The organism is Bacillus cihuensis, assembly GCF_000504145.1.
Lineage (GTDB): Bacteria > Bacillota > Bacilli > Bacillales > DSM-1321 > Peribacillus > Peribacillus huizhouensis.
The window spans coordinates 1-230,686 of the sequence record NZ_KI632497.1 but is presented as its reverse complement, the minus strand read 5'-3'; the positions used below and the strand labels follow the sequence as shown (position 1 = coordinate 230,686).

Below are 230,686 nucleotides of genomic sequence, written 5' to 3'. Positions count from 1 at the left end.
CTCAATCATAGGAGGGCCACCACTTACCTCTTACGGTGAAAATATCGGTGTACTAACTATGACAAAAGCATTCAGTGTATACATTATCGGTGGAGCAGCAGTAACGGCAATCATTTTTGGATTTGTAGGTAAAATCTCTGCGGTTATAAGCTCGATCCCTTCTGCAGTAATGGGTGGCATCTCCATCCTTCTATTTGGGATTATTGCATCAAGCGGCTTGAGAATGCTGGTTGATAATAAAATCGATTTTGATAAAAAAAGAAACTTAATGATTGCTTCTGTCATACTAGTATTAGGGATTGGCGGTGCATTTCTAAAATTGTCGGATGAAGTTTCTTTATCGGGCATGGCATTATCTGCAATCGTCGGCATCTTACTAAATCTTATCTTACCTGGAAGAGAAAAAGTTTCAGGAGATATGTTTGAAAATTAATCATTTTAATAAAGAACATCATTATATAGATTTTATCACCTTTTAAAAGAAGTCCAGAGAGGCTACTAAGGGTGTGATAGGTAAGAGAGGTGAATGAAATTTACACCTTCTATCTTTGCCTACCCTCACCCTGTCCTTTATGGCAGGGTATTTTTTTTAGCTTAATCGTAAATAGGGAGGGATCATCATCATGAAAAATTTATTAACAATGAGTGAATTAACTACGATTGAAATTGAGCAGTTGCTTGTAGAAGCAGAGCGGTTTGCGAATGGGGAAACGTGGAGACCATCGGGACAGACCATGATTGCTAATTTATTTTTTGAAGCTAGTACAAGAACAAAAAGTAGTTTTGAAGTTGCCGAAAGAAAGCTTGGATTAGAAGTTATTCCTTTTGATGCGGGAACATCTAGTGTTCTGAAAGGAGAAACGCTGTATGATACGGCTAAAACATTAGAGTCAATTGGTGTAGAGGCTCTTGTGATTAGACATGAGACGGATCAATACTTTAATGAACTTGTTGGCAAATTGAAAATCCCAGTGATCAATGCAGGTGATGGTTGCGGTCATCATCCTACTCAATCCCTTCTCGATTTAATGACGATTAAGCAAGAGTTTCATAGTTTTAAAGGGCTGAAAATTGCCATTATCGGTGACATATTACATAGCAGAGTAGCAAGATCGAATGCAGATGCCCTCACTAGATTAGGTGCGACTGTCGTTTTCTCCGGACCACCTGAATGGTTTAATCATGGTATTAGTCAGGGGAATTATGAAGCTATTGATGAAGCGATTGCCACTGCTGATGTTGTTATGCTATTACGGATTCAGCATGAACGTCATCAGCAAAACAGTGAGAAAAAGGTGGATGATTACTTACAAAGATACGGTCTCACAAAAAAACGCGAAAAAACAATGAAAAAGCGAGCCATTATCATGCACCCAGCACCAATCAATCGTGATGTAGAAATAGATAGTGAACTAGTCGAATGTGAGCGATCACGGATCTTTAAGCAAATGGAAAATGGTGTATATATGAGAATGGCCGTATTAAAAACAGTGCTAGCAGAAAAAAAAGGGGGAAATATTCATGAAGAAATTAATCAAAAATGGAGTATTGCTCGATAAAAACCACCAAGTATTTAATGCAGATATTGAAATAGAAGGAAATATCATTACAAAAATTGGCCCAAATTTATCAGTGGAAAACTGTGACATTATTGATGCTTCAGGAATGCTTGTTGCCCCAGGTCTTATCGATCTTCATGTACATTTACGAGAACCAGGAGGTGAACATAAAGAAACCATCGCTTCTGGTACTCTTGCCGCTGCAAAGGGCGGTTACACAACGCTAGCTACAATGCCGAATACACGTCCTGTTCCTGATACGAAGGAACATCTTGAGAGTATTCTTACAATAATAAATGAAACTGCACATGTACGCGTACTACCATATGCGTCAATTACAATAAGAGAAGCAGGAAAAGAACTCACGGATTTCGCTACTTTGAAAGAAACAGGCGCATTTGCTTTTACTGATGATGGCGTGGGGATTCAGAATGCAGGAATGATGCTTGAAGCAATGAAACGGGCGGCAGCGATTGGTATGCCAATCGTTGCTCATTGTGAAGAGGAAACATTAATCAATAAAGGGTGCGTCCATGAGGGGAGTTTTTCTGAAACTCATGGCCTCAGGGGGATCCCATCTGTATGTGAATCTGTACATATTGCTCGTGACATTCTACTTGCAGAAGCTGCGGGTTGTCATTATCATGTGTGCCATATAAGTACAAAGGAATCGGTAAGAGTAGTTAGAGATGCTAAGCGGGCAGGAATTCATGTTACGGCTGAGGTGTCTCCACATCATCTTCTTTTATGTGATGAAGATATTCCAGAATTGGATACGAATTATAAAATGAATCCACCATTAAGAGGTAAAGATGATCGGACTGCTTTGATAGAAGGATTATTGGACGGTACGATTGACTTTATTGCGACTGACCATGCTCCCCATCATGAGAAGGAAAAAGCAGAAGGCATGGAATTCGCTCCATTTGGAATTGTTGGTTTAGAGACTGCATTCCCACTTTTATATACACATTTTGTAAAAACAGAAATTCTTACAATAGGACAGTTACTTGATTATATGACAAAAAAACCTGCTGAGGCATTCTCCCTTCCATATGGTGAGATCAAAGAAGGAGCTATAGCAGATATTGTTTTACTTGATTTGGAACTAGAACAAATTATTGATCGTAATGAGTTTGTCTCTAAAGGAAAAAATACACCATTTCATGGTCAATCATGTACCGGATGGCCGGTTATGACAATTGCAGCAGGTAAAGTAGCTTGGGAAAAAGGAAGTGTTACACAATGAAAAGACAACTAATCCTTGAAGATGGTACGGTTTTTATTGGAAAAGCATTTGGTAGCTCGACTGAAAAAATTGGTGAGGTTGTATTTAATACAGGAATGACAGGGTATCAAGAGATTTTGTCAGACCCGTCATACTGTGGCCAAATTGTAACCTTAACATATCCACTGATCGGAAATTACGGAATAAATCGTGATGATTTTGAATCGATTCATCCAGCGATTGCTGGTATGGTCGTTAAAGAAGTTGCTGATCTGCCATCAAATTGGCGCAGTGAACTGTCTTTGGATGAATTTTTAAAACAAAAGGGGATTCCTGGGATAAGTGGCATAGATACAAGAAAACTTACAAGAATCATTCGAAACCATGGAACATTAAAAGGATTCATTTGCGACCTCCAACATAAACCAGAAGGTATTATTGAGCAAATGAAAGCAACTGTTTTGCCTGTTAACCAAGTGAAACAAGTTTCGACGAAAACAGCATATCGTAATCCAGGCAGAGGATATCGGGTCGTACTTGTAGATTATGGAATGAAACAAGGTATTTTAAGAGATTTGAATGACCGTGGATTTGATGTAATAGTTGTCCCACATAATTCTACGGCTAAAGAAGTGTTAAATCTCCATCCTGATGGTATCATGCTGTCGAACGGACCTGGAGATCCAGAAGATGTAACATGTGCGATTGAAATGATAAAAGAATTACAAGGGAAAGTTCCGATTTTTGGGATTTGTTTAGGTCATCAGTTGTTTGCTTTAGCAAATGGATGCAAAACGGAAAAAATGAAATTCGGTCACCGCGGTTCGAATCATCCAGTTAAAGACTTACGAACTGGAAAAGTTGCTTTGACATCTCAGAATCATGGCTATACCGTAAATGCAGACTCGATCCAGGGTACAGACCTTGAAGTGACTCATATTGCATTGAATGACGCAACGATTGAAGGGTTAAAGCATAAATCATACCCAGCATTTACTGTACAATACCACCCAGAAGCATCGCCAGGTCCAGAAGACGCTAATTACTTATTTGATGAATTTTACAAAATGATTGAAGCACATGCCTTGAAGGGGGAAGAATTATGCCGAAACGTACGAATATAAAAAGCATCCTTGTGATTGGTTCAGGTCCTATAGTTATCGGCCAAGCAGCAGAATTTGATTATGCAGGAACTCAAGCTTGTATGGCTTTAAAAGAAGAAGGATACCGCGTCATTTTGATTAATTCAAATCCAGCGACGATTATGACTGACAGTGAAATGGCTGACAAAGTTTATATCGAGCCGATCACACTTGAATTCGTAAGTAAAATTATCCGTAAAGAACGTCCTGATGCTTTATTGCCGACATTGGGAGGACAGACGGGACTGAATATGGCTGTAGAACTTGCGAATGCTGGCATTCTTGAAGAATGCGGCGTCGAAATTCTTGGAACGAAACTATCTGCGATTCAACAAGCAGAAGATCGAGATTTATTCCGTAGCTTAATGAATGAGCTTGGCGAACCTGTACCGGACAGTGAAATTATTCATAACTTAGAAGAAGCAAAAAAATTCGTAGAACGTGTTGGCTACCCAGTAATTGTCCGCCCTGCCTTTACATTAGGCGGAACAGGCGGCGGGATTTGTTCTGATGAAGACGAACTACTTGAAATTGTAACGGGAGGTTTGAAAAGTAGTCCGGTAACTCAATGCTTGCTAGAAAAAAGCATTGCCGGCTTCAAAGAAATTGAATATGAAGTCATGCGTGATGCGAATGACAATGCTATCGTTGTCTGCAATATGGAGAATTTCGACCCAGTAGGAGTTCATACAGGTGATTCAATCGTAGCTGCGCCAAGCCAAACATTAAGTGACCGTGAATATCAAATGCTTAGAAACACATCATTGAAAATAATTAGAGCGCTGAAGATCGAAGGGGGCTGTAATGTCCAGCTTGCACTTGACCCATACAGCTATCAATATTATGTGATTGAAGTGAACCCGCGTGTAAGTCGTTCTTCTGCACTTGCATCAAAAGCAACAGGCTATCCGATCGCTAAACTAGCTGCAAAGATTGCCGTTGGTTTAACGCTAGATGAAATGATGAATCCAGTAACAGGAAAAACCTATGCAAGCTTTGAACCAGCTTTGGATTATGTCGTAACGAAAATTCCTCGCTGGCCATTCGATAAATTCGAATCAGCAAATCGGAACCTTGGAACACAAATGAAAGCAACGGGCGAAGTTATGGCAATCGGTCGAACATTCGAAGAGTCCATTTTAAAAGCGGTCCGTTCACTAGAAGCAGGATTTCATCATTTAGAGCTACAAGATGATACTAATGATGCTGTAATAGAAAAGAGAATTCGAAAAGCTGGCGACGAACGATTATTTTATATCGGCGAAGCTCTCCGAAGAGGTGTGACGATTCAAACGATTCATGAATGGAGCGAAATCGATTTATTTTTCTTACAAAAATTAAAAAACATCGTAGAGTTTGAACAAGTATTAAAGCAGAATCCGTTTGATGAAGAAATTTTATTGACAGGTAAGCAAATGGGCTTTTCTGATAAAAAAATCGCATCACTTTGGCAAGAACAAGAAATAACGGTATACAAGTGGCGAAAAGAAAAAGGAATCATGCCTGTATACAAAATGGTCGATACATGTGCTGCAGAATTCGAGTCAGAGACACCGTACTTTTATGGAACGTTTGAGGATGAGAATGAGTCGGTAGTGACAGATAAGAAAAGTGTTGTTGTACTTGGGTCAGGTCCAATCCGCATCGGTCAAGGTGTAGAGTTTGATTATGCGACTGTTCACTCAGTTTGGGCGATTAAAGAAGCTGGGTATGAGGCAATTATTATCAACAATAATCCAGAAACTGTATCAACGGATTTCAGTATTTCTGACAAATTGTATTTTGAACCGCTGACCATTGAAGATGTTATGCATGTGATTGATCTTGAAAAACCAATTGGGGTTGTCGTCCAATTTGGCGGCCAAACGGCGATCAATCTTGCTGCACAATTAGCGGAACATGGCGTGACGATCCTTGGAACATCACTTGAAGATTTAGACCGAGCAGAGAACAGAGATAAGTTTGAACATGCATTATCAGAAATGGCGATTCCACAACCAAAAGGAAAAACAGCCTTTTCGGTCGAAGAAGCAGTTAAAATTGCAACAGAAATCGGCTATCCTACATTAGTTAGGCCTTCCTACGTTCTTGGTGGTAGAGCGATGGAAATTGTCGATAAAGAAGAAGAACTTCTACACTATATGAAACATGCGGTAAAAATTAATCCGGAACACCCTGTCTTGATTGATCGTTATTTAACAGGAAAAGAAATTGAAGTAGATGCCATTTCAGATGGAAATACAGTTGTGATTCCGGGAATAATGGAACATATCGAGCGTGCTGGCGTCCATTCAGGCGACTCTATTGCCGTCTATCCTCCGCAGAATATTACCGCTTTGCAAATGGAGAAAATCGTAGAGTATACTGAGAAATTAGCAAAAGGACTTAATATCATCGGCTTACTTAACATTCAATATGTCATCAGTAAAGATGAAGTATATGTAATTGAAGTGAACCCTCGATCTAGCCGTACAGTTCCGTTTTTAAGTAAAATCACGAATATTCCGATGGCTAATCTTGCTACGAAGGTTATTCTTGGTAAGACATTAGAGGAACTAGGGTTTATTAATGGTCTTGTGCCTGAGAAGAAGGGCGTCTATGTAAAAGTACCTGTTTTCTCTTTTGCAAAATTAAAAAGAGTTGATATTACTTTAGGGCCTGAAATGAAATCTACAGGTGAAGTAATGGGTAAGGACGTTACGTTGGAAAAAGCGTTGTACAAAGGGCTCGTAGCATCTGGTATGAAAGTTAGAGAACATGGATCAGTCTTGTTGACAGTGGCTGACAAAGATAAAGAAGAAGTGTTAGAGCTTGCAAGACGCTTTCATGCAATTGGTTATAACTTGATTGCAACAAGCGGTACTGCAGCTATGCTGAAAAATGAAAACATCCCAGTGTCGATCGTTGATAAAATCGGTTCGGAGAATAAAAATGTGCTGGATGTTATTAGAATGGGTGAAGCACAGCTCGTTGTGAATACATTAACGAAAGGAAAGCAGCCTGAACGTGACGGTTTCCGGATCCGCCGCGAATCCGTTGAAAATAATATCCCTTGTCTAACATCCCTTGATACAGCTGAAGCGATTCTTGGCGTAATCGAGTCAATGAATTTTACAGCAGAGCCAATGGAACATGCATCTCAGAGTCGGGAGGTTATTTATACATGATAAAAAATGAGGCAATGAAGATCGTCAGCCAACAAGAAATTGCCGAATCGATTTATGAGCTGACTTTATCCGGAAGCCTTGTTTCTGAAATGAATCAACCAGGGCAATTTGTACACATTAAGACAGGAAACGGGTATGAACCGCTTTTAAGAAGACCGATTAGCATCTCGGCAATCGACAAAGAGAACAATACATTTACAATGGTGTATCGTGCAGAGGGAAAAGGGACCTTTCTGTTGTCGCAAGCAAAGAATGACACTGAAATTGATGTTCTTGGACCACTCGGAAATGGTTTTACACCAGAGGTCGCGATTTCAGGAGAAACAGCGTTGTTGGTTGGAGGAGGGATTGGTGTTCCTCCTTTATACGAACTATCAAAACGGTTAACGAAATTAGGTGTAAATGTTATCCATGTCCTAGGCTTTCAAAATGCTGCAACGGTTTTTTATGAAGAGAAGTTCCGAGCGTTGGGTGAAACATATATTACAACGGTCGATGGCAGCCATGGAACGAAAGGGTTCGTAACAGATGTTATTGATATATTAAGTAATAGCTATACAACAATCTTTGCCTGTGGACCAACTCCAATGCTTCGTGCATTGGAGTCTGCCTACAAAGAAACGAAAGAAGTATTTCTATCACTTGAAGAACGGATGGGCTGTGGCATCGGCGCTTGCTTTGCTTGTGTTTGCCATACAGCTGATGATCCGACAGGTTTTCAATATAAAAAAGTATGTAGTGACGGTCCGGTCTTTCGTGCGGGAGAGGTGGTTCTATGAATATGCTTGATATCCAATTACCAGGTTTAGATTTGAAAAACCCAATTATGCCTGCATCTGGCTGTTTTGGTTTCGGTAAAGAATTCGGGAATTTGTATGATTTGAATATTCTTGGTGCGATTATGGTAAAAGCAACAACTCCCGAACCACGTTTTGGTAATCCGACACCAAGAGTTGCCGAAACGTCTTCAGGTATGCTAAATGCAATCGGATTGCAAAACCCAGGTTTAATGAACGTTATGAAAGATGAATTACCACGTCTTAACCAGTTTGATGTACCGATTATTGCTAATATAGCAGGATCTCAAGTAGAAGATTATGTAACTGTTGCTAGGGAAATCAGCAAAGTAAGTAATGTAAAGGCCCTTGAACTGAATATTTCCTGCCCAAATGTCAAAGAAGGTGGGATCACGTTCGGTACGGATCCTGTCGTTGCCAGAAAAGTAACAGAAGCAGTAAAAGCTGTCTCAGAAGTTCCGGTATATGTGAAGCTATCTCCTAATGTTACAAACATCGTGGAAATGGCTCAAGCGGTTGAGGCAGGGGGAGCCGATGGCTTAACAATGATTAATACATTAATGGGCATGCGTCTTGATATGAAAACTGGTAAGCCAATCCTTGCCAATAAAACAGGTGGTTTATCCGGTCCAGCGATTAAACCAGTCGCCATACGAATGATTTATGAAGTGAGTCAAGCAGTAAACATTCCAATCATTGGTATGGGGGGGATCATGACGGCTGAAGATGTAATCGAGTTTTTCTATGCAGGAGCAAGTGCTGTCGCTGTAGGAACTGCTAATTTTACCGATCCATTTGTTTGCCCCAAAATTATAGAAGAGTTACCCGTTCTTCTAAAAAAATTAGGATTTAATCATATATCAGAATGTACGGGAAGGAGTTGGAATAAACATGCGCAATTTGCCAATCATCGCGCTTGATTTTCCAGGAATAAAGGAAACGAAAGATTTTTTATCTAAATTCCAAACAGAAAAATTATTTGTAAAAGTAGGGATGGAATTATATTATCAATCAGGCCCTGCTATTATAGAGTTTTTAAAAGAAAATAATCATCAAGTGTTCCTTGATCTAAAGCTTCATGATATTCCTAATACAGTGAAAAGTGCTATGAAAGTACTTGCTGGTCTTGAAGTAGATATGACTAATGTGCATGCTGCAGGTGGTCAAAGAATGATGGAGGCCGCATGGGAAGGTCTAAATTCCGGGACGCTATCCGGAAAAAAAAGACCAACTTGTATTGCCGTTACTCAGTTAACGAGCACCAGCACTAGCCAGATGAATAAGGAACAATTGATCGAAGGAGAATTGGAACGCTCAGTGCTCCATTATGCTCGACTAGCTAAACAATCAGGATTAGATGGGGTGGTCTGTTCACCACTTGAAGTAAGTGACATCCATACTGCATTAGGCACAAATTTCCTAACAGTGACGCCAGGTATTCGTATGGCAAATGGCAATGCACACGACCAGATTAGAATTGCAACTCCGGAAAAGGCGAGAGAGCTCGGGTCAAACTTCATAGTCGTCGGCAGGGCGATTACTGGAGCAGAAGATCCACTATCCGCTTACCAAACGATCAAACAAGCCTGGGAGGGTATTGAAGATGTTAAATGAACAAATTGCAGAACAATTATTGAAAATTAAAGCCGTATTTTTACAACCGAATGACCCATTCACATGGTCCTCTGGTATTAAATCCCCCATTTATTGTGATAACAGATTAACCCTCTCTTATCCTGATGTTCGTAGACAAATCGCGACTGGGTTGCAAACATTAATTGAAGAACACTTTCCTGAGACCGAGATTATTGCTGGGACAGCGACAGGTGCGATTGCCCATGCTGCTTGGGTAAGCGAGAATATGAATCTGCCGATGTGCTATGTACGTTCTAAACCAAAAGGCCATGGGAAAGGCAATCAAGTAGAAGGAAAAGTAGGGTCAGGTGATAGAGTAATTGTCATTGAAGATCTTGTTTCCACAGGAGGAAGTGTGATTGAATCCGTGCAGGCTCTTCGTGAAGCAGGCTGTGATGTATTAGGGGTCGTATCGATCTTTACATATGGATTAGAGGAAGGAAGAAAACAACTTGAAGCAGCGAATATTCGCTCTTACTCTCTAAGTGATTATTCTAGCTTAATCCAAGTTGCAAGCCGTGAAGGGTATATTTTGGAAGATGATATTGAGAAATTAAATAAATGGAGAATAAACCCTACAGATACAACATGGATGACCGTATAAATTAATAAATGAAAGCTTTTGGGTCTGACCTCACAACTACTATAATCGTTTATTTAACATGTACATCGTACAATAAACGTTATATAGAGTGTGAGGTCAGACCCTTTTTTTGTTCATCGCTTTATATAAAAATTTACTCTATTTTTCAACCTTCAATCCAATGACTTGATCTGGGCTTGGTGTCACATAAACCGTTTGTTGGTTATCGTATATAACAAAGCCAGGTTTTGAGCCGTTCGGTTTTTTTACATAGCGTATCTTTGTGAAATCGACCGGTACAGAACTAGACGTTTGGGCTTTGCTAAAGTAAGCCGCCAATCCTGCAGCCTCTTTGATCGTTTCGTTACTTGGATCTTCACTGCGGATGACGACATGGGAGCCAGGAATGTCTTTAGTATGCAGCCAGATTTCATCACGACGTGCAAATTTATTTGTTAAATACTCATTTTGTTTATTATTTTTACCTACAAAGATTTGCGTGCCATCGCTTGAATAATATTGTTCAAGCTGTGGCTTTTGGTTTGCGGGCTTTTTCATGCCTTTTTTGTGTTTCTTTTTTATATAGCCTTCTTCTTGTAGCTCTTCACGTATTTCGTCAATATCTTTTGGTGAAGCAGATTGTAGCTGCTGGTGCAAACGATCGAAATAGGCGACTTCAGCTTCCGCTTTTTTAATTTGTTCTTGAACATAGACAACAGCGTTTTTTGCTTTTTGATATTTCGAGAAATACTTCTGTGCATTTTCTGCCGGAGTCTTTTGTGGATTCAATCTAATGGTAACCGTACGGCCATCTTCTTCGTAATAATTAATCACTTCAATTTCCTTCATACCACGTTTCATTTGATAAAGATTCGCAGTTATTAACTCACCGAACAGTTGATATTCTTCTCCACGTTCACTTTCTTGCAAAGTTCTTTCAAGTTTGCCAATTTTCTTTTTGTTTTTTTCTAATTCATTCGCAATAAATCGTTCCAGATCATTGCCTTGCTGTTTCACTCGATCTCGCTCAGCTTTACCAAAATAATAGCGATCTAGCATTTCGCTTAACGTAGCAAAGGAATGGCTATCACCTTGAATATGTTTTAGTTCTATCATATAGAATGCTTCTTTTTCACCAGAATTCACAATAATAGGTGAATATTCACTGTCCGCAAGTTTCTTTATTAATGATAAAAAAGCGGTGGGGAGTGTAGACCGGTTTACTAGACCTGCTGTAAGAATCACTTCTTTCGCAAATAATGGTGAGACACCAGCGAAATTGGCCACCAGTTGTTTATCCACTTTACCTGCATTAAAATCAATTGCTTTTAGGACATCATCTTCTGTAGCAGTAAAGGGATTCTTTTTTTCCTGAGCTGGTGGTGCAATATAGGTTTGTCCAGGCAAGATGGCCCGATGACTATTTACCGCATAGGAAACATGTTTAATGCTATCTAAAATCATGTTTTTTTCTTTATCTATCAAGATAATATTACTATGGCGTCCCATTATTTCCACAATTAATAGTTTTTGTGACAGGTCCCCGAGCTCATTTCTGCCTTTTACTTCAATCATTAGCATCCGATCAAGGCCCTCTTGGTAAATGTTCTCAATTGTATAGCCTTCTAAATGTTTGCGTAGCAACATGCAAAACATCGGTGGTTCTTTTGGGTTTTCATAGGTTTCTTTTGTAAGTTGAAATCTTGCATAACTTGGGTGTGCTGATAGTAAGAGTTTATGATTTTTCCCGCCAGCACGAATGATAAGGATGAGTTCATTTTTGTAAGGCTGGTGAATTTTATTGATTCTTCCACCGTTCAGTTGAGAAGATATTTCTTCTGTCATTGCTTTTGTAAATAAACCGTCAAACGACATTTGTTTATACTTCCTTTATTTTTATTTTTTACCTGTTGCAAAAGGTTCTGCCCCCGCACTTACCGCAATATACAGTATTAAAACACTACATATAATCTATGTACATTAGTTTGCGAGGTCAATACTCTATCGCTATGGGATACCTTCCTACTTTTCGTAATTATAGCATGTTTTAGGACGAGTCTGAATAAACATGAATTAAGACAAGTTTAAGGGGATATTATTGAAAGCTTAAAAGATAGCAGAGTTTGGTTACAACGAAGAAGTATGATAAGCGAAATTAATCTACATTGTCTGGGCAGGGATTGATTCATTCTATGTGGAGGATGTGTGATATTTAATGAAGTTCAGAGAAATGGATACGCAACAAATAGAGACGGCCTTAGAAACGAATGTTCGGCTAGGTCTAAATGAGGAAGAAGTTAGTAAGAGGCAGAAAATAAAGGGATATAATGAACTTCAAGAGGGTGAAAAACAATCAGCTATCCTGTTATTTTTTGCGCAGTTTAAGGATTTTATGGTCATAGTTTTACTTGCTGCGACTTTAATTTCAGGAATTCTTGGTGAATACATCGATGCAATTGCAATCATTGCCATCATTTTAGTGAATGGTTTTTTAGGATTTTTTCAGGAACGGAAAGCAGAGAAATCTCTTGAAGCGTTAAAGCAAATGGCAGCGCCACAAGTACAAGTTCTTAGGGATGGTGAATGGAAAAGGATACCGTCCCGAGAAGTTGTCGTCGGTGATATTTTAAAATTTACGAGCGGTGATAGGGTTGGTGCTGATATAAGAATCATTGAATCGGCATCTTTAGAAATTGAAGAATCTGCTCTTACTGGAGAATCTGTACCTGTTGCAAAGCTAAGCGAAGCGATTCTATATGAAGTTGAAAGTATCGGTGATGAGGCTAATCATGCATTTATGGGAACGATGGTGACTCGAGGAAGTGGAACAGGGGTAGTCGTTGCAACGGGAATGGAAACGGCAATGGGGAAAATTGCCGACTTACTCCAATCTACTGAAACGCAGATCACACCGTTGCAACGTAGACTTGAACAATTAGGGAAAATCCTTATTTTTACAGCGATTTTCTTGACAATTGTTGTAGTAGCGACAGGGATCTTGCAGGGGAATGATCTATATACGATGTTCTTGTCTGGAGTTTCACTTGCAGTAGCTGCAATACCGGAAGGACTGCCCGCTATCGTTACGGTAGCATTATCGCTCGGTGTGCAGCGAATGATTCGAAAAAATGCGATCGTACGTAAGCTCCCTGCTGTTGAAACATTAGGTTGCGCCTCAGTCATTTGTTCCGACAAAACCGGAACGATGACGCAAAATAAAATGACAGTGACCCATGTTTGGAGTGGAGGAAAAACATGGAGTGTAACAGGTACTGGGTATCAGCCTGATGGTGAATTTTTTGAAGGAGAAAAAAAGATAGCTCCGAAATCAGAAAAACCTCTGCATCAGCTGCTTACATTTGGGCTACTTTGTAACCATGCAGATTTGGCATTAAAAGATGATAAATATGTAGTAGATGGAGATCCAACTGAAGGTGCTTTGCTTGTAAGTGCTATGAAAGCAGGATTAACCCGTGAATCGATTATGAATAATTTTACGATTGTGAAGGAATTTCCATTCGATTCGACAAGAAAAATGATGAGCGTCATTGTTAAAGACGAGAATGGCAAGCAATTTGTTGTAGTAAAAGGAGCTCCTGACGTATTGATTTCTCGGTGTGAGTCGATTCTATGGTCGCAGAAATCACAATTCCTTTCGAAAGAAAATATTAAACATGTACAAGAGGCGATTAATGGTCTTGCTAGTCAAGCTTTGCGGACTATTGCGATCGGCTATAAACCGTTATCACCTGGGACCATTTTGCTGGATGAAGCAGAAGCAGAAAAGAATTTAGTCTTTATTGGTTTACAAGGCATGATAGACCCTCCAAGACCTGAAGTTGGTCTTGCTGTAAAAGAAAGCAGAGAAGCAGGAATTAAAACGGTAATGATTACAGGCGACCATGCACAAACCGCGAAAGCTATTGCTAGTCAATTGGGAATTTTACGAGGAAAAGAAAAGGTGATGGAAGGAAAGCAGTTGACAGAAATGTCTGCAAGCGACCTAGAGGATGTTGTTGAAAATGTGGCAGTGTTTGCTCGTGTATCTCCTGAAGATAAGTTGAAGATCGTCAAAGCATTCCAAAATAAAGGACATATTGTGGCTATGACTGGTGATGGAGTAAATGATGCACCGGCGATTAAAACAGCTGATATTGGGATTGCTATGGGAATTACCGGAACAGATGTAGCAAAAGAAGCTTCATCTCTAATTTTACTTGACGATAATTTCGCTTCCATTAAATCTGCAATTGCTGAAGGGCGAAATATTTATGAAAATATCCGAAAATTTATTAGGTATTTACTTGCATCCAATGTCGGAGAAATAATGGTAATGTTTTTTGCTATGCTAATGGCATTGCCGCTTCCTCTCGTTCCCATCCAAATTCTATGGGTTAACCTTGTAACAGATGGATTGCCGGCTATGGCTTTAGGGCTTGACAAAGCGGAGGGAGATTTAATGAAACGCAAACCCCGTCATCCGAATGAAGGAGTTTTTGCAAGGGGGCTAGGGTGGAAAATTATTTCACGTGGAATATTAATTGGGCTAGCGACTTTAATAGCTTTCATTGTCGTCTATAAAAACAATCCAGACAATCTTGTTTATGCACAAACAATTGCGTTTGCAACACTCGTTTTAGCGCAGTTAATTCATGTATTTGATTGCCGTAGTGAAAAATCGATATTTTCTAGAAATCCGTTTGGTAATAAATATTTGATTGGTGCAGTAGTCTCATCTCTAATATTGATGATCGTTGTCATCTATTATCCACCGTTTCAACCGATTTTTCATACATTGCCGATTGTTATGCGTGATTGGTTACTAGTAATTGGCATGGCATCTATTCCAACTTTTTTACTTGCTGGATCGTTTCTACTAAGAAAAACTAAGTAATGTAGAGTGTAGTTTTTGAGAGTCGGCTAGAGAAAAGAAGAAATACATTTATATTCTGAGTTCATGAATAATAGGGTTTTTTTGAGCTGGGAAATATACAAAAACAAAACTTTTATCTACTTATAAAAATTGTAGTGAATGGTTTTACAGCCTGTTAAACCGGGGGAAACTGTGTTATAATCACTAAGGTAGTAGAGTCTGTCTCTATTACCTTTTTAATTTGAATAGATTATATGACGACCATACCAAATTACATATGCACATATAAGTGCGTGTTCAAAAAGGAGGATAAAAAGAGCCGAGAAGCTGATCATCTCTAGACCTTTGCGTATGCATTCATACGTGGGACTGAAGAGACGGAGCTTTGCTGTAATTCACAAGCTATTTTTACCATTCTTTTTGAACATCCACTATAAGGATGACTAATCTTGATTGACGTATATATTAACTGTTCAACATGAACCAATGGCGACCCTTTCGATTGTTATCATCTATTATTTTGTTAAATAGGAAGTGATGCTATGGTAGTCAGTATGACCGGTTATGGAAGAGGTAAAGCTGAACAAGATAAAATTAAGGTTACGGTAGAAATGAAGACCGTTAACCATCGTTTTTGTGAATTCGTGATTCGCCTACCACGCCAGCTTCTAGTGCTTGAAGATAAATTAAAGAAAAAAGCGAGTGAATGCATAAGAAGAGGCCGTGCAGAAATATTTATCACCGTAATAGGTGAAGGACTTGTTTCTAAGAAACTTATGGTAGATTGGGAGCTGACTAATCAATTTTTTTCATTGATGAATCAAATGAAGGAAAAATATCAACTTGATACATCTGTAACCCTTCATGAGGTACTTCAACTGGAAGAACTGTTGTCAGTCGAAGAGGAACCAACTGAAAATAAGGATATGGAGACCGTCCTATTTGCCGCCTTTATGGAAGCTCTTGAAAATCTTAAAGAAATGAGACTTCAGGAAGGGATAGAGCTGTATAATGATTTGCAGGAACAACTTGGAAAATTTCAAGTTGTAGTGGATGAATTAAAACAATATGCACCCTCAGTGAGCTATCAGTATCGTGAACGTCTCGCCCAAAAGCTAAATGATTTTACTAATGGGCTTGTAGAAGAAAGTAGACTATTGACTGAAGTAGCTATTTTTGCTGATAAAGCGGATATTAATGAGGAGTTAACCAGGCTTGAAAGCCATAAAATTCAATTTTTAAACGCACTTGAGCACAAAGAACCTATCGGACGAAAACTTGATTTTCTTGTACAGGAAATGAATCGTGAAGTAAATACGATAGGATCGAAGGCAAATGATTCAACTATAACTAAAAATGTAGTCGAAATGAAAAGTTTACTTGAAAAAATGAAAGAACAAGTTCAAAATATCGAGTAGTCTGTTTATGTTCTTTTGATTGAGGCGACACTAGATATGGATGGGGGACGAAAATGTCTATAAAGCTCATAAATATTGGTTTTGGAAATATTGTTTCGGCTAATCGTATAGTATCAATCGTGAGTCCGGAATCGGCTCCAATCAAACGAATTATCCAAGATGCACGTGATCGAGGTTCACTAATAGATGCTACTTACGGTAGAAGAACGCGGGCGGTAATCATTACTGACAGTGATCATGTTATTTTGTCTGCCGTCCAGCCTGAAACGGTTGCAGCCCGTCTTCATGACCGGGATGAAAGTGTAGAAGAGGGGTAAGGAAACACTATGAGAGAAAAAGGTTTATTAATTGTTTTATCTGGTCCATCCGGAGTTGGAAAAGGAACAGTAAGAAAAGAAATTTTTTCACAACCTAATACAGCATTCGAATATTCCATTTCTATGACAACTCGCTTTCCACGAGAAGGAGAAGTAGATGGAGTTGATTACTTTTTTAAAAGTCGTGAAGAATTTGAAGTTCTGATTGAACAAGGCAAATTACTAGAATATGCAGAGTTTGTTGGTAATTATTATGGCACGCCTGTTGATTATGTTCGTGAAACATTAGATTCTGGCAAAGATGTATTTCTGGAAATTGAAGTACAAGGAGCTCGCCAAGTTAGAGAAAAATTTCCTGAGGGATTATTTATATTCCTTGCTCCGCCGAGTCTGTCTGAGTTGGAGAGTAGAATTGTCAACCGTGGTACAGAATCAGAAGAATTAATTCGTCAACGAATGCTCGCTGCAAAAGCAGAAATTGAATTAATGGATTTATATGATTATGTTGTTGAAAATGACCATGTAGTTCATGCCTGTCAGCGAATTAATGCAATTGTGATTGCTGAACATTGCAAGCGTGAACGCGTATCTACCCGTTATAAAAAAATGCTGGAGGTTGAATAAATTATGCTATATCCATCTATCGACTCATTATTACTGAAAATTGATTCTAAATATTCACTTGTATCCGTTGCGGCTAAACGTGCAAGACAAATGCAAATTAAAAATGATTGCAGAATCGAAAAGCCTGTGTCTTATAAATCAGTAGGTCGTGCTCTGGAAGAAATTCATTCAGGTAATTTATCGTATGATAACCAATATGAAGAAAAGTAAGTATTAATTGTAAGAAAGCAAAAACAGCTTTTGGCTGGATGGTAACTTTTGACAGACAAGGGTCAGACTTTCTCAGAACAATGGCAGATGAAGCTATTGATTTGGAAGTCCGGCCCTTTCTTGCATTCTATTCATCTTAAATAAAGTGAAACTTAAATCAGTGGGGCTCCATCCATACTGATTGTTAGTCCCGTCGTACTGTCGCTAAGATCGAAGCACGCGCTTCGATCAATCGATAGTACTAACTAGGGTCCGCTGTATCACAGACTAAGTGTGTCCCGTCCTTTAGTCTACTGTTTGTGTGACCCACATCCTGATGGCCTCAACTATCCCTTTGAAAACCACAAAGGCAAGTTTCACTGTATCTCACCAATCGGGCTTTTACTGCCAGTTATCCCCACCTACGCTTCCTTGGTTCCTTTAAGCCTTGAGGTGGGGGACTGGACTGCCGTTATTCCGGAATAAACAACAATGTGTACATGATGTTTGTTAGAGAATCAAGAAAAATAGGAGCGATTACTACTTAATCTAGCTACGGTTATAAAACCCTCACAAGTTCATAAGCTCTGATACAATGTGGCAAACTAATGTATGCAAATCCCGACACGGCAATCGCCTCGCTTTAAGTAAAATCTTTGATTGGTTAGATAAGGGTGAATGTTTCGGTGAGTATTCCAGCTCAAGTAGTCAACTTTTTTGAGATAAGAGCTTAGCAATTTGATTGGGACATGAACAACTCCTATTCAGCAAAGCAGCTTTGTTAAGTCCTGCAGATTGTATAGCAGAGTGGTTTAGGGATTAGTCCATAATTAACTAAGCGGTTCAACCTTAAACAAGGTGCTTGCACTTTTAATGTTATCCTTCATAATGAAAAAAGAACAAGTGTTGGGGGGAAAAGTATGCTTACTAATAAAAAGATCCTTCTTTGTGTAACTGGTGGGATTGCGGTTTTTAAGGCTGCTGCACTAACGAGTAAACTAACTCAGCAAGGTGCACAAGTGAAGGTGATGATGAGTGAATCAGCGGGAAAATTTGTGACTCCGCTAACGTTCCAAGCTTTGTCACGGCATGATGTATATATAGATACATTTGATGAAAAAAATTCAGCAGTTATTGCCCATATTGATTTGGCTGATTGGGCGGACGTGATATTAATTGCTCCTGCAACAGCTAATATGATTGGAAAGATTGCAAATGGAATAGCTGATAATATGATTTCAACGACATTATTAGCAACTGTTGCACCTGTCTGGATTGCTCCAGCGATGAATGTTCATATGTATGCCCATCCAGCTGTTCAGAAAAACATGGCAACCTTGAAAAACTATGGCTATTCGTTCATTGAACCATCAGAGGGATATTTAGCATGTGGCTATACAGGAAAGGGGCGTTTAGAAGAACCTGAAACGATTGTTGAACAACTTTCAGCATTTTTTTCAAAAACAACGAAAGTATTACCATTGAGTGGTAAACAGATTGTCATAACAGCAGGACCTACAAGAGAACATATTGATCCAGTACGATATATTACGAATCTTTCGACCGGAAAAATGGGCTATGCTCTTGCTGAACAAGCCCTTGCTTTAGGTGCGGAGGTTAAATTAATCTCTGGACCTGTTTCAATACTGCCTCCCCAAAAAGCGGAAACAGTACAGGTTGAGACTGCTTCAGAAATGTACGAACAAGTGATGAAAGTTTATAAAGAGGCAGATGTAGTTATTAAATCAGCCGCCGTTAGTGACTATACACCTAAATTTATTCATTCGAAAAAAATGAAGAAACAACCAGGGGATAGTGTTATTGAATTAGAACGAACGAAAGATATTTTGCTAGAGCTTGGTAAGAAAAAAACAAAGCAAATTTTGGTCGGCTTTGCAGCAGAAACAGACAATCTCAAAGAGTATGCGGTAGGGAAACTGCAAAGAAAAAATGCTGATATGATTGTAGCTAATAATGTAACAAGCGAAGGTGCGGGGTTTGGTCATGATACAAACATTGTCACGATTTTTAAAAAAGACGGAACTAATCTTGAACTTCCTTTAATGAGTAAGGCTGAAACAGCTAAAGCAGTCTTGTTAGAAGTTGTGGAGATGTTGAAAAAGGAATGATGTTACATGAACATAGCAACTGTCATTGTTGACGTCCCTGCAAAGCAAACAGACCGTGAATTTGATTATATGATTCCAGATAAATGGGTTCATATCATTCAGCCTGGTATGCGAGTCATAGTTCCATTCGGTCCAAGAATGGTTCAAGGATTTGTAACTAGCTTGAAAGAAAAAAGCCAATGGAAAAAACTTAGGTCTATTAAAGAACCGATGGATATTGATCCTGTTTTAAATGATGAACTACTTGCTTTAGGAGATTGGTTAACAGAAGAGACACTATGCTATAAGATTTCCGCTTTTCAGGCTATGCTTCCATCTGCAATGAAAGCGAAATACGAAAAAATCATTAAAATAAATGATCAACAAAGAAATCAGGTTCATCCAATCATTTTACAAATGATGGAGAATAAAGACGCTCTTTCCTGGAAGGAGGTCATAGAAGGTGATATGGCCTCGCTTTTCCAAAAAGAGGTTCGAAATGGTCACCTAGAAGTTCTTTATTATGTGAAAAACAGAAATAATAAAAAAACGATGCGAATGATCATACCTGCATTGAACAAGGAAGGTTTAATACAGGTAAAGAAATCACTTCCAAAAACAGCAAAGAAGCAGCATGATATCTTGGATTTTTTCATTGAAACGCCAAAAAAGGTATTTCTTAAGGAATTATTAGATATTACACATGCATCTAATGGCACGGTGAAGGCGCTCATTGATAAAGAGATTTTAGTGGAATCCAATGAAGAAGTGTATCGTGATCCTTATGAAAATCGAACATTTGCAAAGAAACCATTTTTCAAATTAACGGACGAACAAGCAATAGCTATTGCTCCGATTAAGGAATCGATAAAGAATGATCGTCATGATGTTTTTTTATTATATGGGGTTACCGGCAGTGGAAAGACAGAAATTTATTTACAAGCGATTGACGATGTGATAAAAAAAGGCGGCGAGGCAATCATGCTCGTACCCGAAATTTCATTAACTCCACAAACAGTAAAACGATTTAAGGAGCGGTTTGGTGAACAAGTTGCCGTTATGCACAGCGGCTTATCCATTGGTGAGAAATACGATGAATGGAGAAAGATTCACCGTAAAGAGGTAAAAGTCGTGGTCGGCGCTCGTTCTGCCGTATTTGCTCCGTTTGAAAATCTGGGCATCATTATTATCGATGAAGAGCATGAATCCAGTTATAAACAAGAAGAAACCGTTCGATACCATGCGAGAGATGTAGCTATACAAAGGGCAAAATTCCATAATTGTTCGGTCATCCTTGGCAGCGCGACACCGACACTTGAATCATTTGCAAGAGCGCAAAAAAATGTTTACAAACTTCTTACCTTAAGTAAACGGATGAATGATCATGCACTTCCTGCAGTAGAAATCGTTGATATGCGAGAAGAATTGCGTAACGGCAACAGATCAATGTTTTCTCAAATTTTATTTACGAAGCTTCAAGATCGTTTAGAAAAAAAACAACAAACCGTTTTAATGCTAAATAAAAGAGGACATTCTTCTTTCGTGATGTGTAGAAGTTGTGGATATGTAGCGAATTGTCCAAACTGTGAAATTTCACTTACGTATCACCGATCGAATCATTCATTAAAATGCCATTATTGCGGACATGAGGAATCCATGTTAGCTGATTGTCCAGAATGTGAAAGTGAGCATATTCGCTTCTTTGGTACAGGTACTCAGAAAGTTGAAGAGGAATTGGCGAAAATATTGCCCGAAGCTAAAGTGATTCGAATGGATGTCGATACGACGACTAGGAAAGGGTCGCATGAGCGCCTCCTGCAAGCATTTGGGGAAGGTAAGGCAGATATCCTTTTAGGTACACAGATGATTGCAAAAGGATTAGATTTTCCTAATATTACCTTAGTCGGTGTTTTGTCAGCTGACACGATGCTACATCTACCCGATTTTCGTTCCTCAGAAAAGACCTTTCAATTATTAACTCAAGTGTCAGGACGAGCGGGCCGCCATGAATTGACGGGAGAAGTAGTCATTCAAACGTACACGCCTGAGCATTACAGCATTGAGTTATCAGGTCAGCAGGATTATTACACCTTTTATCTTAGAGAGATGATAATAAGAAGGACCAATCACTATCCGCCTTATTATTATATCGCCCTCGTTACCGTTTCTCATGAAGACTTAATGACCGCTGTTTCAGTAACTGAAAAAATATCAACCTTTATGAGAAATGGTTTAAGCGAAGGAGCATTAATACTTGGACCATCGGCATCGCCCATTAGCCGGATTAACAATAGATATCGCTATCAATGTCTGATAAAATACAAACGGGAACCAAAGCTCCGACAATGTTTTAAAACAATTATTGATCATTATCAGCAGGAACTCGCACAACAACATTTGAATATTTCGATTGATTTAAATCCACAAATGATGATGTAGAATCAACCGTGTTTTTCTATCCCGCTTTAACGGGCAGTAACCCCCACCTTAAGGCATAGAGGAGTCGAAGAAACGTAGGTAGGGGATAACTGCCCGTAAAAGCCCGATTGATGAGATACTGTGAAACTTACCTGCAATCTTCAAAGGTATAGTTGAGGCCCACAGGATGTGGGTCACACAGACGAAGACATGAGGACGCGGCGCACTTAGTCTGTGATTCATTAATTCGGGTTCGTAGTATCGCTTTATCTACGCGGTAGCGGAGATATTAGCGATAGTAGAACGGGACTAACAATCAGTGGGGGTGAAGAAAACCCCCACTGATTGAAGTTTCACTTTATAGGAGGAATTATAAGTTTTGACTATTTTACCGATTGTTTTGTATCCAAATGAAATTTTAGAACAAGAATGTGAAAAAGTAACAGATTTTGATAAAAAATTGGCTAAGCTGTTAACAAATATGTATGACACAATGATTGAAGCGGATGGGGTAGGTCTAGCCGCTCCGCAAATCGGTGTGAAGAAACAAATTGCCGTTGTTGATATTGACGATCATCACGGAACAATAGAAATGATTAATCCAGTTATTTTAGAGGTCGATGGAAACCAAACGGGTCCTGAAGGATGTTTAAGTTTTCCGGATTTATATGGAGAAGTTGAACGTCCATATAAAGTGAAAATCAGAGCTCAAAATCGTAAAGGTGGTTTTTACGAATTAGAAGCTAAAGACTTTCTTGCTCGAGCAATTCTCCATGAAATCGACCATTTACACGGTGTGCTCTTTACAACTAAAGTCAGCCGTTATCTAACGGAAGAGGAACTGGAAAAGGAGGAAGCGTAATGACGAAAAAAATTATTTTTATGGGAACACCGGATTTCTCCGTTCCTGTGCTGCAGCGGGTAATTAAAGAAGGTTATGATGTAATTGCTGTTGTTACCCAGCCAGACCGACCAGTAGGAAGAAAAAAAGTAATGACTCCTCCACCTGTGAAGATAGAAGCAGTGAAACAAGGAATCCCTGTTTATCAGCCTGAAAAAATCCGCAATGAAGAGTCATTAGAAGAAATCCTTGCATTAAAACCGGATTTAATTATCACAGCCGCTTTTGGCCAAATTCTTCCGAATAAATTGTTAGAAGCTCCTGAATATGGCTGTATCAATGTCCACGCTTCCCTTTTACCAGAATTACGAGGCGGAGCACCGATCCATTATTCCATTTTACAAGGAAAAGAAAAAACCGGAATTACCATTATGTATATGGCTGAGAAACTAGATGCTGGAGATATTTTAACCCAAGCAGAAATTAAGATTGAAGAAGAAGATAATGTTGGAACTTTACATGAAAAATTAAGTAAAGTAGGTTCTGACTTACTTGCTGATACTATACCTAAACTATTTAATAATGAAATAACCCCTGTTAAGCAAAATGATGCAGAAGCAACATTTGCACCTAATATTAAACGAGAACAGGAAAAGATTGACTGGGACAAAAATGGTGAAGACATATATAATCATGTTCGCGGCTTAAATCCTTGGCCAGTCGCTTACACGCTATTAAATGGTGAAACACTTAAAGTATGGAAGACAAAAAAAATACAGCTTACAACCCCGGCTCAGCCAGGTGTAGTGATAGATGTTCTTGAAGAGGGTATTGTTGTTGGTACCGGGAATACGACTGCTATTTTAATTATTGAGCTTCAACCTGCTGGCAAGAAAAAAATGTCGGCAAAAGATTATTTACGCGGAGCGGGCTCATTTATTAGGGTTGGCTTAAAGTTAGGAGAATAAAATGAAACAAACGAAAAAGGGTGTAAGGGATATTGCACTAGATGTCCTTGAATCCGTTGAAAAGAATCAAGCATATAGCAACTTGCTGTTAAACTCAATGATTAACAAACATCAATTATCACCGGCTGATAGCGGTTTGCTAACAGAAATCACATACGGAACGATTCAAAGAAAAATGACGCTCGATTATTATTTGCAGCCTTTTATCAAAAATGAAAAAAAGACGCTTAGCTGGGTAATAAACTTGTTGCGTTTATCGGTTTATCAAATGGTTTATCTTGATAAGATACCCGATCATGCGATTATTTATGAAGCGGTTGAAATTGCAAAAAAACGAGGGCATAAAGGCATTACATCAATGGTGAATGGGATTCTACGGAATGTACAGAGAAAAGGCCTACGATCACTTGAAGAAATTGAAGACAGAGCTTTGCGCCTAGCCATTGAAACGAGTCATCCAAGTTGGCTTGTAAGGAGATGGATTGAACAATTCGGTTTTGAAAAAACAGCTGACATGTGTGAAACAAATTTAACTGCACCTGTTCAATCAGCCAGAGTAAATGTTAAGAAAATCTCTAGAAGTGAATTAGTTAGCATGCTGACGGAAGAAGGCTATTATGTAGAAAAAAGCCCAATTCTTGAAGAAGCCATTTACTGCTTAAAAGGAAATCTTGCACATTCAGAAAGCTATAAAATGGGCTTTCTCTCCATTCAAGATGAAAGTTCAATGCTAGTTGCTCATGCATTGGACGCATCTGGAAATGATATAGTACTTGATTGTTGTGCAGCTCCTGGCGGAAAAACGACGCATATTGCAGAAGGGTTAACTACCGGGCAAGTAGTGGCAATTGATCTTCATGAACACAAAGTCAAACTCATTAAAGAGCAAGCTCAAAGGTTGGGACTAAGAAATATTAAAACAGAAGTATCTGATAGCAGAAACGTTCAGGAACTATTTAATAAAGAGGGTTTTGACAAAGTACTGGTAGATGCTCCTTGCTCTGGTTTAGGAGTAATGCGGAGAAAACCAGATGTGAAGTATACGAAAACAAAAGATGATATAATAAAACTTTCAAGTATCCAAAATCAACTTTTAATTGCTGCTGCACCACTTGTAAAAAAGGGTGGCAACCTCATCTATAGTACATGTACAGTCGATCAAGAAGAGAATGATTTAGTAGCCAATCTTTTTTTAGAAAAACACCCAGACTTTGAGAGAGATTTGACGTTAAAAGACAGAATGCCAGAAAGCGTTCAGCCGCTCGTCGTCGATAATAAATTGCAAGTATTTCCACAGGATTTCGGCAGTGATGGATTTTTCATTGCTAGTTTTAGAAAGAAGGTGCTGTAATGGCAGAAACGGTAACAACAAGAAGAAAAACAGTAAAGAAACCAGAAAAGCCATCTATTTATTCATTGGAGCTTAACGAATTAAAACAGTGGTTAACAGAAAATGGTGAAAAAGCTTTCCGTGCGGAGCAACTTTTTGAATGGTTGTATAAAAAGCGGATAACAAGTTTTGAAGATATGTCTAATATATCTAAACAACTTCGTGATAAACTTAATACTAATTTTACGATCACAACGTTGAAGACAATCGTTCAACAAAACTCTATTGACGGTAATACGATGAAATTTTTGTTTGAATTGCATGATGGATATTCGATTGAAACCGTGCTTATGCGCCATGAATATGGGAATTCTGTATGTGTAACCACTCAAGTTGGTTGTCGTATCGGTTGTACGTTCTGTGCCTCAACGCTTGGAGGTTTAAAAAGAAATTTAGAAGCAGGAGAAATTGTTGCTCAAGTGGTAAAAGTACAACAAGCACTTGATGAAATGGACCAACGAGTTAGTTCAGTCGTTATTATGGGGATTGGTGAACCATTTGATAACTACGATGAAATGATGAGCTTTTTGAAAAATATTAATCACGATAAAGGCTTGAACATTGGAGCGCGTCATATTACAGTGTCAACAAGTGGGATTATTCCAAAAATTTATAAATTTGCGGATGAAGAATTGCAAATTAATTTCGCTCTTTCTTTGCATGCCCCGAATTCTGAGCTAAGAAGTAAATTAATGCCAATTAACCGTGCCTATAAATTACCAGATCTTATAGAAGCGATCAAGTACTATACCGAAAAAACGGGCAGAAGGGTTAGTTTTGAATACGGCTTATTCGGCGGTGAAAATGACCAAGTCGAGCATGCTGAAGAATTGGCAGATTTAATTAAAGGAATAAAGTGTCATGTAAACTTGATTCCAGTAAACTATGTACCAGAACGCAACTATGTTAGAACACCTCGTGAGCAGATTTTTGAATTCGAAAAAACGTTAAAGAAACGAGGCGTCAATGTCACGATTCGTAGAGAACAGGGTCATGATATCGATGCAGCTTGCGGCCAGCTTCGTGCTAAGGAGCGCAAAGAAGAGACGAGGTGACAGAATCTGATGAATGACATCTTTTTAACAAATCAGGGGAAAGTCCGCCAGCATAATGAAGATAATGGCGGAATCTTTCTTAATCCTCATGGAGTGCGCCTTGCCATTGTAGCTGATGGCATGGGCGGACACCGTGCTGGTGATGTAGCAAGTCAAATGACCGTTGAGTATATGCAAAAGCAGTGGGAAGAAGAATCAGGTCCGATGTTAACGCCTAATGAAGCGGAATCATGGCTTCAACAGAAAATAAAGGAAATCAATCGACGACTGTTCGAATATTCTGAGGAAAATTCAGAATGTCAAGGGATGGGGACTACTGTTGTAGCTGCAATTTGCACGAATAGATTTTCGTCGATTGCCAATATTGGTGATAGCCGCTGTTATTTGTACAATGAATCTGGTTTTAAACAAGTGACTGAAGATCATTCTTTAGTAAATGAGCTCGTAAGAAGCGGGCAAATTTCTAAAGAAGACGCTGAGAATCATCCGCGTAAAAATGTCTTACTTCGTGCTCTAGGAACTGAAATCAATGTTGAAATGGACATTTTCACAATTATCTTTGAAGAAGATGATGTACTCTTACTATGCTCTGATGGCTTATCGAATAAAGTTAGTGAACAAGAAATGATCACCATCATTACGAATTCAGATGATTTAGCTATAAAAGCCGACTCTTTCATTGCAATGGCGAATGAATATGGCGGAGAAGATAATATCACCCTTGCCCTACTTCGATTTTTTGATAATAGTGAAAGTAGGTGAGCGTTTTGTTAATCGGTAAGCGAATTAACGGCCGCTATAAGTTATTAGAAATGATCGGCGGCGGTGGGATGGCCAATGTATATTTGGCTCAAGATATGATTCTTGAACGAGAAGTAGCGCTTAAGATTCTCCGCATGGATTTTAATAATGATGAAGAATTTATCAAGCGCTTTAATCGTGAGGCACAATCTGCAACAAGTCTTACACATCCTAACATCGTCAGCATTTATGACGTAGGCGAAGAAGATGATATTTATTATATTGTAATGGAATATGTGAAGGGCCTAACCCTTAAACAATACATACAAAAGTTTTACCCAGTCCCAATTGAGAAAGCTTTGGACATTCTTAAACAAATTACGTCTGCGATCTCTCAAGCGCATCATAACGGGATTATACATCGAGATATAAAGCCGCAAAATATCTTGATTGATGATCATGGGAATGTAAAGATTACTGATTTCGGCATTGCCCTTGCCCTAAGTGCAACCAATATTACACAAACAAATGCAGTACTTGGCTCCGTTCATTATCTATCTCCTGAGCAGGCTAGGGGTGGCATGGCCAATAATAAATCAGATATTTATTCGCTTGGAATTGTTATGTTTGAACTATTGACTGGAAGACTTCCTTTTTCAGGGGAATCGGCTGTTTCAATTGCTCTGAAACATCTTCAATCAGAAACACCTTCTCCAAAACGTTGGAATCCGTCTATTCCACAAAGTGTCGAGAATATTATTCTTAAAGCGACTGCCAAGGATTCTTATTATCGCTATGAAACAGTTGATGAAATGGAAGAAGATATCAAATCTGCATTAAATCCTGAACGGAAGAACGAAACTCCGTTTGTGATTCCTGAGGATATGGACGCGACGAAGGCTATTCCAATTATTACGAATGATAATATGTCCGGGATAGATGAAACGATAATTCGTGGGCCTGAAAAAATTACGGCAGTTTATCGAGAAGAAGAACAAGATGAACCGAAAAAAGGGAATAAAAAAGTTAATAAAGTTAAGCAAAATAAAAAGAAACGAAAAAAATGGCCGCTTATTTTATTTTCTACTATCTTCATTTTACTGGCTGTAACCGCTGGAGTGATATATGCTTATCCAAGTCTAGTGGGCCCGAAAGATGTAATAATCCCTGATGTACGTGGAGAAAAAGCGGATGATGCTAATGCCAAACTTGAAGAACATGGTCTTGTTGTAACGAATCCTATTTTGTTGGACGACGAAGTGGTGCCGGAAGGAAATGTCATTCGTATTGACCCGCAAGAAGGACAGATTGTAAAAGAAGGAAAAGAAATTAAAATGTATGTAAGTAGCGGCAAAAAGAAGATTGTTATTGCCGACTATACAAACAGAATCTATGATGATATTCAATCATTAATTGCAGGAATTGGTTTTAAGGATATAATTATCAACCAAGTTTTTGATGAAAGTGCACCAGGTACGATTATAGATCAAAATCTATCTTCGGAAATGGAGCTTGTTCCGTCTGACAATGTTCTTGAATTGACAGTTAGTAAAGGGCCTGATGAATTGTCTTTAAAGAATCTTACAGAATTTAATCAAACAGGGTTAAATGAATATGAGATTGATGCGGGAATTACGATTAAGGTAGTAAGAGAAGAGTATCACGACACAATTGGTGAAGGTCTTGTCATTTCTCAAGATCCAGCTCCTTATAGGAAAATAAAAAAAGGAAGCCAAGTCAATGTTGTGTTATCAAAAGGAAAGGAAGAAATTCCTCCAAAGCAAGTGAATGTTAACATCACAATACCGTATGAACCCGAAGAAGAGGGACAACCGCAAGAAGTGCAGATTTTTATTGAAGATATGAATCATAGTATGACTGAAACATACGAACCACCATTTTTTATCATTTCTGAGGCGTATCGAACATTAGAGTTTACCGTTCAACATAATAAAAAAGCCGGATATAAAGTCGTCAGAGACGGTAAAGTAATTCTGGATGAAAAAGTGGAATATCCGAAAGAGTAATGAAATATTAAAGGAGTGAGTCTATGCCAGAAGGAAAGATCATTAAAGCACTGAGCGGTTTTTACTATGTGTTGGATGGAGAGGAAGTCATTCAGTGCCGTGGTCGAGGGGTTTTTCGAAAAAATAAAATCACTCCGCTAGTTGGCGATTCAGTCGTGTATCAAGCTGAGAATCCTACTGATGGATATGTCATAGAAATTAAAGACCGCAAGAATGAATTAGTAAGGCCACCAATTGCCAATATAGATCAGGCGATTCTTGTTTTTTCGGCAGTGGAGCCAGATTTTAGTACAACCTTGCTAGACCGGTTTCTAGTTGCAATCGAAGATAATGAAATTGAACCAATCATTATTATCAGCAAAATTGATCTCGTCAAAGAAGCTGATAGAGCAAGGTTGGATCAATACATGAAAGATTATCAAGACATTGGCTATACCGTAATTAAAACTTCAAGTATTACAAGTGATGGGATTGAAGTGCTGCTCCCGCATTTAGCAGGAAAAACAAGTGTTTTTGCAGGACAATCTGGAGTTGGAAAGTCTTCTTTATTAAACACAATTAAGCCAGAACTGTCATTAGAGACAAATGATATATCCAGCCATTTAGGACGGGGGAAGCATACTACACGCCATGTGGAGCTTATTCATGTAGGCTCAGGTCTCGTTGCTGATACTCCTGGTTTTAGTTCACTAGAATTTATGGACATTGAAGTAGACCGGTTAGCTTATTGTTTTCCAGAAATTTATCAAGCAGGTGAAAGATGTAAGTTTCGAGGTTGTTTGCATGACCAAGAACCTAAATGTGCAGTGAAGGAAGCAGTTGCACAAGAAGAAATTCCGAGCTACCGATATAAACATTATCTTCAAATATTAGAGGAAATAAAAGATAGAAAGCCGAGGTATTAACTAATGATTAAAATTGCACCATCGATTCTTTCAGCAAATTTTGCAAAGTTAGGTGAAGAAATAAAGGATGTCGAAAGAGGAGGAGCGGATTATATTCACGTTGACGTGATGGATGGCCATTTTGTCCCAAACATTACTATAGGACCGCTAATTGTTGACGCAATTCGCCCAGTAACTAAATTGCCACTTGACGTTCATTTAATGATTGAGGAGCCTGATCGATATGTGGAGGCTTTTGCAAAAGCAGGAGCGGATTATATCACCGTTCACGTTGAGGCTTGTCCACATCTACACAGAACAATCCAATTAATCAAATCTTTTGGTGTGAAAGCAGGTGTAGTGCTTAATCCAGCCACTCCTGTTTCAACGATAAAACACATTATTGAAGACATAGATCTTGTTCTTTTGATGACGGTGAATCCTGGTTTTGGCGGACAAAAATTCATTCATGCAGTACTCCCTAAGATTAGCGAAGTGAAGGAAATGGCAAATGCATTAAATCCCGAGCTTGAAATTGAAGTTGACGGAGGAGTAAATGAAGAAACAGCGAAATTATGTATTGAGCATGGCGCAACTGTTTTAGTAGCAGGATCAGCTATTTATAATCAAAGTGATCGAGCTTTGGCAATAAAAAAACTTCGCGGGTAATAATGAAAAAACCGACTCCTTTAACGGATGTATCGGGAAGGGGGGAGTCCTTTTCTGATCCATTCAAAGATGGAGCGGTTTTTTTGTTCTAAAATGGAGGCATGGCAAATGATTATTAGTATTGTAGCGGGTGGACCGGTAGATCTACTACCGAATTTGAACGTATATCGAGAGAAAACAAGCATTTGGGTGGGGGTTGATCGAGGTGTTTATACGCTGCTGCATCATGATATTGTCCCTAATGCAGCGTTTGGAGATTTTGATTCTGTTACAGAAGCAGAGCTTGCAGAAATCAAGGAAACATTGAATCATTTGGAAGTATATCCGACAGAGAAAGACGAAACCGATTTGGAAATTGCTTTAACTTGGGCGCTCTCAAAACAGCCAGAAGAAATATATGTATTTGGTGCAACAGGAGGAAGAATAGATCATTTTATAGGCAATCTTCAACTTCTGCTTAAAACGCCAATCCTCGAGCAAAAAAATAATCTGAACATTTTTATCGTAGATAAGCAGAATTTGATTTCCTTCAAGACACCTGGTACATATACTATAGAAACTTTGAATGATAAAAGGTATGTTTCTTTTCTACCAATGTTAAAGGAAGTGAAAGGAATTACATTAGAAGGGTTTAAATATCCGCTGACCAATCATGCTTTACCTATTGGTTCAACCCTATGCATAAGCAATGAACTAATTTCTGAATATGGGAATTTTTCATTTACTGATGGCATATTAATGGTGATAAGAAGCAGTGATTAATCATCATGCTTGGCAGGATAAACGGATTATTTTTTACCGATATCCGCTAATGAAATAATAACTGGCAATTTGTGATGTTTCTGAATGTAAGTGCAGATGTATACGAGGAGGGGCATTATGAAATTTTATACAATTAAGCTACCAAAAGTCTTAGGCGGCTTGGTAAAAGCGATGCTTGGAGCCTTTAAGAAAGGTTGAAGATAAATATAATGATAGAGGGTGTCTTATAAGGGTCTGACCCTTTGTTTTGAGGCACTCCTTCTTTTTTGATATGTGAAATTAGTTGATTTTAATTAAGATACAATTTTCTATGCTCTAGAAAAATATCGTTTATATTATATAAGTTTTGTTTCTAGTTAAGATTAATGAATTGTTTTCGAAAACCTCTCCTATATATGAAAAAACGTACTCGCAGGAGGTGTCTAAGCTTAGTCATACATGATTTGGATTGCGTTGACAAAATAAAAAGGCATCCCCTGAAAGGATGCCGTTAACATTATACGCGTTCTACTTTACCAGATTTAAGGGCTCTTGCAGAAACGTATACACGTTTAGGTTTACCGTCAACTAAAATACGTACTTTTTGAAGGTTAGCCCCCCATGTACGTTTATTAGCATTCATTGCGTGTGAGCGTTTATTACCAGATCGAGTTTTTCTACCAGTGATTACACATTGACGTGCCATATTAAATTCCCTCCTAACTACTAATGCTTAGGTTTTCATAGTATCTTAATTCTTATGAAATACCTTAATAATTTATCACACCTATCTGGAGAATGCAATACTTCTGTTCATTACTTTCAAGAAAAATACCTTGACATACAAGATGGACCATTTGGTTTACCTTCCACAGCATGACAATTACTTTTAAAACATTTGCCATTATAGTAAAATGTTTATAGCTAATAAGATTTTGGGAGGGAAACGTATATGTCAATTGAATTAAAAACGAAATTTGGGCACATTGATATTTCTAACGATGTAATTGCTACGGTGGCAGGCGGCGCTGCAGTAGATTGTTATGGCATAGTAGGAATGGCTTCGAAGAAACAATTGAAAGATGGCATAACGGAGATCTTACGTCGTGAGAACTTCACTAAAGGTGTGATTGTACGCCAAGAGAATGATGAAGTCCACATTGATATGTTTATCATTGTAAGCTATGGAACAAAGATTTCTGAAGTTGCGCACAATGTACAATCAAAGGTAAAGTACACCCTGGACAAAACGGTCGGATTAGCTGCAGATTCAGTTAATATTTTTGTACAGGGAGTTCGCGTAACGAACCCTTAAATCGAGGAGGAAGTTTTTGTGTCAATAACAAGCTTAGATGGAAAACGTTTTGCCGAAATGATCATTCAAGGTGCCAATAATCTCGCAGCGAATGCTAAAATAGTCGATGCGTTAAATGTGTTTCCTGTTCCTGATGGAGATACGGGAACCAATATGAATTTATCAATGACTTCTGGTGCGAAGGAAGTACAAAATCATGTACAAGCCCATATTGGGAAAGTTGGAGCTGCGCTTTCAAAAGGATTGTTGATGGGGGCACGTGGCAATTCAGGTGTTATCCTATCTCAATTATTCAGAGGATTTTCTAAAGCAATTGAAATGAACTCTGAAATAAATAGCTCTGAATTTGCACAAGCATTTGAAGCTGGAGTTGAAACGGCATACAAAGCAGTAATGAAACCTGTAGAAGGGACCATTCTTACCGTTGCAAAAGACGCTGCAAAACAAGCGATGACGTCAGCAGCAAAACATGAAGACCTCATATTAGTGATGGAGGAAATTGTTAAGGAAGCAAAAGCTTCTTTGAATCGCACCCCAGACTTGTTACCAGTGTTAAAAGAAGTCGGGGTAGTAGACAGTGGTGGACAAGGACTAGTTCTTGTGTATGAAGGTTTTTTAGCAGAATTGAAAGGTGAAGATCTTCCTGATGCACTTGACCACCTGCCATCGATGGAGGAACTGGTTAATGCCGAGCACCATATGAATGTCCAAAGTCACATCAATACCGAGGATATTGTATATGGTTATTGTACTGAGTTCATGGTGAGGCTTGAAGATGCCAAAACTGAAAAAAAACCATTTGTAGAAGAAACCTTCCGAAATGATTTAAGTCAATTTGGTGATTCCTTATTAGTAATTTCGGATGATGAAGTGGTTAAGGTACATATTCATTCAGAGTCTCCTGGAGACTGCTTGAATTATGGTCAGCAATACGGTAGTTTAATTAAATTGAAAATCGAGAATATGCGTGAGCAACATACAGCTATAGTTGGTGAAACAAGTAGTACTTTAAATATTTTATCGAGACCAAAAGCTAAAGAAAAGTATGGTATTGTTTCAATATCCATGGGTTCAGGTATTAGCGAATTATTTAAAAGTATTGGTGCGACAGTTGTTATTGAAGGTGGACAAACGATGAATCCAAGCACTCAGGATATTGTTAAGGCTTGTGAGGACGCAAATGCAGAAAGAATCATCATCCTTCCGAATAACAAGAACATTATTATGGCTGCACAACAAGCTGCTGAATTACTTGGAGATTATGTAGTTGTTGTACCTTCTAAAACGGTTCCTCAAGGGATGTCAGCCCTCTTAGCGTTCAATCCATCTAACGACATTAATGAGAACGCTATTGCTATGGGAGACGCCTTATCTCATGTCAAAACTGGCCAGATTACTTATGCAGTCCGTGATACGAATATTGATGGATTGGAAATTGAAAAAGGGGACTTCATGGGATTATCAGAAGGTAAGATAATAACAAAGAGCAATGAAAAGCTTCAAACTTCTAAAGATCTTTTGACTAACATGATCGATGAGGATGCTGAAATTGTAACGATCCTGTTTGGAGAAGATGTAACACAAGACGAAGTAGACCAATTGATAGAATTCTGTGATGAAACCTTTACTGATGTCGAAATTGAAGTTCATAGTGGAAATCAGCCGCTCTATTCTTTCATCTTCTCGATTGAATAATTTTTTTATAAATGACTATGACTTATTCCGGTTTATCAGACTGGAATCTTCGAAGGGTGAGATACAGTTAATCAGTTGGGGAAGAATAAAACCCCTCGCTGATTGAAGTTTCACTTTATCCCAATCTTTTCACTTGCTGATTAGAAGATTAAATGTCAAAATAAAGCTGCATGCCTACTCGGTATTGCAGTCTTTTTTATCTTTAAAAACATTAACATGCCTATTTACTCAAAAAATTTTTTTGAGTGATTTTTGGTTAGTAATATTCTTACATTGGAAGATGCCCTTAATTGGAACTTGTTCTTCATTTATTAATAAAATAGTAAAAGGTATGGCTGATAAAGAATCTGAAATCTAAGGAGAGTAATCGATGAAGTATAAAAGCGTATTTGACATTATCGGTCCAGTGATGATAGGACCTTCAAGTTCACATACCGCTGGTGCAGCAAGGATTGGACGAGTTGCACGAAATCTCTTCGGACGTGAACCAGAGTGGGCTGAAATTTATTTATATGGATCATTTGCAAAGACCTATAAGGGACATGGAACAGATGTTGCGCTTGTTGGTGGTTTGCTAGATTTTGATACATTTGATGAACGTATTAAACAATCATTAAATTTAGCAGCTTTAAAAAAAATGAAAATTTCTTTTCATGAAGAAGAAGCGGTACCTGATCATCCAAACACGGCAAAATTAGTGATTGGTGACTCTAAAGGTGAATTGGAATTAGTTGGTATTTCTATTGGTGGCGGAAAGATTGAAATTACTGAACTAAATGGATTCAAACTGCGATTATCTGGTCACCATCCTGCTATTTTAGTTGTGCATGATGACCGTTTTGGTGCAATTGCTAACGTGGCTAATATTCTTTCTAAACACGAAATGAATATAGGTCATATGGAAGTGTCACGCAAGGAAAAAGGTAAGATGGCTTTAATGGTCATTGAAGTAGATCAGAATATCGATGACGCTGTTATAACGGAAATTGAAGGACTACCTTATATTACGCAAGTGGCGAGAATTGTTGATTAACAATCTCGAGAACTCACAAAACCTAAAGATTAAAGCAGGAAATAAAAAATATAAGATATTTTAAAAAGAAGTTATGATGGCAAGTGTATGGTGCTGATTAACGGAAACCTATTCACTTATTTCCTGCATTAACCGGAAGTAAGCGTCCACCTTATAGGCTTAGAGGTATCGAAGAGGCGCAAGTGGTGGTTGAAGCCCCCACTGTTTGAAGTATCACTTTATAAGGAGGATGTTATATGTTTCGAAACGTTGCGGAATTGGTAGAAATGGCTGAAACTCAACAAAAAAAAATTTCTACAATCATGATTGAACAAGAAATTGAAATAACCGGAAGAACACGTGAACAAATTATGAAACAAATGGAAACGAATCTTGAAGTTATGGAGAAAGCGGTAGAAAGGGGTCTAGAAGGGGTTAAATCGGTCTCAGGATTAACAGGTGGCGACGCTGTTCTGATGCAGGAATATATAAAAAAAGGAAATTTTCTTTCTGGTGAAGTATTGCTTGATGCAGTAAGCAAAGCGGTTGCGACGAACGAAGTGAACGCCGCAATGGGAACGATATGTGCAACACCGACTGCGGGGTCCGCAGGAGTTGTTCCAGGTACATTATTTGCTGTACAAAAAAAATTAAAACCAAGCCATGAACAAAAAATTGAGTTTCTTTTCACTTCAGGTGCTTTTGGGTTTGTAGTAGCTAATAATGCGTCCATATCGGGTGCTGCTGGTGGGTGTCAGGCTGAAGTAGGGTCAGCTGCAGGGATGGCAGCCGCGGCGATTGTGGAAATGGCAGGAGGCACGCCAGCGCAATGTGCGGAAGCGATGGCGATTACACTGAAAAATATGTTGGGACTAGTTTGCGATCCAGTGGCGGGGCTCGTGGAAGTACCATGTGTAAAACGAAATGCAATGGGAGCTGCAAATGCTATGGTAGCGGCTGATATGGCTCTAGCTGGCATTAAAAGTCGAATCCCTTGTGATGAAGTAATTAGTGCGATGTTCAAAATTGGCCAATCGATGCCGTCTGCACTGAGAGAAACGGGTGAAGGAGGATTGGCGGATACACCAACTGGTCGAGCTTTAGCTGCTAAAATCTTTGGTATGCCGCTAACACAAGAGTGAATCTGTCAGTATTAGATCCTGTTACCGCCATTAAAGGAATTGGAAATGAAACAGCAATGGCACTTGAAGAAATGGCTATAGTTTCTGTTTTGGACCTACTTGAATTTTTACCGTATAGATACGAGGATTATCGATTAAAAGATTTAGAAACGACAGAGCATGACGAACGGGTTACAGTCGAAGGAAAGCTTCATAGTCAACCATCTCTCACGTACTACGGGAAGAAAAAGTCGAGGCTTATGATAAAATTATTAACCGGTCGATATTTAATCACGGTTATTTTTTTTAATCAGCCGTATTTAAAAAGTAAAATGAACATAAATGATGTGATTACTGTGACCGGTAAATGGGATCGTCATCGCCAAATGATAACTGGGAATGAATGTCATTTCGGTCCACATAGGATGGAAAAAGAGTTTGAACCCGTTTACTCGGTACGTGGAAGTATATCAGTCAAAGGAATTCGCAGATATATTACAAATGCTTTTGAACAATATCGAGCGATGCTTGCAGAAAACTTGCCAGATTCATTGCTAACCCGATATAAGTTAATGGATCGTCCGAGTGCGCTTCATTCCATGCATTACCCTAAAGATGAACAAGCTCTCAAACAAGCTAGAAGACGATTTGTTTATGAGGAATTTTTATTATTTCAGCTAAAAATGCAAGCAATGCGCAAAGTGCAAAGAGAACAATCACTTGGGATCGAACAAAAGTACGATGAAAATAAGGTCAATATGTTCATCGAGTCTTTGCCATTTCCGCTAACGGACGCCCAAAAACGTGTTGTAAATGAAATTTCTTCAGACATGACATCTCCTTATCGAATGAATCGTCTGCTTCAAGGAGACGTAGGTTCAGGAAAAACCGTTGTAGCTGCAATCGCACTTTTTTCTTCTGTTACCGCAGGGTATCAAGGTGCGCTAATGGTTCCTACAGAAATATTGGCGGAACAGCATGCTCATTCCTTAAAGACTATGCTTGAACCGGTAGGAATTTCGGTTGACCTTCTTACAAGTTCGGTCAAGGGGAAAAGACGGCGTGAGCTTCTTTTTGCCCTAGAAAAAGGAGAAATAGATATTCTAATTGGTACCCATGCCCTCATTCAAGAAGAAGTGAATTTTTGCAACTTAGGATTAGTGATAACCGATGAGCAGCATCGCTTTGGAGTACAGCAGAGGAGAATTCTTCGAGAAAAAGGAGAAAGTCCTGATGTACTCTTCATGACTGCAACGCCGATTCCGCGAACATTGGCGATTACCGTTTTTGGAGAAATGGACGTTTCTACAATCGATGAAATGCCAGCAGGCAGAAAAGTAATTGAAACGTATTGGGCAAAACATGATATGCTCGACCGAATATTAAGTTTTATAGAAAAAGAATTGCGAAAAGGACGTCAAGCATACGTTATTTGTCCGCTTATTGAAGAGTCTGAAAAGCTAGATTTACAAAACGTACTAGATGTACATGCGATGCTCACACACTACTATGAGGGGCGATATCATGTTGGCCTAATGCATGGTCGCTTGCCAGCTGATGAGAAAGAAACTGTTATGAAACAATTTAGTGAAAATGAAACCCAAATTCTTATCTCCACAACTGTTGTTGAGGTTGGTGTGAATGTTCCAAATGCTACGGTTATGGTTATTTATGACGCTGAACGGTTTGGACTTGCCCAATTACATCAATTGAGGGGCCGTGTTGGAAGGGGAAGTGATCAGTCGTATTGTATCCTGCTTGCAGATCCTAAATCAGAAAATGGTAAAGAGCGGATGAAGATTATGACGGAAACAAACGATGGCTTCGTTCTATCAGAAAAAGATTTGGAATTACGTGGTCCTGGTGATTTTTTTGGAAAGAAACAAAGTGGATTACCTGATTTTAAAGTAGCTGATATGGTTCATGATTATCGTACTCTTGAGGTAGCGAGAGATGATGCGGCTCGATTAATTGCATCAGTAAGCTTCTGGAATGAACCGCAATACGAATCCCTTAGAAATAGTCTTGAAGAAACTGGAGTATTAAATGGTGAGAAGCTAGATTGAGAGACTTTTAAGATGCATGTTTTCAAAAAGTGTTAGTGTTTTTCCTTGCATTTACGCACGTAGGTTACGGTTATGTAACATAACTTGTTTTTTTTGTATCTCAAGTGGTGACAGTACAGTAGAATAGGGTATATGATTTCAAAACGAGTTTTGATGTCCAATTCAGGCAACTTAACTCCTCAAGGCCGTAAGCCAAGCAATCTGATGGGGAGAAGTCTATTCCTCTTACAGCTTTGCTTGGCTTATCTAGATTTTAGGGTGATCAATCTGCTTTCGCTTTTGTTCTTGATTAGTAAACTATACGAAATTATTTAAGTGGTTAATTTAATTTGTCTGGCCACATCCAGCTCCAGCGCCTAACCCCTCGGGGTCAAAAATTAAACAAGATATATGGAGAGAAAACCACTCTCCATATATCTTGTTCGTCTTTTGCTATGCCTGAGGTTGACCAAGGCGCTTTCGCTTTTGTTCTTGCAATCTGCTTTTATTATCTATATACTACTATTAGTACCTAGTCATAATACTATGGATGGTGACCTTCAATATGCGAAGAAATAAGAAGGAACGCCAGCAGTTGTTAGTCGAAACGATAAAGGAAAATCCTTTTGTTACAGATGAGGAGCTGGCTAATAAATTTTCGGTTAGCGTACAAACTATACGTTTGGACCGACTTGAATTATCAATACCTGAGCTTCGCGAGCGCATTAAAAATGTAGCGGAGCAAACATTAACTGATGAAGTACGGGCTTTGCCGTTGGAAGAAGTCATTGGTGAAGTAATTGATATACATTTAGATCAACAAGCCATTTCAATTTTAGATATAAAAAAAGAACATGTTTTCCAACGCAACGGGATAGCAAGGGGACATCATTTATTTGCTCAGGCAAACTCTTTAGCTGTTGCTGTTATTAATGACGAATTGGCTTTAACAGCGAAAGCATCTATCTTGTTTACCCGTTCAGTAAAGGAAAATGAAAGAGTTATTGCAAAGGCGAAGGTGCAAAAGACTGATCATTTAGCAGATCGTTCTCTCGTTGAAGTAAGTAGTTTTGTAGGGAATGAACTGGTTTTTAAGGGAGAGTTCGAGATGTTCCGATCATGTCAGCTAGAAAAGGATGAAAAACGATGAAGATAGCTATGGATGTAATGGGTGGAGATCATGGGCCGAAAGAAACGGTTCTCGGTGCGATGAAGGCTATTGAAGCATTTCCGGATGTCGAGATTGTTCTTGTTGGCGATGAAACTCAAATCAACGCTCATTTGACAAATAAAGAACGAATCACAATCATACATACAGATGAAATAATTCTAAGTACAGATGAGCCTGTACGTGCAGTACGAAGGAAAAAGACGGCATCGATGGTATTAGCAGCCCAGCAGGTAGCAGATGGATTAGCGGATGCATGTATCTCTGCGGGGAATACAGGTGCTTTAATGGCAACAGGGCTGTTCGTTGTCGGTCGAATTCCAGGTATAGAGCGGCCGGCACTTTCACCGACATTGCCAACCATCGATGGTAAAGGATTTGTCTTGCTTGATGTCGGTGCGAATGCAGATGCCAAACCGGAACATCTTGTCCAATATGCTATTATGGGTTCGATCTATGCTGCGAAAGCTAGGGGGATACAGAACCCTCGTGTTGGCCTACTTAATATTGGTACCGAAGAGAAAAAAGGTAATGAATTAACAAAACAAGCTTTTACACTCTTAAAAGAAGCTAATATTAACTTTGTTGGAAATGTTGAAGCTAGAGACTTGCTTGAAGGTCCTGCAGATGTTGTTGTTACTGATGGGTTTACTGGTAACATCGTACTCAAATCCATTGAAGGGACAGCTATGAGTGTATTTAAGATGTTAAAGAGTGCATTAATGAGCAATATGAAAAGTAAGTTGGCAGCAGCTATACTGAAGCCAGAGCTAAAGGAAATCAAAAATCAAATGGATTACTCTGAATATGGTGGAGCAGCTTTATTTGGATTAAACGCACCTGTCATTAAGGCGCATGGATCATCAGATGCGAATGCTATCTATAATGCAGTAAGGCAGACAAGAATTATGGTTTCTAATGAAATGGTAACAACGATTAAGACTGCAATCGAATGAAAATAATACATGTAGGGAGAGAAAGCTATGGGGAAAATTGCTTTTGTTTTTCCAGGTCAAGGATCACAAATCGTTGGAATGGGGAAAGATATGTATGAACAAAATGAAAAAGTACAACAAATTTTTCATTCTGCTGATACAACACTTGACTACTCATTATCAGATCTTATTTTCAATGGCCCACAAGAAAAGCTTACATTAACTTATCATGCACAACCCGCTATTTTGACAGTGAGTTATGCATTGTTTGAAGCATTGAAGGGTGAAGGGATCTCTCCTGATTACACAGCAGGACATAGTTTAGGAGAATATTCTGCTTTAGTTGCTAGTCAGGCAATCGACTTTAAAGATGCCGTACATACAGTGAGTAAGCGTGGAGAATTTATGGAAGAAGCGGTTCCGAACGGTCAAGGAGCAATGGCTGCGATTTTAGGGATGGACCGTGAAACATTAGCGGACATTACAGATTCTGTTACAAAAAATGGAGAACCAGTTCAATTAGCGAATATTAATTGTCCTGGTCAGATCGTTATTTCAGGAAGCGCAACAGGGGTAGAACAAGCAGGGAAAGATGCGAAAGAACAAGGAGCTAAGCGTGCTATTTCACTTGATGTAAGTGGTCCTTTCCACTCAGTGCTTATGGAGCCAGCTGCTTCTAAACTTCAATCTGTATTGGACGAAATTGACGTTCGTGAAGCTAAAGTTCCTGTCATCTCTAATGTAACTGCACAACCAGTAACCGCAGCAAATGACATTAAAGAAAAATTAATTGAGCAATTATACTCTCCAGTTCTATGGGAAGATAGTGTGAAAACATTGCTTTCTTTAGGTGTGGATACATTTATCGAAGTAGGGCCAGGAAAGGTCTTAAGTGGGCTGATTAAGAAAATCGATCGATCTGTTACGATTTATTCTGTCTATGATTCCGAGAGTTTAGATAAAACTGTAGAAGCATTGAGGGGGGAATAACATGCAATTAGAAGGAAAATACGCACTAGTAACAGGTGCTTCGCGTGGCATTGGCAAGGAAATCGCGCTTGAGCTAGCCCGACAAGGTGCAAATGTTGCTGTAAACTATGCTGGAAGTGAAGCGAAAGCGAATGAAGTGGTGGAAGAAATTAAATTGTTAGGTCGAGAGGCATTTGCCATTCAATGTGATGTGGCAAACTCTGATTCTGTGACAGCAATGATAAAAAGCGTAACCGAAAAATTTCCACGCATTGATATCATGGTGAATAATGCTGGAATTACTAGAGATAATTTGTTAATGAGAATGAAAGAAACTGAATGGGATGATGTAATTAATACCAATTTAAAAGGTGTGTTCCTTTGCACAAAAGCTGTTACTCGTCCAATGATGAAACAGCGCAGTGGTAGAATTATTAATATTGCTTCTATTGTGGGTGTTAGTGGAAACGCTGGACAGGCGAATTATGTTGCTGCTAAAGCGGGCGTGATTGGATTAACGAAAACGGCAGCGAAAGAGCTTGCTTCAAGAGGAATTACAGTTAATGCAGTTGCACCTGGATTCATCTCCACGGACATGACTGAATCACTTACTGAAGAAGTACAAGGTGCAATGCTTTCGCAAATTCCGTTATCCCGCTTCGGTGATCCAAAAGATATTGCCGGTGTTGTAACTTTTCTAGCCTCGGATGCTAGTTCTTACATGACAGGACAAACACTCCATGTTGATGGTGGTATGGTCATGTAAAGAGAATTTTCTCTTATACGATAATAAAAGCATTAGCATTTTTTTTGTAAATGTTCTTGCGCTTTTGAAAAAAAACACTATAATGGCTTGAGGGGAGGTGAATGCAGTGGCAGACGTATTAGAACGCGTAACGAAAATCGTAGTAGACCGATTAAATGTTGAAGAAGCTGAAGTTAAATTAGAAGCTTCATTCAAAGAAGATCTTGGTGCGGATTCCCTTGATGTAGTAGAACTAGTTATGGAACTTGAAGACGAGTTCGGCATGGAAATTTCAGACGATGATGCAGAAAAACTTACAACAGTAGGAGATGCTGTGAATTACATAAAGAGCACAATGTAATGAATTAATCTCGGAGAGACTGACTAAGTAGTCAGCGAAGGATCAGATTCCATAAACCATTCATTTTGAAGTTTCATAATGAATGGGGAATCTGATCTTTTTCTTTATCCCGTATTACAGGCAGTTAAATCCCCTCTGATTGAGTTTCACTTTATGCTAAAAAAGAAATCTAATTACAGCTGTGTACTGCTTTCTTAAAAAAAACGAAATCGTATTGTACGCATATTCCTATGCTACATACTAATAGTATGTGTTTAACAAGCGTTTCTGAATAATTTTTAGTACGAGAAAACATCATTTAATTTTGGCTGTGATATCCCTAATAGAATGGGCGTATGCGTTTTTCTTATGATATAATACAGAATAGGCTTGGTGCGAGTTTGTCAAGTTTCACTTTATTTATACTACTGAATCCATTCTGAGTCTGAATAAGGGAGAATTAATTGGTAGGATTCCGTTAATTGTATAGGAAAGTATACAAAATTGTTTTGTGGATAATTTAATTAGTCTATCTACATCTAGCGAAAGCAACAGCCTAACCCATATAGGTAAAAAGCAAAACAAGATATATCGAGAGAAAATAGTCTCTATATAAATTGCTCATCTTTTTCTAAACGGGATCGGTAAAGATGCTTTTAGCTTTTCTTATTTAGCTAGGATTATTGAGTTGTTAGTGGAGGGTTTTTTTAGATGAGAAACAATGGAAATAAGCGAAAGTCAGTAATGAAAGATTCGATGTTTAAACAATTTCAAGAAAGCACAGGCTTTCTTTTTAATGATGAAAAATTGTTGAAGCAAGCTTTTACCCATTCATCTTATGTGAATGAGCATCGCCGGAAGCCCTATGAAGATAATGAAAGGCTTGAATTTTTAGGAGACGCGGTACTTGAATTAACAGTATCCAAATACTTATTCAATAAATATCCGATGATGAGTGAAGGGGAACTTACGAAGTTAAGAGCGGCAATCGTTTGTGAGCCTTCACTTGTTTCATTTGCCAATGATATATCATTCGGTAAATTGATTTTGCTTGGAAAAGGGGAAGAAATGACAGGTGGAAGACAGCGTCCTGCTTTACTTGCTGATGTGTTCGAAGCATTTATCGGTGCTTTATATTTAGACCAAGGACTGGAAAAAGTCGTTCAGTTTTTGGAACAAGTAGTGTTTCCTAAAATTAATGAGGGTGCTTTTTCTCATGTGATGGATTATAAGAGCCAATTGCAGGAGCTCGTGCAACGAGATGGGATTGGAGTACTCGAGTATCAAATTATGCATGAAAAAGGACCAGCCCATAATCGGGAATTTGTTTCAAAAGTGTCTTTAAATAATGAAGAGCTCGGGATTGGAAGCGGTAAGTCAAAAAAAGAAGCAGAACAACGTGCTGCACAGATTGCACTATCAACTCTTAGAGAAACGAAGTAATAAACAAAATGAATGATTCAACAAGTAGAGTTGAAAAGAGGGGGAGAAAGTATGTTCCTCAAACGATTGGACGTTGTGGGATTTAAATCCTTTGCAGAAAGGGTTTCTGTTGATTTTGTACCTGGAGTAACTGCGATTGTCGGTCCCAATGGCAGCGGAAAAAGTAATATTATTGACGCTGTTCGTTGGGTATTGGGTGAACAGTCTGCAAAATCACTAAGAGGCGCGAAAATGGAAGATGTGATTTTTTCTGGAAGTGATTCAAGAAAGGGACTTAATTTCGCTGAAGTCACATTAACATTAGATAACGAAAACAATACACTTCCGATTGACTTTTATGAAGTCAGTGTAACTAGAAGAGTGTATCGTTCAGGTGAAAGTGACTTTTTAATAAATAATCAATCTTGCCGTCTTAAAGACATTATAGACTTATTTATGGATTCTGGTCTTGGCAAGGAAGCATTCTCTATCATCAGCCAAGGGAAAGTAGAAAAGATTCTGAGCAGTAAAGCAGAAGAAAGAAGAGTGATCTTTGAAGAAGCTGCTGGTGTTTTAAAGTATAAATCTAGAAAGAAGAAGGCAGAACATAAGTTATTTGAAACGCAGGAAAACTTGACACGAGTACAGGATATTCTCGCTGAACTGGAAGGGCAGGTAGAACCATTAAAGATTCAATCTTCCCTTGCAAAAGAATTTTTAGAAAAAAAAGCAGACCTTAAACAAATTGAAGTCGCTTTAACTGTTCATGAAATAGAAACGCTTCATGAAAAATGGAGTAATCTATCTCAAGAGTTAGAGCAACACAGCACTCAGGAGCAAGAATTGCTAACATCACTTCAGAAAAAAGAAGCAGAAGTAGAAAGTATTCGAGATTATATTTCTGCACTTGACGGGTCAGTTAATGACCTTCAGGCAGTATTGCTAAAAGCAAGTGAGGAGCTTGAAAAGCTTGAAGGTCGTAAAGAGGTTTTAAAAGAACGTAAAAAAAATGCTTCACAAAACAAACACCAACTTGAGAAATTCATTAAAGATGGTGAGAGTAACATTATCGCTTTAAAGGTTGAAAAGGATTGTGAAGGTAAAATATTAGCGACTTTAGAAGGTGAGGTTAAACAACTTCAGAGAGAGCTTAGTGAAAATCAAAAAACTCTTGGACTTTTTAGCGCAAATCTCGAGGAAACAATTGAAACTTTGAAAAGCGATTATATTGAATGGTTGAATAAGCAAGCGGCTGCAAGAAATGAATTACAGCACTTACAGCAGCAACTTAATCAGCAGACGACAAGAAATACACGTCTTGACGAGGAAAACGCTAAATTTCTCAGTGAACGTGAAGAAGTTGAAAAGAAGAAAGTAATCAGTCTCAATGCCTTCAATGAAGTGACGCAGCAAATTGAACAACATGTTTTTTCTTTTAGAGAAGAGCAAAAAAAGCTTGATTCAATTAAAGCATCTTATCAAAAACAAGAAAAGCTTCTATATCAGGCTTACCAATTCCTTCAGCAATCGAAGTCCCGTAAAGATATGTTAGAAGAAATGCAAGATGATTATGCTGGGTTTTTCCAAGGTGTTAAAGAAGTATTAAAAGCGAAGAATGATACATTGCAAGGGGTAGAAGGGGCGGTAGCTGAGTTAATCAAAGTGCCTAAAGAATATCAGCAAGCCATAGAAACGGCACTTGGGGCTTCTATGCAATATATCGTCATGGATACTGAAAATGATGCAAGACAAGCAATCAACTATTTGAAGCGAAATGGATTCGGCAGAGCGACATTTCTGCCTTTATCGGTCATCAAACCGCGAGAGCTCTCGTCTTCACAGCTTCAGTTATTGAGCAATCATCCTTCATTTATCGGGACGGCTGAAAGTCTAGTTCAATACGATAAAAAGTACTTGAATATTGTTGCTAACCTGCTCGGCACCGTTATTATTACAAGTGAACTTAAAGGTGCAAATGAACTCGCGAAGCTTACTTCTTATAAATACCGGTTCGTCACACTTGAAGGAGATATCGTCAATCCTGGTGGTTCAATGACGGGAGGTGCTGTGAAACAAAAACAATCATCCCTATTATCAAGAAAAAACGAGCTTGATGAACTAACTGAGAAGCTTTTGGCAATGGAAGAAAAGACAGCTTTACTTGAGCGGCAGGTTAAACAGCTTAAGCAAGATATTTCTGTAGAAGAAGAAAAAATTGAAGAAATTCGCAAAGCAGGGGAAAAGCTCCGTTTAAAAGAACAAGTATGTAAAAGTGAAATCCGTGAAATAGAATTGCAGGAACGAAATATTAATGAACGATTGCATTTATATGACTTGGACAAGCAGGCTATTTTAGATGAATCTCGTCAGAAGTCAGCTCGAATTCAAGAAGTTAATGAATTATTAAATCGTTGTTTGAAAGAAATTAATAAATTGGATGAAGAAATTGCAACCTTAAGTAAGCAAAAGCAGTCTCAGCAAATGTCAAAAGAAACACTAATTGAAGAAACAAATGAGATAAAAGTACAGCTTGCTTCAAAGCGTGAGCAACTTCAAAATCAATCTGAAAAATTTACCCGGATTACTAATACACTTATGGAAGTAACCCGTACGGTTACAGATTATCAAGAAGACTTATCTCTATTAACGAATGAGATGACAGATAGTTCAAGTGGTGAAGAAATACTAGAAACAGCTGCCCAGGATAAGCTTTTTGATAAAAATGAAGCAGTAAAACTCATTGCGCAGAAACGTAAAGAAAGAGTTGATTTACAATCACAACTAGACGATTATGAATATGAGAGTAAGGAACTGAAGAGAGTTCATAAAGGAATTGCTGAGGCAGTGAAGGATGAAGAAGTTCTACTTAATCGATTGGACGTTGAACTTGAGAATCGACTTATTCATTTACGTGAAGAATATTTACTCTCCTACGAAGGAGCGAAGGAACAGTATCCATTAACGATTGAGGCAGATGAAGCGAGGAAAAAGGTAAAATTAATAAAACTTGCATTGGACGAACTTGGGACGGTCAATCTTGGAGCAATTGAGGAATATGATAGGGTTTCCGAACGATACCATTTCCTCTTAGAGCAGAAAGAAGACCTTCATACAGCTAAAGACACTCTTTTCCAAGTGATTGATGAAATGGATGATGAAATGAAGCGGCGTTTTGCAGAGACCTTTTATGCGATTCAAAATCAATTCGAAACAGTATTTAAAGCGCTGTTTGGTGGAGGCAGGGCTGAGCTGCGGTTGACGGATTCGAGTGATCTTCTACAAACAGGCGTAGAAATTATTGCGCAGCCTCCAGGGAAAAAACTGCAAAACCTTGCATTGCTTTCTGGTGGAGAAAGAGCATTGACTGCAATAGCTTTGTTGTTTTCAATTTTAAAAGTTCGTCCAGTACCTTTTTGTATTCTCGATGAAGTTGAAGCCGCCCTTGATGAAGCGAATGTACTTCGATTCAGCCATTTTTTAAAAAAGTTTAGTGAAGAGACACAATTTATTGTGATCACGCATCGAAAAGGAACGATGGAATCCTCAGATGTGCTGTATGGAATTACGATGCAAGAATCAGGTGTTTCCAAACTTGTATCTGTTCGAATGGAAGAAACGAAGGAGTTAGTGAAGGCCTAGAAGTATATTCTGCAGCAAAACCTCCACTGATGGGAGTTTCATTTTATATCAATAGAGGAAGTGATTAGATGAGTTTTTTTAAAAAACTTAAAGAAAAATTTACAACACAAACTGACACAGTTTCAGAGAAATTTAAAGAGGGTTTAACGAAGACGAGAGATTCATTTGCTGGAAAAGTGAATGATCTTGTTGCTCGTTATCGAAAAGTGGATGAAGAGTTTTTTGAAGAACTGGAAGAAATTCTCATCGGTGCTGACGTTGGTTTTGAAACGGTGATGGAACTAATAGACGAACTTAAAATGGAAGTGAAGCGTCGCAATATTTCAGATACTAAAGAAGTACAGGTGGTCATTTCTGAGAAGCTAGTTGAAATTTATAACAGCGATGATAATGGTTCATCTGCATTAAATATGCAAAAAGACGCCCTTACTGTTATATTATTTGTTGGTGTAAATGGTGTCGGGAAAACGACGACAATTGGCAAGCTTGCTCATAAATTTAAGTCTGAAGGTAAAACGGTCTTGCTTGCTGCTGGAGATACATTCCGTGCTGGGGCAATCGAGCAGCTGGAAGTATGGGGCGAGCGTGTGGGAGTTGAAGTCATTAAGCAAGGCGAAGGATCTGACCCTGCTGCTGTGATGTATGATGCTGTACAATCTGCGAAGGCGAGGAAAGCTGATATACTAATATGTGATACAGCTGGACGACTGCAAAACAAAGTGAACTTGATGAAAGAATTAGAAAAAGTAAAGCGTGTGATTGAAAGAGAAATACCAGGGGCACCTCATGAAGTACTGCTCGCTTTAGATGCTACAACCGGACAAAATGCGTTAATTCAAGCAAAAACATTCAAAGAAGCTACCAATGTTTCTGGAATTGTATTAACAAAACTTGACGGGACTGCAAAAGGAGGCATCGTTCTAGCCATTCGCAATGAACTGAAAATTCCCGTTAAATTCGTTGGTCTTGGAGAAAAGATGGATGATTTACAGGAATTCGATGCTGAAAAATATGTGTATGGTCTTTTCTCTGATTTAATCGAGCAAGAAGGCTAGAATGTTACTTAGGTAATCTGCAGATTGGCAAAAAGTGTGAAGGATCGATCCTGATAGCGGCGGTGCGGAGCCGGAATTTTAGATGCTTTCTCAATAAATCAGGATATCTGATAAATAGATTGTCTATATTAACAAGTCGGCGAAGCCCCGTCCTCATGTTCTTCATACAAAGAATGTGGAAAAAGGAATGTGTAAAGGTTTCAGCTTGACATCTGAACCATAAGCAAGTAAACTATATACTTGTAAAGGGTTTTCACTTAACAGACAGGGGGTTCACTTATGCTCGAGAAAACAATGCGTATTAATTATCTGTATGATTTCTATCAAACATTGTTAACTGAAAAACAACAGAGCTATATGTCCCTCTACTATCTGGATGATTACTCTCTAGGCGAGATTGCTGAAGAATATGAGGTAAGCAGGCAGGCAGTCTATGACAATATAAAACGAACTGAAGCAATGCTAGAGGAATATGAAGCGAAATTATTGCTATTCCAAAAATTTCAAGAGCGTAATGAATGGATTTCCAAGGTGAAAAAGATGGCGAATGAAGGTTCGCTGTCTCATGAAACCCTTATAACAGCGATTTCCGAGCTTGAGAAATTAGATTAGGAGGCGGTATGTATGGCATTTGAGGGATTAGCCGACCGACTGCAAGGCACCATGCAAAAGATTCGTGGCAAAGGAAAGGTTAACGAAGCGGACGTAAAGGAAATGATGCGTGAAGTTAGATTAGCGCTTCTTGAAGCCGATGTTAACTTTAAGGTTGTCAAAGATTTTGTTAAACGTGTGAGTGAGAGAGCGGTAGGCCAGGAAGTTCTCAAAAGCTTAACTCCTGGTCAGCAGGTCATAAAAGTCGTTAAAGAAGAACTAACTGAGCTGATGGGCGGCGAACAAAGTAAGATTGCTGTGTCTACCCGTCCGCCAACTGTCATTATGATGGTCGGTTTACAAGGTGCGGGGAAAACGACAACAACTGGAAAGCTTGCCAATCTTTTAAGAAAGAAATACAACCGAAAGCCATTGCTCGTTGCTGCTGATATTTACCGTCCAGCTGCAATTAAGCAATTGGAAACGCTTGGTAAACAAATTAATATGCCTGTTTTCTCCCTCGGTGATCAGGTCAGTCCTGTTGAAATAGCAAAACAGGCGATTGTAAAGGCGAAGGAAGAACATCATGATTATGTGCTGATTGATACAGCTGGACGACTTCATATTGATGAAAACTTAATGGATGAATTGAAAGACATTAAAGAATTGACGAAGCCGGATGAGATTTTTCTAGTTGTTGATGCGATGACTGGTCAGGATGCTGTGAATGTTGCCCAAAGCTTTAATGAACAGCTTGGTTTGACTGGTGTTGTATTGACGAAGTTAGATGGAGATACACGAGGCGGAGCAGCTTTATCTATTCGTTCGGTTACAAACACGCCGATTAAATTTGTCGGTATGGGCGAAAAAATGGATGCGCTAGAAGCGTTCCATCCTGAACGAATGGCTTCAAGGATTCTCGGTATGGGGGATGTCCTAACTTTAATCGAAAAAGCACAGATGAACGTCGATGAGGATAAGGCTAAAGAACTTGAGAAAAAAATGCGAACAGCATCTTTTACGTTTGATGATTTCCTCGAGCAACTTGGCCAAGTGAGAAATATGGGTCCACTTGACGATTTACTAAAAATGCTTCCTGGAGCAAACAAAATCAAAGGGATGGATAATCTTTCTATTGATGAGAAGCAAATTGGTCATGTCGAAGCGATTATTCGTTCAATGACACTTCAAGAAAAAGAACATCCCGAAGTCATTAATTCAGGTCGAAAAAAACGAATTGCCAAGGGAAGTGGGCGATCGATTCAAGAAGTAAATCGCTTACTTAAGCAGTTCGAGGATATGAAGAAGATGATGAAACAGTTTACAAACATGCCTAAAGGCAAGAAAAAGGGATTTAAACTCCCGTTCATGTAAAGTTTTTAACAGATTACACACGTCTGTTAAGAAAAAAACCTTTACAAACATGCTAGACATTTGATAATATATTATCTTGTGTGAAACTATTCGGAGGTGCTTATTTAAAATGGCAGTAAAAATTCGCTTAAAACGCATGGGAGCTAAAAAAACTCCTTTCTATCGTATCGTAGTTGCAGATGCACGTTCACCACGTGACGGACGTTATATTGAAGTTGTTGGGACATACAATCCAGTAACTCAACCTGCACAAGTTCAAATCAACGAAGAGCTTGCTCTTAAATGGTTACAAGACGGTGCAAAACCATCTGATACAGTACGTAACTTATTCTCAAACCAAGGCATTATGGAAAAATTCCACAATGCAAAACTAGGTAAGTAATTTTCCTAGATGAAAGACTTAATTGAAACAATTGTTTCAGCTCTTGTCGATCACCCGGATGATGTTCAAGTAATCTCACGGGAAGAAGATGACCGCATCCTTTACACCCTCTCTGTTCATAAGGAGGATATGGGGAAGGTCATCGGAAAACAAGGGCGTGTAGCTAAGGCGATTCGGACTGTAGTATATGCAGCAGGATCCTCACAGCATAAGAAAATCTATTTGGAGATTTCCGAATAAGGGAGGGTTAATACCCCTCCTTTTTTTGTAATAAAAAAATAGTTCTACTCTTGAATTATCTTCACCGTAAAGCCAAATAAATGAAATCATCATTACATATTGGGTATAATAAAATAAGCATATAAAAGATGATTATCCCGGTTTAATAGGCTGTAATATCCCCACCTCAATTTTTGTGAGAAAATCAAGAAATAAATAGGTGGAGGATAAACAGCCTGTAAGTCCCCAATTGGTGAGGTTTAGTTAAACCAATCGGGTTCGTACTGTCGCTTTATCGAAAATTTAGCGACAGTAGAACGGGCTAGCAATCAGTGGGAATGAAAAAAACTACTGATTGAAGTTCCACTATATCATTACATATAGAACAAAAGCGAAATCGCTGAAAAGATTCATACTTATCAAATTACCCCGCATTCATGGAAATTCAAGACCCCACCTCAAGGCTTAAAGGATTCGAAGAAGTTGTAGGTGGAGAAACTTGCCGTAAAAGCCTGATTGGTGAGATCCAGTAAATCTTACCGTGAGTTACACAGAAGTAAAGTATGCGCTCACAGACGATAGACTAAAGGGCGTACTTAGTTTGTGATTCAGTAATCCTTAGTTCGTACTGTCAATTGAACGAAGTGAAAGATATTAGCAACACTAATGTGAGACTAACAATCACTAAGGGATGGATGAAAAATCCCCACTAATAGAAGTTTCCCATTATAGGTGTACATGAAAGAAATACAAATATGTAGGAGGCGGCGCTGGAATGAAAATAATAAAATCAGTTATCGTTAATCAAGTATTAACAGAGACCAGCAAGAATCAACTCCTTGAAAATTACAAATCCAAACGTCTTCAACTTCAAAAAGAATCAGAACAATTGCGCTTTGAATTGAAGAAATTAGAGAAAACGAGAAATTTCCAACCAGCTAGTCTTCGTACTCACTTTGAAAAAGAAGTAAATCAACGGCAAGATAAAATTAAGCTAATAGAATTTCAAATTGAACAATTGGAAATATTACCAATTGGTAGCGAGCTAAAAGAACGTGAAATCCAAGGTATTGTAAATGTTGAAATAGGTGACAACTGGGACGAAATCATACACACAAAAACGATTGTGATTAAGGATGGAATTGTCTCTGAAATTCGTTAGAGGTGATAAGATGGAAAAATGGTTTAATGTAGGGAAAATTGTCAATACACATGGAATCAAAGGAGAAGTTCGAGTCATATCTAAAACGGACTTTGCGGATGAGCGTTATAAGCCCAAAAATGTCTTACATCTGTTTAAAGGAAATGATAAACCGATTGCGCTCACGATTGAAAGCCATCGTAAACATAAGAATTTTGATTTATTAACCTTTGAAGGGTATTACAATGTTAACATGGTAGAATCACTTAGAGATGGGATCCTCAAAGTGCCAGAAACACAACTTGGCAAATTGGATGAAAATGAGTTTTATTTTCATGAAATTATTGGGTGTATGATTTTTACAGATGCTGGTGAAGAAATTGGTCAAATCCATGAAATCTTAACACCTGGAGCAAATGATGTTTGGGTTGTGAAAGGTCAAAAAGGCAAAGATGTCTTAATCCCTTATATTAAACAGATTGTAAAAGAAGTGGATATTGCGAACAAAAAGATCATCATTACGCCAATGGAAGGATTGCTTGATTGATGAAAATTGATGTCCTCTCTTTGTTTCCAGAAATGTTCGAAGGTGTTTTCGGTTCTTCGATATTGAAAAAAGCGAATGAGAAAGATGCCGTTACTTTTCAAGTTACGAATTTTCGTGATTATGCCGATAATAAGCATTCAACGGTTGACGATTATCCATATGGCGGTGGAGCTGGTATGGTTTTAAAGCCGCAGCCGATTTTCGATGCTGTTGATGCCCTAAGTGCTCATTCCGAGACAAAACCCAAAGTCATTCTTCTGTGCCCGCAAGGAGAACGTTATACTCAACAGAAGGCAGAAGAATTAGCGAAAGAAGATCATTTAATTTTCATTTGCGGTCATTACGAAGGATATGATGAACGTATTAGGGAACATGTTGTAACGGATGAAATTTCAATTGGTGACTATGTACTAACTGGCGGTGAGCTAGGGGCAATGGTCGTTATAGATAGCGTTGTAAGGCTTTTGCCAGGTGTGCTTGGAAATGAAGACTCACAAGTCCACGATTCTTTTTCAACGGGCTTGCTAGAGCACCCACATTATACAAGACCTTCTGATTTTAGGGGGATGAAAGTACCAGCTGAGCTTATTTCTGGAAATCACAAGAAAATTGATGAGTGGCGAATCAAGGAATCACTGCGAAGAACGTGGAATCGCCGTCCTGATTTGTTAGAAAACTACTCATTAAATGATATTGAAAAAAAATTATTAGCAGAGATTCAAAAAGAAAAATAACGATACTTGTAATTTTTCCTTAATTATGATATGATATTTTTCGTGACTTGGGCAATAATGTTCAGTCTTATAACGATGTTCCGCTGCAACGGTAATGTTGGCAAGAGCATCCGGGAGGAGTAGATAAATATGCAACAACTTATTCAAGAAATTACAAAAGAACAACTTCGCACTGATCTTCCAGCGTTCCGTCCTGGTGACACTGTACGTGTACACGTAAAAGTAGTTGAGGGTACTCGCGAACGTATCCAGTTATTTGAAGGTGTAGTAATTAAACGCCGCGGTGGTGGAATCAGCGAAACTTTCACAGTTCGTAAAATTTCATACGGTGTTGGTGTGGAGCGTGCATTCCCATTACATTCACCAAAAATCGCTAAATTAGAAGTAGTTCGTTTCGGTAAAGTCCGTCGTGCTAAACTTTACTACCTACGCGAGCTTCGTGGTAAAAAAGCGCGTATTAAAGAGATGCGCCGCTAATCCGCTAAATCTCCTTGATTTTGCGTGTTAACCAAACTGAACTAAACAGAAATAGTATATAAATTCACCTTCCGTCATTGGGGAGTAGACCCCAGTGGCAGAAGATGAATCAATCGGGCTTTTACGGATAGTTTATCCCTGTTGGGGGAACGACCGTTAATGCGGGTTAAATTAGGAGCTTGTTTATCAGGCTCCTTTTTTGTATCCGAAGTGAGCTAGACCTCATATATGATACCTGATCGTTTTCCTTCTCCTTTATCCCGCTTTATCGAAGTAGAACGGAGATATTAGTGACACTAGAACGGGACTAACAATCAGTGGGGGATGAAGACCCCCCACTGATTGAAGTTTCCCTTTATGCTAGTAAAATGAAAGTGAGCTTCACTACAAGGGGGATTATTGTGGCAAAGAAAAAGAATGAGATTTGGGAATGGACAAAGGCGATTGTGATTGCTGTTTTCCTAGTTTTAGTCATTCGTTACTTCCTGTTTGCACCAATTGTCGTAGATGGATATTCCATGGCTCCTACTCTGGATACACAAGAGCGAATGATTGTCGATAAATTCAATTACAAAATAAGCGATCCAGATCGCTTTGATATCATCGTTTTTCATGCTCCAGAAGGTAAAGATTACATAAAGCGGATAATCGGTCTTCCAGGAGATAAAATTGAATATGACGATGATACCTTATATGTTAATGGAAAAGCTTATTCTGAGCCGTATTTAGATGAATATAAGAAACAACTGACAGATGGCGGTCCATTAACTGAATCATTTACTTTAATGAATATTACCCAAAGTGACACAGTACCCAACGGACATCTCTTTGTAATGGGAGATAACAGGCGCGCAAGTAAAGACAGCCGGCATATTGGGTATGTACCATTCGATAAGGTGGTAGGCAAAACAAAATTAGTTTATTGGCCAATTAATAAATTTAGATTGGTTGAATAGTTAGGAAGGTGGATTCCGTTGACGATACAGTGGTTCCCAGGCCATATGGCCAAAGCGAGAAGAGAAGTAACGGAAAAACTAAAATTAGTTGATATTATTTATGAGCTGGTTGATGCAAGAATTCCTTTATCATCACGTAATCCGATGATAGATGAGATCATTCAACACAAGCCAAGAGTTATTTTATTAAATAAAGCTGATATGGCCGATCCTGTCAGAACGAAGGAATGGCTTGCTTATTATCAGTCTCAAGGGAAAAAAGCCATTGCGATTAATTCACAAGAAGGACAAGGTCTTGGTCAAATAACTGCAGCATCGAAAGAGCTACTGAAAGATAAATTTGATCGCATGAAAGCAAAAGGAATCAAACCAAGAGCGATTCGTGCCATGATAGTTGGTATTCCGAATGCAGGTAAGTCGACGCTTATTAATCGATTAGCAAAGAAAAATATTGCAAAGACTGGTAATACACCAGGTGTAACAAAAGCACAGCAGTGGATTAAGGTTGGTAAAGAGCTTGAGTTATTGGACACGCCAGGTATATTATGGCCGAAATTTGAGGATCAAGAGGTTGGTATGAAGCTTGCGTTGACAGGAGCTATTAAAGATACTTTATTAAATCTACATGAAATTTCTTTATATGGTCTTCGTTTTTTGGAAAGAGAATATCCTGCACGTTTAAAGGAACGCTATAATCTTGATGTAATTCCAACAGAAACAGTTGAGCTATTTGATGCGATCGGAAAATTTCGCGGATGTTTAGCAGGTGGAGGAATGGTTGATTACGATAAAACAGCCGAGCTGGTTGTTCGTGAAATCCGTTCTCAAAAGATGGGATCATTAACCTTTGAAAAGCCTAGTGATTCCAATGAACAAACAGAAGAATGAATATGAGCAGGAGTGTATATAAACAGCCAAGCTGTTTTATGCAAATTCCTGCTTTTTTGTTTTGTCCCGCATTAACGGAAAGTCAAAACCCCACCTCAAGGCTCAGAGGAATCGAGGAAACGTAGGTAGGCCCGATTGATGAGATACAGTGAAACTTACCGAGAGTTACGCAGAGGTAAAGTTTGTGCCCACACGATGTGGGTCACTTAAACTAAGACATGAGGACGTGGCGTACTTAGTCTGATTTCGTTGAATTAGGTCGGTAGTGTCGCTTTATCGAAGATTTTGCGACACTAGAATGTGACTAACCATAATCAGTGGGGGATGAAGCAAATCTCCACTGATTGAAGTCTCGCTTTATCGATTATGAAACGTATAAAGATGCCGATAAATAATACGAAGGTGATAAAAATGACAAATAATATGAAAATAAAGGACATTGCCGAAAAACTGTTAACAATTACAGAACCAAATGACCCTTTTCTTGATCAATGTAAAATGGATGAGAGAAAAGGTGTAGGCGACCTTTTATTGAAATGGAAAAATCGTTATCAAAAGGAGTTTCAATTACAAGAAGTATTTAAACAAATGTGTACAAATGAAACAGAACTTAGAAAACAAGGTTTCTCAGTTGTTGTTGGAATTGATGAAGTTGGAAGAGGGCCTCTAGCAGGACCTGTTGTCGCCTGTGCTGTCATCCTTCCTGAAGATTTTTACTGTCCAGGTCTTACTGATTCTAAACAGTTATCAGAAACGAAGCGTAATCATTTTTTTGAAATCATTCGAGATCAAGCTGTGGCTATCGGTACAGGTATTATAGAAAGCGAAGTAATTGATCAAATAAACATCTATGAAGCTACAAAGAAAGCAATGCTAATGGCGATAACGAATCTAGGCATAACACCGGACTATTTACTAATCGATGCAATGAAATTAGAGGTGCCTATCCCGCAGCTATCGATAATAAAAGGCGATAGTAAAAGTATCTCCATTGCGGCTGCATCAATCATGGCAAAAGTGACGCGAGATCGAATGATGAAAGAATATGCAATTCAGTATCCTCATTATGCTTTTGAGAAGAATATGGGCTATGGAACGAAAGCACATTTAGAAGGATTAGACCAATTTGGAATTACTCCATGGCATAGGAAGAGTTTTTCACCTTTAAAAGAAATGTTCGGCAATAAATAAAATCAATGGCTTTAGGAGGATAGAATGCAACCGATTCAATTACAGATGCAAACAAGACCGAGCGATGAACTGCAACAGAAAGGGAATTTTCATAGTGGACAAATTTTACTAGGGAAATTGACAAAGTTGTTTCCGAATAATCTAGCATCGGTACAGATAGGTTCACAACTGGTTATGGCAACATTGGATGTACCACTTACGGTCGGAGAAAGATATTGGCTTCAAGTGCAACCAGGTGAAGGTCAAGTCCGTTTAAAGCTTCTTGATGCTATTTCTTCTAAAGAAATGGGAAGTAATAAGGTTGCAGAACAGTTATTAACATATCTGTTTATAGGGAATAGCAAAAAAGCCGCAGTACTAGTAGACTATTTTTTGAAAAATCAATTGCCGATTACCAAAGAGACTATAGGGGAGTCACTTGAGTTTGTAAAACATTCTAGCACATTGAATCAAGGTCTTTCCATCATTAAAACGATGCTTGTTCAAGAACTTCCGTTTGTAAATGACGTGTTCATGGCTTTGCACTCTGTCGAAAACGGAAAACCATTGCATCTAATTCTATCAACATTGTTTCAAAACTTACTAACAAATGAAAAAAATACTCCTGCTTCAGTGCAAACAAAAGCACTGCTAGAAACGTTAGTGCGCCCTAAAGAAGAGTTAATCGCATTAACTGGCATGCAAAAAATTCTTTCGCTATGGTTAAAAGCTGAAACACCGGCCAATGTCCGGGAGGGGGCCTATACACTTCTGCAAAGTACTGGGTTGATTCCTAATCATTTATCTGAATCAGAACTACTGTCTGCTTTTCTAGACAAAATCCTACCTTCAGGAAACAACAATGCCGCTGCTGTAGTGAGGGATTGTTTATCGTATCTTTCGAGTCAAGAATTCATTCAGCCTATAGAAACAAATGATATATTAAGCCGATTAAATCAATTATTACGTAATGTTGGAGAAAGGCATAATCAACATATCCCATCATTTACAAAAACACTCCTTTTGGCTGTTCATGCAAATTTTGTAGCGAAGGGCGCAAACAATGGAAACCAAGAACAAAATCCAGTTGTAAAGCTATTAAACAATAATCCAGACATAGTAAAAGAGGCAAGCGGCAAAATCAGTGATCTTCTTCTAAAAACTGCTTCATCTGAACAAATTGTAACGGAGAAAATGGATCCTCAAGCTATTGCTTTAAAATATATTTTACAAAACGAATTTAAAGTAATCGATTTCTCGAATGCAGGCTCGTTATCCTTTGCATTAAAAAAGATCATGTCGACAATGGGATTAGGTTTTGAATATGGCTTAGCAACGGAAAATCAAGTTTCAGATCATCAATTGGAAACGTTAAAACCATTATTAATGAAATTGTTGCAGGATGATCTGCCAGTGGCCGTTAAAAACTTAGCTGAGCAGGCTATTCAACGAATTACAGCTCAGCAAATTTTGGCTCAAGAAAACGGTCCACTTCAACAACTATTATTGCAAATTCCGTTAACAATGGGGACACATCAAACCGATTTAACGATGCAATGGATGGGCAGAAGAAAGAATGATGGTACGATTGATCCGGCATATTGCCGAATTATCTTTTATTTAGAACTGGAATCCCTTGAAGAAACAATCATTGATATGAGCGTTCAAAATCGTGTTATTAATGTTTCAATTATTCATGAACACCCTGATATGCTTGAAGAGCTTGCTACACCATTTATCGCAGTGCTAAAGAAAAATTTAGCAGGAATGGACTATAAGTTATCGAGTATTGTTTTTGATAACGAGACTAAAAAGGCTCAGTTTAAGAAAATGTCCCAAACTTCAATAAAGCTGAACGATACTTATAATGGATTGGATTTACGAATATGAATAATAAACGAAAAGAAGCCATTGCCCTGCAATACGATGGAAAAAAAGGATCAGTTCCTAAAGTACTTGCAAAAGGAAAAGGCAAAATTGCAGAAAACATACTTAAAACGGCTAAGGAGCGAAATATTCCGATTCAAGAAGATCCATCATTAGCAGAGTTACTTGGTAAACTGAATATTAATGAAACGATACCAGAAGAATTATACATGGCGGTTGCAGAAGTGTTTGCATTTGTATATAAGGCGGATAAAGAAGCGGAAAAACAAAAAAATGCATATTCACGTTATGAACAATAAAGTGAAACTTCAATCAGTGGGGGGCTTCATACTACACTGATTGTTAGTCCCGTTCAAGTGTCGCTAATCTCAACACTGATTTGGTAAAACTACCAAAATGAATAACAGATTAAGTACGCCGCGTCCAGCGAGTGGGCCTCAACTAAACCTTTGTAGACAACAAAGGTAAGTTTCACTGAGAATCCTCACTAAACAGGCTTCTAATGGCAGTAATTCCCACCTACGCTTCTTTAATTGAGGTAGGGGGGACTTTAAGTTAATGAGGGATAAAAGTCAGAACTTACACTTCATACACAATAAATTGAACTGTGTATGGTAGTTGTGGGGTCTGACTCTTTTATTTTGGTGAATATGCAAAGAGTTATCGGAATATATTTTGATATAAAACTGTATACTAATTAATTTTTTTACCACGAAATAAGTGAAACTTCAATCAGTGGTTTTTTTTATCCACCGCTGATTGTTAGTCCCGTTCTAGTATCGCTAATATCTCCGCTACCGCGTAGATTAAGCGATACTACGAACCCGAAATAATGAATCACAGACTAAGTGCGCCGCGTCCTGCGGCAACGTCTGTGTGACCCACATCCTGTGGGCCTCAACTAAACCTTTGAAGATCGCAAAGGTAAGTTTCACAGTATCTCACCATTCTGGCTTTTACGGGCAGCTATCCTCCACCTACACTTCTTCGATTCCTCTCAGCCTTGAGGTGGGTCGGATTACTGCCCGTTAAGGAGGGATAAAGGAGGAGTAAGTTCATGAAGTTAAATAAGTTATTAACTGAAAAAAGAAATCCTAATACGATGAATATCGATGAACTTTCAAGTGTTGACATCATTAAACTGATTAATAATGAAGATAAAAAAGTTCCAGTTGCTGTTGAAATTATTCTTCCAGAAATCGCTCAAATGGTTGATGAAATTGTTGATTCCTTCCAAAAAGGTGGAAGGTTAATTTATGTTGGAGCTGGGACAAGTGGAAGGCTAGGTGTACTTGATGCGTCAGAATGTCCGCCAACCTATGGAACTGATCCAAGTCTTGTAGTTGGTCTTATTGCCGGTGGTGTGAGAGCGCTCCAAAATGCAGTAGAAGGGGCGGAAGATGATCAAGAACAAGCGAAAGAAGATATTAGAAGTTTACATGTATCAGAGAAGGACTGTGTGATTGGCATTGCTGCTAGTGGTCGAACACCTTACACAATATCAGCGATGAAACAAGCGAAGGAACTGGGGGCAACTGTGGGCGCTATAATATGCAGTCCTGACTCAGAAATGGGGAGAGTTGCCGATATACCTATGTTTGTAGAAGCGGGACCTGAAGTAATTACTGGTTCGACCAGAATGAAAGCAGGGACAGCTCAAAAGCTAGTATTAAATATGCTTACAACTGCAAGCATGATTAAAATGGATAAAGTGTATAGCAATTTAATGATTGATGTTCAACCAACTAATGAAAAACTTCGTGAACGGGCTAAAGCTATTGTTGCAGAAGCAACAGGTATTTCTATAACAGACGCAGACGATGCTTTACGAAGCTATGGTTCTGTCAAAGCTGCTATTCTAGCCATCGTGACAGGGGTAAAGGGAAAAAGTGTACAAGTAACATTAAATAAACATAATGGAAAATTAAAAGAAGCAATCGAAGAATTAACAAAAAAATAATACTAGTAAAAATTGAACTCTCCAAATACATGTTTTCTTTGTCTACATCATAGACTGAAACAACTCCTAAAAGTTGAAATGGAGTTGAATATTTTTTTGGGAATAAGGGCCAGTGCTTCGCAAAATCAGCTCCACACCTCCATCTTCATAAGGTGATCCGATTTGGGAAACCTGAACCATTTGCATCGTCGGGTGGGAGCAAAGGCTAATGGTTGTTTTTGTGAAAATTTATTTGTCAACGAGTAAAGAAAGTGGGGGAGAGTAATGAGGAAGGAAGAACGATTAGCAAAAGAGATAAGTGAAAAAGTCGGTGGCGATTCAAATATTCGTCAAATTGCGTATTGTATGACGAGACTGCGGTTACAGTTAAACGATACAAGCAAAGTAAACATTACTGAAATTAAAGCGATAGACGGGGTAATGGGAGTAATTGAGGATGAAATGCTGCAGATTGTCATTGGACCAGGATTGGTCAATAAAGTGGCCTTAGAAATGAGTGCGCTTACAGGCCTTGCGGTAGGTGAGTTGAAAGACCAGGAATTTGCTGATTTAGCAACGATAAAGCATAATGAAATCCGCTCGAAAAACAATACCCCTTTTAAAAATTTGCTAAGAAAAATCGGAAATATTTTTATCCCGCTAATCCCTGCTTTAGTTGCTTCAGGTATTATAAATGGAGTAGCGAATTTTGCCAAGAATGCAGGAGTCGATTCTACAGCAACTTGGATGCAGTTATTATTATTTATGGGTGGAGGAATTTTTGCCTATTTAGGTGTACTGGTCGGTTGGAATACGGCAAAAGAATTCGGCGGAACACCAGCACTGGGAGCCATAGCAGGAATCTTTATCTTTAACCCTGCCCTTGCCAATGTAGAATTGTTTGGAGAAATGCTACAACCGGGACGTGGGGGATTATTTACGGTTATCTTTGTAGCTTGGCTAATGGCTGCCACTGAAAAAAGTGTTCGTAAATTCATCCCAAATGCCATTGATATTATTTTTACCCCTTTAATTACGGTCTTATTTGTTGGATTCTTAACGTTATTGTTAATACAGCCAATAGGCGGTTATTTTACAGCTGGAATTACTAATGGAATCAATGCGATTATCGAATATGGTGGAGTATTTGCCGGGTTTATACTTGCAGGTACATTTTTACCGATTGTAATGGTTGGCTTGCATCACGGCTTAACGCCGATTCATATGGAATTAATCTCTAGTACTGGCGTTACAATTCTGCTGCCTATTTTAGCGATGGCTGGTGCTGGCCAAGTAGGTGCGGCAATTGCAATTTTTGTAAAAACGAAAAATAAAAAATTGAAGAATGTTATCAAAGGTGGGTTACCGGTTGGATTTTTAGGTATTGGCGAACCACTACTTTATGGGGTTACCCTGCCGCTAGGACGCCCCTTTTTAACAGCTTGTCTTGGTGGGGCAATGGGCGGAGCCTTCCAAGCATTTGTAAAAACAGCATCAACAGGGATAGGGGTATCAGGTTTATCACTCATTCCCCTAATTGACGGCAAATATTTAATGTATTTTTTAGGCCTTTTGGTTGCATATGCTTTTGGTTTTATTTTCACTTACTTTTTCGGTTTTAAAGAAGAAATGGCTGAACATATTAAGTGATGGAAAGAGGGTCTCCAAAAGAGAGTCAGATCTCGCACTATTTACTCAGTTCATAGTTGTACGTACGTGTAATTTGAACTGTGTATTATGGATGCGTGGTCTGACTCTTTTGTTTGAAATTAAAACGACTAGTATTGGAGGAATATGATGTTAGGATGTTCTGTTTATCTTGGAAATAGAAGTGATGAAGAACAAGAAACGTACCTAAAAGAAATGTCACAGGCTGGATTTCAGTTTATTTTTACCTCTCTGCATATCCTTGAAGATGATAGGACTCATTTTAAAGATTTACTGAAAACTTTAGGTAGGCAGGCACGAACATACAATATGGACTTGGTCGCCGATATTTCCCCTGTTTCTTTTCAGCTCTTAGGATTCACACCCGATACGATCGAAGAAATAAAGACGTGGGGAGTAAATAGATTAAGGCTAGATTATGGATTGGAGCCTATTACAGTTGCTAAACTTTCACATACTATGAAGATTGCGTTAAATGCAAGTACAATTACTCTTGACTTTGTTCAAGATCTACTAAAAGCAAACATCAATTTGAATCAAGTTGAGGCCTGGCATAATTATTATCCACGTATCGAAACAGGACTAGATAAGAATGACTTTATAAAACAAAACATCATGCTTAAGAAATTAGGATTTAAAGTAATGGCATTTGTTCCGGGAGATAAGTTGCTAAGAGGTCCACTTAACGAAGGATTGCCTACACTTGAGCAACATCGTAATGAACCTCCCTTCCAATCTTTTCTTGAGTTAATTCATGAGTGTAATGTTGATAAAGTTGCGATAGGAGACATTTCGCTACAAAAAGATACCCTTTTACAATTTGAGAAAATGGTCGATGGGTCAATTCCGCTAAGAAGTACAATCCATACACAACACCCACCGACAAAATCCATCATCGCTCTTAAACATCATAATCGGATGGATGCTGCAAGAGACGTTATCCGATCAAAAACTTCAAGAACTTATACTGCGAACAAGAATTATATCATTCATCCCGAGAATACGACTGAAAGAGCAATAGGTAGTATAACAATTGATAATGAGCGGTATGGTCGTTATCATGGGGAATTACAGATTGTCAAAAAAAATTTACCAATTAATGAAAAAGTAAATGTAGTGGGACGAGTTATTGAACAAGACATAAATCTATTAAAGTATATAAAATCAGGTCAAGGATTCACAATAATAAACATTTTATTAGATTAGCTATTCTTGGAATAAAAAGAATTGTAGAAAAGTTTTGTACGTTTAAGTAGACAATTAAAATTACATTATATACAATGAAACCGCAGGCTATTTTATCCCATGTGAAAACGCTATATATATTACTTGTTTTCTCTGTTAGCCACAGAGGAATATGAGCCAATTCGATGAAATGGATTAAAAGGAATGTTATTCATTCTAACTTTTTAACATGTACATAAATCGGTATTGGTGTTAAATGGGATTTTAGTTTTGCGTTTTATCATTATAATTGTTTTATAGTTGACAAGGAGGATGGGAAATGAATATCCATGAGTATCAAGGTAAAGAGATCCTCAGACAATACGGGGTATCTGTTCCGAATGGCCGTGTAGCCTTTACTGTTGAGGAAGCAGTTGAAGCTGCAAAAGAATTAGGAACAGATGTTGTTGTTGTGAAAGCTCAAATTCATGCAGGCGGCCGTGGTAAAGCTGGCGGTGTTAAGGTTGCGAAAAATCTTGATGAAGCGCGTACATATGCAGCAGAAATTCTTGGGAAAACACTTATTACTCACCAAACTGGCCCTGAAGGGAAAGAAGTAAAGCGTCTGTTAATTGAGGAAGGTTGCGACATTAAGAAAGAATACTATATAGGTCTTGTATTGGACCGTGATACATCTCGTGTCGTTCTAATGGCTTCAGAAGAAGGCGGAACAGAGATTGAAGAAGTGGCAGAAAAGACGCCTGAAAAAATCTTCAAGGAAGTTATTGATCCAGTAGTAGGTTTAACAGGCTTTCAAGCTAGAAGAATTGCATTTAACATTAATATCCCTAAGGAATTAGTCAATAAAGCTGTAAAGTTCATGTTAGGTCTATATACTGCTTTTGTTGAAAAAGACTGTTCCATTGCAGAAATTAATCCACTAGTCATAACTGGTGATGGAAATGTAATGGCTTTGGACGCAAAAATGAACTTTGATGATAACGCTTTATTCCGTCACAAAGATATATTAGAATACCGTGATCTTGATGAAGAAGATCCAAAAGAAATTGAAGCTTCGAAATATGATTTAAGCTATATTTCTTTGACGGGCAACATCGGTTGCATGGTTAACGGTGCAGGTCTTGCGATGTCTACGATGGATATCATCAAACATTATAGCGGAGACCCAGCAAACTTCCTTGATGTTGGCGGTGGTGCTACTGCGGAAAAGGTAACAGAGGCATTTAAAATTATTTTATCTGACAAAAATGTAAAAGGTATTTTTGTTAACATTTTTGGCGGAATTATGAAATGTGATGTAATTGCTGAAGGAGTAGTTGAAGCTGCGAAACAATTAGGACTTGATGTTCCAGTTGTTGTTCGTCTTGAAGGAACAAACGTTGATTTGGGTAAACAAATTTTAAAAGATTCCGGTTTGAATTTAACACCTGCTGAATCTATGGCAGACGGTGCACAAAAAATCGTATCACTTGTAGGATAAAAGGGCAGGGGGGACCAAAAATGGGCGTATTTATTAATAAAGATACTAAAGTCATTGTTCAAGGTATTACTGGTTCAACGGCTTTATTTCACACAAAACAAATGTTGGAATATGGGACTAAGATTGTCGGTGGAGTAACGCCAGGAAAAGGTGGAACTGAAGTTGAAGGTGTGCCAGTTTTTAACACGGTACTTGAAGCTGTTCGTGCAACTGGTGCCACTGCATCCGTGATTTATGTACCAGCTCCGTTTGCAGCAGATGCAATTCTTGAAGCAACAGATGCAGAATTAGATCTTGCAATCTGTATTACAGAACACATCCCAGTTATGGATATGGTGAAAGTTAAGCGTTATATGGAAGGCAAGAAGACACGCTTAATTGGACCAAACTGTCCAGGCGTTATTACAGCTGATGAATGTAAAATAGGTATTATGCCTGGATACATTCATACAAAAGGTCATGTTGGTGTCGTTTCTCGTTCTGGTACGTTAACGTATGAAGCCGTTCATCAATTGACACAAGCAGGAATTGGCCAAACTTCAGCCGTCGGAATTGGCGGAGATCCAGTTAACGGAACAAACTTCATCGATGTTCTTAAAGCGTTCAATGAAGACCCTGAAACATATGCAGTCATCATGATTGGTGAAATTGGTGGAACAGCTGAAGAAGAAGCTGCTAAATGGGTAGCAGCTAATATGACGAAACCGGTTGTTGGCTTCATTGGTGGACGCACAGCCCCTCCAGGAAAAAGAATGGGACATGCTGGTGCAATCATCTCTGGAGGAAAAGGGACAGCAGATGAAAAAATCCGCGTTATGAATGAATGTGGAATCAAAGTCGCTGAAACTCCATCTGTCATGGGTGAAACACTAATTACTGTCCTAAAAGAAAAGGGCATCTACGAACAATGTAAGACAAATTAATAATCGATAAATTGGACTGCTTCAAAAGCAAGAGATAATATTCCGAAACTACGAATAATACAGTGCGTATGTATGTATGCAATACTGTTTGTAGAGTTCGAGGTAATTCTCTCTTTTGAGGCAGCCATTTATCTCTTCACGATCGTTCCCCTTCGTTAAAAACCGCATTAGGAGTGATCTAATTGGATTTTACTGATAAAATCATACATTTGCACCATTGTCGTGGTGTAGGATGGCAAACCATGAAGAAGATTCTTTTGGCAGACCCCTCACTGAATACTCTTTATACGAATTCCTTTCCCAAATGGCAAAGTATTCTTCCAATTTCTTCAGCAAAACTACAAACTTTTTATCAAGACCTCCATAGCATAAATATTCAAGAAATCATTCAACATTATAAAAATAATGATATTGAAATTGTTACGATAGCGGATGATGATTATCCAAACCTCTTAAAACAAATTTATGATCCTCCCTGGGTTCTTTATTTAAGAGGGGATAGAAGGTTGTTAACCTATGAGCATAGTTTAGGGGTAGTGGGAACGAGAAAACCGTCTGAGTACGGTGTAGCGGCCCTAAAAAGGGTATTGCCACCCCTTCTTAAGAAAGAATATGTCATTATTAGTGGTGTAGCGACAGGAATTGATGCTGCTGCGCATCGAATAGCACTCGATTGCGGAGGAAAGACAATCGGTATTTTAGGAGGTGGCCACTTTCATATGTATCCTGTTAGTAATATTCACTTGGCCACAAATATTATCAAATATGGATTGCTTATTTCAGAAACTCCACCATCTAGACGTCCTGAACCATGGATGTTTCCAGTAAGAAACCGAATTATAAGCGGGCTATCCAAAGGGATTTTTGTTGTTGAAGCAAAGGAAAGAAGTGGTTCTTTAATAACGGCGAAGCACGCATTAGAGCAAGGTCGTGAGGTTTTTGCCCTACCAGGTAACATTACGAGTGATTTATCAGCTGGGTCCAATTTCTTAATTCAAGAAGGAGCTAAGATGGTACTTTCAGCAACGGATATTGACGTAGAGTTCGAAAGATATTAAACCTATTTTCTTCTATTATAATCAGCTGTTATTGGTGCTAAATCTTAGTGAGTGAAAATGAAAAATTTGAATGGAGGAGGACGTCTATTTTCGAGATGTCCTCTGATTTATCGGCATAAACGGGTAGTCCCCTCACCTCAAGGATTAGAGGAATCGATAAAGCGGTAGATGGGGGGGATAACTGCCTAATTTAGTTGCGGATACTAGCCCAACTCAAGATCAAGCGGTAATACTCGTAGCAAACTACTCTACGCCTTATTCCAAATATGTTAGTCGGACTATCACAGGATGTGATGGCGTCTACGGTGCTCACAGGACGTGAGCAATCTTAGGAGACGTTCCTACACCAGTCGTCTTGATTTTTGACTTAAAAGCTCGATTGGTGAGATATAGTGAAACTTGCCGAGAGCTATGCAGAGGTAAAGTTTGCACCCACAGGATGTGGGTTACCCAGACGAAGACAGTAGACCGGGACTAACAATCAGTATGGGATGAAGAAAAGCCTACTGATTGAAGCTACACTTTTTAAAAAAATCTATTTCTTAAAGATAGTTATGTGATTATAATGAAAAACAAGCATAATCATATATTAACGTTGGAAATAACAAAAGTTTAATCTACTAATTTAGAAGTATCACTTGAAAATGTCTATGATTTGAAAAGAAAAATTCAATAAAAATGTTGATAATTTTGTAATGTTGGTATAATTTTGCATCAGGCTGAATATTTCAGAACCATTTATGAAAACGGTTTCTTATATCTGTGATAAAATAAAAAAAATCAAAGAAGATTGACAAATGATTTTTGTATGATTAATAATAGTGAAGATTTATATTACCTCTTGAGGAGGATTTATTGAATGTCAGAATACTTAGTAATAGTGGAATCACCAGCGAAAGCGAAAACAATAGAACGTTATTTAGGAAAGAAATATAAAGTAAGAGCTTCTATGGGACATGTTCGTGATTTGCCGAAGAGTCAAATGGGTGTAGATGTAGAACATGAGTATAACCCGAAATATATTACAATCCGAGGAAAAGGACCAGTATTAAAAGAATTGAAAACAGCTGCAAAAAAAGCGAAGAAAATCTATCTCGCAGCTGACCCCGACAGAGAAGGGGAAGCGATTGCATGGCACTTAGCTCACAGTCTTGGAGTAGATATTGCGTCAGATTGTCGAGTGGTGTTTAATGAAATTACAAAAGAGGCAATTAAAGAATCGTTTAAAACACCTCGTCCAATCAATATGGATTTAGTGGATGCACAACAAGCACGAAGAATCCTTGATCGTTTGGTCGGATATAATATTAGTCCATTATTATGGAAGAAAGTTAAAAAGGGTCTAAGTGCTGGACGTGTTCAATCCGTTGCGGTTCGGATGATCATCGACAGGGAAAAAGAAATCAAGAGCTTTGTACCAGAAGAGTATTGGACAATTAAATCCGATTTTCTAAAAGGTACAGACCAATTCGAAGGATCGTTTTTTAGTAAAGCAGGAGAACGAGTTGAACTGAAGTCAGAACATGATGTTAAACAAATATTGGATGCTATCACCGGAAGTGAATTCAAAATCAATAAGGTGACAAAAAAGGAAAGAAAACGTAATCCCGCAGCTCCATTTACAACATCATCTCTTCAACAAGAAGCTGCGAGAAAGTTGAATTTTCGTGCAAGGAAAACGATGATGTTAGCTCAGCAATTGTATGAAGGGATCGAATTAGGTAAAGGTGGAACGATTGGATTAATCACTTATATGAGAACAGATTCCACTCGTATTTCAGATAGTGCTAAGGAAGAAGTCCGTAGTTTTATTGGTAGTGCATATGGTCAGGAATATATTCTAATGGAAGAACGTAAGGATAAAAAACAAACAAATTCCCAGGATGCACACGAAGCAATCCGGCCGACAAGTGCGCTTAGAGATCCGAGTTCTATTAAAGAATATTTGTCGAGAGACCAATTCCGCCTATATAAATTAATTTGGGAGCGCTTAGTATCTAGTCAGATGGCTTCTGCAGTTATGGATACGATGACAATTGATTTAATCAATACTGATATTATTTTTAGAGCAAATGGTTCCAAAATAAAGTTTCCTGGATTCATGAAAGTATATGTTGAAGGTACAGATGATTCAGTTGAAGAAAAAGAAAATATGTTGCCTGAAGTGAGCGAAGGTGATACGTTTTTCGCAAAAGACATTGAACCGAAACAGCATTTCACCCAGCCGCCGCCAAGGTATACGGAGGCTAGACTTGTAAAAACTCTTGAAGAATTAGGTATAGGTCGCCCTTCCACGTATGCGCCAACTTTAGATACAATTCAAAAAAGAGGGTATGTATCGCTCGATAATAAACGTTTTATTCCTACAGAGCTAGGAGAAATTGTTCTAGAATTAATTATGGAATTCTTTCCGGATGTACTTGACTTGGCATTCACCGCTAAAATGGAACGTGAATTCGATAATATTGAGGCAGGAAATATGGAATGGATCCAAGTAATTGACGAATTTTATAAGGAATTCGAAGTCCATCTAATTAAAGCGGAAGCGGAAATGGAAAAAGTAGAAATCAAGGATGAACCAGCTGGCGAAGACTGTGAGGAATGCGGAAATCCAATGGTATTTAAAATGGGTCGCTATGGGAAATTCATGGCTTGCAGTAATTTTCCAGACTGTCGTAATACAAAACCGATTGTGAAAGAAATCGGTGTCAAATGTCCGAAATGTCATGAAGGTAATATAATTGAAAGAAAAAGTAAAAAACGCCGTCTATTCTATGGGTGTGATCGTTATCCAGAGTGTGACTTTATCTCTTGGGATAAACCACTGCCAAGACCATGTCCGAAATGTGAAGGAACTTTAGTAGAGAAAAAATTGAAAAAAGGCGTACAAGTACAGTGTGTAAACTGTGATTATAAAGAAACACCACAAAATTAGTTCTTAAGGTGAGTGAACAGCTCACCTTTTTAATTTTTTATCCCGTATTAACGGGAAGTAAAACCACTACTGAATGCAGTTTCCTTTATGTGGATTAGAAAGTCTATTTAATAAAATTACACATCATCTAGTTTTTTGTTATAATTGGTGCTTGCTTTCGCTTAATGAAAGAGCAGCTCCTTTTATTAACAAAAATGTAAGTGTATGAGGTATTTATTGGTGAATAATTGGTGATAATGCTTGAAACTTTCATCTTTCCAATATGTAAGGTAAAATGCAATGGACAAGGAGTTTCTGTAGGTTATATAATTTACTATTGCTGATATTAACAGAAACATTTTCACATTGTGAGTGTTTAGGAAAATAAAGCATGATTTACATATACTTGATATTAATATTCATATTTATATGCGGAGGTACGTAGAATGAAAGAAACAGTTGTCAATGTAATCGGGGCTGGATTAGCTGGAAGTGAAGCGGTCTGGCAACTAGCTAATCGTGGAGTTAAAGTTAATCTATACGAAATGCGGCCTGTAAAGCAAACACCTGCCCACCATACAGATAAATTCGCTGAACTTGTTTGCAGTAACTCTTTGCGTGCAAATGGTTTAACAAACGCAGTTGGAGTCTTAAAGGAAGAAATGCGCCAGTTGAATTCAGTCATCATGCTAGCTGCAGATGCATGTGCGGTTCCAGCGGGAGGAGCTTTGGCTGTTGACCGGCATGAATTTGCAGGCAAAGTGACAGAAATGGTGAGAAATCATCCCAATGTTACGGTATTGAATGAAGAAATGACAGAAATACCTGAAGGTCCGACAATCATTGCGACAGGACCTTTAACAAGCCAAGCGCTTTCTACTAAGCTTCAAGAAATAATGGATGAAGAATATTTGTATTTTTACGATGCAGCTGCTCCAATTATTGAAAGAGACAGCATTAATATGGATAAGGTATATTTGAAATCTCGTTATGATAAGGGAGAAGCAGCATACTTGAATTGTCCAATGACTGAAGAAGAATTCAACCGTTTTTATGAAGCACTTATTGCTGCTGAGACCGTTCCACTTAAGGAATTTGAGAAGGAAATATTCTTTGAAGGCTGCATGCCGATTGAAGTAATGGCATCAAGAGGGAAAAAAACGATGTTATTTGGCCCACTTAAGCCTGTAGGTCTTGAAGATCCAAAAACAGGGAAAAGACCTTATGCAGTTATTCAATTACGTCAAGATGATGCAGCTGGAACTCTTTACAATCTTGTCGGTTTTCAGACACATTTAAAATGGGGACCTCAAAAGGAAGTCCTTCAATTAATTCCAGGTCTTGAGAATGCGGAAATTGTACGATATGGCGTTATGCATCGAAATACATTCATCAATTCACCTAAAGTATTAAAACCGACCTATCAATTTAAGAATCGTGAAGATTTATTTTTTGCAGGTCAAATGACAGGGGTTGAAGGATATGTAGAGTCAGCTGCATCCGGACTTGCTGCAGGTATAAATGCTGCGAAAATTGTATTAGGACAAGAGCCTGTTGTATTCCCAGCTGAAACAGCAATCGGTAGCATGGCGAGATATATAACCTCAACCAACGCAAAAACATTTCAGCCGATGAATGCGAATTTTGGGATTTTTCCAGAGCTTGACGAGAAAATTAGAGGGAAAAAAGAACGCAATGAGAAGCATGCATCAAGAGCATTGGAAACAATTCAGAAATTTGTGAAGAATTTGTAAATTTGTTTGCCTCCGATATTAATATGTGATACTATTTAATAGCCTTTGCGAGGTGTACCGAATGTTACAGGCAAATCAAGCTTTATCTTCTTTTATAGAATATTTGCAAATTGAAAAAAACTGTTCACACTATACCATTGAAAGTTATCAACGGGATATCGAAGAATTTGTTTTGTTCATGAATGAACAAGGCATGAACTCGATTGATTCTGTTGAATATTTTGATGCGCGCTTATTTTTGACAAAATTATACGAATGTAATCTTTCCAAAAGATCAGTTGCAAGAAAAACGTCCTGCTTGCGGAGTTTTTATAAATTTTTAATGCGTGAGGGGTTTGTGAAAGAAAACCCCTTTTCCCTTGTATCACTTCCTAAAAAAGATCAAAAGCTACCGCGCTTTTTATACGAAGAAGAGTTGAATCAACTGTTTTTATCACTAGAACTTGATTCACCGATGGGATTGAGAGATGCTGCTTTATTGGAATTGTTATATGCAACTGGGATACGTGTCAGTGAAGGCTGTGATATTAAGCTTCAAGATCTTGATTTTTCACTAGGAACCGTTTTAGTACATGGTAAAGGAAAAAAAGATCGCTATATGCCGTTGGGTCAATATGCCAAAGATGCAATAGCAGCTTACATACATGATGCAAGGGCAAAAGTGATGACTTCACATGCAAAGTCTCATCCCTTTTTGTTAATAAATTTTCGTGGAGATCCACTTACACCAAGAGGGGTGCGTTATATACTAACAGCGATTATTAAAAAAGCTGCACAGAAAATAGAATTGCATCCTCATATGTTAAGGCATTCGTTTGCCACACATCTTTTGAATAATGGAGCGGATTTAAGAACAGTCCAAGAATTATTGGGACATTCTAAAATTTCGTCAACACAAATTTATACACATGTAACAAAAGAACAATTAAGGAAAGTCTACAATGCATCACATCCGCGAGCATAATCGCTTTATAAAGGAGAATCGTTATGGGAGAATTTCATGCAACTACAATTTTTGCTATTGTGCATAAAGGTGAATGTGCCATGTCAGGCGATGGTCAGGTTACACTTGGAAATTCAGTAGTGATGAAGCATACTGCGAGAAAGGTACGTCGACTTTTTAATGGAAAAGTATTAGCTGGTTTTGCTGGTTCTGTTGCGGATGCTTTTACATTATTTGAAATGTTTGAAGCGAAACTTGAAGAATTTAATGGAAATTTACAAAGAGCTTCTGTTGAGTTAGCAAAGCAATGGCGAAGTGACAATATTTTGCGCAAATTAGAAGCGATGCTCATTGTCATGGATCAACATGATTTACTACTTGTTTCGGGTACTGGCGAAGTTATTGAACCTGATGATGGCATTCTTGCCATTGGATCTGGAGGTAACTATGCATTAGCTGCAGGTCGAGCTTTAAAGCAATTCTCAGGTGATCATTTAACTGCAAAGGAAATCGCTCAATCAGCTTTAAATATTGCTGCCGAAATTTGCGTGTTTACCAATACAAATATTATTGTAGAAGAATTGTAAGTGAGAGGAGCTGTGTGATATGGCAAACAAATCGAATTTAACACCGAGACAGATTGTAGAAAAACTTGATCAATACATTGTCGGACAGCGCGATGCAAAACGTGCTGTAGCTGTGGCTCTTCGTAATCGTTATCGCCGCAGCTTATTAAAAGATCAATTACGAGATGAAGTAGTGCCTAAAAACATCCTCATGATTGGCCCTACAGGAGTAGGGAAAACGGAAATTGCTCGAAGAATGGCTAGGATAGTAAGTGCACCTTTTATTAAAGTAGAGGCAACTAAATTTACTGAAGTAGGATACGTCGGTAGAGATGTTGAGTCTATGGTTCGAGATTTGGTTGAAACGTCTGTACGGCTTGTTAAAGAAGAAAAGAAAGAAAGTGTTAAAGAACGGGCAGAAGAAAATGCAAATAACCGCCTGATTGAGTTGCTCGTACCTTCAAGTAAAAAACAATCAAATTTTAAAAATCCGTTAGAAGTATTTTTTGGTGGTGGAACAAATGATTCTTTTGAAGAAGAATCCAAAAATTCTGCCGAAGATTTGAGTCTTCAAGAAAAACGAAAAATTGTGAAAGAAAAGCTTGCGCTCGGTGAACTAGAAAACGAAATAATAACAGTTGAAGTGGAAGAACAGCAAGCATCGATGTTTGATATGCTCCAAGGTTCGGGAATGGAACAAATGGGGATGAATATGCAGGATGCACTAGGCAGTTTAATACCCAAAAAGACTAAAAAGCGAAAATTAAAGGTAAGTGAAGCGAGAATTGTATTAGCAAATGAAGAAGCTGGTAAATTGATTGATATGGATGAAGTAACGCAGGAAGCGGTATTCAGAGCAGAACAAACTGGGATTATCTTCATTGATGAGATTGATAAAATTGCTAGTAAGAAATCTGGTAGTTCCTCTGCGGATGTTTCCAGAGAAGGTGTTCAGCGAGATATTCTCCCAATTGTAGAAGGCTCAACTGTTGTAACGAAATATGGTTCGGTAAAAACCGATCATGTATTATTCATCTCTGCTGGCGCTTTTCATATCGCGAAACCATCAGATTTAATTCCCGAGCTCCAAGGGCGCTTTCCAATTCGTGTAGAGTTGACTAAATTATCTGTTGATGATTTTGTGCGAATTCTTCATGAGCCAGATAATGCACTTATTAAGCAATATATAGCATTATTGGCAACCGAAGGTATAGAAATTGAATTTTCTGACGAAGCTATTCGTAGAATTGCTGAAGTAGCTTTTGAAGTAAATCAAAACACAGACAATATCGGAGCCCGTCGTCTGCATACCATTATGGAAAGACTTCTTGAGGATCTCTCATTTGAAGCTCCAGAAATTACGTTAGAAAAAGTAACGATTACCCCACAATATGTGGAGGAGAAGTTAGGAACGATCGTAAAGAACAAAGATTTAAGTCAATTTATTCTTTAGTCTAGGAATGTATGAAACAAAAGAAATACCAAATAAGAGTGTTTGCTCGATAGTTCTCCTAGATTAAACTATATTTGGACACAATGACTTACTACATTAAAGCAAGGTAATTTAGGAGGAAAACTGTAATGAATTTATTAGAAAAAACAAGAAAAATTAACGCTATGCTGCAAAATGCTGCTGGGCAACCTGTGAATTTTAAAGAAATGGCTGAAAGTTTAAGTGAAGTTATCGAATCGAACGTATATGTTGTAAGCAGAAGAGGGAAGCTTTTAGGATTTGCCATTAACCAGCAAATTGAAAATGATCGATTAAATCAAATGCTAAAAGACAGACAGTTCCCTGAAGAATATACGAAAAGCTTATTCAACTTACAAGAAACATCTTCTAATTTGAATGTAGAAAGTGAATATACAGCATTTCCGATCGAGAACAAAGAACTGTTTGTTAGCGGTTTGACAACAATTGTACCTATTATTGGTGGTGGAGAGCGTCTAGGAACTTTGATTCTTGCTCGTCTTCAAGATAAATTCCATGATGATGATTTAATTTTAGCGGAATATGGAGCTACTGTAATTGGTATGGAAATACTACGTGAAAAAGCAGAAGAAATTGAAGAAGAAGCTCGTAGTAAAGCGATCGTACAAATGGCGATTAGCTCATTATCATATAGCGAATTGGAAGCAATTGAACATATTTTCGAGGAATTAAAAGGTAGTGAAGGACTTCTAGTTGCATCTAAGATAGCGGACCGTGTGGGTATCACTAGATCTGTTATTGTTAATGCATTAAGAAAATTAGAAAGTGCTGGCGTTATTGAATCACGTTCATTAGGAATGAAAGGTACTTATATAAAAGTGCTAAACGATAAATTTTTGTTTGAACTTGAAAAATTAAAAAATAATTAATTGATTAGAGAAATTTTAATAAGTTGAACTAGTTCGTGTTAAGGAAAGTCAAAAATAGTTCCATAATACGAGTGTGTCCCAAAAAGGTCTGACCTCGCACATTAAATCAGTATGTAGTGATCCATACACTACTTTATACTGTATTGAATTGTTGCGGGGTCTGACCTTTTTCTTTTGCGACACTCTTGTATTTATTTCCTATGCTTTTGTTGAATGACTACTGGGGAATAATAGAAGAAAGAAGTATTTAGTTTCTTAGTGGTTGATTTCATTAAGCCCTTTTCATTGTCTATCCTTGTGCCGCTAAAGAGCTTAAAAAGCCTCCCGTATTTAGTTTCAGCCTATCTCAATTCATTTTATGATTTACAATTTCTTATTACATTAATAACAATTCCCCCCTATTCCTGTACGAATTATTCCATTAAAATATAGCTCAATTGCTTCTTATAGAAAATTGGAAACATGATCCAGTATCAATTGGTACACTCCCGATAAAAAAGCGAAAACACGTTTGTCAATAGAAAAGATTAATGTAATAAATTTCAATTATTTCCTTTTAGTGAATGAAATTTATGAAAATAACATATTAAACAGGATTAGAGTAACAGTTAACTTCATAAAAATGGTATTGGTTGTAATAAAATACCCATCTTCCTGTCAATGGAAATATTTTATAGAAATATTTCATATATATTTCACTGAAAATAGTTCTAAAGTAACGGTTAAATATAAAAGATTTTATTTATAGTTAATAAGGCAATTAACAAAAGTGGAATTATTTATGTCGAAACTATGTAAAATAGTGAAAAACAAGGATGAATTTGCTAAAAGATTTCCATTAAATAGAGTTTTATATACAAAATTAGACAAAAAACGACTAAAATAGGTCTTTTGGCATGGCGAATAATGACGAATCTTGATAGACAGCATTCGTTTACTTCTTTAAAATAGTTATTATACAATTATTTTTTTTATTACAGATATAATAATTTTCTTACAATACTGATACAAAGGAGGGGGATATGATGAAACTGTTTTCTTCTACTTTTACTACACTTGAACAAGCATTGAATTATTCGAGCGCAAAACAAAAAATTATTTCTGAAAATATTGCAAATGTAGATACACCGAATTATAAAGCAAAAGATGTAAAACTATCTAAATCCTTCGGTTCGGATTTAGAATCTTCTATTCAAGCTTACAGAACGAATCAACGACATTTTACTTATAAACCTCTTTCTTCTGAGATGACAAAGGTGTTTGTTCAAAACAATGTGCAATACAATAATAGTGGTAATAGCGTGGATGTTGATAAAGAAATGAGCAATCTAGCATCCAACCAGATCTATTACAATGCTTTAATCGAAAGAACAAGTGGGAAATTTTCTTCACTGTTAAATGTCATAAAAGGAGGAAGATGATTCGAATGTTTCAAAGTTTAAATACGACTTCATCAGCACTTACAAGTCAAAGGTTAAGAATGGATGTTATCTCTTCTAATATGGCAAATGCTGAAACATCTAGGGCAGAATATGTCAATGGAAAATGGCAAGCTTACAAAAGAAAATCTGTAGTGCTACAGGAGAACGGAAGTCAATTTTCAAGCTATTTACATAATGCAATCGGGAAAAGTACAGGTTCTGGTAATGGAGTGCATGTTTCTAGAATAATTGAAGACGAGACACCTTTCAAACTGGTCTATAACCCCAATCATCCAGATGCTAATGCAGATGGATATGTGGAAATGCCGAATGTCGATCCGTTAAGAGAAATGGTCGACCTAATGAGTGCGACGCGTTCATATGAAGCAAATGTAACAGTATTTAATGCATCAAAAGGCATGTTAATGAAAGCTTTGGAAATTGGAAAATAGATTGGAGATAATAAGTAATGAATGAAATGAATATATCTTTTAAACAAGGATCTTTGCCGGCAATCACCCCGCAAAAACCACCACTCAATACACCATTTAAAGCCCAACAAAGCTTTGCAACAGTATTAAAGGAGTCCTTGGATAAAGTAAATGAAGCACAAATTGTCTCCGATGAGTTCACGGTCAAAATGGCAAAAGGGGAAAATGTTGATCTTCATGAAGTTATGATCGCATCACAAAAGGCAAGTGTAACACTTCAATTAACTTTAGAAATGAGAAATAAAGCAGTGGAAGCTTATCAAGAAATGATGAGAATGAATATCTGACAAGTATCTTTAACTCCACAAACATACATAGAGCGGTTGACGAAAGGAAACTTAGCTTACATTAAAGAGTGACCGGAGGATTAAGATGAATGAAGTGATCACCAATTTTAAAAATAAATTAACGGCATTTTGGGGAAGCAAAAGCAAAATGCAAAAAATCATGTTAATTAGCACAACAGTTGCTTTAATCTTAATTGCTATAGTATCCTCCATCCTTCTTACAAGAACCACAATGGTTCCACTTTATAGTAATTTGTCACCCTCAGAGACTGGAAGCATTAAAGAAAACTTAGATAGTAGAGGAGTAACGAATGAAATTAAAGATAATGGGACGACGATTATGGTCCCGGAGCAAAATGTTGATACTTTAAAGGTTGAATTAGCAGCTGATGGAATACCGAATTCAGGAAGCATCGATTATTCGTTTTTTGCACAAAATGCGGGTCTTGGCATGACAGATAATGAATTTAATGTATTAAAATTGGATTCTATGCAAACTGAATTGGCAAATTTGATGAAGAACATCGATGGTATAAATAATGCGAACGTAATGATTAATCTACCTGAAAAAGGAATATTTGTAAGTGATACATCAGAAGAAGCGTCTGCTTCCATCGTACTTAATACAAAACCAGGTTATAAATTTGATGAAGGTCAAATTAAGTCACTATACCATTTAGTTAGTAAAAGCATACCGAATCTACCTACTGAGAATATCGTCATTATGAACCAGAATTTTGAGTATTTTGATTTGAAAAATGAAAATAATTCTGGAAACACTTTTGTTGCACAAAATGAAATAAAAAAAGAAATTGAACGTGATATTCAAAGGCAAGTGCAAAACATGCTAGGGACCATTATGGGACCTGATAAAGTAGTGGTTTCCGTAACCGCTGATGTCGATTTTACCCAAGAGAACCGAGAAGAAAACATTGTAACTCCTATAGATGAAGAAAATATGGCCGGAATTGCAATATCTGCACAACGGGTGAATGAAACTTATACAGGTGATAATACGGTAGCGGGAGGCGTACCTCAAGGAGAGGACTCTTCTGATTCATTGACTTCGTATCAAGCTGGTACGAATGGAAATGGCGATTATGACAAAATGGATGAAACGATAAATTATGAAGTGAATAGAATTAAGAAACAAATTGTGGAAAGTCCATATAAGGTAAGAGATCTAGGCATTCAAGTGATGGTTGAACCGCCAAACCCTAAAGATGTGAACTCTCTTTCACAGCAAAGTCAGGATGATATCACGAAAATATTAAGTACGGTTATCAGAACTACTATTAATAAAGACAATACTGGTACAGCACTAACAGATACGGACTTGGCAAATAAAATTGCTATTTCAGTACAACCCTTTAACGGAAAAGTTACTTTTGATAATCCAGTGCAATCTGAAATCCCAGTGTGGGTTTATATTGTAGGGGGCGCATTACTAGTAGCTGTCATTATTCTATTAATTTTATATCTTCGTTCTAAAAAACGTGATGATTATATTGAAGAAGAATTTGAAGAGTTGCAAGAAAATGAGATGCTTGAAGTTGCTGATTTATCTGAAGAACAGGAAACAGAAGCAACATTAAAACGTAAGCAGCTTGAGAAATTGGCCAAAGAGCGTCCGGACGAATTTGCAAAACTATTACGAAGCTGGATTGCTGAAGACTAGGAGGAATGAAGGTGTCAGAACGAAAGAAAAAAGGACTTACTGGAAAGCAAAAAGCAGCCATCCTTCTTATTTCTCTTGGACCAGATGTATCTGCTTCTGTTTACAAGCACTTATCCGAGGAAGAGATAGAAAGACTTACACTAGAAATTTCGAGTGTTAGAAAAGTAGATTCTCAAGAAAAAGAAGATATATTAGAAGAATTTCATAATATTGCTCTAGCGCAAGATTATATTACTCAGGGAGGCATTGGTTATGCCAAACAAGTACTGGAAAAAGCATTAGGTCATGATCAGGCAGCAACTATTATTAATAGGCTTACTTCTTCTTTGCAAGTGCGACCATTTGATTTTGCAAGAAAAGCAGATCCAGCACAAATTCTTAATTTTATCCAAAATGAACACCCGCAAACTATTGCTTTAATCCTATCCTATCTGGATCCTGCTCAAGCTGGGCAAATTCTTTCGGAGCTGCCTCAGGAAGTACAGGCGGATATAGCGAGAAGAATTGCAATCATGGATAGTACGTCTCCTGAAATTATTAATGAAGTTGAACAAATTCTTGAAAGAAAACTATCTGCAACCGTTACACAGGATTATTCATTAACCGGCGGGATTGAGGCTGTTGTTGATGTTCTTAATGGTGTTGACCGACAAACAGAAAGAACCATCTTGGATGCACTTGAAATCCAAGATCCTGAACTTGCTGAAGAAATTAAGAAGCGGATGTTCGTATTCGAAGATATCGTTACACTTGATGGACTTGCCATTCAACGTGTTATTCGTGAATCTGATAATGAAGATCTTAAATTATCACTTAAAGTTGCAAGTGATGAAGTGAAAGAAATTGTCTTTCGAAATATGTCGAAACGAATGGTTGAAACATTCCAGGAAGAAATGGAATACATGGGACCGGTTCGATTGCGTGATGTAGAAGAAGCACAATCAAGAATTGTTGGTGTTATCCGCCGTTTAGAGGAGTCAGGTGAAATCATCATAGCTCGTGGCGGAGGGGATGATATTATTGTCTAGAATTATTAAATCCCAGTTTGCTAAGTCAGCTGAAGTAGAAAATAAACAAATCAAGATTCGTAATTTTAATTTAGAATCACCTGAGGAACAAGTGGAGTTTCAAGAACATTTGATTACTGAACAAATTGAAGAGGCAAGGCTTAAGGCAAAAGCGCTTATTAATGAAGCTGAAAGTAACGCCAATCACATTTTGCAAGAAATTGAGCAAGCCAAAGAGTACTGGGAAAATCATGAAAAAACAGAATGGATGAAGCAAGCCTATGATTCGGGCTTTGCAGAAGGCGTACAAACTGGAAGAAGTAGTGGGTATGATGAGTGGATGGACAAGATTACTCAGGCAAGCGGTATAGTTGAATCCGCAAGGCAAGAATATGTAAAACATATTGAATCTTCAGAAATGATGATTTTGGAATTGGCTATTACTGTTGCTGAAAAAATTATTGGTCAGAAGCTAGAAGAATCGAGTGAAGCATTTTTATCAATAGTAAAAAGGACAATTAAAGAAGCGAGAGATTATCGAGAAATCCAACTTCATATCCATCCTGTACATTACAAGGAACTACTAGAGCAAAAAGAAGATCTTCAGGCCATGTTTATGAAAGAAACGGCCTTAATTATCTATCCAGACCCTGAACTATCGGAAGACAGCTGTTTGATTGAGTCTGCCAATGGGAGAATAGATGCAAGTGTCGATAGCCAGCTTAAAGAAATGAAGGATAAACTAATCGAGCTATTAGAAAGGGGCCAATGATGAAGGCAAGTGATCTATTAGCCTATATTCCAGATATGAATACGTTCAAACACTATGGCAGGGTAAAACGTGTAGTTGGCCTAATGATAGAATCTCAAGGACCAGAAAGCTCAATAGGGGACGTTTGCTACATCTACACGGGTACAAAAAACAGAGAAAAAAAGATTCGTGCTGAAGTTGTCGGCTTTCGAGATGAGATCGTCATTCTAATGCCATACACAACAGTGACTGACATATCTCCAGGTAGTATAGTGGAAGGCACTTCTAACTCCCTTGAAATAAAAGTAGGGGCTGGTTTAATAGGCAAAGTCATTGATCCTCTTGGATTTCCTTTGGATGGTACACCGCTTCCTAAAGGACTTTCTTCTGTACCTGTAGACCAAGATCCCCCTAATCCGATGGAAAGACCACCCATTGACGAGCCAATTGATGTTGGGGTCAGAATGATTGATAGTTTGCTAACAGTTGGCAATGGGCAAAGGGTCGGTATTTTTGCCGGGAGTGGTGTCGGAAAAAGTACATTACTCGGTATGGTGGCCAGGAACACAACAGCAGATTTAAATGTTATCGGGCTAATTGGAGAGCGTGGAAGAGAAGTGCGAGAGTTTATTGAGAAAGACCTTGGTCCGGAAGGCTTGGCACGTTCGATCGTTGTTGTTGCAACCTCTGATCAGCCTGCTTTAATGCGGATTAAAGGCGCACTAACAGCGACAGCCATAGCAGAATATTTTCGCAACAAAGGTCTTAACGTTATGCTTATGATGGATTCAGTAACAAGGGTTGCAATGGCACAACGGGAAATTGGCTTAGCTGTTGGAGAGCCACCAACTACAAAAGGATATACACCTTCTGTATTTTCAATACTACCTCGTCTACTAGAACGAACAGGAACCAACCGATTAGGTACAATTACTGCTTTTTATACGGTGTTAGTAGACGGAGACGATATGAATGAACCGATTGCTGATACAGTTCGTGGGATTTTGGATGGCCATTTTATTCTTGACCGAAATCTAGCAAATAAAGGACAATACCCAGCGATTAATGTGTTAAAGAGCATTAGCAGGGTGATGAATAATATTGTTGATAATTCTCATAAACTTGCAGCTGAAAAATTACGGACGGCTTTAGCTACCTTCATAGAGTCGGAAGATTTAATTAATATTGGAGCCTATAAAAGAGGATCATCGAAGGATATCGATGATGCAATTAAAATGCACCCTCAAATCATTTCATATTTGAAACAAGGCACACATGAAAAAATGACAAGAGAAGAAAGTGTCATTAACTTGAAACAATTAATGGGATTAGGTGAATAAAAGATGATCTTTCAATATAAATTCGACAAAATCCTAACCATTAAAGAAAATGAGAAAAATGATGTCTTAGCAAAATATAATGAAACGATTAAAAAGTTCGAAGCAGTTGCTGAAAAGCTTTATAAACTGCTAAAGAAAAAAGAAGACTTACTACAATTTCAACAAGAAAAGCTGACACAAGGACTCACAGTCCAAGAAATTCGGCATAATCAACAATTCATGGATAATCTCGAAAATATCATTACTCATTTTCAAAAAGAAGTCGTTCAAGCTAGACAAGCAATGAACATCCAACAAAGCAAGCTAATGGAAAAAAATATTGAAGTGAAGAAATATGAAAAAATAAAAGAAAAAGATTTCCAAAAATTTCTTGAAAGAATAAAAGAAGGAGAAAACAAGAATATGGATGAGATTTCCATTCGTCAATTTCTTAGTAAAGGTTAGTAGGTGATATCGTGAAGAAAATAGACGAAACAAAGCATGTAGAGTCGAATAAATTTCAAGTGATTTTATTTACTGTCCTCATTTTTCTTTTGTTAACATTATTAGTCCTAGTCATTTATTTAAGCTTTACTGGAACGAATATATTTGAAAAATCAAAAGCATTAAGTGAGAAGGTGCCCTTTGTTTCTCAACTCTTTGACAGGGATGATGAAAATAAACAAGAGAATTCCATTCTAAAATTCCAAGAACAAATTAATAAAGTGGAAGCTGAGCTGAGCGAGCGCCAAGAGGAAATAATAAAGCTTGAAAATTTAATTGACTCTAGGGACAAAACGATCGCAAGAAACGAACTTGAAAAGCAGCAATTAGAAATGGAAATTGAGGAGTTGCGGGCTGCGCAAGAAATAAATAAGCGTGCATTTCTAGATATTATTAAAACGTACGAAACGATACCACCTAAAAAGGCAGCACCTATCATTTCGAAAATGGGCGATGAAGATGCCTTAAAGATTCTTAGTAGTATTAAAACGGATAAGCTTGCAGCAATACTAGAGCAATTGACTCCAGAAGATGCAGCCAGATTTACAAAACTATTAGCATCTAAAAGCAGCACAAATGAAGGGGGGTGAAACAAATGAACGCAGGAATGATCATGGCATCAGTGTCAGCTTCGGCAAGTAAAAATCATACAGTTTCAAAAAAGCCTGATATAGAGCATTCATTTGGCAATGTATTAGGGAAAGTTATTTTATCGAAAGAAGCAGAGGATGCTGAACCAAATGATGTTGGAAGGCTTACTAAAGAACAACGCTCCTTATTAAATGAGCTTATCAAAGATTTGAAGGCACTGAGCAATCCCGATAATCTTCTTGGGGTTGAACCTCCACAATTAATAGATAAAAGTAGTACAGAAGAAGAGAACTTAATCGTTGGAGAACTATTGAATTCAGTTTCGCTAAATGAGCGTGATGTAGAAAAGATGCTAGATATGCTGAATGAAAAGATTTCAGAGAACGAAGAAATCGATGTAACAGAAATATTACCATTCTTAACTACTTTATCAACTATGAGTGAAAATCAATGGAGCGAGTTGGATTTAAATAAGGTAGGAAATATTCTTAAGTTTACAAAATTACAAGAAGCGATGATTTCCCTCAATCAGATAACTGATAATGAAGCTGCAGTCAGCAAAACTTTGAAACATTTGTTAGAGACAATTTTGCCAAAACTAGAATCCATGGTGGAAAGTAAGCAACAAAAGTCTTCCGAAACATCTACGTTTAATAAATTGTTAGCTAGTGGAGCATCAGATTTAATCCAAAATACATATATCAAAAACTTTGAGAGTGTAAACAGAGATAATGAAAAAAAATTAGTACATCCATCTTCGATAAAAGGATTTGAAACCACTCAAACTGGTCAATCCTTTATTCCACAAATGTCTAAACTAGAACAATTTATTCTAACTGTAGAAAAAAGCGGACAACCAGTTACTCAAGAACAATTTGTTAAAGCATTTGAAACGATTTTGAAAAAATCAAGCTTTACAAATGCAAATGGTACTCAAAAATTATTTATCCAGTTAAACCCTGAACATCTTGGTGCCCTGCGAATTGAACTTATCCAAAAGAATGATGTAATGATTGCTAAAATTATGGCTACAACAGCACAGGCTAAAGAAATGCTTGAAAGCCAATTATCAGGATTGAAACATTCGTTTGTAGGTCAAGGTATTCAAGTAGAAAAAATAGAAATATCACAACTACTTAGCACATTCTCTCAAGAACGATTCTATCAAAGAGATTCGGACGCTTCTGAGCAGCAAAACCAACAGCAAAATCAGAAAGCTGCAGATGATGACGTAACAACGGAATTTACCAATCAATTTGAAGAAGCCTTATTAAATGTTGAAGTGTAGGTGAGAAAAATGACGACAATCGATACATCTTTATTACTGTCAAACAATCCAAAAAATAAAGTAACCACAAAAGGCGATACACTTGGCAAAGATGATTTTTTAAAGCTGTTGATGGCTCAGCTCCAAAACCAAGATCCAACTAGTCCGATGGACAACACAGCATTTGTATCACAAATGGCGACTTTTTCTTCATTGGAACAAATGACAAACATAGGGACAGGAATTAATAGCTTAATTGATATCCAACAACAAAACAGCCTTTTAGCATATAACAATTTTGTTGGCAAAGAAGTGACTTGGCATAAAATCAATACGGACGATTCGGGTGAGACCGGAGAAATTAAGGTCGAAGAAGGAACGGGTGTTGTTTCCTCGTTAGAATATAAAAATAATGGAGTGACGTTTATTCTTGAGGATGGAACGAAATTAGAGCCAGGAAATATTTCTAAATTGAATGCAACGTCATCTTCTAATAGTTTATTATCTGCTAGTGAATTAATCGGAAAGTTAGTTACTTATTTAAGTTCTGAGAATGAAGAGGTTTCAGCTATTGTTAAGTCGGTACTAGTGAAAGACGGAAAAACAGTATATGAGTTAGCAGATGATAAATCTACTAAACTGACTGCAGATCAGCTGATAAAAATTTCTTCACCTTAAGGAGAGGATTTATGAAAATGAATGGATTCAGACCGATATCCAATCTGCCGACTCAACTCGTTTCATCAAAACAATCGCCAAATAAGAATGAGAAGTCAAGTTTTGCTGCTCATTTTCATACAGCTATTCAAACTAACTCAAGTAAACTGTCAATTAGTAAGCACGCTCAAATGAGACTAGACCAAAGAAGTATTCAAATCAATGAAAAGACTTGGAATAAGATTGAAGAAAAAGTTCATGAAGCCAAAAAAATAGGGATTACCGAATCATTAGTTGTTCTCGAAAATGCTGCACTTGTAGTAAATACGAAAAACAACATTGTCATAACTGCCATGGATCGGGCTGAATCAGCCTCCCACATTTTCACAAATATCAACGGAACGATTCTTGTAGATTAAAGGGCTGGACCTGCAAAGGAAGCCTTGGCTGTGGAATGACAGAAACAGCCGATTATGAAAGGAGAGTAAAAATATGCTTCGTTCAATGTACTCAGGAATTAGCGGGTTAAAAAACTTCCAAACAAAATTAGATGTCATTGGTAATAATATTGCCAATGTAAATACTTACGGTTTCAAGAAAAGCAGGGTAACATTTGCAGACACTATGAACCAAACAATATCTGGTGCCAGTGCGTCAACAGCCAACCGCGGTGGAAAAAACTCGATGCAAGTTGGATTGGGTTCAGCAGTATCTACCATTGATACGATCCACACTCAATCAAGCCTGCAAAATACAGGGCGTTCCCTTGATCTTGGGATTTCAGGCGATGGTTATTTCGTTGTTGCAAACGGGAATGCATTGTCTTATACACGAGCTGGAAACTTTTATTTAGATAATAATGGTACGTTAGTAAATGGTGATGGGTATAAGGTACAGGCGTTTGATAACAATGGGGTGCTTGGGGATGTTACGGTTAACGTAAATGCTGTAATGCCTGCAACTAAAACAGATAAAGTTGAATTTTTAGGGAATTTATCAAGTGACACAATTAATAATAAATCTTTTTCACAACAAATGAAGGTGATAGATGCCTTTGGTGAATCACACACAATTGACGTTCATTATATTAAAACTGCAGCTAATTCTTGGAATGTTTATATTGGTGGGCAGAGTCCATTTAATCCTGATGGTTCAACAATCACTCCACTTCCATCGCCTGTGAGTTCTATTACTTTTAATTCAGATGGGACTATAAATAATCCCCCAACTGGAGCAATAACAATTAAAGATAAAGATGGCACTACAAATATTGTAACTGGCATCTCTTTAGATTTTACCAAATTAACCCAGACAACTGAAGCAAACTCTGCTCAGGGGATACCAAATGGCAGCACAGAAGGCTCCCTGGAAAGTTTTACAATCGGGCAAACTGGTGAAATCAGTGGAGTCTATTCGAATGGTCAAGTCACTACTTTAGGTACTGTTGCAATCGCAAAATTCAGCAACACATCCGGTCTTACAAAAACCGGTGGTAACCTATTCCAAGAATCAATCAGCTCTGGAACAGCCAATATTGGGGTTGCTGGTGACGGACGAGGTACGCTTGCTGCTGGTTCTCTTGAAATGTCCAATGTCGATCTATCAGAAGAATTTACCGACATGATTGTTGCACAGCGTGGACTTCAAGCAAATACTAGAATTATTACAACATCGGATGAAATCCTTCAAGAACTAGTGAATTTAAAACGATAAGTTAAGGGAGGGAAGAGGATGATTTAATTGAATGGATCAGACTCCACATCAACGATTTACCTTATAAATACAGTTAAATATCCTTATATATTATATGTGGAGTACGAGGTCAGATCCTTCTGAGTCATCCTCTAAAAATTATTATTAAAGTGACAAGGTTAAATGGTACTAGCTACACAATTAATGCTTTATTCATAGAAACTGTAGAATCACATCCAGATACTACGATTACTCTTACGAATGGGAAGAAACTAGTTGTGAAGGAAAAAGAAGAAGATATCATTCACTCTGTTATACAGTTTTACCGTTTGGCCAATGTAATTGGGATCAGCAGAGAGGAGGATGGTTCTGAATATGAAAAATAAGCTTTTGACAATTCTATTAATTATTCTTGTTGCCGTTACGTTGGTAGGTGTTGCCTCAGTAGCAGCCATTGCGTATTTCAAAAATGATCATGTGAAAGTAGAAAAAGAGCCTAGTATTGATGAGATTATTAAAACTGCTGTTAATGTTCCTGAGATCACTACGAATCTTGCAAATGGAGATTTTGTCAGGATGACACTGACTATTCAAACTGATAGTAAAAAAGCAAAAATAGAGCTAGAAAAAAGGGATTTTCAAGTCAAAAACCTTTTAATTACCGAGCTTTCTGAATTAAAATCAGACATGTTGCAAAGCAAAGCTGGCAAAGAGCAGTTTCAAGATAGGATGAAGACGAAACTGAATGAAATTATGCAAGAAGGAAAGATTGAAAAGGTTTATATAACCTCCTCTATCCTTCAATAAGAAACCTTCCTAGAAATTAGACGAATTTGAAGGAGGAATTTGGGAGGTGAAATAATTGTCAGGTGAAATATTGTCCCAAAATGAAATTGACGCCCTTCTCTCGGCACTTTCAACAGGTGAGATGAATGCGGATGAATTAAAAAAAGAAGAATCTGAGAAAAAAGTAAAAGTATATGATTTCAAACGTGCTTTACGTTTTTCAAAGGATCAAATTAGGAGTTTAACAAGAGTACATGAAAACTTTGCACGCCTATTAACGACTTATTTTTCGGCTCAGTTAAGAACGTATGTGCAAATTACTGTTGCTTCTGTCGATCAAATTCCTTATGAAGAATTTATCCGCTCGATTTCGAAGATGACCATATTAAACGTTTTTGAGGTTCCACCATTAGACGGAAGAATTATTATGGAAGTCAATCCTCATATTGCTTATGCGATGATGGATCGGGTACTAGGCGGAAAAGGCGTAAGTGTGAATAAAGTGGAAAATCTCACTGAAATTGAAACAAGAATTATGTCGAATCTATTTGAAAATGGCTTTGAGAATTTTCAAGAGGCATGGGTGGGAATATCGGAAATTGAACCAGTATTAACAGATTTCGAAGTGAATCCGCAGTTCTTGCAAATGGTTTCTCCGAATGAGACAGTCGTCGTAATATCTCTTAATACTCAAATTGGAGAAACTTCAGGGATGATTAATATTTGTATTCCTCATGTTACATTAGAACCCATTATTCCGAAGCTTTCCGTTCATTATTGGATGCAGAATACGAAGAAAGAACGTTTACCTGAAGAGGTTAAAGTACTAGAGGAAAGAATAAAAACAGGTGAGCTGCCGATAATAGCTGAATTAGGTGAAACCGACATTACAATTCAAGATTTTTTACTTCTTGATATTGGTGATGTCATTCAATTGAATAAGACGATTGAAGATCCATTGAGTATTAAGATTGGTGAAGTTCCAAAATTTGTAGCTCAGCCAGGAAAAGTAGGGAAAAAATTAGCCATTCAAATTCTAGAATACATAAAGGAGGAGGACGAAGATGGTAGGTGATGGAATGCTTTCACAAGACGAAATCGATGCTTTATTAAAGGGCACAGATGATCAATTTGATCAGAAAAATGAACTGCAAATTGATGAATATCTATCGTCTATGGAGCAGGATGCCTTAGGGGAAATTGGGAATATCTCGTTCGGTAGCTCGGCAACTGCACTGTCTACTTTGTTAAATCAAAAAGTCGATATTACGACACCGACGGTAACAATTATAGAAAAAAGTAAACTTGCAGAGGAATTTCCTCATCCATATGTAGCTATTCAAGTTAATTATACAGAAGGTTTTTCTGGGGGGAATTTGCTTGTTATTCAACAAAGTGATGCCGCAATTATAGCAGATCTAATGCTTGGCGGAACTGGAGTTAACCCACCTGAAATGTTGGGTGAGATTCAATTAAGCGCAGTTCAAGAAGCAATGAATCAGATGATGGGTTCAGCAGCAACCTCGATGTCTACTGTGTTTAATAAAAGAGTAGACATTTCACCGCCAAGTCTAGAATTAATTAATTTTATTGAAGGACAAGGTAGAGACAAAATCCCAGATGAAGATCTCTTTGTAAGAATTTCTTTTCGACTTTTAGTTGGTAATTTAATTGATTCAAATATTATGCAGTTATTACCTTTGAAATTTGCTAAAGAATTAGTTGCAGAATTATTAAATCCAGCTCAGTCAGCCCCTGACTCATTTGCTTATCAGGAGATAGATCCGCAACCGAATCATACAAAAGAACCAGTTGAACAAGAGTATTATTCTGAACATACAAATGACGAAACTCAACAACCAGGAACTGCAACAATGCCAAGCTATCATGTTCCACAACAATCCGAACCACAGCATTTAGGATCGGGAGTAGGGTCTCATGTTCAGCCAGTAAATGTGCAGCCTGCTAGTTTTACTAGTTTTCAAACCTATCAAATGCAAGAATCAGAAGCTAAAAATTTAGATCTGCTTTTGGATATACCGCTTCAAGTAACGGTTGAACTTGGTAGGACAAAACGGTCAATAAAAGAAATCTTGGAACTATCATCAGGATCGATTGTCGAGCTTGATAAATTAGCTGGTGAACCAGTTGATATTTTAGTGAATAATCGGTTGATTGCACAAGGTGAAGTTGTAGTAATTGATGAAAACTTTGGAGTCCGAGTAACTGACATTGTCAGTCAATCGGACCGATTAAAAAAACTTAGATAAACTGGAGGAAATTAAATTATGGCTCACAAAATTTTAATTGTTGATGACGCGGCGTTTATGAGAATGATGATTAAAGATATATTGTCGAAAAATGGTTTTGAGATTGTTGGAGAAGCTGCGGATGGGGCGCAAGCAGTTGAAAAATACCGCGAGTTACAACCAGATCTTGTCACAATGGACATTACAATGCCTGAAATGGATGGAATTACAGCATTAAAAGAAATTAAATCGATTAATCCTGCTGCAAAAGTTATTATGTGTTCAGCTATGGGACAGCAGGCAATGGTTATTGATGCGATTCAAGCGGGAGCACGGGATTTTATTGTAAAACCATTCCAAGCAGATCGTGTACTTGAAGCAATTAATAAAACATTAAGCTAAAAAATAAGAGGGTGTCATTTTGTTTTCCGTTAAAAAATGGATTGCTGTCCTAGTGATAATAGTTTTCGGGATGATAAGTTTTCAAGGTCATACATTTGCAGATGAACTTTCTAATCAAACCGTAAAAGATGCTTATAGTAAGCCTGAGAAACCAAATGATACAAATGAAGCAGAGAAAGCGTTAAAACAAAAGGACAATACAAAAATTGAAAGCTCCACTAGTAAGGGGCTTTCAATTTTAGACTTTGTTCGTGTAGCTGCTGCTATTATTTTTGTTGTAATTTTACTTTATGGATTACTTTGGTTTATGAATAAAAGAAATAAAGCTTTTCAAAAAGCTAATTTTGTTGAAAACCTCGGCGGTACTACTCTAGGGTCTAATCGCTCTGTGCAAATTGTAAAAGTGGGCAGGCGAATCCTTGTTGTAGGTGTTGGTGAAAATATATCTCTGTTAAAAGAAATTGACAATCAAGAGGAATATGAAGAAGTAATCCAAAATCATAATGAGAAAATGGATAATATGATGGTTCCAAGAGATATCGTAGCCAAAATGAGAGATAAATGGGGAGAGAAAGAAAATAAATTCGATGATTTTTCATCTCAATTAAACAAACAGCTTAAAGAACTTGAGAAAACAAGAAAAAAAGCAATAGGTGAGCTTAATAAAAAGGAGAGAGACCTAAATGAATGAATTTATGGAACTATTCAATAACAGTGATCCAGCAAATGTCTCTACTTCAATAAGACTCATCCTACTGCTTACTGTATTATCACTTGCTCCTAGTATCCTTATTTTAATGACTTGTTTTGTAAGAATTGTAATTGTCTTAAGTTTCGTCCGAACAGCTTTAGCAACTCAACAAATGCCTCCGAATCAAGTACTTATTGGACTTGCTCTATTCATGACATTTTTTATAATGGCTCCCACATTTCAGGAAGTGAATGAAGTTGCGTTAACTCCTCTATTTGCCGAAGAAATTAATTTAGAAGAAGCGTATGACCTTGCGGCTAGCCCATTTAAAGAATTCATGAGTGAGCATACACGACAAAAGGACCTTGCGTTATTTTTAGATTATGCAGGAGTAGAAAAGCCTGAAACGATACAAGATATTCCATTAACGGCGCTGGTTCCGGCCTATGCTATTAGCGAAATGAAAACAGCGTTTCAAATTGGTTTTATGATTTTTATTCCTTTTTTAGTAATTGATATGATTGTTGCGAGTATTCTTATGTCTATGGGAATGATGATGCTGCCACCAGTTATGATATCACTCCCCTTCAAAATACTCCTATTTGTATTGGTAGATGGATGGTATTTAGTTGTGAAATCACTATTACAAAGTTTTTAAGTAGGTGAAGAAATGAACGAAGATTTTGTTGTAAAGGTGGCTGAACAAGGAGTATATACGGTATTAATAGTTTGTGGCCCTTTGCTATTAATTGCGCTTGGAGTTGGACTAGCTGTTAGTATTTTTCAAGCTACAACGCAAATCCAAGAGCAAACACTAGCATTTGTACCGAAAATTGTTGCTGTATTGTTGGGACTTGTTTTCTTAGCGCCATGGATGTTAAGTCATTTATTATCATATACCAGTGAAATATTCAATAATTTAAATAGATTTGTAGGTTAAACCATGCAAGATTTATTGCCGTACTTTCCAGCTTTTCTACTCATCTTAGTTCGCGTTACAGCTTTTTTTGTAATCATGCCAATTTTTTCACATCGTACCTTACCAACCACATTTAGAATTGGGGTCGGTTTTTTCCTAGCTTGGATTATGTACTATACCATCGATTCTCCCATTCTAGTGATAGATGGTACATACATGCTACTCGTTCTAAAAGAGGCAATGGTTGGTTTAATGATTGGATTAGTCGCATACATGATCATGGCGGCGATTCAAATTGCCGGCGGGTTTATCGATTTTCAGATGGGCTTTGCCATTGCGAATGTAATTGACCCGCAAACCGGAACTCAAAGTCCTCTAACAGGGCAATATTTATACACCATTTCGTTATTATTTTTATTAGCTACGAACGGGCATCATCTTCTTTTGGATGGAATTTATTACAGTCTTCAATTTATCCCGATTGATCAAGTTCTCATTCCATTTGGTAATGAAAACTTGATAGAATTTATAGTCAAGGCCTTTAGCCGGATGTTTTTGATTGCTTTGCAAATGTCGATTCCTGTTGTCGGATGTTTGTTTTTGGTCGATATTGGTCTCGGAATTGTAGCAAGAACTGTGCCGCAGTTAAATATTTTCGTTGTTGGAATTCCCTTGAAAATGCTAGTTAGTTTTCTTGTGCTAATCATTGTAATGGGCATGATGATGGTTGTTGTTCAACATTTGTTTGAATATTTACTAGTCATTATGAGAGGTTTGATGCAATTGATAGGAGGGGCATAGTATGAGTAAGCTCCGTCTGGATTTACAATTTTTTGCCGGAGAGAAAACCGAAAAGGCCACTCCTAAAAAAAAGCAGGATTCACGGAAAAAAGGACAAGTTGCAAAGAGTCAGGATGTTAATACATCCATAAACTTGTTAACTATATTTCTACTTTTACTTTTCGTTGGCCCTTATATGTTTGAAAAAATAACTCGTTTGCTATTGGAATTCTTTCAACATTCGTTGCTTCTTCAAGTTACTGAAGAAAATGCTCCATTATTACTGTCCGAAGTGTTAAAAGAAATGGGATTCATCTTAGCACCTATACTGGTAGCAGCTTTAATCGCTGGTGTTGCAGCAAATTATATGCAAATAGGGTTTATGTTTTCAACAGAAACGATACAACTAAAACTAGAAAAATTAGATCCAATTAAAGGATTTAAACGTATATTTTCAATTCGGGCAATTGTAGAATTGCTAAAATCAATGTTAAAAATATCAGTAGTAGGCTTAGTTACCTTTTTTGTCATTTGGCAGAGAATGGATGAAATTATGACATTGTCAAAAAAATCAATAGGGAATGCTATGACAACTTTAGCCGATATAACGGTGAAGGTTGGAATTTATGCGAGTATCGCCTTATTGGTTTTATCACTATTAGACTATCTTTATCAGAAATATGACTATGAAAAAAACATCCGAATGTCTAAACAAGATATTAAGGATGAATATAAAAATATAGAAGGCGACCCACTTATTAAATCTAAAATAAAACAAAAACAGCGTGAAATGGCTATGCAACGTATGATGCAAGAAGTGCCTAACGCAGATGTTGTTATTACAAACCCAACCCACTATGCAATCGCCTTAAAATATGATGATCAAAAATCCGATGCGCCTTATGTGATTGCAATGGGAGTTGATTTTGTTGCACAAAAGATTAAATATGTAGCAAAAGAAAATGAAGTAGTGATGGTTGAAAATCGACCTTTGGCGAGGGCACTTTACGATCAAGTGGAGATTGGGCAGGCGATTCCTGAAGAGTTCTTTAAAGTGGTCGCGGAAATACTAGCTTTTGTTTATAAGACAAAGGGAAAAATATAAGTAATGTGAAGAAATTTGGTGTCAAGTGAGTCTGCCTTCTGGCAGGGTTCTGTTAAAAGGCGCTTATGCTTTTCTGATAGGAGAGAAGAATATGTCTGCAAGAGATTTACCGGTATTAGCAGGAGTCATAATGATCGTGGCGATGCTGATTATACCGTTGCCAACTTGGTTATTAAGTGTCTTGATATTAGTGAATATAGCACTAGCTTTAATGGTTCTGCTTATGGCTATGAATATGAAGGAAGCATTGGAATTTTCAATATTCCCGTCTTTATTATTACTTTTGACACTATTTAGATTAGGGTTGAATGTCTCAACAACAAGGTCTATTCTGTCAAATGGTGAAGCCGGTGGAGTCGTTGAAACGTTTGGAACGTTTGTAGTCGGAGGCAATGTCCTTGTAGGTCTTGTTGTTTTTATGATTCTTGTTATTATTAATTTTCTTGTTATTACTAAAGGTTCAGAGCGAGTATCTGAGGTGGCGGCTAGATTTACATTAGATGCAATGCCTGGTAAACAAATGAGTATCGACGCAGATTTGAACGCTGGTATGATTTCTGAAATAGAAGCTAGAGAGAGACGTGAAAAGGTAGGTAGGGAAGCTGACTTTTACGGATCGATGGATGGTGCGAGTAAATTCGTAAAAGGAGATGCGATTGCCGGTATCATTATGGTAATTATCAATCTCGTTTTTGGAATTTTAATTGGTGTTGTACAACTAGGTTTAGCATTTGGTGAAGCTGCTACTCACTTTTCTATGCTTACGGTCGGTGACGGATTAGTAAGTCAAATACCAGCATTAATGATATCGACTGCCACTGGTATAGTGGTGACAAGAGCAGCATCTAATGGGAATTTAAGTTCGGACATTATGTCGCAACTTTTTGCCTATCCTAGTCTGTTATATGTTACTGCTGGTACGATGTTTTTACTCGGGTTGTTTACACCGATACCTGATTTATTAACGATTCCGTTAGCAGGATTATTTGCATTTGGCGGGTATAAAATATCGAAAACTCCTAAAAAAGAAGAAGTGGAGTTCCAAGAATCAGAAGAAGGGCTGCAATCAGAAGAAATGAAGAGTCCTGAGAGTGTTGTAAGTTTACTAAGCGTTGATCCAATTGAATTTGAATTTGGGTACGGCTTAATTCCGCTTGCAGATACAAATCAAGGCGGTGATCTTCTTGATCGTGTAGTTATGATAAGAAGGCAGCTGGCGATTGAACTGGGGCTTGTGATTCCGGTTGTTCGAATTCGTGATAATATTCAGCTGAATCCGAATGAATACCGGTTAAAGATCAAAGGAAATGAAATGGCTAGAGGGGAGCTTCTACTCGATCATTATTTAGCTATGAGTCCTGGAATTGAAGATGATTCGATTGAGGGGATTGACACGGTTGAACCTTCATTCGGGCTGCCTGCTAAATGGATTTCAGAAGAAATGAAAGAACATGCAGAAATTATGGGCTACACAGTCGTTGATCCTCCAAGTGTAGTTTCGACGCATATTACTGAAGTGATTAAAATGAATGCACATGAACTACTCGGCAGACAGGAAACAAAACAGCTTATTGATCATTTGCGTGATTCTGCCCCGATCCTGGTTGATGAAGTGACTCCTAGTCCGTTGACTATAGGTGATGTACAAAAAGTGCTAGCTAAGCTGCTTCGTGAGAAGGTGTCGATTCGTAATTTGCCAATTATATTTGAAACATTGGCTGATTATGGCAGGATATCTACTGATACAGATTTGCTGACTGAGTATGTCAGACAGAATCTTGCAAGGCAAATAACGAGTACATTTACAATTCCTGGCGAGAGTCTAAAAGTTATTACACTTTCTGGAAAAATTGAAAAACTAATTGCTGATGGGGTTCAGCAAACAGAACATGGCAATTTTTTGTCGCTTGATCCAAATGATTCACAAGCCATTTTAGAATCTACTGCTTCTAAATTAGAAGAATTAACTCTAATGGAACAAACGCCAATTGTCCTTTGTTCTCCTGCAGTCAGAATGTATGTAAGGCAATTAACGGAAAGGTATTTCCCTCATGTGCCAATCCTTTCTTATAATGAGCTGGAATCTAATGTAGAAGTACAAAGCATAGGGGTGGTGAATGTGGATTGAATGTAAAAAGATATCAAGCTGATTCAATGACTGAAGCATTAAAGATGGTTCGCGAAGAATTGGGAAATGATGCTGTTATTTTGAACTCTAAGCCCATTTTCACAGGTGGTTTTTTAGGCATGTTTAAGAAAAGAAGCATCGAAGTTTATGCTGCAGTTGATCCACAAATTAAACCGACAAAACAAGTCACAAAGCAAAAGACTAAAAAGATTGCAGTAAAAGCTGCGGAAACAGTAATTGAAGAAAATCGTTTTGTTAAGGCATCAACGCTCCAAAAGTCAGAACCTATTCACAAATCTAACGAAGTAATGAAAGAATTGGTAGATTTAAAAGCGATGATCAAAGAATTGAAACAGGTTTCGGACATAGCATATCCGGAACCTTTACTTCCCGTTAACGAATTGTTAGTTGGTCATGAAATCAATCAAACAGTTCAAAGAGATGTTATGGATAAAGTACTAGAAAACTGGTCTCAAAGTCATACGGCTTTTTCTGAAGCAGAAATTTTGAAACATGTGAAAGCAGAGTTAGTAAATCGGTTTGCTAATAGTAAAAATTGGGGATTTCATTCGGAAAAAAAATATATAAATATTGTCGGTCCAACAGGAGTAGGTAAGACGACAACTCTAGCAAAAGTGGCTGCTCATTGCATGTTAAAGCAAAATAAAAGAGTAGCTTTTATTACAACGGATACGTATAGAATTGCCGCGATCGATCAATTGAAAACTTATGCTAAAATTTTGAATGTTCCAATTGAAGTCGCTTATAATCTAGAAGATTTTCAAAAAGCAATCGAACGGTTTTCACATTATGATGTAGTTTTTATTGATACAGCAGGGCGAAATTTTCGCAATGCAGATTATGTTCGTGATCTTAAAAATATTATTGATTTTTCTGTTGATATGGAAACATACCTTGTCCTATCTTTAACAGCTAAACAAAAAGATATGGAAGATATTTATAACCAGTTTTCAATGATCCCCATCAAACAAGTTATTTTTACAAAGGCAGATGAAACATCTACTTATGGCGCGATGGTGAATTTCATTATAAGAAATGAAATTGGTGTAGCCTATATAACAAATGGTCAAAATGTACCAGATGACATTGAAATCGCTACTCCTCAATTATTAGCGAAAATGATTCTTGGAGAAATAAACTATGCGTGATCAAGCTGAAAATTTACGAAATTTTATTGCAATACAAGAACAGTCTAATGTATCCAAAACAATGGCCGTGATAAGCGGAAAAGGTGGAGTGGGGAAATCAAACTTTTCGGTAAATTTTGCAATAAATATAGCGGGACGTGGTAAACGAGTACTTCTATTCGATATGGATATTGGAATGGGGAATATCGATATTTTACTAGGATACCATTCGAACAATAGCATTATGGACTTTTTCAATGGAAGTTTAACGATTAAAGAGACGATATCCTCTGGACCTAACAATATATCAATTATTGCAGGAGGAACCGGATTAACGAATTTATTTTCGTTAGACGACGAGCTATTTAACCGATTTACAGAACAATTTAATGAATTACTTCAGGAATATGACTTTATCCTATTTGATATGGGAGCTGGTATTAATGAAGATACAGCTAAATTGCTTTTGTGTGTTGATGAATTGATTGTGATAACAACCCCAGAACCAACTTCCATAACAGACGCTTATTCTGTCATGAAATATCTTCATTCAGTTAACTCTGATATTCCCTTTCATTTAATATGTAACCGGGTAGGAGAAGAACTGCAAGGCAAAGAGACGATGAATCGGCTACAAACGGTCATGAGAAAATTTCTCCAAAAGGAAATTATCCCACTGGGATATCTTCCGGATGATCGAACGGTTATGCTAGCTGTATCTAAGCAAATACCGTTTATCCTTTATGAGCCAAGTGCCAATATATCTAAGGCATTAATAGATATTACTTCTCGATACTTAAATCATTCTTTCTCAGAAAAAATAACGTATAGGCAAAGCCATTTTCTTTTGAAAATTAAAAGATTTTTTCTTGGAAGGTAGTGCGTTAACATGAGTAAAATTAAAGTATTAATCGTCGACGATTCTGCTTTTATGAGGAAGCTTATTAGTGAATTTTTAGCAGAAGATAGCAGGATTGAAGTAATTGGAACAGCAAGAAATGGTCGGGATGCTGTTCAAAAAATTGAGAAAGAAAAACCAGATGTTATCACATTAGATGTTGAAATGCCTATCATGGACGGACTCGAGGCTTTACGTATTATTATGAAACAAACGCCAACTGCTGTCATTATGCTCTCTAGCACGACAAAAGAAGGTGCTGATAGTACGTTAAAAGCAATGGAAATAGGTGCTGTTGACTTTATTGCAAAGCCATCAGGTGCTATCTCACTCGATTTATATAAAATAAAAACAGATTTAATCAACAAAATTGTCGCTGCAAGTAAAACTAATGTATCGAAGTTGCAAAATAATCCCTTAAATATTGAAATTATCCAAGGAAATTCCGATAATTATAGTAAAATAGAACCAGTTCATAATAATAATTTGAGTCCACAAATAAGCGAAAAGACGCCATTTGCGAAAAAAATGATTGTAATTGGAACTTCTACTGGGGGTCCTAGAGCATTGCAAACTGTTTTAACTCAACTTCCTAAAAATATTGAGGCACCTATATTAATTGTACAGCATATGCCACCTGGCTTTACAAAATCACTTGCGAATCGCCTTAACACTTTATCGGAAATTACCGTCAAGGAGGCAGAGGATGGAGAGATTTTAAAAAAAGGAACCGCTTATATTGCAAAGGGAGGCTATCATTTAAAAATAAAAAAAGTTGGGATGAGTTTGGCAATTCAAACGGATCAATCCCCGTTAAGAAATGGGCATCGTCCTTCGGTTGACGTATTATTTGAATCAGCAAGCCAAATTATTGATGTTGAAAAGGTTGCGGTTGTTATGACAGGAATGGGCATAGATGGTGCCAAAGGACTGACCGCTCTCAGTAAATCAGGTAGACTATCCGCGATTGCAGAATCAGAGAAAACATCCATTGTTTTCGGAATGCCTAAAGCGGCTATTGCGACTAATGTAATTAATAAAGTCGCTGATGTAGAAGATATTGCAAAAGCTATTGTGAATTATTGTTAATACGAAAGGCGGATTACTATGGATCTTAACCAATATTTAGAAGTATTTATTGAAGAAAGCAAGGAGCATCTGCAAACTTGTAGTGAACAGTTACTAGAACTTGAAAAACATCCTCAAGATTTAGGGATTGTAAATGAAATCTTTCGATCGGCGCATACGTTAAAAGGGATGTCTGCAACGATGGGATATGAAGATTTAGCCAATTTAACACACAAAATGGAGAATATCTTAGATGAAATTCGTAATGGAAAAATCCAGCTTTCTTCTGAAATATTTGATGTGATTTTTTTAGCGGTTGACGATTTAGAAGCGATGGTTATGAGCATTGCGGAAGGCGGGGACGGAAAAAGAAATGTAAGTGAGGTTGTTGCTAAATTAGAGATGGTTGAGAAAGGGGAGTCCCCGCTTTCAATCGGTGCAGCCGAAGCGGCTACAGCAGTTGAGATGCCAATTAGGGAATCTATTGAAAAAAGTGTTTATGATGAATTTGAGTTGACCGTTATACAGCAATCTAAAGAACAAGGGTTTGAAACTTATGAAATAAACGTAAGCTTGCGTGAGGATTGCCTTTTAAAAGGTGCTCGCGTGTTTATGGTATTCGAAGTGTTAGAGAAACTCGGAGAAGTTATTAAGTCAAATCCATCCGTTGATAAACTTGAAGAGGAACAATTTGATCAATCCTTTACTGTGACTGTCGTGTCGAAAGAGTCTGTGGAAGCTCTCCAGAAAAAAATTATGAAAGTTTCTGAGGTCGACAAAGTCATTGTTAGTAAATTAGATTTGTCCGAACTGAGATCAGCTATAAACGAAGAAGACGAACATAAAGTGAGCATGAATAAAGAGCATCAAAAAAGTAACAATGAACCGGTTGCTCCATCAATTGCTTCTAAAAATGAAAAAACGAATCAACCTGCTAGCAAGCAGCATAATAAAACAATCAGGGTTAATATTGATCGTCTTGATGTATTAATGAATCTGTTTGAAGAGCTAGTAATTGACCGGGGAAGATTAGAACAAATCTCGAAGGAATTAGAAAATACGGAATTAGACGAAACGGTTGAGAGAATGTCAAGGGTAACGGGAGACCTTCAAAATATTATCTTAAATATGAGAATGGTCCCAGTTGAAACAGTCTTTAACCGTTTTCCAAAAATGGTTCGTACTTTAACGAGGGATCTTCATAAAAAAGTGGTTTTAGAAATTCATGGTGCGGAAACTGAATTAGATCGTACTGTTATAGATGAAATTGGTGATCCAATTGTCCATTTACTTCGCAATGCGCTTGATCATGGAATCGAGATGCCAGAGGTACGAAAAGCGAACGGTAAACCTGAAGAGGGTACAGTTATGTTAAAGGCTTATCATAGTGGAAATCATGTATTCATCGAACTTAAAGATGATGGTGCAGGGATAAATCGGGACAAGGTATTGAAAAAAGCCATAACAAACCAAGTAATAACGGAACAACAAGCTGCAACACTTACTGATAAACAAGTTTATGAATTAATATTTGCTTCTGGCTTTTCTACAGCTGATCAAATATCAGACGTATCTGGACGTGGAGTAGGATTGGACGTAGTAAAAAGTACGATTGAAGCTCTTGGTGGTGTGGTTTCGATTGATTCTGTTGAAGGGAAAGGGTCTGATTTTCTCATCCAATTACCGCTTACGTTGTCGATTATTTCAGTTATGCTAGTTGAAATTCAACAGGAGAAATATGCGATTCCACTATCTTCAATTATTGAAACTGCAATTATCAATAAAACGGATATTATGAATGGTCATAATCAACAAGTGATTGATTTTAGAGGTAAGGTATTACCATTAATTTTCCTTAAAGAAATATTTGAAGTTCCTGAGACAATAGGAGATGACGGGTATTATTCCGTAATCATTGTTAGAAAAGGAGATAAAATGGCTGGTTTAGTTGTCGACTCTTTTATCGGTCAACAAGAAATTGTATTAAAATCTCTTGGTAACTATTTGTCCTCTGCTTTTGCAATATCTGGAGCTACTATTTTAGGTGACGGTCAAGTTGCTTTAATTATAGATTGTAACGCATTAATTAAGTAAAAAAATCCTAGTACACACAAGGTTTTTTTCTAGTAATGATTTAATTAGATGCATTTTGATTATAAAGAAGGCTTGACAATAATAGATTTAAATTGCTTTTAAATACTATACGAACTTATTTATATAAATAACTTAATCGTACTGCAGGCATGCCTAATCTCATAGATTAATAGCCTATCCGAGTTGCAGTCGTGTAGCTTGTTTTTAAAATAGATGATTGTGAAAAATGAAACATTCTTGATTTAACCTTATTTTCTTCGCAAGCTTGAAAAGGCACTGTCGCTTTTAACCTATGAATACATATATTTTAGGAGGTTCTTATATGGAAGCAATCGTCACTTCTGAGACGGTGAAAGTCATCGTTTTTCAAATTAAAGATAAGGAATATGTGATACCTGTCGCTAAAGTTCGTGGAATTGAGAAAATGATGCATATTACCCGAGTCCCAAGGTCATTACCATTTGTAAAAGGAGTGATCAATCTAAGGGGGGTAATTACACCAATTATTGATCTACGAGCTCGTTTCGAAATAGAAAAAGCAGCGTATGACGATCGAACAAGAATTATTATCGTAAGTTTGGATAATATGGAGGCTGGTTTAATCGTAGATTCTGCGAACGATGTATTGGATATTCCTGAGGCAAGCATAGAACCTCAGCCAGAAGTTATTGGCAATGTAGCGATGGAATATATTAGTGGAGTTGCCAAAGTTGAAAAAAGATTATTAACGTTGTTGAATCTTGATCAAATCCTTAATCAAGATGAAATAAATGACACAGTAGTTAAAGAAGCATAAAGCGATGTCCTATGTTGATAAAATAAACTCTGTTCATTTGGATATATTAAAAGAAATTGGGAATATCGGAGCTGGACATGCTGCTACCTCTCTATCTACCATACTTGATAGGAAAATGAATATGATTGTTCCGCGTGTGAGAATTCTATCAATTAATGAAATGATTGAACTTGCTGGTGGACCTGAAACTGTTGTTGCGAGCGTTTTTCTAAGAATTGAAGGGGAGGTACAAGGTAATATGTTCTTTATATTACCTTTAAAGCAGGCCGCCCACTTCATTGAACAAATGACAGGGACAGAAGTGTTTTCCTTTGATAATCTTCCCTATCCAGAATTAGCACTTTCTGCTTTATCGGAGTTAGGAAACATTCTTTCAGGTTCATATTTATCCTCTTTATCTGACTTTACGAAATTAAGCCTTTTTCCATCTGTCCCTGCTTTATGTATTGATATGGTCGGTGCGACAATCAGTTCCGGGTTGATTGAGTTATCTCAAGTAAGTGACTTTGTTATCGTTATTGAGACTGCGATTGGAGAAGCTGTAGAAAGTTCAACTTTCATTAATGGGCACTTCTTTTTTCTATTAGATCCCGATGCTTATGAAGTGGTTTTTAATTCATTGGGAGTACCATTACATGGTTGAACTATCCAATATTATTAAAGTAGGAATTGCTGATATGAATACTGTACAATCCCCGACTCTCATACGAACCTCAGGTCTTGGGTCATGCGTAGGCGTTATTGTATATGATCAATCTAAGGAGATCGCGGGTATGGCACATGTCATGCTTCCTGATTCTTCTTTATCAAAAACGGGGCAAATCAATCATGCAAAATATGCAGACACTGCAATTAAAGAATTAGTGGACAGAATCGTTCGAGATGGAGCTTCAATAAGAAACCTCAAGGCAAAAATTGCTGGTGGATCGCAAATGTTTCAGTTTTCTTCAGGCACAGATTTAATGAGGATAGGACCAAGAAATGTAGAAGCGGTAAAAAAAGAATTATTGGCGTTACGGATCCCAATTGTGGCAGAAGATGTTGGTGGAAATAGTGGTAGAACTATAGAATTTGATCCCAAAACAAGTTTGCTAAGCATAAGAACGGTAAATAAGGGAACTAAAGTATTGTAAAAGCAATCCTTAGTAGGTGTCTGATAAGGGTTTTAACCAACGTGTTGTAATGAGAAACGTCTCTGGTTGCCCAGCATAAGCACCTTTCATCATAATCAGATAATCATAGTTAAATTTTCACAATATGATGGATCTTTAGTTGAAGGCTATTATAGACGTCTGCCCTTTTTTGTAATAAGAAAGTATATGTTTTTTAAAGGGAGTGTCTAACCTTTCACTAGTTATCCTGTCTAATAGAGAAATAGAACATAGCTAACTTTTATTTTAATAACCAAGGACTGGTGACAGTTTTAAAGAACATGTTTGATAGCGTTAGGAGGAGGTCTCGTGTCTCAACTGACAACCGAGGAAGAACAGTTATATTGGAAATACTGGATTGAAAAAAAAGATCCCCAGGCAGGTGACATGCTAGTGAAAAGATACATACCGCTTGTATCCTTTCATGTTCAGAGAATTTCAGTTAACTTGCCAAAAAGCGTTAGCAGAGATGATGTGAGAAGTCTTGGAATGATGGGGTTGTTTGATGCACTAGAACGTTTTGATCCTAACCGGGATTTAAAATTTGACACCTATGCTTCATTCCGAATTCGTGGTGCTATTCTGGATGGGCTACGGAAAGAAGATTGGCTTCCTCGGAGTGTAAGAGAAAAGACAAAAAAAATTGAAGTGGTAGTGGAAAAATTAGAACAAAAGTATATGAGAAAAATTGGCGTAACAGAAATTGCTCATGAGTTAAATATTTCTGAGGAAGAAGTATATACAGTGATGAATGAGAATTTCTTTGCCAATGTATTGTCAATGGATGAAAACCCACAAGATCAAGACGATAAAGAAGGGCCGAGTCATTATATTAAAGATGAAATGACATTGATGCCAGAAGAACGATTGTTGAAAGAAGAATTGTATCAAGAACTGGCTACAGTCATTGCTACGTTAAATGAAAAAGAACAGCTTGTACTACAGCTTTTTTATAAAGAAGAGTTTACTTTAACAGAGATCGGTAAAGTAATGAGTTTATCAACATCAAGAATTTCACAAATTCATTCAAGAGCAATTTACAAACTCAGGACAATATTGCAAAATGCTATGCAGTAAACAAATAAGACCATGTCAATATAGTTTTATTCTCGAAAAGTGAGGATAGATGCTAAAGCCATATTATTGCGTAAAACTGGCACGAATTCTCGTATATCAATTTTGCTTGAAGTTGATTATTTAGTTTAAAGGAAGTACTCCAGGTACAAAGGAAACCCTATATAAAATGAAGAAGCGAATTAAAAAAATTCCTTTAAATAAATTAAAATTGTAAAAGAAACTAGGCAATCATCCTATATTAACAGTATCAACATTGACTATTTAGAATAAGAGGGATATTATGTCAGGTTTCATTATGTTTATTATGTTTATATTGAATATCTTTACGATTATGGCAATCATTGTTTTATATATGAGACAAAACAGGTTGGCAAATTTTGAAAGAGATCAAGAAAGAAAAGCCCGTGAAATGGAAGAAACCATGGCAACCTTTGTTTTAGCATTAAAAGAAGAAAATGATCGTTTAATTCATACGCTTTCTAATAATAATGTTGCTACAACTGAATTAAACGTTAATGAAAAAAATATCTCACGAAACAGTTCTGCTTCCTCTCAAACACAGGCTGTGGATCGTCCAAACAGACAAGTGGTGAAAGTAAAACAAGAGGATGCTTCGTCGTTAGAATTGCCAGACTTACCAATTAACGAAGATGATATACTTGAGATATCAAGAAAACCATTAGAACATGGAGATAATTATAAACAAAGTACATCTTTTCAAGAATCATTAAAACAAGAGCTAAAAAATCATGAACGACGGGCTAAGCCGACCCTTTCAGATCAAGTGAATAATTTGCTGCATGAGGGTTTAACCACTGAAGAAATCGCCAAAAAATTAAATAAAGGTAAAACAGAAATTGAGCTGTTAATAAGATTTAATAGATAACCGCGTAAATTGCTTGCTTGTATTTTATGACTATGCTATATTATTAACTGGTGTTAATACACACGTTTCGTGATCTAGTCAGTTGGTGCTGTTTCGACAGTTTCTGTCTGGAAATGATCGAAGCGGAGGACAAACAAACCATTTAGGAGGAACTAATAATGTCAGTAATTTCAATGAAACAATTGCTTGAAGCTGGTGTACACTTTGGACACCAAACACGTCGCTGGAACCCAAAAATGAAGAAGTATATCTTCACTGAGCGTAACGGTATCTACATCATCGATCTTCAAAAAACAGTGAAAAAAGTTGATGAAGCATACAATTTTGTTAAAGAATTAGCTGCTAACGGTGGAACAATTCTATTTGTTGGTACTAAAAAACAAGCTCAAGAGTCTGTTAAAGAAGAAGCAATCCGCTCTGGTATGTACTATGTTAACCAACGCTGGTTGGGTGGAACTTTAACAAACTTTGAAACAATTCAAAAACGTATTGCTCGTCTTAAAGAAATCGAAAAAATGGAAGAAAACGGAACATTCGAAGTACTTCCTAAAAAAGAAGTTATCCAACTTAAAAAAGAATGGGATCGCTTAGAAAAATTCCTAGGCGGTATTAAAGATATGAAAACTATCCCAGATGCGATTTTCATTATTGATCCACGTAAAGAACGTATCGCAGTTGCGGAAGCTCATAAATTGAACATCCCTCTAGTTGGTATTGTTGACACAAACTGTGATCCAGATGAGATCGATGTTGTCATCCCTGCTAACGATGATGCAATCCGTGCGGTTAAATTATTAACTGGTAAAATGGCAGATGCAATTCTTGAAGCTAAACAAGGCGAAGAAACTGCTGCAGAGCCAGCTAACGCTTAATTTGTATTAATAATACGACCGACGCTTAATTGCGCCAACTTAGTATGAAGGACAAACAATTTGATTCTAGATACACTGAATTAACAGGTGGCGGAGCGGAGTCAGATTTCGTAAATTTTACTCCTAAACAAATATGACACTAACAATGGTTGGACATAGATGTAATTCACGGAGCACCGTCCCCTTGTCCTTCATACAAAAAGGTGATAAGAGGATAATGCCTTTTATCACCTTTTTTTGGGATTACATATTGCGCTTAGCATTTGAACCCGAAATTACATTTTGTATTTAATTAGAGGAGGATTTTATTATGGCAATTAGTGCACAATTAGTAAAAGAATTGCGTGAAAAAACTGGTGCAGGTATGATGGACTGCAAAAAAGCGCTTGTTGAAACGAATGGAGATATGGAAAAAGCGATTGATTTCCTTCGTGAGAAAGGAATTGCAAAAGCGGCTAACAAAGGAGACCGTATTGCTGCTGAAGGATTAACTTCAATTATTGTAAATGGAAATGAAGCGGTAATCCTTGAAGTAAACTCAGAAACAGATTTCGTAGCAAAAAATGAAGGATTCCAATTGCTAGTAAAAGAATTGGGAGAACACTTACTTGCTAACAAACCAGCTACTGTAGAAGAAGCTCTTGAGCAAACAATTAACGGAGTAAAAGTTGCAGATCATATCAATACTGCTATTGCTAAAATCGGTGAAAAATTAACTTTACGTCGTTTTGAAGTTGTTACAAAAACAGATAATGGTGCATTTGGTGCATACCTCCATATGGGTGGTAGAATTAGTGTGCTTTCAGTTCTTGAAGGAACAACGGATGAAGAGGCTGCTAAAGACGTTTCAATGCATATTGCTGCTCTTAATCCGAAATATGTTTCTCGTGACCAAGTAGATGCATCTGAACTTGAGCGTGAGAAAGAAGTATTGACTCAACAAGCTCTAAATGAAGGAAAACCAGAAAAAATTGTTGCGAAAATGGTTGAAGGACGTATTAACAAATTTTACGAAGAAATTTGTGTTAATGAGCAAGCATTCGTTAAAAACCCTGACCAAAAGGTTGGACAATTTGTTGAAACAAAAGGTGGAAACATTAAATCATTCGTTCGTTTTGAAGTAGGCGAAGGAATTGAAAAACGTCAAGAAAACTTTGCTGATGAAGTAATGAGCCAAGTTAAAAAAGACTAATTTAAACGTGAATTGGTTAAATAGGGAACACAAATGTGTTCCCTATTTTTGAACCATAATCGAACAAAAGAGCGACTGCTTGAATATGGATACACCCATTAAGTGAACTATATTAAAGTTCCATGAAGTGTGAAAGATAATATGGAATTAGATTACATAGTTGGAGGTTCTACATGATCAACCCGAAATATAAACGAGTCGTATTAAAGCTAAGCGGTGAAGCACTAGCTGGTGCTGAAGGTTTTGGAATCAATCCAGCCGTCATTAAATCAATTGCAGAACAAGTAAAAGAAGTAGCTGAATTGGATGTTGAAGTGGCAGTAGTTGTTGGTGGCGGAAACATTTGGCGAGGCAAAATCGGAAGTGAAATGGGAATGGACCGTGCAAATGCCGATTACATGGGCATGCTTGCAACTGTCATGAATTCATTAGCACTTCAAGATAGCTTAGAACAGCTTGGGATTGAAACACGTGTTCAAACTTCAATTGAAATGAGACAAATTGCAGAACCTTATATTAGACGCCGTGCAATTAGACATCTTGAGAAAAAACGAGTCGTTATATTTGCTGCGGGAACCGGAAATCCTTACTTTTCTACAGACACAACCGCGGCTCTACGTGCGGCTGAGATTGAAGCTGAAGTCATTCTTATGGCGAAGAACAATGTTGATGGAGTATACAATGCAGACCCTGCTAAAGACAAAAATGCTGTAAAATATGATCAGCTATCCTATTTAGATGTGCTAAATGAAGGCTTGGAAGTTATGGACTCTACAGCTTCTTCACTTTGTATGGATAATAATATTCCGTTAATGGTCTTTTCTCTTATGGAAAAAGGAAATATTAAACGAGCTGTGATGGGCGAGTCGCTCGGAACGATTGTTAGGGGGAAATAAAATGGCAAAACAAGTTATTGATAATTCAAAAACGAAAATGGAAAAAGCAATTTCGGCTTATACGCGAGAATTGGCAAGTATCCGTGCTGGCCGTGCTAATGCTTCATTGTTAGATAGAATATCTGTTGAATATTACGGCGCACCAACTCCGATTAATCAAGTAGCAGGAATTTCTGTTCCTGAAGCAAGGCTTTTGGTTATCCAGCCTTATGACAAAACAATCTTAGGTGATATAGAAAAAGCGATTCTTAAGTCTGATCTTGGATTGAATCCTTCTAATGATGGATCAATCATTAGAATTGCTATTCCTGCGTTAACAGAAGAGCGCCGAAAAGAGCTTGTCAAAATGGTTCGTAAGGAAGCAGAAGAAGCCAAGATTGCAATTCGTAACATTCGCCGTGATGGAAATGACGATTTGAAAAAGCTTGAGAAAAACGGTGAAATTACTGAGGATGATTTACGTGGTTATTCCGATGATATCCAAAAAATCACAGATAGCCATATTAACAAAATTGAGGATATTACGAAAGACAAGGAAAAAGAAATTTTAGAAGTGTAATTTTGAATGATTAGCTATTTTTTTCATTTGGATATAGTTTAAAAACTATATTTACTATTAAATCAAAGTAATTAACAACCGCCGGACATTCTGTTCCATTCAATATCCCTGAATGATAATGTAATGTAGCTCAAGCAGAGTCTTCTTTATCATTTTACTTCAGGCATAGGGAATGGATTGGGCAGAATGATTTCGGCTTTTTTTTTGAAAAAATCTCTACATTCTGGTTGAACGAGAGTCAAACGGTTCATATTGAAAACAGAAGGATGAAAATGAGCTTGTATATTGTGTATAATACGAAGAGAGATTTTTTAAGAAATCGAGTGTTAGATCTTGGTTTGATGTTTTACTTAATCATTTTCGTCTAACCGGACAATCTTTTTCATATTAATAATAGGAGAAGTAGTCTTTTTTTGATATTATAATATAGATTCTGTCATTTTCATTTTCGACATAGTATATAGGAATGTGTAGAGAACAGCACTACCTGATGGGGGACAAAATATGTATTCAATATGGAAGCGTTTTGGAAAGAAAGATGCTTCTTCCGATTTAGCTCAAAGAATTCAACAAGTAAAAAAATCTTCGGTTCCTAAGCATATCGCAATTATCATGGATGGGAATGGACGTTGGGCTAAGAAACGTGCCTTACCGAGAATAGCTGGCCACCATGAAGGAATGAAGGTTGTACGGAAGATCACTAAACTTACAAGTGAGTTAAATGTTAGTATTTTAACGGTGTACGCTTTTTCCACTGAAAACTGGAAGCGCCCGAAAAGTGAAGTAGATTATATCATGAAATTGCCAGAAGAGTTTTTGGGAACATTTTTACCTGAACTTATCGCAAAGAATGTGAAGGTCGAGATGATGGGAGAAATCGAATTATTGCCAGAACATACAAAGCGGGCAATAAAGATGGCTATAGAAGAAACAAAGGATAATACTGGTCTTATCTTGAATTTCGCATTGAATTATGGCAGTCGTGCTGAAATATTAATGGCTGTTAATAAAACAATAGACGATGTTAAAAATGGTATCATTAATGAAAACATAAATGAAGAGCAATTTTCTAATTATTTAATGACCCGTGCACTGCCTGATCCTGACCTTTTGATTAGGACGAGCGGAGAAATTCGCTTAAGTAATTTCATGCTTTGGCAGGTTGCGTATTCAGAACTTTGGTTTACAGATGTTCTCTGGCCTGATTTTCGGGAAGAACATTTGTTGGATGCGGTAGAAGATTTTCAGAAGCGCACAAGAAGATTCGGCGGTGTCTAGTTAAGAAGGCGAGGAAAAGTGATTCATGAAGCAAAGAATTATTACGGGTATTATTGCAGCTGCTGTATTTTTATCCATCGTTATTTTAGGCAAGCTTCCATTTCTAATACTGGTTTATCTACTAGCTACGATTGGTTTATATGAATTGATTCGAATGAAAAAACTGCCGCTGAATTCATTTGCTTCAGTGATTTCGTTTGCAATGCTCTGGTTAATTCTAATCCCAGAACCCGTTAGCAGAATTTTGGCAGATACCGGATATGATAAAACGCAAATCGTTATCGGGGGAGTATTATTACTACTCATTTCTACTGTTATATCGAAAAATCGTTTTATGTTTGATGATGCAGGTTTTTTAGTAATATCCGTTATCTATATTGGTATGGGATTTTACTACTTATTTGAAACAAGAGATGTTAATGGTTTAACGTATATATTCTTTGCTCTATTTACGATTTGGGCAACGGATTCAGGTGCCTATTTTATTGGAAAATCAATGGGTAAACGGAAATTATGGCCTGAAATCAGTCCGAATAAAACAATCGGTGGTTTTATTGGCGGAATTATTTCTGCAATGGTTGTCGCGATTCTGTTTTCTATGTTATCTACGATTGATAAAACATTGATTCAGTTGATATTTATGAGTATTCTTATAGCAATTTTTGGTCAGCTAGGTGATCTTGTTCAATCAGCATATAAACGCCATTATGGTGTTAAAGATTCAGGCAATCTTTTGCCTGGTCATGGTGGGATATTAGATCGGTTTGATAGCTTGATTTTCATTTTACCGATTTTGCATTTTTTACAGATTCTCTAATGTTTGAATTGGTCTTAGGAGATGAATGACATTGAAATATATAAGTCTTTTAGGTGCATCTGGTTCGATTGGTCAGCAAACAGCGGATGTTGTTCGACAACATCCAGACCAATTTGAGATTGTCGCTTTTTCAGTTGGGAAAAATGTGGAACTAGCTAGAAAATATATTAGTGAGTTTCAACCAAGTTTAGTGTGTGTTCAAGCAAAGGAAGATGCTCAAACCTTACAATTAGAGTATACGGGAACAGGCATTCATTTTACATATGGTGATGAAGGGTTAATAGAAACTGCTGTTTTTGAAAAAGCAGATATTCTAGTGAATGCGGTCATTGGAAGCGTTGGTTTGTTTCCGACCCTTCAAGCGATCAAAGCAAAAAAAGATATTGCATTAGCAAATAAGGAAACGTTGGTGACAGCTGGACATTTAGTAATGGAAGAAGCGAGGAAAGCTGGCGTTAATCTACTTCCAGTTGATAGTGAACATTCAGCTATATTCCAGGCATTACAAGGTGAAAAAGAAAAAAATATTGAACGATTGATTATTACTGCTTCAGGAGGAAGTTTCAGAGACCGCTCTCGCGCGGAACTGATAGGAGTGACTGTAGATGAGGCACTTAACCATCCGAATTGGGCGATGGGTGCAAAAATTACAATTGACTCTGCTTCTATGATGAATAAAGGGCTTGAGGTAATCGAAGCCCATTGGTTGTTTAATCTTCCATATGAAAAAATTGAAGTTGTACTTCACAAAGAAAGCATCATCCATTCAATGGTGGAGTTTCATGATTCTAGTGTTATCGCGCAACTAGGAACACCAGACATGAGAGTACCCATTCAGTATGCTCTTACTTATCCTGATCGCTTACCCTTGTCAACAAGTCATCGATTAAACTTGGCAGAGATAGGAATGCTACATTTCGCGGAGATGGATTTTAATCGTTTTCCATGTTTGCAATTTGCTTATGAAGCAGGTAAAATAGGCGGAACAATGCCAACTGTCCTAAACGCTGCCAATGAGGTTGCTGTTGCAGAATTTTTAAAAGGAAAAATTGCTTTCTTAGAAATCGAAACATACATTGAACAAGCGTTAAATCGTCATACTCCGATTGACAATCCAGATCTTACGACAATTCAAGAAGTGGATGCAAGTACACGAAAATTTATTCAAACATTACTGAAATAGAGGTGACATGCACGTGCAAACATTGCAAACTGTGATTTCCTTTATCGTTATTTTTGGAGCCCTTGTTTTCTTTCATGAACTGGGACATTTAGTATTTGCCAAGCGGGCAGGGATATTATGTAGGGAATTTGCAATTGGTTTCGGGCCGAAAGTATTCACCTATAAGAGGGCAGAAACCGTTTATACGATTAGACTTCTTCCTCTCGGCGGTTATGTTCGTATGGCGGGTGAAGATGCCGAAAATCCAGACATAAAGCCGGGATATCGTATAGGGTTAGTTACAGATGATAACAACCTAGTGAAGCAAATTGTCTTAAATAATAAAGATAAATATCCTGACATCCGTATTATCGAAGTGGAAGCAGCTGATCTTGAACATAAACTTCTTATTCAAGGGTATGAGGAAGGTGATGAGGGTGAATTAAAGTCCTTCCGCATTCATGAAGAAGCGGTTGTAGTAGAGGATGGCGTGGAGAATCAAATTGCTCCTTATGATCGACAATTTGTATCCAAATCACTCGGACATAGGACGATGACAATTTTTGCCGGTCCGATGATGAACTTTGTGTTGGCATTTGTTATCTTTGTTATGATTGGTTTATTTCAAGGGATTGCGGTCAATGAGCCAAGACTTGGTGAGTTAACAGATGATGGTTCGGCAATTGCTTCAGGGTTACAGGCTGGAGATGAAATTCAATCAATCAATGGAAATGAAGTCTCGACCTGGGAAGATGTTCAAGCAAATATTCAAAAACACCCCGGTAATGAAATCGATTTTGTAATCAAACGAGATGGACAGACACTATCCATTCCAGTCGTACCTAAAGAAGTTGATCGAGAAGGTGAGAAGATAGGTGTTATCGGAGTTTATGCTCCAGTAGAAAAATCACCGCTAAAGGCATTTTCATACGGATTAACAGAAACCTATCACTGGACTAAACAAATTTTTGTTATTCTTGGTCAATTAATTACAGGTGGATTTACACTGGATAGTCTATCTGGTCCTGTGGGGATATATAAATCCACTGAAGAAGTTGCTAAGTCAGGAATATTCATGTTAATGAAATGGGCAGGATTATTAAGTATTAACCTTGGTATTATGAATTTACTGCCATTACCAGCACTTGATGGCGGCAGGCTATTATTCTTCCTTGTAGAATTTCTACGCGGAAAGCCAATAGACCGTCAAAAAGAAGGTATTGTCCATTTTATTGGATTTGCGCTCTTGATGTTATTGATGATTATGGTTACATGGAATGACATCCAACGATTTTTCTTATAATTAAAACTTAAAAATTCTAATTTGTCCCACGCTTAACGGGCAGTAGGTCCCCCACCTCAAGCTTTTGAGGAACACAGAAGATAAGTAGGGGACAAACAAACTGCCCGTTAAGGTCCGATTGGTGAGATACAGTGAAACTTACCTTTATGGGTCTTCAAAGGTATAGTAGAACGGGACTAACAACCTGTGCGGGATAAAGAACCCCCACTGGTTGAAGTTTCACTTTATTGTATGAAATACTAAACAATCAAAAGACAATAGTGCATTTTGAAATTGTGCTGTTGTCTTTGTCACGTTCAGTAATTTAACTTCTCATTAATTTGAATTATACAAGATTCAATTCTATCGCATTAACCCGTTAGTAAGCCACCACCTCAAGGCTTAGATAAATCAAAGAAGTTGTAGGTGGGGGAAATAACTGACTAATCTAGTTGCGGCTCCTAGCACTACTTAAGGTCTTAAGTTGCAATACTCTGTGGCAAACTACGACACGCTATATCCCCATCTAATGCATGTCGGACTCTCACAGGATGTGAGTCACGCAGACGAGAGACTAAAGGACGTGGTGTTTTTTAGTCTGTGATTCATTGAAACAGGTTCGCAGTGTCGAATTATCGAAGATTTAGTGCCGGTGGAAGGGGACTAACAATCAGTGGGGTTGAAGAAAAACTGGCTGTTTGAAGTTTCACTTTATATGCTTTTATACGTGGATTTGCAGAATTTTCTCCTGTATAATTTGAATTAAGGGGATTTAGGCATGACTAATAAGGTTCCTATTTATAAATGAGGTGCAATGATGAAACAAAGTATGACGTTAATTCCAACATTAAGAGAAGTACCTGCAGATGCAGAGATTAAAAGTCACCAGCTTTTGCTTCGAGCAGGTTATATGAGGCAAAATTCTAGTGGTGTGTATAGCTTTCTCCCGTTAGGTAAAAAGGTGCTACAAAAGATAGAACAAATTGTACGTGAAGAAATGGATAATGCAGGGGCAGTAGAGCTATTAATGCCTGCACTTCAGCAAGCAGAATTTTGGCAAGAATCCGGCCGTTGGTATACATATGGCCCAGAACTTATGAGATTAAAAGATCGTCATGATCGTGAATTTGCTCTTGGTGCAACACATGAAGAAGTAATCACGAGCCTAGTTCGCGATGAAATTAAATCTTATAAGCGTCTTCCGTTAACTGTATATCAAATCCAGACGAAATTTCGGGATGAAAAAAGGCCGCGTTTCGGATTACTACGTGGACGCGAATTTATCATGAAAGATGCATATTCTTTCCACTCTAATCAGGAAAGTTTAGATGCGGTGTATCAACGTTTGTTCACTGCCTACTCAAATGTATTTAGTAGATGCGGATTGGATTTCCGAGCAGTTATTGCGGACTCAGGTGCAATGGGTGGGAAAGACACGCATGAATTTATGGTCCTTTCTGACGTAGGCGAAGATACGATTGCCTACTCTGACAGCTCGGATTATGCAGCTAATATTGAAATGGCTCCAGTACTAATAGAAGAAGTTAAAAACAATGAACCGGCAAAAGATTTAGAAAAAGTAGAGACAATCGGCAAAAAAACGATTGAAGAAGTTGCTAGTTTCCTTCAAACTGATGCCAAAACATGTATAAAATCACTTCTATTTAAAGTAGACGAAAAGTTTGTATTGGTATTAGTTCGTGGTGATCATGAAGTGAATGATATTAAATTAAAAAACATCTACGGTGCAGCAAATGTGGAGCTTGCTTCTGCTGTAGACACGAAAGAAATACTAGGTTGTGCTGTTGGTTCACTTGGACCAATTAAATCCGCTGCAAATGTGGAAGTGATTGCAGATCAAGCTGTTGAAGGATTAGTCAATGCGGTTTGTGGTGCTAACGAAGAGGATTACCATTATGTGAATGTAAATCCTGGTCGCGATTTTTCAGTATCTCAATATGCGGATATTCGCTTTATTCAAGAAGGGGACAAATCTCCAGACGGAAATGGATATATTAAATTTGCAAAAGGTATCGAAGTTGGACATGTTTTCAAACTTGGAACAAGGTATAGTGAAGCGATGAATGCTGTTTACTTGGATGAAAACGGCCGTAATCAACCAATGATTATGGGATGCTATGGAATTGGTGTTTCTCGGACGCTTGCTGCAGTTGCAGAGCAGTTTAATGATGAAAAAGGTCTCTTATGGCCAACCAATTTAGCTCCATATCAAATTCACTTGATCCCTGTTAATATGAAGGATGAAAGTCAAGCTGCTCTTGCTGAAGAATTGTATAGCTCCTTGAAAAAACAAGGCTATGATGTGCTTATGGATGACCGTCAAGAGCGCCCTGGAGTCAAATTTGCTGACTCGGATTTAATGGGACTTCCAGTTCGAATTACAGTTGGCAAGAAAGCATCTGAAGGTATCATCGAAGTGAAAATTAGAAGATCAGGTGAAATACTGGAAATCGGTACAGATGCTTTAGTGGAAACTTTGTCTGAAATTCTAAGCAAATAATAAAAATAGAGCTTTAAATGAGGGTGTCTCATAAGGGTCTGACCTCGCACTCTAAATCAGTATCTAGTGTTTTATACACGAATCTTATACTGCATTTAGTTGTTGCGGAGTCTGGCCCTTTGCTTTGGGATACCTCTTTTTCTATGTACTAAAAACGATTGGAAAAACGAATTAAACATAGAAATAAACGATAATCTTACAAAGAAATAATGGGGAAGTATAATCAGAGTTTTAGATCCTAAATAATAATAACTATATTCTTGTTATGGTATAATTACCTCTGTTACATTTCGAACATGAAGGCCTCGGGCCGTTTCTTTATATTGAAATACGTAAGTGAAAGAAGGAGGATACAATTGAATCAACAAATGAACAACGGTCGAGAGAGATTTCAACTTTTGCTCAGGCAACTTGAGTTAACTGATGATGCAATTGTACAGTATTTCTATGGTGCGGAGATTGAGAAGCTATTGATTGAAAGGGAATCAAAGAGTTGGCATTTTGTTTTCAAACTTGAAGAATTAATTCCTTCAAGTATCCATGCAAAATTTTCTCATCAGCTTGGAAGTACATTTGCTCACATTGCTAAAGTATCATTTAGCTTTAGTGTGCTTCAACCAAAGGTTACGGAAGAATTAGTAAAGGAATACTGGAAAAACTGTTTAAGTGAACTTCAAGGGATTTCCCCAGCATTGCTCTCGCTTTTAAATGAGCAAGAGCCAAGAATTGTAGGTCATCGCATTATTGTTTCTGCTCGCAACGAAGCAGAAGCAGGGCAATTAAAGAAAAAGTATTCAAGTTTAATTTCTAATACTTATCAAACATTGGGATTCCCTCCTATGTCACTTGAAGCAGAAGTAGCAGAAATTAACTCAAATAATGATTATCAGCAATTCTTAAGAGAAAAACAAAAAGAAGATGAAGAAAAAGGTTTGGCAGCACTGCTTGAAATGCAGAAGAAGGAAAGTGAAAAATCAGCAGAAGGTGCTCAATATGAAGGACCTGTTAAAATCGGCTATACAATTAAAGATGATGCTGATTTTAGACGTCTTGAACAAATCATTGAAGAAGAAAGAAGAATTGCGATTGAAGGCTATGTGTTCGATGCTGAAGTCAAAGAGCTTAGAAGCGGCAGAACATTACTCACTTTTAAAGTAACGGATTATACAAGCTCAATTATTGTGAAGGTGTTCTCTAGAGACAAAGAAGATGCAGCTATTTTGGCCAGAGTGAAAAAAGGCATGTGGGTTCGTGCTCAAGGAAGTATCCAAACGGATACTTTCATTCGTGATTTAGTTATGATGGCAAATGATATAAACGAAATTACGAAGCAAGGGCGTATCGACAAGGCGCCAGAAGGTGAGAAGCGGGTAGAACTCCATCTTCACACGCCAATGAGTCAAATGGATGCAGTCTCTCCGGTTTCTGCGCTCGTAACACAAGCGAAGAAATGGGGGCATCGAGCAATAGCGATAACGGATCATGGCGGTGTTCAATCATTTCCAGAAGCATTTAGTGCTGGAAAGAAAAATGATATTAAAATTCTTTATGGGGTAGAAGCGAATTTAGTCGATGACGGGGTGCCGATTGCCTATAACGATGCGCATCGTCTGCTCGAAGAAGATACGTATGTAGTGTTTGATGTTGAAACAACTGGTTTATCCGCTGTTTATGATACGATCATTGAGCTAGCAGCTGTGAAAATACAAAACGGTGAAATCATTGACCGCTTTGAATCATTTGCAAACCCACATCATCCTTTATCAGCGACGACCATTGATTTGACTGGTATTACGGATGACTTAGTAGAAAATGCTCCGGAAGTATCCGAAGTACTTGAGAACTTTCGAAATTGGACCGAAGATGCTATTTTAGTTGCTCATAATGCAAGCTTTGATATGGGATTTTTAAATGTCGGTTATAAAAAGATTGGGCATCCAAAAGCTACAAATCCTGTCATAGATACATTAGAATTAGGTCGCTTTCTATATCCTGAATTCAAAAATCATCGTTTGAATACGTTAGCTAAAAAGTTCGATATTGAACTGACCCAACATCATAGGGCCATTTATGATGCTGAAGCGACAGGATATTTACTATTAAAAATGCTAAAAGATGCAACGGAAAAAGAAATCCTTTATCATGACCAATTTAATGAGCATATGGGTGCAGGAAATGCATTTCAACGTTCAAGACCTTATCACTGCACACTCATCGCCCAGACCCAAGAGGGATTGAAGAATTTGTTTAAGCTTGTGTCTCTATCACATATCGATTATTTTTATCGAGTGCCTCGGATTCCACGATCAAAGCTGAAAAAGTTTCGTGAAGGAATTTTGATTGGTTCCGGATGTGATAAAGGTGAAGTGTTTGAGGGGATGATGCAGAAGGGATTCGATGAAGTTACCGAGATTGCCGAATTCTACGATTATCTCGAGGTTCATCCTAAAGATGTTTATCAACATATGATTGAAATGGAATATATTCGCGATGAAAAATCGTTGGAAGGAATTCTTACTAATATTGTGAAACTTGGGGAAAAGTTAGATAAACCCGTTGTTGCAACAGGTAATGTTCATTATCTTGAGCCGAATGATAAAATCTATCGCAAAATATTAGTAAACTCACAAGGTGGCGCCAATCCGCTAAATCGTCACAAATTGCCGGATGTTCATTTCCGAACGACGGATGAAATGTTGAAGAACTTTGAGTTTCTAGGTAAAGATCTTGCTCAGAAAATTGTTGTTGAAAACACGAATAAGATTGCAGACATGATTGACGATATTAAGCCGATTAAAGATGATCTGTATACACCGAAAATTGAAGGTGCAGATGATGAGATGCGAGAAATGAGCTATAGTATGGCACGAAGTATCTACGGCGATGAACTTCCTGAAATCGTAAAAGCGCGGCTTGAAAAAGAATTAACAAGTATCATCGGCCATGGTTTTGCTGTAATTTACTTAATTTCTCATAAGCTCGTAAAAAAATCTCTTGATGATGGCTATCTCGTTGGTTCACGGGGATCCGTTGGTTCATCGTTAGTTGCAACAATGACGGAAATTACCGAGGTCAATCCACTTCCACCACATTATGTTTGTCCAAACTGTAAAAAATCCGAGTTTTTCAATGATGGTTCAGTAAGTTCTGGATTTGACTTACCGGATAAAGACTGTCCAGACTGTGGTACAAGTTATAAAAAAGACGGCCAAGATATCCCGTTTGAAACCTTTCTAGGATTTAATGGAGATAAGGTACCCGATATCGATTTGAACTTTTCCGGTGAATACCAACCGAATGCTCATAACTATACAAAGGTATTATTTGGAGAAGATTATGTTTTTCGTGCTGGGACCATTGGTACGGTTGCTGAAAAGACCGCATACGGCTATGTAAAAGGATATTCTTCAGATAACAATCTTCATATGCGCGGTGCCGAAACCGATCGTCTTGTTGCTGGATGTACGGGCGTAAAAAGAACGAGTGGGCAGCATCCAGGAGGGATTATCGTAGTACCAAATTATATGGATATTTACGACTTTACACCTATCCAATTTCCAGCGGATGACCGTAATTCTGAATGGAAAACGACTCACTTTGATTTTCATTCTATTCATGATAATATTCTTAAACTTGATATTCTTGGACATGATGATCCTACAGTAATAAGAATGCTGCAAGATTTGAGCGGAATTGATCCAAAAACAGTACCAACTGATGATCCTGAAGTAATGAAAATATTCAGTGGAACAGAGTCGCTTGGGGTTACTGAAGACCAGATTATGTGTAAAACAGGAACGCTTGGCATTCCGGAATTCGGAACCCGATTTGTCCGTCAAATGCTTGAAGATACAAAACCAACGACATTCTCAGAACTAGTTCAGATTTCTGGATTATCACATGGTACCGATGTATGGCTTGGAAATGCACAAGAGCTGATTCATAACCGAATTTGTACACTAAGTGAAGTTATTGGCTGCCGGGATGATATTATGGTGTATTTAATTTATCAAGGTCTAGAACCTTCCCTTGCATTTAAAATTATGGAATCTGTTCGTAAAGGGAAAGGACTCACTGAAGAATTCGAAGCAAGCATGAGGGAAAATGAAGTTCCTGAATGGTATATTGATTCTTGTAAAAAAATAAAATATATGTTCCCGAAAGCTCACGCAGCTGCATATGTATTAATGGCAGTGCGAATCGCTTATTTCAAAGTACATTTGCCATTATTGTATTATGCAGCCTATTTCACTGTTAGAGCCGAAGATTTTGAAATCGAGGCTATGACAAGAGGTTCACAAGCCATTCGTTCAAAAGTAGAAGAAATAAATGCGAAAGGGCTTGATGCTTCAACCAAGGAAAAAAATACGCTGACAGTACTAGAATTAGCACTTGAAATGTGTGAACGGGGCTTCTCGTTCAGTAAAGTTGATTTGTATAAATCAAGTGCAGATGAGTTCCTTATTGAAGGGAAATCACTAATTCCGCCATTCAATTCCATTCCTGGACTTGGAACGAATGCAGCAATTAATATAGTTCGTGCCCGTGAAGTTGGAGAATTTCTTTCTAAAGAGGATCTGCAACAGCGTGGAAAGGTTTCAAAAACCATTCTAGAGTACTTGGATAAGCAAGGCTGCTTAGAATCATTGCCTGACCAAAACCAACTCTCTCTGTTCTGATAACCATACTTTGTTGTTGCAAATGATTTTGCTAGGGTATGGAACTCTGTTGCAACAAAAGATTGTTCAATAAAAGAGATAAATGAGAGCATTATATTCGTTAAAGCTTATGGTATCAGGGAATTAAACGAACAAAGGTTGTACTTTATTTGCATAAATCCCTTGACTATGGTATATTTTTATTGGAAATACTAAGCAGAACCAATGGAAAGAGTGGGGAAACCCACTCTTTCGTGTTGTAATTGACTAAATTTTTGAATCCATTACAAAGATATGTATACGGACCATGTATGGAGGAAACGAATGAGTAAAAAAGTAACGGAGACCGTAGAAGAACTTGTGATTCCAATTTTAGATGAATTGGCACTTGAATTGGTAGAAGTCGAGTATGTCAAAGAAGGTAAAAGTTGGTTCCTTCGTGTCTATATTGATAAAGAAACTGGTGTAGACATTGAAGACTGTGGCACAGTAAGTGAAAAATTAGGCGAAAAATTGGACGAAACAGATCCAATTCCGCAAAACTATTTCCTTGAAGTATCGTCACCTGGAGCGGAGAGGCCTTTGAAAAAAGAGAAGGATTTTCATAAAGCACTTGGGAAAAATGTTTACATAAAAACATATGAACCAATTTTGGATGAAAAAGAATTTGAAGGTATCTTGAAAAGCTTTGACGGAAAAGAAGTAGTGATAGAAGTGAAAATTAAAACTAGAAAGAAAACGGTAGTAATCCCTTTTGAGAAGGTTGCTAAAGCAAGACTAGCCGTTACATTTTCTTAAAAAATATTAAGGGGGAACAACCATGAGCAGTGAGTTATTGGATGCTCTCAATGTTTTAGAAAAAGATAAAGGTATTTCAAAGGAAGTTCTGATTGATGCCATCGAGGCAGCATTGATCTCAGCTTACCGTCGAAATTTTAATCAGGCGCAAAATGTTCGTATTGATTTAAATTTTGAAAAAGGTTCAATGAGAGTATTTGCCAGAAAAGATGTTGTGGATCAGGTGTTCGATGCACGACTTGAAATTTCTTTGGAAGAAGCAAAACAAATTAATCCTAGCTATCAACTCGAAGATGTTGTGGAGCTAGAAGTTACACCGAAGGATTTTGGAAGGATTGCAGCACAAACTGCTAAGCAAGTCGTAACACAACGAGTACGTGAAGCAGAACGCGGTATCATTTATTCAGAATTCATTGACCGTGAAGAAGACATTATGACCGGAATTGTTCAACGTCATGATTCTCGGTTTATTTATGTTAGTCTAGGAAAGATTGAAGCATTACTTCCTATTAGCGAACAAATGCCAAATGAACATTATAAACCACATGATCGAATTAAAGTATTTATCACAAAAGTAGAAAAAACATCAAAAGGTCCGCAAATATTCGTCTCACGCACACATCCTGGTCTATTGAAGCGTTTATTTGAAATTGAAGTTCCAGAGATTTTTGATGGAACAGTCGAAATCAAATCGGTTGCGCGTGAAGCAGGCGATCGCTCTAAAATATCCGTTCATTCTGATAATGAAGAGGTTGATCCGGTGGGATCATGTGTTGGTCAAAAAGGACAACGGGTTCAAGCAATTGTTAACGAGCTTAAAGGAGAAAAAATTGATATCGTTAATTGGTCAGAAGATCCGGTCGTATTTGTTGCTAACGCACTTAGCCCATCAAAGGTGCTTGAAGTAATTGTTGAAGAAGCAGAAAAAGCAACAACGGTTATTGTACCTGATTACCAACTCTCACTTGCTATTGGGAAACGAGGACAAAATGCACGCTTAGCAGCAAAATTGACTGGTTGGAAAATTGATATTAAAAGTGAAACAGAAGCTCGTGAAGCAGGAATCTATCCTGTGGAGGAGCAAGAGTTTTTATTAAGTAGAGACAGCTACGTTAATGAAGATGAATTTGTCGAAGATGACGAATAAGATAGAGGTGATCGATTATGAAAAAAATACCAATGCGCAAATGTGTTGCAACTGGTGAAATGAAGCCGAAAAAAGAGTTGATGCGAATCGTTCGATCAAAAGAAGGAGAAGTGAGCATTGACCCTACAGGAAAAAAAGCAGGGCGTGGTGCTTATTTAACTTTGGATAAAGAAACGATTATGCTAGCCAAGAAGAAAAATATCTTGGCCAACCAACTAAATGCGGCAATCGATCCTTCCATTTATGAACAGCTACTTGAATTAGTGGATAAGGAGAATACTTCTACAAGATGATACAACAATGGATGTCTCTACTAGGTTTAGCAAATCGAGCGCGTAAACTAATTTCAGGAGAAGAATTAGTTGTAAAAGAAGTGAGAAGTGGTAAAGCAAAACTAGTCATCTTGGCTTGCGATGCTTCTCCCAATACAGAAAAAAAAATTACTGATAAATGCTTGTATTATCAGGTTCCTATAAAAAAAGTCGAAAATCGATTTTTGCTCGGTCAAGCGATAGGAAAAGATGCGCGGGTTACTGTCGCTGTCTTAGATGAAGGTTTTGCAAGAAAACTCCAAACGTTGCTCGATTAAATTTTACGGGGGTGAACGTATGACTAAAATACGTGTACATGAATATGCAAAACAAAAGAACGTTTCAAGCAAGGATGTAATTAATAAACTCAAAGAAATGAATATAGAGGTATCCAACCATATGACAACATTAGACGATTCTACGATTGATAAATTAAATCATTCAATAAAACCAAAAACACAGCAGTCGAATACTACTTCTACTACTGTGGAAAAATATGAAGAAGAAGCAAATGAGAAAAGCAATACGGTTAATAAGGAAAAGGTGAAGAAAAAACCACCTGTTAAGCCGGTTGCAGGCAAAACTACCCCTCAAGGCGGACAAAAAAACAACTCCAATAGAGGTAAAAGTAATTTCAATAATCGTAATAAAAACAATAAAGGCAGAACCCAAACTCAAACACAAGCTCCGGTTCAAAAGAGAAAAGAACGTGAGCTACCTGCTAAAATTACGTTTGTTGAATCATTAACTGTACAAGAACTTGCTAAAAAATTACACCGTGAGCCATCGGAAATTATCAAAAAGCTATTTATGCTTGGTGTAATGGCTACCATCAACCAAACATTAGACAAAGATGCAATTGAATTGATTGCTGGTGAATATGGTGTTGAGGTAGAAGAAGAAATCTTAGTTGATTTAACAGATCTTGAATCACTTGTTACTGAAGATGATCCAGAAAATACGATTGAACGTCCATCAGTTGTTACGATTATGGGACATGTTGACCATGGGAAAACGACACTACTAGACTCAATTCGTAACACAAAAGTAACAGAGGGAGAAGCTGGTGGAATTACACAGCATATCGGTGCATATCAAGTTGAAGTTAGTGGTAAGAAGATTACGTTCTTAGATACACCTGGGCATGCTGCGTTCACTACAATGCGTGCGCGTGGTGCGCAAGTTACCGATATTACCATTCTAGTTGTAGCTGCTGATGATGGCGTAATGCCACAAACGGTTGAGGCAATTAACCATGCTAAAGCAGCAGAGGTGCCAATTATCGTTGCCGTGAATAAGATGGATAAAGAATCTGCTAATCCTGATCGCGTCATGCAGGAATTAACAGAACACGGTCTTGTTTCTGAGGCGTGGGGCGGGGATACGATTTTTGTTCCAATTTCTGCTAAACAAGGTGAAGGAATTGACAGTTTACTTGAAATGGTCTTGCTTGTTAGTGAAGTAGAAGAATATAAAGCAAATCCAAAACGTAGAGCAGTTGGTACGGTAATTGAATCTCGTCTGGATAAAGGCCGTGGAACAGTTGCTACGTTGCTCGTTCAAAACGGTACTCTTAAAATTGGAGATCCGATTGTAGTTGGTAATTCATTCGGACGTGTACGCGCAATGGTTAACGATCTTGGTCGCCGCGTGAAAGAAGCTGGTCCATCAACACCAGTCGAAATCACAGGTTTGAATGAGGTTCCGGATGCAGGGGATCGTTTTATCGTTTTTGAAGATGAAAAAACAGCCCGTCAAGTTGGGGAAACGCGTGCTCAAAGACAATTGGCTTCATCACGTAATGAAAAATCTGTTGTTACACTTGATAACTTGTTTGAGCAAATGAAACAAGGAGAAATAAAAGAACTGAATATCGTTTTGAAAGCTGATGTTCAAGGATCGGCAGAAGCAGTTGCGGCATCACTTCAAAAAATTGAAGTAGAAGGCGCTAAAGTGAAAATCATTCACTCTGGTGTAGGTGCAATTTCAGAGTCTGATATTATTCTTGCCTCTGCCTCTAATGCGATTGTCATTGGATTCAATGTTCGCCCTGATGCGAATGCTAAGCGAGCAGCAGAAACAGAGAATGTTGATATTCGTCTTCACCGTATTATTTACAAAGCGATCGAAGAAATCGAAGCAGCGATGAAAGGAATGCTTGATCCTGAATTTGAAGAAAAAGTGATTGGTCAAGCAGAAGTACGTACAACATTCAAAGTTTCTAAAATTGGTACAATTGCTGGTTCCTATGTAACGGATGGGAAAATTACCCGAGACAGCAGCGTACGTCTAATTAGACAAGGTATTGTTGTCTTTGAAGGCGAATTAGATACATTAAAACGATTTAAAGATGATGTTAAAGAAGTTGCACAAAACTATGAATGTGGAATCACGATTAAGAACTTTAATGACCTTAAAGAGGGAGATATCATTGAAGCTTACGTGATGCAAGAAATAGAGCGAAAATGATAATCAGTTCTGTCGTTTGTGAATGCATCATATACGACGCTCATTCTTTGAAGGATAAAAGGGCTGTCTTACAAAGAGTGCTGACAAGGCTAAAGCAGAAATTCAATATTTCTGTAAGCGAAGTAGGTTTCCAAGATACGTGGCAAAGAACACAAATTGCCATCGTAGCGGTGACCTCTTCTCGGAAAGCAACTGAGAGAGAAATACAGAATGCCCTGCAATTTCTAGATTCCTTTCCGGAATTAGAACGAACACTAACAGATATTGAATGGCTATAGGTAAAAGCGAGGTGATGTAAATGAGCCTTCGTGCGAATCGTGTCGGCGAGCAAATGAAGAAAGAGTTAAGTGAAATTATCGGTCGTAAAATAAAAGACCCTCGGATTGGTTTTGTTACGGTAACAGATGTTGCTGTTACGGGTGATCTTCAACAAGCAACTGTCTATATCTCAGTACTTGGCGATGAAGAGCAAAAAGAAAATACGTTAAAGGGTCTTTCAAAAGCAACAGGTTTCATCCGTTCAGAAATAGGCCAGAGAATCCGCTTGAGGAAAACTCCAGAAATTTCTTTTGAATTTGATGAATCGGTTGCTTATGGAAATCGAATCGAATCACTTATTACTCAGATTCATTCAGAAAAGCCTGCTAATAAAGACGAAGAATAACAACCGAATGAGGGTGCCCCATAACGTAAAGGTTAGACCTTTTTGGGGCATCCACATTCATCATTTTTTTCTTTTTAAAAACAGGTAGACAATTCGTCTATCTTTTTTTCTGCCAAAAATTAAGAGAATACAAAATGAATATGGCGTTAACACGCCACCATTTATCATGAGGGATATATCATTAAGCACTTTACACTCGCCTAATCATAAATATTGGCGGTGTGGTGCTGGAATGTCGGATGCTGTCTCGATTCTATAAGTATACCTTGCTAAGTAGTTTGGCTGTATTAACAAGTCGTGAAGCCCCGTCCCCATGTCCTTCAACCAAAATGAATAGAGGTGTCAAAAATGGAAGGTATTCTGCCTTTATTAAAACCAAAAGGAATGACTTCGCATGACTGTGTTTTTAAACTTCGAAAAATCTTAAAAACAAAGAAAGTAGGTCATACTGGCACTCTTGACCCGGATGTTACAGGAGTCTTGCCTATTTGTATCGGCAGGGCAACGAAAATTGCTGAATATATTACAGACGCTGGAAAAGCATATGAAGGTGAAATTACGCTCGGTTATTCAACGACTACTGAAGATAGCAGTGGTGAAAAACTGGACGAAGTAATTATTTCTGATGTAATTACTAGAGAACGTATCCTAGAAGTGTTTCAATCTTTAACGGGTCTAATCACCCAAACACCACCGATGTATTCTGCTGTGAAGGTGAATGGCAAGAAATTATATGAATATGCCAGAGCTGGGATTGAGGTCGAAAGGCCTTCAAGAGAAGTGACCATTCATGAATTAACATTACTCGATGATCGTGAAGTTTTTGAGGGGGATACCATTTCATTTAAATTTAAGGTGAAATGCAGTAAAGGGACTTATATCCGAACGCTTGCTGTCATGATGGGAGAACGCCTCGGATACCCAGCGCATATGTCTAGTTTAATTCGAATCGAATCAGCAGGATTTACATTAAATGATTGCAAAACGCTTGAAGAAGTGAAAAACCTATTCGAAGAAGGAAAAGAAAAGGAATTTTTGCTGCCATTAGAACGTGGTCTTTATCATTTGCCGAAATATCAGATTAATGATAAAGTAGCAATGAAAATCCTAAACGGTGCGGTTTTAACGCAGCCGGATGATTTGGCTTATGCTAAAGGTGAACCTTTTGTCATGATAAATGAAAATGGAAGAGCCTTAGCAATTTATCAAGTGCATCCCGTAAAAGATCAAGTAATCAAACCAGTTAAAGTTTTGGTAATAGATGAACTGTGAGGTTTACCGGGAGAAAGAGGAGATTTAATCGTGAAAGTAATTACAATAGAACATCCTCAAATATTTAATCCTGAAGAATTTCCACCTATAGTTATTGCGCTTGGATTTTTTGATGGCATACATATTGGACATCAGAAAGTGATTCAGACGGCAAAAGATGCAGCAATGAGGATGGATGCTAAATCAGCAGTGATGACCTTTGACCCCCATCCATCTGCCGTACTCGGTAACGACAAGCAATCGGTGCAATATATTACACCGTTGCAAGAAAAGATAGAGATTATTGAAAAGCTTGGTGTCGATTATGTTTTTGTTATCCATTTTACAAAAGAATTCGCAATGCTAACACCTCAACAATTTGTGGATGATTATTTAATCAACCTTCGTACAATTCATGTTGTAGCAGGGTTTGATTTCTCATATGGTAGGTTTGGCGAAGGAACGATGGACACGCTTTCGGTTCATTCAAAAGGTCAATTTACGCAAACTGTTGTTGAAAAGCAAACAATGGCAGATGAGAAAATTAGTTCAACAAAGTTAAGAAAGACTTTACAAGAAGGAGACTTTATTGACTTTAATAAGTTAACAGGAAGATGGTATTCTGTCCGTGGTACTGTAATACACGGTGAGAAACGTGGAAGGAAGCTTGGATTTCCTACTGCAAATATCGACATTAAGGATCGATACATATTCCCATCTACAGGTGTGTACGCTGTGAAAATTCAAATTGATCATAAGTGGTTTAATGGTGTTTGCAATGTAGGGTATAAGCCAACCTTCCATGAGGAGAGACCTAAGTATCCATCTGTTGAAGTCCATGTGCTTGGCTTTGATCGAGTTATATATGGAGAAGAGGTCACGGTCGAATGGCATAAAAGGCTCCGTAGTGAGCAAAAGTTTGATGGACTAGAACAATTAGTTCAACAGATTGAGATAGATAAAATGGATGCAATCGAGTATTTCGCGCATATAGAAGAATAGAACTTGCATTTTGTAAAAAAAGGTTGTATGATATTTAAGTATGAAAATAACCGTTGCTTGGCTAAGCGAGTCTCCGACGCTGGCTCAGTAATTGGGGATTTTACAGAAACTTTAGGAGGAATTAACAATGGCAATTACACAATTACGTAAAAACGAACTTATCGCTGAGTACCGCACTCACGACACTGACACTGGATCACCAGAGGTTCAGATTGCAGTATTAACTGAAGAAATCAATAACTTGAACGGTCACTTACGCACTCATAAAAAAGACCACCATTCACGCCGCGGTCTTCTTAAAATGGTTGGTAAACGTCGTAATCTTCTTACTTACCTTCGTAATAAAGATGTTACTCGCTACCGTACATTAATTAATAAATTAGGCCTACGCCGATAATTATTCGAAAAAGCGGGAGATTTTCCCGCTTTTTTGATGTTTGAAGACAAAAGTCTTTTTACATAATGTGTAAAAGAGAGGTTATTTGAAAAAAAGTCTTGTTTTTTTCAAATATACTCTATTTTGCTGTTAATGCTTATTTATTTCGTGCATAATAGGAATAGTTTGGTTATGAATGTTTTATTAATTTGACATATATGTTATTAAGATTTTAGATAAGGTTTAGGTGGAAACGACCAGGCCTCTAAAGTGAAGATCCAGAGAGGGGTTTAATTGAAAGATGGGACAGAACAAACATACGTATTCATACGAATGGGCCGGAAGATCATTAACTGTTGAAATTGGCCAATTGGCAAAACAGGCGAATGGTGCCGTACTTGTAAGATATGGAGAAACAGTTGTTTTAAGTACAGCTACCGCTTCAAAGGAACCAAAAAATGTTGACTTTTTTCCTTTGACTGTAAATTATGAAGAAAGATTATATGCAGTTGGAAAAATACCAGGTGGATTTATTAAGCGTGAAGGAAGACCGAGCGAAAGAGCTATTTTAGCGAGTCGTTTGATTGACCGTCCGATCCGACCTTTATTTGCGGATGGGTTTAGAAATGATGTGCAAGTTATCAGTATGGTAATGAGCGTGGATCAAGATTGTTCATCTGAAATGGCAGCAATGCTAGGATCATCACTTGCGTTATCCGTTTCAGATATTCCGTTTGAAGGGCCGATCGCTGGTGTAGTTGTTGGTAGAATTGATGGGAAATTCATCGTTAATCCGAATGTAGATCAGCTTGCTCAAAGTGATATTAATTTGACTGTAGCTGGAACGAAAGACGCGATTAATATGGTTGAAGCAGGAGCTAATGAAGTACCTGAAGAAACGATGCTTGAAGCCATTATGTTTGGACATGATGAAATTAAGAAATTAATTGAATTTCAAGAAAAAATCGTTGCTGAAATCGGCAAAGAAAAGATGGCAATCACTTTGTATCAAGTAGATGCGGAGCTAGAAGCTGAAATTAAAGGTCTATGTGAAGCAGACTTAAATAAAGCCGTACAAGTTCAAGAGAAACATGCTCGTGAAGCAGCTATTAAAGAAGTAAAAGACCGTGTTCTGTTGCAATTTGAGGAAGAAACTGATGAAGATAAATTAAAGCAAATTAAAGAGATTTTAAATATTTTAGTGAAATCTGAGGTTCGTCGTTTGATAACCGAAGAAAAAGTACGCCCAGACGGTCGTAACCCAGATGAGATCAGACCGCTTTCTTCTGAAATCGACATCCTTCCTCGTACTCATGGTTCAGGATTATTTACACGCGGACAAACTCAAGCTTTGTCTATCTGTACTCTTGGGGCACTAGGGGATGTTCAAATTTTGGACGGACTTGGTACTGAAGAATCAAAACGATTCATGCATCACTATAATTTCCCTCATTTCAGTGTAGGTGAAACAGGACCAATTCGTGGTGCTGGACGTCGTGAAATTGGACATGGGGCACTTGGAGAAAGGGCATTAGAACCAGTCATACCAAATGATAAAGACTTCCCATATACAATACGTCTTGTTTCAGAGGTACTTGAATCAAATGGTTCGACTTCACAAGCAAGTATTTGTGCAAGTACGCTTGCTATGATGGATGCGGGTGTTCCATTGAAAGCACCAGTAGCTGGAATTGCAATGGGACTTGTTAAAACGGGAGAACATTATACAATCTTAACAGATATTCAAGGCATGGAAGATCATTTAGGCGACATGGACTTTAAAGTGGCAGGTACTGCAAAGGGTGTTACTGCGCTGCAAATGGATATTAAGATTGAGGGGTTATCAAGAGAAATTCTTGAGGAAGCACTTCAACAAGCAAAACGCGGAAGAATGCATATTCTTGATTCAATGATGTCAACTATTAATACACCGCGCGAAAGTCTTTCTAAATATGCACCTAAAATTTTAACGATGGCAATTAACCCAGATAAGATCCGTGATGTAATTGGACCGAGCGGAAAACATATTAATAAAATTATTGAAGAAACTGGCGTGAAAATTGATATCGAACAAGATGGTACGGTGTTTATTGCTTCTACTGATGAAGAGATGAACCAAAAAGCGAAGAAAATTATTGAAGATATAGTTCGTGAAGTAGTGGTTGGTGAAGTCTATCTTGGTAAAGTAAAAAGAATTGAAAAATTTGGCGCGTTTGTTGAAATCTTTAATGGAAAAGACGGCCTAGTTCACATATCTGAGCTTGCTGAAGAACGTGTAGGTAAGGTTGAGGACGTTGTGAAAATAGGCGATGAATTAGCTGTTAAAGTCGTTGAGATCGATAAGCAAGGAAGAGTAAATCTTTCTCATAAAGCAATCTTAAAGGCTCAAAAAGAAAGTGAAGAAAAATCACAGGCTTAAGAGTGTTTAAAATATCGAAAAAATGAATGCATGCGATTCTTTGTGAATTTGCATGCTTTTTTCTATTTAACACTTTGACGAGGGCTAGATGCCTTAGGTTTTGAGTAATCAATTTACATCGTCTAAACTTGGTGTCAGTTTCTTAACAAGATAAGGGACGGGAGTGTAGACATATAGTCACTTAGAACATTGCATTTTTTTAACGAGTTGCGTTATTATTTTTGTCAGTAGCGGCTTTCGTTCTACCTTGTCCATTCTTCTCATACTATTTATATGAGAGGAGCGGTGAAAAATGAAGAAATTAAGCCAGATAGTTGCGTTTAGTGCCATTGCAGGTATATCATGGTTATTAGTGCAAAATCCATATGTAGATGTATATGTAAAGTCAATAACTGGGCAGTCTGTTGTTGCAGTGAAGCAGAGTGACACGCTTATGCAAGATATTGAATCAAAGGCGAAGGATTATGAAATAGCTCCACAGGATGCACGAATTGATTCAATCTGGAAAACGGTACCTGGTCTTAACGGTATTAAAGTAAACGTTAGGGAATCTTATAAAGCAATGAGGGAAAAAGGGGTTTTTAATGAAAAAAAATTGGTTCTTACACAAGTTTCACCTAACGTACATATAAGCGATTTGACTCCAGCACCAATTTACCGAGCTCATCCTGAAAAACCCGTCGTATCACTTTTAATTAATGTGGCATGGGGAAATGAATATTTACAGGATATGCTTGCCATACTTAAGGAAAATGACGTTAAGGCTACCTTCTTTTTGGAGGGCAGATGGACAAAGAATAATCCAGAACTAGCGAAAATGATTAAACAAGGCGAACATGAAATTGGCAATCATTCTTATAGTCACCCTGATATGAAGACATTATCTCAATCGGCAGCTAAAAATGAAATGCAAAAAACAAATGAAGTGATTGAAGCTGTAACTGATGAGAAAGTGAAGTGGTTTGCTCCTCCTAGTGGGAGTTTCCGTGATCAAACAGTCGAAGACGCAAATAGTCTTGGGATGGGAACGATACTTTGGAGTGTCGATACGATTGATTGGCAAAAGCCAAGTCCTGATGTTTTGCTAAACAGGGTTCTCAGTAAAGTTCACTCTGGAGCATTTATCCTGATGCATCCGACAGACGCTTCTGCATCGTCATTAGAAGAATTAATTCAACAATTGAAGAAGAAAGGTCTGCAAATTGTAACCGTTTCAGAAGCTGTTAATGAAAAAAGAACGATTCAATAAATGGCTGCTGTACCAATTTGCCTTTTCTTCTACAGCAAAGAATAAGGAGGAATGTGCATTGATTAAGAAATATACATGTCAAAATGGCACAAGAATTGTACTTGAAAACATCCCACATGTTCGTTCAGCTGCGATAGGAATTTGGATTAAAACAGGCTCCCGTAATGAAGCACCAGAATTAAACGGGATCTCCCATTTTTTGGAGCATATGTTCTTTAAGGGGACGACTACTCGTAATGCGCGAGAAATTGCTGAATCTTTCGATAGCATTGGTGGCCAAGTAAATGCCTTTACATCAAAGGAATATACTTGTTATTATGCAAAAGTACTCGACAACCATGCAAGCTATGCTCTTGAAATTCTTTCGGATATGTTCTTTAATTCTACATTTGACGAAGAAGAATTGAAAAAAGAGAAAAATGTAGTACTTGAAGAAATTAAAATGTACGAAGATACTCCGGATGATATTGTCCATGATTTGTTAAGTGAAGCAGTTTATGAAAAACATCCTCTAGGTTTTCCAATCCTTGGGACAGAAGAAACGCTTGCTACGTTTACAAGTGAGACGTTAAAACAATATATACATGATATGTATACCCCAGACAAAGTAGTTATTTCTATTGCTGGGAATGTAGATGAAAGCATGATTCAAGAAGTTGAAAGATATTTCGGATCATATACAGGCGGTGATACTCAAACGGAACTCATTAAGCCTATTTTTCATCAAAATCAGTTCACCAAGAAGAAAGAAACAGAACAGGCTCATCTATGTTTAGGTTTTGAAGGCTTGAGCATCGGACACGATGACATGTATAGTTTAATAACTCTCAACAATATTTTAGGTGGAAGTATGAGTAGCCGTCTGTTCCAAGAGGTTCGAGAGCAGCGTGGTCTGGCCTATTCAGTTTATTCCTATCATTCAAGTTATCAAGATAGCGGTTTAGTGACGATATATGGCGGTACTGGAGCTAATCAGTTGGACAGTCTATATGAAACGATCCAAATGACTTTAGAAACGCTTAAGCGGGAAGGAATCTCGGCAAAAGAACTAAGAAACAGCAAAGAGCAACTTAAGGGTAGCTTAATGATGAGTCTTGAAAGCACTAATAGTAGAATGAGTCGAAATGGCAAAAACGAGCTACTGCTTGAAAACCATCGTTCTCTTGATCGGATTGTAGAATTAATTGATGAAGTAACGGAAGAAAGTGTAAATAAAATGGCGCAACAAATTTTCACCGATTCTTATGCTTCTTCATTAGTAAGTCCGTTAGAAGGCTGGAATAAATAAGCTAATAAAACATCCATGAGCGTCTGTTCTAATGCGCAACGATCTAAAAATGTTCAGGATCTCAAATTGCATAACCTTATGAAGGTGATGGTACGGAGCTGATTTTGCGAAGTTTCGCCCCTTCTCCACGGAAAAAGAATTAGACTCTTAAGAAAGGGTTTAATTCTTTTTTTGTGTGAAAGAAATATGAATAATATTTGTAATAACTTAGGTTGATTAGAGTGTTCACTTATTGTTTTGTTCTAATGGTCATACTTGTACTTCTATTCTTGGACAAAATCGGATATAGATGAAATATGACTGTATGAGGAGGAGATAGGCTTTGAGGCTTAGTGAATTAAGTGGAAAAGAAATTGTTGATGTGGCGAGAGCTGAACGTTTAGGAGTTTTAGGTCAAACTGATCTCGAAATCAATGAAGAAGGTCAAATTCTGGCTTTAATCATCCCTTCTTTAAAGTGGTTCGGATTAAAGCGGCAAGGACATGAAATAAAAGTGCCTTGGCAGCACGTAAAAAAGATTGGATCCGATATGGTGATTATAGATGTCGTGGAAACTCAATATAAAGAGTAAAGTCTAAAGTTCTTTTTTTCTACTGCCTAAGGGCGGTTTTTTTTTTGGAATCCCTGATAATGTTACTTCAAATTCGAATGTAAGATAAAATCCTTCAATCACCTATTTTGAAAGAAATACATAGGATGTAAGGGTAAAACAATGAAAAAAACTAAGAAGATATTTCCATGAAAAAGAAGGTGACGGTTTTAATGCTCACAGGCTTGCAAATCGCAGTTATCGGCGGGGATGCTCGTCAGCTAGAGGTAGTTCGGAAATTGACTGAACTTGATGCAAGACTTTGGCTAGTAGGCTTTGAACAGCTTGAACATTCATTTACAGGTGCGGTAAAAGAAAAGCTTGAAGATGTAGACTTTTCTGAAATTGATGTTGTCATCCTACCTGTTGCAGGTACAAATCTTGAGGGGAAAGTAGATACGATTTTTTCAAATGAAGAGGTAACGATTACGGAAGAAATTGTATCAAGAACTTCATCACATTGTACGTTTTATTCTGGAATTAGTAATGCATATCTAACAGAAATTATGAAAAATACCAATCGGCGACTTGTACAGCTTTTTGATAGGGATGACGTCGCCATTTATAACTCAATCCCTACAGTGGAAGGGACAATTATGATGGCTATACAACATACAGATTTCACCCTACATGGCTCAAATGTTGCTATTTTAGGATTAGGTAGAGTTGGCATGACAGCAGCAAGAAGCTTTCAAGCACTTGGTGCAAAGGTAAGAGTAGCGGCTAGAAAAACGGAAGATATTGCAAGGATTACGGAGATGGCCATGACACCCTTTCATATCAATGATCTGACGAAGATGGTGAGAGATGTAGATATATGTATTAATACAATTCCTCATCCAATTATCACGGCTTCTGTACTAGCGAACATGCCTGTTCACACCTTAGTCATTGATCTTGCTTCAAAACCGGGAGGAACAGATTTTCGTTTTGCTGAAAAAAGAGGAATTAAAGCATTGCTTGCACCAAGCTTACCTGGCATCGTTGCACCGAAAACTGCCGGTAAAATTTTGGGGAGTGCATTATCCGAATTAATTAAGGAAGATATGAAAAAACGAAAGGGGAAAACGAAATGAGCTTAAAAGGTGTACGAATCGGTTTTGGATTAACTGGTTCGCATTGTACGTATGATGCTGTTTTTCCTGAAATAGAAAAATTGGTAAATGAAGGCGCAGAGGTCATCCCCATCGTTACATCGACTGTTCAGCATACCGAAACAAGATTTGGAAAAGGGGAAGACTGGATTGGGAGGATAGAAAAATTAACCGGACACCATGTTGTCGATTCGATCGTAAAAGCGGAGCCACTTGGTCCGAAAACCCCGCTTGCTTGTATGGTCATTGCACCGATGACAGGGAATTCTATGAGTAAGATGGCGAATGCCTTAACCGATTCTCCGGTGCTTATGGCAGCAAAAGCGACGATGAGGAATCATCGTCCAGTCGTAGTAGCAATCTCAACCAATGATGCTTTGGGACTTAATGGAACGAATTTAATGAGACTAATGGACTCAAAAGATGTTTACTTTGTACCATTCGGTCAGGATGATCCGGAGAAGAAACCGACTTCTATGGTAGCGAGAATGAGTCAAATACGTGAAACGATTATTGCTGCATTAGATGGCAAACAAATTCAACCAGTAATCATCGAGAGATATAATGATTCTACTTCAATATAAAAGTGAAATAGTAGAAAAAGCTTTTTTTATAGTCAGATTTTTGTAAATTTTTTGCTTGTATTGCCTCGATTACATCATAAATTAGTAAAAGCCTGTTTCTTTCGTGCATTGATATGTTAAAATAAATGATAATTCTATTAATAAAGTTACAGTATCGATGACAAATAGATAGAAGTCATCATGTAAATGGAAAAGGGGTAAAGACAATGGAAGAGACAAAAGGATTAAATATTGCGGTTGTCGGGGCGACCGGAGCAGTAGGACAACAAATGATAAAAACACTTGAATCAAGAGAACTGCCTATAAAAAAAATCACTTTTTTATCTTCGGCCCGTTCGGCAGGAAAGAAACTTTTGTTTAAAGGCGAAGAAGTTGAAGTTCAGGAAGCAAAGCCTGAAAGCTTTGAAGGTATAGATATCGCTTTATTCAGTGCGGGTGGAAGTATTTCTAAAGAGTTGGCACCTGAAGCAGTGAAACGCGGAGCAATCGTGGTAGATAATACAAGTGCCTACCGCATGGATGAACGTGTGCCGTTAGTTGTACCTGAAGTGAATGAAGAAGACTTACGCAACCATAATGGAATTATTGCGAACCCAAATTGTTCAACGATTCAAATGGTCGTAGCTCTAGAACCGATTAGAAAGGCTTATGGATTAAATAAGATAATTGTTTCCACTTATCAGGCCGTTTCAGGAGCTGGTGCTGCAGCAATCAATGAATTAAAAGGGCAAACTCGTGAAATACTTGATAATCAAGAAATCAAACCAGCAGTATTACCAGTTAAAGGTGATAAAAAGCATTATCAAATTGCATTTAACGTCATCCCACAAATAGATACATTTCAGGATAACGGCTTTACTTACGAAGAAATGAAAATGATTAATGAAACAAAAAAAATCATGCATATGCCAAAACTACAGGTAGCTGCTACTTGTGTAAGGCTACCTGTCGAGACTGGTCATTCTGAGTCAGTATATGTTGAAACGACTGCATCTAGCATTACTGCAGCAGATATCAAATCATTATTAAGTGATGCACCAGGAGTCGTACTTCAAGACGACCCAGAAAATCAAATTTATCCGATGCCAGCCGATGCTGTTGGAAAACCTGACGTTTTTGTTGGCAGAATCCGCAAAGATTTGGATAAAGAGAACGGAATCCATCTATGGATAGTATCTGATAACTTGCTTAAAGGTGCTGCTTGGAATTCAGTTCAAATTGCAGAAAGCTTATTGAAATTAGGATTAGTTACGGTAAAATAAAGATAGCAACTAACAGTAAATCGTGAATCATCAAACCGAATGGATTGTTAGATTGTAAGTAAAAGAGTTATGATAAGCAATGTGGCTGGTTAAAAAAGTAGAGTCCGTAACTACTGATTACAGTATAAAAGTTTTTTTACTACCAATTACTGTAGTAGAATGCGAAATGGCAACTTTTTTAGCTAGCCCTTTACATTTGAGGTGTTTAGAATGAAATTCATCGTTCAGAAATTCGGAGGAACTTCTGTACGAGATGAGGAAAGCAGAACACATGCTAAGCGTCATATCCAAAAAGCGCTAAATGATGGGTTCAAGGTTGTGGTCGTCGTCTCGGCAATGGGAAGAAAGGGAGATGTCTATGCAACGGACACGCTTTTATCACTCGTAAATGGTACAGACAGCAAACTCTCAAAAAGAGAACAAGATTTACTTTTATCAGTGGGGGAAACGATCTCCTCGGTTGTTTTCACGAATACACTGCTGGATAGTGGAATAAGTGCGACAACCTTTACTGGAGCACAAGCTGGATTTCTCACAAACCAGGATCATACAAATGCCAAAATTATTGACATGAAATGTGATAGAATAAGAAGAGAGTTAGAACTTCATGATGTAGTCGTAGTTGCTGGTTTTCAAGGAGCAGCAAAAAACGGGGACATAACGACGATTGGACGGGGTGGAAGTGATACATCTGCAGCTGCTCTTGGCTCGGCGTTACAAGCTGAATATGTAGATATATTCACTGATGTAGAAGGCATAATGACAGCTGATCCACGCATTGCTGACTTTGCTCGCCCGCTTTCTGTAGTAACTTACAATGAAGTATGTAATATGGCTTATCAAGGTGCGAAAGTTATTCATCCTAGAGCTGTTGAGATTGCGATGCAGGCAAAGGTACCAATCCGCATCAGATCCACGTATTCAGATGGTCTCGGAACATTGGTAACGAGCATGAATAGAGGCAGTAATGGGACTGAGATAAAAGAAAGACTTGTGACAGGGATAGCCCATGTTTCGAAAATTACTCAAATCAAAGTGAAAGCAAAGAAAGACCAATATAATCTGCAAGCAGAAGTTTTTAAAGCGATGGCAAATGCTTCGATAAGCGTCGATTTTATTAATATTTCACCAAACGCCGTCGTTTATACCGTAACAGAAGAAATGACAAACAATGCTATTTCAATTTTAGAAAACATGGGGTATGAGCCATTTATCCAAAGGAATTGTGCAAAAGTCTCTGTTGTAGGGGCTGGAATTAATGGAGTGCCTGGTGTCGCTGCCAAAATTGTTTCAGCATTATCAGATCGAGAAATTAGCATTTTACAATCCGCGGATAGCCACACTACCATTTGGGTGTTAGTAAAGGAACAAGATTTGTCAGTTGCTGTGAATGCACTGCATGACGCATTTCAATTGCATGAAGAAGCACCGGAATACCGGATAACGGATCGATAACTTTTATTAAAATTATTGTATCCATGATGAGAGTCTCATCTTATAAAATCAAGAGGTGTATGTATGATTAACTTTGGTAGAGTTTCAACCGCAATGGTTACTCCTTTCGATAAAAAAGGGAATATTGACTTTGCAAAAACAACATTATTAATTAATTACTTGATTGAAAATGGCACAGATTCATTAGTTATATCAGGTACGACTGGTGAGTCACCTACTTTAACATCTGAAGAAAAAATTGCTTTACTCAAACATGTTGTAAATGTTGTAGATAAACGAGTTCCTGTCGTTATGGGAACAGGTAGCTATAATACGTATGCAACAATTGAACTTACGAAAAAAGCAGAGGAAAATGGTGCAGATGCCATCATGCTCGTAGCACCTTACTATAGTAAAACGAATCAAGAAGGTCTATATCAACATTTTAAAACAATTGCACAAAGCACCTCTCTTCCAGTCATGGTTTATAATATTCCTGGAAGAGCGGCTGTTAACATTGCACCAGAAACAATTATTAGATTATCAGAGATTGATAATATTGTGGCGGTTAAAGAAGCGAGTGGTGATTTGACTGCAATGACTCAAATTATTTCTGAAGTAAGTGAAGATTTTCAACTGTATAGCGGGGATGACGGTATTACTCTTCCTGTTCTTGCGATTGGGGGTGCTGGAGTCGTTTCTGTCGCATCACATATTATCGGGAATGAAATGCAGCAAATGATCGAGTCCTTTTTTACAGGAAACATGAAAGATGCAGCGAAACAGCATCAGACATTGCTTCCAGTATTCAAAGGATTATTTTCAGCACCAAGTCCTGTTCCAGTAAAGACCGCTTTGCAAATGAAGGGAATCGATGTCGGTTCGGTTAGACTTCCGCTTGTACCACTTACTGAACAGGAAAGAACGGCACTTAGCACTGTTATTTTATAAAATGAAACTTCAATCAGTGGAGGTTTTCTTCATCTTCCACTGATTGTTAGTCCCGTTCTACTGTCGCTAAGATCTTCACTATCGCTTTGATCAATCGACAGTACGAATAAGGTTCAACGAAATCAGACTAAGTACGCCGCGTCCTTTAGTCTTTCGTTTGAGTGACCCACATCCAGTGGGCCTCAACTAAACCGCTGAAGATCACAGGAACGTCTACTAAGATTGCTCACGTCCTGTGAGCAAGACGCCATCACATCCTATGATAGTCCGACAAGCAAAAGATGGAATACGGCGTGGCGTAGTTTGCCACAGAGTATTACAGCTTATGACCTTAAGTAAGGCTAGGAGCCGCAACTAGATAAGGCAGTTATCCACTACCTATGCTTCTTCGATTCCTCTTAGCCTTGAGGTGGGGGGACTGCCCGTTAGTTAATGCGGGATAAATATAGAAATCGTATACAAGCCAATCGGGAACGATTGGCTTGTTGTATATAAACGATGTATGCGCTTTAAAATTAAGAAATTGTACTTTTTGAATTTGATATTAAATCAAAGGTAGAAAGTGAAAGATTGCCATGTTTTTTCAGTATCAGTTATAATGGATACAATTGGAATTCGAACTGTATTTATTTGAGGAGGATATTCGGTTGACTAAAGATCAAATAAACGGCATCAGAGTTATACCCCTGGGAGGACAGGGCGAGCTTGGAAAAAATATGTATATAGTTGAAGTAAATCAAGATATGTTCCTGCTTGATGCAGGTTTAATGTTTCCTGAAGAAGAAATGTTAGGTATTGATGCGGTTATTCCGGATATTTCATATGTAATCGAGAATAGAGAAAGAGTTAAAGCGATCTTGCTAAGTCATGGGCACGACGACCAAATCGGGGCATTGTCATATGTTTTAAAATATATTAAGGCGCCTGTTTATGGTACAAAACTAACATTAGCTTTAGCAAAAGAGAAAATGAAGGAAAATGATTTTAAAGGAAAAGCTGAATTAATTGAGATTCAATCTGATTCAATTTTGAACTTTCCATCAAGCAAAATAAGTTTCTTCCGGACGAATCATAGTATACCTGATTCTATTGGGATAGCAATTCATACACAAGAAGGTGCAATTGTCTATACGAGTGATTTTAAATTTGATCAATCGGCAACAGAATTGTACAAGCCTGAAATTGGTAAAATGGCGGCACTCGGAGAAGCCGGAGTACTGTGTCTGATGTCAGATAGTATTGGAGCTGAATCTTCAGGTTATACCCCGTCAGAAGCAATAGTAGAACAGGAAATGATTCAAACATTTCAACAAGCAAGAGGGAGATTAATTGTAACTTGTTTCGCTTCTAATATTATCCGCATTCAACATGTATTTAACGCTGCTTCAATCAGTGGTAGAAAAGTTGTAGTGGTTGGAAAAAACATACAACGGATATATGAAACCTCCTTAAAATTGGGCTATCTAACATTATCTGAAGAATTATTGATACCAGCGTCACAACTTAAACAATATCCCGATCATGAGGTAGTAATTTTATTGACTGGTCAACAAAGAGATCCAATAACAGTGTTGCAAAAAATGGTAAAAGGGCAGCATAAGCATGTCTCAATTAAACGGGAAGACACAGTGATTCTTGCAATTGCACCATCAAAAGGTGGAGAGGTGACACTATTTAAAACGATTGATATGTTATACCGTACTGGTGCCACAGTTGTATCTAATCGTAATATAGTTCATGTTACCGGACATGGCAGTCAAGAAGAACTAAAAATGATGCTAAATTTAATGAAGCCGAAATACTTAATGCCGGTACGAGGAGAATATCGGCAATTATATGCACACCAAAAGCTTGGGATTGGGGCAGGTCTAAGTAAAGATCATGTCGTTGTCGCAGATAAAGGTGATGTAGTTGAAATTAGCTCTAATCAAATTAGACTTTCAAGTAAAGTGACATCAGGAAATGTATTAATTGATGGAAGCGGTGTGGGGGATGTAGGTAATATCGTACTCCGTGATCGAAGACTCTTGTCACAAGATGGAACATTAATTGTTGTAGTAACATTGAACAGAGGAGATAAATCAATTGCAGCTGGGCCGGAAATCATTTCTCGCGGTTTTGTGTATGTTCGTGAATCAGAGAAGTTAATGGACGAAGCAGCGGTGTTAGTTCATAATATTGTGCAAAAAGCAAGAACTAGCCATCCGTTTGATTGGGCTGTATTGAAGCAAGATATGCGTGATTCATTAAACCAATACCTTTTTGAGAAAACGAAGAGACGTCCGATGATCTTGCCGATTATCATGGAAATTTAATACTAAAAAAATGCTCCTAGCTGGACGAAGTCGCTAGGAGCATTTTTGTTACTTAAATTATGATTTTTATAATTTATCCCACATTAACGGGCAGTAAGACCCCAACTTAAGGCTAAGAGGAATCGAAGAAGCTTAGGTGGGGATTACTGCCTATTCTAGTTGCGGCTCCTAGCCTTACTTAAGGTCATAAGCTGTAATACTCTGTGGCAAACTCCGGACTATCATAGGATGTGATGGCGTCTTGCTCACAGGACGTGAGCGATCTTAGTAGACGTTCCTTAAAGCAGTCGCCTCGCTTTTTGACGTAAAAGCCCGATTGGTGAGATACAGTGAAACTTACAGTTGTAATCTTCAGCGGTATAGTAGAACGGGACTACAATCAGTGGGAGGAGAAAAAAAACCATTAATTGAAGTTTCACTTTATTAACCGGAGATATAGTAAATCACACTTTAGGTGAGTAAGAATTTAAATGACTTGCTTTCTTTTTTTTAGGAGAGCTGTTTTTTTGGGGGAGCGAAAAAATTTGTACTGTTTAATATGAGGAATCGACAAATGGAAGATAGGATTAAACAGGGAACTAAGATAATAGGAGATAGAAGTTAAATTGGAGGAATATCATTCATATTGGTCAGATTCTCCATTTAGGTAAAGAGATCGTGATAATTTGGTTCAAAATAAGGCCAGTGAATTACATGTTAAGAAGTCAAGTTTATCAAGTTAAATTCCATCTTAAAGAAGAGTTCTCTTATAAAGTAATTTTTTCTTGTTATTACCAAAAAGGTGATGTATAGTTTAAGTGTACTAATACATATAGTACACTCAGTACAGAATGAGGGTGATTTTGGTTGTTTGAATTAGACATGAGAAGCAGACAGCCGATTTACGAACAATTGGTTGATAAGTTAAAGGAGCTCATTATTAGTGAAGTGTTGAATCCAGATGAGCAGCTTCCGTCCGTTCGTACATTGGCAGGGCAGTTAACCATTAATCCTAACACAATCCAGAAAGCGTACCGGGAGCTAGAGTCACAAGGATATATTTACTCGGTGAAAGGAAAGGGAAGCTTTGTGAATCCAACTAGTCTTGTTAAGAACACAGAGAAATTAGTAATCATAAAAAAAGAGCTAAAAAAATTGCTTTCTGAAGCCATGTTCCTTGGATTGAGTCCGGAGGAGTTGATCAAACTTATTCACGATTTGGAGCCGTCGAAAGGAGGAGAACAAAAAAATGATTGAATGTCAGAAAGTATATAAAAAGTATGAAGGAAATGAAGCTGTTCAATCAGTCGAGTTAGAGGTGAAACAAGGTTCAATCTACGGTCTATTAGGCTCTAATGGGGCCGGAAAAACAACATTATTAAAAATAATAGCAGGTATTCTTAAACAAGATAAGGGGAAAGTTTCGATTCAGGGAGCACCGGTATTTGAGAATATTGATATCAAGAAAAAAATTATATTCATGCCAGATACTCCATACTTCTTTTCTCAATATACATTAAGACAAATGGCTAACTTTTATTCGTCCATTTTTCCTAATTGGAATGAGGAACGCTTTCAAAAGCTTCAAGATATTTTTGAAATTGAGATGGATAAGAAGCTCCATAAATTTTCAAAAGGAATGAAGCGTCAAGCTGCTTTTTGGTTAGCGTTCTCGACGATGCCAGATGTGCTGATATTGGATGAGCCATTTGATGGCTTAGATCCAGTAATGAGGAAAAAAATAAAAAACATTATGATACAGGATGTTGCTGAACGAGAAATGACTGTATTAATCTCCTCGCATAATTTACGTGAAGTTGAAGATATTTGCGACCATGTAGGGATTCTACATAAGGGAAGGATTATTCTTGAAAAGGATTTGGATGATTTAAAATCAGACGTCCATAAAATTCAGATTGCTTTTAAAAATGAACCACAAGCTGAATGGCTTCGAGAAATGAAAACCCTTCATTATGAACGCAGAGGTAGTGTTTGGTTGTGTGTTGTTCGTGGACATGAGACCGAGGTAAAATCATACTTTGAGCAGTATGAACCGGTCATCTTCGACATGCTTCCTCTCACATTGGAAGAAATATTTATATACGAAATGGGGGAAGTCGGCTATGCCATCCAAAACATTTTGGTTTAATAAAGAAATATGTATGCAAATCATCCGAAATATGAGTTGGGTCAGCATAGTTTATTTTTTAGGGTTAGTTTTTGCCCTACCATTAAAGATGCTGATGATGCATACAAATGATGAATATATTTATTATAAGGAAATAAAAAATCCATTTTCTTATTCTTTTGAAATTCAGTATGGATTAATGTTGATTATTCCCGTGCTTCTAGCAATCTTTTTATTTTTGTATATACATTTAAAAGATTCAGCTGATTTTCTACATAGCCTACCCATGAGTAGAAAAGTGGTATTTAATCACTATGTAGGAATGGGAGTTGCTTTTTTAACGATCCCTGTTCTTATTATTTCTTGCTCTGTTTTAATTTTAAGAAGTGTACTTGATGTAGGTATGTTTATTTCAATAGAAGAAGTTCTAATTTGGACAGGAATTACATGGTTATTTACTATGTTTATTTTCTTTTGTTCTGTTTTTGTAGGAATGGTTACCGGTATGGCCATTCTTCAAGGAATTTTCACATATATTCTCTTGTTATTTCCGACTGGAATTGTAGTGTTAGCGGCCTTTAACGTTAAGTATTTTTTACATGGATTTTCGTACGAGTATTATCTCAATTCGAAGGTAGAAACTTATTCTCCAATCTTGTATGGTTCGTATTTTGAACATCGTGCTATGAGTATCTCTGCTGCTCTTCTATTCAGTGGATTAATCGTTTTACTTTATTTTGCATCACTATGGTTGTATAACAAGCGGCACATAGAAGCAGCCTCGAGTGCAATTGCGTTTCGTGGTATTAAACCGATTTTTATCTATGGTATGGCAATAGGTGTCATGCTTATCTGTGGAATGTATTTTGGGGAAATGCAAAATAGTACAGGCTGGCTTGTTTTTGGATATATTGCAGGATCCTTGCTTGGGTATTTCGGAGCGAAAATGATTATCGAGAAAACATGGAGGGTGTTTGGAGAATATAAAAGATATCTCTACTTCGCAGGATTAGCCGGATTATTAATGTTATTGTTTCAATTCGATTTTACTGGATTTGAAAAGAAGGTTCCAGCATACAGTGAGATCAAACAAGTGTATATAGGTAATAGTATTTATGGATATAGGGATGCTGACGCGTTAGGTCAAGTAAGATACTTAAGGGAAAAGGAAAACATTCAAAATCTCCTAACACTACATAAGGCACTTATTAAAGAAGATGTCGAGCAGGAGATAGGAAAGAAGTATTACGATGATATCTTTTTCTATTACGAGTTAAAGAATGGTAAGAAATTAGCTCGCCAATACAATTTGCCTAAAAATAATTCTTTAACCCATCTTATAAAACCAATCTATGAATCTAAAGAATATAAAGAATTGACTTATCCAATATTGGCCTTAGATGAGTCAAAGGTTGATAAAATTACAGTTACTTCTAATGGGCCGGTAAATAAAGGTGTTTCCATAACGGATCATAAACAAATTCTTGATAGTATAGCAGCTTTAAGACTGGATTTGCTCTCTGAGACATATGAAGAAATGATCGATGAATCAAGAGGTTATTCCGGCATAGAACTATTACTTAATAATGATAAACGTCTTTATATTGAATGGATGCCTGACTATGAAAATTTCGAAAGTTGGCTCAAACAAAATAATCTGCTAGAAAGCTCAAGAGTCACAGCAAATGATATTTACCAGGTTTGGATAGCTCCACGTAAAGACATTGATCAGAATTTGTTACATGCATATAGCTCTGATGAAATCATTAAAGAGTTTAAATCAAAAAAATCAGTGTTAAAAGTAGAAGATAAGCAGGATATTGGACTGGTTTTGGAAAACAGTAAATGGTTTAGTGATGGTGAATATGTCATATTGTTTGTTTATGAAAATGGTAATTATGTTGAGGTTATGGATTTTATCAATAATAAAATTCCTGAATTTGTTACGGAATATTTCAGAAAATAACGTAAAGATTGGATGAGGCAGATGACTAACGATCTAGATGATCATTTTGCTGCATTGTATCAGCAATATTCTAAAAAGCTAAATCGAATTGTCTATCAAATGACGAAAGATGCTTTTCTTGCAGAGGACATCGTTCAAGAAACTTTTATTAAAGCCTTTAGTAAAATGGAAACAATCATAGATTCTGAAAAAATAGGCGCATGGCTGACTGTTATTGCTAAAAGAACGGCCATTGATTGTTTGAGGAAAGAAAAACGAAACTCGATTTGTCCAATTGAGGATACCGAAAACTTCGTTGAATTTTTAAACCAATCAATAGAACAAAAAGCAGAATTAATGGAACTAATAGAAGCTGTCCATTTACAAATTAACGGTTGGGACCCAGATAAGAGAAAAGTATTTGTTCTAAAATCCTTCCATGGCTTAAAAGAAGAAGAGATATCACAACAAATGGCTATAAAAACAGGCACAATTAAAACATGGATTTTTCGCTCTAGGAAATGCTTGAAGGAACAATTAAAGCGGCAGTTAAATTGATTAAGGAAAAATCTTACTATATCATGAAATTGTGATATATGAAAAACGAAGAGCGATTCTCGAAATTGAGAATCGTTTCTGTATTTATTAATAGCTCAGCGGGGTGACAAAGAGTGTTATCCTCCAAATCATGAAACTACATTCGAATTAAATCTGAATAATATTATATAAAGATGCAGCAATTAAAAAAGGTAATGTTTATTTGAAACCTGTGACATACATATTAAAGAAACGCCTTTATAAGGAGCATTTAATATTTGTAACTACTACTTCCAACTTTTAAACTATATTTACAATACTATCCTGGCAATTTCCGTTACAGTTACATGCTTTTAAGCGTGCGGTCTCAGAAGCCTCCTCAGTGCTTCGACTTTCGGGTTCTCCCTCAACACGTTTCTCTAAGCAGGAATCTCGCATATCAACTACAACCAACATCTGCTCGCATTAGTTACTTGCTTATATCAACAATCTTTACGAAAAGAGCCATGTTTTATGTCTTGATATAGTGGTGAACAAAACGCTATTGACAGAAAAAGCGTACTACGTGTATAGTACATATAAGAAGTGTATGAACCAGATAATACATACACTAATTAAGTAGTTCTAATAGGAGATGGTTTTATGAATGTTACTTTTAACAATCGTGATCCTGTATATATACAGGTTGTTCGATATTTTAAGGAACAAATTGCAAATGGAAATCTGATGGCAGGACAAGAAATTCCATCTAGGAGAGAACTTGCAGCCATGTTGAAAATAAACCCGAATACGGCTCAAAAGGCGTATAAAGAAATGGAGGAACAAGGTTTGATTACAACTGAGCGGAATTATCCTAGTAAAATTACAACAAATGAAAATATCTTACATGGTGTAAGAGAGGAATTAATTGTAGCGGCGGTTGATTCGTTTATGCAATCTATTCGGCCGTTAAATATCTCAATCGATGAGCTCCTTCATATCGTGCAGGAAAAATATTCACAAGAAAGCAGTAAGGAGGTACTGTAAATGATTGAAGTCAATCAGCTCACAAAAAAATTCGGTCGAAAAAAAGTACTTGATGGTGTTTCATTCACTGCTAATAAGGGCGAAATTACATGCTTAATCGGAATAAATGGAGTCGGAAAAACGACTACATTAAAGGCAATTATGGGCCTGACTCCAATCAATAAAGGGAGCATATTAATTGATGGAGAAACAATCAATAAGAATACGTATGAAAAAGTAGCATTTATTCCGGATGCGATTACGATGCTTCCACAAATGACGATTAAACAAGCAATGCAATTCATGCAAGATTTTTATAAAAAATGGAATCAAGAGCGAGCGACTGAACTCCTTACATTTTTTAAACTGGATGAAAAAACGCGTATTTCAGAATTATCGAAAGGGAACACTGCCAAAATCAATTTACTGATGGGATTGGCGATTGATGTAGACTATATTTTAATGGATGAACCATTCTCAGGGATCGACATCTTTAGTCGGGAACAAATCACAGAAGTGTTCACAAGTCATTTAATAGAAGACCGGGGAGTCATCATCACTACCCATGAAATTAACGATATAGAGCATTTAATCGATAAAGTCATTTTATTAGATAACGGAATCGTATTAAAAGAATTTAATACCGAACAAATGCGTCAGGAAGAAGGAAAATCCGTTGTTGACGTGATGAGAGAGGTGTATATAGGATGAAAAGCTACATCAAGTTAGTCAATTTTGAAATCAATCGTTTTATAAAAATTTATCTGACGTTGTTGATTATAACGCTGCTTAGTCAATTTATCGGTGTCATTGTTATTGCAAAAAGCAAAATGGATCAAGCCCATGAAGTGATGGGTGAACAGAATTTGTCTGAGCAGGCATACTTGCATGATTACGGTGGTTTTACTTTCGCTCACTTCGCATCAACTCTTTGGTTTGTTGGTCCTATTGCGTTATGTATTATTGCCTTACTCTTTTATTGCTTAATGATTTGGTATCGTGATTGGTTTGGCAAAAATACATTTGCCTATCGGTTATTAATGTTACCAACCGCTAGAATTTCATTATATTTTTCTAAGGCTTCAGCAATTTTGCTATTCATTATTGGTTTACTAGCATTTCAATTAATCATATTACCACTTGAAAATACATTATTTGAATCACTCATTCAAGATAATTTTTTACAGACGAGCATGGATGTTTCATCTATTCTGCAGTCTAATGTCATGTTAGGAATTATTTTGCCGCCATATTTCAGTGATTTTCTAATCTCATATGGAATTGGCATGATGTTTGTGTTTGTTCTCTTTACCTCAATTCTGTTTGAAAGAAGCTTTCGGCTAAAAGGGATTGTGTTCGGAATTCTATATATAATTGCAGCGGTTTTGTTATATCTATCACCACTATTTATCCTTTCTAACGAAACGTATTCTGTTTTATATAGCGAAGAAATTTTTGCAATTTTCCTAGTACTTGGAATTTTAATAACAGCTGCTTCTATCGTAATCGGAAATTGGCTAATATCAAAACGGGTATTAGTTTAAGGGGGGAATGACTATGAAAAGGTATATCACCAGTATTATTCTCGTTTGTATGTCGATCGTGATTATTGGGACTTATTATGGAAAAAAGATGGTTAGTGCTAATGATTTTCCAAATTACTCAATAAAAACATTAGAGGGTCATGAAAGTGAAATTAAAAATGTTCGTTTAAAAGGTACTGTTGAAAAAGATGATATAAGTAGTAATGTTACGATTACGTCTAATGAAACAATCTATCAGAGCCAGCAATCGTTTATGGATCGACTAACTGGAAATAATGAACCCAAAATTGCAGAACTTAAGAAAAAACATCGTTCATTTATGCGTGGGAAACAAAATATCTACTCTTTTTATCAAGATGAAGATTTTATCGCCTATGCAGAGGCGGTTTACAAATTTGAAAGTGCTAATAAATTCATGTTTAATATTGGATTATTGGATTTGGCTTCTAATAAGGAAATATCTTTTGAGCATGCTATTCCTGGTGAAACATCTAATGGTTTGCACGTTCTAGACGTTCAACTTATTCATTCGAAATTAAAAGTGGTTACGAAAAATTATCTGTATATTAATGATGAAGAACAGTCGGAGGTTCATCTATATACATTTGATCTTGCAAACCAAAAGTTACTTAATGATGAAGTAATTATCACTCCTGAACAAATGAAAATGGGATACGATGTTATTGATACAATGGAAAACACCCCATTACAGCCAAGAAAATCTATTGTTTTCATTAAGCGCTCTGATGCTAGTAGTCAAAGTGGGGCATTAGTGAATAATACTGAAAAACCAGTGATATTTGAATATGTTTATGAAAAAAATCAATTAGAAACGATTCAGTTGCCTGAAACATTAGCAAATCGTGTTGTGACAAGTCAAAATTATTTATTTGGAGATAAGTTGTATATAATCAATCAAGATGCGAAAGGCATGCATGTAACAACATTTGATATCAGAAACCAATCCATAACAAATGATGAAACTTTCTTAATTCATAATAGTGATTGGGCAGGAGCATTCCCACTTGTTATTAAAAATGATCGAGTGTACGTTCTTGGGACGAGTGATTTTGAAATAAATAAAACGGCAAACCTGCGGCCGCAATTATTTATCGCCGAACTTAATACAGGTAAAATTTTGTATAAAGGTGAAGTGATCCCGAAAAATCCGGATCAAAAGTATAACACAAAACCATTTGTATTACATTCACTAGAAATTAAATAATCAAGGGCTAAGGCTGTCCTTTAAGGGTCTGAACTCACAAACTATACTCCGTTTATTGTGTCATTTACGAGTCGTTTTAACGGTATATAGTAGCTGTGGGTTTAGATCCTTTTATTTAGGACCGCCTCTTACTTTTATCTTAGATATCTTCATAAAGAATGAACCATACAAGCTTAGTCCATACTAACTCTATTCATATTCTGAAAGGGGATGGGTAGATTGGATCAAGGAAAAATGGAAAATCCTGATGAAGGGCGAGAAGAAGAGAAAGGATCAACACTAATAGAAAAAATTCAACAGCTTGGCCAAACGAATGTTCCGCAGATGTCCAAAGATTCAAAAATACATTGTTTAACAATTGTAGGTCAAATCGAAGGTCATATGCAGCTACCACCGCAAAATAAAACGACGAAATATGAGCATGTGATTCCGCAAATCGTTGCAATAGAACAAAATCCGAACATCGAAGGATTACTTGTTATTTTAAACACGGTCGGTGGAGATGTGGAAGCTGGTTTAGCCATTGCGGAAATGCTCGGTTCATTATCAAAGCCATCTGTTTCTATTGTGCTAGGTGGTGGGCATTCGATTGGTGTGCCAATTGCAGTTTCTTGTGATCATTCATTTATTGCTGAAACTGCGACAATGACCATTCATCCAATTCGTTTAACAGGTCTTGTCATTGGGGTCCCGCAAACATTTGAATACTTAGATAAGATGCAAGATCGTGTGATTAATTTTGTAACAAAGCATTCTAATGTTACAGAAGAACAATTTAAAAACCTTATGTTTGCAAAAGGAAATTTGACACGGGATATTGGAACAAACGTAGTCGGCCAAGAGGCTGTCGATTACGGAGTCATTGATGAAGTTGGAGGAGTTGGTCAAGCGATGAGGAAATTAAATGAGTTAATTGATCAGACCAATCTCGATCAAGAGAATGAGGAGGGCATGCTGCAATGACGTTGTATACGATTGTACCAGAGGAATACATTTTCCCAGGTAATCCTGAGGCGCATGCAAATATTCATTTTCTAAATTTTGACGGAATCCCAATTATCGCTGAACAATCTGATCCATATTCGTATCGAGTAGAAAGAATTATAAGTACAGACCCTGCGCATTATTTAGTAAAAGGTATTGAGCCAGGTAGCATTCTATCTATTAAACAAAGCTTTCGTAGTTAGAAAAAACGTCCATGTTAGTTATTTTATGCTATACTAAAACTACTTGTGAATAAGCAGCCTCATGGCTGCTTTATTCATTCAGTGTACATAAAATGCAGGAAAATTAAGGTGATAAAATGGCGAAGAAAAAACGCAGAAAATCAAAAGGGACAGCAGATTTTAAAAAAACGATGAAATATGAACTGATTGGCTTAAGTCTTCTTGGGCTATCTGCAATCGCCATTGCTGAACTTGGTGCAGTGGGCAAGGCGATTGTCTTTTTGGTTCGTTTCTTTATGGGTGAATGGTATATTCTGCTCTTACTCGGACTAATAGCTATCGGACTCTATTTAATGGTGAAAAGATCGGTGCCATTTTTATTACAGCGGCAATTAGTCGGCTTCTATTTAATTGTCATGAATATACTTCTACTTAGTCATGTTAAACTATTTACCTTATTAGCAGATGGTGGTCCTTTTCAAAAGCCGAGCGTCATTCAAAATACGTGGGATTTATTTTGGATGGAGGTAAATGGAAAGACAAGCACGCATGATTTGGGTGGAGGAATGATTGGGGCTATTTTGTTTGCGATCTCATATTTTTTATTTGATGCAGCAGGCTCAAAAATCGCTGCATTTATTTTCATTATTATTGGTATTATTTTATTGACGGGCAAAACTTTAGGAGACACTCTTGGTAAAATATTTGCCTCTTTTTCCAAGTTTGCGCATGAGCAGTGGTCAGCTTTTAAAGATGATATGAAGACATGGAAACAGGAGAAAAAGGAACGTAAACAGCAGCAGAAAGAGCTTAACGTAGAAAAAGAACAACAAGAAGAAAGCAAAGAACCTCAAGAGGAAATAGGAGAAATCGAAATTATCTCGCCTCAAAAGCGTTTAATTTCCAATTTTGCGGATACGGCATACGGCGAAGGTGACGATTCTGAACCAAGTGAATCTATTGCAATGAAAAAGCAGTCGGAAGCTACTGAAGGTGTGTTGGAAGAAGAAGGAGATATTGTCCCTCCAATGACATTTACCGAAGTGGAGAACAAGGAATACAATCTTCCATCACTTTCAATTTTGAATCAACCAAAAAAGACTGATCAAAGTGGAGAATATGAATTAATTCATGAAAATGCAGCAAAACTAGAGCGGACATTTTTAAGTTTTGGTGTAAAAGCCAAAGTAACTCAAGTTCATCTAGGTCCAGCTGTTACCAAATATGAGATTCACCCAGATGTTGGTGTGAAGGTAAGTAAAATCGTTTCATTGTCAGATGATCTAGCACTTGCGTTAGCTGCTAAGGATATTCGAATTGAAGCACCAATTCCAGGGAAATCAGCCATTGGAATAGAAGTGCCAAATTCCGAAATTGCTATGGTTTCCTTGCGTGAAGTCCTGGAAGCGAAGGAGTTTGATAAGGAAGAATCTAAACTTCAAGTTGCTTTAGGGCGGAATATTTCAGGGGAAGCAGTAAAGGCAGAGCTAAATAAGATGCCGCATTTACTTGTCGCTGGTGCAACCGGAAGTGGTAAATCCGTTTGTATTAATGGAATCATTACGAGCATCTTAATGAGAGCAAAGCCACATGAAGTAAAAATGATGATGATTGATCCGAAAATGGTTGAATTGAATGTGTATAACGGCATTCCTCATTTACTTGCTCCGGTAGTTACTGATCCTAAAAAAGCTTCACAAGCTTTAAAGAAGGTTGTAAGTGAGATGGAACGACGCTATGAGTTATTCTCTCATACTGGAACTAGAAATATTGAGGGATATAATGAATATATCAATCACTTGAATGAGGAAGAAGAAGATAAACAACCTTTATTGCCATACATTGTTGTCATTGTCGATGAACTAGCGGACTTAATGATGGTTGCTTCTTCTGATGTGGAAGATGCGATTACAAGGCTCGCTCAGATGGCGAGGGCTGCAGGGATTCATTTGATTATTGCAACACAAAGACCTTCTGTCGATGTTATTACAGGGATTATTAAAGCCAATATCCCATCAAGAATTGCCTTTAGTGTTTCCTCAATGACCGATTCACGAACTATTCTTGATATGGGGGGAGCAGAAAAACTATTAGGTAGAGGTGATATGCTGTTTCTACCAGTTGGTGCATCAAAACCGATTCGTGTTCAAGGCGCTTTTCTATCTGATCATGAGGTGGAAGATGTCGTAAATTATGTGATCTCTCAACAAAAAGCACAGTATAATGAAGAAATGATACCTGATGAAATTATAGAAACAACAGGTGAAGTGGAAGATAGTTTATATGAAGATGCCGTATCTCTTATTGTGGAAATGCAGACAGCATCAGTTTCCATGTTGCAAAGACGTTTCCGAATCGGCTATACTCGAGCTGCTCGATTGATCGATGAGATGGAAGCACGAGGGATAGTTGGACCTTATGAAGGTAGTAAACCAAGAGTTGTTTTAATCGCAAAAGACTCTTCTAACGAAGCACACCTCTCATAAGTGGCGATAGGGAATTAAATGGGGTGAAGAATGAAATATTATCCAGTGGATGGTTTCACCTTATTAACATCCAATTTCACTTTAATGAATAATGGTCGTGTTAAAGAAATCTGTCCAAAAAAATGAAGAAAAAGCCTCATATTGGAAATACAGTAAAATGTGGATGTTACATCTTTGCTGTATATACAATATGGGGCTATCTTCTTTTGGAAGTAGTTTTATGAACTATAAAGCTTCATCTAAGTGTTCTATACAAAAGGCTTGAACAGCCTTAATCTCTTCATCTTCCAATTCGAAGTCCAGAATTTTATCTGATCCTCTATCAAGAAGATCATATTTAATCATTTCTGTTTGATGATCTTCTACCTTATATAATATTCGGATGTAAATTCCTGCTTCAGTGTATAGTTCATCATCTTCAGGAACAGTAATATCTAGGAATACCTCATATCGCTCCCCAGTTAATATCCCAAATGGATCTTTAAGTTTTTCAATACTATATTCTGTAATTACCATCTAATCATCCTTCCAAAGCTTATCGATATTATTATACCTCATAAAACTTAATTAGTATGCTGAACAAAATTTTTAATAGAAATTATGGAACGAAACGAGCGAATAATATGTAATTTTTACTAAAAAATTCTAATATAATCTAACATGATACAATACAAACGAATGTTTAAGGAAAAAGATTAAGTTAATAAAAGAGAGTTAATTCAGTCGGTAATAATGAATAAATATAAATGATAGATCATTGGTAAAATTCAGTTATTCGTTTAGGGGATTATTATTGTGTTGTAATATAACGAAAGTTAAGCGGATTATACATCTTTACCACTACAAGGCGTAAAGGGTATATGTATAACTATTCAAAAGGTTTATTTCTCAAATTTCTGAAGCTTTGAAATTTCTGAAAAGGGAATAATGCCCTAGTCGTTATTTTTCGACAAATTGCAAATCTCTATTTATTTATAATAGGAAAAATGGTATAGTATTTTGGATTAGTAGGAATGATTATACCTCAGAGGTCTGAAGTCTGAAGAAAATAAGTTGGAGGAACCTGCATGTCTATTAAGTCTGATCATCGACATTTATACTTACAAGTAATCGATCACCTCAAGCAGGATATTGAAGAGGGTACATATAAAGAGAAAGAGAAATTACCTTCAGAATTTGATCTTGCGAAGAAACTCGGCGTAAGTAGAGCTACTTTACGTGAAGCATTACGAATTCTTGAAGAAGAAAACGTAATAATCCGAAGGCACGGGGTCGGGACATTTGTGCATGCCAAACCAGTGTTTAGCTCTGGAATTGAGCAGCTTAATAGTGTTACAAATATGATTAAACAAGCAGGGATGAAACCAGGAACTATTTTCTTGAGCTCGACAACCCTGGAACCGACCGAAGACGATATCCGCCGTTTTTCTTGTTCCTGTGACGAGGAAATTGTAGTGATTGAAAGAGTGAGAACTGCAAATGGTAAGCCTGTCGTCTATTGTATTGATAAGATTCCGGCTAGTATTCTTAAGGAGAACTTCTCGTACAGTGAAGAATCGATTTTTCATATTCTTGAAAGAGAATCCAACCGTACAATTACTCATGCGGTCGCTCAAATTGAGCCGATTGGTTATCATGAAAAAGTTTCTCCGATTCTAGAATGTGAACCTGAAGCTGCATTACTTGTTTTAAAACAAATGCACTTCGATGATATGGACGAACCAATCCTTTATTCGGTCAATTATTTTAAAGCGGATGTGTTTAGCTTTCATGTGCTTCGTAAACGAATTTAATTTTTTTACAAGCATTGAAACGAAGGACAATCTGTCGTTGGATGCATCTCTACTAAGCGTCAATTAAATTTAGGGGGTACAAACCTTGAAAAAGCGTAAAATGGGGTTAATGATGTCACTAGTACTTGCTGCTGGAACAATCTTGGCTGCATGTGGCTCAGATGATGGCAAAAAGGATGAAGGGGCTAAAAAAGAAAGCGACAAATTTAAAGTTGCTATGGTAACGGATATTGGCGGTGTTGATGATAGATCTTTCAACCAATCTTCTTGGGAAGGCCTGCAAGCATTCGGTAAAGAAAATAACTTAACTGAGAAAGAAGGATACACGTACCTTCAATCTAAATCAGATGCAGATTATAATACGAACTTAACTCAATTAGCCCGTCAAAACTATAACTTAGTATTCGGTGTTGGTTACTTACTACAAAATTCGATTGAAGAAGTGGCTGCACAACGCAAAGATACCAATTTTGCTATTATTGATGCCGTTTCCAAAGGGGATAATGTCGCAAGTATCACATTTAAAGAACATGTTGGTTCATTCCTTGTAGGGGTAATTGCCGGAAAAACAACAAAAACAAATAAGGTTGGTTTTGTCGGTGGAATGGACAGTGAATTGATTAAGAAGTTCGAATCAGGATTTATTGCTGGTGTGAAAACAGTAAATCCTAAAGCTGAAGTGATTATTCAATATGCAGGAAACTTCGGTGCTCCTGAAAAAGGACAAGCTATTGCGAATACTTTATATTCTTCTGGTGCAGATATTATTTATCATGCAGCTGGAGGAACAGGTAAAGGTGTATTTAAAGCTGCTACAGATTTAAAGAAGCAAGATCCTAGCAAAGAAATTTATGTAATCGGTGTTGACCGTGACCAGTATGATGAAGGTGCAGTTGAAGTTAATGGTAAAAAAGAAAACATAACGTTAACTTCAATGGTTAAACGTGTTGACGTCGCTGTTCAAGATTTATCTAACAAAGCGATGAACGGTGAATTCCCAGGTGGAGAAAACGTTGAATATGGTCTTGAAGAAAACGCTATTGCAATTTCTGAGCATACAGACCATGTATCTGAAGAGGCTTTAAAAGCTGTTGATGAATATATTACTAAAATCAAAGCTGGTGAAATTGAAGTTCCTAAGACTAAGGCAGAATACGAAGCAATGGGATTCTAATATAGAACTAAAGGAAGAAGGAATAAAAGGGGCAAGCACTTTGCCTTTTATTCCTTCTTTTTATGGGGATTTAATTTAGTGTATTTAGAAAAAAGTGAAGGAAAAGCTATGATTATTCATAGTTTTTCATTTGATTTTTTCTAAAGTAAAGATCGTAGACGTAATCCTTTTTATCTACATCTTTATAAAAAATCACTTTTATCCAGTAATAAAGGGCTGTAAAACCCCCACCTCAAGGCTTAGAGGAATCGAGGAAGCGGAGGTGGGGGTTAACTGCCCGTAAAAGCCCGATTGGTTCAACTAACAATCAGTGGGGGCTGAAGAAAACCCCCACCCATTGAAGTATCACTTTAACCTGCGATAGTCTTGTTTGGGTGGACTGTGGGAAACTACTTGAACACCTGAACCAATTGATTCCATTGGAAAATGCTCCATTACTCGTAATACGTAAGTAAATGGGCAGATGATAAAGGAGACGTCGCTTCGCATTATGGATTAAGTCATCCAGAAGCGAATGTCAGGGGATCAGTTTTAAAGTTTTACTTAATTATAGGAGTTGATTACACGTGGAATATGTAATTGAGATGCTCAATATTCGTAAAGAGTTCCCGGGCATAGTTGCAAATGATAATGTAACACTACAAGTAAAAAAAGGAGAAATACATGCTTTACTTGGGGAAAATGGAGCAGGGAAAACAACGTTAATGAACGTTCTTTTCGGTCTTTACCAGCCGGAAAAAGGAGAAATTCGTGTAAATGGCAAGCCAGTGAAAATTACAAATCCTAACATTGCCAACGAATTAGGAATCGGGATGGTGCACCAACATTTCATGCTTGTGGATCCTTTCACTGTCACAGAAAATATTATTCTTGGTAAAGAACCTTCAAAGGCTGGAAAAATTAATATAAAGGATGCCAGTAAAAAGGTAAGAGAGCTTTCTGAGAAATATCAACTTAGTGTCGATCCTGATGCAAAAATTAAAGATATTTCAGTAGGAATGCAGCAGCGTGTTGAAATCTTAAAAACGTTGTATCGCGGAGCTGAAATCTTGATTTTTGATGAGCCCACAGCTGTACTGACACCACAAGAAATCAAAGAATTAATGTTGATTATGAAATCTCTTGTGAACGAAGGGAAATCGATTATTCTGATCACGCATAAATTGAAGGAAATTATGGAAGTTTGTGATCGAGTTACTGTTATGCGAAAAGGCGTAGGAATTGGCACAGTAAATGTTAGTGAATCAGATCCGAACTCTTTAGCAAGTCTGATGGTTGGAAGAGATGTTGTATTTAAAACAGAGAAAAAAGAAAGTGTTCCAACAGATGTTGTTTTAGATATTGATGGGATTAGTGTGAAGGATGCCCGTGGCATTCAAGTAGTAAACCAGTTAAATCTCGCTGTTAGAGCTGGTGAAATTGTCGGAATTGCTGGGATTGATGGCAATGGACAAACAGAGTTAATCGAAGCGATTACTGGATTGAAAAAAACGATTAATGGTTCGATTAAAATAAACGGTAAAAACATTCAAAATTTAAAACCGAGAAAAATCAGTGAATCTGGTGTAGGACATATTCCGGAGGATCGTCATAAACATGGTTTAGTCTTGGATTATAGCATTGGTGAAAATATCGTCTTACAAACGTATTATCAAAAGCCGTTTTCTAAAACTGGAGTCTTAAATTATTCGAAGATTTATGATCAAGCCAGAAATATTATCGCGGAATACGATGTTAGAACTCCAAGCGAATATACACCTGCTCGTGCACTATCAGGTGGTAATCAGCAAAAAGCGATCATCGGACGTGAAGTAGACCGTAATCCTGATTTATTGATTGCTGCACAACCGACACGTGGTCTTGATGTTGGCGCGATTGAGTTCATTCATAAACGTTTAATCGAACAACGGGATAATGGGAAAGCTGTTTTACTTATTTCATTTGAACTTGACGAAATCTTGAATGTTAGTGATCGAGTTGCTGTTATTTATGAAGGAGAAATTGTTGCTATCGTCAACCCAAGAGAAACAACTGAGCAAGAGCTAGGATTGATGATGGCAGGAAGCAAGCGTATGGAAGCAGGTGACAAATCTCGTGGTTAAAAAAATGTTTGGTTTATTAATACCCGTTTTATCGGTTGTGCTAGGCTTATTAGCAGGAGCTATCATCATGCTTGTTAGTGGATATAATCCAGTTGACGCATATATGGCCTTATTCTTTGGGATATTTGGTGATTCATATTTTCTCGGGGAAGCGATCCGAACAGTTACACCGTACATTCTTGCTGGTTTAGCTGTAGCATTTGCTTTTAGAACAGGTCTATTCAACATTGGTGTTGAAGGTCAGCTTATTGTCGGTTGGTTGGCAGCTGTTTGGGTGGGAATAACTTTTGAACTACCGATGCTGATTCATTTGCCGCTTGCTATTCTTGCTGGTGGATTAGCAGGAGCTGTATGGGCATTTATACCTGGTTTATTAAAAGCCAAATTCAGAGTACATGAAGTAATTGTATCGATTATGTTAAATTACACGGCTCTTCATGTGACCAATTATATTATTTCCTATGTGTTAACTGATAAATTAGACAAGACAAATAATATCTTTGAAACAGCAACACTAAGGTCGCCGTTATTATCTGGATTAACGGATGGATCCCGCCTTCACTGGGGAATCATTGTTGCGATAATCTGTGCTATCATTATGTGGTTTATTCTTGAGAAAACGACAACTGGATTTGAACTGAAAGCAGTTGGTTTTAACCAACATGCATCTGAATATGCTGGAATGAATGTAAACCGGAACATTATGATGTCAATGGTTATATCAGGAGTATTTGCTGGATTTGCTGGTGCAATGGAAGGACTCGGCACATTTGGTTATGCTTCGATTAAAAGCGGATTTACCGGAATTGGTTTTGATGGAATTGCTGTTGCCCTTTTAGGTGCTAATACAGCAATAGGAGTTGTACTAGCTGCATTTTTATTCGGTGGTTTAAAAGCAGGAGCCCTGAATATACCCGTTGAGACGCCGATTCCAAACGAGATCGTAGACATCGTCATTGCTTTGATCGTCTTCTTTGTTGCATCTAGCTATTTCATTCGCTGGATCTTAAACCGAATTAATAAAAAGGGGGTGAAATAAGTGGATTTTTATCAAGTACTGCAAATTATTGTTCCATCGATGATTGGTCTAGCAGCTCCACTTATCTTCACTGCGCTTGGCGGTGTGTTTTCAGAACGTTCAGGTGTTGTCAATATTGGTTTAGAAGGTTTAATGGTAATTGGTGCATTTACAGGTATTGTGTTTAACCTGACATTTGCTGATGTATTTGGAGCTGCTACCCCTTGGGTCGCTGTGCTAGTCGCTATGGTTGCAGGAACAATTTTTTCCCTCTTGCATGCTGTAGCATCGATTACGTTTCGCGCTGATCAAACGGTCAGTGGGGTTGCTATTAATTTATTAGCTATTGGCCTTACCCTTTTCTTAGTTAAAAAACTTTATGGAAAAGGCCAAACAGACATGGTTACAGAAAATTTTGATCGTGTTGATATCAAATTCTTAAGCGATATTCCGTTTATCGGTAAAATATTTTTCTCAAACGGGTATTATATCTCCTATATTGCGATTATTTTAGCAATTATTGTTTGGTATGTAATATTTAAAACACCATTTGGATTACGTATTCGGGCTGTTGGAGAGCATCCAATGGCTGCAGATACTATGGGGGTTAATGTCGCAAAAATTCGTTACGCAGGTGTCCTTTTATCAGGTGCATTTGCTGGAATCGGCGGAGCAGTCCATGCCATGACAGTATCCAATGAATTCAGCCATACGACCATAAATGGCCAAGGGTTTATGGCAATTGCTGCGATGATCTTCGGTAAATGGCATCCAATTGGCGCAATGGGAGCAGGACTATTCTTTGGTTTAGCTCAAAGTTTAAGTATTGTTGGAGCTAGTTTGCCATTTTTTAAAGATATCCCAGCTGTCTATTTATTGATAGCTCCATATGTGTTAACCGTTATTGCATTAACTGGATTTATCGGACGTGCAGACGCTCCGAAAGCATCAGGTCTGCCTTATATTAAAGGAAAAAGATAATAATTAATTGAACCCCAGTCACATTAATAAATGTGACTGGTTTTTTTTATTGATCATAGTACTTTATGTCATTAACATATTTTAAATATCCGTATCAAGTACCTAATCCTTGGTAGCTGTTTCTATTATTAATAAGGCAATGTTAAAGCTTGTTGTTGATTTTAGCACTTTGTTGATTGAAGAGGAAGGCGTGAGACTCTCGCTTAGAAAAGCGAGTCAAAGGGAGAGCCCACAGGCGCATTGCACCGAGGAGGCTCCCGGACCGCCCGTGGAAAGCGAACGCCTCTCGCTGCAATCTACAGGAAAGTTTATGGGAGCCATTAATAAAAATAGTATAAAAGCTTAAAAATAAATATAAAAAAACATGTTACTTGCATGAATTTTCTTATTCAAGGTATATTTTAGAAGAAGAGAAAAGTTATTGAAGAAAAATCGTATGCGGTCAATTTCGTCTAACAGGTTTAAAAGCACTTAAACTAACAAACAATATAAAGATAAAAAATGAATGAGGAGGACTATTTAATGGGAATCTCTCTTGACACAATAAAGAAAAACCCTGGCTATTCCGTGCATATCGTTAAAACAGCTCAATACAAAACGAATACACTTGTACTAAAAATGAAAGCACCGCTTAAACATGAAACAGCGACATATCGTTCATTGCTTCCGTATATATTACAAAGTAATACAGCTACATACAAATCGACACCATTATTACGTTCGTATTTGGATGAATTATACGGAGCGAGCTTTTATGTAGATGTTGCCAAAAAAGGGGAATATCAAATCATTAGTTTTGTTCTTGAAATAGCCAATGAAAAATTCCTTCATAATTCTGAGCCTTTATTAGAAAAAGGAATTGCCTTCTTAGCAGATGTTCTATTTAATCCTAACAAGGATGGCGAAAGTTTTGATGTAGCGACGTTTAATAATGAAAAAAGATCGCTTCAACAGAGAATTCAATCCATTTATGATGACAAAATGAGGTATGCAACGACTCGCCTGGTGGAAGTTATGTGTGATGATGAACCATATGGTATTGATGCATCGGGTGATGTCGAGTCATTAGGCAGCATTACAAAAGAATCATTGTATAGTTATTATAAAAAAGCACTTTTAGAAGATGAAATGGATGTTTATGTAATAGGCGATACTAATGAAGTAGAAGTTCATAAGCTAATCGATCAGCATTTTAAGCTTCCTAACCGTGAGCCTGTAAGAATGAAAAGTGAGCAGAAAAAGGTAAGCGAAGTGAAGGAAAAGATAGAGGAAATGGATGTTAAACAGGGGAAATTAAATATCGGATATCGCACGCATATTGTATATGGAGACCCCGAATATTATGCTTTACAAGTCTTTAATGGAATATTCGGTGGCTTTTCACATTCGAAACTTTTTATAAATGTCAGAGAGAAAGCGAGTTTGGCATATTATGCGGCATCTCGTCTAGAAAGCCATAAAGGTTTGCTAATGGTAATGTCGGGCATTGAATCAGCCAATTATGATCAGGCTGTTAACATTATTCACGAGCAAATGAATGATATGAAACAGGGGAATTTCACTGATGAGGAATTATCTCAAACAAAAGCTGTAATCAAAAATCAACTATTAGAAACAGTTGATTCAGCTCGCGGTCTCGTAGAAATACTTTACCATAATGTTGTTTCTGGTTATGCAGTTTCTTTGGAAGAATGGCTGAAAAAAACAGAAGCAATTACTAAAGAGGAAATTGTATCAGTTGCCCAAAAGGTTGAATTAGATACCATTTATTTCATGAAAGGAACGGAGGTGTAAATTATGGAGAAAATAACATTTGAACAACTTCAAGAAGATATATTCCATGAAAAAATGACGAACGGACTTGAAGTATTTATTTTACCAAAGAAAGGATTCAATAAATCTTTTGCGACTTTCACAACGAAATATGGTTCGATTGATAATCGTTTTATTCCACTAGGAAAAGAAGACTATGCAAAGGTACCAGATGGCATCGCGCATTTTCTTGAGCATAAGCTATTTGAAAAAGAAGATGGAGACGTATTTCAACAGTTTAGTAAACAAGGTGCCTCTGCCAATGCCTTTACCTCTTTTACACGAACGGCATACCTTTTCTCAAGTACTGCAGACTTTGACCTTAACTTAAAGACACTGATTGACTTTGTGCAAGATCCTTATTTTTCTGAGAAAACAGTGGAAAAGGAAAAAGGAATTATTGGTCAAGAAATTAAGATGTATGATGATAATCCTGACTGGCGGCTTTATTTTGGCACCATCGAAAACATGTACCATAACCATCCGGTGAAAATTGATATTGCTGGAACAGTTGAAACTATTGCCGAAATTACGAAAGATTTACTTTATGAGTGTTATGAAACCTTTTATCATCCGAGCAATATGTTATTGTTTATTGTTGGACCTGTAGAGCCAGAAGAAATTATGGAGAAAATCCGCAACAATCAAGACGGTAAGGAGTTTCAACCGCCTCAAGAAATTAAACGCCAATTTGAAACGGAGCCTTCAGATGTAGCGATGAAAGACCGAACATTACACATGAGTGTTCAAACACCGAAAATTATGCTTGGAATTAAGTCGCCAGATCCTGATTTAAGTGGTCAAGAGTTATTAAAAAAAGAATTAACTGTAAGCATCTTGCTTGAAATGTTATTAGGAAAAAGCTCGCCTATTCATGAAGAACTGTATATGAACGGGTTGATTGATCAAACATTTTCCTATGACTTTACCCAAGAGGCTGGCTTTGGATTTGCGTTAATCGGTGGAGATACGAAACATCCTGATGAATTAACAGCAAAGTTGAAACAAATTCTGTTTGAGGCAAAAACAGGGAAAGGAATTAGTGAAGAAAGCATGAAACGAGTGATCAAAAAACGAATTGGCTTGTTTTTACGTTCACTAAATTCCCCAGAATATATCGCTAATCAATTTACGCGATATGCATTTAATGATATGAATTTATTTGATGTTGTACCAGTGCTAGAACAAATTGAGTTTAATGATGTTAAGGCTACTACTGAAAAATTGATTGATGAAAAATTTATTACGGTTTGTCAAGTATTGCCTAAATAAGTTTTTTGAGAATGGCTCATACAAATGATTTTTTATTGTATGAGCTGTTCTCTTTTTGAAGTGGTTCAAGGAGGAAATTAAGATGGAAAAACGGTTTGCACTTATTACAGGAGCAAGCGGGGGAATCGGGAGTGCAATTGCAAGGAAGCTTGCAGCAGAAAATTACTCATTGTATCTCCATTACAATCGTAATGAGGAAGCAATTGTTGCACTTATTAAGGAATTATCATCTTATGATATCGAACTTATTCCCATACAAGCTGATTTAGGCGAAGTAGATGGATATAAACATTTATGTAATCAAATTTTCTCTTTACATACGATTGTTTTAAATAGCGGCAATAGTTTTTATGGCTTAATAACTGATATGACTGATTCCACTGTTGCTCAAATGATTCAACTTCATGTGACAAGCCCTTTTCAGCTAACAAGAAACTTACTCCCTAAACTAATGAGTAATAGAGGTTCAATCGTCGCAGTTACATCAATATGGGGTCAAACGGGTAGCGCATGTGAAGTATTGTACTCGATGGTCAAGGGAGGCCAAAATGCTTTTATTAAAGCATTGAGTAAAGAAACAGCTTTAAATGGTGTCAGGGTCAATGCTGTCGCGCCTGGAGCAGTTTCAACGACCATGCTAGAATCTTTTACAGAAGAGGAACTTGAGATTTTACAGGGAGACATTCCAATGGGAAGAATCGGTGAAGCAAATGAAATTGCTGATGTTGTCTCCTTTCTCCTTTCTCAAAAAGCCTCTTATATGACGGGACAAATCATAGGGGTAAATGGTGGCTGGTACATGTGACTTGTTTGCATAAAAAATTATCGATTGTCACATGCTAACATGGTACCAATAAATGAAAGGATGATATCAATGTCTGTATTAGAAAATTGGGATCAATGGAAAGATTTCTTAGGAGACAGATTGAATCAAGGGGAAAAGCAAGGCCTTTCCCAAGATGCAATAACTGGTTTGGCAGTTGAGATTGGGGATTATCTGGCGAAACAAGTAGATCCCAAAAACGATCAAGAACGTGTATTATCTGATCTTTGGTCGGTAGCAAATGAAGATGAGAAGCATGCGATCGCCTGCTTAATGGTTAAATTGGTCGACAACAACGGTATTTCTAGCTAAACACATAAAGGATGATTCAAAAGTTTTGTACCTCATTTTTGAGGGATCTACTAATTGAATCATCCTTTTTTTTTGTAGAAAAAGGGAGGTCTTCGCAAAACCAGCCTCGCACCGCCTCCTTTCTAAGGTGATACAGTTTATCCCGCATTTGATGGGCATTAAAACCCCACCAAGGCTTAGAGGAATTGAGGAGGAGAACTTGACTATAAAAGCCCGATTTGTGAGTTACAGTGAAACTTATCGATGCGTGAGCAGAGGTAAAGTTTGCTCCCACAGGATGTGGGTCACACAGACGTTGTCGCAGGATGCGGTGCACTTAGTCTGTGATTCATTGATTCGGGTTCATAAAGTCGTTTTATCGAAGAGGAGATATTACAATCAGTAGGGGGAAGAAGAAAACGCCCACTAATTGAAGTTTCATTTATAGAACCTGAACTTTTTTCATCGTTGGGCTTTAGAGTAGATGCTTATGGATGTTTTGTACATATTAATTGCCAAGATTGTATAAAGCTTAATCTTATGTTAAGTAAAACAAAGGTTTTCCCTTTTAACTTTTACTAAAATGCTATATTATAGAGACAAGATAAATCTACTTTTATGAAATCGATGTTCTAAAAGAAAAGGCAATGTTAAAGCTCGTTGTTGATTTCGGCACTATGTTGATTGGAGCGGAATGGTGAGACTCCTGCGGAAAAAGCGAGTCAAAGGGAGACAACACAGGCGTACAGCGCCGAGGAGGCTTCCGGACACCGGCGGAAAGCGAATGCCTCTCGTTGCAATCAATAGGCAAAATTTAACAGAGCCAAAGAAAAAATCCCTTCTTCATTGATAAATTGCGTAATCTTTAAATATGATAAAAAGTCTAGGTTCCCCTTTCGTGATAAGGAGTGAGTATATTGGAGAATAAAGAATGGTATTTTGAATATGAAATACAAAAAAATAGACCGGGTTTATTAGGGGATATTTCTTCATTGCTTGGTATGCTATCTATTAATATTGTAGCGATAAATGGAGTCGATGAAGGGAGAAGGGGCTTGCTTTTGCTTGCTAATGACAGCAGAAATATTGAGAGGTTTGAGTCAATTTTATCTACAATGGATACAATAAAAGTAATAAAGCTGAGAGAACCGCATGTACTTGACAAGCTAGCTGTTAGACATGGCAGATACATACAAAGGGATGCAGATGAAAAAAATACATTTCGTTTCGTGAGGGATGATTTAGGGATTCTAGTTGATTTTATGGCTGAACTATTCAAACAGGAAGGACATAAATTGATTGGGATTCGTGGAATGCCGAGGGTTGGGAAAACGGAATCGATTGTTGCATCTAGTGTTTGTGCGAATAAGCGCTGGTTATTTGTATCTTCCACCCTTCTTAAACAAACGATTCGCAGTCAACTAATTGAAGATGAGTACAATAATAATAATATTTTTATATTAGACGGTATTGTTTCGACAAGACGAGCCAATGAGAGGCACTGGCAGTTGATACGGGAAATTATGAGGTTAAATGCAGTGAAAGTGATTGAACATCCAGATATATTTGTTCAAAATTCAGAGTACAAACTTGAGGATTTTGATTACATTATTGAATTAAGAAATACTCCTGATGAAGAGATTACATACGAAGTAGTAAACCAAAATGATCAATTACAAGGGTCGGAATTTGGTTCATTTGATTTTTAATTTGGCAGGTGTTTGATTTGACGGAATTAGGTAACAGATTGAAGGAAGCTAGGGAAAAAAAGGGCTTAAGTCTAGATGACTTACAAGAAGCTACAAAGATTCAAAAACGTTATTTGATAGGGATCGAAGAAGGAAATTATTCGATGATGCCAGGGCAGTTTTATGTTCGGGCGTTTATTAAACAATATTGTGAAGCGGTAGAACTTGAACCAGAGGAGATTTTTGATCAGTATAAAAATGAGGTTCCTGCCATTTATAATGATGAATTACCAGAGTTATCACGTGTTCAATCAAGGAAATCGCTATCACCAACAAGTTCGAAAGCAATGGAGCTATTTCCGAAAATATTAGGAATATTATTTTTCGTTGGAATCATAGTCTTAATTTATTTCTTATATTTGAAATTTGCTCCAAATGAAAAGCCAAAGGTAGTTGATGATAGTACAGGAGTTGTGGATCACGGACAACCTGATAATTCACCATTAAATAAAGGTAGTAATCCTGATGCTAATAAAGACAAAAACACGGATAAAACAGATAAGAGCAAAGAGGATGAACCAGTAAAAGAAGAGGATGTTGTAGAAACACCAACTCAGGAATTAGCGATGGTTAGTACTAGTGGCTCAAACAGCATATATGCACTGAAAAACGCTGCAACTTTTAAATTGAAAGTTGTTTCTACAGGCGAAGCATGGGTTAAAGTGAAAAACGGCAGTGGACAGACACTTTTTAACGGACTTATAAAATCTGGAGAAGCAAAAGAAATTGATGCAACCAATGAATCCGAAGTAGTCATCCGCACAGGCAGAGCCTATGAAACCGAGATTTTTGCTAATGATCAAAAACTTGAATATGCCATTTCTCCAACAGAGAAAGACGTTCAAAATGTAACGATACAATTTACAAAAGCTGAATAGTCATCTTTATGATGGCTATTTTTCGCTTGTGATATAAAGTAATCAATCTTATGCTATTCAATTTTGGAGGGTACTATAGTGAATTTACCAAATAAAATAACAATATCGAGAATTATCTTAATACCTATTTTTGTGATTATTATGCTCGTACCTTTTTCTTGGGGCGAGATGAGACTAGGGGACTACACTCTTCCAGTTAATCACTTGGTAGGAACTCTGCTTTTTATTCTGGCTGCGTCAACAGACTGGGTGGATGGACACTATGCCCGCAAATTTAATATGGTTACAAACCTTGGGAAATTTCTCGATCCTCTTGCTGACAAATTACTCGTTTCAGCAGCTTTAATCGTATTAATTGATTTGGATTTAATGTACAATCAGTCATGGATCGCTATTGTCATTATTAGTAGAGAATTTGCCGTTACAGGCTTGAGGCTTGTACTTGCGGGAACGGGTGAAGTAGTTGCCGCTGACATTTTAGGAAAAATAAAAATGTGGGCACAAATTGTAGCCATTTCAGCTTTATTATTACATAATATTCCTTTTGTATTAATTTCATTTCCATTCGCTAACATTACTTTATGGATTGCGTTAGTTTTTACTGTTTGGTCTGGATGGGATTATTTCGCAAAAAACAAAGCTGTATTTATTAATTCTAAGTAATCGAATTTGTGGGGGATGAGCATGAACGCAGAAATCATTGCGGTTGGATCTGAATTACTACTTGGTCAAATTGCCAATACGAATGGAAAGTTTTTATCCAAGCAACTAGCAGAAATAGGAATTAACGTTTATTTTCATACTGTCGTAGGGGATAATAGTGAACGACTTCAATCTGTTATTGAGATTGCGGAATCTCGTGCTGACTTAATTATTTTTACAGGCGGACTTGGACCAACAAAAGACGATTTGACGAAAGAAACGATTGCCCGTCATTTAGGAAAAAATCTTGTTTTTGACAATCATGCTTTAACAGCTATCCAAGCTTATTTTTCAAAAACTGGACGGGTGATGACAGAGAATAACAAAAAGCAGGCCCTCATTTTAGAACATGCAGAAGTACTTGCAAATGATCATGGTATGGCCCCAGGCATGATTCTTACTTTAAAGGATAAGACATATATGTTGTTGCCTGGACCTCCAAAAGAGTTGGAGCCTATGTTCTTAACTTATGGCTATAAAAAATTAATGGAAAAACTAGATAAACAAGAACGCATTGAATCAAAGGTACTGCGATTTTTTGGAATTGGAGAGTCATTGTTAGAAACGAAAATTGATGATTTGCTTGAAAATCAAACCAATCCAACGATTGCTCCGCTTGCAGGTGATGGTGAAGTCACGCTAAGGATTACTGCAAAACATGAATCAATAGAAATATGTAATCAGCTGATTAGTGAAGTGGAAACGGAAATAATGAAACGTGTGGGAGACTTTTACTATGGAAGTGAACAGACTTCATTAATTAAGGAATTAGTAAAAGAGTTAACTGCAAGAGGTATGTCAATTGCCGCTGCTGAAAGTTTGACCGGTGGGATGTTCCAAGAGCAGCTAACGACCATTCCAGGAGCTGGTAAAGTCTTTAAAGGAGGGATCGTTAGTTATACAAATGAAGCTAAGTCTAATTTGCTTCAAATTCGTGATGAAACCATCTCTGGATCTGGTGTCATAAGTGAGCAATGTGCAATCGAGATGGCCGAAAATATTCGAACACAGCTCGATGCAGATGTTGGAATTAGCTTTACCGGAGTAGCTGGTCCAGATGAACAGGAATCTAAGCCAGTAGGAACCGTCTTTATAGGTATAGCTTTCCGTAATGGAGATTCGAAGGTTGAGAAACTAAACCTCTCTGGCAGTAGAACACAAATTAGAATACGAAGTGTAAAATACGGCTGCCATTATTTATTGAATCATCTTTCTAACTAATTTTCTAAGAGGGTGTCTTAAAAGGTGAATTTTGCTTTTTTAGACACTCTCTTTTTATTTTTGATGGAAAATAATATTGTTAAATAAAAAAGTCCTTAATATTGCATCATTATATAATATAGCCTTAGTATACAAGAAGATTAAAATTTCATTATTAAAGCATATATTAATTAGAAATAGAATTTTTGCTAGACAGAAATGTAGTTTTTAAGTTATTATAGCTTTAGAAATAAACGAATGAATGTTCGTTTTTTTCTTGGCAAATGAAAGGAAAAAGTATATAGTAGAGATAGACATTTGAAAGGGAATGAAGCGAGCATTTCTCCCCCTTCTTTTTTATAAGTCGAAATAGTATAGAAGTTTTTTGATATTTTACCTGGCAATCTAAGCCTGGGACGAGCTATTGTTTAATAAAATTATTATCTAATCAGCCAAGCTGATTAACCTATAGAGGAGGAACTTAAGTGAGCGATCGTCAAGCGGCACTAGAAATGGCATTGAAACAAATTGAAAAACAATTTGGTAAAGGTTCCATCATGAAGTTAGGAGAACAAACAGACAGAAGAATCTCAACAATTTCAAGCGGATCATTAGCATTGGATGTAGCTTTAGGAGTAGGTGGATACCCTCGAGGCAGGGTTATTGAAGTATATGGTCCGGAAAGCTCAGGTAAAACAACGGTATCCTTACATGCGATTGCAGAGGTCCAGGCTAATGGTGGTACGGCTGCATTTATTGATGCAGAGCACGCACTAGACCCTGATTACGCACAGAAACTCGGAGTCAACATTGATGAATTATTATTGTCACAGCCAGACACTGGTGAACAGGCACTTGAAATTGCAGAAGCATTGGTCAGAAGTGGTGCAGTAGATATTATTGTCATTGACTCTGTAGCTGCGCTCGTTCCTAAAGCTGAAATTGAAGGTGAGATGGGAGATTCTCATATGGGTCTTCAAGCTAGAATGATGTCACAGGCGTTGAGAAAACTATCTGGTGCAATTAATAAATCCAATACGATTGCTGTTTTCATTAACCAAGTTCGTGAAAAGATTGGTGTAATGTTTGGAAATCCTGAGACAACTCCAGGGGGACGTGCATTGAAGTTTTATTCATCAGTAAGACTTGAAGTGCGCCGTGCAGAACAATTGAAGCAAGGCAGTGACATTGTTGGTAACAAAACAAAAATTAAAGTTGTTAAAAACAAGGTAGCGCCGCCATTTAAGCAAGCAGAAGTAGATATTATGTATGGTGAAGGTATTTCTAGAGAAGGTGAAATCATCGATATGGGATCTGAATTAGATATCGTTGAAAAAAGTGGATCATGGTATTCGTATAACGGTGAAAGACTAGGGCAAGGCCGTGAAAATGCTAAGCTTTTCTTAAAAGAAAACAAAACTATTAAACTTGAAATCGCACAGAAAATCCGCGATCATTATAATCTAGATGGTGTACATGTATTACCTGCAGATAGTGAGAAAGAACAGGAAGAAATGAGCCTGCTCGATTAATTGTGTTAAAGTAAAGAAGCTTGTTGATATGAACTTTAACCCGAATAATGGACACTTATAAAAAAGTGCCATATATTCGGGTTTTTCTATGTCCTAAGACAGAAAACCCGTTTATAATAAAAGCAATTATTGTAGACGGAGGATTTACATGAGTAAGAACCTATTTACGGAATTTCAAACTAAAGAGTTAGAGAAGAATCCTAATGCTTTAAGTGTTTATGAACGTTCATTTCTTATGTTCCTGACTTCAAAGTAAAGGCTGTAATGGAATATCGAAGTGGGAAATTACCTTCTCAAATCTTTATCGAAAATGGTTTTAATCTTGAGTTGATCGGTAAAAACCAACCAATAAGATGTCTTCAAAGGTGGCGCGACACCTTTGAGAAATTTGGTGAAGTTGGGCTTCAGTCAGTTCGTAAAGGAAAGTCCAGTACAGGACGCCCATCATCAAAGGAACTATCTGCTGAAGAAAAGCTCAAAAAGGCTGAAGCCAGAGTAAAATTCTTAGAAGCTAAAATGACTCCTTAAAAAAGCTAGAGGATATAGAATGGCAGGCGTTGAGGGAAAAACATTATTAACACGATCAGCGAAATATCAACTTATCGAGCAAAGCATTCGTCAACACCAATTAAAAACCTCAGTAAGTTTTCTATGTGGGCTAGCTGGCGTAAGTAGAAGTGGGTATTATGCTTGGTTAAAGGCTGTCTCGATTCGCCAACGTAAAGATGAAGAAGATCAAAAGGACATTAAATTAATCCAATACATTTTCAATCAGAAAAAACAAAAAGTAGGGGCACTACAAATTAAAATGATCTTAGAAAATGATTATTTTGTTGTAATGAATCATAAGAAAATTAGACGGTTAATACGTACATTGCAACTTATTGCAAAGGTTAGAATGGCAAAGGCAGCACAAGAACATCGGACATGCCCTAACCTCTTAAATCGTGAATTTAATCAAGACGAGCCAGTGAATGTTATTAACGGATATCACTGATCTGTATTATGTGCATGGACAAAAAGCCTATTTCCTGTGTTAAGGATGGCAGCACAAATGAAATACTTGCCCATCATCTGTTTTGTCTATAAAACTTTGGAAAAGTTTAATGAAACTACATAGAAACATTTTCAGCCAGGAGCTATCCAGCATTCGGACCAGGGTTTCCATTACACTCATCCCCTCTTTCAAGAGAAAGTAAAGAAACTAAGAATGACTCAATCAATGTCTCGTAATGGCAATTGTTGGGATAATGCTCCGATGGAATCGTTCTTTGGCCTTTTTATTGATGAAGTCGATTATAAAGAAAGTAGTAGTTTAAATGAATTAAAGCATATAATGGATTCTTACATCGAGGAGTATAACAATCGTCGTTACTAGTGAGGATTGAAAAAGATGACCCAGGTTCAGTACCGAGGTCATCTAATCGCAGCATAGGACCTTTTATTAAACGGTCCATATTGTGGGTTTCAGTTCAATAGCAAGCCTCTTTTTTAAATATATGGTTTATAATGGAAACTTTTGGTCAAAAATACTAGATAGTATCGCAAGAATATGTGGATGATAATGGAAAATTAATTAAGGGTATAAGTAATTTTCTAACTTTTTGGAACCGTTCCGAATATTCATGTATAGAGTCTTTGCAAACTCTTGACAATAAAATTTCTCAACTATACAATTAACATGTATATTTTACATTTTTTTAAATAAAGAATTTTGAAAAGCCAAGTGCTGTATATTGAAGACATGTACAATGTACTTGCCGACAGTTCAACTTTATTAAGTAAAAGTTCATAGCAAGGGGAGGTGAAACGATGGAACCTATTCAACTCATCATCTCCAGTTTGCTTGGCCTATTCGTCGGTGCAGTTGTTAGTTATTTTGTTTTTAAGAATATTACTCAAAACAAAATAGCAGGGGCGAGAAATTCTGCTGAACAAATTCTTGAAGATGCAAAAAGGGAAGCGGAAGCTCTAAAAAAAGAAGCCCTATTGGAAGCGAAAGATGATATTCATAAAACTCGTTCAGATGCCGAGCGTGAAATTCGAGAACGAAGATCTGAATTACAAAAACAAGAAAATCGATTATTACAAAAAGAAGAAAACCTTGACCGTAAAGATGAATCGTTAGATAAACGTGAAACTCTTTTGGAAAAGAAGGAAGATTCTCTTGACCAAAGACAACAGCATATTGAAGAGATGGAAAGCAAAGTGGATGAGATGGTTCGTAAGCAGCAAACAGAGCTTGAGCGTATTTCAAGCCTGACTCGTGATGAAGCGAAAGCCATTATTATTGATCGTATTGAAAATGAGCTGGCACACGATATTGCACTTATGGTTAAAGAAACAGAGAACCGCGCAAAAGAAGAAGCAGACAAAAAAGCAAAAGATATTCTCTCACTTGCAATTCAGCGTTGTGCTGCTGATCATGTTGCTGAGACCACCGTTTCAGTAGTCAATCTTCCAAACGATGAGATGAAGGGTCGTATTATTGGCCGAGAAGGCCGTAATATTAGAACTCTTGAGACGCTTACAGGAATCGACCTAATTATTGATGATACGCCTGAAGCAGTAATCTTATCTGGATTTGACCCAATTAGACGTGAAACAGCTCGTTTAGCTCTAGAGAAGCTTGTTCAGGATGGTCGTATCCATCCAGCACGAATTGAAGAAATGGTGGACAAAGCAAGGCGTGAAGTGGACGAGCACATCCGAGAGATAGGAGAGCAAACCACATTTGAAGTAAGTGTCCACGGACTTCATCCTGACCTTATTAAAATTCTGGGTCGTTTGAAATTCCGTACTAGCTATGGTCAAAACGTCTTAAAGCATTCCATAGAAGTTGCACAATTATCTGGCTTATTAGCTGCTGAATTAGGTGAAGATGAAACACTTGCACGTCGCGCTGGGCTTCTTCATGATATCGGCAAAGCGATTGACCATGAAGTGGAAGGTAGCCATGTAGAGATTGGTGTAGAATTGGCTACAAAATATAAAGAACATCCTGTCGTTATCAATAGTATTGCTTCTCATCATGGTGATACTGAACCGACATCGATTATTTCTGTACTAGTCGCTGCAGCAGATGCGTTATCAGCAGCTAGGCCGGGTGCTCGAAGTGAAACACTCGAAAACTATATTAGAAGGCTCGAAAAGTTAGAAGAGATTTCCGAATCTTATGATGGAGTGGAAAAATCATTTGCCATTCAAGCTGGTCGAGAAGTTCGTGTTATGGTTAAACCAGATCAAATTGATGATTTGGGGGCACATCGACTTGCTAGGGATATTCGTAAACGGATTGAAGAAGAGTTAGATTATCCAGGTCATATTAAAGTAACCGTGCTACGTGAAACGAGAGCAGTTGAATATGCGAAATAAACAAAGCGTTTGGGCCTTTTTAGGGTCCAACGCTTTGTTTTTCTTTTAGGCTATGTTGAAGCTCACGATTGATTTTGGCACAATGTTGATTGGAGCGCAAGGCGTGAGATTCCTGCTTAGAAAAGCTCCCGGACCGCCCGCGGAAACCGATCGCCTTTCGTTTCAGTCAGCAGGCAAGTTTAACAGAGCCTTCTTTTAAAGAATAAGCATACGTTTTACAATGTGTTTGCTGTCCGATACACCAAAACCTTATGGGGCAGTGCTGTTTAATATGACCAATCTCTAGTAACTGCTAGGATATAGTGGAACATGGCATTTGCGTTGTAATAGAGGTTTCTCTGGTAGATGAATGGTGGCATCGCTTTTAGAAAGTTCGGCAATGATATGTGGTACAATAGAACAGAATATTATCATTAAAGTTTGGTTTTAGAAAGGAATTAACTATGAAATTGCTTTTTGTTGGAGATGTAGTCGGTTCACCAGGAAGAGATATGGTGAAAGAATATTTACCGAAAATCAAGGAGAAATATCGACCGCAAATTACCATAATAAATGGGGAAAATGCTGCTGGGGGTCGTGGGATTACCGAGAAGATCTATCGGCAATTCCTTGAAGCTGGAGCGCAGGCAGTGACCCTTGGTAATCATGCTTGGGATAACCGTGAAATTTTTGAATTTATTGAATCTGCAAAGAATCTTGTACGCCCTGCGAATTTTCCAGAAGGAACTCCGGGTGCAGGGATAAAATATATCAAGTTAAATCAATTCGAGATTGCTGTCATTAACTTACAAGCAAGAACGTTTATGCCTGCTTTGGATTGCCCATTCACTAAAGCGGAAGAGCTTGTAGAAGAAGCTAGAAAGCGTACCCCAATAATTTTTGTTGATTTTCATGGAGAAGCTACAAGTGAGAAGCAAGCGATGGGTTGGTTCCTTGATGGGAAAGTGTCCGCAGTTGTTGGTACTCACACACATGTTCAAACGGCAGACAATCGAATTCTTCCCAAAGGCACAGCTTATTTATCTGATGTTGGGATGACAGGTCCATACGATGGTATTCTTGGAATGGAGAGAGACGCTGTTATTCATCGTTTTTTAACAAGTCTACCTGTACGTTTTGAAGTACCAAAAGAAGGAAGAACGATCTTAAGTGCAGTCATTATTGATGTTGATGAAAAAACTGGTAAAGCAAACAAAATAGATCGAATATTGATAAACGATGATCATCCATTTTTTCATTAGGCTCTTTTCGTAAAGATTGTTGTTTTAGCAAGAAACCAATTCGAACAGATGTTGATTGTAGTGGAAGGTGCGAGACTCCTGCGGGAAAAGCGTGTTGAGGGAGACCCCGCAAGTGCAAAGCACTGAGGAGGCTTCTGAGACCGCCCGCGGAAAGCGAGTACCTGCAACGGAAATCAACCCGGGTTATTAGTGTAAAAATGATTGAAAAGCAACAAAGTATGTGAAAACAGCCTTTCATTAAATTGAAACAGCCATGCGTAAGCGGGCTGTTTTTCACTTTGTCCGGCATTAACGGACAGTAACATCTTCATACTACGAATTTATGTAGAGAAATTTGAGGCATTTGAATAGAGAAAGCTGTCCGTAAAAGCCCGATTGATCGAAGCGAAAAGCGAAGATCTTAGCGACAGTAGAACAGGACTAACCGTTTGCGAAAGCCCGTAGCTAACAGAAGTTTCACTTTATTTTCCCTTCTTGTCATACCTGATTTTATTCATGAATATAGTAGCAGTGGATAGAGTCATACCTTTTGAGAAAATTTCAAATAGGTAATGGAAAACGAGGAGGGCTAGGAATGGAAATATTAAAGGTTTCAGCAAAATCTAATCCTAATTCTGTAGCAGGCGCCCTAGCCGGGGTTCTAAGAGAAAGAGGATCCGCGGAAATACAAGCTATTGGTGCAGGGGCGTTAAATCAAGCTGTCAAGGCAGTAGCAATCGCAAGAGGATTTGTAGCTCCTAGTGGAATGGACTTGATCTGTATACCTGCCTTTACAGACATTAAGATTGATGGTGAAGAGAGAACAGCTATAAAACTAATCATAGAGCCCAGATGAAAATAAAGTTCAAAATTTCCTGTTTGCATAGCCAAGCAGGTTCTTTTTATTGGGGAAAAGACGTCAATGACATTATTTATTTATATGTATTTCTGAAATAAAAAAGATAAAGGAAGGAATCTCAACATGAAAATATTCGATGCTCATTGTGACGTTTTGATGAAAATGTTTACTGATGCGACAATTTCCTTTCATGATCAAACTAAATTAGATATAACATATGAATCATTAAAAGAAATCGGAGGAAAGGTGCAATGCTTTGCCATCTACATACCGGAACAAGTTCACCCAGATCTTCGTTTTATGGCTGCATTGTCCATGGTCGAGTTGTTTGTTACCAAAATCGTTTCATTACCGAATATAATCTGGATCCGTACGAATGAAGACATTCAAAATCTAAAACATGATCAAGTTGGGGCTATATTAACTCTTGAAGGGTGTGACTGTATTGGTGCAGACATATTGAAACTAAAGACTTTATTAAGGCTTGGAGTTCGATCAGTGGGACTTACATGGAATTTTGCGAATATGGTGGCAGACGGTGCTAAGGAGCAAAGAGGAGCGGGTTTAACGCGATTTGGAGAAAATGTGATTCAAGTATTAAATGAGAATAAAGTATGGACTGATGTTTCCCATTTATCAGAGCGAGCTTTCTGGGATGTAATTGAACTGGCAAATGATATTATTGCTTCTCACTCGAATGCGTATAAACTTTGCCCGCATCGAAGAAATCTTCGAGATGACCAAATTTCTGCATTAATAAACAAAGGAGCACCTATTGGGATCACATTCGTACCTGAATTTCTCAAAAAAGATAAAAAGGCGACCATTAAAGATGTGTTAAAGCATATTGATTATGTTGGGAGCCTTGGTGGACAAAAAAATCTTGGCTTCGGTTCCGATTTTGATGGAATTGATGATAAAGTTATAGGCTTAACAAATTATCGTGGTTATTTTGAATTAATCAATATTCTAACAAAGTATTACTCAGCTGATTTTGTTCAAGATCTATTGTTTAATAATTTTGCAAAGAAGTTTCCTTTTGTATCACAAGAAATTCTTTAAATGATTGCACATAAAGACAGACTATAATCTCATAGTCTGTCTAAAAAAGATTTTAATAAACCTTCATATATTAGAAGTTGTCATGACAGGTACAACGATTGTTTCTGTGATGGCCGCAGAAGTTGAATGAAAATAAACCGCCGCAATTATTTCTGTGATGGTTGGTGTTATGGTTATGATTCACAATATTTATTGTAGAATGGTCGCAATGTTCTTTATCACAAGAGCATGGTTTGAAGCATTTATAGTGATTTGAATGGTTGCAAGAACATGAATGACTCGGTTTAAAGCAAGTAGCCGGACCAACTTCTTCAAATGAACGGATTCCGCAATTATGCTTTTGACCCATTTGTTTCCCTCCTTTATATGAGTGCTACAGTACAAGATATTGTATGCGTACTTTGTTGTGTGGGTTTCAGGCATCAGCCCGTCAACAAGATAAATGTGCCAGTACAATTTACTTAGAAGCGATAAAGACGCTCAATTCAATCGTTGCTTTTAGCACAGAAAAGCATTACATCAAGAGAGATTAATCAAATGAATGAACTTTAATATAAAAATATATAGATTTAATGCAATAAATATTGACGTTTTACAATCCGATTAAATATTATCCTTGTTTTTATGTAGGGAGAGTGTACATGATGAACGGAAAAATGAAAGCGATTGTAAAGCATAAGCGGGGGTATGGGGCTGAATTACAAACGGTCGATATTCCAAAGATAGATGATGGAGAAGTACTGATAAAAGTTAAAGCTACATCCATATGTGGTACGGATGTGCACATTTATACATGGGATGAATGGTCAAGAAGAAGGGTGAATCCTCCTTATGTGTTTGGTCATGAATTTTCAGGTGAGGTAGTAGAAATTGGTGCACATGTTACGAGTATAAAAGTAGGAGATTTTGTATCTGCAGAAACCCATATTGTTTGTGGTGCATGTCTGCAATGTTTAGCAGGTAAATTTCATATCTGTAAAAATACAAAAATAGTAGGTGTGGATACGCAAGGATGCTTTGCAGAATATGTAGCACTTCCAGCAGGAAACTTGTGGAGGAATCCAGTAGATATGGACTCAGATATTGCATCAATTCAAGAGCCGATGGGCAATGCTGTTCATACAGTACTGTCTGGGGATGTAGCAGGAAAGAATATGGCGATTATTGGTTGTGGCCCGATTGGATTGATGGCAATTGCTGTAGCAAAAGCGGTAGGTGCATCAACTGTTCTTGCTATCGATATAAATGATTATCGATTAAAGTTGGCGAAAAAAATGGGTGCGTCACATACCATTCATTCAAAACTCATTGATCCAATAGCTTACGTAGAACAGCTTACCAATGGATGCGGTGTCGATGTTGTTTGTGAAATGAGTGGACATCCAACAGCTATCAAGCAAGGGTTTAAAATGATTACAAATGGTGGACGTCTATCGATTTTAAGTTTACCTTCAGAACCAGTAGAAGTTAACATAACCGAGGATATCGTATTTAAAGGAATTACCGTGCAAGGAATTACTGGTAGACTCATGTTTACAACGTGGCAGCAGGTTTCAAACTTATTAGCATCAGGTCAGGTTAATATTGGGTCATTGATTACTCATCATTTTCCATTAAATGAATTTGCAAAAGGGTTTGATTTGATGATTAAAGGGCAATGTGGAAAAGTAATTTTGCATCCGTAATTAATAGATTAATACATTACATGTTGGGAGGAATAGTGATGAAGGGGTTTGAGTATTTACAGAAAGAATTAGATGCAATGCAAAAGCAAGGTGTATTTCGAAGTTTAATGGAATTAGAATCTGAACAAGGATCAAAAGTTATAATTGATGGAAGAAGTGTGATACAGCTTTCTTCAAATAACTATTTAGGTTTAACCAATCATCCAAGATTGAAAAAAGCAGCAATGGCTGCAGTTGAGCAATTTGGAGCTGGGACAGGATCTGTCCGTACTATTGCAGGAACATTTACTATGCATAATAAACTTGAAGAAAAATTAGCGAAGTTTAAACACACTGAAGCGGCGCTCGTATTTCAATCAGGATTTACAACTAACCAGGGCGTGCTTTCAGCTATTATGACAGATCAAGATGTTGTAATTTCGGATGAATTGAATCACGCCTCTATCATTGATGGAATCCGTTTAACGAAAGCGGCACGTAAAGTATATAAACATATTGATATGGGATCGTTGGAGCAGAAACTAAAAGAAACGCAGGCGTATCGAAATAGGCTAATCGTCACAGACGGAGTATTTTCAATGGATGGCGACATTGCTCCTCTTCCTGCCATTGTAGAACTAGCCGAGAAATATCATGCACTTGTTATGGTTGATGATGCGCATGGATCAGGTGTATTAGGGGAGAACGGTCGTGGAACTGTTAACCATTTCGGTTTAGATGGTCGAGTGCATATACAGGTAGGTACGCTTAGTAAAGCAATTGGAGTGCTCGGTGGTTATGTTGCAAGTACAAGAACATTAATCGATTATGTAATTCATAAGGGCCGTCCATTTTTATTTAGTACGTCGCACCCGCCTGCCGTTACGTTGGCTTGTATGGAAGCGGTGGATGTTTTGTTAGAAGAGCCAGAAAGAATAGAAAAGCTTTGGAATAATACCAATTACTTAAAGGAAGGTTTGAACAAATTAGGCTTTAATACAGGAAATAGTGAAACACCTATAACACCAGTAATAGTTGGCGAGGAAGGATTATCCCATCAATTTTCAGATAAATTGTTAAAATACGGAGTTTTTGCACAAGGCATCGCTTTCCCAACTGTAGCAAAAGGAAAAGCTCGAATTCGAACAATTGTAACAGCTCAGCATTCTCAGGAAGAATTACAACAAGCGTTGAAAGCTTTTGAGAAGGCTGGAAAAGAGCTTGGAATTATTCAATAAGATGGGTTTCCCATAATGCAGAACCCCACTTCGATTACATCTAGTATAAAAATACGTAAATAGCATGATAAACGAAGGAATGGAACTTTTAGATATTATTAATTCGGGTGCAAAATCCGAACAAAAAGGATAAAGGATTGTTGAAATTCCTTTAATAGTTTAAAATGGTATGTTGTAAGTCAAGAATAATGAAATGTATGAATGATACATGCAAATGGAATTGAAAGAGGGGATATTCTTGAACGAAAAACAACGCCTGGAAACGCAACAAATAACTGCTGAAAAGCCAGCGGACAAAAAATCCGAAAAGGACTACAGCAAATATTTCCAAGCTGTATACGTTCCTCCTTCCTTGAAGGAAGCGAAAAAACGCGGTAAAGAAGAAGTAAAATATGATCAATTTGCCATCCCAGAACAATTAAAAGGATTGGGAGAGGGGCGTAAGTTTTTTATTCGTACTTATGGCTGTCAAATGAATGAACATGATACAGAGGTTATGGCTGGTATTTTTATGGCATTAGGATATGAAGCAACTGACACAGTTGACGATGCCAATGTAATCTTGCTTAATACATGTGCAATACGAGAAAATGCTGAGAATAAAGTATTTGGGGAACTCGGTCATTTAAAATCATTGAAACTGGAAAAACCGGATTTACTGCTTGGTGTATGTGGCTGTATGTCTCAAGAAGAATCGGTTGTAAATCGAATTCTATCTAAGCATGGTTTTGTTGATATGATTTTTGGTACACATAACATCCATCGCTTGCCTCATATTTTACATGATGCCTATATGTCCAAGGAAATGGTCATTGAAGTATGGTCTAAAGAAGGAGACGTTATTGAAAACCTACCTAAAGTCCGTAAAGGGAAAACGAAGGCTTGGGTAAATATCATGTACGGTTGTGATAAATTCTGTACCTACTGTATTGTTCCCTATACAAGAGGAAAAGAAAGAAGTCGTCGCCCTGAAGAAATTATTCAGGAAGTGCGTCATCTTGCAGCACAAGGTTATAAGGAAGTCACCTTACTTGGCCAAAACGTAAATGCTTATGGAAAAGATTTAGAAGATATCCAATACGGTCTAGGGGATCTTATGGACGAAATACGCAAAATTGATATACCGCGTGTTCGCTTCACTACAAGCCATCCGCGTGATTTCGATGATCATTTAATTGAAGTTCTTGCAAAAGGTGGTAATCTTCTCGAGCATATCCATTTACCAGTCCAATCTGGTAGCAGTGATATTTTGAAAATCATGGCTCGAAAATATACGAGAGAGCAGTATTTGGAGCTTGTAAGAAAAATTAAAGCAGCGATTCCGAATGCTACCTTAACAACGGATATTATTGTCGGTTTCCCAAATGAAACAGAAGAACAATTCGAAGAAACATTATCTTTATTCCGTGAGGTCGGATTCGATGCAGCATATACGTTTATTTACTCACCACGTGAAGGCACTCCTGCTGCGAAAATGAAGGATAACATCCCAATGGAAGTCAAAAAAGAACGTTTGCAACGATTGAATGCACTTGTAAACGAAACTTCTGCTGAAAAAATGAAGGCATACGAAGGTCAAATCGTTGAAGTTCTTGTCGAAGGTGAAAGTAAAAACAATCCAGACGTTCTAGCTGGGTATACGACGAAAAATAAATTAGTCAACTTCAAAGGACCTAAATCTGCAATCGGCCAAATTGTGAAGGTGAAAGTAATCGAAGCAAAAACATGGTCGTTAAAAGGTGATATGGTTGAAGAAGTGGCAGCGATCAAGGGGGAATAAGGATGGCGAACTTTACAAAAGATGAAATTCTAGCTAAAGCAGCAGATTTAGCGAAAATGATTGCAGAAACAGATGAAGTCGACTTTTTCAAACGCGCAGAAGCTCAAATCAATGAAAATCAAAAAGTACGTGAAATGATTGCGAGCATGAAGAGTCTACAAAAACAAGCAGTTAATTTCCAAAATTACGGCAAAGAAAAAGCTTATCAACAAACACAGAGTAAACTTACCGCACTTGAAACAGAATTGGATGAATTACCAATTGTTCAGGAATTCAAACAGTCACAGGTAGATGTAAACGACTTACTACAGATGGTCGCTTCACAAATATCTAATCGTGTAACAGATATTATTATTGAAACGACTGAAGGCGATCTTTTAAGTGGCGAAACGGGTTCTAAAGTACGCGCAGGCGGTAATAGTTGTTCATAAAAAAAGAAAGAGGATGCCCCAATTAGGGACATCCTCTTTCTTTTTGCGTGATATCACTACTGATTCTTACTAACGCAGACTCCTACAAGCTATGACACATATCCCTATGTGGACGCATAGACTAGTGTAGGTTAAAAATCTAATTACATCCAGTTTCTAAATAAAAATAACTTGCACACTAGACTTTTTACACGCATAGGATGAATGGAAACTGTATGAGGAGGGTTCGCTAGCATGTCACACTATAGAGAGATTATAACCAAAGCGGTGGTTGCGAAAGGACGGAAATTTACCAAGTCCCAACACACCATTTGCCCGGCTCATCATCCCACTAGTATTCTAGGTTGTTGGATCATCAACCATAAGTATGAGGCAGAGAAAGTAGGCAAAAAGGTAGAAATTCGCGGCAGCTACGAGATTAACGTTTGGTATTCTTATAATCATAATACAAAAACCGAAGTCGTCACGGAAAAGGTTACGTATTGTGATGTTATCTCGTTAAAATATCGTGATCCTGATTGTCAAGATGATCATGATGTCATAGCAAAAGCTGTACAACAGCCAAATTGTATTGAAGCCTGCATTTCCCCATGTGGACAAAAAATTATAGTTCATGTGGAACGGGAATTCTTTGTGGAAGTCATTGGAGAAACGAAGGTTTGTGTTGCTGTTAATCCACATGGCTGTGATGATGATGACTGGTATTCAGATTTAGACGATGATTTCGAAGATCTTGATCCAGATTTTCTTGATGAATTTGAAGATGAATAAATCAATCATTCAATAATATAACTTAAGCACTTGCAATAAGACCGGATGTGCAGTCGTTCATCCGGTTTCATTATGGATAAGAATATTACTGATTTTAATAAGTAAATTGAATGATTTGAATCTTTTGATTGACATTTTTCTAAAAGAGTATGCGTGAAACCGGGATAGGCCGTATGTTATAATAAATCAAAACATAGATCTAGCATGAAAGGTTTTGAAACGATGGCAGCAAATACGCCAATGATGCAACAATATTTAAAAATCAAGGCAGAATATCAAGATGCCTTTTTATTTTTTCGTTTAGGCGATTTTTATGAAATGTTTTTTGAGGATGCTGTATCCGCTTCTCAAGAACTTGAAATTACGTTGACAAGTCGCGGTGGTAGTGAAGACCGCATTCCGATGTGTGGAATCCCTTATCACTCTGCAGCTTCATATATAGATGTTTTAATAGAGCGAGGATATAAAGTCGCAATTTGTGAGCAAACCGAAGACCCTAAGCAAGCGAAAGGAGTCGTTCGTCGTGAAGTAGTCCAATTAATAACCCCCGGTACGAAAATGGACGGCAAAGGGATGGATGAAAAAGAAAATAATTACATTGCCTCTATCTCTGATTTTTTTGATGGGACATTTGGATTTGTTTATGCCGATTTAACGACTGGGGAAAGTAAGGTTACCGTTACAGATGGTTCGTTTGATAGCATATTTAATGAATTAGCGATCGTTGGAGCGAGAGAGGTCGTATTAGCAGCTGATTTTCAAGAAGATCGGCAAAAGCAATTGAAGGATCGAGGTGTTTCCGCACTTTCTTTTGAAGATCAAATCGATGTTAGCGATCAGTTTTCAAACTTATTATCAAAGTTACATGATCCAAAGAGTATAAAAACTACTTCCAGACTGATGCATTATATATTTCGGACTCAGAAGAGAAGTTTAGATCATCTGCAAATTGTACAATCCTATGAAATAGATCATTATATGAAATTAGATTATTATTCTAAAATAAATTTAGAACTAACTGAAACCATTCGTGGCAAAGGGAAGAAAGGTTCACTTTTATGGCTGCTTGATGAGACGAAAACGGCAATGGGTGGAAGGATGCTTAAACAATGGATTGATCGTCCTTTAATTGACAAGGGGCAAATTAGTCATAGAAGTAATCTTGTTGAAACACTTATCCGTCATTATTTTGAAAGACAAGACCTTCGCGAGCGTTTAAAAGAAGTATATGATCTGGAAAGATTAGCAGGTCGGGTCGCGTTTGGCAATGTCAATGCAAGAGATTTAATTCAATTAAAGCGCTCGCTTCAACAGCTCCCGAATATACGTGATATTATTGCGAGCATTGAAAATGAAGACATGGCTTCTCTATCTGAAAAAATCGATCCTTGTGAAGAACTGACAGATTTATTGGAAACGTCGCTAGTTGAAAATCCACCACTTTCAATAAAAGAAGGGAATTTCATTCAAGATGGGTTTCACGCGGAACTGGATACATACCGTGATGCTAGTCGGAATGGGAAGACATGGATTGCTACGCTTGAACGAGAAGAACGAGAAAAAACCGGAATTAAATCGTTGAAAATCGGCTATAATCGAGTGTTTGGTTACTATATTGAAGTAACGCGAGCAAATCTTCAGAATCTGGATGATACCCGTTATGAACGGAAACAGACATTATCAAATGCAGAGCGGTTTATCACGCCTGAATTAAAAGAAAAAGAAGCATTAATTCTCCAGGCTGAAGAAAACAGCATTCGTCTTGAATATGATCTGTTTATGGGGATTCGTGAGCGTGTTAAAGAATTTATCCCTCGTTTGCAAGCTCTAGCAAAAACAATCAGTGAGCTAGATGTATTACAAAGCTTTGCGACGATAAGTGAAGAACGACATTATGTAAAACCTGTATTTTCAGAAGAAAGAAAGATTGTATTGCAGAATGGTCGACATCCAGTCGTTGAGAAAGTATTGCAATCACAGGAGTATGTACCTAACGACTGTTATATGGACACTGAACGAGAAGTTTTGCTTATTACAGGTCCGAATATGTCGGGGAAAAGTACGTATATGCGCCAAATTGCCTTAACGTCTATTATGGCGCAAATCGGTTGTTATGTTCCGGCAGAAGAAGCGATATTACCGATATTTGATAAGGTGTTTACCCGAATTGGCGCAGCGGATGATTTAATTTCTGGGCAAAGTACTTTTATGGTTGAAATGTTAGAAGCAAGAAATGCCATTACAAATGCTACTGCTAATAGCTTAATATTATTTGATGAAATTGGCCGTGGTACAAGCACATATGATGGTATGGCTCTTGCTCAAGCAATCATAGAATATATTCATGGAGAAATAGGGGCGAAGACACTGTTTTCAACTCACTATCATGAACTTACCGTTTTAGATGAAGAACTACCTAAGTTGAAAAATGTACATGTAAGTGCTATTGAGCAAAATGGCCATGTCGTATTTCTGCATAAAATAAAAGAAGGTCCGGCAGATAAAAGTTACGGAATCCATGTTGCAAAGCTTGCACAGCTGCCGGAAGCGCTAATCAACCGTGCAAACATCATTCTTGCACAGCTTGAACAAGGAAATACATTAGCTGTCCCGCAAGCAGCTAGCTCTGAGATTGTTTATGAAGCAAACATTCAACATAAACAAGAAGAAGAAAAGGAAGCGCAATTATCATTTTTTGAACAGGCGCTGCCTTCAGAGGGAAAAGTCACTTCTTCAAAAGAAAATAAAGTTCTTGAGGATTTAAAAAAGCTAGAAATATTAGACATGACACCACTTGATGCATTAAATATGCTTTATAAACTGCAAAAAAAACTAAAATAATTGTGAGGCGATAATTTGGCAAAAATTGTCCAACTCGATGAAGCGTTATCGAATAAAATCGCCGCTGGCGAAGTAGTTGAACGACCTGCATCAGTTGTGAAAGAGCTTGTGGAAAATGCGATTGATGCAAACAGCTCAATCATTGAAATTGAGATTGAAGAGGCAGGATTATCCTCGATTCGAATTATCGACAATGGGGATGGGATTCTTCCAGAAGATGTAAAAACAGCATTTCAACGTCACGCGACTAGTAAAATTAAAGATGAAAATGACTTATTCAGGATTCGTACATTGGGTTTTCGTGGTGAGGCACTCCCAAGTATCGCATCTGTTTCAAAATTTGAAATGAAAACAAGTACAGGAGAAGGTCCGGGAACAAAGATTGTACTTGAAGGAGGACTTATTAAAGAGTTTTCTGCCTATTCTAGTAGAAAAGGCACGGATCTACTCGTTGCTGATTTGTTTTATAATACACCTGCACGATTGAAGTATATGAAAACAATCCATACAGAGTTAGGCAATATTACAGATGTCGTCAACCGACTGGCTCTTTCCAATCCAGAAGTCTCGTTTCGGCTTACTCATAATGGCAAACGTCTGCTCCATACAAATGGTAATGGCGATGTTCGCCAAGTACTTGCTGCCATTTATGGAATTAATATTGCGAAGAAGATGATCCCAATCACTGGCGAATCATTAGACTTCACAATACAAGGCTATATTGCTTTACCGGAGATTACCCGTGCATCTAGAAATTATATCTCAACGATGATAAATGGGAGATTTATTAAAAATTATCCATTGGCAAAAGCAATCTCGGAAGGCTTTCACACGCTACTCCCAATTGGAAGATACCCTATAGTTCTTCTATCTATTCAAATGGATCCAATATTGGTAGATGTCAATGTACATCCTGCAAAAATGGAAGTAAGATTGAGTAAAGAACAAGAGTTGAACGAGCTTGTCACAGAAACGATAAAATCCGCCTTTAAAGAACGAGCATTAATTCCAAGTGGATTTGCCCCTGTAAAAAAAGAACAAGCAATAAGTGAACAAACTACACTTGATCTTGGCCATATCGTTCAAAAGGGAAATGAAGAACTAGAAAATGCTCAAAAAAAACCATCCATTTTGAAAGATTTCTTAAAGATTGAAGGAGAAGATGATCAAAACAATCGTCAGCCGTTTACTTCGAATGAGTCTGGTTTGCCGTGTGACGAAGGATATCCTGACAAAATCCAGGAAGAACATAGAGTTTTTCAATCAGCTCCTGAAAAAAATGAAGGAAATTATAATCAAGTAATTGAGGAATCAACTACTGAATTTCAGAATGAAGTAAATATGGCAGAATTATATACGGAAGAAGCAGAAATCATCGCGAAGGATGTGCCAAGAGTTCCTGTTCTTTATCCGATAGGTCAAATGCATGGAACGTATATCTTTGCTCAAAATGAAAATGGACTGTATATCATTGATCAGCACGCAGCTCAAGAACGAATTAAGTATGAGTATTTCTCAGAAAAAGTAGGTCGTGTTGAAAATGAACTGCAGGAATTGCTCGTCCCTATAACGTTGGAATTTTCTAATGACGAGTGCATTCGCATTAATGAGAATATGGGGGAATTAGAAAAGGTTGGCATCTTCTTAGAAGAATTCGGCTATAATTCCTTTATCGTACGAGCCCATCCGCAATGGTTCCCTAGAGGAATTGAACAGGAAATCATTGAAGAAATGATTGAACAACTCTTATCCATGAAAAAAGTTGATATAAGGAAACTTCGTGAAGAAGCAGCTATCCTAATGAGTTGTAAAGCTTCGATTAAAGCTAATCGCCATCTTCGCAATGATGAAATCCAAGCACTATTGGATGAACTGCGACAATCATCTGATCCTTTTACATGCCCGCATGGGAGGCCGATCATTATTCATTACTCCAGCTACGACATGGAGAAGATGTTTAAACGCGTGATGTAGTAAGGTTTAGAGGTGTTTAGCAAATGGTCTGCCCACCATTTGCCCACTTAATTATTTAAATACGCTTCTAGCTTCATCACATTTTCATTCTCATACTTCTTGGTGATGTGTATATAAACATCCGCGGTCATATTGACTGTAGCATGTCCTAAACGGGTGCTAACGAATTTTATATCTGCGCCACTTTCCAATAGCATGATTGCATGGGTGTGCCTTAATCCATGTGGGGTGATGTGGTGCAGATCAGTTTTTGCTATGATAGTATCTATTGCTTTATTAACTCCGTATTCCCCCATCTCTTTTCCATCCGGACGCAAAACAAGATAGTCTGAATTTTTGTACTCCGAACCATATTTGATTTTATTCTTCTTTTGCCACAACTTATATTTTTTTAATTCCTCTATTAAAGTATTATCTACACTGATTGTTCGATAGCTAGATTTCGTTTTAGGTTTTTTCACACCTAAATCGCTTCTTGTTTTGGTAACTGAGATTGTTTTTTGTTCCCAATCGACATCACCCCAATTTAGTGCTAACATTTCACCTTTCCTCATACCTGTTCTTAGTAGTAAAATAGCTATCATATAGTGATGGAAAGCTGATTTTTTTGCCGCTTCAATAAAGATATTTACTTCCTCTTTTGAGTAAAAATTTAATTTATCGTCTTCTGAATTTTCATCAACTTTAATTTTGATACCTTGATATTTATTGTGCGAGAGCATCTCTAACTCAACAGCTTTATTAATTGCTGAACAAAATATTGAATGGATAGTTTGTATAGTCCTTCTTTTATAACCTTTAGTAATAAGAGTATTAATGAATTTTTGATATTCAATCTTAGTCAATTGATTCAATTTATAATTACCAATACTGGGTATGATTTGTTTATTAAGATACCTTTTTCTTGTTTTCAATGTACTTTTTTCGCATATGCTTCCGTAAATTTCAAGCCATTCATTTAACCAATCTTTCACAACTACTTCTTTACTTTGGATGATAGTATGTTGTTTCAAGTAAAACATCTTTTCAATTTCAGCAGCTTCTATTTGAGCTTCTTTTTTAGTTTTAAACCCACCCTTCGTTTTTTCTTTCTTTTTATTAGTAACAGGGTCATTATACTTAATCCTATACTCCCAAGTACTTCCTCGTTTTCTGAAACTAGCCATAGTAAAAAACTCCTTTAAAATAATTTAAAAATAGAACATTTGTTCTAGAAATATGATACAATAAAAAACAAAATAATACAAAATATACAAATTGATGGCATTTGAAAAACTATTTTTGTGGTAAATTGTGTATAAAGTTAACTTAAACGATGACTTTTGGCGATGAGCAGACAAAACTTGTCCACCCTTAGCCTACTCCTTAATTTCATAAAGATCTTCCATTTGACAGTCTAATACTTTCGAAATATTCAAAGCGGTTTGATATGACATAACCTGTGAATTATGAACATACTTTGATATAGTTTGTTTCGTTACACCGATACGATCGGCTAATTCCTGCTGTGTCATTCGGTTTCTTGTCAAATGGTAGCGGAGTAGGCACTTACCGACTCTGTAAGCCACCGTTACCATTCCTTTAGGAGTTGATGAAAATGAGCAAAGAAGAAATTGACATCTCCGAAATTATTTTAATTTTTCTCAATGAAACTAAAAGGGATGAGAAGAAAAGTCTTATTCCATTGAACGTAGAGAACGCAAGTAAGCAATAATACCTTTTAATTCCCTTTCGCTAAGCTCTTTTCCGTCTAGCGTGATATTGTATTTTTCTTGTAGTTCGCTGACGGATAAGAGGTTCATTTCTGTGATGAATTTTTCATTTTTTCTTGTATACAAATTTTCAAGATCGAAATCATCTTGTTTTTGAAAAAAGAACCCTTCCTCAACACCATAAAATTCTGCAGCTTTCATTATCAGCTCAATACTTGGTTTACTTTTGTTGTTTTCTACTCTTGAAAGAAAACCAGGACTAATCTCTAAGGCCGCGGCTGCATCTTTTTGCTCAATACCTTTTCGGGTCCTCGCTTGTAAAAAATTCTTTCCAAAATCCACACAGAACACCACCTTCATAGATTAATTTACTATATATAAATAGGTTCTTCAATTCACGAAAATTTACTTATAGGTTAATTAGTGGAAAAAAAATAAAAGAAAATTAAATAAACGATTGACTATATGGAAATTAAATAATATTATTAACCTATAAGTTAATCGGAAACGCGGTAATAAAAGGAAATATTTTTTTAATCTTGAATTAACCTATAGGTTAATCAGGAGGTGGATTGGATGGAAAATAATTTAGAACTACCACATATTTTAAAAGCCAAAGATGTTCAGACGTACCTACGTATCAGTAAAGGGAAAGTATACGAGTTATTCAAAAATGAGGATTTCCCAGCAGTAAAGTTTGATGGAAGTTTGCGTGTTTTCAAAGAAGATTTTTTAAATTGGGTTGAACAACAACGACAGAAGGTGAATTAATTTGCTGAATATCCAGATTGACGAACGCGAAGTAAAACAATTGTATCTGGAGAAGTTGGAAGAACGCATCAAGGAAATTGATATCGAAATGGTTTTCTGGGATGCCAATGAATTGAAAAGAAGGACTTGTATGTCATGGAACACAATACAGGAAAAGTTCTTTTTTGATACTCGCTTTCCTAAACACAAAATCGGTGGCAAATGGTACTTTCCAGCTGATAGAACTAAAAAGTTCTTATTAGATTGGCTAGATGAAAACTAAAAATCTAAGGGGGAGTTCACATGAACAACGAACAAAAATTAGAAATTGTCAGTAAAGCCTTGGGAAATGGAGCAGAAGTTTCATTATCTTTCCATCACATAATCGGAATAGATAAAGCGGAAAAACTTGTTACTGACTTAGTTCCTGCTAATTTAATTGAACATTATGAAAATGATGGATCAAAATGGTTTTCTTATAGATGCCGTGAATCAGATATTGCAATCACTGCTTTCTACGATAATTCTCTCGAAGAACGTAGATTGTACGAAATGCGTGAGTTTGAAAAGTTCATGGATGATGATGTTCGTTTGGATGGTATGGCTGATGCCTGAGTCAATTTTCTTCTATCTCTGCGACTGTCACGATGCTGGATACATGCCAAGTGTTGAAACACTGACTGAAAAATTCACTCATTTGGAGCAAGATGAAATAGAGGAGTATAAGGCGCGTTTTATTGCAATACACGAAATGGATGGAATTGTTGATGAAGACGAAAAAGGCATAGAGACTGCCATCTCTAATGCCCATTGAAAAATAATCTGCCGTAATTAAAACACAGGAGGTTTTAATAATGAATAGCTTACAAGCTCAATTTGAAGGTCAGCCGAGTATGAGTGTTAACGCTCAAGCTGCACAAAGTCGCGAAATGGCTGAGGTTCAGTCACAAATATTCTTAGCAAAGCAATTTCCGAGAAACGAATATCAATCTGAATTAAAAATGCTTAATGCTTGTAAACGTAAATCTTTAGCTGAAACAGCACTTTACCAATACCCAAGAGGTAGCACAACGGTAACAGGTCCGTCTATTCGTTTAGCTGAAGCAATCGCTCAGTATTGGGGGAACATTAATTTCGGTATCAAGGAGCTTGAACAAAAGAACGGTGAATCTACTGTAGTTGCCTATGCATGGGATATGGAATCAAATACTCGACAAGAAAAGATATTCCAAGTGAAGCATGAGCGTTATGCAAAAGGAAGGATGAACAAACTTACTGATCCGAGAGATATTTATGAATTGGTTGCGAATAACGGGGCAAGGCGGTTACGTGCTTGTATCCTAGGAATCATTCCTGGAGATATCATCGATAATGCAGTTGGTCAATGTCAGCAGACTTTGCAGGATAGTTATAGCGAACCTCTAAAAGATCGTTTGATTAAAGTTCTTAGATGGTTCCAGACTCAATATGGAATTACTCAAGAGATGGTTGAAGCGAAGTTGGGGCATAATCTTGAATCTTTTACTGAACAAGATTTCTTAACTCTTAGTGGTATTAATCAGTCGCTTAAAGACGGAATGGCGAAGCGTGAAGACTTTTTTAATATGAATGATGCTAAGAAAGAGGAAAAGCCTAAAACGTCCCTAGAACAACAATTTAAGGAAGGTGAACAAGATGGAAATCAACAAGGATAATTATTATTCAAAAGAGATTGATCGTCATTATTTCTCTGTATCTCAGTATAAAAGCTTTTTGAAATGTGAAGCTGCCACAATGGCGAAGCTTAACAGGGATTATGAAGAACCGAAAAGTGATGCTTTGCTCTTCGGTTCCTATGTTCACTCATGGTTGGATGATACTCAGGATCAATTCAAGGAAGAGAATCCCATTTTATTTAGCACTCGTGGTGCGACTAAAGGTCAAATGAAAGCTGAATACAAATTAGCTGATGAAATGATTAAGGTACTGAAATTAGATCCATTCGTCATGATGGCACTGCAAGGTGAAAAAGAGATAATCATGACAGGTGATTTATTCGGGGCTCCTTGGAAAATTCGTATGGATGTTTACAATCCACGAAATGGTCGTTTTGCTGATTTAAAGACCGTTAAAGGCATCTATGAAAAGTATTGGCGTGAAGATATTGGGTACTGTTCTTTCGTTGAAGCATACGGCTATATTACACAAATGGCAGTATATACGGAGATAGAAAGCCAAAACCGCGGTGGTGACTGGTTAGAAAATTTCATTGTTGCTGTATCTAAGCAAGATCCACCTGATAAAGCTGTCATAACCGTTGACCATACTAGCCTAAATATTGAACTAGAAGATGTGCAAAAAAACATGGAGCGATTTATTGCTGTTAAATCTGGTGTTGAAAAGCCTGACAGCTGCGGAACTTGTCATTATTGCCGTAGAAATAAAATGCTGAACACTGTCCTGGATTATCGAGAATTAATCGGATAAGGAGAGATCATCATGAGGTACACCATAACCGATATTCAAACTCACTTTGAAAATCAGTACAAACGTAACTCTGTCGATGAACAATCTTCAAAGGAGGAAGTTTAAATGAGCACAATCGTCTTGTTCGGTGTAATTTTTTTCTCATTCTTTGGTGGATATTATACTCGTGTGGTTATTAAAAACAAATGAAACCTATCATAAATAAAGTTGATATGAAATTTATTTCAAGCGGGCAACAAAGGAAAATTTGTGAATGTAAACCCCTATGTACAAAAGCCATCACTCTATCCACCTATAACGATGGCTTTATGATGTGCTGGAACGATGCAAGGAAAACACTATATGAAATGATCGGCACGCTTGATGAAGATACCAGGACCACTTGGACGAAAGCGGATGAGCAATTTGTTATTAATCATTACGCTAATGGTTCCTATTACGGAATCAATACGGAAATAGCTGACCAACTAGGCAAAACTTACACTCAAGTTAAAAGTAAGGTCCGGCAATTGCAGAAGAAGGGTCTAATATTGTCTCAAATACAGCTTTCGAACGGTTCAAAACAACTCGTTGAATAATTCGCAACATCCCTGTGAACTACTCGGAAGTTCCGAAGTGCTCGAAACGTTGTAATAGATAGTAGACACAAACTATGAATTAAACACAAGAGTGAATCAGTATAAATTTTTTCGTTTTTCTTTTACCCATTCATAAATTTCAAAACCGAAAGAAATAACAACATATAGTGGTAATAATAGAAAAACGTATCTGCTTTCTGGCGCAAGAAAAGCTACTGGAAGACCGATTATTAAAATTGTGATGAGAAGAATTTTTTGTTTCATAACCATTTAATACACTTCCTTTAATAGTGCTCTGTTAATTATAACTTATTGTTTCAGAATCGTAACCTACTTTTAGTGAGTAGCTAATTACCTGCTTATAATTGTCGCAGTTCGAATAAACTGTGCGACATTGATTGCTCACGCCTATTATATAGTAGGACACGAAAAATTATTGGTTTTGAAGAAAAGGGAGGATGTCAAATGAAGGCATTGGTTTTTGTGAAAAATGGGCATGCGGTTACAGATAGTTTGAAAGTGGCTGAAAGTTTCGGCAAGGAACACCGAAGAGTTCTCCAGGACATTAGAGATTTAGATTGCAGCGATAAATTTAGAGAGCACAATTTCGTGCAGTCCTCTTACATCAATAACCAAAACAAAGATATGCCATTAATCGTTATGAATCGAAAAGGTTTTACACTTCTTGCCTTTTCTTACACTGGAAAAGAAGCAACAAAATTCAAGGAGTCCTACATTGAACAATTCGAAGTGATGGAGGAAGAGTTAAGGAAACCAAAAACGCTGACAGAAAGAGAACAATTAGTCGCTTCTATGAAACTATCCATCGAAATGTCGGAAGAAGTCGGGGTGTTAAAAGGAGAGGTCGCCGAGATAAAAGACACATTAAAAAACAAAATGACCATAGATCACGCCAAACAAAGCGTACTACAGTCACAAATTAATTTTCGTATCGCTAAATTGTGGGATCTCGAAGAAACTAGACAGAATTTTTCGAAACGTAAGCTTTACTCTAAGCTTCATTCTAACTTGCATAGAGCGTTTATGGTCACTAGCTACAAAGATGTAAAAGATTCAGAGTTTGATGAAGCGTTAGCGTGGGTTCAATCATGGAGACCTTTAATATAAAAAATCCATTGCGCCAACAATGGACTCAAGAAAAAACATTCATATACCTATTATACACGACTGGACAAGTTTTATGCCAAGGAAGTGAAAAAAGTGTCAGATGTGAAGTGGATCAAGTTAAGCACTAACATGTTTGAAGATGAAAAAATCCGTTTGATTGAGTCTATGCCTGAGGCTGACACAATCTTAATCATATGGGTGAAGCTTCTTGCGCAAGCAGGTAAGACAAATGCGTCTGGTTTTATTTATCTCAATGAGAACATTCCGTACTCAGATGAGATGATTGCGACTATCTTTAATCGTCCTATTGCGACAGTGAGATTAGCATTAAAGACACTCGAAACGTTCGGAATGATAGAAATTTTGGACAATGATTTTATCAGTATTTGCAATTGGGAGAAGCATCAAAACCTTGCGGGGCTTGACAAAATTAGAGAGCAGACAAGAAAAAGAGTTGCTCGTCATCGTGAATCTCAAAGTATCTCAAATGTAACGTTACAAGTAACGCATCGAAACGCAACAGATATAGATAAAGAATTAGATATAGATAAAGATAAAAAGAATAACCCTTACTCAAACGAGTTTGAGCAATTCTGGTCTATCTATCCTAGGAAGGTTGATAAGAAAAAGGCTGCTAAATCATTCGAGACAGCACTTAAAAACCATTCTTTAGATACTATATTAGCTGGTACCGGAAAATATGCACAGCAAGTCCAAAAGACGGACAAGCAATATATCAAGCATCCTACGACATTCCTAAACAACGATTCTTTCATAGACGGATATGAAGAAGGGGGCGGACAAATTGAAAAGCCTGAAAGCTACATTGACAACCTTTTCTAAAATCCAAGTAATCGGACAAAGAATCTGTGAAACTTGCGGTTCTTCTGTTCCAATCGTAAAAGACCATAAAGGCGAGGAAATAAGTGATTGCCTTGCATGCGAGAATAAAGCCTTAGAGAGGGAAATGACGGACTATAAAGTGCAGATGGATAATCAGAGGGATGAACAAATAACAGCCCAATTTGAGCGTTATAGTCTCATTCCTGACGATTTGCAGACAGCCACCTTCGAGAACTACATACCAGATCATGACAGCAAGAAGGATGCGTTAAAAAAGTGCCAATGGTTCGCTGAGAATTTCGACAATCTAACTGGATTTCATTCACTGTTGCTAAAAGGTGGTTATGGGTTAGGTAAATCTCATTTGTCCCATTCCATCACAAAATATCTAAAAGAGCAGGGGAAGAAAGTTATATTCATTGACACGCCTTCCTTGTTGAGGATGATACGGCAATCGTTTAATGACCATAGTTTTTCAGAATCAGAAATTTATAGATTGTGTGCAGAAGCCGACCTTCTTGTTTTGGATGATATAGGCGCTGAATACGTGAAGCAGGAAAACGGAAAAGAAAGCTGGGCATCGGAAGTCCTGTTCCAAATCATTACTTCACGTATGGACAAGCCTAAAGTATTTACCACGAATCTTTCATCCAAGGAACTATCGAATAAATATGGTGTGCACGGAGGACGTATTGTAAGCCGTATGATGAAGGGTACCCGATTAGTCGAAATGGAAGGGAAAGACTACCGTACACAAGCTTGGTAATTTAAAAAAGGAGTGGGTAATATGCAACCCGATAAAATAGATCTACCTTACTTTTATCAGTCTCCTAGGACCTACACAAGCGGAAATGATTTGAAGGAAATGTTGTTAGCCACAGTTGAATTGACGTTGATATTGGGGCAAAAGGAATGGTTTATGGAAGTGACAGATCGGTTGAAAATTATAGGGTGAGGTGTGATATGAAGGGGATTGAGAACCCATTCCCAGGAGCGTGGCTATTCAATAGCTACCCTTCTGGATACTGGGAAGCCATCGGCAGACGTGATGCGGAAAAATTTTTACAGGAAGTGAGGGAGAAACGTGAATGCAACAACAGCAAACAAGGTGTTCACTCCTGAGTTCGATAAAGAAAAAGTAGCTGAAGAAAATATCAGGTTGGTTTATAAAGTGGTATGGAAATTCAGAAACATGCCTTTTGATTATGACGATATTTTAAGCGCTGGCATGTTTGGATTTAATAATGCACTAAATTCCTATGATCCGAATGAAAATGTGAAGTTTTCTACATTCGCCTATACATGTATCAAAAACGAAATTTATTTATTTATGAACGAACAAAGATGGGACAAGCGAAAAGCAAATATCTCTGCTATCAGCATAGATGAAAAAGTTGATTCTGATGGCAAAGATGAGTTAACCATCAAAAACCTTTTACAAAACCCTGAATCGGAGTATGACTGGCAAGATATTAACGAAGCTGTTGAAACAGTTGTTCGGAAATTAACAGTTAAACAGAGAACTATATTTTTGAAGTTTTTGGAGGATAAGAGACAGCTAGATATCGCTAAGGAAATTGGTAGAACTAAACAAACTGTTTCGCTAGTAGTAAGAGATACGTTGGAAAAGATCAGGGTGGAATATTGGAGAGGGATGTGACTTATGATAACTGCTGCCGTTAAAAATATCGAAGATGAAGTGGTTTCTGCTGAATGGATAATTGAAAACTATTCAAATCTAGTTCATCACATCGCCTCAAGGTACCTAACTAGAATCAAGCTGTACGGATTTGAGTATGAAGATGTTGTAAGTGAAGGGTATATCGGATTAGTTAAAGCTTACCGAGATTTTGAACCAGATCGTGGATTAAAATTTATGACCTACGCTTTTCCAAAAGTGCAAGGTGAAATCATGAAATTATTCCGAGACTTCAATACTGGTCCAAGGTTTCCCAGAACGATAAAGTTGTTAAGTTTTAAAATCGGTAGAAATGATAATCCGGAAGAAATAGCTAAGAAATTAGAAATACCGATAAAAAAAGCACAAGTAGTATTTGAGTGTAAACGAAATTTTTATACAGTCTCAGGTGAAACGATTATTAGCTCAGATGGAGAAAAGGACACAACTGTATTTGGCTTATACCCATCTGAACAAGATGTAACACACCTATTTGTAAATGAGTTTTTTGAATGGTTGCAGCTAGATAAATACGGAAAAAGGTTAACTTTCATTTTGACCGGATTAATGCAAGGTAAGGCTCAAAAAGTAATCGCAAAAGAGTTAGGTTTATCACAAGTTCAGGTATCAAGGGATTTAAGAAGAATCAGAGGGCTATACGAATCCTTTGAAGGTGGTGCTGTGAGTGTTTGAGTATTCGCCAGTACCTAAACCTCAACCAAAGGACAAGTCGAAAAACAAGCAGATTAAAAAGAAGCCTAAGAAAAAGAAGCAGGTTGATATGTACAAAGGTAGAGTCATACCACATCGTAAAAAGCGTTCTTCTATCTCAGAAAAGGAATATGACAAAGCTTTGGAACATTACGGTTACCAATGCCTGGAGTCAGGAAGTAACCTAATCGAAATGCATCATATTACTTTTCGTTCACAAGGCGGCCGTGGTGGATGGAGAAACCTTGTACCTTTATACCCAACTTTTCATAAGCGTTGCCATAATGACAGGGCGTATGCGAATAAATGGCGTGAGCTTCATGAGAAGAAGTTTGGACCACATTATTACAAAGATAAGTGGGATTTGTGGAAAGAAGGGTTGATTCAAAATCCGACTGATGAATTATTTGAAGAGTTCATGCTGCTGGAAGAAGAGAGATGCCGATGAAAAGATACGTCATGATCAAGATAGTGAAGGACGTAGACGGCGAGCCACTAACAGTTGTACAGGTATTAGACAGCAAACCTCATAAAGTGGATTTTGTTATCTTTGATAAAAAATAGCATATAAAATCCCTATTATCTAGTTTAGTCAATTTAAATACGAACAGTAAAGGGGAACAATCATGGCAAAGAAAATGGATGATTCAAAACTGGGCACACCTTTTGTTGTAACTGGCTTATTGCACATGGTTGAAGATGAAGGGTTTACGCCCCGAGAAGCTATGGAAATTCTTGAAGATATTAAAAATAAAACATTCTTTGCTTTGATGGACATTCAAAAAGAGAAAAGAGGAAAACAATCATGATGAACCGAGTTGTCCTTGTAGGACGCCTTACAAAAGATCCGGATTTACGCTACACCCCAAATGGAGTTCCTGTTGCTGCATTTACATTAGCAGTCAACCGCCCATTCAAAAATGGATCAGGAGAACAGGAAGCAGATTTCATAAACGTGGTGGTTTGGAGAAAGCCAGCTGAGAATACGGCTAATTTCTTGAAAAAAGGTTCACTTGCAGGAGTGGATGGACGCATCCAAACACGTAATTATGAAGGACAGGACGGTAAGCGTGTATATGTGACAGAGGTGCAAGCTGAATCTGTGCAATTTTTAGAGCCGAGAAATTCTCAGGACGGAAATTCTGAACAAAGGAACAATCAGAATCGCTCACAAAACAATTATACGAAGGTGGATGATGATCCATTTGCAAAGGGCGGCAAAACAATTGATATCTCAGATGATGATCTTCCGTTTTGAAAATAATCCATATGGGGTGATGAAATGAAATCTGTTTATCAAGAAAAGTTGAAACGAAATAATGTTCTTGATCGGTTGAGGGACTTAAATATCACACATACAAAACAAGGGCAGCCAATTGAAGCTCTAGGATATGCATCGTTGAAACGTGAATTAGCTATAGCTGCATTTCGTGAACAAATAATTCGATAGAAAGGATGATGAAAATGAGAAATACGCTAGGTGATTTGAATAACCATTTATTTGCCCAATTAGAACGTTTAAATGACGAGGAAATAAAAGGGGAGGATTTAGCTGAGGAATTCAAAAGAGCAAAGGCGATTTCCGATATCGCCACTCGAATTATACAAAATGGTGATTTGGTTCTGAAAGCTCAAAAATTCTATGATGACAATGATCGTTTAAATTTAGATTCGGAAAAACCTAAAATGCTGGAGGCGTAAAGTGAGAGCGCCAGCACATAATTACACTGATGAGCAAAAAATATTTGTCCGCGAGAACATTAAAGGTAGATCTCGAAAAGAATTAACAGAATTGTTTAATGATAATTTCAACACTAATTTAAAAGTTACCCAAATGGTCGGTTTTATTAAACGGAACGGCTTAGTAAGTGGTCTTGATGGTCGGTTTATAAAAGGGCAGGAAGCTTGGAACAAAGGTGTGAGGGGTGTAGATTTTTGCGGAGAGAACGGCAAGAAAACCCAATTCAAAAAGGGGAACAAACCTCATAATTACAAACCAGTCGGTACTGAGAGAGTTAATGGTGATGATTACGTTGACATAAAAATAGCGGATCCAAACAAATGGAGAGCGAAACATTTGATAGTTTGGGAGTCGGTAAACGGAGAGATTCCAAAAAAACATGTTGTTATATTCGGTGATGGGAACCGCCGGAATTTTGAACCCGATAATCTTATTCTAGTATCAAGAGCTCAACTTGCAATGTTAAACAAACATAATTTAATCCAGGATAATGCCGATTTGACCAAAACAGGAATTCTTGTCGCAGACATTTACAAGAAAATAGGCGAAAGGAAGAAAAAATGAACCTAACAAAAGCGAATCTGGGACAACTCATGTATTTGTCCCGATTCACTCCATATAGAGAAGCAGCACTACATGAACTGGAGGTAAGGGAGAATGAATTTAACTGTAAAAGTACTTATGGACGTTGAGGAAGAGAGAGCAACGCAAGATGTCAAGTGGGGGATACAAAGGCATGATATGGGAACTTGGTTGGCGATTTTAGCAGAAGAATTCGGAGAAGTTGCCCAAGCTATGCAAGGTCAATTAGGCTTAACTTCTATGAAAGAAACAGATGCGGATGATCTATACACTGAATTAATTCATACAGCTGCTGTCGCGATTGCCATTGCCGAACAAGTGAAAGAAGAATCTGAAAATGAATGAAACAGACCGCGAATACTACATTGAGTTTCTAACCATGGTCGGCAATTACAGTAGAACCTTTTACGAGAAGATGCGACCGGAGCTATTGGAATTGGAATACATTCAAGTTTTGGAGGAGAGAAGCGAATGAGATATGTGGGGATAGATCCATCAACAAAAACAGGAATAGCGATTCTGTATAACAAAAAAAGTAGTCTCTATAACGAATATACAGAGGGGGTAGTTGATGAAATTACAACTAATAAAACAGAGGATATTGAACGATTTGAAGATATTGCCCAAAAAATATTAATGCAATTAGAACCAGATGATCTTATATGCATTGAAGGTTTCTCTTATGGATCCAGAGGGCAAGGTGTAAGCACTCAGTATGGCGTTGGTTGGATAATTCGTTATTTGCTTCATTTCGAAGGATTTAAAGTAATCGAAATACCACCTACCTCAGTTAAGAAATTCGCAACTGGTAAAGGGAATGTGAAGAAAGATGCCATGGTCATACCTATTTACAAACGATGGGGATTTGAGCACGACAGTGATAATGTTAGAGATGCATATGTGCTGGCAAGAATAGCCGAAGCAATAAATGAGGATATAGAGACTACTGCTTTTCAAAAAGATGTGCTGAAGAAGGTGAATAAATGATCTCTGCTATAACGTTTATTATTGGTTGCATGTTTGGTTTGGCTATTATGTCTATATTTTCGGTTAATTCGTATGAAAAAGGATACAAGGACGGGAAAGGCAGACTATGAATCAGACAGCCCAAGAACAAATTCTTTCTCCAGATGAACTAAAGGCTGCCATTAAAGAAGAACTACCAGCAGGAGCAACTAAAGCAATCGCAACTCATAATGATTTACTCAAATCCATAAATGCAATGGAAGAACATATAGATTCCCTTTCTCCGTTTCAGATTGCGAAACTCGAGCATTTTTACAATAGAGCTGAAAGGGAAGCTTGGAAGATTGCAGGTTATTATAAGAGCCAATATCAATTTTATTTTGGGAGAGCTAGTACTGAAAGGGGACAAATGTATGTGTATGAGCGCGAAACCAATAAGATGGCTATTAACGATTCTAACTATAAGAGCAAAATTGCTGAAGGGATTAACTTAGAAAAGTCAGGTGTTTACGAAGGATACTTTGTAACGTGGAGAGGCGTGGCTTTATCCTATCAAGGGATGCAAAACACATTAAAGGACATGATGAAAGCAATTGCTAAGGAGGATGGAGCATGACAACAGCTACTAAACTTAAAAAACCAACCTTTCAACATATAGAATCCGAAATATATAGTTACCATGATACATTGAAAGAGATTCAGCTATTGCGTAACAACATCATGTTCACGAATGAAAACGATGATGAGAATACAGGTGGTGGAAGATCAAGTTTTATTTCGGATCCCACTGGAAGTTTAGGGACAAGGTTAGCAACTCATAAGAGATTGACTAAACTAGAGGAAATCGCTACCGCCATTGAAAAAGTGTATACAGGTCTACCGGAGACTCATAGGCAGTTAGTTCAACTGAAGTATTGGACAAGACCTCAGCAATTAACATGGGAAGGGATTGCTCAGAAATTACATGTGAGCAGAAGGCAAGCTTTCTACTGGAGAGATGAGATTATTAATGTTCTTGCAGAAGTTTTGGGGTGGAGGTAGATCATTATTACTATTTAACTGTTTTATATAGTAATATAGTTAAAGTTATATAATGTGAAAATAGGGGGATATTAGGTGAAAAGATTTATGCAACTATGTTGTTTAGTATTTTTGTTTATTTTACTAAATAATAGTGTAAGTTTTGCGGCTAGTACTAATAATGACCAACAAGCTGTAAATACACAAAATAGTGAAGTGTCTCAAAAAGAATTAGAAAATAAGATAAGTGAGTTGGAAGAACAAATAAACTTGGTGGAACAAAATGAAGAAGTAAGTAAAGATGATCTGTATAAAGCCTTATTAGATCGAGAAAAGGATGTTTCAAGTGGTTTATTTAATTTCACAATATTCTTTGTAGGGTTTGTGACACTGTTTGTAACTATAGGGGCAATTGTGGTAACAAATTTAATTAACAAATTAAAAGAACATCAGAAAAGAATCGATCTAGTAATTGACTCTGCAGAATTTGATGAGAAAATTTCTAAAATGGAACAAAGGCTAGAAGATTTTAGATTTACCATTAGGATTGGGAAGAAAAAAGAAGCTATAGAAAGATTTAATAAAGCTAAAAATTCAGTTAGCAACCAAATTAAAGATATAAGAGGACTAATTAACAGTCCTGCATACGTACATCTTAGGCTTTCTGAGATAGCGGAAAAATATGAATTCGAAGATTATATTGTTGAAGAAGTAATTGATATGATTTCTAATTTCAACGAAAAATCAATCCAAGAACTGGGTATTTTTGATGACCAGGATGATAGCACTGTTAACTTGGAGGAAGAATTAGAAGGGGATTGCGAAGAACTGGAAAGTTTTTTAGAGGACCTAACAAAATTGCGTGATGAAATTTACGGTAAATTGGTTCCCATCTAAGTGAATTGCACTATGGTTGCACTTTCGGCTCCATTTTCCATGATATTATGATATTGTAGCAAATTTAACAGAAAGGACAATTCGTGATAAGCAGTAATCGCGATTCGTCTTTTGTCACATACGGAATGAATCAACGAGAACGACACTATGCCGAGGTGTCGTTCTTCTGTTGGGGTAGAAAGTTACTTTTTACAAAATCTACCTTAAGGATATACTTTTAAAGAGTGTTACAATATTCTTGAGGTGGTAACTTTGTTTATTTCTCCAATGTTATTGCATAAATCAGAGCACCCCTTTGAGGATGAGGATTTTATTACTGAATTAAAGCTAGATGGGATCCGTTTGATACTGTCTAAGTTTAATAACAAAATAAGATTGTATACTCGTCACAAAAATGAGGTCACAAATATGTTTCCTGAATTACTACAGTTAGACATTCCGAACGGAACTGTTCTAGATGGGGAAATAATTGTGACTGATCAACAGGGGAAACCTGACTTTGAAGCTATGATGGAAAGATTTCAGTCAAAGAAATCTGAACATGCTATACAATATTGCGTATTCGACGTAATTTATCATAATGGTCAAAAGATAACCCAATTACCTCTATATGAGAGAAAAGAGCTGCTAGAAGAAACCGTTGTTGACTCTAATGTAATTTGTAAGGTTCAATGGATGTACGGAAATAGCCTGGCTTATTTCGAATTAGTGAAGCAACAGGGGCTTGAAGGCATCGTACAGAAAAAAGCAAATTCAAAATATCAGATCAATAAGCGTTCAAATGATTGGCTCAAAGTTATCAATTATCAATATACCGATGCAGTAATAACAGGGTTAAGGAAAGATGAATTTGGTTTGCTCCTAGGGATTGAAGAGGGAAATCAGTTAAAGCCTGGCGGCATAATGGAATTTGTAACTCCTGCAGCAAGGAAACAATTCTACAGCCAGTATCAAGACTTAATTGTTGGAGAAAACAAGCAGTTCATTTACTTGGATCCAAAGATTAAATGCAAGGTGAAGTTTAGAAACTATACAAAAGCTGGTTTGCTACGTATTCCGTCATTTGTTGAATATATATCTTAATCGTCTATCCAATGGGTAGGCTTTTTTATTGTTCTTTGTAAACTAGATGCTCACAAAAAATACAATCCAAACTTGTTTAACAATTTTTTTGAGTATCTAGTTTAGATAGAATGAGAAAAGAAGGAAAACATCTCCTTTTGTCGAAATGATGGGGAAAGGAGTTGTTCTTATGCCACAAATAAAAAGAGTAAAAATAAATGGCGAAGAAATACGTTTGTTAAATAACGTGTTGTACCTGCACTATTCTGAAGGTGATGGGTATAGCCTTTTGTTGGATACTGTAATTACAGAGGTCGATGCAAGAAAATACAGCCATAAAGATAAAGCTGAAGTTCTGTTGCGGTATGACGACGACAAGGAAGAAAGTTTAGATATGTTTATTACAGGAGTAACCGAGGTAGGAAATGGAGACGTTCCGGTATTAGAGCTGGAAGTAAACATCGATAACCATGAGAAATTTCGGAATTTAGAAGTTGTAAATGGCGATTCTATTGAATGTAAGTTTCCTGATCCGACCGTAGGAATCACTATTGAAGAAGTAAGGAAAATAGATATGCCGAGTGATAAAATTGATATTACAGCGATACTACCAATTGATTTAAAAGAGTGGCTACATAGTAACAACAATATTAGTGAAATACTAAAAGAAGCTTTATACGACTATATAAACAAAAAGGCATCCGAATAAAGGGTGCTTTTTTATTGGGTCTTTAAGGATGCGCCAGTTAATCAGTAACCAAAAAAAGAAAAGCTGAGTCCTTGTGATCTTTGCTGTTAATGGGAACAGACAGATATATATAAACTTCATAAAGGGGAATAAGGCGCAAATAATTTGTAGGAGTTGGCAGGAAAATATATCCTTTTGTCGAATTCATAGGTCAGAAGGAGGTGTAGATGTGAAATACTTTTTTGTGAATATTCAAACGGTAGATGGGAACTCTGAGAGTTTTAACATTAAATCAGAGTCAAAAGTTATTATAAAAAAGAAAATAACTGAAGCATCTAGCGGATGGTTTGGTATTTATGGGAAATATGTACAAATCAAGAACATTATATCGTTTTCAATTAGGGGAATAGAATTAAATGAATACAATTATGAAGATAAAGATTTTTACTTAGTTCACAGTTAACGCAATTTAGCATCCTTTCGGGGGTGCTTTTTATTTTACAAAACCTTTACAAGGACTATTTACCTATTTGTCGAATCCTCCATATTAGAGGAGGGTGATAAAATGAAAACACAATTAGAAAAGTTAGTGGAAGATGAAAGTTTTGGAGTAGGTGCTTTAGATAGCGAAACCGGAATTATGATAAACAAGCATAAAGATGCAATTGATTTCATTTTCCTGTTCTTCGAAGATCGTGTGGAAGTTTATTTAAATCTATATGATGAAAATGAAGATAGTAGCGCAATAATTGGCAGGGATTACTTAGCGGTAGGTATTGGAGAAACTTTAGAAGAGGCTAAATCGAATGCGGTATTGGAATTAGATAGACAGGCGTATTCAAATATTCAATAAAGATCATGGCACTCATTTATTTGAGTGCTTTTTCTTATGGGGTGAGCACATGAAGAAATGCGAATCATGCATATGGGTAGAAAAGATAAATGAATCCATTTCTTTTTGCCCGTATTTGCGTTGTGTCCTAGAGGAAGGATGGAAAGTGAATGAAGAAAATACTACGAAGAAATAAATGGGTAGTCGTAGCACTATCTTTTTTTGTCTGTTTTAATATGGTGCCAGCTATAGAGAATGATCCAATTCGTACAAGAGATTGGAGACTGTTGGTATAACAATTTGGAGAAGGAAGGAGATACCAATGAATGTTACCTGCGATGTTTGCACGAAAGATTTTGATGTCAATCTTAAAGAATACGAACACCCAGTAAGTCGTATCAAAGGATACGTAATCGAAACATATTTTCGTTGCCCACACTGTAAAAAGAAGTACATATCATTCGTAACAGATAAACAGGCAAGGAAGGTGCAGCAAGAGATTAATCGGTTCTCCAAGCAGAAACTTAAGATAAACTTCCGTAACATGACGGAAGAAGAATACAAGTCAGCTATTAACGAACACCATAAGAAACTGGATGAGATGAAGCAAGAGCTTACTGAAAGAATGAATATGTTAAAAGAGGAAGTGAAGGCACTCGATTAGTTGGGTGTCTTTTATTATGGAGAAGGAATGGTGAGGGATGATGGAAGCAGAAAAGATGGCTGATGAATAAACAACAACACTATGACAAGTACAAACGTAATAAAGAAGCACGGGCATTTTATAAGAGTGCTGCATGGATGAAGTGTAGACAGGTTGTTCTTATACGTGACAATTATCTCTGTCAAGAATGCTTACGTAAAGGAAAGATAACCATAGGTAATACAGTCCACCATATCAAACACTTAGAAGAGCATCCAGAGCTTGCATTAGATATTGATAACTTAGAATGTATTTGTCGTCCTTGTCATAACAAAGAGCATCCTGAAAGAGGGTTCAGCATAAAGGAACAGCAGTCTAGAAAAATCAATGTAATTACATCTAAAGCGAATAAAGATAGGTTTTAACTTTCAAATACATGTCTAATACCCCCCTCTATTTAAAATAATTTTAAAATTTTTCAAGGGCCGACGGGGCCACCGTCGCTTACAATCTGGATCATAAAAAATAAAAAGTACGCTAGAAAGGAGGGTTGATAAAATGACTAAGCCGAAATTTACATTTCATAACACTGCGGCTAAAAAAACATTTGAGCATATTTTTGAAGAGTTTGGTGATGAATCAAAGTATCTGGATGAAGATTTATTAGTTACTTATTGCAATTTAAGAAGTCAAGAAATCGAACTGCAAGCACTAGTAAAAAAAGAAGGTTATAGGGTTACAAATGTTAATAGTCGCGGTGGGGAAACGCATCAAATTAACCCTACCTATCGAGCGTATCTTTCATGTGTCGCTGAGAAAAATAAAATATATAGCAAGATCAACAAGTTGCTGCCGGAGAATGATGGTGATTTAGATGACTTCGATTCTTTCTAAGAACGGCAACATCATTCTTACAAAACCAGCTACAAAATTATTAACAACTTGGTATGCTGAACAAGTGATAAAAGGAAAAATAATTGCTGCTAAAAATGTTATTTTAGCTTCCCGAAGACATTTAAACGACCTAGAAAAAGCAAAGTTGAAAGTGTTGAATGAAAAGTTTCCTTGGATTTTTGATGAAAATATAGGGCATCGTCCAATACGTTTTATTGAAAAATATTGTAAGCCGTCTAAAGGGAATTTTAAACAACTCGTAATGCAAGCATGGCAACATTTTACCTTAGGGAGCTTGTTTGGTTGGATTCATAAAGAAACTAAATTAAGGCGCTTTAAAGAGGGTCTTATTTTTGTTGCTCGAAAAAATGGGAAAACAACCAAAATATCAGGTGTATCTGTTTTTGGTGTAAGCAAAGACGGAGAAAACGGTGCAGACATACCTCTGTTGGCAAACTCCATGAAGCAGGCTCGTTTATTGTTTGATGAAGCAAAAGCGATGATAAAAGCATCTCCGAAATTAAAAAAGAGATTTCGACCCTTAAGGGATGCTATACATTTTGATCAAACATTTTCGAAAATAGAGCCGCAAGCATCTGACTCTGAAAAATTGGATGGGCTGAATACGCATATTGCTGTTTTTGATGAAATACATGAATACAAAGATTACAAGCTTATTAACGTAATAAAAAACTCGCGCGGTTCCAGGGATCAACCGTTGCTTATATATATTACTACAGCTGGGTATCAACTGGATGGACCATTAGTTAACTATTATGAACAAGGCGTAGATGTGCTAAACGGGGCTATAGTCGATGAAAGAACGTTCTACTTTTTAGCCGAATTAGATGATCAAAAAGAATTTGATGATCCTGAGAAATGGGTTAAAGCTAATCCTAATATGGGCGTTTCAATCAAATTAGAGGACATGGTTGAGGAATGGGAAAAAGCGAGAAGAACACCTTCTGAGCGAAACGACTTTATTACAAAACGGTTTAATATGTTCGTTAATAGTTCAGAACAATCATTTTTGGATTATGAGGTTATAAAGCGAAATGACAAAGTTATTGATATTTCGGCTTTAACGAATAAAAGTTGCATAGGAGCGTTTGACCTTTCTGAATCAGAGGATTTCACTAGTGCATGTTTAGAATTCCCACTTGATACCGGTGAGATTTTTGTTTTGTCTCACTCTTGGGTGCCAATGAAGAAGGTAATAGCAGCTAATGAAAAGATTGACTATGCAGATTTAGCAGAAAAAGGTCTTTTAACAATTGTAAATGAGGAATATATAAGGCTTGAGCTTGTCTATGAATGGTTTGTTGAACAATCAAAACTCTATACAATTGAGAAAATCATGTATGATCCAGCAAAAGCTTTTCGTTTAGTGAAATCCTTAGAAAGTTATGGTTTTCTTACAGAAGTTGTTAGACAAGGGCCATTAACATTAACGCCGGCTTTGAGAGATGTAGAAACTTTGTTCATTGATGGAAAAGTTATTTTTAATGAAAATAAACTGCTTCGATGGTATATCAACAATGTAAAACTTAAAAAGCATGAAAACGGAAGTTGGTTACCACAAAAACAGAATAGATATAGAAAAATTGATGGTTTTGCAGCTTTGTTAAATGCTCATGTTGAAACCATGAAACATATGGTTACTCCACAAGGTGATGGCAATATCGAATTTATATCTGTTAACGATCTGTTTGGATGACAGAAGGAGGTGAGAATTTGAAATGGTTTAGTCGGGCTAAATATGCGGTAAAAGGAGCTGTTGCGGGATGGAAAGGATCTACATTTGATTTTTCATCATGGTTCGGTCGCCGATTTTGGGGGATTGATAACTCTAAACTAGCCACCAATGAGACGATATTTAGTGTGATTAGTAGATTATCTAATACTTTATCGTCACTACCTTTAAAGCTCTATAAAAATTTCGATATTGAATTAAATCAAGCAGCAGATGTGATCATTAATAATCCGAATACAAATATGTCCGGTTTCGAATGGATTAACAAAATCGAAGTTTCTAGAAATGAAACAGGAAACGGATACGCTGCTATTATGCGGGATATTAGGATGCAAGTAGAAGCTTTAATTCCAATCGAAACAGCCTATGTTACTCCTTTTATTAACACAGATGACAACAATTTGTGGTACGAAGTCCACGGAATAGACGGAACTTATTACATTCACAACATGAATATGATCCACGTTAAGCATATTACAGGAGTATCGCGTTGGGCAGGTATCAGCCCTTTAGATGTTTTAAAAAATACATTGGATTATGACAAAGCTGTACAAGAATTCAGTTTATCCGAAATGGAGAAGAAAGACAGCTTTATTTTGGAGTATGGAGCCAATGTGGATGCCGATAAACGTCAGCGAATTATAGACGATTTTAAGCGTTTTTATCAAGAAAACGGCGGCATTTTGTTCCAAGAACCAGGCGTTACTGTTAAAGACATTGATAGAAAATACTTCGCATCAGATACGTTAGCATCCGAACGAATCACACGTTCAAGGGTAGCTAACGTTTTTAATGTGCCAGTTTCTTTTTTGAATGATACAGAAGGGCAGGGTTTTTCATCGAATGAACAAATGATGATTCAATTTGTCCAGATGACGTTAACACCAACCGTTAGGCAATATGAACAAGAACTGAATAGAAAACTCCTTACACCAACTGATAGGAAAGCTGGGAAATACTTTAAGTTTAATCTTGGTGGTTTGTTAAGAGGAGATACATCAGCTAGAACACAGTTTTATCAAGTTATGTTGCGTAGTGGAGCTATGAAACCAAATGAAGTTCGGATGCTTGAGGATTTACCGCCAGTTGAAGGGGTAGCGGAAGAGTTGTGGATTAGTGGAGATCTTTATCCTATGTCGTTACCAATTTCAGAACGTAAAGGTGCAAGTAGTAGCGATAAATCAGAAGTTGAAGGGAGGTGAATTCAAAAATGGGAGATAAATTTTACAATTTAATTAATAAAGGTAATGGTAGTGCAGAGTTGTTCATCTATGGGGAAATAGTATCTGGAGACAAATGGGATAGCACTGATGTTACTATTACTGATTTTAAAGAACAATTAGATGCACTTGATTACAGCGTTACAACCTTGAATATCTTTTGTAATTCACCTGGAGGATCAGTATTCACAGCAGTAAACATGGTAAATTTGCTCGATAGAGTGAAAAATCGCATGACTATTAACGCCTATGTGGATGGGGTTGCAGCGAGTGCGTCTTCATTTTTTATTATGAAGGCTCACAATATTTATATGTATCAGAATAGTTTTCTTATGATACACAAACCAATGCTTGGTCTTTTGTTTAGTCCTAATGCTACTGTATTGCGTGAAAAAGCTGACTGGTTAGATCAAGTTGAACAAGCGACATGTATTCCTGCTTATATGAGTAAGGCAACTGATGCATTAACAGAAGAAAAGTTAACTAAAATGCTTGAAGATGAGACTTGGTTAAACGCAAGCGAAGCATCTCAGTATTTCAACATTAATATTTTAGATGAAGTGAAAGATGCTGTTGCTTGTGTAGATGTTGATCTATTCAATACTTACAAAAACGTACCAAAACAACTAGTCCCACAACAAAATATGACTATATCAGTTGAAGAAATGGCTTTACGCCAAAGAATCGCTGATGAAGCAAAGGCTAATTCAGACTACTTAAATACCATTCTAGGAGGAATATAAAATATGAAAACTTTATTTGAACTGAAGCAAAATCTAGTAACTATCGGTCAACAATTACAAAAAACGGAAGGTGAGCTTTCTCAAAAAGCGGTTGATCCTTCTGCATCGATGGAAGATATTAAAACTCTTCAAAAAACAAAAGAGGATTTGAAAGCTCGATTTGATGTAATTAAAGAGCAACATGATAAATTAGAGGCGGAACAACAAGCAGAATTAGAAGCTAAAGCAAAAGCTGGTTCATTAGGAATCTCTAATGAAAATGATCCAAAACAAAAAGCGGTTAAAGCGAAAGCTGAACTATTTTCAGCTACAATGGCAAATAAGCCTGTTCCTGTCGAAGTATTCCAAGTGTTAGGTGATGATAGCTCAACAAAGGGTGGTAAGTTTTTACCTAAAACAGTAGCGAGCGATATCATCTCAGAGCCACTTGTTAAAAATCAATTGAGAGAACTATCAACATTCACATCAATTACAAACTTAGAAATTCCTAAAATTAATTTTACGTTAGATGATGATGATTTCATCGCGGATAAAGAAACAGCAAAAGAATTAAAAGCGACAGGCGATCTAGTTACTTTCGGTCGCAATAAATTCAAAGTATACGCTGGTATTTCAGAAACTGTATTACAAGGTACTCACGCTAATTTAGTATCTCACGTTGAAGGTGCATTGCAATCGGGTGTAGCAGCTAAAGAAAGAAAAGTCGCTTTTGCAACTTCTCCTAAAACTGGTGAAGAACATATGTCTTTCTATTCAACACAAAACAACATCAAGAAAGTTGAAGGCGATGACTTATATCAAGCAATTAGAAAAGCGATTGCGGATTTACATGAGGACTACCGTGAAAATGCAGTTGTTGTTATGCGTTATCAAGATTACTCTGATATTATCGAAAAGCTAGCAAACGGAAACGCAACGCTTTATTCTGTTCAACCCGAACAAATCTTAGGGAAAAGGGTTGTATTCAGCGATGCAGCAATTGATCCGATCGTTGGTAACTTCGCATATTCTCACTTTAACTACGATATTGGTACAACACTATATGAGCGTGATAAAGACGTTAAAACAGGTATCGAACAATTTGTTGTAACAGCGTGGTTTGATCACCAAATCAAGCTAAAATCTGCCTTCCGTATCGTGAAAGTAACGCCAACTCCTTAATAAAGGGGTTGGTTTTATTTTTCTGAAAGGGCGGTGAAGTAAATGTATACCGTGTTGAATGATTTCATTGAAAAAGAACATGATCACATACGTTATTCTAAAGGTGAGACTTATCCTAAAAAAGGATATAAGACCGAGGGGAAGCGAGTCGAGTTTCTGCAAAAGGAACATCCGAAATACGGAGTTGTTTTTTTAGATACACCAAAGGAAGAACCGAAACCAAAAGCAATGAAAAGTTCGGTGAAGTCAAATGATTGAAATTGAACAAGTTAAAGAATACCTGAGAATTGATGGTACATATGATGACAGCCTTCTTGTGCTTTTAATGGAATCAGCAAAAGAATATCTGGAAAATGCCGGTGTTCCAGAGTGTGATTCAAAAGCATATGAATTAGCTATTTTAATGCTAGTCACTCATTGGTACGAAAATCGAGAACAGCAAGTTGTTGGTAAAACTTCAACAGCTATTGATCATGGCTTGCGAAGCATTATATTGCAATTGAGAGTTGGTGCGTCAGGTGAGTCGTAAATTTGTCAGGATTGGAGAAATGAAAACACGCATAACATTTTACGAATATACACCGAGTAGTGGCCCTGAACCAGGCGAAGTTGAAAGGAACATCTTATACGAATGCTGGGCAAAAATAGATAATGTTTGGTTAAAAGACTTAGAGCTAGCTAAATCGACGGGTACTTTATCTGACTTAACTATAACCATTCGTGATCCAAGGTCAACTTTTATTCCAACTAACAAACATTATGTATCTATAAATGCACCTAACCATCAAGACGAACGTTACAACGTCAAACATGTCCAGCCTGACTTGCAAAACAAGCAATTTATAACAATTGTGGCGGGGCTGGTGGAAAAATGAGCGTAAATATTCGTGGAGAAAGAGAATTGCTTGCAGCATTGGAGCGAAGGATTGGAAAACAAGCGGCGCAACGTATAAGCGATAAAGGATTAAAACGTGCAGCTGATGAGTTTGTTAAGGAGCTTAAACGACAGTTTGCGACCTTTAAGAATAAAGGATACTCCATTGAAGAAATAACTATCATGGAGCCTGCTTATGTCGCTGGAGTTCGTGTGGTTAAAATACGATGGCGTGGTCCCCATGATCGTTACAGGATTATCCACCTTAACGAGTGGGGCACTGTTAAAAATCCGAATCCAAGAGGTAAAGGTGCTATTGCAAGAGCGATGAGAAACAGCGAAAGGGCATATCGTGAAGCGATTAAGCGAGCGTTAATGGAGGGATTATAATGGACATTTTAAGTCTTATCTATAATGCTTTGATTGCCGATGAATATATCCGGACACAAGCCCTAGAAAGAATTAAGTATTATGAATACCCGGAAACAGGTAATGTTACAGCACCATATATTGTTATTGATCCGATCGATGCTCCAGATCCTTCAGACTATGCAGATGATACATGGTTAACATATGATTGTCTTTTTCAAATTGAAGTTTGGTCACGTAATCGAACAGATACTAATACAGTTGCGGACAAAATACGCGATGTGATGTGGAAGCAGTTTGGTTTTAAGCAACAAACTGGGCCACAAGAATACGATGATGGTATTTTTCGTGATGCCAGGCGTTATCGAGGGAAAATATACAGGGATGTTGTAGATAGTTTATAAGCTGTCTTTTTTATATATTAAAAATAGGAGTGATTAAGATATGGCAAAAGAAAAAAACTACAGAGCAGCAACAGGTGTAGACGAATTTTATTATGTCGTTTTGGATGCAGATGATACAGTAACAGGAGATGTCGAAAGGGTAAAGTTTTTGCAGAACATTTCAGTTGAAATGCCACAGGAAATTGTCCGTGCATACGGAGACAACACCACAGCTGAGATGGCCACATCCAACGGTGATATTTCAGTAAGTTCGCAGTTTCATAAGATCCCAATCGAGGACAAACAGACTCTTTTAGGATGGGAAACGGATGAGGGAATATCGGCGACAGGTAGCCAAGACAGCCCTCCTTATGTTGCTGTTATTTTTGCGAAAACATACGAGGATGGTTCTCGAGAATACGTAGGGCTTCCAAAAGGTATGTTCACTCGTCCGAATATAGAAGGACAAACTAAGGAAGATGGCGTGGAATTTTCTAATGAAACTATTGAAGCGCAATTTATGGATAGAAAAGTAGAAGGGTTTGCTCAAGAAAAATCTGTCTTGTTTGCTTATGATGAAAAAGGAACAACCACGAAACGAGATTCTATGTTTTTAAAAGTGTTTGGAAAGCCACATCCAGAAGCTACACCAGAGGGAGCGTAAAATATGAGTAAGGAAAGTAAGGAAACTAAGCAAACTAAGCAAACTACTAAAAAAGAAAAGAAGTTTGTAGTTATTCATGATTTTAAGGATTTGCAGGACAATAACCGTGTTTACATTAAATGTGATATCTACCCAGCTGAAAACGCCGATGAAACATCTGCTTCGCGGATCGAGGAGCTATCAACCATAAAAAATAAAATTAATAAAGTGCTAATTAAGGAGCAGGCTTAACGCTTGCTCTTTTTAATTTGAGGAGGAAATAAAAATGGCAAATTTAAAACGAAATATGATTGAGCTTGTAAAAGAAGTAAAAGAAGGCGAAATTGTCACTGAAAAATACTTAACTCCTGTTTTTCTCCCCTTTTCCGTTGTTTACGAAGCGATTGATATGACTGAACAAATTGACAAAAGCGACGAAAACAAAAACGCTGCTTCCGAAAGAGAATTGATTGATAAACTCCTAGACTTTGTTGCTGACAAAGTATATAACAAGCAGTTTACAAAAGATGATCTGTTCAATGGGCTACATGCTCCTGATGCTATCCAAACATTACAGGAGCAGATTATGTTCGTTGCCCAAGGACGGCAAAATGACGAAACAAAAAAATTCTTAGCGGAGAAGAATCGCTAACAGATGAAGATTTCACTCCGCAAAAACAAAAAGAGTACATGGATAAACTCATCCTTGACCTCATGAAAGAAGGAAAGGACATCAATGAAATATTGAACATGCCGTTTCATTTCATGCTAGAAATTTTAAGAGAAAAAAACCAGCCCCAGCCTAAAAAAGAAAAATCGTTAATAGCTGCTTTCGGAGGCTAAAGAAAGGAGGTAGCCATGCAACGAATAGAAGGACTGACGATTGACTTAGCTCTTGATACCACCGCCTTAAATCGTGGATTAACAGGGTTAAAAGATAAATTAAGAACGGTCAATAGCGAAATGAAAGCGAACATGTCTGCTTTTGATCGTGGTGATAAATCTGTAGGAGCATATGAAACACGCTTGAATGGTTTAAATAGAAAGTTAGAAGTACAGAAAGCAGTAACAAAAGCGGCCAAAGAACATTATGAAAAAATGGTACGTGAACACGGCGAGGGTTCAAAGCAAGCTGATAAAGCGGCTGCGAGCTATAACAATCAAGTTGCAGCCCTTAATAATTTAGAACGATATGTTGGGAAAACACGGGAAGAACTCGAAAGGTTAAGAGAGCAACAACGTATCGCTCAATCAGGCTGGACTCAATTCGGTAACCAATTGAACGAAACAGGAACCCGACTGACTAAAATTGGCGATAGTATGAAGAATGCCGGAAGATCAATGTCCATGTATGTAACAGCTCCTATTGCCGGGATAGGTGTAATGGCGATAAAGACAGGCATGGACTTTGAAGAAAGTATGAGCAAGGTTGCTGCAATTTCCGGGGCTACTGGTAAAGATTTTAAAGCATTAGAAAATCAAGCAAGGGAGCTCGGTGCATCTACCAAATTCACAGCAAAAGAAGCAAGTGAAGGTATGCAATATCTAGCACTTGCGGGATTTAAAACAAAAGACATTATGTCAGCAATGCCTGGAATGTTGGATTTAGCGGCAGCAGGTGCTATGGACTTAGGAAAAGCGGCAGACATTACAAGTGACACGATGCAAGCGTTCGGAATGAAAGCAACTGAAGCAAGTCATGCAGCAGACGTTTTTGCTTATGCACAGGCAAACGCAAATACAAACGTCGAGCAAATGGGGGAAGCTTTAAAATATAGTGCTCCGGCAGCTCACGCTTTCGGTTGGAGCTTAGAAGAAACTTCGGCTGCCACGATGGTTTTTGCAAACAGCGGCCTTAAAGGTTCAATTGCTGGACAAGCTTTTGCCTCCTCTCTTACTCGTTTAGCGAAACCGACTAAGAAAATGGGCAAATTGTGGGAAGCCACCAATTCCGAGTTTTTTGATGCAGCAGGAAACCTAAAAAGTATGCCGGATTTAGTAAAGGAATTAGAAATTGCAACAAGAGATATGACACAGGAACAGAGAGCTGGATATCTAGCGACTACATTCGGGGCAGAGGCTTATAAGCATTGGGTTATCTTGCTTGAAAGCGGATCTGAAAATCTGCGTACTATGACAAATGATCTTACAAACGCTGATGGTGCAGCATCAAAAATGGCCAAAACTATGAATGATAACGCCAAAGGCGATATCAATATGATGGTTGCATCCATACAAGAATTATCTATACAAATTTACAAAATTTTGGAGCCGACAATTAGAAATCTCATCCAGACTTTTACCGGTCTTGTAGAGAAGGTTCAGAAACTACCAAAAGAATTTAAACTAGCGACAGTCATCATTGGTGGCCTAGTGGCTGCAATCGGTCCACTACTGCTTGTTGGCGGAATGTTTATAGGGTTTTTAGGTAATGCGCTGACGGGTATTTCAAAACTTTTCCCGGCGATAGCGAGGGCAGGTGGATTACTTAATTTTCTAAGGTTAGGATTGGCTGCATTGACAGGACCTGTAGGAATCGTTATAGGAGTACTCACTTTGCTAGGTGCTGGATTTGTACTGCTATATAAAAATTCAGAGACGTTCCGTGAAGGTATTCATAATCTAATTACCAAAATTAAAGACCTTGCAAAAGATGCTTTAGCTGTAATAAAGCCAGCGATTCAAGCGGTTATACAATTTTTTAAAGACCAATTAGCCATCCTTCAAAAATTCTGGCAGGAAAACAGTGACGTGATCATTCAAGCCCTAAAAAATATCAGTACAGTGGTTGGTGTAATTTTTCAAGGGATTTTTGCAGTTATTAAATTTATCATGCCTGCTGTACTAGCTATTATTAAGATGGTTTGGGAAAACATAAAAGGTGTGATTTCAGGAGCTTTAGATGTCATTATGGGTCTGGTCAAGGTATTCTCAGGTTTATTTACAGGTAATTTTAGCAAGATGTGGGAAGGCATCAAACAAGTGTTTTTTGGTGCGCTAGAATTAATTTGGAATGGTGTCCAATTAATGTTCTGGGGGAAGATGCTGAAAGGGATATTATCACTAGGCAAATTGCTTGTTAGTGGATTCAAAAGTACTTGGGGAAGTATCCAAAATGTATTTTCCACGGTGATTGAGTGGATAGTTAATTTTGTGAAAAACAGATTCACAGCCATGCAGAATACAACCAACAGCATTTTAACAGGTATTAAAAATATCATTTCAACGATTTGGAATGCCATATTAAGCTTTTTCAAGTCAGTAATTCAATCCATTTTCGATTTTGTGAAAAACAGATTTACCAGCATGCAAAGTACAGTGAGTTCGATCATAACCACGATAAAAAATGTTATCTCCACAATCTGGAATGGTATTTTAAGCTTTTTTAAATCGGTGATTCAATCCATTTTTGATTTAGTGAAAGGCCGTTTCGACACTTTAAAAACTACTGTTGAAGCCATTTTTACAGCCATTCGCAACACTGCAAAAACAATCTGGAATGCTGTCAAAGACTATATTTACAATCCCATCAAAGATGCTGTTACGAATACCCTAACGAAATTTAACTCATTAAAATCTCAATTAGGAGAGATTTTTGGCACAATCAAAAACAATGTCAAAGGCTATGTCGCGGATATGGTTGAAACAGTGAAGGGCATGCCACAAAAAATGGGAGATGGACTTAAAAGTACAGCTTCGAAAATCGGCGATGGTCTTAAAGCGGTAGCTAATAAAATGACAGAAACACTTGGTAAAGGTGTCAACGGCGTCATAACTGGTGTCAATTGGGTTTTAGATAAAGTTGGCGTATCCAAAAAGATTGGAGATTGGAAAGTACCCCAATACGCCACAGGGACGGATAACCATCCGGGTGGTCCTGCTATTGTCGGAGAAAAGGGACGGGAGCTTGCCCATGTTCCTGGTGTAGGGTATACCATGCTTGGAGAAAAGGGTTCCCAATTTTTAAACCTTCCAGCTGGTACTTCCGTTTTACCAAACAAGCAAACTGAAAACCTTTTAAGCGGTTATTTCCCTGGTTATGCAAACGGAATCGGTTGGCTTTCATCGGCTTGGGAAGGTACTAAAAACATAGCTAAAAACATCAAAGATACAGCATTTGACGTGTGGTCTTATATCTCTGATCCAGGCAAACTCTTTAATAAAGCAATGGAAGCGTTCGGAGTCGAAACCCCATCTTTCCCAGGTGCTTTAAAAGATGTTGGAACGGGTGCATTTACAAAAATTAAAGATTCTATGCTTGGTTATATGAAAGGGTTAATTTCTGATTTCGATTTCGGAGGATCGTTGGGAGCTCCTCCCGGTAAAGGTGTGGAAAGATGGAGAAATGTCATCCTTCAAGCAGCAGCAGCAATGAAAGAATCAATAACGGATGCGGAGCTTAATGGTATTCTTGCTCAGATTCAACGTGAGTCAGGTGGTAATGAAAAAATTGTCCAATCATCTGCTGTGTGGGATATCAATACTGCTTCTGGAAATCCTGCTCGTGGATTGCTTCAGTATATTCCACAAACATTTTCGCGCTATGCCGTAAAGGGCCATTCTAATATTTATTCTGGTTACGATCAGTTGTTAGCATTCTTTAATAATACTTCCTGGAAAAAAAATCTTCCATACGGTAAGCGCGGCTGGGGGGCAACTGGAAAACGTAAATTTGCAACTGGTGGGCTAATTAAATCAAGAGGTTTGTATGAGTTAGCTGAAGGTGGTTGGCCAGAGTTTGTTATCCCTACTGACCCAAGCAGACGTACAGATGCAATGAAGTTATTAGCATTAGCTGGAAAAACGATTGACACAGGTAATAAACGTCCGAGTCAATTGCCGAACGTTAGTGGTAGTTCTGGAGACGACACACTCTCTAAACTGTTAGAAGCTACACTGGAACAAACAAAAGTCTTGTTGCAATTATTAAATAAAGATACTGATATATATATGGACGGAGCAACGCTAACAAATGGAGTTCAAGATCACCTTAATTATCAGTATTCAGCTAGTTTAAGAGCGGCAGGTGTGCGACGATGATTTTATTAGAATTAAACGGAAATAAGATTGATTTAAAGGCATTCGGTATTACTCCGTTGAAGCTTATTATCGATTCACTTTCCCCTCGTAACGAATCAGAAACTGTCGAAGGAATGGACGGCCATATTGATTTAGAAACGACATACGATGGGCGCACAATGAGCGCTTCATTTTTTATAAGATCTGCTGAAGACTACAATTATAGTCAACTACAAAGTTTGGTATATCGGCTGTTTAATGGCAAGACATACTTTTATGTAATCGATGATAAGGAGTTACACAAGCGCTGGAAGGTTAGATCAGCTGAAAAATACACGGTAGAAAAGTTAAGTTGGAATGCAGGGACTTTTACTATTAATCTCGTTTCCCCGTCTCCATATGCTGAGTCATTAGGGACCACACTTAGACCTGGCATATCAGATTATTATTTTGGAGTAGGTAAAGGAAAAATAGATGAAGGGGATCCAACAATTCGGTATGTATTTACCGAAAAATCCTTTGCGGTGTTTAATGATTCTGATGTAATAGTAGATCCACGTAACAAGGAACATATTATTGAATTTGAAGGTGCATCTACTAACCTATCAATTAAAAATCTGACAACCGGTGATGAGTGGATATATACAGGATCAACAACTCCTAGCGATGTTATCCGCCTAGACGGTATTCGGTCTTTCAAAAACAGCTCCAGTATTTTTGGACAGACCAATCACAAACTAATCACTCTTGAGGAAGGGTGGAACTACTTCGAAATAACGGGAGCGACTGATTTCACGATCAGCTTCGACTTCCGTTTTTATTATATATAGGTGGTGTTTTAGATGGAAACAAACAATAAGCAATCGGTGATACTAGACATGCGTCTTGCAACAACAGTCCCAACGCCGACCTTTATCCAAAACGACACCAATATCCTAGAATTTGTCATTAAGGACAATGGTGCTGTTGCGGATCTAAGTGATGTAGATAATATAACCGTAAACTTTCAACGTCCGGATGGAGTTATTACTACTCGTAGCTTAACGGCAACAGAAAACACAATCAAATACGATATTGGAACCGAAGAAATGGGCGCGCCTGGATATGGTGAGCTTACTTTGCAGTTCTTTAAAAAAGGTACCCGCCTAAGTTCAAAGCGTTTGAAAGTGTATTTCGCAAAGTCTTTGGGAGCCTCTTTTGAAAAATCAAAGGGTATGCCTTTGTTACAAGAATTTTTTGTTGAAGTGGAAGACGTAGCCCAGACTACGATGGATGCCGCCAATTTCGCTATGGAAAAAGGTAATGATGCTGAACAAGCAGCCGCAAATGCTATTCATGAAGCATCTAATTTAGCGCAAATAAAATCAGCTACCGAAACAGCTACGTCAAATGCCAACACAGCAAAAACTAATGCTGATCAAGCAACCACAAATGCAAATACCAAAGCAAATTTTGCCCAAACACAAGGAGATTACGCCAAGACTCAGGCAGACCGTGCAAAGACTGAAACGGATCGTTTAGTGGGTACGGATGTTAGTGTTTTAGACAACAAAATCAATCAAACTATGTCGCAGTTGGTCGAAACAGTGAAGAAGGTTAATGGGGTTACTCCTGACGTTAACGGAAATGTTGTAGTCAGTTCTGGGAGTGATGCAAACACCACGCCTAATCGTTTTGGGTACTCTGCAAAAAAAGAGATGGTTGAACATTGGCAAGCAGGACATGGGTGGACAAAGCAAAGCCCCGCTGGTTCAACTATTGCCGATGATACAGTCAATTTCCGCACAGGTAAACAAGCAATTAGATTGGATGCTACCACTATTACGTGTTTTGCTGATAAAAGCATAAATTCCAACGTGATAGATAAAGGGATTGAAGTAGATGTGTACATTCCCGATGTGTCTACAATTGAGAGCGTTGATATTCTATTATCCCCTACTACAGGCTTTACAAATTACTTTGCCGAATCTGTTTTGGGAAGGGAATTGAGAAATGGGTGGAACACAATTGGCTTAATACCGAGAAAATTCAATCGTTTAGGGTCTACTCCACCAACAATTGACCAGTTAGCGAATATACAACGATGGAGAATAAAAGTTGTTCCAGTACCAGGCAAGTCAACCGTCGCTATATTTGATAGGATACAGCTTGTCCCTAACCCATTTAGTCGTGCCAAGGTCGTTTTACGGTTTGATGATGGTCACGATACTGTATATAAAGAAGCCAAGCCGATTATGGATAAATACGGTTTACGCGGTGTGGCGTATGTGATTACTGCACAGCATGATGATAAGACATCGAACAGGATGACTATGCAACAGTTACACACATTGCAGGATTTAGGGTGGGATATTGCAAGTCATACAGTCAATCACACATATTTACTGGATGATAAACCATCGCCACAGGAACTCACCCACCAATTGTTGGATTCTAAAAAGTGGCTACTTGAAAATGGGTTTTATCGTGGTGCTGATCATTTAGCAACTCCGGGCGGTCAATTTAATCCTGCTATTTTGGATGAAATTAAAAAGTATTACTCAACGCATAGCACCGTTATGGATGGGTATGAATACTATCCACCAGCCGATGTGCACAGGTTAAAAATACAAAATGTGATTAATTCTACAACGGTCGCACAGGTTCAAACGTGGATTGATTTTGCCGTACAGAATAAATCACTATTAATCTTAACTTTCCACTATTTTGCAAACCCTGCAACAGCAGAAACGCAAGTATTACCATCTAATTTTCAATTGATGATGGATTATTTAGCAACAACTAACGTGGATGTAGTAACTATGTCTGATTTGGCGAATTATAATGCACCTATTTAATTCACTAATGGTCAATAATATGCAGTATTCAAACACTCATCGAGGTGTATTTTTTATGCTCTCATTTTTATAAGATTATTTGATATACTATATATTATTTTATAGAAGAAATGAGAGTGTAAAATTTGAAGGCTTTGAAAATATTCATTTATTCATTAACAGCAGGAATACTACTGTTTTTAACTAGTGTTATATTACCTAAACTTGAGTATATACAGTCTCTAAAATTCAATGTTTCAAAGTGGATTTGGATCATCATTGTCACTTTATTTATATTGAAAGTTAAAGAAAAAATGTGGATTAAAGTAGTTTCATTAATCTTAAGTTTAGTTTTTTTTATGTTAATTCTTATTTTATTTGTGCCTTAGTCGGTGAAAACTGTACATTAGTTTAACTCAGAGATTAGCAATTAGCTAGTCTCTTTACCTTTGTGTTCTCCCTTTGATATCCGACTGAATATATTCACAGCTTTATAGAAAACAGACCCAACGATAAATGTTAGGTCTGTTTATGTTACTTGTAAATTGTATAAGGGATGTTTACTTTAGGATTACCCTCTGAATATGGAGCGACTTCGTATTCTTGGAATACTAGTTTTATTCCCCCATCCGCATATACAAATTGTGTATCTCTGGTAATATCAAAATCGTTTATGTTGTCAAGATAGTAAGGATATGAATTAATGATCGTTTTAAATGCATGTCTTTTAACTTTCAAATAATTATTTCTATTTTTTAGAACATCATGAAGAACTATACGATTACCGGTGCTTAGACTGAAATTATAGGCTTCTGCTGATCCCATTCCATGTGCACCGCCCATGTACTGATAATCATACATGATAATGCTTAGAGTGTTGTTTTTATTGTAAGCAACTTCATACGAAGTCAGATACTCCCATTGGAATGCGTAGTCAGGATAGGTCCCATCATCTTCAAGTTTCCATTCTTCTAAATCTGCTAACATTAATTGTTTGTATTTTATTGAATTTCTTATGTGATTTCGAAGAGTGTTATTAATCTTATCTTGAACTGACTTTGTCGATAATCCAGAAATTTGTGGATAAACTAATTCTTTATCTGCTTGAACCGTCGTTTTCCCTACTTTAGCTACAATTGTTTTAGCTTCATCAAACTTTAGGGATTTAGTCGTAACATAGGCTTTTTTCTGGTTGTATTTAACTTCAGACCAACCTGACTTAGTTTTGGAAAAAATGGTGATTTTGTCACCCTTTTTCAAGTATCCAACCACTTTATACTTTGTCCCTGCACCATTTCTAATTTCAAGTTTGTTCACAATAACCGTAGCTTTTGAAGTGGATGCAGCTTCTACTGAATTAGTAGTAAAAGATAATGAGATTAATAATGCTATTGCTAAAGAAAATAACAATGAAGCTTTAAATATCCTTTTCATTCAAATTACCTCCTATATAGTGAAATCTATATTAGTATATAGGAAAATAAATGAAAAAAATAGGTTAAATTAGGAAATGTTTTGTGAGTATTGTAACAGAATTAATTAATATTGATTAATTACACAAGTCCAATAAGGGCTTTTTCTATTTGCCGAAAGGAGGCGGTGCTATTGCTTGTAGTTAAAAATTTAACAGGGGATACAGAATTATTAACTAACATCAATAGTTGTGAAATTAATGAAGAGGTAAACGGAGATTTTTCAATTTCATTTACCTCTTTTTCTACTGCCAATAATGCCCACTCGTATCCACTTTTAGAAGAAGAAAGCACAGTCGAATTAGATGGACACGAATATAGAGTTAAAAATATGACAGAGATCCGCAATCAAAAGTCAGTTGCAGCACAACATGTTTTCTTTGATCTAATCGAACATCAAGTATATGGCATTATAGGTGGCACAAGGAATGCAAATGATATTTTTTCTTTCCTGTTATCGGGTACCGGTTGGACTTTTGAGATCGTTGACGTAACGAATTATGCGTTGTTCGCTAATTTCGGTGAAAATAATGTTCTTTCATTAATTTGGGATGCTTGTTCTAAACTTGAATGTGAGATTAAGATTATGCCCAATAAGCATGTCAAGATTTTTAAGCAAATTGGTACGGATACCGACAATCAATTTAGGTATAAGCATAATGTTAAAACACTCAAAAAGTCAGTGGATACTACCAATCTACGTACCGTAATAAAAGGTTTTGGAAGTAATGGATTAGAAGTAACGTACAGGTCACCTATGGTAGAGGTATACGGAGAACGTCACGCAGAACCTGTCAGAGATGATCGTTACACGATTGTTGAATCAATGAATGAACGAATTAAACAAGAGTTGAATGATGTTCCAGTGATTAGTTTTGAATTAGAAGTAACCCGGCTTGGGTTTGATGTTGGTTTAGGTGATCGGCAATGGACCATATACGAGCCAATGAATATTGACTTTAAAACAAGGGTGATCGCTCGAAAATGGTATCCTTTTAGCAATAAAAGTCCTGTTGTCACTCTAGGTAATAAGAAACGTAACTTTACAGATGTACTCACAGAAGCTCGAATTGAAATTGACGAAGACAAAAAAGAATATCGATCAAAGTTTGAGCAGGCTAATGAAAATATTAACATGCAGGTTGAGAGACTTGACGGCGAAGTACAAGAGGCGATATCACAAATAGACGTGAAAGCAGAAGGGGTATTGATTGAGTCTAAGGCTTACACGGACACAGGAATAGATGAAGCCTACAATTACTTTGACGGTCAAATTGAATCTGTTGAAGCATCAATAAATGTGGTAGCAGGTACGGTCGCTCTCAAAGCGTCAGTTTCTTATGTAGATGGTCAAGTAGGCGCTGTAAATTCGAACATTGGTGGACTTGATTCTCGTATCCGAAGCGCTGAAGGGTCATTAAGTGTTCAGGCAGGACTGATATCCTCTAAAGTGAGTCAATCGGATTTTACCGGTAATACAATAGCATCTTTGATTAATCAATCTGCAACTACTGTCGATATCATAGCGAGCAAGATTAACTTTGTGGGAGCCGTATCAGTCCTATCGGATATCACCGGCAGTCTCGGTAACATTACGGCAGGTAATATAACAGGTGCAACTATTCGTGGCGGGCAATTTGTTTTAGATGGCGGAACTCTAGACCTGCGTTTAGGTAACATCATATGGGGTAATAACGTGCCGGGTAACGTCCTGTATGCCCAAAATGCAGGAAATGCAAATACGCTAAACGGATCTTACACGTATCAAAGTTTTAGCTTAACAGGGCATGTCCATGCTGATAGCCAGTACGTCAAACCGTATACTGGTCAATCTTTGAAATTATGGCGCAGTGGTAATAGAGTAAGAGTTTACGATGGCTCATCTTACACAGAATTAACAGGAACAGTAGGATAAAAATTAGGAGGAATAAAAATGGAAATTACATTTCAATTAGCAAATGGTGGAACTATAAAGGCAACAATAGAAAACTATAATGCAAAATCGTTAGCAGAAAGCTTAAATGATCATCGCACACAGTTTATAGCTTTAGGGGAAACAGGAATGCACAAAAACGAAATTCGCTTGTGGTATCCAACACCAACAGAACCAACAGCATAGTTATTTCCAAGTTTCATAGGCGGGCTTCTACCGTCTTTTTATTTTGTGAATAACAGAGAGATTTATGTTAAAGGGGGCAATCACATTGGGGGAGATCGCGATGAATACAAATGATAAGGAAATCACAGAAGTAAAAAGCGATATTAAATCACTAGAAAATCGAGTAAATGTTCTAGAAAGAACTTCAGATCGCCATGACCAACAGATTATTTCCATGAATGAGAAATTGGTTAAGATTGACGAAAATACTACATGGATAAAAAGGACGATAACTGCAGCGATAATTACAGCGATTTGTACTGGCATCATTGGTGGAGCAATCGCTATTTTTTATAACGTATTAAAAGGAGGTCATTGAAATGAAAAAGGATATATTCACATTACTAGGGGGGTTCCTGACAGCCCTTATTTTTTTCTTTGGAACGATTGGCATTTCCTTTGCTTGGTTTACGGAAGCAAGCATTAATGCTTTTGTGCTTGTTATTTCTGCTTTCGCTGCACTCGTAATTAATGTGTATGCCGTGTGGAAGAACACGCACACTGGCTGGTTTAAAAAGAAAAAGAGGACTTAAGCTGTTCACACGGATGGCTTTTTATCTTATTAAGGAGCTGGTTAAATGAGCGTGACAACTACATGCCGAGATATCAATGAGCTGCATCCTGTTGCCCAAAGGGCTTGTCGATTATTTTTAGACGAGTGTAAAAAAGCTAGCATATATATATTCATCACAGAGACTTACCGTAGCCAAGCCCGTCAAGATTATCTATATGCACAAGGTAGGACAAGGCAAGGGCAAAAGGTCACATGGACTTTAAAAAGCAATCATACTGGGCGTATGGCATGGGACATTGCAGTTAGTCCTCCATTAGGATTGTACGATGTAAATACCTTGAAAAAAGCAGGGGAAATTGCAAAGAAACTAGGGATTACATGGGGAGGTACATGGTCCACTCCAGATATGCCCCACTTTGAAGTGAAGGTATCGTGGACATCACCTGTTTTTGCTTCAGCAGTCAAAGAAGAAAAAAAGGAGGAACCTAAAGTGAGTGGAAATAAACCAAATTGGGCTGATTGGCAATGGCAAGAAGCGGCAGAAATTTATAAGAAAGCAAGGGGAAATGGGATTTTAAGTTCAGATCAATGGGAGAAAAAAGCATCTGAAAAGAGCTTAACATTTGATGAAATCGATTATTTGAATTTAGTATTAAACGGTCGTCTTTTATAGTATGTAAAAGCCCTTCTCTTAATTGAGAGGGGCTTGTTTTGTGAAGATCTCAAAAAAAAAGATGCTTAGAAGCATCTATGGTCCTTCTGCTGGTGTTTGCAATTGTGGGTTTGCAGTTTGTATTTTAATATCTTTATTGAAAGCAATAATTCCATAGAAAAAGGCGACTATACATGCCCCAAACCAACCGTAAAACGCAACAACACTGTGTATTTGATTTGCAAATTTAGATGTCCAATAATAAGCAAAAATACCGGTTGTTAAAGAAAATACAGCTAAAAACAACATTGTAGGCCATAAGCGCCGAACTATAATTTTGGTTGATTCTGCATTTAAAGTATCAAACATCGTTCTCACCACGCATATATCTTCTCAGTGCCATAAAACCTGGAATTGATAAAAACATAACAGAAGTTGGAACTGAAGCCGCAAATGAAAAAACAGGTATTAAAAATGATAAAGACAAAGTTACTAAAGCCAAAAAGACTCCATGTACCATAGCGCTTTTTTCAAATTTGTTCCTTTTTTCTATCATTTTATTGTATAACATGGTTTCATTACGCTCCTCGACGTTCTCTTTATTATTAATTTTATCATCTGAAGGAGATATTATGCTATTTAATTGTTCAAAAGTATTATTAAAGGCAATACTTATTCCATTCAGATTTTCTAAAACTATCTCATTGTATGATGTCTGAGGGATAAATGATCTTACAAACTGATTTTGTATTTTGGTTTGATTAAATGTTTTTAAATTTTCAATAATTGGATATGAATCTTTGAAGTTATTACTAGAGATATAGTTTTTGTCAATACCCAAGACATTTTCTAACTTTTGCGTCGGAGACGGAAAAGTCTGTACTGTAGAACTTCCTACAGCAGCGATACAACTAATAGCGATTATTTTTACAATTTTTTTGTCCACAGAATATTCGGTTGAAGGTTCTAATTCAACTTCAGCTTGACCATTAATGAGCTCAATATATGCTGCATTCATTATAATCTCTCCTGTGGATAAACTAAAACAGGGAATCCTCCGATATTTTCGTGATTCACATGAATATATGCAGTATATTTACCTTCCAATCTAAATGCGATATTTCTAAAATCCATGTTAAATATAAATCCATTGGATTCTTTTGGTAAGATGCTGTCATCAAAATTGATATTTGGCGGTATATCAATGTGGGGTGTTTCAACAACATTAACTTCATTTGGATCTTTTATCTCAAATCGAAGGACGTTTTTCTTATCAGGGTCCAAGCCTAATACTCCGAAGGTAACAGCAAATGAAAATGTTCCAGGAATAAAAGTTGGTCTAAAAACATTTTGAGGATCAATAACTTGAATGCTTTGTACATTACCATCCATAGTTTGTTGTTTTACATCATTAGAAAAGGCGAATGTTGTGACAATAGGTTTCATTTTTTTCCTCCGTTTTGATTATCAAATATAATGTGAATTTGAAATTTATTAAATGAAAATACAATAGATATAAATAAGCTTACTATAAAGTTTCCACAAACAAAAGATATTCCCTCTAATTGAAAAAAATAGTTCTCATCCCATTGAGCTTCCGATGTATTAATAGCTTCAAGCAGAGTTAAATAATCTCTCATAGCTTCTACATTCATATCTTTTTTTTATTTCTCACCAGTAAGTAATAGACTGCGTAGGAACCTCTTAGATAAGTAATGTAAAAGCCCTTATTCTATACGAATAGGGGCTTTTCTGTTTTTATTTCTATCGTCAAAGGTTTTCAGTCTCCAAATAGCCATTTCTTTTGCTTGTTCTGGCGTGCTTCCGAAACATTGATGAACGCTTAATTTTCCATTCGAAGCAGACACGTTATAATGATCTCCGAAATCATATACAGTAAATTTTATTTTCCCTCTACGGTAGTACCAAAACCAATTCCAATATCTAACTACGTAGTTACACCAAATACGTTCCCTTAATTCATACCATCGTTCTCCAATATTGTTCATCTCATCACTCCTATATAAATAGTTAGAAACTCACACCATTTATATTCGATGTGTAGGATAAAAGTCCTTGTAAAGGTTTTGTAAAATAAATAAGCCCGTCTCTTGATTGAGAGGGACCTATTCGTTGTTTCCTTTCTTTAAATAAAAACTTAGCAATTCCTCACACTTATTCCGCAACCGTGGATTGAAATAGTTATGATGCTCTTCATATCCCTTATAAATAAAGGTATACATCGTGAAATCTGCTTCTCTTTTAATTTCTTCCACTTTAATTTTTTCTTTTCGCAAATGGTCCTTAGCAACTTTTAAATCCTTCCGTACAGCCGAAATCGCACTCTCGACTATATCCATATAGGGAGATTTTATTTTAAAAGATCCTTGTTCAATCAAAACTTTATCTTGTTCGAGTATTTTAAGTAGCATTGGTAAATACAAAGCTGTTTCTATGATATCTCTGTCGGTTTCTGGAATCCTAATCATGGTAATACCTTTCTACAGCAACTATACAGTCGAGTTCAATTCTAATTTCCCCACTTAATAAATCCAAGATTAAATATTTCATTTGCCTATCCACTTCAGCAACAATCCCAATATTGGTAACGTATTTGCTATTCTTCCGGAAAGTAATACGAACGGGGAGTGTATAGTTTAATGATTCCATTGCTACAATCCCGTTTTGCTTGAATACTTGCTCGTTTAATAGAGTATTATTTGTAAGCTCATCTTTAATCACATAACCATCTCCTTTGATATGTTTATTATATGCAAACATTCGTTCGAAAACAACTTAAAATCAAACGAATGTTCGTATAAAAATAATGCTATAAAGGAGCTGGTAAATAGAAGAAGCCCTTCTAAGGAAACTATATATAATGTCT

Annotated in this window: 232 protein-coding genes and 1 pseudogene (1 of these 233 cut by a window edge); 218 read left to right on the top strand and 15 right to left on the bottom strand. The window is 37.3% G+C overall.

All coding sequences use genetic code 11. The features are described from left to right. From V179_RS0119310 to pyrE, 9 genes are all read left to right on the top strand, one after another. A protein-coding gene (locus tag V179_RS0119310) for a uracil-xanthine permease family protein (RefSeq protein WP_028392921.1) crosses the window boundary here: on the top strand, positions 1-433 show its end. The gene continues 872 nt to the left of window position 1, outside the view; only the last 433 of its 1,305 coding nucleotides appear in the window; its start codon lies beyond the left edge, outside the window; its stop codon occupies positions 431-433. Between the two features lie 190 nt (positions 434-623). Next, positions 624-1,559: an aspartate carbamoyltransferase catalytic subunit gene (locus V179_RS0119305; protein WP_028392920.1), complete on the top strand. Its 936-nt coding sequence runs from the start codon at positions 624-626 to the stop codon at positions 1,557-1,559. Beyond that, positions 1,522-2,808 carry a dihydroorotase gene (locus V179_RS0119300; RefSeq protein WP_028392919.1) on the top strand — a complete coding sequence of 429 codons (1,287 nt, stop codon included), beginning with the start codon at positions 1,522-1,524 and terminating at the stop codon, positions 2,806-2,808. Before V179_RS0119305 ends, V179_RS0119300 begins: the two co-directional genes overlap by 38 nt. Beyond that, positions 2,805-3,911 (top strand): carbamoyl phosphate synthase small subunit, encoded by a 1,107-nt coding sequence (locus tag V179_RS0119295; RefSeq protein ID WP_028392918.1) that lies wholly within the window; start codon positions 2,805-2,807, stop codon positions 3,909-3,911. Before V179_RS0119300 ends, V179_RS0119295 begins: the two co-directional genes overlap by 4 nt. Beyond that, positions 3,890-7,096: a carbamoyl-phosphate synthase large subunit gene (carB, locus tag V179_RS0119290; RefSeq protein ID WP_028392917.1), complete on the top strand. Its 3,207-nt coding sequence runs from the start codon at positions 3,890-3,892 to the stop codon at positions 7,094-7,096. Before V179_RS0119295 ends, carB begins: the two co-directional genes overlap by 22 nt. Then, on the top strand, positions 7,093-7,875 hold the full coding sequence (locus V179_RS0119285; RefSeq protein ID WP_028392916.1) for a dihydroorotate dehydrogenase electron transfer subunit: 783 nt from the start codon (positions 7,093-7,095) through the stop codon (positions 7,873-7,875). Before carB ends, V179_RS0119285 begins: the two co-directional genes overlap by 4 nt. Next, positions 7,872-8,813 carry a dihydroorotate dehydrogenase gene (locus V179_RS0119280; protein WP_028392915.1) on the top strand — a complete coding sequence of 314 codons (942 nt, stop codon included), beginning with the start codon at positions 7,872-7,874 and terminating at the stop codon, positions 8,811-8,813. The genes V179_RS0119285 and V179_RS0119280 overlap by 4 nt, the downstream gene beginning before the upstream one ends. Continuing rightward, positions 8,785-9,507, top strand: a complete 723-nt coding sequence (gene pyrF, locus V179_RS0119275; RefSeq protein WP_028392914.1) for an orotidine-5'-phosphate decarboxylase — start codon at positions 8,785-8,787, stop codon at positions 9,505-9,507. The genes V179_RS0119280 and pyrF overlap by 29 nt, the downstream gene beginning before the upstream one ends. Continuing rightward, positions 9,497-10,132: an orotate phosphoribosyltransferase gene (gene pyrE / locus V179_RS0119270; protein ID WP_034302040.1), complete on the top strand. Its 636-nt coding sequence runs from the start codon at positions 9,497-9,499 to the stop codon at positions 10,130-10,132. The genes pyrF and pyrE overlap by 11 nt, the downstream gene beginning before the upstream one ends. A gap of 138 nt (positions 10,133-10,270) precedes the next feature. Here pyrE and V179_RS0119265 read toward each other — a convergent pair whose 3' ends face one another. Next, on the bottom strand, positions 10,271-11,986 hold the full coding sequence (locus V179_RS0119265; RefSeq protein WP_028392912.1) for an Rqc2 family fibronectin-binding protein: 1,716 nt from the start codon (positions 11,984-11,986) through the stop codon (positions 10,271-10,273). A gap of 340 nt (positions 11,987-12,326) precedes the next feature. On the opposite strand from V179_RS0119265, the gene V179_RS0119260 reads away from it, so the two are divergent. From V179_RS0119260 to spoVM, 17 genes are all read left to right on the top strand, one after another. After that, positions 12,327-15,005 (top strand): calcium-translocating P-type ATPase, SERCA-type, encoded by a 2,679-nt coding sequence (locus V179_RS0119260; RefSeq protein ID WP_028392911.1) that lies wholly within the window; start codon positions 12,327-12,329, stop codon positions 15,003-15,005. Positions 15,006-15,526: 521 nt separating this feature from the next. Next, complete coding sequence (locus V179_RS0119255; RefSeq protein ID WP_028392910.1) at positions 15,527-16,402, top strand: YicC/YloC family endoribonuclease; 876 nt, start codon at positions 15,527-15,529, stop codon at positions 16,400-16,402. Between the two features lie 53 nt (positions 16,403-16,455). Further along, positions 16,456-16,719: an extracellular matrix/biofilm regulator RemA gene (gene remA / locus V179_RS0119250; protein WP_028392909.1), complete on the top strand. Its 264-nt coding sequence runs from the start codon at positions 16,456-16,458 to the stop codon at positions 16,717-16,719. A 9-nt stretch (positions 16,720-16,728) separates the two neighbouring features. Further along, positions 16,729-17,343 carry a guanylate kinase gene (gmk, locus tag V179_RS0119245; RefSeq protein WP_028392908.1) on the top strand — a complete coding sequence of 205 codons (615 nt, stop codon included), beginning with the start codon at positions 16,729-16,731 and terminating at the stop codon, positions 17,341-17,343. 3 nt (positions 17,344-17,346) lie between these two features. Next, positions 17,347-17,553, top strand: a complete 207-nt coding sequence (gene rpoZ / locus V179_RS0119240) for a DNA-directed RNA polymerase subunit omega (protein ID WP_028392907.1) — start codon at positions 17,347-17,349, stop codon at positions 17,551-17,553. A gap of 899 nt (positions 17,554-18,452) precedes the next feature. Beyond that, the gene (coaBC, locus tag V179_RS0119235; protein ID WP_028392906.1) at positions 18,453-19,661 is read left to right on the top strand and encodes a bifunctional phosphopantothenoylcysteine decarboxylase/phosphopantothenate--cysteine ligase CoaBC; all 1,209 of its coding nucleotides are present in this window, start codon (positions 18,453-18,455) and stop codon (positions 19,659-19,661) included. Between the two features lie 6 nt (positions 19,662-19,667). After that, positions 19,668-22,079 (top strand): primosomal protein N', encoded by a 2,412-nt coding sequence (gene priA, locus V179_RS0119230; protein WP_028392905.1) that lies wholly within the window; start codon positions 19,668-19,670, stop codon positions 22,077-22,079. Between the two features lie 358 nt (positions 22,080-22,437). Beyond that, complete coding sequence (gene def, locus V179_RS0119225) at positions 22,438-22,920, top strand: peptide deformylase (protein ID WP_028392904.1); 483 nt, start codon at positions 22,438-22,440, stop codon at positions 22,918-22,920. Beyond that, positions 22,920-23,867 (top strand): methionyl-tRNA formyltransferase, encoded by a 948-nt coding sequence (gene fmt / locus V179_RS0119220; protein WP_028392903.1) that lies wholly within the window; start codon positions 22,920-22,922, stop codon positions 23,865-23,867. The genes def and fmt overlap by 1 nt, the downstream gene beginning before the upstream one ends. A gap of 1 nt (position 23,868) precedes the next feature. Further along, positions 23,869-25,218: a 16S rRNA (cytosine(967)-C(5))-methyltransferase RsmB gene (gene rsmB, locus V179_RS0119215; protein WP_028392902.1), complete on the top strand. Its 1,350-nt coding sequence runs from the start codon at positions 23,869-23,871 to the stop codon at positions 25,216-25,218. After that, the gene (gene rlmN, locus V179_RS0119210) at positions 25,218-26,312 is read left to right on the top strand and encodes a 23S rRNA (adenine(2503)-C(2))-methyltransferase RlmN (RefSeq protein WP_028392901.1); all 1,095 of its coding nucleotides are present in this window, start codon (positions 25,218-25,220) and stop codon (positions 26,310-26,312) included. The genes rsmB and rlmN overlap by 1 nt, the downstream gene beginning before the upstream one ends. Before the next feature lie 9 nt (positions 26,313-26,321). Beyond that, positions 26,322-27,074 carry a Stp1/IreP family PP2C-type Ser/Thr phosphatase gene (locus tag V179_RS0119205; protein ID WP_028392900.1) on the top strand — a complete coding sequence of 251 codons (753 nt, stop codon included), beginning with the start codon at positions 26,322-26,324 and terminating at the stop codon, positions 27,072-27,074. A gap of 5 nt (positions 27,075-27,079) precedes the next feature. Further along, entirely contained in the window at positions 27,080-29,080 is a 2,001-nt protein-coding gene (pknB, locus tag V179_RS0119200; RefSeq protein WP_028392899.1) for a Stk1 family PASTA domain-containing Ser/Thr kinase, read from the top strand. Between the two features lie 23 nt (positions 29,081-29,103). Further along, on the top strand, positions 29,104-29,985 hold the full coding sequence (rsgA, locus tag V179_RS0119195) for a ribosome small subunit-dependent GTPase A (protein ID WP_028392898.1): 882 nt from the start codon (positions 29,104-29,106) through the stop codon (positions 29,983-29,985). Between the two features lie 3 nt (positions 29,986-29,988). Then, positions 29,989-30,633, top strand: a complete 645-nt coding sequence (gene rpe, locus V179_RS0119190) for a ribulose-phosphate 3-epimerase (RefSeq protein WP_028392897.1) — start codon at positions 29,989-29,991, stop codon at positions 30,631-30,633. A gap of 108 nt (positions 30,634-30,741) precedes the next feature. Then, a complete protein-coding gene (locus tag V179_RS0119185; RefSeq protein ID WP_028392896.1) occupies positions 30,742-31,395 on the top strand; it encodes a thiamine diphosphokinase in 654 nt (217 codons plus the stop codon). A gap of 117 nt (positions 31,396-31,512) precedes the next feature. Next, the gene (spoVM, locus tag V179_RS28375) at positions 31,513-31,593 is read left to right on the top strand and encodes a stage V sporulation protein SpoVM (protein ID WP_034302035.1); all 81 of its coding nucleotides are present in this window, start codon (positions 31,513-31,515) and stop codon (positions 31,591-31,593) included. A gap of 298 nt (positions 31,594-31,891) precedes the next feature. Here the strand turns inward: spoVM and rpmB are convergent, their stop codons facing one another. Then, complete coding sequence (gene rpmB / locus V179_RS0119175) at positions 31,892-32,080, bottom strand: 50S ribosomal protein L28 (protein WP_028392895.1); 189 nt, start codon at positions 32,078-32,080, stop codon at positions 31,892-31,894. Positions 32,081-32,326: 246 nt separating this feature from the next. Between rpmB and V179_RS0119170 the strand changes: the two genes are divergently transcribed. From V179_RS0119170 to V179_RS0118615, 112 genes are all read left to right on the top strand, one after another. Beyond that, the gene (locus V179_RS0119170; RefSeq protein WP_028392894.1) at positions 32,327-32,689 is read left to right on the top strand and encodes an Asp23/Gls24 family envelope stress response protein; all 363 of its coding nucleotides are present in this window, start codon (positions 32,327-32,329) and stop codon (positions 32,687-32,689) included. An 18-nt stretch (positions 32,690-32,707) separates the two neighbouring features. Next, positions 32,708-34,384, top strand: a complete 1,677-nt coding sequence (locus V179_RS0119165; protein ID WP_028392893.1) for a DAK2 domain-containing protein — start codon at positions 32,708-32,710, stop codon at positions 34,382-34,384. Between the two features lie 370 nt (positions 34,385-34,754). Next, the gene (sdaAB, locus tag V179_RS0119160; RefSeq protein ID WP_028392892.1) at positions 34,755-35,417 is read left to right on the top strand and encodes an L-serine ammonia-lyase, iron-sulfur-dependent subunit beta; all 663 of its coding nucleotides are present in this window, start codon (positions 34,755-34,757) and stop codon (positions 35,415-35,417) included. Positions 35,418-35,653: 236 nt separating this feature from the next. Next, on the top strand, positions 35,654-36,538 hold the full coding sequence (sdaAA, locus tag V179_RS0119155) for an L-serine ammonia-lyase, iron-sulfur-dependent, subunit alpha (RefSeq protein ID WP_028392891.1): 885 nt from the start codon (positions 35,654-35,656) through the stop codon (positions 36,536-36,538). Next, entirely contained in the window at positions 36,535-38,583 is a 2,049-nt protein-coding gene (recG, locus tag V179_RS0119150; protein ID WP_028392890.1) for an ATP-dependent DNA helicase RecG, read from the top strand. The genes sdaAA and recG overlap by 4 nt, the downstream gene beginning before the upstream one ends. Before the next feature lie 544 nt (positions 38,584-39,127). Next, the gene (gene fapR, locus V179_RS0119145) at positions 39,128-39,712 is read left to right on the top strand and encodes a transcription factor FapR (RefSeq protein ID WP_028392889.1); all 585 of its coding nucleotides are present in this window, start codon (positions 39,128-39,130) and stop codon (positions 39,710-39,712) included. After that, complete coding sequence (gene plsX, locus V179_RS0119140) at positions 39,709-40,686, top strand: phosphate acyltransferase PlsX (RefSeq protein WP_028392888.1); 978 nt, start codon at positions 39,709-39,711, stop codon at positions 40,684-40,686. The genes fapR and plsX overlap by 4 nt, the downstream gene beginning before the upstream one ends. Before the next feature lie 27 nt (positions 40,687-40,713). Beyond that, on the top strand, positions 40,714-41,655 hold the full coding sequence (gene fabD / locus V179_RS0119135) for an ACP S-malonyltransferase (RefSeq protein ID WP_028392887.1): 942 nt from the start codon (positions 40,714-40,716) through the stop codon (positions 41,653-41,655). A 1-nt stretch (position 41,656) separates the two neighbouring features. Continuing rightward, on the top strand, positions 41,657-42,400 hold the full coding sequence (gene fabG, locus V179_RS0119130; protein WP_028392886.1) for a 3-oxoacyl-[acyl-carrier-protein] reductase: 744 nt from the start codon (positions 41,657-41,659) through the stop codon (positions 42,398-42,400). A gap of 106 nt (positions 42,401-42,506) precedes the next feature. Continuing rightward, entirely contained in the window at positions 42,507-42,740 is a 234-nt protein-coding gene (gene acpP / locus V179_RS0119125) for an acyl carrier protein (RefSeq protein WP_028392885.1), read from the top strand. Positions 42,741-43,430: 690 nt separating this feature from the next. Next, positions 43,431-44,162 (top strand): ribonuclease III, encoded by a 732-nt coding sequence (gene rnc / locus V179_RS0119120; protein ID WP_028392884.1) that lies wholly within the window; start codon positions 43,431-43,433, stop codon positions 44,160-44,162. A 51-nt stretch (positions 44,163-44,213) separates the two neighbouring features. Beyond that, positions 44,214-47,780 (top strand): chromosome segregation protein SMC, encoded by a 3,567-nt coding sequence (gene smc, locus V179_RS0119115; RefSeq protein ID WP_028392883.1) that lies wholly within the window; start codon positions 44,214-44,216, stop codon positions 47,778-47,780. 68 nt (positions 47,781-47,848) lie between these two features. Beyond that, the gene (gene ftsY, locus V179_RS0119110; protein ID WP_028392882.1) at positions 47,849-48,835 is read left to right on the top strand and encodes a signal recognition particle-docking protein FtsY; all 987 of its coding nucleotides are present in this window, start codon (positions 47,849-47,851) and stop codon (positions 48,833-48,835) included. Positions 48,836-49,114: 279 nt separating this feature from the next. Next, positions 49,115-49,447, top strand: a complete 333-nt coding sequence (locus V179_RS0119105) for a putative DNA-binding protein (RefSeq protein ID WP_028392881.1) — start codon at positions 49,115-49,117, stop codon at positions 49,445-49,447. A gap of 12 nt (positions 49,448-49,459) precedes the next feature. Continuing rightward, positions 49,460-50,800 carry a signal recognition particle protein gene (gene ffh, locus V179_RS0119100; protein ID WP_028392880.1) on the top strand — a complete coding sequence of 447 codons (1,341 nt, stop codon included), beginning with the start codon at positions 49,460-49,462 and terminating at the stop codon, positions 50,798-50,800. A gap of 109 nt (positions 50,801-50,909) precedes the next feature. Further along, a complete protein-coding gene (rpsP, locus tag V179_RS0119095; protein WP_028392879.1) occupies positions 50,910-51,182 on the top strand; it encodes a 30S ribosomal protein S16 in 273 nt (90 codons plus the stop codon). Positions 51,183-51,191: 9 nt separating this feature from the next. After that, the gene (locus V179_RS0119090) at positions 51,192-51,422 is read left to right on the top strand and encodes a KH domain-containing protein (protein WP_028392878.1); all 231 of its coding nucleotides are present in this window, start codon (positions 51,192-51,194) and stop codon (positions 51,420-51,422) included. Positions 51,423-52,176: 754 nt separating this feature from the next. Next, entirely contained in the window at positions 52,177-52,563 is a 387-nt protein-coding gene (locus tag V179_RS0119085) for a YlqD family protein (RefSeq protein WP_028392877.1), read from the top strand. Between the two features lie 10 nt (positions 52,564-52,573). Further along, entirely contained in the window at positions 52,574-53,089 is a 516-nt protein-coding gene (rimM, locus tag V179_RS0119080; protein ID WP_028392876.1) for a ribosome maturation factor RimM, read from the top strand. Beyond that, the gene (trmD, locus tag V179_RS0119075; RefSeq protein ID WP_028392875.1) at positions 53,089-53,823 is read left to right on the top strand and encodes a tRNA (guanosine(37)-N1)-methyltransferase TrmD; all 735 of its coding nucleotides are present in this window, start codon (positions 53,089-53,091) and stop codon (positions 53,821-53,823) included. Before rimM ends, trmD begins: the two co-directional genes overlap by 1 nt. A gap of 129 nt (positions 53,824-53,952) precedes the next feature. Further along, entirely contained in the window at positions 53,953-54,300 is a 348-nt protein-coding gene (gene rplS / locus V179_RS0119070; protein ID WP_028392874.1) for a 50S ribosomal protein L19, read from the top strand. Between the two features lie 401 nt (positions 54,301-54,701). Continuing rightward, positions 54,702-55,256: a signal peptidase I gene (gene lepB, locus V179_RS0119065; protein ID WP_028392873.1), complete on the top strand. Its 555-nt coding sequence runs from the start codon at positions 54,702-54,704 to the stop codon at positions 55,254-55,256. An 18-nt stretch (positions 55,257-55,274) separates the two neighbouring features. After that, on the top strand, positions 55,275-56,144 hold the full coding sequence (gene ylqF / locus V179_RS0119060) for a ribosome biogenesis GTPase YlqF (protein ID WP_028392872.1): 870 nt from the start codon (positions 55,275-55,277) through the stop codon (positions 56,142-56,144). Positions 56,145-56,555: 411 nt separating this feature from the next. Next, a complete protein-coding gene (locus V179_RS0119055) occupies positions 56,556-57,335 on the top strand; it encodes a ribonuclease HII (protein ID WP_235179165.1) in 780 nt (259 codons plus the stop codon). A 24-nt stretch (positions 57,336-57,359) separates the two neighbouring features. After that, positions 57,360-59,204, top strand: a complete 1,845-nt coding sequence (locus tag V179_RS29250) for a hypothetical protein (protein ID WP_051405050.1) — start codon at positions 57,360-57,362, stop codon at positions 59,202-59,204. Further along, positions 59,201-59,500: an EscU/YscU/HrcU family type III secretion system export apparatus switch protein gene (locus V179_RS0119045; RefSeq protein ID WP_028392870.1), complete on the top strand. Its 300-nt coding sequence runs from the start codon at positions 59,201-59,203 to the stop codon at positions 59,498-59,500. Before V179_RS29250 ends, V179_RS0119045 begins: the two co-directional genes overlap by 4 nt. 758 nt (positions 59,501-60,258) lie before the next feature. Continuing rightward, on the top strand, positions 60,259-61,161 hold the full coding sequence (gene murQ, locus V179_RS0119040) for an N-acetylmuramic acid 6-phosphate etherase (protein ID WP_028392869.1): 903 nt from the start codon (positions 60,259-60,261) through the stop codon (positions 61,159-61,161). 264 nt (positions 61,162-61,425) lie between these two features. Then, on the top strand, positions 61,426-62,790 hold the full coding sequence (locus V179_RS0119035; protein ID WP_028392868.1) for a PTS transporter subunit EIIC: 1,365 nt from the start codon (positions 61,426-61,428) through the stop codon (positions 62,788-62,790). Between the two features lie 147 nt (positions 62,791-62,937). Then, positions 62,938-64,014 carry a DUF871 domain-containing protein gene (locus V179_RS0119030; protein ID WP_028392867.1) on the top strand — a complete coding sequence of 359 codons (1,077 nt, stop codon included), beginning with the start codon at positions 62,938-62,940 and terminating at the stop codon, positions 64,012-64,014. A 298-nt stretch (positions 64,015-64,312) separates the two neighbouring features. Further along, on the top strand, positions 64,313-65,473 hold the full coding sequence (sucC, locus tag V179_RS0119025) for an ADP-forming succinate--CoA ligase subunit beta (protein WP_028392866.1): 1,161 nt from the start codon (positions 64,313-64,315) through the stop codon (positions 65,471-65,473). 20 nt (positions 65,474-65,493) lie between these two features. Then, on the top strand, positions 65,494-66,396 hold the full coding sequence (sucD, locus tag V179_RS0119020; RefSeq protein WP_028392865.1) for a succinate--CoA ligase subunit alpha: 903 nt from the start codon (positions 65,494-65,496) through the stop codon (positions 66,394-66,396). A 242-nt stretch (positions 66,397-66,638) separates the two neighbouring features. After that, a complete protein-coding gene (dprA, locus tag V179_RS0119015; RefSeq protein ID WP_051405078.1) occupies positions 66,639-67,454 on the top strand; it encodes a DNA-processing protein DprA in 816 nt (271 codons plus the stop codon). Between the two features lie 859 nt (positions 67,455-68,313). Beyond that, complete coding sequence (gene topA / locus V179_RS0119010) at positions 68,314-70,389, top strand: type I DNA topoisomerase (protein WP_028392863.1); 2,076 nt, start codon at positions 68,314-68,316, stop codon at positions 70,387-70,389. 425 nt (positions 70,390-70,814) lie between these two features. Further along, complete coding sequence (gene trmFO, locus V179_RS0119005; RefSeq protein ID WP_028392862.1) at positions 70,815-72,122, top strand: FADH(2)-oxidizing methylenetetrahydrofolate--tRNA-(uracil(54)-C(5))-methyltransferase TrmFO; 1,308 nt, start codon at positions 70,815-70,817, stop codon at positions 72,120-72,122. Positions 72,123-72,183: 61 nt separating this feature from the next. Continuing rightward, entirely contained in the window at positions 72,184-73,086 is a 903-nt protein-coding gene (gene xerC, locus V179_RS0119000) for a tyrosine recombinase XerC (RefSeq protein ID WP_028392861.1), read from the top strand. Positions 73,087-73,109: 23 nt separating this feature from the next. Next, positions 73,110-73,652: an ATP-dependent protease subunit HslV gene (gene hslV / locus V179_RS0118995; RefSeq protein ID WP_028392860.1), complete on the top strand. Its 543-nt coding sequence runs from the start codon at positions 73,110-73,112 to the stop codon at positions 73,650-73,652. Between the two features lie 19 nt (positions 73,653-73,671). After that, positions 73,672-75,084, top strand: coding sequence for an HslU--HslV peptidase ATPase subunit (hslU, locus tag V179_RS0118990; protein ID WP_028392859.1), 1,413 nt, complete (start codon positions 73,672-73,674; stop codon positions 75,082-75,084). 128 nt (positions 75,085-75,212) lie between these two features. Continuing rightward, on the top strand, positions 75,213-75,992 hold the full coding sequence (codY, locus tag V179_RS0118985) for a GTP-sensing pleiotropic transcriptional regulator CodY (protein WP_028392858.1): 780 nt from the start codon (positions 75,213-75,215) through the stop codon (positions 75,990-75,992). Positions 75,993-77,017: 1,025 nt separating this feature from the next. Further along, on the top strand, positions 77,018-77,413 hold the full coding sequence (flgB, locus tag V179_RS0118980) for a flagellar basal body rod protein FlgB (RefSeq protein WP_028392857.1): 396 nt from the start codon (positions 77,018-77,020) through the stop codon (positions 77,411-77,413). Then, positions 77,413-77,865, top strand: a complete 453-nt coding sequence (gene flgC / locus V179_RS0118975) for a flagellar basal body rod protein FlgC (RefSeq protein WP_028392856.1) — start codon at positions 77,413-77,415, stop codon at positions 77,863-77,865. Before flgB ends, flgC begins: the two co-directional genes overlap by 1 nt. Before the next feature lie 26 nt (positions 77,866-77,891). Then, positions 77,892-78,191, top strand: a complete 300-nt coding sequence (gene fliE / locus V179_RS0118970) for a flagellar hook-basal body complex protein FliE (RefSeq protein ID WP_152534796.1) — start codon at positions 77,892-77,894, stop codon at positions 78,189-78,191. 85 nt (positions 78,192-78,276) lie between these two features. Next, positions 78,277-79,869, top strand: a complete 1,593-nt coding sequence (gene fliF, locus V179_RS0118965) for a flagellar basal-body MS-ring/collar protein FliF (protein ID WP_028392854.1) — start codon at positions 78,277-78,279, stop codon at positions 79,867-79,869. A gap of 11 nt (positions 79,870-79,880) precedes the next feature. Continuing rightward, positions 79,881-80,897: a flagellar motor switch protein FliG gene (fliG, locus tag V179_RS0118960; protein WP_028392853.1), complete on the top strand. Its 1,017-nt coding sequence runs from the start codon at positions 79,881-79,883 to the stop codon at positions 80,895-80,897. After that, on the top strand, positions 80,881-81,648 hold the full coding sequence (fliH, locus tag V179_RS0118955; RefSeq protein WP_028392852.1) for a flagellar assembly protein FliH: 768 nt from the start codon (positions 80,881-80,883) through the stop codon (positions 81,646-81,648). Before fliG ends, fliH begins: the two co-directional genes overlap by 17 nt. Continuing rightward, entirely contained in the window at positions 81,648-82,967 is a 1,320-nt protein-coding gene (gene fliI / locus V179_RS0118950) for a flagellar protein export ATPase FliI (protein WP_028392851.1), read from the top strand. Before fliH ends, fliI begins: the two co-directional genes overlap by 1 nt. A 3-nt stretch (positions 82,968-82,970) precedes the next feature. Next, complete coding sequence (fliJ, locus tag V179_RS0118945) at positions 82,971-83,411, top strand: flagellar export protein FliJ (protein ID WP_028392850.1); 441 nt, start codon at positions 82,971-82,973, stop codon at positions 83,409-83,411. Positions 83,412-83,422: 11 nt separating this feature from the next. After that, positions 83,423-84,040: a MotE family protein gene (locus tag V179_RS0118940; protein WP_051405049.1), complete on the top strand. Its 618-nt coding sequence runs from the start codon at positions 83,423-83,425 to the stop codon at positions 84,038-84,040. 5 nt (positions 84,041-84,045) lie between these two features. Next, complete coding sequence (locus tag V179_RS29245; protein ID WP_051405048.1) at positions 84,046-85,329, top strand: flagellar hook-length control protein FliK; 1,284 nt, start codon at positions 84,046-84,048, stop codon at positions 85,327-85,329. A 9-nt stretch (positions 85,330-85,338) separates the two neighbouring features. Then, positions 85,339-85,986 (top strand): flagellar hook assembly protein FlgD, encoded by a 648-nt coding sequence (gene flgD / locus V179_RS0118930; RefSeq protein WP_028392848.1) that lies wholly within the window; start codon positions 85,339-85,341, stop codon positions 85,984-85,986. An 11-nt stretch (positions 85,987-85,997) separates the two neighbouring features. After that, the gene (locus tag V179_RS0118925) at positions 85,998-86,384 is read left to right on the top strand and encodes a TIGR02530 family flagellar biosynthesis protein (RefSeq protein ID WP_028392847.1); all 387 of its coding nucleotides are present in this window, start codon (positions 85,998-86,000) and stop codon (positions 86,382-86,384) included. 73 nt (positions 86,385-86,457) lie between these two features. Beyond that, entirely contained in the window at positions 86,458-87,678 is a 1,221-nt protein-coding gene (locus tag V179_RS0118920; protein WP_028392846.1) for a flagellar hook protein FlgE, read from the top strand. A gap of 140 nt (positions 87,679-87,818) precedes the next feature. Next, positions 87,819-88,043 carry a flagellar FlbD family protein gene (locus tag V179_RS30205; protein WP_084552440.1) on the top strand — a complete coding sequence of 75 codons (225 nt, stop codon included), beginning with the start codon at positions 87,819-87,821 and terminating at the stop codon, positions 88,041-88,043. Beyond that, a complete protein-coding gene (gene fliL, locus V179_RS0118910; RefSeq protein WP_028392845.1) occupies positions 88,033-88,464 on the top strand; it encodes a flagellar basal body-associated protein FliL in 432 nt (143 codons plus the stop codon). Before V179_RS30205 ends, fliL begins: the two co-directional genes overlap by 11 nt. A 55-nt stretch (positions 88,465-88,519) precedes the next feature. Further along, positions 88,520-89,518 carry a flagellar motor switch protein FliM gene (gene fliM / locus V179_RS0118905; RefSeq protein WP_028392844.1) on the top strand — a complete coding sequence of 333 codons (999 nt, stop codon included), beginning with the start codon at positions 88,520-88,522 and terminating at the stop codon, positions 89,516-89,518. Beyond that, entirely contained in the window at positions 89,508-90,713 is a 1,206-nt protein-coding gene (gene fliY / locus V179_RS0118900; RefSeq protein ID WP_028392843.1) for a flagellar motor switch phosphatase FliY, read from the top strand. Before fliM ends, fliY begins: the two co-directional genes overlap by 11 nt. Before the next feature lie 18 nt (positions 90,714-90,731). Next, positions 90,732-91,094, top strand: a complete 363-nt coding sequence (locus V179_RS0118895) for a response regulator (protein WP_028392842.1) — start codon at positions 90,732-90,734, stop codon at positions 91,092-91,094. 19 nt (positions 91,095-91,113) lie between these two features. Next, positions 91,114-91,785, top strand: a complete 672-nt coding sequence (locus V179_RS0118890; protein WP_051405047.1) for a flagellar biosynthetic protein FliO — start codon at positions 91,114-91,116, stop codon at positions 91,783-91,785. Beyond that, positions 91,778-92,443, top strand: coding sequence for a flagellar type III secretion system pore protein FliP (gene fliP / locus V179_RS0118885; RefSeq protein ID WP_028392840.1), 666 nt, complete (start codon positions 91,778-91,780; stop codon positions 92,441-92,443). The genes V179_RS0118890 and fliP overlap by 8 nt, the downstream gene beginning before the upstream one ends. Before the next feature lie 12 nt (positions 92,444-92,455). Then, positions 92,456-92,725: a flagellar biosynthesis protein FliQ gene (gene fliQ, locus V179_RS0118880; protein WP_028392839.1), complete on the top strand. Its 270-nt coding sequence runs from the start codon at positions 92,456-92,458 to the stop codon at positions 92,723-92,725. Between the two features lie 3 nt (positions 92,726-92,728). After that, on the top strand, positions 92,729-93,505 hold the full coding sequence (gene fliR, locus V179_RS0118875) for a flagellar biosynthetic protein FliR (protein WP_028392838.1): 777 nt from the start codon (positions 92,729-92,731) through the stop codon (positions 93,503-93,505). 1 nt (position 93,506) lies between these two features. After that, the gene (gene flhB, locus V179_RS0118870; RefSeq protein ID WP_028392837.1) at positions 93,507-94,589 is read left to right on the top strand and encodes a flagellar biosynthesis protein FlhB; all 1,083 of its coding nucleotides are present in this window, start codon (positions 93,507-93,509) and stop codon (positions 94,587-94,589) included. A 91-nt stretch (positions 94,590-94,680) separates the two neighbouring features. Further along, positions 94,681-96,717 carry a flagellar biosynthesis protein FlhA gene (gene flhA, locus V179_RS0118865; protein WP_028392836.1) on the top strand — a complete coding sequence of 679 codons (2,037 nt, stop codon included), beginning with the start codon at positions 94,681-94,683 and terminating at the stop codon, positions 96,715-96,717. Next, positions 96,714-97,886, top strand: a complete 1,173-nt coding sequence (flhF, locus tag V179_RS0118860) for a flagellar biosynthesis protein FlhF (RefSeq protein WP_028392835.1) — start codon at positions 96,714-96,716, stop codon at positions 97,884-97,886. The genes flhA and flhF overlap by 4 nt, the downstream gene beginning before the upstream one ends. Then, the gene (locus V179_RS0118855; protein WP_028392834.1) at positions 97,879-98,745 is read left to right on the top strand and encodes a MinD/ParA family protein; all 867 of its coding nucleotides are present in this window, start codon (positions 97,879-97,881) and stop codon (positions 98,743-98,745) included. The genes flhF and V179_RS0118855 overlap by 8 nt, the downstream gene beginning before the upstream one ends. A 9-nt stretch (positions 98,746-98,754) precedes the next feature. Beyond that, positions 98,755-99,852, top strand: coding sequence for a protein-glutamate methylesterase/protein-glutamine glutaminase (locus V179_RS0118850; protein WP_028392833.1), 1,098 nt, complete (start codon positions 98,755-98,757; stop codon positions 99,850-99,852). An 18-nt stretch (positions 99,853-99,870) separates the two neighbouring features. Then, a complete protein-coding gene (locus tag V179_RS0118845; RefSeq protein ID WP_028392832.1) occupies positions 99,871-101,925 on the top strand; it encodes a chemotaxis protein CheA in 2,055 nt (684 codons plus the stop codon). Between the two features lie 322 nt (positions 101,926-102,247). Continuing rightward, positions 102,248-102,721: a chemotaxis protein CheW gene (locus V179_RS0118840; RefSeq protein WP_028392831.1), complete on the top strand. Its 474-nt coding sequence runs from the start codon at positions 102,248-102,250 to the stop codon at positions 102,719-102,721. A gap of 4 nt (positions 102,722-102,725) precedes the next feature. After that, a complete protein-coding gene (locus V179_RS0118835; RefSeq protein ID WP_028392830.1) occupies positions 102,726-103,364 on the top strand; it encodes a chemotaxis protein CheC in 639 nt (212 codons plus the stop codon). Beyond that, positions 103,357-103,854: a chemotaxis protein CheD gene (locus tag V179_RS0118830; RefSeq protein ID WP_028392829.1), complete on the top strand. Its 498-nt coding sequence runs from the start codon at positions 103,357-103,359 to the stop codon at positions 103,852-103,854. Before V179_RS0118835 ends, V179_RS0118830 begins: the two co-directional genes overlap by 8 nt. A gap of 327 nt (positions 103,855-104,181) precedes the next feature. Beyond that, complete coding sequence (locus V179_RS0118825; RefSeq protein WP_028392828.1) at positions 104,182-104,949, top strand: FliA/WhiG family RNA polymerase sigma factor; 768 nt, start codon at positions 104,182-104,184, stop codon at positions 104,947-104,949. Positions 104,950-105,229: 280 nt separating this feature from the next. Beyond that, complete coding sequence (locus tag V179_RS0118820) at positions 105,230-105,835, top strand: hypothetical protein (protein ID WP_028392827.1); 606 nt, start codon at positions 105,230-105,232, stop codon at positions 105,833-105,835. A gap of 158 nt (positions 105,836-105,993) precedes the next feature. Then, complete coding sequence (rpsB, locus tag V179_RS0118815; RefSeq protein ID WP_028392826.1) at positions 105,994-106,707, top strand: 30S ribosomal protein S2; 714 nt, start codon at positions 105,994-105,996, stop codon at positions 106,705-106,707. Between the two features lie 310 nt (positions 106,708-107,017). Further along, complete coding sequence (gene tsf / locus V179_RS0118810; RefSeq protein WP_028392825.1) at positions 107,018-107,899, top strand: translation elongation factor Ts; 882 nt, start codon at positions 107,018-107,020, stop codon at positions 107,897-107,899. A 173-nt stretch (positions 107,900-108,072) separates the two neighbouring features. After that, positions 108,073-108,795, top strand: coding sequence for a UMP kinase (gene pyrH, locus V179_RS0118805; RefSeq protein ID WP_028392824.1), 723 nt, complete (start codon positions 108,073-108,075; stop codon positions 108,793-108,795). Between the two features lies 1 nt (position 108,796). Continuing rightward, entirely contained in the window at positions 108,797-109,354 is a 558-nt protein-coding gene (gene frr, locus V179_RS0118800) for a ribosome recycling factor (protein ID WP_028392823.1), read from the top strand. 504 nt (positions 109,355-109,858) lie between these two features. Then, the gene (locus V179_RS0118795; RefSeq protein ID WP_034302016.1) at positions 109,859-110,632 is read left to right on the top strand and encodes an isoprenyl transferase; all 774 of its coding nucleotides are present in this window, start codon (positions 109,859-109,861) and stop codon (positions 110,630-110,632) included. Between the two features lie 25 nt (positions 110,633-110,657). After that, positions 110,658-111,449: a phosphatidate cytidylyltransferase gene (locus V179_RS0118790; protein WP_028392821.1), complete on the top strand. Its 792-nt coding sequence runs from the start codon at positions 110,658-110,660 to the stop codon at positions 111,447-111,449. 31 nt (positions 111,450-111,480) lie between these two features. Next, complete coding sequence (locus tag V179_RS0118785; protein WP_028392820.1) at positions 111,481-112,632, top strand: 1-deoxy-D-xylulose-5-phosphate reductoisomerase; 1,152 nt, start codon at positions 111,481-111,483, stop codon at positions 112,630-112,632. 22 nt (positions 112,633-112,654) lie between these two features. Continuing rightward, on the top strand, positions 112,655-113,914 hold the full coding sequence (gene rseP, locus V179_RS0118780; protein ID WP_028392819.1) for an RIP metalloprotease RseP: 1,260 nt from the start codon (positions 112,655-112,657) through the stop codon (positions 113,912-113,914). A gap of 796 nt (positions 113,915-114,710) precedes the next feature. Beyond that, a complete protein-coding gene (locus tag V179_RS0118775; protein ID WP_028392818.1) occupies positions 114,711-116,414 on the top strand; it encodes a proline--tRNA ligase in 1,704 nt (567 codons plus the stop codon). Between the two features lie 368 nt (positions 116,415-116,782). Next, positions 116,783-121,093 (top strand): PolC-type DNA polymerase III, encoded by a 4,311-nt coding sequence (locus V179_RS0118770; protein ID WP_034302180.1) that lies wholly within the window; start codon positions 116,783-116,785, stop codon positions 121,091-121,093. Positions 121,094-121,396: 303 nt separating this feature from the next. Then, positions 121,397-121,870: a ribosome maturation factor RimP gene (gene rimP, locus V179_RS0118765; RefSeq protein ID WP_028392816.1), complete on the top strand. Its 474-nt coding sequence runs from the start codon at positions 121,397-121,399 to the stop codon at positions 121,868-121,870. Between the two features lie 22 nt (positions 121,871-121,892). Beyond that, positions 121,893-123,017, top strand: coding sequence for a transcription termination factor NusA (gene nusA, locus V179_RS0118760; RefSeq protein ID WP_028392815.1), 1,125 nt, complete (start codon positions 121,893-121,895; stop codon positions 123,015-123,017). A gap of 17 nt (positions 123,018-123,034) precedes the next feature. Continuing rightward, the gene (gene rnpM / locus V179_RS0118755) at positions 123,035-123,310 is read left to right on the top strand and encodes an RNase P modulator RnpM (RefSeq protein ID WP_034302013.1); all 276 of its coding nucleotides are present in this window, start codon (positions 123,035-123,037) and stop codon (positions 123,308-123,310) included. Continuing rightward, positions 123,307-123,606, top strand: coding sequence for a YlxQ family RNA-binding protein (locus tag V179_RS0118750; protein ID WP_028392813.1), 300 nt, complete (start codon positions 123,307-123,309; stop codon positions 123,604-123,606). The genes rnpM and V179_RS0118750 overlap by 4 nt, the downstream gene beginning before the upstream one ends. 19 nt (positions 123,607-123,625) lie before the next feature. After that, on the top strand, positions 123,626-125,797 hold the full coding sequence (infB, locus tag V179_RS0118745) for a translation initiation factor IF-2 (RefSeq protein ID WP_028392812.1): 2,172 nt from the start codon (positions 123,626-123,628) through the stop codon (positions 125,795-125,797). Next, complete coding sequence (locus V179_RS0118740; RefSeq protein ID WP_028392811.1) at positions 125,794-126,075, top strand: DUF503 domain-containing protein; 282 nt, start codon at positions 125,794-125,796, stop codon at positions 126,073-126,075. Before infB ends, V179_RS0118740 begins: the two co-directional genes overlap by 4 nt. 20 nt (positions 126,076-126,095) lie before the next feature. Further along, complete coding sequence (rbfA, locus tag V179_RS0118735; protein WP_028392810.1) at positions 126,096-126,461, top strand: 30S ribosome-binding factor RbfA; 366 nt, start codon at positions 126,096-126,098, stop codon at positions 126,459-126,461. 348 nt (positions 126,462-126,809) lie between these two features. Further along, a complete protein-coding gene (gene truB / locus V179_RS0118730) occupies positions 126,810-127,733 on the top strand; it encodes a tRNA pseudouridine(55) synthase TruB (RefSeq protein WP_028392809.1) in 924 nt (307 codons plus the stop codon). Between the two features lie 30 nt (positions 127,734-127,763). Further along, the gene (gene ribF, locus V179_RS0118725; RefSeq protein WP_028392808.1) at positions 127,764-128,714 is read left to right on the top strand and encodes a bifunctional riboflavin kinase/FAD synthetase; all 951 of its coding nucleotides are present in this window, start codon (positions 127,764-127,766) and stop codon (positions 128,712-128,714) included. Positions 128,715-128,841: 127 nt separating this feature from the next. Beyond that, positions 128,842-129,111: a 30S ribosomal protein S15 gene (gene rpsO / locus V179_RS0118720; RefSeq protein WP_028392807.1), complete on the top strand. Its 270-nt coding sequence runs from the start codon at positions 128,842-128,844 to the stop codon at positions 129,109-129,111. Positions 129,112-129,391: 280 nt separating this feature from the next. Continuing rightward, positions 129,392-131,509 (top strand): polyribonucleotide nucleotidyltransferase, encoded by a 2,118-nt coding sequence (gene pnp / locus V179_RS0118715; protein WP_028392806.1) that lies wholly within the window; start codon positions 129,392-129,394, stop codon positions 131,507-131,509. A 292-nt stretch (positions 131,510-131,801) separates the two neighbouring features. Continuing rightward, positions 131,802-132,758: a polysaccharide deacetylase family protein gene (locus tag V179_RS0118710; RefSeq protein ID WP_028392805.1), complete on the top strand. Its 957-nt coding sequence runs from the start codon at positions 131,802-131,804 to the stop codon at positions 132,756-132,758. Between the two features lie 58 nt (positions 132,759-132,816). After that, positions 132,817-134,046 (top strand): M16 family metallopeptidase, encoded by a 1,230-nt coding sequence (locus V179_RS0118705; protein ID WP_028392804.1) that lies wholly within the window; start codon positions 132,817-132,819, stop codon positions 134,044-134,046. 322 nt (positions 134,047-134,368) lie between these two features. After that, the gene (locus V179_RS0118700) at positions 134,369-134,617 is read left to right on the top strand and encodes a YlmC/YmxH family sporulation protein (RefSeq protein ID WP_028392803.1); all 249 of its coding nucleotides are present in this window, start codon (positions 134,369-134,371) and stop codon (positions 134,615-134,617) included. Between the two features lie 191 nt (positions 134,618-134,808). After that, entirely contained in the window at positions 134,809-135,711 is a 903-nt protein-coding gene (gene dpaA, locus V179_RS0118695; RefSeq protein WP_028392802.1) for a dipicolinic acid synthetase subunit A, read from the top strand. Continuing rightward, on the top strand, positions 135,708-136,313 hold the full coding sequence (locus V179_RS0118690) for a dipicolinate synthase subunit B (protein WP_028392801.1): 606 nt from the start codon (positions 135,708-135,710) through the stop codon (positions 136,311-136,313). The genes dpaA and V179_RS0118690 overlap by 4 nt, the downstream gene beginning before the upstream one ends. A 206-nt stretch (positions 136,314-136,519) precedes the next feature. Continuing rightward, positions 136,520-137,575, top strand: coding sequence for an aspartate-semialdehyde dehydrogenase (gene asd, locus V179_RS0118685; RefSeq protein ID WP_028392800.1), 1,056 nt, complete (start codon positions 136,520-136,522; stop codon positions 137,573-137,575). 210 nt (positions 137,576-137,785) lie between these two features. Next, positions 137,786-139,030, top strand: coding sequence for an aspartate kinase (dapG, locus tag V179_RS0118680; protein ID WP_028392799.1), 1,245 nt, complete (start codon positions 137,786-137,788; stop codon positions 139,028-139,030). 63 nt (positions 139,031-139,093) lie between these two features. After that, positions 139,094-139,960 carry a 4-hydroxy-tetrahydrodipicolinate synthase gene (gene dapA, locus V179_RS0118675; RefSeq protein WP_028392798.1) on the top strand — a complete coding sequence of 289 codons (867 nt, stop codon included), beginning with the start codon at positions 139,094-139,096 and terminating at the stop codon, positions 139,958-139,960. Positions 139,961-140,607: 647 nt separating this feature from the next. Next, positions 140,608-142,275, top strand: coding sequence for a ribonuclease J (locus V179_RS0118670; RefSeq protein WP_028392797.1), 1,668 nt, complete (start codon positions 140,608-140,610; stop codon positions 142,273-142,275). 846 nt (positions 142,276-143,121) lie between these two features. Next, complete coding sequence (locus V179_RS0118665; protein ID WP_028392796.1) at positions 143,122-143,511, top strand: GntR family transcriptional regulator; 390 nt, start codon at positions 143,122-143,124, stop codon at positions 143,509-143,511. Next, positions 143,504-144,403, top strand: a complete 900-nt coding sequence (locus V179_RS0118660) for an ABC transporter ATP-binding protein (protein ID WP_028392795.1) — start codon at positions 143,504-143,506, stop codon at positions 144,401-144,403. Before V179_RS0118665 ends, V179_RS0118660 begins: the two co-directional genes overlap by 8 nt. After that, positions 144,378-146,348, top strand: a complete 1,971-nt coding sequence (locus tag V179_RS0118655; protein ID WP_028392794.1) for a DUF6449 domain-containing protein — start codon at positions 144,378-144,380, stop codon at positions 146,346-146,348. The genes V179_RS0118660 and V179_RS0118655 overlap by 26 nt, the downstream gene beginning before the upstream one ends. A 21-nt stretch (positions 146,349-146,369) precedes the next feature. Further along, positions 146,370-146,885, top strand: a complete 516-nt coding sequence (locus V179_RS0118650) for an RNA polymerase sigma factor (protein ID WP_028392793.1) — start codon at positions 146,370-146,372, stop codon at positions 146,883-146,885. 621 nt (positions 146,886-147,506) lie between these two features. Further along, positions 147,507-147,890 carry a GntR family transcriptional regulator gene (locus V179_RS0118645; protein WP_028392792.1) on the top strand — a complete coding sequence of 128 codons (384 nt, stop codon included), beginning with the start codon at positions 147,507-147,509 and terminating at the stop codon, positions 147,888-147,890. Further along, positions 147,891-148,580 carry an ABC transporter ATP-binding protein gene (locus V179_RS0118640; RefSeq protein WP_028392791.1) on the top strand — a complete coding sequence of 230 codons (690 nt, stop codon included), beginning with the start codon at positions 147,891-147,893 and terminating at the stop codon, positions 148,578-148,580. Beyond that, positions 148,577-149,413: a hypothetical protein gene (locus V179_RS0118635; RefSeq protein WP_028392790.1), complete on the top strand. Its 837-nt coding sequence runs from the start codon at positions 148,577-148,579 to the stop codon at positions 149,411-149,413. Before V179_RS0118640 ends, V179_RS0118635 begins: the two co-directional genes overlap by 4 nt. Positions 149,414-149,426: 13 nt before the next feature. Beyond that, complete coding sequence (locus V179_RS0118630) at positions 149,427-150,638, top strand: hypothetical protein (RefSeq protein ID WP_028392789.1); 1,212 nt, start codon at positions 149,427-149,429, stop codon at positions 150,636-150,638. 210 nt (positions 150,639-150,848) lie between these two features. Then, positions 150,849-151,601 (top strand): ClpP family protease, encoded by a 753-nt coding sequence (locus tag V179_RS0118625; RefSeq protein ID WP_051405046.1) that lies wholly within the window; start codon positions 150,849-150,851, stop codon positions 151,599-151,601. Continuing rightward, the gene (locus tag V179_RS0118620; RefSeq protein ID WP_028392787.1) at positions 151,598-151,825 is read left to right on the top strand and encodes a YlzJ-like family protein; all 228 of its coding nucleotides are present in this window, start codon (positions 151,598-151,600) and stop codon (positions 151,823-151,825) included. The genes V179_RS0118625 and V179_RS0118620 overlap by 4 nt, the downstream gene beginning before the upstream one ends. A gap of 116 nt (positions 151,826-151,941) precedes the next feature. Next, positions 151,942-154,290, top strand: a complete 2,349-nt coding sequence (locus V179_RS0118615; protein WP_028392786.1) for a DNA translocase FtsK — start codon at positions 151,942-151,944, stop codon at positions 154,288-154,290. 225 nt (positions 154,291-154,515) lie between these two features. Here V179_RS0118615 and V179_RS0118610 read toward each other — a convergent pair whose 3' ends face one another. Continuing rightward, positions 154,516-154,806 carry a DUF6509 family protein gene (locus tag V179_RS0118610; RefSeq protein WP_028392785.1) on the bottom strand — a complete coding sequence of 97 codons (291 nt, stop codon included), beginning with the start codon at positions 154,804-154,806 and terminating at the stop codon, positions 154,516-154,518. A 551-nt stretch (positions 154,807-155,357) separates the two neighbouring features. Here V179_RS0118610 and V179_RS0118605 point away from each other — a divergent pair. From V179_RS0118605 to mutL, 26 genes and pseudogenes are all read left to right on the top strand, one after another. After that, entirely contained in the window at positions 155,358-156,083 is a 726-nt protein-coding gene (locus tag V179_RS0118605) for a GntR family transcriptional regulator (protein WP_028392784.1), read from the top strand. Positions 156,084-156,168: 85 nt separating this feature from the next. Further along, positions 156,169-157,257: a BMP family lipoprotein gene (locus V179_RS0118600; protein ID WP_028392783.1), complete on the top strand. Its 1,089-nt coding sequence runs from the start codon at positions 156,169-156,171 to the stop codon at positions 157,255-157,257. Between the two features lie 566 nt (positions 157,258-157,823). Continuing rightward, positions 157,824-159,359 (top strand): ABC transporter ATP-binding protein, encoded by a 1,536-nt coding sequence (locus V179_RS0118595; protein ID WP_028392782.1) that lies wholly within the window; start codon positions 157,824-157,826, stop codon positions 159,357-159,359. After that, a complete protein-coding gene (locus V179_RS0118590) occupies positions 159,352-160,398 on the top strand; it encodes an ABC transporter permease (protein ID WP_028392781.1) in 1,047 nt (348 codons plus the stop codon). The genes V179_RS0118595 and V179_RS0118590 overlap by 8 nt, the downstream gene beginning before the upstream one ends. Then, positions 160,399-161,358, top strand: coding sequence for an ABC transporter permease (locus tag V179_RS0118585; RefSeq protein ID WP_028392780.1), 960 nt, complete (start codon positions 160,399-160,401; stop codon positions 161,356-161,358). Between the two features lie 522 nt (positions 161,359-161,880). Further along, positions 161,881-163,152, top strand: coding sequence for an EF-P 5-aminopentanol modification-associated protein YfmF (yfmF, locus tag V179_RS31375; protein WP_028392779.1), 1,272 nt, complete (start codon positions 161,881-161,883; stop codon positions 163,150-163,152). Positions 163,153-163,155: 3 nt separating this feature from the next. Continuing rightward, a complete protein-coding gene (gene yfmH, locus V179_RS31370) occupies positions 163,156-164,442 on the top strand; it encodes an EF-P 5-aminopentanol modification-associated protein YfmH (RefSeq protein WP_028392778.1) in 1,287 nt (428 codons plus the stop codon). 82 nt (positions 164,443-164,524) lie between these two features. Then, a complete protein-coding gene (gene ymfI, locus V179_RS0118565) occupies positions 164,525-165,247 on the top strand; it encodes an elongation factor P 5-aminopentanone reductase (protein WP_028392777.1) in 723 nt (240 codons plus the stop codon). Positions 165,248-165,316: 69 nt separating this feature from the next. Next, a complete protein-coding gene (locus V179_RS0118560; RefSeq protein ID WP_028392776.1) occupies positions 165,317-165,577 on the top strand; it encodes a DUF3243 domain-containing protein in 261 nt (86 codons plus the stop codon). Positions 165,578-166,473: 896 nt separating this feature from the next. Beyond that, positions 166,474-167,265, top strand: coding sequence for a DUF3388 domain-containing protein (locus tag V179_RS0118555; RefSeq protein ID WP_028392775.1), 792 nt, complete (start codon positions 166,474-166,476; stop codon positions 167,263-167,265). 8 nt (positions 167,266-167,273) lie between these two features. Beyond that, positions 167,274-168,182: a RodZ family helix-turn-helix domain-containing protein gene (locus V179_RS0118550; RefSeq protein ID WP_326929556.1), complete on the top strand. Its 909-nt coding sequence runs from the start codon at positions 167,274-167,276 to the stop codon at positions 168,180-168,182. A gap of 78 nt (positions 168,183-168,260) precedes the next feature. After that, positions 168,261-168,845, top strand: coding sequence for a CDP-diacylglycerol--glycerol-3-phosphate 3-phosphatidyltransferase (gene pgsA, locus V179_RS0118545; protein WP_028392773.1), 585 nt, complete (start codon positions 168,261-168,263; stop codon positions 168,843-168,845). 21 nt (positions 168,846-168,866) lie between these two features. Beyond that, positions 168,867-170,105, top strand: coding sequence for a competence/damage-inducible protein A (locus tag V179_RS0118540; RefSeq protein WP_028392772.1), 1,239 nt, complete (start codon positions 168,867-168,869; stop codon positions 170,103-170,105). A gap of 464 nt (positions 170,106-170,569) precedes the next feature. Further along, on the top strand, positions 170,570-171,616 hold the full coding sequence (gene recA / locus V179_RS0118535) for a recombinase RecA (protein ID WP_028392771.1): 1,047 nt from the start codon (positions 170,570-170,572) through the stop codon (positions 171,614-171,616). A 148-nt stretch (positions 171,617-171,764) separates the two neighbouring features. After that, a pseudogene (locus V179_RS30200) lies at positions 171,765-173,051 on the top strand (IS3 family transposase). 377 nt (positions 173,052-173,428) lie between these two features. Further along, a complete protein-coding gene (rny, locus tag V179_RS0118520; protein WP_028392770.1) occupies positions 173,429-174,991 on the top strand; it encodes a ribonuclease Y in 1,563 nt (520 codons plus the stop codon). A gap of 443 nt (positions 174,992-175,434) precedes the next feature. Further along, complete coding sequence (locus tag V179_RS0118515) at positions 175,435-176,232, top strand: TIGR00282 family metallophosphoesterase (protein WP_028392769.1); 798 nt, start codon at positions 175,435-175,437, stop codon at positions 176,230-176,232. A gap of 574 nt (positions 176,233-176,806) precedes the next feature. Further along, the gene (gene spoVS / locus V179_RS0118510; RefSeq protein WP_028392768.1) at positions 176,807-177,067 is read left to right on the top strand and encodes a stage V sporulation protein SpoVS; all 261 of its coding nucleotides are present in this window, start codon (positions 176,807-176,809) and stop codon (positions 177,065-177,067) included. A gap of 126 nt (positions 177,068-177,193) precedes the next feature. Next, positions 177,194-178,132 carry a dipeptidase gene (locus V179_RS0118505; RefSeq protein ID WP_028392767.1) on the top strand — a complete coding sequence of 313 codons (939 nt, stop codon included), beginning with the start codon at positions 177,194-177,196 and terminating at the stop codon, positions 178,130-178,132. A 644-nt stretch (positions 178,133-178,776) separates the two neighbouring features. Next, complete coding sequence (gene tdh, locus V179_RS0118500; protein WP_028392766.1) at positions 178,777-179,817, top strand: L-threonine 3-dehydrogenase; 1,041 nt, start codon at positions 178,777-178,779, stop codon at positions 179,815-179,817. A 38-nt stretch (positions 179,818-179,855) separates the two neighbouring features. Then, a complete protein-coding gene (locus V179_RS0118495; RefSeq protein WP_028392765.1) occupies positions 179,856-181,034 on the top strand; it encodes a glycine C-acetyltransferase in 1,179 nt (392 codons plus the stop codon). 238 nt (positions 181,035-181,272) lie between these two features. Further along, positions 181,273-182,814 carry a tRNA (N6-isopentenyl adenosine(37)-C2)-methylthiotransferase MiaB gene (gene miaB, locus V179_RS0118490; RefSeq protein WP_028392764.1) on the top strand — a complete coding sequence of 514 codons (1,542 nt, stop codon included), beginning with the start codon at positions 181,273-181,275 and terminating at the stop codon, positions 182,812-182,814. A gap of 2 nt (positions 182,815-182,816) precedes the next feature. Then, entirely contained in the window at positions 182,817-183,245 is a 429-nt protein-coding gene (locus V179_RS0118485) for a RicAFT regulatory complex protein RicA family protein (RefSeq protein ID WP_028392763.1), read from the top strand. Between the two features lie 234 nt (positions 183,246-183,479). Further along, entirely contained in the window at positions 183,480-184,016 is a 537-nt protein-coding gene (locus V179_RS0118480; RefSeq protein ID WP_028392762.1) for an outer spore coat protein CotE, read from the top strand. Positions 184,017-184,238: 222 nt separating this feature from the next. Continuing rightward, entirely contained in the window at positions 184,239-186,857 is a 2,619-nt protein-coding gene (mutS, locus tag V179_RS0118475; protein WP_028392761.1) for a DNA mismatch repair protein MutS, read from the top strand. 15 nt (positions 186,858-186,872) lie between these two features. Further along, positions 186,873-188,831 carry a DNA mismatch repair endonuclease MutL gene (gene mutL / locus V179_RS0118470; protein WP_028392760.1) on the top strand — a complete coding sequence of 653 codons (1,959 nt, stop codon included), beginning with the start codon at positions 186,873-186,875 and terminating at the stop codon, positions 188,829-188,831. 47 nt (positions 188,832-188,878) lie between these two features. Here the strand turns inward: mutL and V179_RS0118465 are convergent, their stop codons facing one another. The 3 genes from V179_RS0118465 to V179_RS0118455 all read right to left on the bottom strand — a co-directional run bounded on the left by V179_RS0118465 (position 188,879) and on the right by V179_RS0118455 (position 190,885). Beyond that, a complete protein-coding gene (locus V179_RS0118465) occupies positions 188,879-189,997 on the bottom strand; it encodes a tyrosine-type recombinase/integrase (RefSeq protein ID WP_028392759.1) in 1,119 nt (372 codons plus the stop codon). A 192-nt stretch (positions 189,998-190,189) separates the two neighbouring features. After that, on the bottom strand, positions 190,190-190,399 hold the full coding sequence (locus V179_RS0118460) for a helix-turn-helix transcriptional regulator (protein ID WP_028392758.1): 210 nt from the start codon (positions 190,397-190,399) through the stop codon (positions 190,190-190,192). Between the two features lie 108 nt (positions 190,400-190,507). Then, entirely contained in the window at positions 190,508-190,885 is a 378-nt protein-coding gene (locus tag V179_RS0118455) for a helix-turn-helix domain-containing protein (protein WP_028392757.1), read from the bottom strand. 234 nt (positions 190,886-191,119) lie between these two features. On the opposite strand from V179_RS0118455, the gene V179_RS0118450 reads away from it, so the two are divergent. The 7 genes from V179_RS0118450 (at position 191,120) to V179_RS0118410 (ending at position 194,337) form a co-directional block, all read left to right on the top strand. Then, a complete protein-coding gene (locus tag V179_RS0118450; protein WP_028392756.1) occupies positions 191,120-191,314 on the top strand; it encodes a helix-turn-helix domain-containing protein in 195 nt (64 codons plus the stop codon). Between the two features lies 1 nt (position 191,315). Beyond that, on the top strand, positions 191,316-191,576 hold the full coding sequence (locus V179_RS0118445; protein ID WP_028392755.1) for a hypothetical protein: 261 nt from the start codon (positions 191,316-191,318) through the stop codon (positions 191,574-191,576). A gap of 20 nt (positions 191,577-191,596) precedes the next feature. After that, on the top strand, positions 191,597-191,908 hold the full coding sequence (locus V179_RS0118440) for a hypothetical protein (RefSeq protein WP_028392754.1): 312 nt from the start codon (positions 191,597-191,599) through the stop codon (positions 191,906-191,908). Positions 191,909-191,951: 43 nt separating this feature from the next. After that, the gene (locus tag V179_RS0118435) at positions 191,952-192,107 is read left to right on the top strand and encodes a hypothetical protein (RefSeq protein WP_235179162.1); all 156 of its coding nucleotides are present in this window, start codon (positions 191,952-191,954) and stop codon (positions 192,105-192,107) included. A 40-nt stretch (positions 192,108-192,147) separates the two neighbouring features. Then, on the top strand, positions 192,148-192,987 hold the full coding sequence (locus tag V179_RS28340; RefSeq protein WP_034301997.1) for a hypothetical protein: 840 nt from the start codon (positions 192,148-192,150) through the stop codon (positions 192,985-192,987). Next, positions 192,968-193,759 carry a PD-(D/E)XK nuclease-like domain-containing protein gene (locus tag V179_RS0118425; protein ID WP_084552437.1) on the top strand — a complete coding sequence of 264 codons (792 nt, stop codon included), beginning with the start codon at positions 192,968-192,970 and terminating at the stop codon, positions 193,757-193,759. Before V179_RS28340 ends, V179_RS0118425 begins: the two co-directional genes overlap by 20 nt. Positions 193,760-194,067: 308 nt before the next feature. Then, entirely contained in the window at positions 194,068-194,337 is a 270-nt protein-coding gene (locus V179_RS0118410) for a hypothetical protein (protein ID WP_152534786.1), read from the top strand. Positions 194,338-194,433: 96 nt separating this feature from the next. On the opposite strand, the gene V179_RS31115 is transcribed toward V179_RS0118410, so the two are convergent. Next, the gene (locus V179_RS31115; protein WP_154664019.1) at positions 194,434-194,607 is read right to left on the bottom strand and encodes a hypothetical protein; all 174 of its coding nucleotides are present in this window, start codon (positions 194,605-194,607) and stop codon (positions 194,434-194,436) included. Positions 194,608-194,802: 195 nt separating this feature from the next. Between V179_RS31115 and V179_RS0118400 the strand changes: the two genes are divergently transcribed. From V179_RS0118400 to V179_RS0118185, 42 genes are all read left to right on the top strand, one after another. Beyond that, positions 194,803-195,465: a Rha family transcriptional regulator gene (locus V179_RS0118400; protein ID WP_028392750.1), complete on the top strand. Its 663-nt coding sequence runs from the start codon at positions 194,803-194,805 to the stop codon at positions 195,463-195,465. 93 nt (positions 195,466-195,558) lie between these two features. Next, entirely contained in the window at positions 195,559-196,308 is a 750-nt protein-coding gene (locus V179_RS0118395) for a phage replisome organizer N-terminal domain-containing protein (protein ID WP_028392749.1), read from the top strand. Beyond that, complete coding sequence (locus V179_RS28335) at positions 196,271-197,074, top strand: ATP-binding protein (RefSeq protein WP_051405045.1); 804 nt, start codon at positions 196,271-196,273, stop codon at positions 197,072-197,074. Before V179_RS0118395 ends, V179_RS28335 begins: the two co-directional genes overlap by 38 nt. 21 nt (positions 197,075-197,095) lie before the next feature. Then, on the top strand, positions 197,096-197,263 hold the full coding sequence (locus V179_RS31110) for a hypothetical protein (protein ID WP_154664018.1): 168 nt from the start codon (positions 197,096-197,098) through the stop codon (positions 197,261-197,263). A gap of 8 nt (positions 197,264-197,271) precedes the next feature. Next, the gene (locus V179_RS31195; protein WP_161632354.1) at positions 197,272-197,430 is read left to right on the top strand and encodes a hypothetical protein; all 159 of its coding nucleotides are present in this window, start codon (positions 197,272-197,274) and stop codon (positions 197,428-197,430) included. Then, the gene (locus V179_RS0118380) at positions 197,393-197,968 is read left to right on the top strand and encodes a sigma-70 family RNA polymerase sigma factor (RefSeq protein ID WP_028392748.1); all 576 of its coding nucleotides are present in this window, start codon (positions 197,393-197,395) and stop codon (positions 197,966-197,968) included. The genes V179_RS31195 and V179_RS0118380 overlap by 38 nt, the downstream gene beginning before the upstream one ends. A gap of 3 nt (positions 197,969-197,971) precedes the next feature. Next, positions 197,972-198,679: a sigma-70 family RNA polymerase sigma factor gene (locus V179_RS0118375; RefSeq protein ID WP_028392747.1), complete on the top strand. Its 708-nt coding sequence runs from the start codon at positions 197,972-197,974 to the stop codon at positions 198,677-198,679. After that, complete coding sequence (locus V179_RS28330; RefSeq protein WP_235179160.1) at positions 198,672-199,145, top strand: HNH endonuclease; 474 nt, start codon at positions 198,672-198,674, stop codon at positions 199,143-199,145. The genes V179_RS0118375 and V179_RS28330 overlap by 8 nt, the downstream gene beginning before the upstream one ends. Positions 199,146-199,323: 178 nt before the next feature. Continuing rightward, the gene (locus tag V179_RS0118360) at positions 199,324-199,506 is read left to right on the top strand and encodes a hypothetical protein (protein ID WP_028392746.1); all 183 of its coding nucleotides are present in this window, start codon (positions 199,324-199,326) and stop codon (positions 199,504-199,506) included. After that, the gene (ssb, locus tag V179_RS0118355; RefSeq protein ID WP_028392745.1) at positions 199,503-199,955 is read left to right on the top strand and encodes a single-stranded DNA-binding protein; all 453 of its coding nucleotides are present in this window, start codon (positions 199,503-199,505) and stop codon (positions 199,953-199,955) included. Before V179_RS0118360 ends, ssb begins: the two co-directional genes overlap by 4 nt. A 24-nt stretch (positions 199,956-199,979) precedes the next feature. Continuing rightward, positions 199,980-200,147 carry a hypothetical protein gene (locus V179_RS31105; RefSeq protein WP_154664017.1) on the top strand — a complete coding sequence of 56 codons (168 nt, stop codon included), beginning with the start codon at positions 199,980-199,982 and terminating at the stop codon, positions 200,145-200,147. 14 nt (positions 200,148-200,161) lie between these two features. Continuing rightward, on the top strand, positions 200,162-200,398 hold the full coding sequence (locus V179_RS0118345; protein WP_028392744.1) for a hypothetical protein: 237 nt from the start codon (positions 200,162-200,164) through the stop codon (positions 200,396-200,398). 1 nt (position 200,399) lies between these two features. Then, positions 200,400-201,002 carry an HNH endonuclease signature motif containing protein gene (locus V179_RS0118340; RefSeq protein ID WP_028392743.1) on the top strand — a complete coding sequence of 201 codons (603 nt, stop codon included), beginning with the start codon at positions 200,400-200,402 and terminating at the stop codon, positions 201,000-201,002. Between the two features lie 93 nt (positions 201,003-201,095). Next, a complete protein-coding gene (locus V179_RS0118335; protein ID WP_028392742.1) occupies positions 201,096-201,365 on the top strand; it encodes a nucleoside triphosphate pyrophosphohydrolase family protein in 270 nt (89 codons plus the stop codon). A 126-nt stretch (positions 201,366-201,491) separates the two neighbouring features. Then, a complete protein-coding gene (locus V179_RS0118325; protein WP_028392741.1) occupies positions 201,492-202,007 on the top strand; it encodes a crossover junction endodeoxyribonuclease RuvC in 516 nt (171 codons plus the stop codon). A 106-nt stretch (positions 202,008-202,113) separates the two neighbouring features. After that, positions 202,114-202,602 (top strand): hypothetical protein, encoded by a 489-nt coding sequence (locus V179_RS0118315; RefSeq protein WP_051405044.1) that lies wholly within the window; start codon positions 202,114-202,116, stop codon positions 202,600-202,602. Continuing rightward, complete coding sequence (locus tag V179_RS0118310; RefSeq protein WP_028392739.1) at positions 202,599-203,027, top strand: hypothetical protein; 429 nt, start codon at positions 202,599-202,601, stop codon at positions 203,025-203,027. The genes V179_RS0118315 and V179_RS0118310 overlap by 4 nt, the downstream gene beginning before the upstream one ends. Positions 203,028-203,102: 75 nt before the next feature. Beyond that, positions 203,103-203,903, top strand: coding sequence for a V-type ATP synthase subunit I domain-containing protein (locus V179_RS0118305; RefSeq protein ID WP_028392738.1), 801 nt, complete (start codon positions 203,103-203,105; stop codon positions 203,901-203,903). 252 nt (positions 203,904-204,155) lie between these two features. Further along, positions 204,156-204,986, top strand: coding sequence for an ATP-dependent DNA ligase (locus V179_RS0118300; protein ID WP_028392737.1), 831 nt, complete (start codon positions 204,156-204,158; stop codon positions 204,984-204,986). A 169-nt stretch (positions 204,987-205,155) separates the two neighbouring features. Further along, the gene (locus V179_RS0118295; RefSeq protein ID WP_028392736.1) at positions 205,156-205,674 is read left to right on the top strand and encodes a hypothetical protein; all 519 of its coding nucleotides are present in this window, start codon (positions 205,156-205,158) and stop codon (positions 205,672-205,674) included. Positions 205,675-205,882: 208 nt separating this feature from the next. Then, positions 205,883-206,116, top strand: coding sequence for a hypothetical protein (locus V179_RS0118290; RefSeq protein ID WP_028392735.1), 234 nt, complete (start codon positions 205,883-205,885; stop codon positions 206,114-206,116). 102 nt (positions 206,117-206,218) lie between these two features. After that, on the top strand, positions 206,219-206,506 hold the full coding sequence (locus V179_RS0118285; protein ID WP_028392734.1) for a hypothetical protein: 288 nt from the start codon (positions 206,219-206,221) through the stop codon (positions 206,504-206,506). A gap of 149 nt (positions 206,507-206,655) precedes the next feature. Next, entirely contained in the window at positions 206,656-206,781 is a 126-nt protein-coding gene (locus tag V179_RS32080) for a hypothetical protein (RefSeq protein ID WP_268745210.1), read from the top strand. Positions 206,782-206,807: 26 nt separating this feature from the next. Further along, complete coding sequence (locus V179_RS28325; RefSeq protein ID WP_051405043.1) at positions 206,808-207,149, top strand: hypothetical protein; 342 nt, start codon at positions 206,808-206,810, stop codon at positions 207,147-207,149. A 62-nt stretch (positions 207,150-207,211) separates the two neighbouring features. Then, entirely contained in the window at positions 207,212-207,553 is a 342-nt protein-coding gene (locus tag V179_RS0118270; protein WP_028392733.1) for an HNH endonuclease, read from the top strand. A 133-nt stretch (positions 207,554-207,686) separates the two neighbouring features. Next, positions 207,687-208,022 (top strand): P27 family phage terminase small subunit, encoded by a 336-nt coding sequence (locus V179_RS0118265; RefSeq protein WP_028392732.1) that lies wholly within the window; start codon positions 207,687-207,689, stop codon positions 208,020-208,022. Next, complete coding sequence (locus V179_RS0118260) at positions 208,003-209,739, top strand: terminase large subunit (RefSeq protein WP_028392731.1); 1,737 nt, start codon at positions 208,003-208,005, stop codon at positions 209,737-209,739. Before V179_RS0118265 ends, V179_RS0118260 begins: the two co-directional genes overlap by 20 nt. Positions 209,740-209,756: 17 nt before the next feature. Continuing rightward, the gene (locus V179_RS0118255) at positions 209,757-210,977 is read left to right on the top strand and encodes a phage portal protein (RefSeq protein ID WP_028392730.1); all 1,221 of its coding nucleotides are present in this window, start codon (positions 209,757-209,759) and stop codon (positions 210,975-210,977) included. 8 nt (positions 210,978-210,985) lie between these two features. Beyond that, complete coding sequence (locus V179_RS0118250) at positions 210,986-211,738, top strand: head maturation protease, ClpP-related (protein ID WP_034301992.1); 753 nt, start codon at positions 210,986-210,988, stop codon at positions 211,736-211,738. A 3-nt stretch (positions 211,739-211,741) separates the two neighbouring features. After that, positions 211,742-212,899: a phage major capsid protein gene (locus tag V179_RS0118245; protein WP_028392728.1), complete on the top strand. Its 1,158-nt coding sequence runs from the start codon at positions 211,742-211,744 to the stop codon at positions 212,897-212,899. Positions 212,900-212,941: 42 nt separating this feature from the next. Next, a complete protein-coding gene (locus tag V179_RS31365) occupies positions 212,942-213,157 on the top strand; it encodes a hypothetical protein (protein WP_034301989.1) in 216 nt (71 codons plus the stop codon). Further along, on the top strand, positions 213,150-213,428 hold the full coding sequence (locus tag V179_RS0118235; RefSeq protein ID WP_034301986.1) for a head-tail connector protein: 279 nt from the start codon (positions 213,150-213,152) through the stop codon (positions 213,426-213,428). The genes V179_RS31365 and V179_RS0118235 overlap by 8 nt, the downstream gene beginning before the upstream one ends. A 19-nt stretch (positions 213,429-213,447) precedes the next feature. Further along, positions 213,448-213,774 (top strand): phage head completion protein, encoded by a 327-nt coding sequence (locus tag V179_RS0118230; RefSeq protein WP_152534784.1) that lies wholly within the window; start codon positions 213,448-213,450, stop codon positions 213,772-213,774. Next, on the top strand, positions 213,771-214,163 hold the full coding sequence (locus V179_RS0118225; RefSeq protein ID WP_028392725.1) for a hypothetical protein: 393 nt from the start codon (positions 213,771-213,773) through the stop codon (positions 214,161-214,163). The genes V179_RS0118230 and V179_RS0118225 overlap by 4 nt, the downstream gene beginning before the upstream one ends. Then, entirely contained in the window at positions 214,163-214,546 is a 384-nt protein-coding gene (gene gp17 / locus V179_RS0118220; RefSeq protein WP_051405042.1) for a tail completion protein gp17, read from the top strand. The genes V179_RS0118225 and gp17 overlap by 1 nt, the downstream gene beginning before the upstream one ends. A 40-nt stretch (positions 214,547-214,586) precedes the next feature. Continuing rightward, entirely contained in the window at positions 214,587-215,189 is a 603-nt protein-coding gene (locus V179_RS0118215) for a major tail protein (protein ID WP_028392723.1), read from the top strand. A gap of 3 nt (positions 215,190-215,192) precedes the next feature. Then, positions 215,193-215,420, top strand: coding sequence for a hypothetical protein (locus tag V179_RS28315; RefSeq protein ID WP_034301982.1), 228 nt, complete (start codon positions 215,193-215,195; stop codon positions 215,418-215,420). Positions 215,421-215,454: 34 nt separating this feature from the next. Continuing rightward, the gene (gpG, locus tag V179_RS0118205) at positions 215,455-215,820 is read left to right on the top strand and encodes a phage tail assembly chaperone G (RefSeq protein ID WP_028392722.1); all 366 of its coding nucleotides are present in this window, start codon (positions 215,455-215,457) and stop codon (positions 215,818-215,820) included. A gap of 38 nt (positions 215,821-215,858) precedes the next feature. Beyond that, the gene (gpGT, locus tag V179_RS32535; RefSeq protein ID WP_407637258.1) at positions 215,859-216,011 is read left to right on the top strand and encodes a phage tail assembly chaperone GT; all 153 of its coding nucleotides are present in this window, start codon (positions 215,859-215,861) and stop codon (positions 216,009-216,011) included. A gap of 15 nt (positions 216,012-216,026) precedes the next feature. Continuing rightward, complete coding sequence (locus tag V179_RS29240; RefSeq protein WP_051405041.1) at positions 216,027-220,208, top strand: phage tail tape measure protein; 4,182 nt, start codon at positions 216,027-216,029, stop codon at positions 220,206-220,208. Next, on the top strand, positions 220,205-221,017 hold the full coding sequence (locus tag V179_RS0118190) for a phage tail domain-containing protein (protein WP_028392721.1): 813 nt from the start codon (positions 220,205-220,207) through the stop codon (positions 221,015-221,017). Before V179_RS29240 ends, V179_RS0118190 begins: the two co-directional genes overlap by 4 nt. A gap of 12 nt (positions 221,018-221,029) precedes the next feature. Continuing rightward, positions 221,030-223,024, top strand: a complete 1,995-nt coding sequence (locus V179_RS0118185) for a polysaccharide deacetylase family protein (RefSeq protein WP_028392720.1) — start codon at positions 221,030-221,032, stop codon at positions 223,022-223,024. Positions 223,025-223,537: 513 nt separating this feature from the next. On the opposite strand, the gene V179_RS0118175 is transcribed toward V179_RS0118185, so the two are convergent. Together V179_RS0118175 and V179_RS31805 are read right to left on the bottom strand one after the other, a co-directional pair. Beyond that, positions 223,538-224,437, bottom strand: a complete 900-nt coding sequence (locus V179_RS0118175) for a PdaC/SigV domain-containing protein (RefSeq protein ID WP_028392718.1) — start codon at positions 224,435-224,437, stop codon at positions 223,538-223,540. 119 nt (positions 224,438-224,556) lie between these two features. Further along, on the bottom strand, positions 224,557-224,730 hold the full coding sequence (locus tag V179_RS31805) for a hypothetical protein (protein WP_235179158.1): 174 nt from the start codon (positions 224,728-224,730) through the stop codon (positions 224,557-224,559). On the opposite strand from V179_RS31805, the gene V179_RS0118170 reads away from it, so the two are divergent. The 5 genes from V179_RS0118170 to V179_RS29235 all read left to right on the top strand — a co-directional run bounded on the left by V179_RS0118170 (position 224,657) and on the right by V179_RS29235 (position 227,820). Then, positions 224,657-226,390: a phage tail protein gene (locus V179_RS0118170; protein ID WP_268745212.1), complete on the top strand. Its 1,734-nt coding sequence runs from the start codon at positions 224,657-224,659 to the stop codon at positions 226,388-226,390. The two genes, V179_RS31805 and V179_RS0118170, sit on opposite strands and share 74 nt — an antisense overlap. 18 nt (positions 226,391-226,408) lie before the next feature. Further along, positions 226,409-226,594: a hypothetical protein gene (locus V179_RS0118165; RefSeq protein ID WP_028392716.1), complete on the top strand. Its 186-nt coding sequence runs from the start codon at positions 226,409-226,411 to the stop codon at positions 226,592-226,594. Positions 226,595-226,694: 100 nt separating this feature from the next. After that, on the top strand, positions 226,695-226,952 hold the full coding sequence (locus V179_RS0118160; protein ID WP_034302166.1) for a hemolysin XhlA family protein: 258 nt from the start codon (positions 226,695-226,697) through the stop codon (positions 226,950-226,952). A 1-nt stretch (position 226,953) separates the two neighbouring features. Continuing rightward, on the top strand, positions 226,954-227,166 hold the full coding sequence (locus V179_RS28305) for a hypothetical protein (protein ID WP_034301979.1): 213 nt from the start codon (positions 226,954-226,956) through the stop codon (positions 227,164-227,166). Between the two features lie 45 nt (positions 227,167-227,211). Next, a complete protein-coding gene (locus V179_RS29235) occupies positions 227,212-227,820 on the top strand; it encodes a M15 family metallopeptidase (RefSeq protein WP_051405039.1) in 609 nt (202 codons plus the stop codon). A gap of 75 nt (positions 227,821-227,895) precedes the next feature. Here V179_RS29235 and V179_RS0118145 read toward each other — a convergent pair whose 3' ends face one another. From V179_RS0118145 to V179_RS0118115, 6 genes are all read right to left on the bottom strand, one after another. Next, entirely contained in the window at positions 227,896-228,168 is a 273-nt protein-coding gene (locus tag V179_RS0118145) for a hypothetical protein (RefSeq protein WP_028392714.1), read from the bottom strand. After that, positions 228,161-228,817 carry a hypothetical protein gene (locus V179_RS0118140; RefSeq protein ID WP_028392713.1) on the bottom strand — a complete coding sequence of 219 codons (657 nt, stop codon included), beginning with the start codon at positions 228,815-228,817 and terminating at the stop codon, positions 228,161-228,163. Before V179_RS0118140 ends, V179_RS0118145 begins: the two co-directional genes overlap by 8 nt. Next, positions 228,817-229,245 carry a hypothetical protein gene (locus V179_RS0118135; RefSeq protein WP_028392712.1) on the bottom strand — a complete coding sequence of 143 codons (429 nt, stop codon included), beginning with the start codon at positions 229,243-229,245 and terminating at the stop codon, positions 228,817-228,819. Before V179_RS0118135 ends, V179_RS0118140 begins: the two co-directional genes overlap by 1 nt. A 281-nt stretch (positions 229,246-229,526) precedes the next feature. After that, positions 229,527-229,808 (bottom strand): hypothetical protein, encoded by a 282-nt coding sequence (locus tag V179_RS0118125; protein WP_028392710.1) that lies wholly within the window; start codon positions 229,806-229,808, stop codon positions 229,527-229,529. Positions 229,809-229,925: 117 nt separating this feature from the next. Continuing rightward, positions 229,926-230,288 carry a hypothetical protein gene (locus V179_RS0118120; RefSeq protein WP_028392709.1) on the bottom strand — a complete coding sequence of 121 codons (363 nt, stop codon included), beginning with the start codon at positions 230,286-230,288 and terminating at the stop codon, positions 229,926-229,928. Further along, positions 230,281-230,541: a hypothetical protein gene (locus V179_RS0118115; RefSeq protein WP_028392708.1), complete on the bottom strand. Its 261-nt coding sequence runs from the start codon at positions 230,539-230,541 to the stop codon at positions 230,281-230,283. Before V179_RS0118115 ends, V179_RS0118120 begins: the two co-directional genes overlap by 8 nt. Positions 230,542-230,686 lie beyond the last annotated feature (145 nt).

Coding starts and splice junctions, on each gene's coding strand:
- V179_RS31115 (WP_154664019.1), bottom strand. CDS start 194,607: ATGGTTATGAAACAAAAAATTCTTCTCATCACAATTTTAATAATCGGT.
- V179_RS0119260 (WP_028392911.1), top strand. CDS start 12,327: ATGAAGTTCAGAGAAATGGATACGCAACAAATAGAGACGGCCTTAGAA.
- V179_RS0118835 (WP_028392830.1), top strand. CDS start 102,726: ATGTCCTATGTTGATAAAATAAACTCTGTTCATTTGGATATATTAAAA.
- rbfA (WP_028392810.1), top strand. CDS start 126,096: ATGAGCCTTCGTGCGAATCGTGTCGGCGAGCAAATGAAGAAAGAGTTA.
- V179_RS0118410 (WP_152534786.1), top strand. CDS start 194,068: ATGATGTGCTGGAACGATGCAAGGAAAACACTATATGAAATGATCGGC.
- sdaAB (WP_028392892.1), top strand. CDS start 34,755: ATGAAGTATAAAAGCGTATTTGACATTATCGGTCCAGTGATGATAGGA.
- V179_RS0118360 (WP_028392746.1), top strand. CDS start 199,324: ATGGCAAAGAAAATGGATGATTCAAAACTGGGCACACCTTTTGTTGTA.
- V179_RS0118640 (WP_028392791.1), top strand. CDS start 147,891: ATGATTGAAGTCAATCAGCTCACAAAAAAATTCGGTCGAAAAAAAGTA.
- frr (WP_028392823.1), top strand. CDS start 108,797: ATGGCAAAACAAGTTATTGATAATTCAAAAACGAAAATGGAAAAAGCA.
- V179_RS0118160 (WP_034302166.1), top strand. CDS start 226,695: ATGAATACAAATGATAAGGAAATCACAGAAGTAAAAAGCGATATTAAA.
- V179_RS0118795 (WP_034302016.1), top strand. CDS start 109,859: ATGTATTCAATATGGAAGCGTTTTGGAAAGAAAGATGCTTCTTCCGAT.
- V179_RS0119305 (WP_028392920.1), top strand. CDS start 624: ATGAAAAATTTATTAACAATGAGTGAATTAACTACGATTGAAATTGAG.
- carB (WP_028392917.1), top strand. CDS start 3,890: ATGCCGAAACGTACGAATATAAAAAGCATCCTTGTGATTGGTTCAGGT.
- V179_RS0118465 (WP_028392759.1), bottom strand. CDS start 189,997: ATGGCTAGTTTCAGAAAACGAGGAAGTACTTGGGAGTATAGGATTAAG.
- rny (WP_028392770.1), top strand. CDS start 173,429: ATGGAACCTATTCAACTCATCATCTCCAGTTTGCTTGGCCTATTCGTC.
- V179_RS0118540 (WP_028392772.1), top strand. CDS start 168,867: ATGAACGCAGAAATCATTGCGGTTGGATCTGAATTACTACTTGGTCAA.
- flhA (WP_028392836.1), top strand. CDS start 94,681: ATGTCTGCAAGAGATTTACCGGTATTAGCAGGAGTCATAATGATCGTG.
- V179_RS0118660 (WP_028392795.1), top strand. CDS start 143,504: ATGATTGAATGTCAGAAAGTATATAAAAAGTATGAAGGAAATGAAGCT.
- V179_RS0118260 (WP_028392731.1), top strand. CDS start 208,003: ATGACTTCGATTCTTTCTAAGAACGGCAACATCATTCTTACAAAACCA.
- V179_RS0119030 (WP_028392867.1), top strand. CDS start 62,938: ATGTTAGGATGTTCTGTTTATCTTGGAAATAGAAGTGATGAAGAACAA.
- V179_RS0118775 (WP_028392818.1), top strand. CDS start 114,711: ATGAAACAAAGTATGACGTTAATTCCAACATTAAGAGAAGTACCTGCA.
- gmk (WP_028392908.1), top strand. CDS start 16,729: ATGAGAGAAAAAGGTTTATTAATTGTTTTATCTGGTCCATCCGGAGTT.
- V179_RS0119300 (WP_028392919.1), top strand. CDS start 1,522: ATGAAGAAATTAATCAAAAATGGAGTATTGCTCGATAAAAACCACCAA.
- V179_RS0119205 (WP_028392900.1), top strand. CDS start 26,322: ATGAATGACATCTTTTTAACAAATCAGGGGAAAGTCCGCCAGCATAAT.
- V179_RS0118505 (WP_028392767.1), top strand. CDS start 177,194: ATGAAAATATTCGATGCTCATTGTGACGTTTTGATGAAAATGTTTACT.
- V179_RS0118630 (WP_028392789.1), top strand. CDS start 149,427: ATGAAAAGGTATATCACCAGTATTATTCTCGTTTGTATGTCGATCGTG.
- V179_RS0118190 (WP_028392721.1), top strand. CDS start 220,205: ATGATTTTATTAGAATTAAACGGAAATAAGATTGATTTAAAGGCATTC.
- V179_RS28340 (WP_034301997.1), top strand. CDS start 192,148: ATGAATAGCTTACAAGCTCAATTTGAAGGTCAGCCGAGTATGAGTGTT.
- plsX (WP_028392888.1), top strand. CDS start 39,709: ATGAAGATAGCTATGGATGTAATGGGTGGAGATCATGGGCCGAAAGAA.
- V179_RS0118125 (WP_028392710.1), bottom strand. CDS start 229,808: ATGAACAATATTGGAGAACGATGGTATGAATTAAGGGAACGTATTTGG.
- V179_RS28315 (WP_034301982.1), top strand. CDS start 215,193: ATGAGTAAGGAAAGTAAGGAAACTAAGCAAACTAAGCAAACTACTAAA.
- V179_RS0118345 (WP_028392744.1), top strand. CDS start 200,162: ATGAGAAATACGCTAGGTGATTTGAATAACCATTTATTTGCCCAATTA.
- flhB (WP_028392837.1), top strand. CDS start 93,507: ATGAGTAAGCTCCGTCTGGATTTACAATTTTTTGCCGGAGAGAAAACC.
- spoVM (WP_034302035.1), top strand. CDS start 31,513: ATGAAATTTTATACAATTAAGCTACCAAAAGTCTTAGGCGGCTTGGTA.
- hslV (WP_028392860.1), top strand. CDS start 73,110: ATGGGAGAATTTCATGCAACTACAATTTTTGCTATTGTGCATAAAGGT.
- V179_RS0119255 (WP_028392910.1), top strand. CDS start 15,527: ATGGTAGTCAGTATGACCGGTTATGGAAGAGGTAAAGCTGAACAAGAT.
- flgB (WP_028392857.1), top strand. CDS start 77,018: ATGAAACTGTTTTCTTCTACTTTTACTACACTTGAACAAGCATTGAAT.
- V179_RS0118605 (WP_028392784.1), top strand. CDS start 155,358: ATGTCTATTAAGTCTGATCATCGACATTTATACTTACAAGTAATCGAT.
- V179_RS0118485 (WP_028392763.1), top strand. CDS start 182,817: ATGGCGAACTTTACAAAAGATGAAATTCTAGCTAAAGCAGCAGATTTA.
- rsgA (WP_028392898.1), top strand. CDS start 29,104: ATGCCAGAAGGAAAGATCATTAAAGCACTGAGCGGTTTTTACTATGTG.
- V179_RS0118400 (WP_028392750.1), top strand. CDS start 194,803: ATGAAGGCATTGGTTTTTGTGAAAAATGGGCATGCGGTTACAGATAGT.
- rimM (WP_028392876.1), top strand. CDS start 52,574: ATGGAAAAATGGTTTAATGTAGGGAAAATTGTCAATACACATGGAATC.
- rnc (WP_028392884.1), top strand. CDS start 43,431: ATGAGAAACAATGGAAATAAGCGAAAGTCAGTAATGAAAGATTCGATG.
- V179_RS0118515 (WP_028392769.1), top strand. CDS start 175,435: ATGAAATTGCTTTTTGTTGGAGATGTAGTCGGTTCACCAGGAAGAGAT.
- V179_RS0118310 (WP_028392739.1), top strand. CDS start 202,599: ATGACAACAGCTACTAAACTTAAAAAACCAACCTTTCAACATATAGAA.
- ftsY (WP_028392882.1), top strand. CDS start 47,849: ATGAGTTTTTTTAAAAAACTTAAAGAAAAATTTACAACACAAACTGAC.
- V179_RS0118610 (WP_028392785.1), bottom strand. CDS start 154,806: ATGGTAATTACAGAATATAGTATTGAAAAACTTAAAGATCCATTTGGG.
- V179_RS0118335 (WP_028392742.1), top strand. CDS start 201,096: ATGAATTTAACTGTAAAAGTACTTATGGACGTTGAGGAAGAGAGAGCA.
- V179_RS0118560 (WP_028392776.1), top strand. CDS start 165,317: ATGTCTGTATTAGAAAATTGGGATCAATGGAAAGATTTCTTAGGAGAC.
- V179_RS0118235 (WP_034301986.1), top strand. CDS start 213,150: ATGATTGAAATTGAACAAGTTAAAGAATACCTGAGAATTGATGGTACA.
- fliI (WP_028392851.1), top strand. CDS start 81,648: ATGAAGGCAAGTGATCTATTAGCCTATATTCCAGATATGAATACGTTC.
- V179_RS0118270 (WP_028392733.1), top strand. CDS start 207,212: ATGAATAAACAACAACACTATGACAAGTACAAACGTAATAAAGAAGCA.
- V179_RS0119295 (WP_028392918.1), top strand. CDS start 2,805: ATGAAAAGACAACTAATCCTTGAAGATGGTACGGTTTTTATTGGAAAA.
- V179_RS0119055 (WP_235179165.1), top strand. CDS start 56,556: ATGACAAATAATATGAAAATAAAGGACATTGCCGAAAAACTGTTAACA.
- rpoZ (WP_028392907.1), top strand. CDS start 17,347: ATGCTATATCCATCTATCGACTCATTATTACTGAAAATTGATTCTAAA.
- V179_RS0118315 (WP_051405044.1), top strand. CDS start 202,114: ATGAATCAGACAGCCCAAGAACAAATTCTTTCTCCAGATGAACTAAAG.
- V179_RS0119105 (WP_028392881.1), top strand. CDS start 49,115: ATGCTCGAGAAAACAATGCGTATTAATTATCTGTATGATTTCTATCAA.
- V179_RS0118655 (WP_028392794.1), top strand. CDS start 144,378: ATGCCATCCAAAACATTTTGGTTTAATAAAGAAATATGTATGCAAATC.
- V179_RS0118625 (WP_051405046.1), top strand. CDS start 150,849: ATGGGTAGATTGGATCAAGGAAAAATGGAAAATCCTGATGAAGGGCGA.
- truB (WP_028392809.1), top strand. CDS start 126,810: ATGGAAGGTATTCTGCCTTTATTAAAACCAAAAGGAATGACTTCGCAT.
- fapR (WP_028392889.1), top strand. CDS start 39,128: ATGCGAAGAAATAAGAAGGAACGCCAGCAGTTGTTAGTCGAAACGATA.
- pnp (WP_028392806.1), top strand. CDS start 129,392: ATGGGACAGAACAAACATACGTATTCATACGAATGGGCCGGAAGATCA.
- fliH (WP_028392852.1), top strand. CDS start 80,881: ATGATATTATTGTCTAGAATTATTAAATCCCAGTTTGCTAAGTCAGCT.
- V179_RS0118895 (WP_028392842.1), top strand. CDS start 90,732: ATGGCTCACAAAATTTTAATTGTTGATGACGCGGCGTTTATGAGAATG.
- V179_RS31105 (WP_154664017.1), top strand. CDS start 199,980: ATGAAATCTGTTTATCAAGAAAAGTTGAAACGAAATAATGTTCTTGAT.
- V179_RS0118285 (WP_028392734.1), top strand. CDS start 206,219: ATGAAAACACAATTAGAAAAGTTAGTGGAAGATGAAAGTTTTGGAGTA.
- V179_RS0118265 (WP_028392732.1), top strand. CDS start 207,687: ATGACTAAGCCGAAATTTACATTTCATAACACTGCGGCTAAAAAAACA.
- V179_RS0118830 (WP_028392829.1), top strand. CDS start 103,357: ATGGTTGAACTATCCAATATTATTAAAGTAGGAATTGCTGATATGAAT.
- V179_RS0118185 (WP_028392720.1), top strand. CDS start 221,030: ATGGAAACAAACAATAAGCAATCGGTGATACTAGACATGCGTCTTGCA.
- codY (WP_028392858.1), top strand. CDS start 75,213: ATGAATTTATTAGAAAAAACAAGAAAAATTAACGCTATGCTGCAAAAT.
- smc (WP_028392883.1), top strand. CDS start 44,214: ATGTTCCTCAAACGATTGGACGTTGTGGGATTTAAATCCTTTGCAGAA.
- V179_RS29250 (WP_051405050.1), top strand. CDS start 57,360: ATGCAACCGATTCAATTACAGATGCAAACAAGACCGAGCGATGAACTG.
- V179_RS28325 (WP_051405043.1), top strand. CDS start 206,808: ATGAATGTTACCTGCGATGTTTGCACGAAAGATTTTGATGTCAATCTT.
- gpG (WP_028392722.1), top strand. CDS start 215,455: ATGGCAAATTTAAAACGAAATATGATTGAGCTTGTAAAAGAAGTAAAA.
- V179_RS0119185 (WP_028392896.1), top strand. CDS start 30,742: ATGATTATTAGTATTGTAGCGGGTGGACCGGTAGATCTACTACCGAAT.
- pyrE (WP_034302040.1), top strand. CDS start 9,497: ATGTTAAATGAACAAATTGCAGAACAATTATTGAAAATTAAAGCCGTA.
- tsf (WP_028392825.1), top strand. CDS start 107,018: ATGGCAATTAGTGCACAATTAGTAAAAGAATTGCGTGAAAAAACTGGT.
- rlmN (WP_028392901.1), top strand. CDS start 25,218: ATGGCAGAAACGGTAACAACAAGAAGAAAAACAGTAAAGAAACCAGAA.
- topA (WP_028392863.1), top strand. CDS start 68,314: ATGTCAGAATACTTAGTAATAGTGGAATCACCAGCGAAAGCGAAAACA.
- remA (WP_028392909.1), top strand. CDS start 16,456: ATGTCTATAAAGCTCATAAATATTGGTTTTGGAAATATTGTTTCGGCT.
- sdaAA (WP_028392891.1), top strand. CDS start 35,654: ATGTTTCGAAACGTTGCGGAATTGGTAGAAATGGCTGAAACTCAACAA.
- fliJ (WP_028392850.1), top strand. CDS start 82,971: ATGATCTTTCAATATAAATTCGACAAAATCCTAACCATTAAAGAAAAT.
- V179_RS0118850 (WP_028392833.1), top strand. CDS start 98,755: ATGAGTAAAATTAAAGTATTAATCGTCGACGATTCTGCTTTTATGAGG.
- flgD (WP_028392848.1), top strand. CDS start 85,339: ATGACGACAATCGATACATCTTTATTACTGTCAAACAATCCAAAAAAT.
- rpsO (WP_028392807.1), top strand. CDS start 128,842: ATGGCAATTACACAATTACGTAAAAACGAACTTATCGCTGAGTACCGC.
- fliP (WP_028392840.1), top strand. CDS start 91,778: ATGAATGAATTTATGGAACTATTCAATAACAGTGATCCAGCAAATGTC.
- pyrF (WP_028392914.1), top strand. CDS start 8,785: ATGCGCAATTTGCCAATCATCGCGCTTGATTTTCCAGGAATAAAGGAA.
- V179_RS0119170 (WP_028392894.1), top strand. CDS start 32,327: ATGTCAATTGAATTAAAAACGAAATTTGGGCACATTGATATTTCTAAC.
- V179_RS0118450 (WP_028392756.1), top strand. CDS start 191,120: ATGGAAAATAATTTAGAACTACCACATATTTTAAAAGCCAAAGATGTT.
- nusA (WP_028392815.1), top strand. CDS start 121,893: ATGAGCAGTGAGTTATTGGATGCTCTCAATGTTTTAGAAAAAGATAAA.
- V179_RS0118925 (WP_028392847.1), top strand. CDS start 85,998: ATGAAAATGAATGGATTCAGACCGATATCCAATCTGCCGACTCAACTC.
- V179_RS0118750 (WP_028392813.1), top strand. CDS start 123,307: ATGATACAACAATGGATGTCTCTACTAGGTTTAGCAAATCGAGCGCGT.
- V179_RS31110 (WP_154664018.1), top strand. CDS start 197,096: ATGCAACCCGATAAAATAGATCTACCTTACTTTTATCAGTCTCCTAGG.
- V179_RS0118175 (WP_028392718.1), bottom strand. CDS start 224,437: ATGAAAAGGATATTTAAAGCTTCATTGTTATTTTCTTTAGCAATAGCA.
- yfmH (WP_028392778.1), top strand. CDS start 163,156: ATGGAGAAAATAACATTTGAACAACTTCAAGAAGATATATTCCATGAA.
- rpsP (WP_028392879.1), top strand. CDS start 50,910: ATGGCAGTAAAAATTCGCTTAAAACGCATGGGAGCTAAAAAAACTCCT.
- rimP (WP_028392816.1), top strand. CDS start 121,397: ATGAGTAAAAAAGTAACGGAGACCGTAGAAGAACTTGTGATTCCAATT.
- murQ (WP_028392869.1), top strand. CDS start 60,259: ATGAAGTTAAATAAGTTATTAACTGAAAAAAGAAATCCTAATACGATG.
- V179_RS0118435 (WP_235179162.1), top strand. CDS start 191,952: ATGCCAAGTGTTGAAACACTGACTGAAAAATTCACTCATTTGGAGCAA.
- V179_RS0118375 (WP_028392747.1), top strand. CDS start 197,972: ATGATAACTGCTGCCGTTAAAAATATCGAAGATGAAGTGGTTTCTGCT.
- V179_RS0118690 (WP_028392801.1), top strand. CDS start 135,708: ATGAGCTTAAAAGGTGTACGAATCGGTTTTGGATTAACTGGTTCGCAT.
- V179_RS0118740 (WP_028392811.1), top strand. CDS start 125,794: ATGATAATCAGTTCTGTCGTTTGTGAATGCATCATATACGACGCTCAT.
- V179_RS0118855 (WP_028392834.1), top strand. CDS start 97,879: ATGCGTGATCAAGCTGAAAATTTACGAAATTTTATTGCAATACAAGAA.
- spoVS (WP_028392768.1), top strand. CDS start 176,807: ATGGAAATATTAAAGGTTTCAGCAAAATCTAATCCTAATTCTGTAGCA.
- V179_RS31365 (WP_034301989.1), top strand. CDS start 212,942: ATGTATACCGTGTTGAATGATTTCATTGAAAAAGAACATGATCACATA.
- V179_RS0118325 (WP_028392741.1), top strand. CDS start 201,492: ATGAGATATGTGGGGATAGATCCATCAACAAAAACAGGAATAGCGATT.
- hslU (WP_028392859.1), top strand. CDS start 73,672: ATGGCAAACAAATCGAATTTAACACCGAGACAGATTGTAGAAAAACTT.
- yfmF (WP_028392779.1), top strand. CDS start 161,881: ATGGGAATCTCTCTTGACACAATAAAGAAAAACCCTGGCTATTCCGTG.
- V179_RS0118140 (WP_028392713.1), bottom strand. CDS start 228,817: ATGAATGCAGCATATATTGAGCTCATTAATGGTCAAGCTGAAGTTGAA.
- V179_RS0118120 (WP_028392709.1), bottom strand. CDS start 230,288: ATGATTAGGATTCCAGAAACCGACAGAGATATCATAGAAACAGCTTTG.
- V179_RS0118920 (WP_028392846.1), top strand. CDS start 86,458: ATGCTTCGTTCAATGTACTCAGGAATTAGCGGGTTAAAAAACTTCCAA.
- V179_RS0119090 (WP_028392878.1), top strand. CDS start 51,192: ATGAAAGACTTAATTGAAACAATTGTTTCAGCTCTTGTCGATCACCCG.
- fliF (WP_028392854.1), top strand. CDS start 78,277: ATGAATGAAGTGATCACCAATTTTAAAAATAAATTAACGGCATTTTGG.
- V179_RS0118230 (WP_152534784.1), top strand. CDS start 213,448: ATGAAAACACGCATAACATTTTACGAATATACACCGAGTAGTGGCCCT.
- V179_RS0118480 (WP_028392762.1), top strand. CDS start 183,480: ATGTCACACTATAGAGAGATTATAACCAAAGCGGTGGTTGCGAAAGGA.
- dapA (WP_028392798.1), top strand. CDS start 139,094: ATGATTAACTTTGGTAGAGTTTCAACCGCAATGGTTACTCCTTTCGAT.
- ffh (WP_028392880.1), top strand. CDS start 49,460: ATGGCATTTGAGGGATTAGCCGACCGACTGCAAGGCACCATGCAAAAG.
- rplS (WP_028392874.1), top strand. CDS start 53,953: ATGCAACAACTTATTCAAGAAATTACAAAAGAACAACTTCGCACTGAT.
- fliE (WP_152534796.1), top strand. CDS start 77,892: ATGAATATATCTTTTAAACAAGGATCTTTGCCGGCAATCACCCCGCAA.
- V179_RS0118840 (WP_028392831.1), top strand. CDS start 102,248: ATGGAAGCAATCGTCACTTCTGAGACGGTGAAAGTCATCGTTTTTCAA.
- ssb (WP_028392745.1), top strand. CDS start 199,503: ATGATGAACCGAGTTGTCCTTGTAGGACGCCTTACAAAAGATCCGGAT.
- mutS (WP_028392761.1), top strand. CDS start 184,239: ATGGCAGCAAATACGCCAATGATGCAACAATATTTAAAAATCAAGGCA.
- ymfI (WP_028392777.1), top strand. CDS start 164,525: ATGGAAAAACGGTTTGCACTTATTACAGGAGCAAGCGGGGGAATCGGG.
- pyrH (WP_028392824.1), top strand. CDS start 108,073: ATGATCAACCCGAAATATAAACGAGTCGTATTAAAGCTAAGCGGTGAA.
- trmD (WP_028392875.1), top strand. CDS start 53,089: ATGAAAATTGATGTCCTCTCTTTGTTTCCAGAAATGTTCGAAGGTGTT.
- fabG (WP_028392886.1), top strand. CDS start 41,657: ATGCAATTAGAAGGAAAATACGCACTAGTAACAGGTGCTTCGCGTGGC.
- V179_RS0118620 (WP_028392787.1), top strand. CDS start 151,598: ATGACGTTGTATACGATTGTACCAGAGGAATACATTTTCCCAGGTAAT.
- gpGT (WP_407637258.1), top strand. CDS start 215,859: ATGGATAAACTCATCCTTGACCTCATGAAAGAAGGAAAGGACATCAAT.
- rpsB (WP_028392826.1), top strand. CDS start 105,994: ATGTCAGTAATTTCAATGAAACAATTGCTTGAAGCTGGTGTACACTTT.
- V179_RS0118820 (WP_028392827.1), top strand. CDS start 105,230: ATGTCAGGTTTCATTATGTTTATTATGTTTATATTGAATATCTTTACG.
- V179_RS29245 (WP_051405048.1), top strand. CDS start 84,046: ATGAACGCAGGAATGATCATGGCATCAGTGTCAGCTTCGGCAAGTAAA.
- V179_RS0119285 (WP_028392916.1), top strand. CDS start 7,093: ATGATAAAAAATGAGGCAATGAAGATCGTCAGCCAACAAGAAATTGCC.
- rpmB (WP_028392895.1), bottom strand. CDS start 32,080: ATGGCACGTCAATGTGTAATCACTGGTAGAAAAACTCGATCTGGTAAT.
- V179_RS0118245 (WP_028392728.1), top strand. CDS start 211,742: ATGAAAACTTTATTTGAACTGAAGCAAAATCTAGTAACTATCGGTCAA.
- infB (WP_028392812.1), top strand. CDS start 123,626: ATGACTAAAATACGTGTACATGAATATGCAAAACAAAAGAACGTTTCA.
- fliQ (WP_028392839.1), top strand. CDS start 92,456: ATGAACGAAGATTTTGTTGTAAAGGTGGCTGAACAAGGAGTATATACG.
- dpaA (WP_028392802.1), top strand. CDS start 134,809: ATGCTCACAGGCTTGCAAATCGCAGTTATCGGCGGGGATGCTCGTCAG.
- V179_RS32080 (WP_268745210.1), top strand. CDS start 206,656: ATGAAGAAAATACTACGAAGAAATAAATGGGTAGTCGTAGCACTATCT.
- V179_RS0118165 (WP_028392716.1), top strand. CDS start 226,409: ATGGAAATTACATTTCAATTAGCAAATGGTGGAACTATAAAGGCAACA.
- rsmB (WP_028392902.1), top strand. CDS start 23,869: ATGAAACAAACGAAAAAGGGTGTAAGGGATATTGCACTAGATGTCCTT.
- V179_RS0118710 (WP_028392805.1), top strand. CDS start 131,802: ATGAAGAAATTAAGCCAGATAGTTGCGTTTAGTGCCATTGCAGGTATA.
- sucD (WP_028392865.1), top strand. CDS start 65,494: ATGGGCGTATTTATTAATAAAGATACTAAAGTCATTGTTCAAGGTATT.
- V179_RS0118635 (WP_028392790.1), top strand. CDS start 148,577: ATGAAAAGCTACATCAAGTTAGTCAATTTTGAAATCAATCGTTTTATA.
- dprA (WP_051405078.1), top strand. CDS start 66,639: ATGAAGAAGATTCTTTTGGCAGACCCCTCACTGAATACTCTTTATACG.
- dapG (WP_028392799.1), top strand. CDS start 137,786: ATGAAATTCATCGTTCAGAAATTCGGAGGAACTTCTGTACGAGATGAG.
- fabD (WP_028392887.1), top strand. CDS start 40,714: ATGGGGAAAATTGCTTTTGTTTTTCCAGGTCAAGGATCACAAATCGTT.
- V179_RS0118495 (WP_028392765.1), top strand. CDS start 179,856: ATGAAGGGGTTTGAGTATTTACAGAAAGAATTAGATGCAATGCAAAAG.
- rpe (WP_028392897.1), top strand. CDS start 29,989: ATGATTAAAATTGCACCATCGATTCTTTCAGCAAATTTTGCAAAGTTA.
- fliL (WP_028392845.1), top strand. CDS start 88,033: ATGAAAAATAAGCTTTTGACAATTCTATTAATTATTCTTGTTGCCGTT.
- priA (WP_028392905.1), top strand. CDS start 19,668: ATGAACATAGCAACTGTCATTGTTGACGTCCCTGCAAAGCAAACAGAC.
- V179_RS0118250 (WP_034301992.1), top strand. CDS start 210,986: ATGGGAGATAAATTTTACAATTTAATTAATAAAGGTAATGGTAGTGCA.
- V179_RS28305 (WP_034301979.1), top strand. CDS start 226,954: ATGAAAAAGGATATATTCACATTACTAGGGGGGTTCCTGACAGCCCTT.
- V179_RS0118225 (WP_028392725.1), top strand. CDS start 213,771: ATGAGCGTAAATATTCGTGGAGAAAGAGAATTGCTTGCAGCATTGGAG.
- tdh (WP_028392766.1), top strand. CDS start 178,777: ATGAACGGAAAAATGAAAGCGATTGTAAAGCATAAGCGGGGGTATGGG.
- V179_RS0119085 (WP_028392877.1), top strand. CDS start 52,177: ATGAAAATAATAAAATCAGTTATCGTTAATCAAGTATTAACAGAGACC.
- V179_RS0118770 (WP_034302180.1), top strand. CDS start 116,783: ATGAACAACGGTCGAGAGAGATTTCAACTTTTGCTCAGGCAACTTGAG.
- V179_RS0119280 (WP_028392915.1), top strand. CDS start 7,872: ATGAATATGCTTGATATCCAATTACCAGGTTTAGATTTGAAAAACCCA.
- fliR (WP_028392838.1), top strand. CDS start 92,729: ATGCAAGATTTATTGCCGTACTTTCCAGCTTTTCTACTCATCTTAGTT.
- V179_RS0118295 (WP_028392736.1), top strand. CDS start 205,156: ATGCCACAAATAAAAAGAGTAAAAATAAATGGCGAAGAAATACGTTTG.
- coaBC (WP_028392906.1), top strand. CDS start 18,453: ATGCTTACTAATAAAAAGATCCTTCTTTGTGTAACTGGTGGGATTGCG.
- rnpM (WP_034302013.1), top strand. CDS start 123,035: ATGAAAAAAATACCAATGCGCAAATGTGTTGCAACTGGTGAAATGAAG.
- V179_RS0118790 (WP_028392821.1), top strand. CDS start 110,658: ATGAAGCAAAGAATTATTACGGGTATTATTGCAGCTGCTGTATTTTTA.
- V179_RS0118615 (WP_028392786.1), top strand. CDS start 151,942: ATGGCGAAGAAAAAACGCAGAAAATCAAAAGGGACAGCAGATTTTAAA.
- V179_RS29240 (WP_051405041.1), top strand. CDS start 216,027: ATGCAACGAATAGAAGGACTGACGATTGACTTAGCTCTTGATACCACC.
- V179_RS0119265 (WP_028392912.1), bottom strand. CDS start 11,986: ATGTCGTTTGACGGTTTATTTACAAAAGCAATGACAGAAGAAATATCT.
- asd (WP_028392800.1), top strand. CDS start 136,520: ATGGAAGAGACAAAAGGATTAAATATTGCGGTTGTCGGGGCGACCGGA.
- V179_RS0118425 (WP_084552437.1), top strand. CDS start 192,968: ATGGAAATCAACAAGGATAATTATTATTCAAAAGAGATTGATCGTCAT.
- V179_RS31195 (WP_161632354.1), top strand. CDS start 197,272: ATGAAGGGGATTGAGAACCCATTCCCAGGAGCGTGGCTATTCAATAGC.
- V179_RS0119045 (WP_028392870.1), top strand. CDS start 59,201: ATGAATAATAAACGAAAAGAAGCCATTGCCCTGCAATACGATGGAAAA.
- V179_RS0118135 (WP_028392712.1), bottom strand. CDS start 229,245: ATGAAACCTATTGTCACAACATTCGCCTTTTCTAATGATGTAAAACAA.
- V179_RS0119035 (WP_028392868.1), top strand. CDS start 61,426: ATGAGGAAGGAAGAACGATTAGCAAAAGAGATAAGTGAAAAAGTCGGT.
- V179_RS29235 (WP_051405039.1), top strand. CDS start 227,212: ATGAGCGTGACAACTACATGCCGAGATATCAATGAGCTGCATCCTGTT.
- xerC (WP_028392861.1), top strand. CDS start 72,184: ATGTTACAGGCAAATCAAGCTTTATCTTCTTTTATAGAATATTTGCAA.
- sucC (WP_028392866.1), top strand. CDS start 64,313: ATGAATATCCATGAGTATCAAGGTAAAGAGATCCTCAGACAATACGGG.
- V179_RS0118440 (WP_028392754.1), top strand. CDS start 191,597: ATGAACAACGAACAAAAATTAGAAATTGTCAGTAAAGCCTTGGGAAAT.
- gp17 (WP_051405042.1), top strand. CDS start 214,163: ATGGACATTTTAAGTCTTATCTATAATGCTTTGATTGCCGATGAATAT.
- V179_RS0118145 (WP_028392714.1), bottom strand. CDS start 228,168: ATGTTTGATACTTTAAATGCAGAATCAACCAAAATTATAGTTCGGCGC.
- fmt (WP_028392903.1), top strand. CDS start 22,920: ATGACGAAAAAAATTATTTTTATGGGAACACCGGATTTCTCCGTTCCT.
- V179_RS0118650 (WP_028392793.1), top strand. CDS start 146,370: ATGACTAACGATCTAGATGATCATTTTGCTGCATTGTATCAGCAATAT.
- trmFO (WP_028392862.1), top strand. CDS start 70,815: ATGAAAGAAACAGTTGTCAATGTAATCGGGGCTGGATTAGCTGGAAGT.
- V179_RS0118645 (WP_028392792.1), top strand. CDS start 147,507: ATGAATGTTACTTTTAACAATCGTGATCCTGTATATATACAGGTTGTT.
- V179_RS0118845 (WP_028392832.1), top strand. CDS start 99,871: ATGGATCTTAACCAATATTTAGAAGTATTTATTGAAGAAAGCAAGGAG.
- V179_RS0118215 (WP_028392723.1), top strand. CDS start 214,587: ATGGCAAAAGAAAAAAACTACAGAGCAGCAACAGGTGTAGACGAATTT.
- fliY (WP_028392843.1), top strand. CDS start 89,508: ATGGTAGGTGATGGAATGCTTTCACAAGACGAAATCGATGCTTTATTA.